The sequence below is a fragment of the Eubacterium sp. AM05-23 genome (assembly GCF_003477535.1).
Classification (GTDB): domain Bacteria; phylum Bacillota; class Clostridia; order Eubacteriales; family Eubacteriaceae; genus Eubacterium; species Eubacterium maltosivorans.
Map to the genome: position 1 here is coordinate 1 of NZ_QUDF01000007.1, position 230,686 is coordinate 230,686.

A 230,686-nucleotide genomic window follows, 5' to 3' on the forward strand; every position below is an offset into this window, starting at 1 on the left:
AAAGTCCTTAGCAGGCTGCTAAGCTACTTGCCGCAAATTTATTGTAACAGGAGTAAGTATGGCAAAATCAATTGAAGAAATCCGGGCGCGTATCGATGCGGTCGATGCGGAAATGCGGGCCCTTTTCGAGGAACGACTGGACCTTGTGTACCAGGTAGCTGAATATAAATTCACAAATCATGGAGAAATATTCGATCCCAAACGGGAGGCAGAGGTCGTAAAAAAGCACACAGAAAAATTAGAAAACGCGGATTACAAAAAATATTATGCTGAGTTTATTCACGCTGTTATGGACCAGAGTAAAAGGGTCCAGCAGGCATATATTGATGGACAGGATACGAAAAAAGACTGAAATTTGTGTTTTTCAAATAAAAACACTTGTTTTTATCTTAAATAACAAAAATTTTTCTTTTCATTGGCTAAAGTATTATATATAATAGTAACAATAAATATTTATGCAACGGTCTGCTGTGTTTTTTAAATGTGGCAGGCTGTAATTTTATCGTGTTTATTGTTGAATGTAAATTTTATAGTGAAGTGAGAGTTGAACATGAAAAAATTTAACAAGGTATTGATTGCCAACCGTGGCGAAATCGCCATTCGTATTATTCGTGCATGTCAGGAACTCGGGATTCAGACAGTCGCCATCTATGCTCAGGAGGATAAAATGTCCTTATTCCGCTCAAAGGCGGACGAAGCCTATCTGATCACCGGAACCACCGGCCCGGTCGAAGCCTACCTGAATATGGACAAGATTATCTCTCTGGCCAAAAAGAAAGAAGTGGACGCCATTCACCCCGGCTATGGTTTTCTTTCCGAAAATCCTGAGTTTGCCAGACGCTGCGAGGAGGAGGGCATTGCCTTTATCGGACCAACACACACTATGATGGAACAGATGGGGGATAAAATCCAGTCCAAAATTGTGGCAAAATCGGTCAATGTGCCCACCATTCCTGGGGTTGAAAAGCCCATCACCTCCGATAAAGAAGCCGCTGAATTTGCAAAGGTAGCGGGCTACCCCATTATGCTCAAGGCGGCAGCCGGCGGCGGCGGGCGTGGGATGCGTATCGTCCGCGACGAAAGAGACCTGCTCAAGGAATACCACTCGGCCATGAGCGAAGCCACCAAGGCTTTTGGCGACGGCACCATCTTTGTGGAAAAATATCTGGAAGAGCCTAAACACATTGAAGTTCAGATTCTCGGGGACGCCTATGGCAATGTGGTCCATCTTTTTGAACGTGACTGCTCGATCCAGCGACGGCACCAGAAAATTATCGAATTCACACCGTCCTTAAGCATTACTGAGGAACAGCGTCAGGCCATCTGCGCCGACGCCTTAAAGCTGGCAAAGGCCGTCAATTACCGCAATGCCGGGACCATTGAATTCTTGGTCGATAAAAAAGGCGACCACTACTTTATTGAAATGAACCCGCGGATTCAGGTTGAGCATACGGTTACTGAGCTGGTTACCGGCATCGATCTGGTTCAATCTCAGATTATGATCGCCGAGGGGTATCCGCTGGATTCGGATGAGATCAATATCAAGGGTCAGGACAGCATCAGGAGCCGTGGCTACGCCATCCAGTGCCGTGTCACAACTGAGGATCCCAAGAACCACTTTATGCCTGACACCGGCCGTCTGGACGTTTATCGTACCGCCAGCGGCGCGGGCATCCGGCTCGATACCGGCAATGGTTTTACCGGCGGTGAGATTACGCCCTACTATGACAGCCTTCTGATGAAATCCACCTCTTTCTCAAGGACCTTTGAGGATACCCGCCGAAAGGCTCTGCGCGCACTGAAGGAAATGCAGATTGAGGGGGTTCAGACCAACAAGGATTTCTTGATCAACGTGCTGGAACACGATATGTTTAAGAGCGGGAATTGTGATACCAAGTTTATCGATGATCACCCCGAGCTTTTCAATATCCAGGCAGAAAAAAGTCAGGCCTATAACGTTATCCGCTATTTTGGTGAAATGGCCGTCAACGAAACCTTTGGCAATAAACCGGATTTTGACGAGCCGGAAATTCCCGAGATCCCTAGAGATGTCGAACTTCGCGGCACTAAGCAGATTCTTGATGAGCAGGGGCCCGATGGTCTGGTCCGGTGGATCCAGGATCAGAATAAACTGCTGCTTGGGGACACCACCCTGCGCGACGCGCATCAATCCCTGTTTGCCACCCGTGTGAGAAGCCGTGATATGATTAAGATCGCAAAGGAAACCGCCTACCTGGGCAGGGATATCTTTGCACTTGAAATGTGGGGCGGTGCGACCTTTGACGTGGCCTATAACTTCTTAAAGGAATCGCCGTGGCGCAGACTGGACGAGCTGCGCAAACGCATCCCAAACATTCTGTTTCAGATGCTTCTGCGAGGAGCCAACGCTGTTGGCTATAAAAATTATCCGGACAATGTATTGCGCAAATTCATTCAGGAATCTGCCGCTGGCGGAATTGATGTTTTCCGTATTTTTGACTCCCTCAACTGGATGGAAGGCATGAAAGTTTCCATCGACGAGGTGTTGAAAACTGGCAAGGTCTGCGAGGTTGCCATGTGCTACACCGGCGATATCCTTGACCCTAAAAAGACCAAATACGATTTGGATTACTATGTGCGCATGGCTCATGAGATTGAGGCCACCGGCGCTCATATTCTGGCCATCAAGGATATGTCAGCGCTGCTGAAACCGGCAGCTGCCTTTAAGCTCATAAAAACCCTTAAGGAAGAGGTTAAAATCCCTGTGCGCCTGCACACCCATGATACCGCAGGCAACGGCGTGGCCGCCATTCTCATGGCAACCATGGCCGGTGTGGACATTGCGGACGCTGCTTTCAGCAGCATGAGCGGTCTGACCAGCCAGCCTTCGCTCAACTCGGTGGTAGCAGCTCTCGCCAACACGCCCAGAGATACCGGCATGAATGAGGATGACCTTCAGCTTATCTCTGATTATTGGGAAACCACCCGTCAGGTTTACTCGAAATTTGAATCTGGCCTTAAATCCGGGAGTACTGAAATTTACAACCTGGAAATTCCAGGCGGCCAATACTCGAATTTAAAAAGCCAGGTCGAAAGCTTTGGACTGGGTCATAAGTTCAAGGAAGTCAAACAAAAATACATGGAAGCCAACCTGCTTCTGGGCGACATTGTCAAGGTCACCCCATCCTCAAAGGTGGTGGGCGATATGGCGATTTTCATGGTTCAGAACGGTCTGGATATGGATAATATCTACGAAAAGGGCAGAGATCTGGCTTATCCGAACTCGGTGGTTGACTATTTTAAAGGCATGATCGGCCAGCCTGAAGGCGGCTTTGATCCCAAGCTTCAGGAAATCGTGTTAAAGGGCATTGAGCCTATCACCGTGCGCCCGGGAACCCTGCTGCCGGACGAAGATTTTGAGGCCATTAAGGAAGAATACCGCGAGGAGTTTGGCATTGAGCTGGCAGAACGCGAGGTGACCAGCGCGGCCCTGTACCCGAAGGTCTTTAAAAACTATGTGAAGTTTTATCAGGATTACGGTGATTTTATGCGCATGGACACCCACGCCTTTTTCTACGGGCTCAAGGAAGGCGAGACCGCAGAGGTAGAGGTGGATAAAGGGAAACGCTTTATCATCCGTATGGTTAAAATGGCGCAGCCTAACGAGGAAGGCTACCGTCCGGTACTGTTTGAAGTCGACGGTTTCCGCCGTGAAATCTACATCGAGGACAAACGAAGCCTGTTCTCCAAGGAAAAGAGCACCATGCTCAAGGCAGATAAAAATAATCCGAAGGAAATCGGCTCCGGCATTCCGGGAACAGTCCTGAAGGTTCTGATCAATGAAGGGGATGAGGTGGCTGAAAACCAGCCGCTCATCATTGTTGAAGCTATGAAAATGGAAACTGAAATTGTAGCGCATGCCGCGGGGAAAATCAAAGAGATTTATGTCTCCGAGGGACAGAGTGTCCAGTCCGGCGAGCTGATCATTACCATGGAATAAAAATAAACCCCCTCCTGTCGCGTTTTGGGACAGGAGGGGGTTTTTTACATGATTTCCTCAGGCGCGTCAATTTCTTTCAGGTAGTTTAACAGCTCTTTAATAAGCTCCTGCCTGCGCAGGATGCCGATAAACACATTCTGGTCGTCTACCAGGGGCACAAAGTTCTGGTGGGTAGCCAGCTCCAGTACGGTCTCGAAGGATTCGTCGACCCGGCAGGCCTCAGCCTTTGTCTTAAAATCAATGTCTCTGACGGTGAACTGGTCCAGATCGATCTCCGGATGCTCCAGACTCAGAGCCAGCGTCCGCAGCAGATCTCCTTCTGAGATGGTGCCCACGTACTGGCCGCGCTTGTTGATAACTGGCATGGCCGTATAGCTGTGTTTGCGGAACAGGGAATAGGCCTCCTTAAAGGACTGGTGGTTATATAAATAGACAACGTCGCTTTTGGGGATCAGGTAAAAGAGGTGGTTTTTCATGAAAAGACTCCCTTTCTGTATCAAAAAATTAAAACCGGCTCCATACCCTTGTACCTCTGTACGATGGAACCGGTTTTAATTCTTTGGTTCAGTTTGCATTTTTGGTGGTCTCACCCCTTTCCTGTAAATTTTATCAATTCTGCCAAGATAGATTCTTTTTCAAGTAAAATATAATGAATTTACCAGTATACCTCGACTGCGAGATTGTGGCTTCTAATTCCTTTACCTGACGTTCGCTACAATGCTGTAGAAACACTTAAAGTAATCTTCTTTGTAATTGATTATGTTCTTATTATACCACCTTTTATGAATTTGTAAACGTTATTTTTGTAAAGAAGTGTATCAAAATTGTAAAATGAAAAAAACTTGTCTGAATCCGGTTATAACTTAAGAAAAAATAGTGTATAATAAATGCATACTTTATATGGGGATAACAACGGTATGGAAGAACTACGTTTATATATACAATCGAGAATAACAGTTAGCAGCGTCATCGAAGTTATCATCATTACTTTTTTAATATACAAGGTTTTGATGTGGATACGCGGTACCCAGGCAGAGCAGGTGGCAAAAGGGATCATTATTTTACTGATTCTATCCCCACTCAGCAACTGGCTGGGTTTTACAACGTTGAACTACCTGATCAACAGTATGTTTACCTTTGCGTTCATTATCTTTGTGGTGGTGTTCCAGCCCGAACTGCGTTCTGCCCTCGAACAGCTGGGAAATAATAAAGCCTTTAAACAGGTTTTTAAGAAAAACAACCGTGACAGAGCGAGGATGATGAGCGATATCGGTGAGATTGGCAAGGCGGTGGGAAACCTGTCCAAGGAGCACATTGGCGCGCTTATCGTCTGTGAGATGAACACCGGGCTTAACAACATTGTGGATACAGGTATCGAGCTGGACTCAGACATCAGTCAGGAGCTGATTGAAAATATTTTTACGCCAAACAGGCCGCTGCATGATGGCGCCATGGTGGTAAAGCTCTGGACAAATCAGATTCGCGCCGCGGGCTGTCTGCTGCCTTTATCTGACAACCGTTATCTGGGCAGTGAGCTGGGAACCAGACACCGTGCGGGCCTTGGAATCTCGGAAAAATCCGATGCCATTACGATTATCGTTTCAGAGGAGACGGGCACCATTTCATATACGGAGAAGGGCACACTCACCCGGAATATGACTCCGGCAATGGTCGAGCAGCTCTTGACAGACCGTTTTATGGCAAAGGATGACGAAAATGACAGTGAAAAAGGATTCTTTAAATTCCGAGGAAAAAAAGATGGCAACGAAGAAGAAAAAGAAACAGATATCGATCAATGAAAAAACAATAAGGCTGCTGAGCTCTGCGGTCCTGGCCATTATCCTCTGGCTGTTTATCAACGGAAACAGCAATGATATTGTCCCTCAGGACATCAACGCGATTCCAGTCACCTTTACAAATATGGAAACCCTGCAGGAAAAGCACCTGGTGCTTGAGGACAACCGCAATTATTATGTGAACCTGCGTGTGCAGGGAACCGACCGGAGTCTTCAGGAGATCAATACCAACGAGATCACTGCAGAGGTGGACCTGAAAGACATTGACAAAAAGGGCGAGTACAATCCTGAGATCATCATCAAGGGGCTGTCGAATTCGGTGATTCTGAAGGAGGTCAATCCCAGTACGCTGCACCTGGTGGTGGACAATGTCATTGAGTCTGAAAAAAGCGTGGAAGTCATTACTCAGGGTAAGCCCGGGAACGATAACGCGGTTATCTCAGCAACCAGCACTGAGAAGGTTCAGGTAACCGGCGCAGAGGACCGCATTGCGGCCATTGATAAGATTGCGGTCACAGCCAATGTGAATGGTCTGACTGAGGATACCTCCAGAATGCTGGAGGTTACACCATATGATAAGGAAGGAAATATCATCAGCGGCGTTGAGTGCGAGCCTGATGTCGTCCGCGTCAATATCGAGGTGGGTAAGACAAAGACCGTCAATATCACTCCGCCCACAACAACTGGTGATCCTCAGTCGGGCTACAAGGTGACCAGTGTGACCGTTGACCCGACCCAGAAAATGGTGGGTGCTAAGCAGGAAGTGCTGGATACCATTCAGAACATTCAGATCGACCCGGTGGACGTATCCGGAGCCAATAAGACTGTGACTAAGGAGGTTGCGCTGAAGCTTCCAGACGGTGCTTCTTTCCTGGACAACGGCGATAAAGCCACAGTTACAGTTAACATCGAGCCAGTGATTGAAAAGAGCTTTACGATCAGCAGCATCGAGACCCGCAATGTGGGCCAGGGGCTCACCGCAGCCAAGGTGAAGGACTCCTCGGTGGTCGTTAAGCTCAGCGGGACCGCCACCGAGCTTAACAAGCTGTCCGCGGATAATATCAGGGCCTTTGTGGACCTGAACGGCCTGGGAAAGGGTGACCAGGAGGTAGTGATCCAGATATCCCTGCCCTCTGACCAGATTAAGAGCATTACCCCTTCCAAAACAACGGTCACCATTGAGTAAAAAAGACGCCTGAGCGCGTCTTTTTTAGTGTGAATTCTGCAAAGGTTTTAATGCTCTTTTAACACGAATATTGGTTACTTTATCTTGAAAAAGAATGGCGGTTACTTTATAATAATAAAATACACCTGATAGGGTGCATACATCATACCAAATTTTTAGGAGGAATTTATAGTGGAAAGAGTTTACAATTTTTCTGCCGGTCCATCTGCTTTGCCGGTAGAAGTGCTTGAAAAAGCCGCAGCAGAGATGCTCAACTATGGTGGAACCGGAATGTCTGTCATGGAAATGAGCCACCGCTCTGCCGCATTTGCTGAAATTTTGGCAGACGCAAAAGCGTTGTACAAGGAACTGATGGGTGTGCCGGACAATTATGACATCCTGTTTTTACAGGGCGGCGGCTCCACACAGTTTGCAATGGTTCCGTTAAACCTGATGACAAAATCCGGCAAGGCTGATTTTGTACTGACAGGCAACTGGGCAAAGAAAGCTTATCAGGAAGCCGGACGCTACGGTGATGCACTGGCGGTTGCATCCTCTGCGGATAAGACCTTCTCTTACATCCCGAAGCTCGATCCTGCGGCCTTCAGAAAAGATGCGGATTATTTTTATATCTGTGTGAACAACACCATTTACGGAACACGCTTCAGACCGGACAATCTGCCGGAAACAGGCGATGTGCCGTTGATCGCGGATATGTCTTCCAATATTTTATCTGAAGTATACGATGTGTCCAAGTTTGGCCTGATCTTTGCAGGCGCCCAGAAGAACATGGGACCGGCCGGTGTGGTTGCTGTGATTATCCGTAAGGACCTTGTAGGCCATGCCATGGACATGACGCCGACCATGCTCAACTACCAGACTCATGTGGATGCAGACTCCTGCTACAACACTCCGCCGTGCTATGGTATTTATATCTGCAAGCTCGTTTACGAATGGGTTAAGGCAAATGGCGGTGTTCCTGGCATGGAAGCCATCAACAAGGAAAAATCAGCAAAACTATACAATTTCTTAGACAACAGCGCCATGTTCAAGGGAACCGTTGTTCCAGAAGACCGTTCGCTCATGAACGTTCCTTTCGTGACCGGCAACGAAGAGCTGGACGCCAAATTTGTCAAGGAAGCCAAGGCAGCCGGCCTTGAAAACTTGAAGGGCCACCGCACCGTTGGCGGCATGCGCGCCAGCATCTATAACGCAATGCCCATGGCAGGCGTTGATGCACTCATCAACTTCATGAAGAAGTTTGAAATGGAAAACAAATAGGCAAAAAAAGTGAGGATGTAAGATTTTAAAGAATCGGCGATCCTTATAAAAACATTCATTGACAACATGCTGAGCACCGGCGCCCGTATTGCAGGCGCACCAAATACTGCGTGTAGTAAAGCCTGGGTAGTGTCGAAGTAGGCCAGGATTTGCTGCAGCTGAATTGAAAGGTAATTATAAATGAATTTTAATGTACAAACCCTCAATAATATCTCTAAAAGAGGTCTTAGATTATTAGACGAAAACTACACTGTTGCAGATGCTATGGAAGCACCGGACGCGATTCTTGTCAGAAGTGCGAAAATGCACGATATGGACATTCCTGAGAGCGTTAAGTTCATTGGCCGCGCAGGCGCGGGCGTGAACAATATCCCACTGGATAAATGCTCTGAGCAGGGGATCGTGGTTTGTAACTCTCCGGGAGCCAACGCCAACGCTGTTAAAGAGCTGGTGGCACTGGGGATGCTCATGTCTTCCCGTAAAGTGGTTGACGGCATCGAATGGACCAAATCACTGCTGGATGAAACCGGCGATGTGGGCGCAGCTGTAGAAAAGGGAAAGAAGGCCTTTGTGGGGCCGGAATTGTACGGTAAAAAAATGGGCGTTGTCGGACTTGGCGCTATCGGGGTACTGGTAGCGAACATGGCGGTAGATTTTGGTATGAAGGTCTACGGCTTCGACCCTTACTTATCCATTGAACACGCTTGGGGATTAAGCAGAAAAGTAAAAAGGTCCACAAGCAAAGAAGCAGTTTTCAAAAACTGCGACTATATTTCCTTACATATACCCTTCATGGAAGGAACCAAAAATTTTGTGGATGCAGAAACCTTAAAGGAAACCAAAAAAGGCCTGCGTCTCATGAACTTTGCACGTGGCGGTCTGGTGGACGACGCAGCCTTAAAGGCAGCGCTGGAAGACGGTACCGTTGCCGCATATGTGGTGGATTTCCCAAATGAAGAAACCTTAAGAATGCCGAATGTCATCAACATTCCGCATCTCGGCGCCTCCACGCCGGAAAGCGAGGAAAACTGCGCGGTCATGGCTGTAGAGGAGCTGCGAGAATACCTCGAAAATGGTAACATTGTAAACTCTGTAAACTATCCGAACTGCAGCATGGGTGTGTGCAACAGCGTACACCGCATTACGGTTAATCACCGAAACATTCCGAATATGATCGGTCAGATCACAGCTGTGCTCGCAGGGCACAACATCAACATTTCTGACATGACCAACAAAAACAAAGGTGAATGGGCCTACACCATGATCGACGTCGACAGCGAAGTGGAAAGTAACGTAAAAGAAGCGTTAAAAACCATTGACGGCGTGACACGTGTCCGTGTTTTAAAATAAGGATTAAGGAGAACGCGATATGGCAACAATCAGACCCTTTAAAGCCGTTCGTCCTGTTCCGGAAAAAGCCGCTGACGTGGCAGCCCTTCCTTACGATGTCTATAATCGTGAGGAAGCGGCTGCTGCCGTTTATGGCAAGTACGACTCTTTCCTGAGAGTTGACCGTCCGGAAAGCACCCTGGATCACCGCATGAATATGTATGATCCCTTTGTGTACGAACAGGCAGCTAAGAACCTTCAGAAGCTGTATGACCGCAAGGTCATCGCGCAGGATGAAAAGCCAGGCCTTTATCTTTATGAGCTTGTGATGGATGGCAGAAGCCAGGTAGGCCTGGTGGCATGCACCGCCATCGACGAGTATCTGAACAACACCATTAAAAAGCACGAACTCACCCGTGAAGACAAAGAGCAGGACCGCATCAAGCATGTGGATGCCTGCAATGCCAACACGGGCCCCATTTTTCTGACCTATCGCGGTCAGGAGGATATCAATGCACTCATTGCTGAGAGCATGAAAAAAGACCCGGTCTACGACTTTACAGCCGAGGACGGCGTGGCTCACCGCGTCTGGGTCATCGATGACGAAGCAGTGATTGACCGGCTGGTCAGGGACTTTGGCCAGGTCGACAGTTTCTATATCGCCGACGGGCACCACCGCTGCGCGTCTGCCGTCAAGGTAGGCCTGATGCGCCGCGAACAGAATCCCGATTATACCGGCGATGAAGAGTTTAATTACTTTCTGTCTGTCCTTTTCCCGGACGACCAGCTCGCCATCATGGACTACAACCGTGTGGTGAAGGACTTAAACGGCATGACAGCCGACGCGTTCATCGCGGCACTGGAAGATAAATTCGACGTGGAAGAAAAGGGCGCAGAGCCTGTACACCCACCTGAAAAGGGCACCTTTGGGATGTTCCTTGAAGGGAAATGGTATCTGCTGACGGTAAGAGAAGGCACCTATGATGCCGAAGACCCGGTGGGAAGCCTGGACGTGGCCATTTTACAGGACAATGTGCTGGTACCGATTTTAGGCATTCAGGATATCCGTACTGATAAACGCATCGATTTTGTGGGCGGTATCCGTGGTCTGGGCGAGCTTGAACGCCGTGTCAGCGAGGATATGAAGGTGGCATTTTCGATGTATCCAACCGCCATTTCTGAGCTGATGGCCATCGCGGACGCAGGTCTGCTCATGCCGCCAAAATCCACCTGGTTTGAGCCAAAGCTCCGGAGCGGCCTCTTTATCCATAATCTGGACTGAGCAGCGCGCAGGGGAGGCCTCCAACCACAATGGGAAAAATTAATTTAGGTATTTTACCGAAGCTCTTGCTGGGGATTCTGATTGGGATTCTGATCGGATCCCTCGGCAATCTTTTTAACATTGGCGACGCTTCTGTGTTTCGCCTGGTCATTGAGCTGGCAGCGACTTTTAAAGCGCTGTTCAGTACATTTTTACAATTTCTGATTCCACTGCTGATCGTGTCCTTTGTGGCGGTTGGTCTGGCAGACCTGGGTCAGAAGGCAAATAAGCTTTTTCTGATTACGCTGCTTCTGGCCTACTGCTCCACTGTGCTCGCAGGCCTGCTGGCGTATTTTTTTGGATACGCTGTGCTGCCGCACTGGATCACGCCCATTGCGAGCATGAACACCAGCGGAACCGAATTTTCACCTCTGTTCAGCATTGCGCTCGATCCGGTATTCGGCGTGATGACCGCGCTCATTCTGGCTTTTGTGCTGGGGATTGGACTGGCGAATATCAAGGGTGAACGGCTGCTAGGCTGCCTGAAGGATTTACAGCAGATCATCAGTCTGACATTAAAGAAGATCATTATTCCACTCATTCCCTTTTATATCGCCGCTCAGTTTGCGCAGATTGCCGCATCTGGCGAGCTCTTTTCCACCATTAAAATGTTTGTCATGCTCTTTGTCATGATTCTTGTTTTCCAGTGGGTGTATCTGCTCGTTCAGTTTGGCATAGCATCGCTTCTGAGCCGGGAAAACCAGTTTAAAAAGATAAAAAATGTGATTCCGGCTTATTTTACAGCCCTGGGGACCCAATCCTCAGCAGCTACCATTCCTGTCAATCTGGAGTGCGCTTACAAAAATAAGATCACTAAGGATGTGGCGGATTTCTGTATTCCGCTCTGTGCGACCATTCACCTTGCCGGCGACACCGTGTGTCTGGTGCTTGGGACCATGGGCATCCTGCTGGCCAGCGGAATAGCTCCGGATTTCGGGCTTTATCTGCCCTTTATTCTGATGCTTGGCGTCACCATGGTAGCGGCTCCGGGCGTTCCGGGTGGCGGCGTCATGGCAGCTCTCGGTATTATCGGCTCCATGCTTGGCTTTACCGAGAGTATGCAGTCGCTGATCATCTCTCTGCACTTTTCACAAGACAGCTTTGGCACGGCCACTAACATCATGGGCGATCAGGCCATTGCCTTTGTGGTGGATGCGGCAGATCAGAGAAGCGCTGGAAAAAAGACAGCAGCCGAAGAATAGCTTCATAACCTCCCTGCCCAGACGCGGCTGGGAGGTTTTTTGACGTTCGGCCTTGAAACAGACAGGGGAATCGGATATACTAACTAGGTTACTGAAAAATTACAAGGAGAAATGAGATGAAGGAAAAAGAAAATGTAACGGCCAGTGTCAGCAATATCTTCAAGCTGAACGGCCGTGTGCCCGTTTCAAAGGCAGTGCCCTTTGGTGTGCAGCATGTGCTGGCTATGTTCGTGGCCAATATCGCCCCGATTTTAATCGTGGCTAATGTGGCGGGGCTCAGCGAGGACCAGAAAGCCATGCTGGTGCAGAACGCCATGTTCATTGCCGGTATCGGGACGCTGGTCCAGCTGTATCCTCTCTGGAAGATTGGAGCGCGCCTGCCCATTGTTATGGGGATCAGTTTTACCTTTGTGACGATTTTAAGCTATGTGGCGGCCACCTATGGCTATCCGGCAGCCATGGGGGCTGTTCTCATCGGCGGCCTGATCGAGGGGACGCTTGGGCTTTTTGCCAAATACTGGCGCAAGATCATTTCGCCCATCGTGGCAGCCTGTGTGGTGACCTCTATCGGCTTTTCCCTGTTGATTGTGGGGGCCACCTCCTTTGGGGGCGGCAGCGGCAGCGAGACCTTCGGATCGGCCCAGAACCTGATTTTGGGCAGTGTGACATTGGTGTGCTGTCTGCTGTTTAATATTTTTGCAAAATCCTACTGGAAGCAGCTGTCTGTATTGTTTGGCCTGGTGGTGGGCTACATTCTGGCCATTTTTATGGGCGCTGTGGATTTTTCGGATATGAGCAATGTGGGTATTGTGGCTTTGCCGCACTTCATGCCCTTTGTGCCGGAATTCAATCTTGGCGCGATCATTGCCGTAACGTTGATCTTTTTGGTCTCGGCCACAGAGACCATCGGCGATACCTCGGCCATGGCTGTTACCGGTCTGGGCCGCGACGTCACTGACCAGGAAATATCCGGCTCGCTGGCCTGCGACGGCTATATGAGCTCCATCTCCTCGCTTTTTGGCTGTATGCCCATTACCTCTTTCAGCCAGAACGTGGGTCTGATCGCCATGACCAAGGTGGTCAACCGCTTCACCATTATGACTGGCGCCTTTGTCATGATCCTGGCAGGCCTGGTGCCTGTGGTGGGTAAGCTCTTTGCCACCCTGCCCGAGGCGGTGCTGGGCGGCTGTACCATCATGATGTTTGGCACCATTGTGGTCAGCGGTATTCAGATGATCACACGCTGTGGCTTTAACCAGCGCAACACCATCATCGTGGCCCTGTCCCTGAGCGTGGGTATCGGCTTCACCCAGGTGCCGGAAATTTTCAGCATTTTTCCACAGATGGTTCAGCAGGTTTTTGCCAACAACTGTGTCGCCATCGTTTTTGTGGTCGCCGTTATTTTGAACCTGGTGCTCCCAAAGGATATGGAGCTGAAAGCCCCCGAAGCAGAAACCGAAAATACCGCAGAGTGATAAAACCCTTCCCGTCCCCAAACACGACGGGAAGGGTTTTTGCTTTACTTGGTTAAATTAGAATAGCTTGACACAATATTAATTTTGTGATAACGTTAACCATAACATAATAAAATTTTAAGGAAAGGTAAAAAAGCAAATGTCAAGTAAAGCGTTCACGGTACGGTGGGGTCTGGTGCTCCTGGTGGCAGCGTTGCTTCTGCTCTTTGGCGGCGCGAGTGTTCAGGCCGAGGAAGAGACGAGAACCATTAATCTGGAGGAGTTTCATTCCCTTTCGATTTATCCGGACGGGTACAAATATGAAGGAGAAAGCTTTCAACCTTTTACAGGAAATTATATTATTACAGGCCAAAGTCGGCGCACGGATATTTTCATTGCAGTGGGTAAAAAGGTTGAGTTCAGGGATGTCAGCTGTGGATATGTGCGTTTCGGCTCTTATTCGCCAACGCATCTTCTGCTTGCGGGTGAAAATCAGATTAACGCCGGCATGGATGTGTCAGTTGGTACAACCGTGACCATTGACTCGGTGGAAAACGGCAGCTTGACGGTAAAACCTAGTGTTTCTTATACGGATGGACAATACAATATGTTTGTTATCGCGCTGGATGGGAATCTGATTGTCAACAGCGGACGAATCAATGTGGGAACCGGTGTTGTTGCGCCCATCCAAGTGAAGTATTCGCCTAAATGGAGACATAGTGGCTCTCTCACCGTCAATGGCGGTGAAATTACAGCGTATGGGTATGCTGATCCGCGTAATAGCTTCATTGGCTGCGGGTATGGAGACGCCGGCTTTGGCAAGATCACAGTCAATGGCGGCACCATCAACGCCGGGAAGAGAGGCACCATCGGTTTATCTGAGTACTACCAGGATGATATTGAGGATTGTCATTGCGAAGACATCACCATCAACGGGGGCAGCATCGTGGGGACGATCAATACAAAGGGCCGGATCATTAACAACGCCGGCGAAGCCCTGTCGCAGCTGGCTGTCACCCTGCCCGACATCACCCAAAAGACCGCGGTCACGAGCCTGAGCGTCGGCGGCGATTCGAGCTATGGACTAAAGGACGTCACCACAACGGAAAAGGGCGAGCTGTTTTTATGGCTGCCCCAGGCACAGCTTCAGGACGATACCCGGGTAACCCTGACAACCCAGGATGGAAAAACCTACACCGGAGAGATTTATAACGGCGTCTTTGAGTGGATCCGTGACGCCTCCGAGGTGGGCTTCAGAAACCAGAGCGTTTATGAAAACGAGCCCCTGCCCAAGATGGAGCTTGACACGTCGCGGCTGCCCCAGGGCGCTACGGTCGAGTACAGCGTGAACAAAACTCCCGACGGGCCCGGCAAGTACCGCTACATCGCGGCTGTGACCCAAAACGGCCAGACCCTTAAGTACCGGGCGACCCTAACCGTCCTGCCGCTGCAGGAAATCGGCGACGTGGGATTAAAGGACAGCGAGGAGGTTTCGTTCAAGCTGACGGGTCAGAAGCCAACCCTGGATTATTCCAAGGTGCCGGCCGGCTGTAAGGTCAGCTTCAGCCCCGGCAAGGTCAAGAAAACCAACACCCCAACCCAGGTGGCGGTGACCATCAGCGGCAGAGGCTATCAGACCAAAACCCAGACCGTGACCCTGACCATGAAAAAATACAAATCCGTCATTGTGTCCATCTTTGAAGGGTTACTCAACCCGAAAAAGGCCGCGGCCGAAAACGCGGCGCTGCTGACAGCAGACGCAAGCCTGCCAATGGCCGGCGAAGGGCAGGATGAAGCGGCTAAACTGGATGACGGCAGCGAAGCCGTCACCCTGAAAATGAACATTCAGGTTCAGAGCATGGCCACCGGCGAGGGGAAAGGCGAAGAAGAGACAGAAGCCGTGATCCCCGTGCCCCAGGGTACCGTCACTATTCTGGGACAAACCTACCCGCTAGATGAAAACGGCGACCTTGACGGATGTCCCCGCGACACAGACGGCAGTTATCTGATCACCACCACCCGGGAAGCTTTGAAAGCCTGTGGTTACAAAGTGGAAGCCGTCTACACCCCAGCCGAGAACACCCCCTACGACACCGCCGCCGTGAGCGTGGACAGCGACCCGTCCAAACTCGTGCGCGACGCCATTACCCTGGACTACGACGTACTTCAGGGCGATGATGATAAAAATCTGAGCTGGAAGGACACCGTCCAGATCAAGGCTGCCGGCGGCTCCAAGACCGAGGGCGAGGCCTACACCTATCGACTGCTCCAGGGAGACGACTTCGCAACCCTGAGCCAGGACGGCCAGCTGAGCTTTACAAAGGCCGGCTACGTGGCCGTGGAAGTGAGTCTGGCGGGTAATGCAGACTATAACGGCGCCAGCAATACCATCAGCTTTTATGTGGGTAAGGCCTACCGCGAAACAGAATTTGAAGCCGCGCCTGTCACCTACGACGGCGAGCTGCACCGCATTGAGCTGAGCGGCGATCTGGAGCCCGGTACCTATGTTGAGTACATCGAAGAAAGTGAGGACACCGTTGGCGATTTCGATTATATGGCCACCGATGCCGGCGCCTATCACGCCGCTGTCTACGTGGCGGCTGACGACCGGTATGTGGGAGAAATCACCTATTCCGACTGGACGATCACACCGCGGGATATTGCCGACGTACAGATCAGCGGCGTTGCGGACCGCTACAGCGCCACTGGCAGCCCCGTCACCCCAGTGCCCGAGGAAGTCAAGGTCAGCGACGATCTCTATCTGAATCCGGACGATTATGACGTTCGCTATGAAAACAATACCGAAGCCGGCACAGCCACGCTCACCCTCACCGGGAAAGGCAATTTTACCGGCACAGTCAGCAAAACCTTTGCCATCACCGCCCAGAAAGGCGGTTCCGGAGAGTCCCAGAGCACCGGCGGCGGAAGTACCGCAGACCAGCGCAAAATTACTGGCAATACCAAAACCGGTATCGTCAGCGACCAGACCAGCGCCGCGCTGATCGGCGGCGGACTGCTGGCACTCTGTGTGGCGCTGACCGCAGTTTTATATAAGCGTAAACAATCTTAAGCATAAAACCCTTCCCGTCCCCAAACACGACGGGAAGGGTTTTTAATCTTTAACTTTTCTTTAGACTTTATAAAAGCTAACCAAAAGGGTAACGTTTATAATGAGAGTATCAAATTAAAGAGGAGACATGGAAATGTTAAAGATTGAAAATATTTCAAAAACCTACGGCGACAAAAAAATAAAGGCCGTTGACAATATTCACTTTGAGGTAAAGCCCGGTGAAATCTTTGGCTTTGTGGGCCCGAACGGCGCGGGAAAAACGACGACCATTAAAATGATCGTCACCCTTCTCAGGCCAGACAGCGGCCGGATATTGATCAACGGCGTTGACAACAGTCAGGATATCATGGGCGCTAAGCAGCAGTTCAGCTATGTCCCGGATAATCCTGAGCTCTTTGAAAAGATCAAGGGGATTGAGTATCTGAACTTCATGGCCGACGTTTATCAGGTGCCGGAGGCGGACCGGACAGTGCGCGCGGAAAAGTATCTGAAAATTTTCGAGCTCGACAAAGCAGTGGGGGATCCCATCAGCTCTTATTCCCACGGGATGAAGCAGAAAATTGCCCTGATCGGCGCTTTGATCCACGACCCAAATCTCTTTGTGCTCGATGAGCCCATGGTCGGCCTGGACCCAAAAGCCTCCTTTGAGCTGAAGAAAATTATGCGCGAGCAGTGCGACCGCGGAAAATCGGTGTTCTTTTCCACCCATGTGCTGGACGTCGCTGAAAAGCTGTGTGACCGGATCGCCATTATCAAGAAAGGACAGATCATCGCGATTGGAACAATGGACGAGATAAGGGAAAAGGTGGGGAGCAGAGAATCCTTAGAAAATATCTTCCTGGAGCTGACGGAAAAATGAAAGAAATAATCCGCTTAACCAAGCTTTTTATCAATACCAATCTGGGCCTGTCGATGATCCGCTACAACCGTAAAAACAATAAAAAGGCCTTTTTTAAACAGGTTGGGCTGCCCGCGCTGGTGCTGGTGGCCATGCTACCGCTCTATGGCCTGTATGTGGCGTATATGGCCATGATGTACACGGGGATGGTGGCCATCGGGCAGGAATCTGTGCTGCTGCCCATGGCCTATACCATGGTCTCGGTAGTGATTATTTTCTTCGGCCTTGCCTATATTATGGCAGAGTTTTATTTTTCAGGCGGCGTGGAAATGCTTTTGCCACTGCCCATTAAGCCGAGAAATATTATCATCGGCAAATTTGGCAGTATTATTTTTATGGAGGTTCTGCTGTCCGCTGTGCTGATGCTGCCTCCGGCGGTTGTTTACGGCATGGGACAGGGAATGGGAATCCTCTATTACATCATGGCGCTGATCGTCATCATTGTACTGCCAGTGCTGCCTCTGGCCCTTGAAACCCTGCTGATTATGCTGCTGATGCGCAGCAACAGCTTTAAGGGCAAGAAGGATGTTTTCCAGATCGTCGCCCTGTTTGTGGTGCTGGCCTTTTTCCTGGGACTGCAGATGTACCTGTCGCGGACAGCGGGCAGCAGCGATGACCCCATGGCTGTGGTCAACAGTATGCTCGCGGACAACGGCTATCTGTTAAAAAGCATTACCCGCCTGTATCCGGTCAGTCTGCTGGTGGCCCAGAGTCTCAACCGCATTACCCTTACCGGAATGCTCAGCCTGATAGGGCTTCTGGCTCTCACTGCTGCAGCTTTTGCGCTGATGGTTTTTGTGGGCGGTCGGATCTATGTAAAGGGGCTGCTCTCCGGCAAGGAAAGCGGCAAGGGCAAAAAAGTCCTGTCCGCCACGAAGCTGCAAAAAGCCCTGTCTCACCGCACCGCTCCGGCGCTGGCAGTGTTTAAAATGGATATGCGCCTCCTGCTGAGGACGCCGATTTACTTTTTTAACAACGTATCCATTGTGGTGGTGGTGCCCCTGGTGTTTCTGATGTCCATGTTTTTCGGAAAATCCGGCGGTATGGACATTATGACCCTTGCGTCAGATTTTTATAAAGCGATGCCCGATGCCATGAACCTGATTCTGGTCGTTGTTTTCATGTTTTTCGGAAGCGTGGCCTGCACCACGGCCTCAACCTTTTCCCGGGAAGGCAAAAACATCTGGCTGACCTGTATCGTGCCCGTGCGCCCGCTGGATCAGATGATCGGGCGTGGCCTGAGCGCTCTGTGCATTCAGCTGCTGGGCATTGTGTTCACGCTCATTCTGCTGGCGTTCATCACGCCGCTGTCCCTTGGGACAGTGGTCCTTTCGCTGGTGCTAGGCACCATCGGCTCTTTTCCGCTGCTGGCCTTTGGCCTGATTGTGGATATGATGCGCCCGCTGCTCGACTGGGACAATCCGCAGAAGGCAGTCAAGAATAACATGAACGTCATGATCGCCATGATGGTGGGCTGGGTCTACATGCTTCTGGTCGTGGGAATCTCCGCCGCAACAGGTTTTTTCATCGCGCCGGTCTTCGGGTACAGCTTTTTCGCTGTCGTCTCCATTGTCATCAGCGTTCTGCTGCTGATGGTGGTTAAAAAGCATCTGGAAGAACGGATGCAGATGATGAATGTGGAATAACAACCGGCATTAAAAAAGCGCCTGGCGGCTGTCAGGCGCTTTTCGTTTAGGCTTCCCCGGCTTTTAATCTTTTCACAATGGCGGTCCGGGCGACGCCGATCATATAAAGTGAGCCGACAAACACGTTGATCCGGTCTTCTGCGCTCAGGTCGATGCTGTCCACTGCGGCTTCGATGGTGTCGTAGAAATTGACGTTTTTGCCGTACTCACGGTGAATCAGTTCAGCCATTTTATCAGCCGGCAGGGCCCGGTCGTTTTCGGGCGTGAGGGCGTGAACGTCGCCGGTGACAGGCATGAGGTATTGAAGGGCCAGGTCGATGTCCTTGTCGGCCAGCATGCCGAAATAAAGATTGATCTTATTGCCCGGGAAATAGGTTCGGATATTTTTGACAAAATACTCAATGCCATTGGGATTGTGGGCACCGTCGATCAGAATAATGGGGTCGCGGTGAAGGATCTCGAAGCGTCCGTGAAAGGTGACGTCTGCCAGCGCTGCGGTAATGGCTTCGGTGGGAATGGCGTAGCCTTTTTTTAATAAAATTTCCAGGGTATCCAGTACGGTCAGGCAGTTTAAAATCTGGTGCTCGCCAAGAAGCTTCAGCTTGAAGGTGTCCAGTCCGGCAATGCCGCCGGGTTTTTTATATTTCAGAATCTGCCCGTCAAGGCTCTCGGAAACCCGGCAGATATCCGCAGGGTTGACGATTGTGTAAGGGGTTTTCATGGATTCGGCGTAGACTGTGATGACATCCTCGGCTTCCTTTTCCTGAGGATAGATGACCACATCGGTGCCCTCCTTAATAATGGCGGCCTTCTCACCGGCGATCTTGCCAAGGGTGTCGCCCAGGTAATCGGTGTGGTCCAGGCTGATGCTCATAATGACCACGGCCTCGGGAGAGGGGATGATGTTGGTGGCGTCCAGCCGTCCGCCCATGCCCACCTCGATGACGCAGAGATCGGCGCCTTTTTCATAAAAATACTCAAAGGCCAGGGCGGTCTCGATCTCGAAGCCGGTGGGGTGCGGCTCACCCTTTGCCACCAGGGCGTCGCAGGCGGCCTGAACTTTTTTGGTTACCTGCATCAGGTCGCTGTCTGGAATGGGGACGTTGTTCAGTTGGACCCGCTCGTTAAAGGTTTCGAGGGCCGGGGAGGTGTAGAGCCCTGTGGTGTACCCGGCGGTTTTGAGAATGGTGGAGAGCATGGTGCTCACCGAGCCCTTGCCGTTGGTGCCGGCCACATGGATACATTTCAGCCTGTCCTGCGGGTTGCCCAGCTCGCCGAGCAGCAGGCCGATGCTTTCAAGGCCCAGCCGGATGCCGAACTTCCCGTTGGATTCGATAAAGTCAATGGTTTCCTGTACATTCATTTTTTTGTTTTTTCTCCTTGGTTACCGGCAGGCCTTGACCCGGTCTTCGGTAATGATGATGTCCACGCTTTTGTCGTGGGGCTCCATGGGGATCTCGTCATAAATAAAATCCTCGCGGATCAGGGCGACGGTTTTGCAGTCGGGGCGGATGGTTTCAAGAAAGCGGTCGTAGTAGCCGCCGCCAAAGCCCATGCGGTTGCCGGCCTCGGTAAAAGCCATGCCGGGTACGAGCACCAGGTCCAGTTTTTCGGGCGCCACCACACGGCGGCAGTCGTCTTTAACCTCCAGAATACCATAATGCCCTTCCTCCAGATCGCCCGGGAAGTCCAGGATTTCGGACAGGATAATGGTGTGATCTGAAATATTACAGATCGGCACGACCACATGCTTGCCCTCGGACAGCGCCTGCATGATCAGGCTGTGGGTATAAATTTCGGTGCCAAAGCTCACGTAGAGCATCATCCACTCGGCCTCTTTGTAAGCATCGGAATGAATGAAATTGTCAATGATCCGCGCGTCGATTTCTTTTGAGTAAATGTCAGAACGTTTCTTTAAGGTTTCCTGACGAAAAGCTTTTTTATCCATAATTTCTCCTTTGTGGTAATACCTGCATTTTCTCCCATTATATCATCTCTTTTACATGGTTGATAGAGAAAAATTTTTGCATCGCGGGGTTAAATGCGCTATACTTATCTATGAATGAGGAAAATGAAAAACGGGACTTGAAAAAGTAATGAGGGGATTGCAAAATGAAAAGAAGAAAATTATTGGCCTGTGAGACGATTAAGGATGAAGTCGAGCTCATTAAGGAAAAATGCGGCGTCGACATTGAAACAGTTTGGATGGACAATACGCTGCACGCCTATCCCGAAAACCTGAGGGACGCCCTTCAGGCAGAGATCGATAAAATCGGGGAGGACGCTGACGAGCTGCTGTTTGCCTACGGCAACTGCGGAAACGGTCTGGTGGGGCTTAAGAGCAGCTACCCGACCATGATTATTCCCAGATACGGGGACTGTATCGACATGTTTTTGTCGAACCTTGATAACCTGGAGCGGGTGCGGACCACCACCTATTTTCTGACAAGGGGCTGGCTGGACGGCAAGCAGAGCCTGGAATGGGAGATCGACTACAATTACAAGCGCTTTGGCGAAAAACGGGCCCACAAGATCATGGATATGATCTACCGGCACTATCAGTATCTGATGCTCATCGACACCGGCGCCTATGATCTGGAGGCCGCGAAGCCAAGGGTTGATAAGATCGCCGAGACCATTAAACTGGAACCGGTTGTCAAACAGGGGGACATCAGCCCCATCGAAAAACTGCTGACCGGCGACTGGGATACGGCGCATTTTTGCGTGATTCCACCGGGGCGTGAGACCACCTATCATGATTTTGACGGCGCGAGCTTACGTTTGCCTTGCTAAAAATTGGTTTTTTTGTTACAATTTAAATATATCTGTTACAATACTTTCAGATTTCGATGGTTTTTAAAGTTTTTTATAAGTAAAATGACCTATAATAAGACAGCAGAAATAAATAATTTGTAAATTTTTATGAGGGCTGTGTAATAATTTGCATCCAGGTGGGTGCAGATGAGAGGGAGAATGTTCATGGGAAAAAGAAAAAAGGAGCATCATTTTTTTTCGATGCTGAAAAGTATTTTCAGAGATACAGCTCAAAGCATTGAGCGGAATAATCTGATGAGTATCGCTTCCATTCTTTCTGTTGTTGCGGCTCTGATCATCCTGGGGATTTTTGTGATCTTCACTGTGAATCTCCAGCACATTACAGAAAATGTGGAGTCAGCCATGGAGCTGCGCGTTTTTATGAAAACAGAATATACGGAGGATCAGAAAACCTCGGTTGAAACGGCGCTTCGCGGCAACAGCCAGGTGACAGGCATCTCCTTTGAGAGTAAGGATGAGGCCCTGGAAAAATTCTCTTCAAGCCTCGATGATTATTCTGGCCTTTTAAAAGGGTATGACAGCAGCAATAACCCCATGGCCGCATCGTTTATTGTTCAGGTGCAGAATCCGGAGGATCTGGAGAGTGTTAAAAGCTACGCCGAGGGGCTGACGCCCCAGGGCGTCGATTATGTCAAATATGGTGAGGAGTACGTCAATGCGCTGGTAAGCTTCAGCAAGTTCAGCAATACGCTGTGTATTGTCATACTGGCAGTGCTTTCCGTCATTTCGATCTTCATTATTTATAACACCATCAAGCTGACCTGTTTTGCCAGAAGAAGGGAAATAGGGGTCATGAAATACGTTGGTGCAACGGACTGGTATATCCGGCTGCCCTTTATACTTGAAGGGACCTTTCTCGGATGTCTCGGGGCGCTGGTAGCCATGCTGATCATACGCACCGGCTACTATTATGCCATCGCCTATGTCACCAACGCGGTCAATATGCCGATGAACAGCGATCTGGTATCGCCAGCGCTGATCATGGGGCCGATTTTTGTGTTTTGTCTGGTGTACGGTATTATTATTGGTGCCTTTGGCAGCCTGTTCTCAATCAGGAAATTCTTAAATGCTTAGAGAAAAATGTGTAATTGTCAGTACGAAGAAGGAGAGATGAGTAAGGTCTATGAAGAAAAAAATGTGTGGTTTTCTGGCAGGATTATTATGTTTTCTGATGATCTGCACCCCAGTTTTTGCAGAGGGAAACGACGATTTAATGGCAAAGCTCAAAGAGAGCGCCCAGAGAATTAAAGATATGTCGTCTCAGATGGAGGCGACAAAAACCAGTATGGCTGAAATTGAAAAGCAGGTTAACGAGTCCAACGCGGCCATCGACGCCATCAATGGTCAGATCGCGGATCTGGACGCCCGTATGGCAGACCGTAAGGCACAGATCGCTGTACTGCAGGAACAGCAGGACAAACAGGAAAAAGAACTGGAAGAACGCCTGCGCGTGATGTATATGTATGGGAATGACGGCTACCTTCAGGTGCTTTTCTCCTCCAACAATTTTACAGACTTTATCGCCCGGGCTGATATGATGAAAAATGTTATGCAGGCCGATAAGGATGCGGTAACTGCTCTTGAAAACACGAAGAAAGAACTGGAAGAAAAAAATGCCGGCCTGGAAGCGGATAAAGCAGCGGCAGAACAGGCCAAAGCCGTTCAAAATGAAGCGAAGGAACAGCAGAATCAGCTGTTGGCTAAAAACCAGGCGCTGATTGAGGAATATAAAGCTGGTATCGCGGCTGAACAGGCAGCGGCGGACAGCATTGCCCAGCAGATGGGCGGCGAAAAGGCGAGTGATTTTATCCAGACAGGCGAGTATTACTGGCCCATCTCACCGGATAATTCCCAGGCCTTTAATATCAGCAGCCCCTTTGCCGGACGTATCCACCCCATCACAGGTGAATGGTCCAACCATCAGGGCGTCGACGTGGCTGTGAGCTACGGCACCCCCATTCTGGCAGCTGGTGACGGTACCGTCTCCATCGCCGGGGATAACGGCGGCTACGGCAACTGCGTGGTCATCAATATGGGGACTGACGGCAGCGGCAACAAGCTGGCCACTCTGTACGGCCATATGTCTTCAATCGCTACTTCTGTGGGCGCGACGGTCTCCAAAGGCGACATCATCGGCTATGTTGGCAGCACCGGCAATTCCACTGGCCCGCACCTTCACTTTGGCTGGATGGTCAACGATAACTTTGTGGATCCATTGGCCTATTATCCGGGACAGAACTGGAACTACGTGGAATAGTTATTCTGCGTCCGGGGTCATTTCATCCAGAAGCTTTTCAGCGAGGCGTTTGTAGTTAAGGCTCTGCTGAAACAGCAGTAAACACATCAGCATTGAATCCGTCGACTCCATACCGGAGCCGGCGGTTTTTTCTTTGGCGTCTTCGGCGATACGGCGCGCATCGTCCTTCAGGGCGTGCAGCTGTCCGGCCTGGCTGTCCAGGTATTTCTGGTAGACGAACTGGAGCTTTTCGTGATCCACGGACTCTCCATCCCTGAGAAAGCCAAAAAGTGTTTTGATATCCTCCATGGAGGTGACCTGCTTCAGCTGGTAGATCAGGAGCATGAGCAGCACATGGTCCACCTTGTATTTTTTCTTTTGAGCCGGGATTAAAAGCTTGTTTTTGGTATAGTTATTGATCATGGTCTTGGTCAGCAGCTTGTCCTCGGGTCTGCGCTTTGTGGAGGACAGATGCTTTTCAAAAAGGGTGATGAGCTGGTCCATGTAAAGGTCCAGATCCGGGATATCCTGTATGGTGATCTGGCTGTCGAGCTGCAGGCTGTCAATCAGGTCAAAAATTTGTTTTTCTGTCATGGAAACCTCCTTGTTACTTCTATTTATTTTACGCCAACGCCGCCAAAAAAACAACATGAAAAACGCATTTGACATTGTATACAGGTTGTGATATATTTTAAAGAACACAATACGTAGTTTTGAAAACCACATAAGGAGTGACACGAAATGATCGAAAAATTCAGAGACCCCATGAGCGCGCTGACCCACCTCATCGGAGCCGTTTTATCCGTGATCGGCACCATCGCCATGCTGATCCTTATCGCAGTGGAAAAAGAAGTCAACGCCCTGACGCTGATCTCGGTGCTGGCCTTTGGGCTTGGGCTTATCGCCCTTTACACCACCAGCTTTACCTATCACGCCATCCACGGCTCGCCTGAAAAAATTATGCGGATGAAAAAGACAGACCATTCCATGATCTTCTTGCTCATCGCCGGCTCCTATACGCCCTTCTGCCTTTTGTGCCTGACTGGCGTTACCCGGGTGGCGCTCATGAGTGCGATCTGGGCGGTTGCGGTGATCGGTGTGCTGATGATGGTTTTCTGGATCAATATGCCCAGATGGCTGAACACAGGCCTCTATATTTTCATGGGATGGTTTGCCCTTTTTGCCCTCAAGCCCCTCTATGACGCGCTGCCCACCGGTGGGTTTGTGTTTTTGCTGCTCGGCGGGATCATGTACACAGTGGGCGGAGTCATGTATGGCCTTAAAAAGCCCAATATATGGCCGGATTTCGGTTTTCACGAGGTGTTCCATGTCTTTGTTATGCTGGGAAGTCTGTGCCATTATTACGCTGTTTTCCGCTATATTCTGATGCCGGCCTGAAGGATATTGAAAGACCTTTCGAACTGGAGGCCGAGCGCCCCAAATTTCCATAACAACGCATAACCACTAACTTTTCGGAGTAGGGTTACGGATTGAACACTTAGTAAGTATTTTATATAAACGGAGTTGAATAAAAATAAATATTATTCAAAAATGCCTAATAGAGGTTAATGCTTATGTGGGTTTTGGAGGATTACCTCCAGATGTTGGTGGCTATGCGTTGTTATGGGCTGATTTAGGGAATGATTTTTGCAGATGATGAAAAAACCGTTCTGTCGCGTTTTAGGACAGGGCGGTTTTGATATTTTAGAAAAGGTTTTCTGGAATAAATTTACTTGTTAAGGGTAAATAACTTATCGGGTTTGTGTTAAAATAATAAATGCAGTGTAAAATCTTAGGAAAATCTTCATAATTTGGATTGTATTTTCTTAACTTTTATGATGTATTATAAAGGTAAAGCAAGTTTAATACAGGGGAGCTGAACACTTAATGAACAAACCAACACACCTGATATTTGGAGAAATTATCTGGAAATACCTTGACGAAAACTATGGAATCACATTGAACCGCGCTGGCTTTCTGCTTGGAAATATTGCGCCGGACCTCACTTTTAGCTTTGTCTTTCATCCCCATGAAAGGAAATATGCCTCTGAGCATCTGAGAGTTGCCATCGATGCGGCCATTAAGGCCGGTGACATTATGGACTTTGACGCCGGGTTCTTTCTGGCAGAACGCCTTGGCAGCATCTGCCACTACTGCGCGGATTTTTTCTGCGAGGCCCATACTGAGCGTTACCAGGGAAACCTGAAGGAACATATTCTGTTTGAGAAAAAGCTGTACCGCTACTGTATGCGCAACGAAAAAGAGCTGGGCGAGGCCATGCAGCAGCCCAGAAGCTTTTCCGTTTCCGGAACCGGCGACATTTTCCGGAAGATTGAGGAGATGAACGACGCCTACCTGGCCGGAAGACCCTCCTGCCGGGCTCAGGCTGAGGGCGCCCTGTCCGCCTGCCTCCAGACCGTTGGCACCATCATGACCACGCGCTACTATGCCGCCTTTAATGTGGAACCGGGCTTTTTAGTCCATTAAAAAAACCTGCGAGATGAATCGCAGGTTTTTTACTTGTTTGGATTAATTCATGGCTTCCTCGATGGAAGCAGGAATGACAGTTTTATGCGGGTTCAAGTGATATTTTGTGTCTTAAGTGAGTATTATAGACCTTTTTTTATTTAAGTTTATTGTTACTTATTGATCTTTTCAATTTCGCTTTTTAGCTGTTCCATTGTACGGTGTGTATAGACTTTCTCGGTAACATCTTCGATCGCATGCCCTACGATTAATTTGAGAATATATTCATCCATATTTGCCTCTTTGGCGAAAGTTACAAAAGAGTGTCTTGTGTCATGTGGTTTGTGATCAAAGCCAAATTTGGCATTAATCTTTTTAAAGCGACCACGATATTTTTCATATGTCATGTACGTCCCTTGCTGTCCATTTTCATCATTAAAAAGGTATTTATTCCTTTTATCATATATCGATGAAATAAGAGGAAATATCTTCGAATGAATGGGGACGCAACGGTTTTTTCCAGCATCTGTTTTGAGCCCTCCGAACATTGTGCGTTCCTCCAGATTGATATCTTCAGTTTTTAAAGATGCCAACTCTTGAGGGCGCCACCCTGAATAGATTCCTATAAGTACCATTTTAACGAATGGAAATTCGAGATTATCCCATAAGACTTGAAGCTCTTTATCCGTGAAAACGGTCCTTTTAATTTTAGGCTTTGGCGCCTTGACGCTATCACAAAGCTCAGCGTAATTCTTATCGATTATTTCATGTTTCATAGCATATTTGTACATGAGATTAAAGAGGGACTTTATGCGTCCCTTTGTGGAATCGCCTACCTTTGCATTTTTAATTGTTTGCTCGAGATGATTTACGCGGATCGCTTTCATTTTCATGTTATAAAGCGGTTCGCAATAACGATACGCGCTTTTCCAGGTACGAACCGCGCTCGGGACAATGGCCTCAAAATGTTCCTCAGACCACTTTTCATATACTTCTTTAAATGTTAATTGATCTTGTGCAAGATCATAAGGATTTTTGTTGTAATCAGCGAGGGCTTCTAGTGCTGCCTTTCTGGTGGGATAGTACCCAATTGATTTGTAAAGTTGCTTTGTTTTTCCGGTTGGAAGTAACTCGCAGCCGATCGTAACCCTTGCCCGCCAAGGATTTCGCCGGTTGCCAGGAAGCTTTGAAACGCCCCCATAGCCGTTTGGTAATCGCATAAAATATCACTCCTTTTTCTTTTTTTGGGCATAAAAATGCCCGGTATATTGGAAAATACCGGGATAATGTGGTACAATTAACTTGCTTAGGGTAGATTGTACCGGTCCTATCCCGGGAATCTATGTTATCGCCTCTTACCTTGCAGGGTAGGGGGCGTTATTTTTATTTACTGGTTTATACGAACGTAATTATCATAAGCAATCTGCTGTAAATGATTATACAGATTGGTTATATCATATTTTTTTGGAAATTCGAATTTGCGAGAGTCCATGCTTAATGAGTGCGCTTTATGGTACGGGGTCGTAATATAGCGAATAGTGATTTCACTATCATCAATACCAGCGCCAGCGGTCTCAGCTTCAACGCCTACGATTGAATCAAGATAAATCGACTTGATGCTCATTTTTTTACCTGTAGCGCCTTGCTTGTCAAAATCAATGATCCGGCGATCAGTAACAACAAAAACGTCTCTCAGTAGTTGATACCCGATTTTTACCGTTTCACCAGACATTAAATACATACCGTATTCAGACTGTACCTTTTCCTTGTTCATTTCCTGGGCGTTTCCCATTAAACCTTGAGCGATTCCGCCGCCTGCTGATTTTGATGTTTTTTCCATCAGATTGCTGGTTTTGTCCATTAAATCTTTTAAAGCCATCATTTCCTCCTGATTATTCTTTTTTAGTAGCTTTTGTAGAAATTGAGTGATCGTCCCTGTTCATCAAAACACAGGGACGATTTTACTTATTGCGGAAGATTAGCAATTGCGTAATCCGCTTCTTCTTGGGTGAACTTTTCACCGTATTCAGACGTTAATTGATCCCTGATTGCTTCTGGGGACATGGCCATGGTTTCTTGGTATGATTTAGCTTTTTGCAGGGCATTGTAATTATAGTCCGCATCTAAATTGTCAACCGCATATTGTGCAGCTTCAGCTGAAAATTTTTCTCCGTACTCCGATGTGAGTTGATCATAAAGACCCTGTTTTGACATGTACATGGTGTCACTGTAAGATTTAGCTTTTTTTAGAGCCGATTTATACTCTGTTGGAACATCAGGTGTTGGTTCAGGTGTCGGTGCTGCGGTTGCGGACACGTTAGCACTTGGCTGCGCTTGACTTTGTGTGGTTGGTTCTGGCTGTGTTGTTTGTGTTGGCTTGGGAGTGAACAATGTGGTCAACCAAATGATCGAATAAATAGCAAGAACTATTGTTAATACAATTCTTGCTGTTTTTCCAAATTGCTTATTAACCCACATCATAATGAGCCCAGCGGGTGGTATAAAGATGATCAGTAAAATTACAAACCAATTCTTCTTGTAAAAAGGTGTTTTTTCAACACTACCGCCGTTGTTCATTTCTTCATTCATTTCTTTTTCCTCCTAAAAATATAGATATTATCATTATACACTAATAGAGGATAGATGAAAATGTTTTCTAGCATTTTACTAAAGTTTTGTCCTAGTATCATATCACTATCTCAATGTCGGCAGAATGGAAGAGTTTTTTGTTAAACAAAAAGATTTGAAAGTTCTGAAAATGAGCTGATCACATCTGCTGTTTTTAGAAGGTCCCGTTTCTTTCCATATTTAAAAAATTCGCGATTAAAGGCAAGCCCGTTTTGTTTACAGTAAAAATACAGTTCTACTTTTTCTCTCTGCATTTCCCAGATGGCCTGATCTTTTTTTCCGGCATGGACGGTTCTTTTTCTGAAAAAGGTGTTCCATCTTCTTTGGGCGGCGGCATTTGAGACTCGGAATATCTCGGCTATATCAGCACAGGCGCCATTAAAATCCTTGACGATCCGGTATAGGCTGTAGTCGGGCATAAACAACTGTCCGGTGAAGCAATGCGCCTCTGCTTCTTCTTTATCTTCGTCTTTTTCGTGCTCTAAATAAATGTGGCCAATTTCGTGCGCCATGGTCCATTGCTGCCGCTCAAAGGAACGACGGTCTTCATTATAGAGTACAAGATAAAAATCATCGCCTTTAACGGTACATCCTTCTTTAAGAAGTCTGTTTTTCCCAAACATTACCCGCCGGATCGGAACACCAACCCGTACACAATAACCTTGAACAGAATCAAAATATATGGTTCGGTCATACTTTAATTTTCTTATGTCAAGATGAAATGTGAAAAGGTCATCCTGTCGGTAGAGCAGGTCTGTGGCGGCCTCGATACACTTGTCAAAGTCCGGCTTTTTCGCATAACCGTTATTCATCACCTTTGATTCCTTTGGCTTTTAAGTATAAATCAATTGTATTCTCAAAGAGATTAATGATATCTTCGCGTTCTTCCTCTGAAACGTCGTTTGCTTTTCTGCAAAGAACCAGCAATTTTCTTTCGGTTTCATTTTTGGCGTAGTCTTTTTCGGTAGAGGTATTCTCGTCGTTGGATTCTTTTCCGGTCATAAGATAATCGATTGAGACACCAAAATAGTCAGCGATTTTTTTCATATTATCTGTTTTTGGGGTACTGCGCCCTCTCTTCCAGTCACTTAAAGTAGATTGGGTAACCCCCGTTTCTTTTGATACTTTATAGGCTGTTACGCCCCTCTCATTTAAAAGTTTCGAAAAAGCAAGGTATCCGTTGTCATTTGACTCAGATTTAATTAAATCTTGCACATTTCTGTAATCTGAATTTCCAGTAAGCCAATCTAATGAGACATTGAAATAGTCGGCAATTTTTTGAAGCTTGTCATTCTTAGGAGTGCTTCTGCCGTTTTTCCAATCGGATAAGGTTGCAGTGGCTATACCCGTATCCTTTGACACTCTGTATGGGGTAACGTTATTTTCAGCTAATAAAAGCGCAAAGCGTTCATACATAATTTATCTCTCCGTATCATATTAAATTAACAATATCAAAGAAATGCGTGATAAAACATCTTGACTATCTAAGAAATGCGTGATATAGTTACAGCATACCAAGGAAAACCGAGGTATATAAAAGATAGTCGAGTGTCACGGATAAATGTGATATTTGTTTTTGTTTCGCAACTAAAATATATCACATTTCCGTAATACTTGCAAGCTATTTTGTAGAAAGGGGGGAAAGGAGTGTATAGAAAATACGAAATGTTGCTAGAAAAGTATAAGATTACATCATATAAGGTAGCAAAAGAAACGGGAATTTCCACAGCAACACTTTCAGATTGGAAAACGGGGAGAAGTGTTCCAAAGATCGACAAACTAAAAATTCTCGCCGATTACTTTGGTGTTCCGATTGAGTATTTTTTAGAAGATTAAATCAAAAACCCGCCGGTAGCATTAACAGGGTCGCAACCCTCGTTAAATCCTCCTCAAAATATAGAACGTATCAAGCTTGCCTTGGTTAAACACACGCTAACAGACTTTTACCATAACGCGGCCCTGTTAATCGTACCGGTGGGGGAAAGGAAAACAGAATGAGATATGATCCGGAAAAACGCCTTTCGGTGAAAGAGGCGGCTGAACGCTTATGTGCTACTGAAGACTATGTAAGACGAGCAATGCGGCAGGGAACCTTGAATATTGGCTCTTTTGTGCAGAACCCAGGAGGAAAATACACGTACCATATTTCACCAAAGCTGTTGGAGGAATATATCGGGCATCATGGAACTTTTAATCAGGAGGCCGCCTCATGAACCTTAGTATCGCCGGCCTGCCCTTCGTCCTCCTCGGCATCGCTGTTTACAGCGGTATCTGCCTGGCAGTTCGGAAGGGGTGGCTATGGAAGGATTGATGTTAGAGATTCTGATCTCGTTATGCCAGACAGGCGCCCATATTTATGGAATGGCATTAGCCACCATCGGTGTTTATACCCTTGCGTTTATCGCTCTTCTGGCATGGATGATCAAAGAATTTGGACAATAAAAAGGCCCCACAAGAACAGAGAGGAGTGATATGTGTGGGGCTAAGAGAAACTAATATGTAAAGTATAGCACGGAGAGGAGTAAAAGTCAATGAGCCGAGAAACACTGAAAAAAGCCCGCAAGGATGCGGGCATGACGCAACAAAAGATGGCGGATAAGTTGGACTTGAATCTGAGACACTATCAAAAAATAGAATATGGAGAAATTACTGGTTCTTTCGAGATTTGGGACGCCTTGGAGGACATTCTAGGGATACATCAACGGAAACTCCGAGAGATTTCAGATAGTCATCCCGTCCCAATAGAAAATCTGTAGGTACATCAAGAAAATCTGCAACTTCGGATAGTCCCATAAAGTCGGGTTCAACTTCTCCGCTTTCGTATTTTTGATAATGCCTGAGAGAAACGCCCATTGCATCAGCAGTTTTCTGCTGCGTGATACCTCTGAACATGCGAGTGGCTCGCAGTCTATCGTTAAACATAAAAAACCTCCTAAAAAATTCTTGACTTACGTCCAATTATGGCGTAATATAAAGAAAGAGTATACGCCAATTATTGGCGTAATATATCAGGAGGAACTCATGAAAATCGAAATTACCGGAAGCCGTTGCATCAACTGCAATAAATACACCCAGTATTACACCCACACATGGAACGGGGGATTTGACCCAATTGACTGCGGATTCTGCGGAATGCGCCAGTGTACGACGAGGCCGGGGAACCGATGTAAGCATTATCGGGAAGCGGCGAACGTGAGTGTGTATTACCCAATAGAGAAAACTTTGGAAGGAAAAAAAGATGAATGCATTAAAAATTTTTAACCAAGATGTCATTCCGGTATACACGACTGATACCGGAGAGAAGATTGTGATCGGTCGGGAATTGCATGAAAAATTAGGAATCAAAGAAGCCTATGCCGATTGGTTTAAGCGTATGTGCAGCTTTGGTTTTAAAGAAATAGAAGATTACATTTTATCAGATTTTTCGGATAAAATGTCATGCGGTAAAGGTAGACCGCAGATCAATCATTATCTCAAATTCGACATGGCCAAACACATCGCCATGATCCAGCGCTCTGAAATCGGGAAGGCAATCCGTCAAAAACTCATTGACCTGGAAAAGGAAGTGGCCGCCGGAAAGATTCCATCGCCGAAACAGCCGCCGCTCGGTTCTGTGAATATGATGGCTAAAATCATCAAAGAGGTCTATGGACAGGCCGGGGTTGATCCGAACTTTACGGCTTTGGCTGTGAGCAAGGTTTATAAAGAAAAAGCCGGAATGGATCTCGAACCGCCGCTTGAGATGGGGACGCGTTTTTATGATCAAGGCGAGATCGCAAAGGAGCTAGGGATTTATTCGAAAACGGGCAATCCGCATGCCAATGCCATTGGAGCAATCATTGAAAAGCTTGAAGTTCCGGAGATAGATAAAGTGATTGCCCCTTTTACGAACAATGGACACTCCGGAACAAGTTGGAAGTACAGTCAGCGTGTTGTTGAAACCATTAAAGATTGGATTGTCTCGCACGGTTACCCAGAACGAATTGAACGCAGCAATGGTAAGGCCTGCACGGTAAAGTATAAATATTTGCCGGAAGCATGTTGAGGAGGAAAGACAATGTCAAAAATCAAAGCAATAGACGATCCATTTCCACAAGAATTCATCGAAATGTTTGTCAATATGGCGCTTCGACTGATGAATGAAAATGAGGACTGGATCAAAGATTACGAACAAGAAACGGGGAAAAGTCCGTTTGCAGTTCCCGACCAGGAGGCCGCCTCATGAACGACGGTGTGAAAATTACAGGGAAAGACTTATGGGCCGCGATGCGCATTCAAACCGAGGTGGAGAGGCTTGCAAAATTAGACTGTTTGCCCGGATTTCACTGCGAACAATGTCCACTTGATGGGCTGTTTGAAGTTGGCAGATGCGCGGAGATTGAAGATGTCCGGACCGAGGAACAAGCGGAAATGCTGATGCATGTATTGAATCAGGCGAGGTAGAAGAATGAATTTAAGTATTGCCGGCCTCCCCTTCGTCCTCCTCGGCATCGCTGTCTACGGCGGCATCTGCCTTGCAGTTCGGAAGGGGTGGCTATGGAAGGATTAATGTTAGAAATTCTGATCTCACTATGCCAGACAGGAGCACAGATTTACGGTTTTGCACTTGGGTTAATCGGGATTGGAATTGGCACGGTTGTTGGATTGGCGATATTAGTCGCAAAGGAGGAAGTGAGTAGGAAATGAAAGTGGCATGGTATAGCTGCGGCGTGAGTAGTTTTATTGCGGCGCATCTCGCGAAAGATGTGGATCGGCTGATTTACTGCCACATCGAGAATCAGCATCCCGATAGTCTGCGTTTTCTATCGGACTGCGAGGGATTTTTTAGAAAGAAGATCGAAATTCTCCAATCCGAACACCAAAGCGTCGAGAAGGTTGTGGAAAAGTACCGGTTCTTAAACTCTCCGTATGGGGCAAAATGTACGAATATGCTTAAAAAACAGGTGCGGAAAGAGTGGGAGAAGAAACAGGATGAACCGCTTACCTATGTTTGGGGCTATGACTGCACCGAAAAACACCGGGCAGATCGTTTACAAGAATCCGAACCAGATATAACTCACGAATTCCCGCTCATCGATGCCAACATGACCAAAGAAGACTGCCACAAGCTTTCGAAAAAACTCGGTTTAAAGCGGCCGAAGATGTACGACATGGGCTATCCGAACAATAATTGTATCGGCTGTGTAAAGGGCGGCATGGGTTACTGGAACATGATCCGCAAGGATTTTCCGGAAGCGTTTGAACGGATGGCAAAATTAGAACGGGAGATCGGGCACAGTTGCATAAAGAATTGTTTTTTAGACGAACTTTCCCCGAACCGGGGCAGAAAACCTAAACCAATTTTAGAACAATAAAAAAGGTCCCAAAGCGAAGCCACGCATTAGGGACCAGACAATATGTTACGTGGTTATTGTACCACAGGAATGGAGAAAAAACAATGATCCAATACAGGGGCGTTCCGCCATAATGAAGCTGTGCGACGCCATATAACCACTTTAAGTCAAAGCCTGATCCGCGGGCTTTAAACGCGGAAATAAAAAAAACTAAATCGATTTGTAAAAAATTACGCAAGATAAAAACGGACGGGCGCTCATTCCCGTCCAACCTGAACAGTCAAATTTTTAAGCTTTAATGGATTTTGAAAAGCCGGAGGGCAGGGCACTGTTACTCCGGCCAAACATTCTCAAAAAACCAAAGGAGAAAAAACATGCAATTAAGTGAAATTAACAGCGGCGCCTTGCAGGAAGTCTTCGACTATGAGTTCGACAAGGTTCTCAGAAACATCCGGGACGTTAACACCGATCCCAAAGCAAAACGGAAGGTCACCATCGAGATGACCATTAGCCCCAATGAGAAGCGCACCATCGGTGATATTGACTTCAAGGTGAAGCACACCGAAGCCCCGATCAACGGCTTTGCCACCGCCATTACCATCACCGAAGATGGCCGTAAGGTCGTTGCAGAAGAAATCGGGAACGAACTTCCCGGTCAGATGAACGTTGAAAATGTACTTGAAATGGAAGGAGTCAAATAATGGACTTAACACGTGAATTTATTGAAAAGATTGAAGAAATGGCCGGCCCGAAAACCATTGAAGCGGGGAGCGTGGAGTACACAAGGGAAAACCTATTTCCGGTACTGCCACCAAAACCAGTATCTCTGCGGACGAAGAGCCTGACAAGCATCGTGGACTATCTCAGAAGCAATATTGACGAAGAACCCCCAGCATATACACTTATTCATGTGTATGGGCCAGAGACGGTCACGGTCAACGGTTCTTTGGATTGTTGTACCCGTACCCGGGAAGAATTCCTGGAAGCCACCGCGCCAGTACCGCATATCCTGTTTAACGAGTACATGGACCGCGAAGCCTTCAACGTCATGCTGCAGTCCTGCTTCAAAGGTCAAGGTGACAGGGATGCCGTTCTGAAAGTGGTTGGCAACATCTGTCTGGATCAGAACAGTGGTGTAGAGGTTTCCGACGACGGTGTGACCCAGAACGTGGAAGCAAAAACAGGCGCAGTGTTAAAAACCAAAGCCACGATCCCGAACCCCGTCCGCCTGGCACCGTTCCGAACCTTCACCGAGGTGGAGCAGCCCGAGAGTGCCTTTGTGCTGCGCATCAACCAAAACATGCAGGTAGCGCTCTTTGAAGCCGATGGCGGCGCCTGGAGGCAGGAAGCCATGAAAAACATTCAAGCCTACCTGATCGAAGCCCTGAGCGATGAAGACGGGAACTGCCCTTACACCATTATTGCATAGAAAAAAGCCGGGTGACGCAGCCACGTCATCCCGGCAATCATGAAAAATATTCTATAAGTGAGTATATCACGATTGGAGTAAAAAGTAAATGGACTTCCCATACGAAAAACAATGCAGCGTCTGCGGCATGATCTATGAGGACCACCAGCCCATTGAGCAGGAACCCTTTGTATGCCGATACTGCAGACAACAGCTTAAGGAAAAACACCATGAAAAAAAGAAATTCGATTCCAGATCGGGTGGACCTTCTCCGGGACATTAAGACCCTGTCCGCTTTAAAACGGCGTTTTCTGAGTCAGAATTCCTGGGCAACCCAGGCCATCGAAGACGCCGTCTATGTCATGGAAAAAGAAATTGTGAGGTTAAAACATGATCAAAATCAACAAACTTGAAATCGAAAACGTCAAGCGCATCAAAGCCGTAAAGGTGGAGCCCACCAAAGACGGCCTGACCATCATCGGCGGGAAGAACAACCAGGGAAAGACCTCGGTACTCGACGCCATTGCCTGGGCCCTGGGCGGGGAGAAGTACCGTCCGTCCAAGGCTGTCCGGGACGGGTCCGTCATCCCGCCGAACCTGCATGTCGTCCTGTCAAACGGGATCGTCGTGGACCGCAAGGGCGTCAACAGCGCCCTGAAAGTCACCGACCCGGCAGGAAAGAAAGCCGGCCAACAGCTGCTCAACAGCTTTGTGGAACAGCTGGCCCTGGACCTCCCGCGGTTCATGGAAGCAAACGACAAAGAAAAGGCCGACACCCTGCTGCAGATCATCGGCGTGGAAGACCAGCTTCTGGAGCTGACCCACGAAGAAAACGAGCTGTACAACCGGCGCCGGATGATCGGCCAGATTGCCGACCAGAAAAAGAAGTTTGCCAAAGAACAGCCCTATTTTCCCGACGCCCCCAAAGAACCCGTTTCCGCCAGCGACCTGATCAAAGCACAGCAGGAAATCCTGGCCAGAAACGGTGAGAACCAACGCAAACGGGACAGCCTGAAAGACATCACCGACAGTAAAGAACGTCTTTGGAATAAGATGCTAATCATTGAGCAGAAAATCGCAGACCTTCAAAAACAACAGGAAGCGCTCCAGAAACAATACCATCAAGCACGGGAAGATGAAGACATGGCCATGAAAACCGTTCAGGAGCTCCAGGACGAATCCACCGAGGAACTGGAACAGAACATTGCCAACATCGAAGAAATCAACCGCAAAGTCCGGGCCAACCTGGACAAAGACAAGGCTGAGCAGGATGCCCTGGACTATGAAAACCAGTACCGGGAACTGACCGCCACCCTGGAGGATACCAGGCAGAAAAAGACCGATCTGCTCAAAAACGCCGATCTGCCGCTGCCCGGCCTGTCCGTTGAGGACGGCAAGCTGACCTACAACGGTTATCCCTGGGACAACCTCTCCGGTTCCGATCAGCTCAAGGTGGCCACCGCCATTGTCCGGAAACTCAACCCCGAGTGCGGGTTTGTCCTCATTGACAAGCTGGAACAGATGGACCTTGACAGCCTGAAAGCTTTTGGCGACTGGCTGAAACAGGAAGGGCTCCAGGCCATTGCCACCCGGGTCTCCACCGGCGAAGAGTGCAGCATCATCATCGAAGACGGCTACGGCGGCGATCTTTCTCCTGAAAAAGAAACAGAACCGCCAAAAGAACAGAAATGGAAAGCAGGTGAGTTTTGATGGAAATCATCACAGGAAAAATCCAGACCGCTAAAAAAGTGGCCGTGTATGGCCCCGAAGGCATTGGCAAGTCCACCTTCGCCGCCCAGTTTCCCGATCCCCTTTTTATCGACACCGAGGGGAGTACCAACGACATGGACGTCAAGCGCCTGCAGCGGCCCAGCAGCTGGACCATGCTCATGGAACAGGTGAATTATGTCAAGAAAACGCCAGGGCTTTGCAAAACCCTGGTCCTCGACACCGCCGACTGGGCCGAGATGCTGTGCATGAACGAAGTCTGCGCGAAAGCCCAGAAAAAAGGCATCGAAGACTTTGGCTACGGCAAAGGCTATGTCTACTTATCCGAGGAATTCGGAAGACTTTTAAACCTTTTGGAAGAAATCGTGCGCTCCGGCATCCACGTGGTCTTAAACGCCCACGCCTTGATCCGGAAGTTCGACCAGCCCGATGAGATGGGCTCCTATGACCGGTGGGAGTTAAAGCTGCAGAAGAAAACCGCCCCTCTGGTCAAGGAATGGGCCGATATGCTGCTCTTTGCCAACTACAAGGTCTATGTGGTCAACGTGGACGGCCAGGGCGCAGAAAAAGGCAAAAACAAAGCCTCTGGGGGCAAGCGCGTCATGTACACCAGCCATATGCCGAGCTGGGACGCCAAAAACCGCCAGGGCCTGCCCCCAGAACTGCCCTTTGAGTACGCCCAGATCGCCCATATCATCGAGGGCGTAAAGACAGCGCCGGCTCAGGGACAGCAGAAAAATTTGCAGCTGGCAACGGTTAAAACGCAGACCGAGACGCCAAACACACCACCAGAGAATCGATTGAGATACTGGTACAACAAAGAAACGGATACGGCATCTTATACGGCCGACGGCAGTCAACCAAGTGATCCCGCATTGAGTGAAGTCACCAAGGAAGAGTATGACGCGTTTATGCAGTATAAAGAAGCTCTGGAAGGAATTGAAACGTCCGCAATCGAAACCTTGGGCGATCCCGATTTCCATGAGATCCCCGAGACCGCCCCCGGCATCCCCAGAGCCCTGGCCGACCTGATGCAGGAAAACCAGGTAACCGAAGGGGAAATTCAGGCCGTTGTGGCCCTGAAAGGCTATTACCCCAAAGACACCCCCATTGCCAACTACGAACCCGACTTTGTGAGTGGCGTTCTGGTCGGGGCGTGGCCACAGGTATTTTCAATGATAAAACAAACACGAAAAGGAGCATAAACAATGATTGATAACAACACACAAATGATGGAAGACAGAGAACTTGACTGGGACGATGAGATTGAGCACGACAGTCCCGATTTTATCTTACTGCCCGAAGGCGATTATGATTTTGAGGTCGTGGAAATGGAGCGCGGCCGCTATCAGGGAGGTGACAAAATCCCGCCCTGCAATAAGGCGACCGTCCACTTGAAAATCGAGACCCCGGATGGCATTAACATTATCAGGCATCCACTTTTTATGCACACCGCAACCGAAGGGCTGCTCTGCGCTTTCTTTATGGGGATCGGGCAGCGCAAAAAAGGCGAGAAGCTGCGCATGAACTGGCCGGCAGTGGTCGGTTCCCGCGGCCGGGCAAAGGTCGGCATCCGAAAATGGACCGATGACAAAGGCCAGGAACATGAGATGAATCAGATCAAGCGTTTCTATGAGCCCGAAGACCCGGCGCCCTTTGAAGCCAAACAGACCAGCTTCACCCCGGGGGCCTTCTGATGGAGCTGCGACCCTATCAGCAGGCATCCAAAGCTGCGGTCTTTAAAGAATGGGAACAGGGGCACCAGAAAACACTGCTGGTGCTCCCCACCGGCACCGGCAAGACCATTGTCTTTTCCAAAATCATCGAAGACTGTGTCCGCCAGGGTGACCGTGCCCTGGTTTTAGCGCATCGCGGTGAGCTTTTGGATCAGGCCGCCGACAAGCTGCAGCAGTCCACAGGCCTTCACTGCGCCACCGAAAAAGCTGAGCAGACCTGTCTGGGCAGCTGGTTTCGCGTGGTGGTCGGCTCTGTCCAGACCCTCATGCAGAAAAAGCGCCTGCGGCAGTTTCCAAAGGACTATTTTCAGACCATCATCGTGGACGAAGCCCACCACTGCATTTCCGACAGCTACCAGAATGTTTTGAACTACTTTGATCAGGCCAAAGTCCTGGGCGTGACCGCCACCCCCGACCGCGGGGATATGCGCAACCTGGGCACCTACTTTGAGTCTTTGGCCTACGAGTACACCCTGCCCAAAGCCATCAAAGAAGGCTACCTCAGCCCCATCAAGGCCATCACCATTCCCCTCAAACTGGACCTGTCCGCGGTCAGGCAGCAGGCCGGAGACTTCAAGGCCAGCGACCTGGGCACCGCGCTTGACCCGTATCTGGTTCAGATCGCCGCCGAGATGCAGAAAAACTGCGCAAATCGAAAGACCGTGGTTTTCCTGCCTCTGGTCAAAACCAGCCAGAAGTTCAGAGACATCTTAAACACCATGGGCTTTCAGGCCGCCGAGGTCAATGGCAGCAGCCAAGACCGGGCCGAAGTTTTAAAGGATTTTGAAGAGAACAAATATAACGTGCTCTGCAACAGCATGCTGTTAACCGAAGGCTGGGACTGCCCCTCCGTGGACTGCATTGTGGTCTTAAGGCCCACCAAGGTCCGCAGCCTGTACTGTCAGATGGTCGGGCGGGGAACAAGGCTCAGTCCCGGGAAAGACCATCTTTTATTGTTGGATTTTCTCTGGCATACCGAACGCCATGAGCTGTGCCATCCGGCCAACCTGATCTGCGAGAGCGAGGAAGTGGCCAAAAAGATGACCGAAAACATCGAAGCTGCCGGCGGGCCCGTGGACATCGAGGAAGCCGAAAAACAGGCCGCTGAGGACGTGGTGGCCCAAAGAGAGGAAGCCCTGGCAAAACAATTACAGGAAATGAAAAAACGCAAGCGCAAGCTGGTGGACCCATTACAATTCGAGATGAGCATCCAGGCAGAAGATCTGGCGAGCTACAGTCCGTCCTTTGGCTGGGAGATGGGGCCGCCGTCCGATAAACAGGTCAAAGCCCTTGAGAAACTGGGAATTTATCCGGATCAGATCGACAACGCTGGAAAGGCGGCTTTATTACTGGACCGTCTTAATAAACGTCGCGTTGAAGGTCTGACGACCCCGAAACAGATTCGTTTTTTGGAAGGCCGCGGTTTTGACCACGTCGGCGCCTGGAATTTTGACACCGCCAGACACCTCATTGACCGGATTGCCGCCAACGGCTGGCGCATTCCGCCGGAGATCGATCCGGCCACCTATAAAGGAGTATAAAGTATGGAAAAACAGCGTTTACCCGAATTATTAGAATACATTGACCCCGCGATGCTGGATTACCAGGACTGGGTAAACGTCGGCATGGCGCTCAAGGAAGAGGGCTGCAGCGTCTCCGACTGGGAAGACTGGAGCCAGCGTGACCGCGCAAGGTACCACGCCGGGGAGTGTGAAAAGAAGTGGCACAGCTTCAAGGGCACCGGAACCCCGGTCACCGGGGGCACCATCGTGCAGCTGGCCAGAGAGCACGGCTGGTCCCCGGCCGTCTCCGGCCATGAGCTGGACTGGGACGATGAGATCAGCGATGACGAACTGGTCATTGTGGATAAAAACTGGATGGAATCCCAGGAGATCACCGAACCCCAGGAATGGAACCCGGTCGCAGAACTGGTGCGTTACCTGAGCACCCTCTTTGAGTCCACCGAAAACGTGGGCTATGTGACCGAGAGCTGGGAGAAAGATGGCAAGTACCTGCCCTCAAAGGGCTGCTGGGACCGGACCGCCGGAGAACTCATTGAGCAGCTCCAGAAGTGTAAAGGGGATATCGGCGCCGTGCTGGGGGATTACAAGCCCGAGGTGGGGGCCTGGATACGGTTTAACCCTCTGGATGGAAACGGCATTAAAAACGAAAATGTGACCGATTTCCGCTATGCCCTGGTGGAATCCGACAACATGGACATCGGCGCCCAGAACGCCATCATTCGCGAGCTGGAGCTGCCCGTGGCCTGCCTGGTCTACAGCGGCGGCAAAAGCGTCCACGCCATTGTAAGAATCGACGCCGGAGATTACAGTGAGTACCGCAAACGCGTGGATTACCTGTATGACGTCTGTAAAAAGAACGGCCTGAAAATCGACAGCCAGAACCGGAACCCCTCAAGACTTTCAAGAATGCCCGGCATCATGCGGGGGCAGCACAAACAATTCCTGATTGATACTAATATCGGGAAAGAATCCTGGGCCGAATGGCAGGAATGGATCGAGGGTGTCAACGACGACCTTCCCGAGCCCGAGAGCATGGCCTCAGTCTGGGATCACCTCCCAGAACTCTCGCCCCCTTTAATTCAAAACGTCTTGCGCATGGGGCATAAACTGCTGCTGGCCGGTCCCTCAAAAGCCGGGAAGTCCTTTGCCCTGATTGAGCTGTGCATTGCCATTGCCGAGGGGCGGAAGTGGTTAGAGTGGCCCTGTAAAAAAGGCAAAGTGCTCTACGTCAACCTGGAGCTGGACCGGGCCAGCTGCCTGCACCGGTTCAAGGACGTGTACCAGGCCTTAAATTTAAAACCCGAAAACCTGGCAAACATTGACATCTGGAACCTGAGAGGAAAGTCCGTGCCCATGGACAAGCTGGCCCCGAAACTCATCCGGAGAGCCGCCAAAAAGGACTACATCGCCGTGGTCATTGACCCCATCTACAAAGTTATCACTGGAGACGAGAACAGCGCAGACCAGATGGCCACCTTCTGCAACCAGTTTGACAAAATCTGTACCGAGCTGGGCACAGCCGTCATCTACTGCCACCATCATTCAAAAGGCAGCCAGGGCGGCAAGCGTGCCATGGACCGTGCCAGCGGGTCCGGCGTTTTCGCCAGAGACCCCGATGCCCTTCTGGATCTGATCGAACTGGAACTGAACGACAACATCCTCACCCAGGAACGCAATAAAGCCGCCTGTAAGGCCATTGAACGCTATCTGAACAGCAATGCCGTTAACTGGGAAAAGGACGCCTCACAGGACGATCTGCTAAGCAAACGGGCCATGCAGGAGCTGGCCGAGATCCATCTGAGCCGGGCACAGTACAAAGACCTTCAAAAGGTCATTGACGCAGCTGAGCAGAGCGTTGACCAGCTGACCGCCTGGCGGATTGACGGCACCCTCCGGGAGTTCCCGAAATTCCAGCCTGTGAACCTCTGGTTTGACTACCCGGTGCACCAGATCGACCCGACCGGCGCCCTGAAAGACATTGATCCCGAAGGGGACGCTCCGCCCTGGAAAAAGAATTTTTCAAAGAAAAAGACCCCGGAAGAGCGGAAGGAAGAAAAGCGCCAGGAGCTTGAAATTGCCTTTGAAGCCTGCAGCATCGAAGGCCGGATTACCATCCAGTCTTTGTCTGAATTTCTCGGGGTGAGTGAAAAAACAACACGCAGGCGGGTGCAGGAGCACGGTGGATTTTGGATTGACAACAGCGAAGTCGGAAGGAAATAGGCAGGGACAAACCGGAAATTTGTCCGTCCCTGTCCTTTGGACAAACACGAAAGGACAATTGTCCGAAAATCGGGACAAAGTCGAGAAAACACCGATAATTTCCCGGATAGGGACAAAGTCGGTAAAAATCCCTCTTTGTCCCAGGGACAGACAAACTATATATATTACATATATATACAGTGTCCCTGTCCCAACAGGTCAGCGGGGGAAGTAAGGCGGGCTTAAGCACGGCCCGCCCTACTCCTTCCTCCCCTGTCCACTGACAAAGAAGTTTTGACTGAAAAAAGGAAACTTTAGAAAGGTGAAGCGCATGAGCAAGACTATTTATAACGAGCATCGCTACACGGAAGGGTATATCAACCCAACCGCCGGACAGGCGATTGAAAATATTGAGCGCGAAGAGCGCAGGAAACTAAAAGATAAAAAACCGCCGGAAAACCGGCAGAAGGGAAAAGACCATGACCATCAACTCAAGGAATAAGGGGAAGCGCGGCGAGCTGGAGTTTGCGAAGCTCTGCCAGAAGCAGGGCTACACAGACAGCCGGCGTGGGCAGCAGTACAGCGGCATCGAAGGCGAGGACGTCGTGGGCCTGCCCGGCATTCACGTGGAAGTCAAGCGTGTGGAGTCCCTGAACATTGAAAAGGCCCTGCAGCAGGCCATCCGGGATGCCGGTGACTTGATCCCCATTGTGGCCCACCGGAAAAACCGAGAGGACTGGAAGATCACCATGCCGGCAGCCTTCTGGTTTGAGCTTTACAAAGCATGGGAGGAGAAACAAAATGACTGAAAACCAGCAAAAATACGCCGATCTGATCAAGCATGCGCTGGAAAGCGATCGAACCATGATTCTGATCGAGCCCATGAAAATGGCCCTAATGGAGGCGCTCCGGGTGCACGTGCAGCCAAAGGGAGAAAAACGCCGGTCCTTTGACGCCATTGTGCCCACAGAAAAGGGGAACTGGGATGTGGCGGTGAAGAATCTGAGGACGCGGATTAATCATGTGTATGGGGGTAAGGTTGTATGAGACCGGTCCTTAAATATCCCGGTGCTAAGTGGAATCTGTCCAGCTGGATTATTAGCCACATGCCACCCCACGAGAGCTACCTGGAGCCATATTTCGGCAGTGGCGCGGTGTTTTTTAACAAAGAACCCGCGCGGATTGAGACGATTAATGATATGGACGGCGAAATCGTGAACTTTTTTAGTGTTTGCAGAGAGCATCCAGAGGAACTGGCCAGGGCGATCAATCTTACACCGTGGGCAAGGCAGGAGTTAAAGGAGAGTCAAGTGGTTGCCGATGATCCGGTAGAACGTGCAAGAAGGACGGCAGTTGGCTGCTATATGACATTTGGAGCCAGAAGGTGTAGCCGAAGTTTTCGTCATACTACCAGCAAAACAAAAAATGGCGGGCCGGATAACGCGAAGCTTTGGAGTAAGCTGCCGGAAACCATCATACAGGTGGCACAGCGTTTAAAAGATGCTCAAATTGAAAACCGACCTGCGATTGATTTAATAGAGAGTTTTAACGGACCGGAGGTGTTAACCTATCTGGATCCGCCATACATGAAAGCTACCCGAACCCTAAACGGAGACCAATATTACCATGAAATGGATGACGCGGATCATGAAGTCCTTTTGAACACCATCATAAATTATCGCGGCAAAATTATCCTTTCTGGATATGACAATGCCCTTTACAATGATTATTTAAAAGGCTGGGAAAAGCGTAGTATCAAAAGCCAAATTGAGCGCGGTGGTACCCGGACAGAAATCCTTTGGATGAATTTTGAACCAGAAATGAAGCAGATGAAAATGGAGGTGCTATTATGATTAAACTCGATCCAACAAAAATATACTACTTGTCCCATCCGTGCACGAGTGTGGGGATGATGGCAGAAAACAAGAACCATGAGCAGGAGTGTGCAGATGACATCTTGGGCGCCCAAGAAGGCGTTTCGTACCGGAGCCGACCATGGAAGAATAAGATCAAGCTGATCCGGCCCTTGACCGTGATCCCAGAGTGCATGCCGGGATATGAAGCCATGAAACGGTGCGTGCTGCTTCTGGCGGCCTGTGATGCCATCATCATGTGCGGCGACTGGAAACAGTCAGAAGGCTGTAAAATGGAGTTGCAGGCCGCGAAGGCAAATGGGCTTGAAGTTCTGTATTATGGGCAGGTGGTGAAAGATTAGCCTATGAATCCAACCGAGATTAAAGCAGAATTGGAACGGCTGAACAAAGTCCGCCTGGACATTTTGAAATATCAAGGCCCAGAGAGGGTGAAGTCAGAGACAAGTTATGTTGACGCAGATAGTATCCATGGGAACCATCGTCGGGCGGCGATTGATATTTTTGAGGAATATCAGCGTGTTACAGACAGGATGGATGCCCTGAGACAAGAGCTTAAAGACTGTGTTGACCGTTTTGAAAGCTTAGCAGAGAAAGTATTGTTTCTAGTGAATGTATATGGCATGACGCAGAAAGAGGCGGCAGAGTATCTGGATTATAGTTACAGCCATGTGCGGCGTATTTACTCACAAGCTGAAAATGATACAAATCATGATACATTTTATGATACAAAGTGAGGGATAAAAAACATCCGATATGTGGTATAATGGCGTTAACAAGAGTGTAATCAAGAGGCCACGGCAGGAGCTGTGGTCTTTTTTCGTACGTAAAAAAGAGAGGTGAGGTGGTTGCCGGACACAAGAGATTTAGCTTATCAGGATTATCTCGATGGCATGAAATACAAAGATATCGCGAAAAAATATGGTGTCAGCCTGTCCGCTGTAAAGTCCTGGGCAGCACGATACTGGAAAAAAGAAAGTTGCAACCCTGCGACCAAAAAAGTTGCAACCAAAAGGAAAGACCAGAAGATTATCACTGAAGAAGTTGATCAGGTCATGGGCAATAATGGTCTCACCGATAAACAGCGCCTGTTTTGCTTGTGTTATATTCGGTGCTTCAACGCAACGAAAGCAGCCATAAAAGCCGGGTATAGCACAGAAACAGCCTACTCCATTGGCTTTGAGAACCTGAAAAAACCTGAAATTAAGGCAGAAATAGAACGCCTTAAGCAGAACCGCCTGAACCGGGAGTTATTGTCCGAGGACGATTTGTTTCAAAAGTACATGGACATCGCCTTTTCCGACATGACAGATTATGCGAGCTTTGGACCCGGCGGCGTTGTTTTAAAAGATTCCGGACAGGTAGACGGCACGCTGATCACCGAGGTCAAGGAAGGAAAAACCGGCGTATCTGTGAAACTGGCCGACCGGATGCAGGCACTCAAATGGCTGACGGACCGATATACAAGTTTTAACCCTGAGCAGCAGGCGCGGATCGACAAATATAAGGCTGAGACCGCTAAGGTCGAGCACGGCGGCGACATTGGAGGTGTGGTGATTGTCAATGACATCCCAAAACCAGACACCGGTTAAACTGACATCCCTGATCGCGCCCTCTTTTCACGGTCTGCACTGGGATATTTTAGAGCACAAGCACACACATTACAAACTGGCCGGGGGCCGCGGATCAACAAAGTCATCGTTCATCAGCCTGGAGATCATTTTGGGAATGATGCAGGACCCGGAGGCGAACGCCATTGCGATGCGGAAAGTTGGCCGCTTTCTGGAAGAGTCCGTCTTCGAGCAGCTGCGCTGGGCCATTGAGGTGCTGGGTGTTTCCGACAAATGGAAAGTCCGGTTCTCGCCGCTGGGGCTATCCTATCTCCCGTTTGGGAATAAGATCATTTTTCGTGGCGCCGATGATCCTCAAAAGATTAAATCCGTAAAGATCAAAAACGGCTATTTTAAATACATCTGGTTTGAAGAACGCTCCGAGTTTGACGGACCAGAGGAAGAAAGAACCATCCTCCAGTCCCTGATGCGCGGCGGTACCGACTACTATGTCTTTTATTCCTGGAACCCGCCCAAAAGCATCAATAGCTGGGTGAATCAGGACGTCCTTCTGGAGCGGCCCGACACCATTGTGAGCCATACCGATTACCGAACCGTCCCGAGGGATTGGCTTGGTGAACAATTTTTCATCGAGGCCGAGCATCTGCGGGACACAAAGCCAAAAGCCTATGAACACGAATATTTAGGCGTAGCCACCGGCACCGGCGGAGCCGTCTTTGAGAATGTCACCGTTCGAGCCATTACCGATGAAGAGCTGTCCCGTTTTGACCGGATCAAAAACGGTCTGGACTTTGGCTATGGCGCAGACCCACTCGCCTATATCAAAATGCACTACAACAAGACGCGAAAACGTCTTTTTTTATTTGGTGAAATCTACGCCGTAAAACTGGGGAATACCAAAGCCGCCCGGGAGATCCGCAAGCTAAACCCACTCAATCATTACATAACAGCCGATTCAGAAGAGCCACGCGCCATTGCAGCCCTCAATGAACTGGGGCTTCGTGTCATTGGCGCGAAGAAAGGCCCGGGGTCTGTAGATTATGGGATGGAGTTCCTGTCCGATGAACTGGAAGAAATCATCATTGATCCAAAACGCTGCCCCAATGCTGCCCGGGAGTTTACCAGCTATGAGCTGGAGCAGGATAAAGACGGAAATTTCAAGGGCAGCTACCCAGACAAGAACAACCATACCATTGACGCTGTGCGGTATGGGATGGAAGATTCCATGACCAGAAGAAAAGCGAAGATAAAAAATAAAGCCCGCGCCGGGCTGCGTTAAGGAAGTGATATTATGCAGGACTTTACCATGCCCGCAGAAAAATTTGACGAACAAAACATTGATAAGCAGGCCATCCGGCATCTGATCCTCAAACACCGATCCGGCATTGAGCGCCTGCAGAAGCTGAAGAACTACTATGAGGGCAGGCATCAGATACTGAACGATATTGACCGCGAGAATAAACTGGTATGCAATCATGCCAAAGATATTGCAGACACGGCCAGCGCCTACTTTATTGGCAATCCGGTCTCCTATAAAGCCGAGGCGGACATCACGAAGCTGACAGAAGCACTGGAAAGCGCAGGATCGGATGAAGCCGACGGGGACAATGGCCTGGACCTGTCCATCTATGGCCGGGCCTATGAATACATCTATGCCAAAGAAGGCGAGACAGAGCTTCAGATCAAAAACCTCAGTCCTAAAAATACTTTCATGGTTTACGATGACAGCATTGAGCAGAATGAGCTCTTTGCTGTTTATTATTATGCAAAAGTCGATTCTACCGACAAAACCAACACCGTATACGTGGCGACTGTTGTGACCCGAAATTTTAAATATGTTATGGATATTCAGGACATTGAGGGCCCACAGGCGTTGACAGAAGACGCAAATCCCCATTTTATGGACGCAGTCCCCATCATCGAATACCGCAATAATAAGCTGGGCATTGGAGACTATGAGCTGCAAATCCCCTTGATCGATGCCTACAACGCGCTCATGAGCGACCGTATCACCGACAAGGAACAGTTTATTGACGCAATCCTTGCTCTTTACGGCGCCCTGCTTTCAGATGAGGATGACGAAAAAGAGGGTGATGGAAAGGGAAACGAGGCAGCCAGAAAGCGGCTGAATCAGGAAAAGCTGCTTGAATTGCCCGCCGATGCAAAAGCCGAATATCTCACCCGCACCTTTGACGAGGCCGGCGTTGAAATCCTGAAAAAAGCCATTGAGCAGGATATCCACAAATTCAGCCATATCCCGTGTCTGACCGATGAGGCGTTCGGCGGCAACGTTTCTGGTGTGGCCATGGAGTTCAAGTTACTGGGCATGGAGAACATCACCAAGATCAAGACCCGATACTACAAAAAAGGCCTCCGGAAACGGCTTCGTATTTTTGCGAACTTCCTCGGTAAAAAAGCCGTTTCAATCGATGTTTCAGGTGTTTCGCCGGTTTTCACACGGGCGATGCCTAAAAATTTACTGGAGATCAGCCAATACGTGGCGAACCTCTGGGGGAAGGTCAGTAAAAAGACGCTGCTGTCCCAGGTGCCCTTTGTCGATGATCCCGATGAAGAGCTTAAAGCTGTACAGCAGGAAGAAAAAGAGAACCTCCAAAAGCAAAAGGAAATCTTCGGTAATGAATCGAACACACGGCCTGAAGTAGAGGACGAGGAAGATGACGAAGCATAGGCTTTCCTATTGGGAGCAGCGGCAAGTTCAGAACATGTACCATTACATGGAAAAGGCTGAGGACGCCGCCGATCAGATCGCGAAGCTGTACCAAAAGGCTTCTGGATACATCAGCCATCAGGCAGACGCAATTTTCGATAAATATCAGACAAAGCACCGTCTGACTGAAGCAGAAGCTTACCGCCTGATTAATCAGCTGCAGGATAAGGCATCTCTGGATGAACTGCTTCAAAAGCTCAGAAATGGCGAGGATCATCGGAAAGAACTGCTTGCAAAGCTGGAAGCACCAGCCTATCAGGCCCGCCTTGAACGCTTGAAGCAGCTGCAAAACCAGATTGACCAGATCATGACCGAGGTATACGATCAGGAAAAACAGAAAAACCGCAGCCATTATGTGGACCTTGGCAATGAAGCCTACTACCGGGGCATCTTTGATCTCCAGCAGCAGGCAGAGGCGGCCTTTGGGTTTTCCTACATTTCAGCCAAACAGATTGAGGTGGCCATCAACCGAAAATGGTCTGGAAAAAACTATTCTGAACGCATCTGGAAGAATACCCGGCTGTTAGCACAGGAACTGAAGCAGGAGCTGCTCATCAACCTGGTCACTGGCCGCACGAACCGGGAAGTGGCCGAGATCATACAAAACAAGTTCGGTAAAGGAGCCAGCAAAGCAAGACGCCTCGTCCGAACCGAGAGCAACTATCTGGCTACGGAATTGAATTTTAAAGCCTACGAGGAATGCGGCGTCGAGAAATACCAGTACCTGGCAACCCTCGACCTGCGCACCTCTGAAATATGCCGAGGTCTGGACGGTAAACTGTTTCTGGTAAAGGACCGCAAAGCTGGCGTGAACTGCCCGCCAATGCACCCCTGGTGCCGGTCAACAACCATTTCAGTGGTGGAAGAATCTTTGATCGCCAAAATGCAGCGCTCCGCCATCGACCCTGCCACGGGCAAACGCATCAAGGTGACACGCTCCATGAACTATGAACAATGGTACGACAAATACGTGAGGGGTAAGCCAGCGGTTGAACGGGAAGAAAAGAAACTAAAAAATCGTTCAGCTGACCGTTCACAGCACAAAAAATACCGAAAGGTCCTTGCAGACGAAGTGCCTGAAAACCTGGATAAATTCCAGGAAATGAAGTATAATAATAGTGAACGCTGGACAGAACTTAAAGAGGCATACCGAGATGTTAATTGGCAGCGTAAAGCGCTGAAAAATCATGCTTTTGGTTCTGAAAGGGCAGCGCCTTTCAATGGGCCGCCGAACAGCGTTTATGATAAATATAAAGACGGCCAGCTTGTACAGAGACGGTATTATGGCCGGACTGGAAAGCCAAGGCTTGATATTGACGTTTCGGATCACGGAAATGCTAAACGGCATCCCGTTGTGCCCCACAAACATGGGTGGCAGGAATTTGAGGATGGAAGTATCAAACGAAGCGATGCGCATGACGTTTCCTTAAAGCTTGGCGACAGAATTGCCAATAAGGATATTTTGAGAGGAGGGAATAACAATGATTGATGGAAAAGATTTTGCAAGGCTTGAAAGTCTTCAGGAATTGAAATGGGCAATTGATACCGGCCTTGATATTGAGTTTTATCTTTATGGCACCCGATACAATATTTCCACCAATGGCACCCCTTTCATCGCGATCTGTCCGGATGGCGATGGTATTTACTATCAGAACGCGCAGGATATGATCGAACATCATACCGTCAATGGGAAATCCCTGAAAGATATCTGGCAAGATTTTGAAGTAATAGGAATGTGATAAAAAGGACTATAACCGCTGAATAAACTTCAGTGGTTTTTTTATACCCAAAATCAGGAAAGGCAGGTGAGGGACATGCTGTTAAAATGCGGTAAAGGCGGCAAAAAAGGCAGAGGGAAGTAGGAGGTGATCCGATATCTCCCATAAGGCGCAGGGTAATGCGCCTTTTTTCATGCTCCGAAACGAGGGTAAACTATGAAATTTAAGTGCAACGGCTTGGGCTTTGAACGAGCCGGGGCAGAAAGGAACCCGAATGAAATACCCAAACGATGAACTGATTCCCATGAATCTGCAGCTTTTCGCTGAGGACGCCGCCGACAATGGAGGGGACGGAGCAGGCGAAGGGATAGATAATGCAGCGGGCGCAGAAAGCGCTCCCGAAGACAAACCGCAGGAAAAGCCGCCAAAAACCTTTGAGGAAATTTTGAGCAATAAGGATTATCAAGCTGAGTTTGACCGAAGGGTGCAGAAAGCCCTGGAGACGCAGCGTTCTAAGTTAGAGGTGCTCTTTGATGAAAAGGCCACCGAGGCCGAGAAACTGGCAAAAATGACTGAAAAGGAAAAGGCGCAGTACCTGCAGCAGAAAAAAGAAAAAGAAATGGCTGACCGAGAAGCCGCGATCACAAAACGCGAGCTGGCAGCAGAGGCAAAGAACACCCTGGCTGAGAAAAAGCTGCCGGCCAGTCTGGCAGAGGTGCTTAACTATTCAAACGCCGATGCCTGCAAACAGTCCATTGAAGCTGTTGAAAAAGCTTTTAAGGAAGCCGTTGAGGCTTCTGTGGAAGAACGGCTTAAGGGCGACAAACCACCAAAGAAAGCCCCGTCACGGGACGACACCGACCTTGCAAAACAGGTCGAAAACCTGATGATGGGAAAAGTATAAATATAAATTGAAAGGAAGTATAAATTATGGCAATTAACACATTAGCAACCGCGACACTATTTCAGAACACACTGGATAAAGTCGCCATTCAGGACGCCGTGACCGGCTGGATGGACGCCAACGCCGGCCAGGTGATTTACAATGGGGGCGCAGAAGTCAAGATTCCAAAAATGTCTGTACAGGGCATGGGGGACTATGACCGGGATAACGGTTATGTGCAGGGCGGGGTAACCCTCACCTACGAAACCAGGACCATGACCCAGGATCGCGGCCGCAAGTTCCAACTGGACCCCATGGATATCAACGAAAACAATTTTGTCACCACGGCAGCATCTGTTATGGGTGAGTTTCAGCGAATGCACGTGGTTCCGGAAATTGACGCCTACCGTATTTCCAAAATCGCATCTGAAACCATTACCGCCAACAAAGCAGGGATGATTGACTATGGCTACACTCCCGGCGCAGCGAACACCTCCGCACTGAGAAAGGTAAAAGAGGGCATTAAAGCCGTCCGTGAAGCCGGTTATAATGGCCCGTTGGTGATTCATGCGACACCGGGTTTCATCCTGGAACTGGAGATTGAGCTGGCCGGAAAGATTATGGCCGTCACCTTTTCCAAGGGCGGTATTAATACCCAGGTGCCCTCCATTGACGGCGTACCGATTATCGCGACGCCAGCCAACCGGATGTACTCTGCAATCAGCATCAATGACGGCACCACCTCCGGACAGGAAGCGGGCGGCTACGCGAAAGGAACGAAAGCGCTGGATCTGAACTTTGTGGTCCTGCCAACAGCGACTCCGATCGCCATCACCAAACAGGATATCATGCGCATCTTCGACCCAACCATTAACCAGAGGCTCAACGCCTGGCAGATGGATTACCGCCGTTTTCACGATATCTGGGTACTGGATAATAAGCTGGACTCCATCTACCTGAGCATTAAAGACGCCAAGCCGTCAGCCTGATGGAGGGATAAACCATGAGACTGATTCGAAAGAACGTTGAGCGTGTCGCCGTTACAGAAGCCCAGATTGAAAAACTGAAAGCCTTGGGATTCCGGCCGATTGGCGGGGATGCCGCAGAGATCGTTCAGGCGGCCGCAGACATCAACACAAAAACAGTGGCGGAATTAAAAGCCATTGCCAAAGAAAAAGAAATTGAAGGTTACTCTAGTCTTACAAAAGAGGAGCTTCTGGCGGTTTTGAAGGACGTGGTTTAAGTGACAGAGGCTGAAAAGATTAAACTGCTGACTGGGGAGAGTGACGCCGCGTTACTCTCTTTTTTACTGGAGGATGCGGAAAGCTTTGTGCTCGGATATACCAACCGAACCAAGCTTATTCCGCCCCTTGAGAAACCGGTGCGGGATTTAGCAGTGATTGCTCTTAACCGCATAGGTACAGAGGGTGAAAATAGTAGAAGTGAAGGCGGGGAAAGTTATAACTTTGATGGCGCGCCAAAACACATTTACGATGTGTTAAATCGTTACCGCCTGGTTCGTGTAGGAGGGAGAACCTATGAGAATAAAACGCAGCCGTCTGAAAGCGTACAGTCATCGGAGTAAAAGCCTGCAAAAGGATAGCGAGGGCAACACCTACACCGATTATGGTGATGCGACTTCTTTTAAGGCGGAGCTCTGGCCGGGCGGCGGCAAGCTGCAGGCAGAGCTGTACGGTGAGCGTCTGTCGAATATCCGAAACCTGCGGCTTGAAGGCCCTTATACCATCACGACGGATTCAAAAGATGTGGTGCACTATGTTTTTGAGGACGGACCGGATATTGTGGAAGGGGACGGCCTTTGCCTGTATGTTGGCCCAGACCGCCCGCCAGATTACAAAATTATCGCCGCGAAGCCCTACAAAATTTTGTGGTTGGAGGCGGAAAAGATATGATTCTGGGCGCATTAGAGCTTGAAAAGAAGCTGAGGGCACTGTCTGAAATGGAGCTGCGGCAAGGCATTGAAAAAGGGATTTCCTTTGTCCAGGAGGACGCAAAGGCCAATTGCCCGGTGTACGACGGCGAACTGCGTGAAAGCATCTTCACAGAAGTGGAAAAACGGGAGGACTTGATTCGGGGAACCTGCTACACCAACAAACGGTATGCGCCCTATGTCGAGTTTGGCACCGGCCCCAAAGGCCAGGCCGATCATGACGGCATCTCCCCGGATGTCGCGGTGTCCTACAGTCAAACCGGCTGGTGGATTCACGAAAGCCAGATCGGGCGGGATGTTGCTGAGCGTTATCACTTTTTCCATATCGACACGGAAAACGGGCGCTTTTATAAGTGCTACGGCCAGGCGGCCCAGCCTTTTATGTACCCGGCGCTGAAGAACAATGAAGACGCCATTTTGAAGATCATCGCGCGATCTGCAAAGGAGCAGTTATGAAAAATGTAAAAGATCAGGTTTATGCGGCCCTGGATGCCGCTTTTGACAATGTGTCCGATCAGTACCCAAAGGACTGGGCGGCCTTCCCAGTGATCCAGTACATTGAGGAAGACAACAAGGTTTATGAAAAAACCGACAAAGAAGATAAGGCGTATGTGCGCTATAAAGTCGATATCTGGCACAACCGGTCCACCTCTCCGGAGGCCATCAAAGTGGATAAGGCGCTGGCGGCCCTCGGACTGGTTCGGACCTTGTGCCAGGATACCCCGGACCCATCGGGGCTAAAGCATAAAGTCATGCGCTATGAGGCCATCATCGACATGGAGAGTGACGATGTTTACTGGCCGAATTAAATGAAAAGGAGTGTGAAAACATGTTAGCAAACGGAGCAAAACTAGGCTTCAAGAAAAAGGGCGGCGCTACCTATACCGACCTGCCCGGCTTGAAAGAAATCCCGGAAATGGGCGTTGAACCCGAAAAGGTCGAAAATACCTGTCTGACAGACGCCAATAAGATGTATGAACAGGGCATTGGCGACCTTCCGGAAATGACCTATAAATTCAAATATGATAACACAAAAGCCGATTCGCCTTACCGAGTCATGCGTGAGGCGCAGGCCGCTGGGGAGGTGCTGAGCTTTCAGGAAACCCTGAAAGATGGCACGGCCACTGCCTACGATGCCCAGGTGTCGGTGAAACGCACAGGCGGCGGCGTGAACGGCGTCATCGAATTTGAGTTAACCATGATGGTGCAGAGCGATTTGAAATTTACCGACCCCACAAGCGGGGCAGGAAGTTAATAAAGGAGTAAGCAATGAGTGATTTATACGGATTAGATAACGAAATGAACATTGAAGCATCAAATACTGGTTTTGAGGAAGTTAAACAGGAACCGGAAAAGCCAAAGCGGAAGCCCTTTCATTATTGGCGGGTAAGCGGCAAAGACTACAAGCTGAAGCTGACCACGGCCATGATCGGGAGGCTGGAAAGCAAATACCGCACCAACATGCTGACCCTGGTTTCAGATGGCGGTATCCCGCCACTTTCCATCATGTTGACCATTATCCAGGCAGCCATTGCGCCCTGGGAACACGGGATTGCTTATCAGGATGTCCAAAAGCTGTATGATCGATGGCTGGAGGAGGGCGGCAATCAGATGGAACTCTTTACCGAGGTACTCATGCCGACTCTGGCGGTTTCCGGTTTTTTTACCGAAAAACAGGCAGCGTCCATGATGGAAAACCTGAAAGATGTGGACGAGCTGCTGTAAGGACCCTGTCTGACCAGCTGTCAAAATTGTACACACTGGCCCTGGACTGCGGGATTTCACCGGCTGATTTCTGGAACGCCTCGCCCATGGAAATCTGTGATTTGATGGAAAGCCATCGCCGTATTGAACGGCAGCAGGCCAAACAGCGGATCAACCAGGATTTCATTATGGCAGAGGTCAACGCCCGCTATCTGGCCATGGCCATGGACGGAAAGGGTGAGATTCCGAAAGTATGGGAGTATTACCCTGAGCTGTACGCCGACGAAAAAACGCAGTATGAGACCCGAATGGCCGCAGATGCGATGGAAGATTACAAAGCGCGGCGCCTGGACTATGTCCGGGAATTTAACCGTCGAAGAAAAAAGCAGAAAGGAGGTGAACCCGAATGAGTGAAGTGCTTGAAAAGCTGCAGGTGGTCATTGAGGGCAGCACAGCCCAGTATAAAAAAGCGCTTAAAGAGGCGCTCTCTGAAACAGAGAAGACCACGAAAGCCATCAATCAGGCGACAGAAGCGGTCAAGAGCCCGTTAAAGGGCATCACAAGCGATCCGTCTCTTGGTAAGCTGAAGCAGGTACAAAACGTGCTGAAGCAGATTAAAGCCAGCATCGGCGATAAAATCAAGGACTTTCAAGTAGACTCAGGTATCAAAACCTACACCGATGAATACAAGGCCCTTCAGGCCGACGTCGACCGGGCAGAAAAGGCGCTGGAACGCCTGAACCAGAAGCAGCGTGATTTAAAGGCAGAAGGCGCAGACCGACAGCTGTCTGAGAAATATCAGAAGCTGAGCGCTGCGGCCGAAAAAGCGGAGAAGACACTGGCTGCGCTTCAGGCCCGTCAAAAGGTCCTGGAAGCCTCAGGGAAAGGCGCTAAGCCAACAGAAGGATACGCAAGCCTTGCGAAGCAGATGGAAGCCGCTAAAAGCCGTCTGAGTGGCCTGGAGGATACCCAGAGCAACTGGAAATCCATGGGATTGCCCGACAGTGCAGTGCCGAAAAGCTTTCAGGAAGAAGTAAGGGAAGCCGAGCAGGCGATCCGGCACCTTCAGGCGCGGATGGAAGCCCTTCAAAAGGAGGGTGGCGCGTTTAACACGACTAAGGAGATGCAGAACCTCAGCAGCCGGATTCAGGAGGCCAGAGAAAAGCTAAGCCAGTATAATACAGAAATGAAGCGGATGCAGGCTTCTGGGAAGGACGTTGGCAGTAATGCCTGGAATAACCTTCAATCTGAGATCAGCCGGACCGAGCAGCGGATCAACAGCGCAACACGGTCTATGCAGCGCTTGAAAGCGAGTGGCGAGGGCCTCCAGTTTGCCGGACTTCGCAACGCAGCTTCCAATATTGTTGCAAAAATAGGCGGCATGAAAGCCGCTTTTGACCGGGTGACGCCATCAATTAAGCGGGCTGGCGGAGCCTTTGCCGCGCTCATTCAGCGGTTTATCACAGGCATTCCAGGCGTCCGGCGCCTGACAAGTGCCATGAACGGGATGGGGAGTAGCGGCCATCGTTTAGGCGGCATCCTCGGAACACTCGGCATGACCGCAAAGTTTATGCTTGCCAGCTTCCTGATCCGCGGTGCCCTTGAGGGGGCCAAACAGGGGATGCAGAACCTGGCACAGTACAGCAGCGCGACGAACGCCAGCCTCTCTATGCTGATGTCCAGCCTGACGCAGCTCAAAAACAGTCTGGCAACAGCCTTTGCACCGATCTTAAATGTGGTAGCCCCCATCTTAAATGTCCTGATTCAGAAAATTTCCCAGGCGGTCACGGCTGCCGGGATGCTGATTGCACGCTTAACGGGTCAAAGCACGTTCATCCGGGCGAAAAAAGTCCAACAGGATTACGCTGCGAGTTTAGATAAACAGACCAGCAGTGCCGATAAAGCCGATGCGGCAAATCGGAAGCTGCAACGGACCCTTTTAGGTTTTGATGAGATTAATAAGCTGGATGACCACAGCGACGCTGCCAGCAGCGCGGACACCCCGGGTTCCAGTGACATCGGCGGGATTTCGCCAGGCGATATGTTTGAAGAAGTTTCAATCCCGCAGCAAATTCAGGATTTTGCGCAAAAGATTAAAGATGCCTGGGCCGCCGCGGACTTTACCGAAATCGGCGCCATTGTTGGCAATAAGCTGAATGCAGCGCTCGCCAGCATTCCATGGAACCAGATCAAAGAGACGACCGCGCGCATTGCCAAAAGCATCGCCACCTTCTTGAACGGCTTTATCGAAGCGACCGACTGGCGTTTAGTTGGGGCAACCCTGGCAGAAGGCTTTAACACGGCCTTTATGTTTTTGGGGACGTTTGTCGAGAATTTTCATTGGGCTTCATTGGGACAAGCGATCGCCGACGGAATCAACGGCATCGCATCAACCGTCGACTGGGCTTATGTTGGGCAAACACTTTCCAATGGCGCAAAAGGGCTTTTGGAGATGTTAATTACAGCTGTCCAGCGGATTGACTGGTGGCAGCTTGGTGAATCGGTACGAACTTTTCTGATGAACATTGACTGGGCTGGAATTGTGAGAGGACTGTTTGAGTTGTTAGGCTCATTATTAGGCGGATTAGCAGCCTTTCTATTCGGACTGATCGGTGATGCTTTTTCTGGGATTGGTCCTTACTTTGAAGAAAAAATTGCAGAATGCGGTGGTAGTGTCGGATTAGGTTTTTTAAGAGGCATTACGGACGCAATTGGCAATATCCTTATTTGGATATGGGACAATATAGCGTGGCCTTTTCTTTCAGGTATTATGAGCGCCTTTGGCATTCACAGCCCTTCCACCGTAATGATGGAAATCGGCGGGAATCTTATTGCCGGCTTTTTTCAGGGAATCCTCGACAGCATTGGCTCCGTGCTCGCATGGTTTGCTGACCTGCCGAACAAAGTTCGGGAGGTGTTGGGGAACGCAAAAGAGTGGGTGTTTGAAAAAGGTAAAGACGTTGTTGAAGGTTTGAAAAACGGCTACGAGAGCGTCAAAGAAAGCCGCTTTTTATCGGGTTTACGGAACGCCAAAAATGAAGTCTTTAACGCGATTGGCGATATTGTGAATACCTGCCAGGAAAAAGGGATTGACATTGTCACCGCCATAAAGACCGGATATGAAAATCATAAAGATGAGATACGGTGGGCCGTGTCAGGCGTATCGGATTTGATTACCAGTGGTATTGGTAATTTATGGGATATTGGCAGAAGCGCCATTCGCTCTTTTGCGGATGGATTCTCTTCATTCCACATTCCAACGCCACGCATTGACTGGAACTGGCGTGACGTAAAACTCGGGAACCTGTCCATTCCGATTCCGGATTTTCACGTAGGATGGTATGCCAAAGGCGGATTCCCAGGTATGGGAGAAATGTTTATTGCCCGTGAAAATGGTCCGGAGCTGGTGGGACGAATGGGGAACCGAAATGTGGTTGCGAATAACAGCCAGATCGTCGAAGGGATCAAAGAAGGCGTTAAGGAAGCAGTGGTTGAGGCTGCCATGTTTTTTACAGGAAGTGGGCAAAACGACCTGCAGCCTGTCATTGAACTCACGATTATCGCGGATACAGAGACGCTTTATCGAACAGTGCGTCGCGGGGAAGAAAAAGCAGACCGTCGTTATTCCGCTACGGTTAAGATTTAGGAGGAAGGCAATGGCAATGATTGAAGTGAATGGGGTCCCAGTCAAGGACCCCGCTGTTTTTGAATGGGGATTACAGGATGTTTCAAGTTCTGATGCCGGGCGCACGGAGGATACCCTCATGCACAAAAACCGGATCGCTCAAAAAAGAAAAATTAAACTCGCCTGGAATAATCCAACACCCGAAGAAACCGCAGCGATCCTCCAGGCTTTTAACGCAGAATATTTTTATGTGACCTATCCGGACGCTTTGAGTGGCCAGCGTGAACGCCGGGAATTTTACGCCGGCGACCGCTCCGCACCCATGCGCAACTGGGCAACCCAGTACAAACGCTATACACAAGTGGCGTTTGACATTATCGAGAGGTGATAAGCGATGATTCATACAAGTAATGCCTTTAAAGACGCGCTGCTTGAAAACAGCCATTGTGTGGCCAAAGCGACGATCCTTTTAAAAAACGGTGAAACCCTTCAAGTCGATCAAACCGATATTTTTCAGGAAGGTGTCAAGATTGATGATGGCACGAGCAGTACCAGCACTTTTGATGTTGGTGCAGCGGTCATCGGGAAGTTAACGCTATCCCTAAACAACATCAAGGATACCTTTTCAAATGTTGATTTTACTGATGCTGTGATTACTGTGTGGGTTGGAAAGTCCCTTGGAAATACAATGGAATGGCTTAAGAAGGGCGTCTATAACGCAGACGACCCGCAAGCCAGCGCCAGTATTTTATCCATTGAAGCCCTTGATAACATGGAGAAATTTGACCGTAACTATGATGGGAGCCTGACCTTTCCTGCAACGATGCAGTCGATTGTGCGGCACGCTTGTAACCAATGTGGCGTGATTCTTGGGACCAATACCTTTGATTTTGACACCTATGTTATCCAGAAAAACCCCTTTAAAAGTAACGAGCAGGTAACGTGGCGGGAAATTTTATCCCACTGTGCGCAGATTGCGGGGTGCTATGCCCGGTGTAACACGGATGGGCAACTGGAACTGAAGTGGTATGACCAGACAGTTTTTGAAAGCAATGGTTTGGACGGTGGTTGTTTTGATAACGGTGCCCCGGACTATCAAAGCGGTGACTGTGCAGACGGCGGAAACTTTGCAGATTATGCCAGCGGCAGTGCGGTTGATGGTGGGGAATTTGATCAAAGCGCCTGGACGAACTGCCATCATATCTATGCGTTGTCGGGACTGAAGGTTGCCACCGACGATGTTGTGATTACCGGAATCCGGGTAACGGCTTCAGATGAGGTAAAGCGTGGCACCGAAACATTAAAAGGGGAAACGGTCCTTTATGGGCGTGTGGGCTATGTTCTGGAGATTACAGGCAACCCCTTGATTTGCTATGGTCAGGCGGAAACCGTCGCGGCGCATTTGGGCAAGAAAATGGTCGGCATGCGCTTTCGTAAGATGTCCGCCTCTTGTCTGGGTGATCCATCCATTGAAGCCGGAGATGCTGCGTATGTGACAGACCGTAAAGGAAATGCGTATTCGTGCTATATTACCAATCTGACCTATACGATCGGCAGTTACGAGCGCATCTCAACCGACGCAGAAACGCCCAGCCGCAACACCTCAAAGCGCTATTCCGAAATCACGAAGGCCCTTGTTGAGGCCGACCGTAACACGGAAGCGAAACTTTCGGCATACGACCAATACGTCACGCAGATGAATCAACTGGCCATGAACGCCATGGGCTATTATCAAACGGTTGAAACCTTAGAGGACGGCAGCCGGATAACCTATATGCATGATAAACCCAAACTGGCTGAGAGTATGGTGGTTTATAAAATCACTGCCGATGGTTTTTTTATCTCCCAAGACGGTGGCAAGACCTACTCAGCAGGCATTGATAAAAACGCGAATGCGGTGGTTAATGTGCTCGCTGCGGTGGGGATCAATGCCGACTGGATTAATGCAGGCGAGCTGGTGGTCAAGGATAAACAGGGACGAGAAATGTTTTATGCGTCCATGGAAACCGGGGCTGTGCGCATCAATGCCGAGCGCTTGTCAATCGGAAGCAATCCGGTGGCAATGCCTGAACAAATAGAGATTGCCACCAGCTTTTACCTGCAAATGAATGACTATTTTGGGATTCCGACAAAAGCAGATGGAACTGGCGACTATACGGAGTGTGAAACAACGGTGAAGGCGATGTTTGGTTCCCAGGATGTGAGCGACGCAGCGGCGTATTCGGTTTTAGCCGATTCGTCAGTGACGGGCACTTGGGACGCATCGGCCCACAGATATAAAGTGACAAATTTAACAGGTGAAACCGGAAAAGTGACCTTTACGGTAACCTATCAAAACCGAAAAGCAACCGGTGTTTTTCAGGTTTCAAAAAATAAGGCGGGCGCCGACGGCGTCGTGTATGTTGTAACCCCAAGCGCCCAGACCGTCACGGTTACCGACGAAGGGCTAACACCCGGAAGTGTCACTTTTCGTTGTGCAAAACGCACCAATTTGGATGAAACGGTTCAGGCTGCCGCATGGTTATTGGAGAAAACAACGGACGGCATCGCATGGGAGGTCGTTGACTATGACCAGGAAGTCACTGGATATACGAAAACCTACACATTAGAGGACCAAACGTGGACAGGCATCCGCGTAACGGCGGCACCCTCATTTTGGCAAGGGGGTTTCCCCAGGCAAGGACTTTACGCCAGAACGATCGTTTCGATGATTAAGGATGCGACGGCTTTGACCCAAGAAGAGGTTTTTAATAAATTGACCAATAACGGTGAATGGCAAGGTCTGTACTCCGATAGTAGTGGCAACTTATATTTCAATGCATCATATATTAAAACTGGGATGTTAAGCGCGGATTTGATCCAAGGAGGCACGCTTCAAGCGGGAAATAAAAATAACGAAGCGGGTCAAATCTGGGTTTATAACGACTCGGGAGCTGTCGTTGCCACACTTGACAAGGATGGGCTCATCGCGTCAAAAGGAAAATTCAAAGAAGGCTGCGAATTTCTTGGAAAATTGGTTTCTGGCTACAGCACGATGGGACAGATTATGATTGAAGGCGGCACAATCTACGGCTATTTTGCCGGAAAGCAGCGTGGACTGATTGATTGTGCGGCATCCATCACCTATCAAGGCACCAATTACAGGGGATTCCAGATAAAAACAGAGTTTCTTGACATAAAAGCAGAGCGGTTAGCGACGATGGCCGGGCAGTCCGGTGTAAGCAATATGTGCGGCAGTGGATCGATGTCTGTCATCACAAATATTGTGGAGTTACAGGGAGCGCTTCGCTGGGAAAAATCAACATATTATTTTATAAACGGTCTGCTTTGTTCAGCGCTATAAGCCAGTGGGAGGAGAAAAATGTACAAGGCAGTAAAAGATAATGTGCAAATGTATTTGTCCGATCCAGAGAAACAGTCGGATCGGTTTTTGAGAGACGGCTGGCGCATCGTTTTTGAGGAAAGCCAAGGAAACGAGACGATCGTGGCCACACCAGATGAGGGGTGGTTTGGAGAAAAACCAAAGAAACAGGAGGGAGTGATTTACTTTGGAAGGCATTAATATCACGAAAATGGCTAATATGGATGCTGTTTACCACGAAATGGACAGCCGCCTGACCGAGATGAGCAGCCAATACGGACTGGATATCACGGACATTGAGGGGGTTGTGGCTCGACTGTCTCAAAATATCAAAGACGCCAAAAACAGGCTTTACGCTAGTGCCGTGCTTGAATTGGCTAAACCGTTAACCGAAACAAAAACCGGGACAAAAGAAGAGTTGCTGGAAGCGTTCAAAGCACAATCCGCTCAAACTGCTCAGAGCAAAACACAAGCAAGCCCGGCAAAGGAGGGAAGCTAAATGGCAATACAGATGCGCCGTGGCGCCGGTGCGGATTTTCGGCCAGAAAAGATGAAGCCCGGTGAGCTGGCGGTCACCATAGACGGTACAAGAAAAGTATATGCGGCGTTCGCTGCGGGAGATGTGAAAGAGCTCGCGTCGAAGGAAGATATTTGGCAGGAAGTGGAGGACGCAGAAAAGGCTCAAAAAGCAGCCGAAGCCGCACAAGCTGCGGCTGAAATCGCTGAATCGCAGGCAACGAAAGCTAAAAATGACGCGGTAATAGCCCAAACGGGAGCTGAAACCGCCGCTAAAAAAGCAGAAGCTTCTGAGATGGGTGCCGAAACGGCGCGCGAGGCTGCTGAAGCTGCTGAAAACGCGGCAGTCAAGGCAAAAAAAGAAGTCGAAAGCGATAAAAAACTGGTTGAGCAATTTAAAAATGCCGCTGAGTCAGCCGACGCAGCAGCCCAAAGAAGCGCCGAAACCGCAACCGCAAAAGCGACCGAAGCAACGAACAGTGCGAAAGCGGCAAAAGAGGGACAGGATGCCGCCGAAGCCAGTGCCAGAAGCGCCGAAGAAAAAGCCAGCGACGCGGCAGCCAGTGCAGCCGCAGCGGACAAAAGTAAAACCGCCGCCGAAACCAGCGCCGAACGAGCCGAGACCGCAGCAAATACCGCCACCACCGAAGCGGCCAAAGTTAAGACCTGGAAACCCGTGATCACCAATGGGATTTTGAATTTTATTGTGGATAATGACCCAACACCGCCGGAAGGCTACAACGTAATCGGTCCAGAAGGACCAACGCCAACCATCACCATTGGTGCCAATGAAAACTGGTTTGTGAATGGCGTGGATACCGGAAAGCCCAGCCGGGGAGCCAAAGGCGACACCAGCATTCTTACAATCGGAGTAAACGGAAATTTCTATATCGACGGGGAGGATACCGGACAAAAGGCCCAGGGACCGACCGGGCCGCCCGGAACAGACGGGAAAGACGGACGCAACGGCGTTGATGGTGTTTCACCCGAAATTTCCATATCCGCCGATGGTTACTGGGAGATAAATGGGACAAAGACCGATAAAAAAGCCGTCCCAGAGAATGGCACCAATGGGAAGGACGGAGCACCCGGAGCCAAAGGCGCCGACGGCGCTTCCATTCTTTTTGGAGAAGCAGCACCCACCACCCAGGGGAAAAAAGGCGATTTTTATTTAAATACCGCCAGCTATGACATTTACAGCAAAGCATCTGGGAGCTGGGTAAAAATTGGAAATATTAAAGGTGCCAGCGGTGTACCAGGAGCCAGTACCGATCTAACCGACAGCAATAAACTGCTGCGCACCGATGACGAGATTGAAATACAATTAGTTTTATAAAATAAGATGGAGGACAATAAAAATGCAAAAAGTTTACATAAAAGATAGTTGCTTTAAAAGCAATCGGGGGAGGGGCTTTTCCCTAGTATTTAGAAAGGCTGGTGGCGAAGATGGCAGATAAAGCAACGCAAGGACGGCTGATTCTGCCAGAAACCACCGCCGCTGAATTAGAGACAAGTAATCCCATTTTAAAAGATGGGCAGCTTTTTATAACCAAAGATGGCGTGGCCAAAATCGGTGACGGGGCGACACGCTGGGTTGATTTAAAGCCTGTTTTGCCAGAAACAATGCTGCGATGGCAAGGGCAATGGGTCGGCGCAACGGCTCAAAACGCCATTGTTTATAAGCCTTATACAGTCGTGCTCTATGATAGTGCGCCTTATGTCTGTATAAAACAACACACCTTGCCACCCGGACCGTTGCAAGGCGGCGCTGACGTGATAAATCCGACAATGCCAGAGTATTGGACACCGTTGATTCCACCACAAGACAAGAATATTGGAAAAGGTGTAGACTGGGTTTTCAACAAAAATTATCAGGTAATCACCGATAAAGAGGGTGATCTTTATGGAGATTTTTCTTTACTGGTTAATACGCTGCCGGAGGGAAGTTTTTCCATAAACCAAAGTATGCGGGATTACCTTTTAATAAAGGCGAATATTACAGGTGTTTTCCTTGTTTCCTATGAACTGCGCGTTGAATACTCAAGTCAAGTGGAATATGGAGAATATAAAGTAACCTATCTCACAAAATCGGACGAATGGAGCAGAATTAGTTATAATTCCTTTTTTGCGCCACACGATAGTTCACAAAATACGAAATATTGCACGTTGTCGGGGAGTGAAATCGTAAGAATAAACAGCGGGGATGCTCTGGAATTTGAAAGAAGTATAAATCCCTGTGACTTTATAAATGAAAGAATACGAATTACAAAATTAGCATAAATCCGGGGGCGGCCATGCCTCCGGTGACAGGAGGTAAAAATGGCAGCAAAAAGTACAAGCGGGCGGATTATTCTGCCCGATCTGACAGCGGCACAGCTGGCCGCACAAAACCCGGTTTTAAAAAATCGGCAATTGCAGTTTGAAGGTGATACCGGAAAAGCCAAGCGGGGCGACGGTGTGACCCGTTGGAACAGTTTACCCTACGTGGTCGGGACCGATGGAAAAGCAGCGACGGTTAAAGTCGGAACCGTCACCACCCTTCAACCAGGACAGCCCGCAACGGTCAACAACAGCGGCACCGAAAACGCCGCTGTTCTAAATTTTGGGATTCCACAGGGGCAAGCGGGTTCTGGAGGGGGGAGCGCAGACCCGAATATTGGAAAAGGTGCGTACTGGCACACTGAAAATTCGACGGTAACCGAACTGGAGGGAATCGAAAAACTTAGTGAAATTACGCTTACAGCGCCGAATCGGCCAAGATATTTAATAAAAGTGAATTTGCCAGGGACATATATTGTTAAAATAAGATTTTACAACAACGCTAAACAGCTCGTTTATCAATCATGGTTTTTTACAAAAACTAACATTAGGAATAACAGGTTCAACAGCTCAACCAATGCTGGATCAATACATTGCCGTTTCAGACGCAAGTGGAAGGTTTGAAAGCTTTGTCTTTGGTATGGCAACTTTTGATACAGGCGGAAGCTTTAAATTGGAACCAAGTGTTCAGGTAAGTAATATAGAAAGTGGCAATCCCTATGAAGCATATATACAGATAGTGAAGATAGCATAACAGAAAGTAGAGGAAAACAATGGAAAACATGATAACAGCAAAAGGCCCGGTCGTTGTGGGCATTGGAGCAGTCGGCGGTGTCATTGCCGGCTTTTTTGGTGGTTGGGACGCCGCGCTGATAACATTGCTTATTTTTATGGGTGTGGACTACATTACCGGCTTAATTGTGGCCGGAGTGTTTAAGAACAGCACGAAAACAGACAGCGGCGCATTGGGATCAAACGCGGCCTTTATGGGGCTGCTGAGAAAAGGAATGGTCCTTTTAGTGGTCCTGGTGGCGTGTCGGTTAGACATTATGATCGGCACAAACTTCGTCCGGGACGCGGTGGTAATCGCGTACTGCGTGAATGAAATGTTGAGCATTGTGGAAAATATGGGCTTGATGGGTGTTCCGATTCCAGAAGCCATCACAAAGGCCATTGAGATTTTAAAAAAGAAGTCTGAAACAGAAGATAAAAATGGAGGTAAGGAATAATGTTAAACGGAATTGATATCAGTGCATGGCAAAGAGGCATTGACGCCGCATCGGTGCCATCCGATTTTGTGATCGTTAAGGCAACCCAGGGGCTTGACTACATCAACGATGACTGTGACCGGGCGTACCAGCAGGCCAAAGCGGCCGGAAAGAAGCTGGGCGTGTACCACTTCTCGGACGGGAACAGCTCCGGGGTAGCCGAAGCGGATTTCTTTATTGATAATATCCAGGGCTACATCGGTGAAGCGATTCTGGTTTTGGACTGGGAAACCGATGCCGTCAACTGCGGCCCCGGCTATGCCAAGGCGTTTCTAGACAGAGTACAGGCCAGAACAGGTATTAAGCCCATGATTTACATGTCTGGCTCTGTGGTCAACGAGTGGGATTGGAGCGCGGTTGTCGCTGGGGATTATGGCTTATGGGTGGCTTACTACAGCAAAGACAGCTGTGATGGCTACTGGCCGGACGCGCCGATGTACCCGATCAGTGATTGGGCTGGTGCGGCGATGCTCCAATATACTTCTGGCGGTTACCTGCCGGGGTGGGGTGACCGGTTAGACTTGAACGTGTTCTACGGCGATCACGCCGCTTGGGATGCCTACGCGGGTGGTGGAACGGGTGTAACGCCACAACCACAGCCTACACCGACACCAGAAGCACAGGAGAACGCTCAGAATACGGGCACCTATATTGTACAGAGTGGAGATACCCTGTCTGCTATTGCGGACCGATATGGAACCACCTACCAGCATCTGGCAGCCATCAACGGTATCGCTGATCCAGACCTGATCTATCCCGGCGATGTGATCGTAATTGATGGGGTGGCATTTGGCAGCGGGCAGACGTACACGATCCAGAGTGGTGATACTTTGTCGGATATTGCTGGAAGGTTTGGTACGAGTGTTGCACATCTAGCTGCGTTGAATGGGATTGAAAACCCGGATTTGATTTATGCTGGGGATACAATCAGAATTAATTAGTATTAGAAGGTCAGTCTTTTAGGCTGGCCTCTTTTTTTGTTTTTTGGTATAATAGCTTTATTAATAAAACAAGGGGTTATTGATGGACAATTCGAAAAGCGCATTAATCAAAATGTTCATTTTATTATTCTCACTAGGTTTATCATGTATATTTGCAATACAAAAACTTGAGTTTGCACTTTTACCTCCAGTTTTACTGCCGCTTTTAACATGGGTGGGAGAAAAAACGGTGGATATTTTCGTAGACAGCCAAGCTTATAGAATATTGCCACTAAAGAAGCCGGTCATTGATAGAATACTTTTAAATACATCTTCCTTATGCAGTGTCAACGGCGAAAGAGACGTTCGTTATGGGTTTAATTCTGCTGGAGGAACAATCAATAAACTTTCATTTAATATATTTAATAGAGAATCATCTGCAATGTTGATAAAAGAGGTCGCTTTTAGCGTCAAATCATACGAAGATATTGAATCTATTAGTACATTAAGAAGCAAGTGCCAAGGAGGGTATATTGATCCAGTATATTATAGTGTGGAAGAAGATGTACTGGCTGATAAAAAGACATATATAGGAATTTTATGCGAAGAAAATAAAGGGAAAATCTATAGAAGCACGAAAGAGGTTAGAATAGATCCAAATGGAGCTGAATTTATGCATATTAACTTCAAAGTGGCAAATCCAGGAGTATATGTTGTCTGCGTTAACATTAAATATATAATAAGAGGTAAAGAAGATGTTGTCGAATCACCGAGCAATAAATTTGCGATTATATCAAACGCAATATTGGGTGAAGTAGGTATGGAAATGGAAAGTTTAGGATTTTGGTCGAAGGAGAAAGGGATAGTTAAATATTAGTTTATATTAGTATAATATTTAAATATTTTATTTTTGGGTATAAATATTCTCGAACACACATACCTCTTGCTTTTTAAAATACAAATTATTCTCCCCAACTAGCTTTTCCTTTTTTAGAGCTCTCGGTCTTCGGATCGGGAGTTTTATTTTTTTATTGCAAAAATAAAACAAAAGTTCTATAATATAAATACAAACGTTCTTTATGAGGTGATACTATGCGGCGAAAATATGGCAATGCAAAGGTCGATTTGGTAAAGATTAAGGGGAAATACATCCCTTGTGCTTTTCATGTCGAGAAAGAGGTATTTATAATTGAGGAGATTTTAAGCATCCGGAAGGGTATGGTAAAGTGTGGAACCCCGGGACTGCGGTATTTCGTGAAAACGCAGGGGAAAGAAACAGAACTACTTTTCGATAATACCGAAAAAAGTTGGACTGTCATTATACACGATCCACAGGTGTACGGAGAAACCGATGGGCCTCAGCGCGTCCTTGAAGAGCTGAAATATTTAAACTGAGAAACTACAAAAGCCGCCCCGAAAAAGGACGGCTTAATTTGTGTCTTAAGTGTGTGTCTTGCGCGTGTCTTATTTGTGTCTTATCATGTCATTTTTACTTATTTTTACTTATTCTTAAAATTGTTGAAACCCGCATAGACACGTGGTTTAGCTGTTTTGGGATTATTTCATGGCTTCTTCGATGGCAACGGCTACCGATACGGTAGCGCCGACCATTGGATTGTTACCCATGCCGATGAGGCCCATCATTTCTACGTGGGCTGGAACGGAGGAGGAACCGGCGAACTGAGCGTCAGAGTGCATACGTCCCATGGTATCGGTCATACCGTAGGAAGCAGGGCCGGCGGCCATATTATCCGGGTGGAGGGTACGTCCTGTACCGCCGCCGGAAGCAACTGAGAAGTATTTTTTGCCCTGTTCAAGGGCTTCTTTTTTATAAGTGCCGGCAACCGGATGCTGGAAACGGGTCGGGTTGGTAGAGTTCCCAGTGATGGAAACATTCACGCCTTCGTGGTGCATGATGGCAACACCTTCCTGAACGTCGTTAGAACCATAGCAGTTAACCGCGGCGCGTTCGCCATCGGAGTAAGCGGTTTTTTCTACGATGTTCAGCGTGCCTGTCGCATAGTCATAATCGGTTTTTACATAGGTAAAACCATTGATGCGGGCGATAATCAGGGCGGCGTCTTTGCCCAGGCCGTTTAAGATAACGCGCAATGGTTTTTTACGAACCTTGTTGGCGTTTCTGGCAATCCCGATAGCACCTTCGGCAGCCGCGAAGGATTCGTGGCCAGCCAGAAAAGCAAAGCAGTCGGTTTCTTCACGCAGCAGCATGGCGCCCAGGTTACCGTGGCCCAGACCAACCTTACGCTGTTCAGCAACAGAGCCTGGAATACAGAAAGCCTGTAAGCCCTCTCCCACAATTTCGGCCGCGTCAGCCGCTGTTTTCGCACCGCGCTTGATGGCCAGTGCAGCGCCGAGTGTATAAGCCCAGCAGGCATTTTCAAAACAGATTGGCTGAATACCCTTTACGATACCTGCAACGTCAATGCCTTTTTCATCGCAGATGGCTTTGGCTTCTTCTAAAGAGGCAATGCCGTTTGCTTTTAAGACTTCATTGATTTTGTCGATTCTTCTTTCATAACTTTCAAATAATGGCATCTCAGAACCTCCTATTCGTTTCTCGGATCGATGTACTTAGCAGCACCATCGAACTGTCCATACTGGCCGGAAGCCGCATCCATGGCTTCTTTCGGGTCCATGCCCTTTTTGATGTTTTCCATCATTTTGCCGAGCTGTACGAAAGCGTAACCGATGATTTCGTCTTTTTCGTTTAAAGCGACTTTTGTGACATAGCCTTCTGCCATTTCAAGGTAACGCGGGCCTTTGGCCAGTGTACCGTACATGGTGCCAACCTGGCTTCTGAGGCCTTTGCCCAAGTCTTCAAGGCCAGCGCCGACCGGCAGACCATCTTCAGAGAAAGCAGTCTGAGTACGGCCATAAACGATCTGTAAAAACAGTTCGCGCATAGCGGTGTTGATAGCGTCGCAGACAAGGTCCGTATTCAGGGCTTCAAGAATTGTTTTACCCGGCAGGATTTCAGATGCCATGGCGGCAGAGTGCGTCATACCAGAGCAGCCGATGGTTTCAATCAGAGCTTCCTGAATAATACCGTCCTTTACATTTAAGGTTAATTTACAGGCACCCTGCTGAGGGGCGCACCAGCCTACACCATGTGTTAAACCGGAAATGTCTTTAACTTCTTTTGCCTGTACCCATCTGCCTTCTTCAGGGATTGGGGCACAGCCGTGGTTTGCATTGCTGGCTACGCAGCACATACTATTTACTTCATGAGAATATTCCATTCGCTAAACTCCCTTCGAATTTTTCCTACAGCTATTATAATATGGGCGTCTCAAAAAAAATATGGTAATTTTTTGTCATTTCGTATTTTTTGTCCCGCTGGGACAAAAGTGTAGAAAATGAAAACGGCTAATAGAGTAAAATTTAGCCATTCTTAGAAAATTGAACTTTTTTTGTGAAAAGTTATCTGTAATAGACAAAAAGTTGGGTTGATGTTCGTTTAAAGGTAAGGTACAATGAATCTAAATGTAAATTTGCTAAAATTTACCCGAACATTGTGTCTGATGAGATGAAATTTTGTATAGATGAAAAGAGGTAATGGGATGGATTATATTCACAAATTTAGCATCGGTCCGGTAGAAATGGACAAAATGCTCGAAGAGTATCATCAACTGCGAAAAACCCGCCGCTACTGCGCGGCTTGTCCCAACTACAACAAATACTGGTCCTGCCCGGACTACGCCTTCGACGAGGCTCTGTTTTTAAAGGAATTTAAGTATATGTACCTGATTGCCAGAGAGTATGAAATTCCACGGGAGGACCGCCAGAAAATCTTCGGTATTCAACCTGTGGCCGAATACTGCAAACAGATTATGCAGGCTATGAAGGTTGAATCATGGAAGGATCTTCTGGATCTGGAGGCAGAATTTCCGGGCACGTTGTCCTTAATGCCGGGCAACTGCCATGTCTGCGATATTTCAGGAGAAGGCTGCGCTAAGCCAAAAGGACAGAAGTGCCGTCATCCGGAGCTCATGCGGTTCTCGCTCGAGTCCCTTGGCTTTGATGTGGACGCTATCTGTAAGTATGAAATCGGTGTGCTCCTGCTCTGGCCAAAGGAAGGCCACCTGCCGGAAAAACTGTGCGCGGTGATGGCGCTTATGAGCAATGAGAAGATTCCCATGGATGCCATCAAAGCCCATTTCCCAGACGCTAAAAAGAGCTGGCTGCGTTTTTCGGACACAGCACCTGAAGCCCGGAACGAAGTGCGCCCAAGTGTTAAACGCCAGGAAAGCTGGCTTGACAATATGAAAAAGCAGAATCAGGAAAAGGCCGAGGATCCTGCCTACAAGCCACAAAAAAGCTGGATCGGCTTTAAAAGCGAAGCTTTAGACAGCGGCGACTATGTCAAAGAGCGCCCCTGGCGGGAGGAAGAGCCAGAGGAAGCGCCCCTGGCACCTGAAGAAACCGCCGCGCTGGTCGATGAAATGATCGCGTCCAGCCCAGAGCCTGAACCCGCTGCAGAACCGGAACCCGCTGCGCCAGAGACACCGTCTCAGCCTGAGGTGTCCGCCTCTGAGGATGAGGAAGACGCCAAATACAAGTGGCTTGGCTTTAAACGGAGTGTCGAGGAAGCCGAAGAGGAATTAAAAAAGCGGCCGATTCCCAAATTTAACGTTCCTGAGGAAGATGAAATAGAAGAAAAACCGGAAGAAAACACGGCGGCGGAACCGGAAGCCGCATCGGAGCCCCCGGTGGCAGAACCCGCCCCGCAGGCCGCGGAAGCCCCGGCAGCCGCAGTGCCCGAAACGGAATCTGTTCAGCCAGCGGCAAAGCTACAGCCTGAACCAGCCCCGGCACCCGAACCGTCGGCTCCAGAGCCTGTCGAGGAAGAAATTGAGCTTCTGGACGCCTCCAGCGTGGCCAATGTGCTCAGCGCTGCCATCGAAATCGCCAAGGATGTTGTCGGAGACGATTTTATCCCCGAGGAAACGCCAGTATTTAATGAACCGGAGCCTCAGCCTGCGGCCCAAGAGCCTATAGCCACTGAAGAGGAAGATGATTCCAAATACAAATGGCTGGGCTTTAAAGCCACGAATCTTGACGAGGACGACGGCTTTAAAAAGGGCGGCTGGAAGAAAAATTATTAAGCTGAAGGAGTGGTAGCATGAATCAGGCACTCATTCTGATCGATTATACTTATGATTTTGTCGCGCCTGACGGTAAGCTGACCGCCGGCGCGCCCGCCCAGGCCATTGATGAGAACCTGGCGGCCGCAGTCGGCGAAACCCTTGAGGGCGGCGGCATGGTCTTTGTGGTGAACGACCTGCATCTGGAAAACGACGGGACACACCCCGAGACGGCGCTGTTCCCACCCCATAATCTTTTGGGAAGCCCGGGCAGAGCCGTGTATGGAAAGACAGCTGAAAAGCTGCGGGGCTATCAGGCGCTTGAAAACAGGCAGGTTTTCTACATGGATAAGTTCCGCTATTCCGCCTTTGCCGGGACAGCGCTGGATATTCTGCTCAGGCAGAACCATATCAGGAAGCTGGAGTTGGCCGGTGTGTGCACAGACATTTGTGTGCTGCACACAGCCATCAGCGCCTATAATCTGGGTTATGCGGTCACGGTTCACGAAAACCGTGTGGCGAGCTTTAATGCGGAGGGCCACAAATGGGCCCTGGAGCATTTCAAGTCATCACTGGGATTTACAGTAATATAAAGGAACAAGGAGATAAGCAATGTTATATTATAAAGCAGACATCGGCGTGATCGGCGGTTCCGGTCTCTATGAGCTGTATCCGGACGTTAAAAAAATTGAGGTGGACACACCCTACGGCAAAACCTCCGACGCCATCAGCCTGGTGACTGTCGGCGACAAAAAGGTGGCCTTTATGCCAAGACACGGCAAAGATCATACCCTGAACCCCTCCGAAATCAACTACCGGGCCAACATCGACGCTTTTGCGCAGCTGGGAATCCGGGCGCTGATTTCACCCTGCTGCGTTGGCTCGCTGCGTCCGGAAATCGAACCGGGGGATTTTGTAGTCACCGACCAGTTCATCAACATGACATCAGGCCGCAAGGATACCTTTAACGAGACCCCCAATGTGGTTCACCTGAGCTCAGCCGATCCTTACGATCCCGGCCTTCGTCAGATTGCCCTTGAGGAAGCCGGAAAGCTGGGGATTAAAACCCATGACGGCGGGACTGTTGTCGTGGTCAACGGCCCGCGGTTCTCGACCCGTGCCGAAAGCCGCATGTTTGCCATGATGGGAGCGGATGTCGTCAATATGACCCAGTATCCGGAAGGATACCTGTGCATGGAAAAGGGGATTCCGGTTGTCAACATCGCCCTGATCACAGATTACGATGCCGGACTGGAGGGCCGCCCGGATATCAAGCCTGTGCAGGCCGAAGATGTGGTGCGTGTGCTCGAGGATAACAACGACCGAGTGAAACAACTGATTTTTAGGATGATTGAACGCATATAAAAAAGATACCTCCCTTAACCAAGGAAGGCCAGACGGCAGACAAAGGATGTCCGCAAGAGATAAAGCGTTAAAAAGAGGCTTTTGAAGTGGAAAGTGGATAGTGGAAAGTTGAAAGTTCAGGGGCAAATCAGCCGTTGGCCGATTTGATTGAATGCGGCCTGTGGCTGCTGTTCTAGTCGTTTTTGCGTCAGCGAAAACGTTCCATAACTTTCCACTTTCAACTTTCAATTTTTAACTCAAAGGGCTTCAAGCTTTCTCTTTGCAGCTCATGACCGACTTTGCCGACGTCCTGACCTCTCTTAACCAAGGGAGGCTTTTTCAGATAGCGAGAAAGGAAGAATGATGAAACCTGTTTATTATGAAAATGGCGCTTTAAAAATGCTTGACCAGACTCTGCTGCCAACCGAGGAGGTAACGCACAGTTACACCGACTACCGCGAGATTGCCGCCGCCATTGTGGATATGATTGTCCGCGGGGCGCCGGCCATCGGAGTGACTGCCGGATACGGCGTTTATTTTGGCGCGCTGGAATTTGAAAAGCTACCGAAGGAGACCTTTTTAAAGGAAATGGAGACTGTCTGCCACGTGCTTCGTGCCACCCGGCCAACGGCGGTCAACCTGTTCTGGGCAGTGGACCGGATGGAGGGCGTGATCAAAAACAACTCGGAAAAAACAGTGGCAGAGATCACAGCGCTCCTGAAAACCGAAGCAGACGCCATTTGCAGAGAGGATATTAAGATGTGCCGGGATATGGGCGCTTACGGCGCAGAGCTGATCCACCGTAAGGATACCATCCTGACCCACTGCAATGCAGGAGCCCTCGCCACAGCGGATTACGGGACAGCCCTCGGCGTTGTGCGTGCCGCCTGGGAGGCAGGCAAGGAGATATCCGTCTACGCCGATGAGACAAGACCCTTTCTGCAGGGGGCCCGTCTCACCGCCTATGAGCTTCAAAAAGACGGCATTCCAGTCACACTGATCACAGACAATATGGCCGGCTGGATGATGAAGCAGGGAAAAATCGACTGTGTGGTGGTGGGAGCAGACCGCATCGCCCGAAATGGCGACGTGGCCAATAAGATCGGAACCTACAGCGTGTCCATTCTGGCAAAAGCCCATGGCATTCCTTTCTATGTGGCAGCGCCCACCTCAACCATTGATTTTAATATGTGGTCCGGCGATGATATTGTCATTGAGGAACGGGACACAAGAGAGATCAGCCATATCAAAGGACAGCAGATCGCGCCGGACGGTGTGCGCATGGAAAACCCGGCCTTTGACGTGACCCCGCATCAGAATGTCACAGCCATCATCACAGAAAAGGGCGTTGTATATCCGCCCTTTGACCTGAGCATACCCAGGCTTCAGGGTGAATAGAGGAAGCCGATGAAATACAGTATGTTTTCGTGGTTTGGCTACTTCATGCCTTTTGAGGAGCGCATTGACGTGATCAAAGAAGCCGGTTTTGACGAGGTGATGATTTCCTGGGAGGACGAGTGTGAGCCTTATTATCTGGAGAAAGAAAAATTTCCGGACATTGTGCGGAGCAAGGGGCTTGGAATCACCAATATTCACGCGCCCTTTATCGGTTATAACGACATCTGGGAAAAGGAGCCTGCACAGACCAGAGCGCTTTTAGATACCTTTGTCAGCTTTGTGCGGGACTGCCGTACCTTCGAGATTCCAGCTGTGGTGGTACACACTAATGATCTGGACCTTGGCCCCTATAAATGGGAAAATGGGCTGGCTTTTTTCTCAGAGCTGGCAGAGGCCGGGGAGAAGTACAGCGTCGATATCGCCGTTGAAAATGTGTCGCGGCAGTTTTTGCTGAAGGGACTGCTGGATGCCATCCAGGCCGATCATTTTGGTATGTGTTATGACAGCTCCCATGACTATATGCTGCCTTGCGGCAGAGGTAAGATTCTTAAAACCTACAAAGACCGGATCAAGGCGCTGCATTTGTCCGACAACGACCTGCATATTGACCGGCACTGGATACCGGGCGAGGGTGAAATCCCCTTCTGTGAGGTCATGCCTGAGATCCTGAGCACCGGCGTGGATTTTATCTCCTACGAGGTTATCGCAAGCGATGCGTGGAAAAAGCGAGAGCCCCTTGAGTTCTGCCGTGCAGTTCGGAACAGCCTTGATCTGGAGAACAATAATTTCTAATTGCACAATTCGGGGATTTGTGCTAAACTTCAATTAACAACTTAATGATGCTGTTTTGTTAGAGGAAAGCGGTTGAAATCCGCTACAGCCCCCGCTACTGTAATTGCAGACAAGATCCTCATAGACCACTGTCAGGCGTATCCTGATGGGAAGGGAGGATGGAGAAGGAAGCAAGAGTCAGGACACTTGAAGCAAAGCGATATAATCACTTCGGAGGGAAGTAGAGGATTGTATATTATCATAATCCGGCCTCTCTCATGGGGTCGGTTTTCTTTGTTTTAAGCAGTTTTAAATTTATTTATGGAGGGACCAATGAAGAAGAGTGTATTGAAAAGTTTACTGATGGCTCTGGCCTGTGCGGCGCTGTTGTTTGGCGCGGCAGGCTGTGCTCAGAATAGCCAGAAGGGTGGAGAAGCTTCCGGCGCGGTTACTGGAGAAACCGCTTACCCAATCTCCATTACCGATGATCTGGGCAATAATGTGGAAATCGAAAAGGAACCCGCAAAGATCGTGTCTCTGTCACCCGCAAACACCGAAATCCTGTTTGCCCTGGGTGTGGGAGACAAGGTGGTCGGACGGACCGATTACTGCAATTATCCCGAGGAAGCTGCCCAGGTAGCGTCGATTGGCGATTACAATAATCCCAATGTGGAAAAGATTATTTCCCTGGCCCCGGATGTCGTTCTGGCGGGTGATCTGATCAGCGATGATGTCCGCAGTCAGATTGAAGCCACCGGCGCAAAGGTTATTACTTACACACCAATGTCTGTGGACGCGGTGGAAAGCACCATCATTAATACTGGCAAGGTGGTTAACGCCAATGATAAGGCCAAGGAAATCACCGACAGCATGACGAAAAAATATGATGAGATTAAGGAAAAGGCGGCGGCAGCCAATCCGCAGAAATCAGTCTTTATCGATATTGGCGGTTATTACAGCGCCGGAGATAACTCCCTGCTGGGCAATATGCTTAAGGATATTAACGCCAAAAACATTGCCTCAGACGCCGGCACAGACTGGCCGCAGCTGAGCGTTGAACAGATTATCGCAAAGAACCCGGACGTCTATGTGTCCTTCTTTACCACACCGGACGAGATCAAAAAGGTGCCGGGCTTTGACCAGGTCAATGCTGTCAAGAACGACGCCATTGTCTATTACGAAATGCTCTCTCCGGACAGCGACCTGATCCAGCGCCCCGGACCGCGTATTGTCGATGGGCTGGAGCTGCTGGCTACAGCCGTTTATCCGGATCAGTTTAAGTAGAAAGATTTCTCCGCAGGGGGGGCTTTTGCCCCCAGCGGAGGTTTTAAACAGACGGTTAAGGAAGAGGTCGGATGAAAACAAAGATGAAAAGATACGCGATGCCCTTATCCATTGTAGGGTGCCTGATCTTAATTTATTTATGCACCATCGTAGGCATTACCTCCATTCCCTTTGGCGACGCTAACAGGATTTTACTGCACGAGGTGCTGCACCTTCCTGTTAACATGGAGGGAATATCGGCCGGTAATATTGCGATTATCTGGAATGTACGGCTGCCGAGAGTCATTTTAGGCTTTCTGACAGGCGGAGCGCTGGCAGTCTGCGGCGCGGCCTATCAGGGGATTTTCAAGAACCCCATGGCAGATCCTTTTATTCTGGGGGTGTCTTCCGGTGCGGCGCTGGGCGCGTCCATTGGAATTGTCATGCACTTTTCAGCAGGTTTCCTGGGATTAAATGGGACCGCTGTTCTAGCCTTTGTAGGCGCCTTTCTGGCGATCTTTTTAGTGTATAACATTTCAAAGGTCGGGAGAAAAGTGCCGGTTGCGTCCCTGCTGCTGAGCGGGATTGCCGTGAGCCAGTCGCTGACGGCTTTTATGTCCCTGCTCATGATTTTCAATGTTCAGAGCATGAATCAGATTATGTTCTGGACCATGGGGAGTCTGAACGGTAAGGGATGGGACCAGGTAATTACTGTTTTACCTTACGTGATCATCGGCTGTCTGATCCTGTTCACAACGGTTCGGGAGCTGGATATCATGCTTCTCGGAGAGGACGCGGCCACACAGCTTGGGGTCAATACCGACCATCTGAAGAAAAAAGTGTTGATTGTCTCATCTGTGATTACCGCGGCTGTGGTTTCCGTGACAGGGATTATCGGCTTTGTCGGACTGGTGGTGCCGCACATTGTAAGAATTTTGTCCGGCCCGAAGCATCGGATTTTGCTGCCCTTTTCACTGGTGTTTGGAGGAACCTTCCTTATTATCTGCGATACACTGGCCCGGACCGTTTCCTCACAGGAAATTCCGGTGGGAATCATCACCGCTGCTTTTGGCGGCCCCTTTTTTATTTACCTTTTGCGTAAATCGAAGAAAGGAGGTACCCGTTAGTGGAAGATGCTGTTATGTTGAAATTTGAAGGCGTTCATACCGGCTATGGCAGCAAAGAGGTGATTAAGGGCTTTACAGCAGAGATTCATAAGGGTGAGTTTGTCGGCCTTATCGGCTCGAACGGTACGGGCAAATCCACGCTGCTCAAATGCCTGTCGGGCCTTCTGCCCATTACCGGCGGCCGGATTGTGGTAAAGGGCAGGGATAACGCTGGTCTTAAGCAGCGTGAACGCTCTCAGATGGTGGCCGTCGTTCCCCAGTCCTTTGATATCGACTATGACTTTACGGTTGAGGATATTGTGCTCATGGGCAGGAACCCTTATCTGAGCTACAGGGACCGCGAGAGCGTCGAGGATTACCGGATTGTGGAGCAGGCTATGAAGATGACCAAAACCCTTGGCTTCAGAGGCCGTATGTTCAATGAGCTGAGCGGCGGTGAAAAGCAGCGTGTGATCATCGCGCGGGCCATTGCCCAGGAGCCGGACATTATTCTTTTGGATGAACCCACCTCCGCGCTGGATGTGCATCATCAGATCGAGGTTATGGAGCTGATTGACCAGCTTAATAAAAACGACCATATGACCGTTGTGGCCGTTCTGCACGATATTAATCTGGCGTCGCGCTACTGTGGGCGCCTGATCATGATCCAGGGCGGCCGAGTGGTGGCAGACGGGCCGCCAGCGGACGTGGTCATTGAGCAAAATTTGAAACAGCTTTACAATATGAAAATGTTGGTGCGTGAGAATGCGGTTTTTGAAAAACCGGAGATCGTACCCATCCGCGTGCTTGAGGGCGAGGAGGCCCGGAATCCGCTGCACATTCATGTGATCTGCGGCGGCAGCGGTGCTTCAAAGGTCATTGAGGAGCTGGACGACATGGGGCACCGGGTAACCGCTGGTGTCATCAATGAAGGCAGTGACGACTGGCTGGTCTGTAAATCGCTGAACCTCGATATTGTGGAGGAACGGCCATTTACCACCATTTCCATGGAAAAGCAGCAGGAAAATTTAAAGCTGATGCACGATGCCGACATTGTTTTGATTGCGGACGTGCCCTTTGGACTTGGCAATGTCAATAATCTGGAAGGCCTTGAAAAGCTGGACGCGGAGATTTATCTGCACGCGAACTGCCTTCATAATGATTTTACTGAGGGCAGGCTGGAGGCCTGTCTGAATAAGATACGTGAAAAGAAAACAGTGGTCGAAATCGGAGACCACGATGCGTTTCTGGAAATGCTTCAGCAGCGCTAGAAATTGGGATACCTGGGAGATTGTGTTATGAATACTTTTATGCTGGCGGGAGTCAGCAGTAATGTTGGGAAAACAACTGTAACCATGGGGGTGATGTCTGCCCTGTGCAAAAGAAATTGTCCGGTTGCCCCTTTTAAAACCGGACCAGATTACATTGATCCGATGTTCCACACCTTTGTCACTGGAAAAAAATCCACCAATCTGGACACCTGGATGGTGGATCGTGAGACCATCCGGTCCTTGTTTTATCACAAGCTGTCCGAGGATTCGGTGGCAGTGATCGAGGGTGTGATGGGACTCTATGACGGACATGGACTAAAGACCGATGTAGGCAGCAGCGCTTATCTGTCAAAGGTGGTGGACGCGCCGGTATTTTTGATCATTGACGGCCGGGGAATGTCCAAAAGCGCGGCGGCGATGGTAAAGGGCTATGTGGATTTTGACCCCGAAACCCGAATTGCCGGGGTGATCATCAATAAGATCGCTTCGGAATCCCACTATCAGCTCTTAAAGGAAATGATTGAGACCTGTACAGGGGTGCCCTGTGTGGGGTATTTTCCGAACTGTCCAGATATCGTTATGAACAGTCGGCATCTCGGTCTCATCCCGGTGGATGAGCTTCAGGGACTTCGAGAGCAGGTGGAAAAAGCAGCGGCGCTGGCGGAGGAACATATTGACCTGGACAGGATGCTGGCGCTCAGCCGCAGAGAAGCCATACCGGAGGTTCAGAAGGATCCCTTTGACGCCTTTGCGGGGCGTTATGGCGATCTGACCATAGGGTTTGCAAAGGACAAAGCGTTTAGCTTTTATTATGAGGATAATTTTAACGCGCTCAGAAAGCTGGGCGTCCGGCTGGTGCCCTTCAGCCCCCTTGAGGATCGCGAGCTGCCAAAGGGTCTGGATGCTCTGTATATCGGCGGCGGTTTTCCCGAAATGTTCGGGCGAGACCTTGAGAAGAATCAGGGATTCAGGGAAAGCATTAAGGCTGCGTTAGAAAATGGTCTTCCCTGTTTTGCAGAATGCGGCGGCCTCATGTATCTGACAGAAAGCATGGAGATGCTTGACGGGGAAAAGTATCAGGCGGCAGGCTTTTTTAAGGCGGATACGAAGATGACCAAGCGCCTTCAGCGGTTTGGCTATATCGATATTGATACCGTGATCCACGGCATGCCCATACAGATTAAGGGGCATGAGTTCCATCACAGTCTGGTGCATGAGAAGGAGCCAATCCCCACGCGTTACCAGATCACGAAGGGAGAGCGGAAATGGACCTGCGGCTTTTGTCAGGGGAATACCCTTGCCGGGTACCCGCACATTCACTTCTACAGCAACCCGCAGTTTTTGCTGGCGCTCCTTGATAAAGCCGAAGAAATCAAAAGCTTGGAGGAACAGGACAGTGAGAACAGTAACGGTTAAATCACCGGGTTCCTGCGGAGAATTTATCCAGGGAATCTACCAGGAACAGCCGTGCCTTGTATCCTGTCCCGTCGACCTCTATTCCAATATCCGTATTGTGGAAGGACCGGCGACCCGTATGCTCGACACCAAAGCCGTTCAGATGCTTGATCTGATCTTCTCAGAATACAGCATACCAAGAGAGGAAAAGCATCATATAAACATCCAGATGTCCTCAGAAATTCCCATTGAAAAGGGAATGGCCAGCAGCACCGCAGACATTGCCGGGATTGCCAGGGGCCTGAGTGCCTACTATGATCTGGGCCTCAGCGACAAAACCATCGCAGAGCTCTGCGTGTTCATCGAGCCCACCGACAATATCATGTTTGAACGGCTGAATCTTTTCAACCATGTGTGCGGCGATGTGCTGATAAATTTTGAGGCACAGCTGGAAGCGCAGATATTGATTGTGGAATTCAAGGGAGCCGTCAACACCATGAATTTTCATCGTCAGCAGGATGGCTACACACGTCAGGAGGTCGAGCGGTTTGAAACGGTACTGGACCTTTTTAAACAAGGGCTGCGGGATAAAAACCTCAGCGCCATTGGACACGCCTGTACCGAGAGCGCGCGGCTCAACCAGAAGATTTTATACAAGCCCCACCTTGAAGCACTGGCGGCCCTGTCTGAGGAATTTGGCGGACATGGGGTTATTACAGGCCACAGCGGCACAGTGATCGGCGTGCTGTACAGTGAGGAGACTTTTAACTACACTGCTTTTATGCAGCGATTTCTGAACGTTGTCCCTAAGAAGGACTACGACGCGCTGTTTTTGAAGAATATTATTCCCGGAGGCTTGAAAGTCTCCATCGAAAATTAAGCCGAGGCCTTTCTTTTAGGCCACAGCCAGAGATGAAGCGGATTCACCGCACGAACAACGAAAGGAAAACTAAATGACAGCTTATATCAACAACCCGAAAGAAATTGAAAAAAGAAGTTTTGAGATTATTACCGAGGAGCTTGGCGGAAAAACCTTTCCGCCGGAGATTGCAGATATTGTGAAGCGCGTGATTCACACCACCGCTGATTTTGAGTACGCCGACCTGATTGAATTTAAAAACAACGCGGTTGAGAGCGGGCTCAAAGCCCTCGAGGCCGGTAAAAAGATCTATGCGGATACCAGCATGATCAAGGTTGCGGTTAACCGCAAAGCACTGGCAGACCATCAGCTTGAAATTGTCAACTATGTTCACGACGAGGATGTGGCAAAGGCCGCAAAGGAACGGGGCGTTACCCGCTCAACGGTGGGCATGGAAAAGGCTTTGGATGACGATACAGTCGGTATTTTTGCCATTGGCAACGCGCCGACCGCGCTCTACAAGCTCATCGAATTTATCAAGGCAGGAAAAGCAAAGCCGGATTTAATTGTGGGTGCACCCATCGGCTTTGTGGGTGCGGCAGAATCCAAGGAAGCCCTTGACGAGCTGGACGCCCTGGAGGTTCCATACATTCGTATTAACGGCAGAAAGGGCGGAAGCCCAGTGGTTGCGGCGATTTTAAACGCCATGCTTTATAAATTAGGACGGGATTGGTAAGAGGAAGAATGAAAGGTATATTTTATGGTTTGGGCGTCGGCCCTGGAGATCCGGATTTACTGACAGTAAAGGCACACAAAATTCTGCAGTCGGCAGATGTGATCATCACACCGACTAAAAAAATGGGGAAACCAAGCATCGCATATCGGATTGTGGAAAGCCACATTACGGATCATACGCGCGTGGTGGAGATGTCTTTCCCGATGATTTCCTTAAGCGCAGAGCGCGAGACGCTGGAAAAGCAGTGGAAGGAAAACGCAGATGAGATTGAAAAAATTCTGGAAGAGGGAAAAAGCGTTGTCTTTTTAACCCTTGGCGACCCAATGGTATTCAGTACCTATTCCTATGTGATGGAATACCTTCTGGAGCGGGGCGTCGAGGTGGTAACTCTTTCCGGCGTACCGTCTTTCTGCAACCTGGCTGCGCAGATTAATGTTCCGCTGACCCAGGGAGAGGAATCACTGGGCATCGTGGCAATGACACAGCCCATTGAGGAAATACGGCAGATTCTGGACGCGCACCGCAACATTGTTATTATGAAGGTGAGCGCAGACAACAAACGTCTGGCAGAGGAGCTGGAAAAACGCGGACTGGACAATTCCTTTGTGCTGGTATCCAATATCGGTATGGAAACTCAGAGCATTATCCGCGATATTGAAGTGCTCAAGGGGGATATTCCATATCTTTCGACCCTGCTGATCAAAAAGGATTACGACATCACATTAGACTGATGAGATTAAAAAGAAAATAAGAAGATAAAAAAAGGCTTTTTTCAGTGGATAGTGGATAGTTGATAGTTACAGAAACTATCCACTGTCAATTATAAACTATCCACTAAAAAGCCTTTTTTAGCGAGGATAATATGCTGGAAAAATATATAGAAAAAGGCGGTAAGAGGCTGCGCTACGGCTATACTACGGGCTCCTGCGCTACAGCGGCGGCAAAGGGCGCGGTGTCCATGCTGCTGGGCGGTCAGAAGCTGGAAACCATCGGCATTGACACACCAAAGGGGTGGCCGCTGACCATTGAGCTGTTTGACTGTGAGATCGGTGATCACTGGGCCTCCTGCTCAGTGATCAAGGATGGCGGCGACGATCCGGATATTACAAACGGCGTTAAAATTTTTGTGAAGGTGACCGAAAAGGCTGAGCCTGGCATTACTTTTAAAGGTGGCAGAGGCGTTGGGAAGGTTACCCTGAAAGGCCTGAGCCTGCCGGTGGGGGAACCGGCCATTAATCCGGTCCCGCGGGAGATGATCACCCGCGAAATCATGAAGGTTATGAAAGAGTACCAGGCGGAGGGCGGCTATGAGGTAGAGGTCTCCATACCGGATGGAGAGGTCCTTGCCAAACGGACCTTTAACCCGAAGCTTGGGATTGTCGGCGGTCTGTCCGTCGTGGGGACCTCGGGCATTGTTGAGCCCATGAGCGAGGACGCCCTGAAGGAATCCATGCGGCTGGAGCTGTCCATGCTCAAAGCAAAAGGAATCGATGAGATCATCTTTGTTCCGGGAAATTATGGCAAGGATTTTGTGGAATCACTCCATCTGAACACTGAGGTGCTTGTGAAAACCAGCAATTTTATCGGTTTTATGCTTGAGGAAGCAGAGCGGATGGGCTTTAAAAAGATTCTCTTTGTCGGGCATTTGGGCAAGCTGGTAAAAGTGGCAGGCGGCCTGTTTAACACGCACAGCGCTGTGGCAGACGGGCGGATGGAAATTCTGGCGGCCCACTGTGCGCTTCTTGGCGGCAGCCAGGCATGCGTCGAAAAAATTATGAACAGCACCACTACTGATGAGGCCGTAGACTATCTGTTTGAGGAAAGGCTTCCAGGATATTTTGACCACCTGGCCGAAACGGTTAAAAAACGCTGCGAGGCAAAGGTTTATGATAATATCGAAATTGAGACGATTATTTTCTCAAAGGCCCACGGCCTTTTGGGTGAAAGCGCTGGAGCAAAGGATATGGTGAAAGCACTATGCACAAATTAAAAGTAGTAAGCCTTGGCCCGGGGCACCCTGATTATATTCTTCCCATTGCTAAAAAGGAAATCGCCGCGGCAGAGGTTATTTTATGTGGGGAGCGGCATCTGGAAAGCTTTGATGCCACAGGCAAGGAAGTCATGATTATCGGCAGAGGAACACCGTTGTCTGAGCTGATGCAGCGTGTGAAGGAATGTTATCCGGTCCGGAAGACAGCCATTGTCGTTTCAGGCGACTGCGGCTTTTACAGCCTTTTGACCTACACGAAGAAGAGAATTCCGTCAGAGGATATCGAAGCCATCCCGGGGATATCCTCCCTGCAGTATCTCTTTGCTAAAATCGGCATGACCTGGCAGGACGCAGAGATGATGAGCCTGCATGGCAGGGATCAGGATTTACCGGGCCGGGCCGCAACAGGGAAAAAAATTGGCATTCTGACGGATGGAGAACACAACACAGCCTACATTGCCAAAACGCTGAGGGAAAACGGTTATGGGGAAAAATTCCTCTATGTTGGGGAAGATCTCTCCTATTCAGATGAACGGATTACAAGATTAACAGTGGAGGAAGGCCTTAGCTTTAAAGAAAAGGGCATGGCCGTAGTGGTGATTGCAGATGAGTAGAGTAGCAGGCTATAAAGATGAAGATTACATCCGGGGCAAGGCCCCGATGACAAAGAGAGAGGTCCGGATTCTGACCATTTCTTTATTGGGTATCCAGGAAAAGGACATCGTGGTAGACATTGGCGCCGGCACTGGTGGCCTGACCATGGAGGCGGCTTACGCGGCAAAGAAGGGCAGAGTTTACGCTGTCGAAGCCAAGGAGGCAGCGCTGGAGCTTGAAAAGCAGAACATTGAGAAATTCGGCGCAGACAATGTGACCATCATTTCGGGAAAAGCGCCGGCAGTGCTTGAGGAAATTGAAGAAAAAGTGGATAAGGTGATTATTGGCGGTACCGGTGGACAGCTTGAGGAGATTTTTATCTGGTGCAAGGAACATCTAAACCCGGGCGGCAGACTGGTAGCCAATTTTGTCACCATGGAAAACGCATCTCTGGCAACAACCCTGATGCGCAAATACTTTACCGATGTGGACATGATCCAGGTGGGCGTCAGCCGGGGTGAGTTTATCGGCGGCCTCACCATGCTGAAAGCCTCCAACCCAATTTTTATTATTACTGGGAGTGTGGAATAGGTGCCGCTTCTTCGCCAAAAAGTATAAATTTTAATACACAAGAACAAAAGAATTTATGTTTACGGTGAAGCGCCAAAATGGTATGATATAGTAAAGTATACAATATAATATAATAAAGCATAGGGCAGCTGCCGTGTGCTCAGAATAACAGAGAGGAATTGAAAATTATGGAGAATTATTTCCAGCCTGAAATCGAGTGTGCCTCACGGGAACAGATCCGGGCCTGGCAGGATGAACGTTTGGTTGAGACGGTTAAGCATGTTTATGAAAACGTCCCCTATTACAGAAATCTGATGGAAGAAAAAAATGTGACCCCAGACGATATTAAGGGTGTGGACGATTTACACAAGCTGCCGTTTTTAACAAAGGATGACCTGAGAGAGGCTTATCCTTACGGCCTTTTGGCAGAGCCGCTGGAAAACTGTGTGCGCATCCAGTCAACCAGCGGCACCACGGGGCGCCGGGTCGTCGCCTTTTATACCCAGGATGACATCGACCTGTGGGACGAATGCTGCGCCCGCGCCATTGTGGCGGCCGGAGGAACTAAGGAAGATGTGGTGCATGTTTCCTACGGCTACGGCCTGTTTACCGGAGGCCCCGGATTAAACGGCGGTTCCCACAAGGTGGGCTGTCTGACACTGCCGATGTCCTCAGGGAACACTGACCGCCAGATTCAGTTTATGCGGGATCTGGGCTCCACGATTCTCTGCTGTACGCCATCCTATGCCGCTTTCCTGGGCGAAACAGTCTGTGAAATGGGGCTTCAGGATGAAATTAAGCTGAAAGCCGGTATCTTCGGCGCGGAAGCCTGGAGCGAGGAAATGCGCCAGGATATTCAGAATAAGCTTGGCATTAAGGCCTATGATATTTACGGGCTCACCGAAATATCTGGTCCGGGCGTATCCTTTGAATGCAGCGAGCAGACAGGCATGCACATCAATGAAGACCACTTTATCGCTGAAATCATCGACCCGAATACCGGCGAGGTGCTGCCAGACGGTGAAAAGGGCGAGCTGGTGTTCACCAGTATTACCAAAAAAGCCTTTCCGCTGCTCCGCTACCGTACCCGCGATATCTGTGTCCTGAGCCGCGAAAAATGCTCTTGCGGAAGAACCCATGTCAAGATGACCAAGCCCATGGGCCGCAGCGACGATATGCTCATTGTAAAGGGCGTTAACGTATTCCCATCCCAGATTGAGACAGTGCTCTTAAACAAGGGATATCCGGCAAACTATCAGATCATTGTCAGCCGTGAAAACAACAGCGATAAGCTGGATGTCCAGGTTGAAATGACCCTTGAAATGTTCTCAGATAATCTGAGAGAAGTTTCTGCCAGAGAAAAAGAACTGGTGGACGCGCTCAAAGCCATGCTCGGCATCTATGCTAATGTTCAGCTGGTTGCGCCGAAGTCCATTACCCGCAGCGAAGGCAAGGCAGTTCGCGTCATTGATAAACGTAATTTATATTAAACGAGGTGTAAATGATGACTATTAAACAGATTTCCGTATTTGTGGAAAACAAAGCCGGCCAGTTGTCGAAGTTTGTGGATGTGCTGTCAGAAAATGAGATTGACATGCGCGCCCTTTCCCTTGCCGAAACCAAGGATTTTGGCATTGTCCGCGTCATTGTGGACGATTCCTATAAAGCGTCGACCGTCCTCAAAGAGGCTGGCTACATCTTTAAGCTGACACCGGTACTGGCAGCAGCTGTTCCGGATGAACCGGGAGCGCTGAAAAATATTCTGAAAATTCTAGGCGACAGCAATATTAACCTGGAATACACCTATGCCTTTATCACCCGCAAAAAAGATCTGGCTTACATGATTTTCAGAGTAGAGGATAACGAAAGAGCAGTCGAGGCCCTTTCTAAAAACGGCGTCAAGCTGCTGACCCAGGAAGACCTAGAAGCGCTTTAAAACAGCGAAAATAAAAAACCGGGGCGTAACCAAAAGTTACGTCCCGGACTTTTTTTGCGCTGCTTAGGCGTCGGCCTTTCCGGTGGAGCCGAAAAGATCCATTTTTACTTTTACAATATCTTTGATGGCCTGTGTGCCAGGAGCCAGTAATTTACGAGGATCAAAACCCTTGCCTTCAAGGTCTTTGCCGGCTTCGATATATTTTCTGGTTGCTTCGGCAAATACGAGCTGGCATTCGGTGTTTACATTGATTTTTGCAACGCCTAAATCAATGGCTTTTCTGACCATTTCATCCGGAATACCGGTGCCGCCGTGGAGAACGAGAGGCATATCGCCGGTTTTTTCCTGGATTCTTGCTAAAACGTCGAAGTTTAAACCCTGCCAGTTTTCTGGGTATTTTCCGTGGATATTACCGATTCCAGCAGCTAACATGGTCACGCCTAAATCAGCGATTTTTTTACATTCTTCAGGATCAGCGAATTCACCGGTTCCAATGACGCCGTCTTCTTCACCGCCGATGGCGCCGACTTCTGCTTCCAGAGATAAGCCTTTGCCCCGGCAGATCTCAACGAGTTCTTTTGTCTTTTCGATGTTTTCATCAAAAGGAAGATGAGAACCGTCAAACATGATGGATGAGAAGCCAGCTGCGATACAGGCTTTTGCGCCTTCATAGCTGCCGTGATCTAAATGAAGGGCAACCGGAACAGAAATATTTAATTCGTCCAGCATTCCGTTAACCATATTGGTAACTGTTTTGTAGCCGCACATATATTTTCCAGCACCTTCAGAAACCCCTAAGATAACAGGTGATCTCTGTTCGTTGGCCGTCTGAAGAACCGCTTTGGTCCATTCAAGGTTATTGATGTTGAACTGTCCCACACCATAATGGCCTGCTTTTGCTTTATTAAGCATTTCTTTTGCTGATACTAACATAATAGAATGATCCTCCTAAAATTTTGAGTTTAACTAACTGTCTAAATTATATATTAAGTGCAAAAAAGTCTCAAGACCCCTACCAATTTTTCCAGTACGAAAACCCGGGTTAATCATTTGCAGATTTTACTAAAGCGGTTTCATTTTTTGAGATCAGGGAGTTTTTTCTTTAATTTCTTCAGTTTGCTCTGCGTATAAAAGCTTTAGTTTGTTTTCTGAGTACTCATAGGTTTGCCTGTAGGTGCTTTCAATGATTTTTCCCAGCAGGGCGGTGTCATTGTTTGTGACAGCTTTTGCGAGCTTGTCCATATCGCCGTATAAAAGGCGGTCGACACGGTCATAATCGTCGTTGCTGACAAAGGTTTTAAGAATAACGCCATAAGCCAGCTTAATTTTCAGATGCTCATAAATATTGTGCATGGCCGGGGACTGGATCGACGAGATCAGAATATCGGTTAAGGCTGTGGTAACGCCGCGGCTGTAGCTCTTGCTTTCCAGAAGCTCAAGGATATACTTTTTGTCTTTTTCAGTTATGGATTTGAAAGCGTCAAAGGCGATGGCTTTGCAGGAATAGCGCAGAATTTCAAGACTGCTCAGATATTCGTCAAGCTGGCCAAGAACTTCGGGAGAATGGGAGCGCTCAAAGACAATTTGGGTGCCCTTTCCATTAAAGGTTCTGGTCAGACCAAGGGAATTCAGGATAGACAAAGCTTTTCGGACAGTAACCGGCGAAACGCCGTAAACGCTGCGAAGTTCGGATTCGGACGGGAGAAAATCGCCGGCTACATTGCCAGATTTTTCGCTCTCCCACATGATGTCGCTGGCAATCCTCAGATAAAGAGGTGTTGGAGCATTGTCGATAAACCAGTTAAAGCTTTCTGCTTCGGAAGGCGCAGCCGGTGCGTTTACAATATAGGCCGCGTCAAAGCGCTGGCTGATCTCATTAAGGCCCTGGAGCAGGGAGTGATGAAAATGTTTAAAATTCTGCTTGGCAGCATGGTCGAGCAGCTCTTTGTACCACCCCTTGATGGCTTCCTCTGAAAGATCTTCATGGAGCGTGTGGCCGGTAATACTGCTGTAAATGGAATCAATCCGGACAAAATCACAGATCTGTTCAAAAAGCTCAATGACAAAAGGATTGTCTGTTCGTCTCAGGATATTCCGGATAAAGCGGCAGTGGAAGGCAAACATCTCAATCGGGTCGGCAGAGTCCAGGTTGTCGGTCATCTCGTAGAGCGTCATGTAATCCTCGCGGCTGCATTTGGAAGCGCCGTATGTGATGATACTGGGTAAAAGAATAGAGAGCATCCGGTAAGTATCGCTGATGCCGTGCCGCCGGTTTTCAAAGCGCTTTTCATAAGCCTCACGGTGTTCCGGCAGTCGGCTGTCAAAGATTACCTGGGCATTTTTACCATGGGAACAGAAAATAAGATTGCTGTCCTGCAATAGACGCAGGGCTTTTCGAACGGAATTACGACTGGCACCCATTTGTTTGCTGATTTTTGGTTCAGATGGCAGGGTGTCACCCAGTTTTAATTTGCCGTTGTAAATATCATCCTCAATCTTTCTGCAAATAAATAGATACAATGGAATTTCTTTTTTCAAAATACAATCTCCTTTGGGGGTATTCTTACAGTATAACATCATTTAGTAAAAGTTACATTTAAATTGAGAAAAAATTATAAAGAAATCCTCGTTTACTTAACCTTTACCATATCGGAATTAGAGGTAAGCGTCTTAGAATGAGGTCTACCCATTTTGAAGAAAATTAAACACAGAAAAAATGTTGTTAAGGAAAGGGAAGAATAAAAATATTCTAAAATGGGTTTTTTACATTACAAATTCGGGTAAAAATAAGAAAACGAATAAAAAGGATATAATTGGTTGAATTAAAATGATAACTTCAATTGCAGATAAAAAGTTTTTAAATAAAGAGATTGCTTTGACGGGAGATTCGATTTATAATAAAGTATATATATTGGGAAAACTAAATAAAAATTGCGGCATCCGGAAAGTGCTGGCACACTTATCCGGCTTGCGCAGGTGCACAACCACCATACACAACGGCCCTGGGGGGCACGTACCGCATTACTTATTATAGGCTATTTTTGTGCTAAAAACAAGAGGACAGCCTATAAATAAGTGGGCTTATTTGTGTTAGCATTTTATAAAAGTGTCATATAACTGTGCATGGTTGGTTTTATCCTGCACAGTTTTTTATTTGGTTTTCCCTGAAATTTAGGAGAAGACAATGGAATCAAGGTTAGATCAAAAGGCAATCGGCCAGCGTATCCGGCAGCGTAGAACTTTTTTAAATATGAGCCGTGAAGATTTGGCGCGGAAAATAGGGATTACACAGACTTTTTTAACAGATATCGAGCTGGGAACCAAAGGCTTTTCCTTAAAGAGTCTTGAACGTTTCTGCGAAGCGTTAAAAATGTCTTCGGACAGCATCCTGTTCGGCAAAAGTCTGGATGAAAAGGAAAAAAACACCGCGTTGCTCGACATTCTCGAGCATTGCCCCGATGAAAAAAAGGAATACGCAGAAAGAATGATGATGCTTTTTTTAATGAGCCATGAAACATCAAACGAGTGTTGACTATAAAATGACCGGACTCTTAAGAAAGAGACCGGTTTTTTATTGCCTGTAATCCGATTACAGAAAATATGTGAATTATTTGGCGGAATCGGCAAAAAACTGCTTATTTCCCATAAAAAGGGGTAGCGCCTGAGTCGGATTGGTGATATAATTGGAAACGAAAATTGAATAAGAAAGACTAATGTAAAATCTATTTTGGATTCTTTCGTTTTTGCCTTGGTAAAGACAAAGGATAAAGGGAATCTGGTGAAAATCCAGAGCGATCCGGTCACTGTAATTCGTTAAGTCTCCTTATGATGCCACTGGAATGAAAACCGGGAAGGCAAGGAGAATATAATGCGATGAGTCAGGAAACCTACTAAATAGAGTGCTAATAATTACCTCCAGGGAAAAGGGAACTTAGTAACGTTAATTTAATTGTAGTATCCGCAGTAAACAGCGTGGATAAATAATTCTGTTGACAAACCTCTTTTTTACGGAGACGTAAGGAAGAGGTTTTTTATTTGTTTTTAACGAATGTTTGATTGAAGGAGAAGGATTGAAATGAAGTTAGTTGTAGTGGGAATCAATCATAAAGACACACCTCTGGAAATCAGGGAAAAGGGTGCTTTTATCAAGCGGACCGTAAAAGAAGGCATTGCGAGCCTTCTTGAAGAGGCGTGTATTGAAGAGGTGATCATTCTTTCTACCTGTAATCGAAGCGAAATTTATGTGGCGACCCGCGATGTGGAAGCAGCGGGCCAGGCGCTGAAAAATTTTTACATTGAGGAGAAATCCAGAGAACTCGGAAGTTATCTGTTCTGTGAAAAGGGCAGAGAGGCCATCCTTCACCTTTACCGGGTAGTGACCGGGCTGGATTCAATGATCCTGGGTGAGGATCAGATATTAGGCCAGGTAAAGGATGCCCTTGAATTGTCCCAGTCTGTTCACGGCTGTGGAAAATACTTAACCAAGGCTTTCAGAGAAGCCGTCACCTTTGCCAAGAAGGTTAAAACTGTTTATAAGATTTCTGAGACGCCGCTCTCTCTGAGCTCGACAGCGGTTAAGCACGTTAAGAGGACCTATGAGGACTATGCGGATAAAAAGGTGCTGATCATCGGATCTGGAAAGATGGGGCTTCTGGCGCTGCGTTACATGGCGGCAGAGGGGTTTAACAGCGTCTATATGACCAATCGTACCTATCATCCGGGAGATGAATACCGTGATATCTATAAGGGCGTCAATATGATACGTTATGAGGACCGCTATGAAGCCATTGAAGATATCGATGTAATTATCTCAGCCACGGCCTCTCCTCACGTTGTCTTAAAACGGGAACTCATGCCAGAGCGTAAAAAGCCTCTTATGGCCATTGACCTGGCGCTGCCAAGGGATATTGAAGAAGCCGTCTCAGAAATGGACCAGGTCGAGCTGCTGACCATTGACAATTTTAAAGATATTATTGATGAAAAAATGCATTACCGCGAAAGGGTGGCAGAAAAGATCGCCCTCGAGATCGAAGAGGAAATCGACGGACTCATGGTTTGGATTACGAAGTCTAAAGTGGACAATATGGTAGCGCATTTTAATCAGGTTTCCGGCCAGCTGGCAGATGAGACCATTGAGATTCTCAACAAGCGCTATCAGTTTGAGGGGAAAGACAGGGAATTTCTTGAAAAAATTGTCCATTCAAAATTCCGCGAGATGGTCATGCCCTCCATCAAGCAGCTGAAAACACTGGACAGCGAGGACGATATCCTGCGCTTTGAAAAAACACTGGCGTTTTTATTCTCTGGCGGTAATGTGGAGGATTCCCAATGAAAGGACCGGTTCTGCTTAATTTTACCGGAAAAAAGGCCCTTGTGATCGGCGGTGGGAAAGTAGGAATGCGGCGTGCGGAAACCCTAGCCGGGTATGGGTGTTTTGTGACCTGTGTGGACAAAAACATGAAGGTTCCTGAAAAGCCGGCTGAGAACATTCGTTATGTCAAAGCCTACTGCCGGATTGAGACAGCCCTTGACGGTATGGATCTTGTAGTGGCGGCAACAGACCAGCGCGAGCTAAATGACCAGATTCTTGAAAACTGTAAAATACGCGGTATCTGGTGCAACGTTACAGACGACCCCGAGCATTCTGATTTTATTTTTCCCTCAGTGGTGAGACGGGGAGACTTGACGATTTCGGTCTGTACTGACGGTGCAAGCCCAACGCTGACCACCCAGATAAAAAAAGAGCTGGAAGAAAAATACGACGAAAGTTACGCAGAGCGGCTCAGGCTGCTTAAACAGCTGAGGCGGCATCTGCTAAAAACAGAGGCCTCATCAGAGGAAAAAAAGAGGCAGCTCAGGGAGCTGACAGCATTAACCATTGAAGAATTGCAGAGAGAAGTGGAGAAAATATGAAAATAATCGTAGGCTCAAGAGGCAGCAAACTGGCAGTGGTCCAGACAAACTGGCTTCTTGAGGAATTAAGAAAAGCAAACCCCGAGGTCGATTTTGAGCTCAAGATCATCAAGACAAAAGGAGATAAGATTCAGCATAAAGCCCTTGATAAAATTGGGGATAAGGGCATTTTCACCAAAGAGCTGGAGGATGCTCTTTTAAGCGGTGAAATCGATATGGCTGTTCACAGCATGAAGGATATGCCCTCTGAGCTTCCTGAGGGGCTGATGCTTTCTGTGCCGCCTATGCGGGAAGACCCAAGGGATGTGCTGTTGACGCCCCATAAGATAAACGCCGTCCAGGAGCTGCCCGAAAACGCAGTTATCGGCACCGGGAGCAAGCGCCGGATTTACCAGCTGAAAAATATCCGGAAGGATTTTGAAGTGGTGGGAATCCGCGGAAATATTGATACTCGTATCCGGAAAATGCAGGAGCAGGGCCTGGATGGTATTATTCTGGCAGCGGCGGGCCTTAAACGCATCGGTGTTTATGAGAGTGAAGACTATACCTGTATTCCTCTTGACCCATGCCAGTTTGTATCGGCGCCCGCTCAGGGGATTCTGGCAGTGGAAATCCGTGAGGATAACGAAACGGTTAAGACACTCATGGAATCTGTCAGCAACCCGGTTACCAAGGCGCAGATGACAGCAGAGCGCCAGTTCCTGATCAGCCTGAACGGCAGCTGTCATATCCCCATCGGTGCATACTGTGATGTGGAGGATGAAAAGCTGACCCTTTACGGCATTTTTGGCAACGAGGATGGCACGATTTTATACAAAGGACAGACAGAGGGAGCCCTGGGCGAAGAAGCCGAAATGGGAGACCGCCTGGCAAAGGAACTGAGAGAAATGGTAGAGGCAGAAATGAAGCCGGGTACAGTTTACCTGGCTGGAGGCGGCTGCGGCGATAAGGGGCTGATCACCGTCAAGGCCATGGAAAAATTAAAAACCTGCGACGCAGTGGTCTATGACGCACTGGTCAATGAGGAGTTCCTGAAATGGACAAAACCGGAATGTGAAAAGATTTATGTTGGCAAAAGAGCCGCCAACCACGCGCTGCCCCAGGATGAAATCAACGCGCTGCTGATCCGGCTGGGCAAGGAAGGGAAAAGCGTTGTCCGCTTAAAGGGCGGCGATCCCTATGTCTTCGGACGCGGCGGTGAGGAAGGTGAGGAGCTCTATGATGCGGGGGTTCCCTTTGAAGTGATTCCAGGCATTACCTCGGTTATCGGCGGCCTGGCTTATGCCGGCATTCCCATTACCCACAGAGACTGCGTGTCATCCTTTCAGGTAGTTACCGGACATCTGAAATCCGAAGAATCGGAACTGGACTGGCCGGTACTGGCCAAATCCAAAGGGACCATCGTGTTTTTGATGGGCGTTAAAAATCTTGAGAAGATTACCGGCGAGCTGATGAAAAACGGCATGGATAAAAATACGCCGGCAGCGGTGGTGCACCGCGCGTCCACCCCTTATCAGAGAGTGGTGGAAGGCACGCTGGAAACCATCTACGGTATTGCCGCAGAAGCTAAGATCACAGCGCCAAGCCTGATCGTGGTCGGCGATGTGGTGACCAAGCGTGAAAAGCTGCGCTTTTTTGACAGCAAGCCCCTCTTTGGAAAAAATATTGTGGTGACCCGTTCCAGAGAGCAGAGTTCTAAAATGGTGGCGCAGATCGCTGAGCTTGGCGGCAACGCCATTGAGTACCCAACCATCAAAATTGAGCCGATTCCAAAGAATGTGGCCGCACTGGCAGAGCGCTTTGAAAGCCTTAATGCATACAGTCATATTATTTTTACCAGTACCAACGGCGTTGAGATTTTCTTTGACGCGCTCAAGGCTTCCGGCAAAGATACGAGAGCCCTCGGAAACATTCATGTAACAGCCATCGGCTCCGCCACGGCTGCGCTGCTTGCCGAGCAGGGAATCACAGCGGACTTTGTACCGAAAAAATATGTCGGCGAAGAGCTGGTTGACGGCCTGATGCCGCTTTTGACAGAAGCATCGCGGGTCTTGATCCCGCGCTCCAAAAACGCGCGGATTTACGTGGTTGAGGCGCTCCGCAAGGTGTGCCCGGTGGATGAATTCCAGATTTACGAAACAGTTCGTGAGGACAATACCGACATTGACGTGGCAGAAATGCTGAAAAATAAAGAGATTGATTACATCACCTTTACAAGCTCCACAACCGTACAATACTTTGTGGAAAAAATCGGTGATGAAAATGTGGAATACACTAAAAATGCAAAATGCGTTTCGATTGGACCTGTAACCTCAGATAAAATGAGAGAACTGGGTTTAGCGGTCGATGTTCAGGCAGAGGTTTACACCATTGCCGGGATGATTGAAGCGATTCTGAATATGGAAAAATAAAGAGAGGAAGTTGATTATTATGTTACCAACCCGATTGAGAAAAAACGCAGCGGTTCGTGATTTGATCCGCGAAACAGAATTATCCATGCGCGATGTGGTTTACCCGCTGTTTGTGGTTGACGGAGAGAATATTAAACGTGAAATCCCGTCCATGAAGGGACAGTACCACCTGTCGCTCGATATGCTGCCAAAAGAACTGGAAGAGCTCAAAGAGCTGGGCGTCCGTTACATTATTCTGTTCGGCGTGCCGGATGAAAAGGACGCGGAGGCAACACCGGCCTTTGTGGACGATGGGATTATCCAGAAAGCCATCCGCATTGTCAAGGAAAAGGACCCGGAAATGTATGTTATCACTGATGTTTGCCTCTGCGAGTACAAAAGCGACGGACATTGCTGTTTCTTCCACGATAACGGCGATATCAAGCGGGAAAAATCGCTGGAAACCCTGTGCAAGGTAACCGTGAGCCATGCGAAAGCCGGCGCGGATATGGTAGCGCCTTCAGACATGATGGACGGCCATATCGAAGCCATGCGTAAAGCACTGGATGACGCAGGCTTTGAGAGTATTCCGATTATGGGCTACTCCGCCAAATTCGCGTCTACCTTCTACGGACCGTTCCGCGACGCGGCAAACTCCGCTCCGGCCTTCGGCGACCGCAGAAGCTACCAGATGGATCCAGCCAACAGCGAGGAAGCGCTGAAGGAAGTGGTGCTGGACATTGAGGAGGGCGCAGACATCGTTATGGTAAAACCCGCAATGCCATATCTGGATATCATCGCAAAGGCCAAGGAATTGTCTTATCTGCCAATGGCGGCGTACCAGGTCAGCGGCGAATACGCCATGATCCGCAATGCGGTAGACGCTGGTCTGCTGGATGAAAAGGCCATTTATGAAAGCATGCTGTGCATCAAACGTGCGGGGGCTAAAATCATCATTACCTATTTCGCAAAAGATTTAAAAGCGTTGATTGAAAAATATCAGTAAAGGACACAATAAAATGAAGCATACAAAGTCGACTGCACTTTTTGAAGAAGCGAACCGTGTTATTCCCGGCGGGGTCAACAGCCCTGTCCGCGCATTCCAGTCTGTAGGTATGCCGCCGGTTTTTATCGACCACGGAAAGGGCTCAAAGATTTACGATGTGGACGGAAATGAATACACAGACTATATCTGCTCCTGGGGGCCTCTGATTCTCGGCCATGCCGCGGATGCCTACTACGAGGGAATTGACGAAGTGCTGAGAAAGGGCAACACCTACGGCGCGCCCACAGAAATTGAGATCCGCGTGGCGGAAATGATCATTGACGCTTACCCGTCTATGGATATGGTGCGCATGGTCAACTCCGGCACTGAGGCCACCATGAGCGCTATCCGTCTTGCCAGAGGCTATACCGGACGTGAAAAATTTATCAAATTTGAAGGCTGCTACCATGGCCACAGCGATTCTCTGCTGGTAAAATCCGGCTCCGGCACTCTGACCTACGGTGTCCCCACAAGCCCTGGCGTCACTGCCGGCACAGCTAAGGATACCCTGGTGGCAACTTACAACGACCTGGATTCTGTAAAAAAGCTTTTTGATGAAAACAAAGGAGAGATTGCCTGCGTGATCGTCGAACCGGTTGCGGGCAACATGGGCGTTGTGCCGCCAGAAACCACCTTTATGAAAGGCCTGAGAAAGCTGACCGAGGAAGAAGGAACCCTGCTGATTTTTGACGAGGTTATCACAGGGTTCAGGCTTGCCTTTGGCGGCGCGCAGGAGGTGTTGGGCATTAAGCCAGACCTCACCACACTTGGCAAAATCATCGGCGGCGGCATGCCGGTAGGCGCCTTTGGCGGACGGCGTGATATTATGGAAAAGCTCTCGCCGCTCGGCCCGGTTTATCAGGCGGGAACCCTGTCCGGAAACCCTATCGCCATGAAGATGGGTCTCAACACTCTAACTTATCTCAAGGAGCATCCAGAGATTTACACCCAGCTGGAAGCCCGTGCGAAGCAGCTGGAAGCCGGCTTTAACAAAAATATTGAGGAAACCGGCGTCAAGGCTAAGATGGTGCGATTTGGCGGAATGAGCGCTCTGTTTTTCACCGATCAGGAAATCTGCGATTTTAACAGCGTGATGACCAGCGATACGGAAGCCTACGCGAAATATTTTGCCGAAATGCTGAACCGTGGCAATCTGATGCCGCCAGCGCAGTTCGAGGGAATTTTTGTCTCTGCTGCACACACCGAGGCCGATATTGAAAAGACCATTGCCGACAATCTGGCTGCGCTTAAGGCGCTTGCATAGATAATAAAAGAACAAGGAGTGCAGAATGCCCAAAAAAGCTTTATTAGTAATAAGTTTCGGGACATCTTATCGTGAAACCCGGGAAAAAACCATCGGAGCCATCGAGAGAGACTTGCAGAAAGGCTTTCCGGATTATGATTTCAGACGCGCTTTTACCTCACGGATGATTATCAAGAAACTCAGAGAGCGTGACAATGAATATGTGGACATTCCACACGAAGCCCTTGAAAAGCTGAAAAGTGAAGGCTATACCGAGGTTGTCTGCCAGACGACACACGTCATCAATGGCTACGAATACGATTTGACCATCAATGAGCTCAAAAAATTTGAAAATGATTTTGATGTGCTCACCATCGGCGCGCCGCTTCTGACAACCATCGACGATTATGAGCAGGTGGCGAGAACAGCCATCAGTGAGCTGCCGGAGATGAAAGAAGGCGAAGCGCTGCTCTATATGGGACATGGCAGTGAACATCACGCCAACGCCACCTATCCGGCCATGGATTACACTTTCAAGCATTTAGGCTATAAAAACGCCTTTATGGGAACCGTAGAGGGCTTTCCCAGCCTGAGCGATATTATTCCACAGCTTAAGGAAAAGGGATACCACAAGCTTTATCTGGCGCCCTTTATGATCGTAGCCGGCGACCATGCCATCAACGATATGGCCAGCGACGATGCAGACTCATGGAAAACACTGCTCGAAAATGAAGGCTTTGAAGTGGAATGTGTCCTGAAGGGACTCGGCCAGTTTAAGGGCATTCAGGATATGTTTTTAGAGCATGCGAAGAACGGCGTAAGCGTTAAAGAATTGCTTTAATTTAATGGAGAATTGAGAATTGACAATGGAGAATGACAAGAGCAAAATCGCGTTGCGATTTTGTTAATAATCAAACTGGCAGAGCCAGTTTGGACCCTTAATTCTCAATTCTCAATTCTGCATTCTCCATTTTGCGGATAGAAAAAATAACAAATAGATCAAATAAGAATTGGGAGTACAAATGAAAAACACAGTATACTTAATCGGGGCGGGTCCTGGAGATCCGGAGTTAATTACCTTAAAAGGCAAGCGTCTGATCGGCGAAGCGGATATTATTATCTACGCGGGTTCTCTGGTCAACAAGGAAGTGCTGGCAGGACACAAGGAAAATGCTGAAATTTACAACAGCGCCTCCATGACACTGGACGACGTGATCGAGGTGATCACCAAAGGCGTTAACGCGGGCAAAAAAGTCGTTCGTGTTCACACGGGTGATCCGGCGATCTACGGCGCGATTCGTGAACAGATGGACCGTCTGGAAGAAGAGGACATTCCTTTTGAAGTGGTGCCTGGCGTCAGCTCTTTTACCGCCTCAGCCTCTGTTCTGAAAAAAGAATTCACCCTGCCGGATGTTTCACAGACCGTTATCTGTACCCGTCTGGAAGGCCGCACTCCTGTGCCGGAAAAGGAAAAACTGGAGTCGCTGGCCGCGCATCACGCTTCCATGGCTATCTTCCTGTCTGTTCAGATGATCGACGAAGTGGCAGAACGCCTGATGACCCAGTATGAGCCTGCTACGCCCATTGCGGTCATCCAGCGCGCGACCTGGGAAGACCAGAAGGTCGTTTTGGGAACCCTTGAAACCATTGCGGATAAGGTGAAAGAAGCCGGCATTACAAAAACAGCCCAGATTCTGGTTGGAGATTTCCTGGGCGACAAATACAGTCTTTCCAAGCTGTATGATCCGTCCTTTACCCACGAATACCGCACCGCTACAAAATAGGGTATGAAACGTACAGAGAGATGGGCTGTTGTGGCTGTTTCCAGGCAGGGAGTCCGGAAAGCCCTTGAGATAAAGGAGCATATTCCTGAAAAAGCGCCGGACATCTTTACCATGGAGAAATACGCCGCTCCCGGCACACAGTTGATCCGCGGAAAAATCGGCGAATTTTTTGGAAAGCTCATGGCGGATTATGATACGATTTTATGCATCATGGCCACAGGTATAGTCGTCCGAAGTATTGCGCCCCATCTCGGCCATAAGTCAAAGGACCCGGGCATTTTGGTCATGGACCCGGATGGGAAATACGTTATCAGTCTTTTATCCGGGCATCTCGGGCACGCCAATGAGAACACTGTATATCTGGCAAAGCGTATGAACGCCCAGCCGGTTATTACCACAGGAACGGATGTGAAAGGCAGTATGGCTGTGGATGTGCTGGCTGAAAAGCTGGGCTGCACCATTGCGGACTTTACCGCAGCCAAGGATGTGACCGCCCTGATCCTGGACGATGAACCCATCGCCCTGGTTGGCGGAGAGCACTGGGATACGACTGGACTGGTACTGCCGCAGAATCTGGTTTTTTCAGAAAAGCAGGAGGCTCTCTCCGGCGATTACAGCGGCTGTGTGGTGATCTCAGCCGATGATCCGCTGAAATGGCCGTCTGGAAAGCCTGTTGTTCAGATCGTGCCCAAAAAAATTGTGATTGGTATCGGGTGCCGCAGGAACACGGAGGCAGAGCGGATTGAAGAAGCAGTGAGACAGGCGCTCGCCGCCCTTGCGCTCCATCCGTTATCGGTTAAGGCCTTTGCTACCATTGGCCTGAAAGCCGATGAGAAGGGAATTCACGCGGCCTGCAAAACCTTTGACGCAGAGCTTAAGGTGGTGCCGGATGATTTTGTGAAAATGGTGCAGAACCGCTTCGAAGGCTCGGACTTTGTTTTTAAAACAACAGGTCTTTACGCAGTCAGCGAGCCGTGCGGCTATGTGGCATCCGGCTTTGGCGAGTGTTTGCTGGAGAAGCAGAAGTGCGGGGGAATTACCCTGTCGATTTGGAGAGTGAATGCATAGTAGCATTGCCGACAGCGCTTTTCTGGATTCAAGACTTTATTGAAAAGAATAGATTGTTAAATTAATTTAAAGGGAGAAATAGATTGAGTAAAAAAATTTACGTGACAGGTCTGGGGCCAGGCCTGTATGAACATATGACAGAAGCTGCGAAAAATTCTTTAAAGGACGCGGATGTGATCGTGGGTTATAAAACCTACATTGATTTGATTAAAGATTTAATCGGTGATAAAGAAGTGCTCTCCTCTGGAATGCGCAGGGAAATCGACCGCTGTCAGGATTGCCTGGATCTGGCTGAGCAGGGAAAAACCGTTACGCTGGTAAGCTCCGGCGACGCTGGTGTGTACGGGATGGCCGGCATTATGCTGGAAATTGTTGAAAAGCAGAAAAGTGACGTTGAGGTTGTGGTAGTGCCAGGAATTTCCGCCGCCAACGCGGCTGCGTCCACTCTGGGCGCGCCTTTGATGCACGACTACTGCGTCATCAGCCTCAGCGACCTGATGACTGACTGGGAAATGATTAAAAAGCGTCTGCGCTGCGCCGGCGAAGGCGATTTTATCGTGACGCTCTACAATCCAAAGAGCAAGGGCCGCCCGGACAACATCGTGGAAGCCCAGAAGATCCTGCTGGAATACAAAGCGCCGGAAACACCGGTCGGTATTGTCAGAAACGCTAAACGCGCCAATGAAAGCACTGTCATCACCACACTTGAAAAAATGTGCGATGAAGAAATCGATATGTTTTCAATGGTAGTGATTGGTAATTCCAAAACCTATATTACAGAAGATCATTTAAAAATGATTACACCACGGGGGTACCAGCTGTGATTCTGGTCCTCGGAGGAACGTATGACAGCCGAAAGCTGACAGAGGCGCTGCTCGGACAGGGCTGCGCCGTTCTTTATTCCTCCGTAACCGCTTATAATACCGGAAGCCTTCCGGAAAATCCGCGTCTGGAAATTCATACTGGCCCCCTTGAGGCAGACGGTCTGGCAGACCTGATGGCCAAAAAGCAGATCGGGCTCTGCGTGGACGCCACCCATCCTTACGCCAAGGAGGTTTCGCTCAACGCCATCGCGGCCTCAAAAAAAGCGGGGGCCGCCTATGTGCGTCTGGAAAGGCCTCGGATGATGGATGACGGGCAGCAGACTCTGGGGTTTCCAGATTATGAATCGGCAGTGGCCTACCTTTTAAAAGAGGAGGGGAATATTCTGCTGACAACAGGGAGCCGGCAGCTGGAATTTTATGATCCTCTGCCAAGAGAACGTGTCATTGTACGGGTGCTGCCAACCAGCAAGGTGCTTGAAAAATGTGAGCGTCTTGGCTACAAGCCGCAGAATATCATCGCCATGCAAGGGCCTTTCAGCTATGCGATGAACGTGGAGACCATCCGGCAATTCGGCATTCGTTTCCTGGTCACAAAGGACAGCGGCGACGTGGGCGGCGTCAGTGAAAAGCTGCGCGCTGCGGCCGATATGGGCGTGCGCGTTATTTTTATCGAACGCCCCGGGATTGAGTACCCGGTCGTCTTTAATACAGCGGAGGAAATACTCGGCTGGATAGCGGAAAATAAATAGACAGCAACTGATCAGTGTGCGTATAAAAATAAAGCTAGGAGTAAAAAATGAAAAAGGCAAAAAATATCATGTTTCAGGGGACGGGCTCATCCGTGGGAAAAAGCCTGCTGACCGCAGCAGTGTGCCGGATTCTGAACAATAAAGGTTACCGAGTAGCGCCCTATAAATCCCAAAATATGGCGCTTAATTCTTATATAACACTCGATGGCAAGGAGATGGGCAGGGCACAGGTCGTCCAGGCAGAGTGCGCCAGAATTGAGCCGCAGGTAGAGATGAACCCAGTGCTGCTGAAGCCAAACTCAGATGTGGGCTGCCAGGTTATCCTGAATGGAAAGGCTGAATTTAATATGAACGCGGTCGAGTATCATGCCCATAAGGCAAAGCTGACCGACGTAGTCATGGATGCCTACAACATGCTGGCAGAAAGCCATGATATCATCGCCATCGAAGGTGCGGGAAGCCCCGCGGAGATCAATCTTCGGGACAATGATATCGTGAATATGGGGCTGGCGGAAATGGTGGACGCGCCGGTTATCCTCATCGGCGATATTGACCGCGGCGGAGTCTTTGCTTCTATTTACGGCACGATCAAGCTGCTTGCGCCAGAGGAACAGGCAAGAATCAAAGGCTTCATCATCAATAAATTCCGCGGTGACGTCGAACTTTTGAAGCCGGGCATTGAGATGATTGAGGAAAAGGTAGGCGTCCCGTGTCTGGGCGTTATCCCTTACCAGCGCCTTGTCATTGACGATGAAGACAGTGTAACAGAGCGGTGGGACGAACAGCGCGAGGGTGTGATCACCATCGGCGTGGTACGGCTGCGTCATATTTCTAACTTTACCGACTGCACAGTCTTTGACATGTACCCCGATGTTAAGGTAGAATATTATGAGAACCAGCGGGAGCTGCACCGAGCTGATCCTGATCTCATTGTGATACCTGGCAGCAAAAATACCATTGATGACATTGTGAAGCTGCGGGAAAGCAGGCTGGAGGAAGAAATTCTAACCAAGCACGCAGCTGGTGTGCCGGTAATCGGTATCTGCGGCGGCTACCAGATTCTCGGCGATGAGATCTGTGATCCGCACTGTGTCGAGTCCACAGTAGGTTCCATCAAGGGGCTGGGGCTGTTAAATATGCGCACTGTGCTGGAGGAAGAAAAAACCACCACGCGGGTGGCAGGGCACATTGGCGCAGATTTCTTAAATATGGGGCTGAGCGGCAGCGCCATCACTGGTTATGAGATTCATATGGGTGAAACCACGCCTATTGATGATACCAAGAGCTTTTCGACACTGGAGGACGGACGCTTTGACGGCGCGGTATCCGCAGACGGTACGGTCATGGGAACCTACCTGCACGGCGTGTTTGACAACGACGCGTTCCGTGAAAAATTAATTGAAACCCTGAAAAAGAAAAAGAATATCGCGGCAGAGGGTAAAGCGGTCGATTTCAAAGCCTTCAAGGAAGAACAGTACGATCTGCTGGCCGAAACCGTTGAAAATAATCTGGATATGCAGAAATTAATGGAAATTATTGGAGTATAAGATGCTTTTAGGAATGAGCGCTGGTATTTGGTTTTGTCTGATTGTGGGAGCTGTGGTGCTTGACCGCCTGATCGGCGATCCAGCATGGATTCCCCATCCAATTGTATACATTGGAAAATTGGTTGGATTTTTAACAAAAAAATTAAATAAGGGCAAGGCCAGAAAGTTCAAGGGTCTCATTCTCTGGGTATTGACAATCGTGATTACCGGCGCTGTTATTCTGGTAGTGCAGTACATCGCGTATCGGCTCAACATCGTCTTGTTTTATGTGGTGAATCTTTACCTTTTATCCACCACCATTGCGGCGAAATGCCTGCAGGAGGAGGTCATGAAGGTCTATGACGCCCTGCGTGACAAAGATATTCCCAAAGCCCGCACCATGGTCGGCTACCTGGTGGGGCGTGATACTCAGGAGCTCCAGGAGGGCGGTATTGTCCGCGCGACAGTGGAAACCACTGCGGAAAACACCATTGACGGGGTGCTCGCACCGATTTTTTACATGATAATCGGCGTTGTGCTGTGGGTTTTTGTGCCCTTTATTAACCCGCTGCTGCTGGCCATGCTGTACAAAGCAGTCAACACCATGGATTCCATGGTCGGCTACGTCCAGGAGCCCTATAAGGATTTTGGCTATTTTCCAGCTAAAATTGACGATATTGCCAATTTTGTAATCGCACGTATCGGAAGCTGGTTTATGCTCATTGGCGGCCTGTTTCTGGGATACCGGGTCAGTGAAGGTCAGCGGATTTATGCGAGAGACCGGAAGAATCATAAAAGCCCGAATTCCGGACATCCGGAATCCGTGGTGGCCGGGCTTTTGGGCGTCCAGCTGGGCGGCACCAATCTGTATTTCGGTCAGACCCTTGAGAAGCCGACCATCGGCGACGCTGGGCGGATACTGGCCTATGAGGACATTAAGGACACCATCAGTATTATGTTCTCCAGCGAGGTCGTTATGATGGTGCTGACGAGCCTGATTTTCTTTGGAATTTATATTGTTTCATAGTGAGGAAAAGAATGAATAAACATGGCGGATATCGAGGCGACAAAAAAGACGTGCTGGATTTCAGCATCAACATTAACCCGCTGGGGATGCCCGAAGGGCTGAGAAGAAGGCTGGAAGCGGCGCTGAGCGAGCTCGGCAAATACCCTGAAATTACCGGAGAGACAGCCCGGAATAAAATCGCGGCGGATATTGGCATTGCCCCGGAAAATGTGATTCTGGGAAACGGCGCCATTGAGCTGATCTATCTTTTTGCCAGAGGCGTTCATCCAGAGCGGGCGCTCATTCCGGTGCCGACCTTTAACGAGTACCGCCGGGCGCTTGATATGAATGGCTGCGATGCAGTCAGCGAGCTTTTGCTGTCGCCAGAGGATGACTTTGAGCTGAACCCTGAAAGACTCATCCGGATGGCAGAGGAATGCCGTCCGAAAGCGGTGTATCTCTGCAATCCGACCAATCCGACCGGGCGCCTTTACAGCAAAGCTTTTATCAAAGAGCTGATGGACCGGATGGATCCTGAAATAATCTGGTTCATTGATGAGTCCTTCATTGAATTTTCAGGCATTGAAACCTGTTTGGAATACATAAACCACTCAGGCCACCGTCTTTTCCTGCTGCGTTCCCTGACCAAGTTCTTTGGAGTGCCGGGACTGCGGATCGGCTACGGCGTGGGGTCGGCAGAGCTTATCCGGGCCATGGAAGCCTACAAAGAGCCATGGACCATCAATACTCTGGCGCTGGAAGCCGCCATGTGTATCTATGATGATAAAGCCTATATGCAGAAAACGAGAGACCATATCCAGACAGAACGGCAGCGCGTTTTTGAGGCGCTGTCCGGTCTGCCTGATCTGAGCGTGTATCCGAGCGGCGCAGATTTTCATTTATACAAAGTAGAGGGAAGAACCGCACAGGCACTGCAGAAGGAGCTGCTTGAGCAGCGTATCAATATCCGGACCTGCGAGGATTTCGCGGGATTGGAAACCCAGTTTTTCAGAGCGGCTATCAAGCGGCGTGAGGATAACGATCGGCTGATTGCGGCTTTAAATAATATTTTAAGGGGATAAAAGAAAATGGGAAGCTTAGTATTTGTAACCGGCGGCGCCCGAAGCGGCAAAAGCAGTTTTGCGGAAAAGGCAGTCAAGGAAGTGGGTGGCAAGGTCGCCTATATTGCCACAGCCATTGCCTTTGACGATGGCATGAAGGACCGGATACGAAGACATCAGGAACAGCGTCCGTCGGAATGGGCGACTATCGAGCGCTACAAGGATTATGAAGCCATGGCTGATGATCCGGCCTTTCAGGAAGCCGACGTGATTCTGTTTGACTGCCTGACAGTTATGATCACCAACAACATGCTGGATTACGATGTGGATTATGACCACTGCGGTATGGACACCATCGCAGAGGTCGAAGATAAGATTAGGGAACAGGTTAAGACCCTGCTTGAGGTGTGCAGGGACAAGCATTTGTTCATGGTCTCAAACGAAGTGGGGCTGGGGCTCGTGCCCTCCTATAAGCTCGGCAATTACTTCAGAGATATTTCCGGAAGAATGAACCAGTACGTGGCCTGCCGGGCCGATGAGGTCTATTTTACCGTCTCCGGTATCCCGATGAAATTGAAGTAAAAGACTCGGTTTTTTGCAATTCAGGAATTGTAATAAAACCGGGAATGCGATATAATGTTTTGAGCAAAACAGGAACAGAAGGAGAAAACGATGAGTTTATACGAAGAATGGAAAGAAGCTGCGTCAGTAGATCCTGAGGAGGATGAAAAAGCCTACAGAGAGCTGTGGAATGAATATCTGACAAAGGAAACAGCCTTTTACGAAGACATTCTGGGTAAAAAACAGGATGTGATCGATGGGACAATCAGCGAGCTGGCAGAAAAATACGACGTAACACCAATGATGATGGCAGGCTTTATGGATGGTATCAGCGAGAGCCTGAAATCGGGTCTGGATAACCTTGAAGAGCTGGAAGCCGATACCCAGGTACACCTGGAAATTGACTTTGAAAAGCTGTATTACAACATGGTGGGCGTGCCGGCTGAGTGGCTTTACGAGCTGCCACAGTGGGACGATATCCTGACAGCCCAGAAAAAACGGGAATTGATGAAAGCCTCCAAAGAGAGAAATACCGTTGTTAAAAAAGAAAAGATCGGACGTAATGAACCATGCCCATGCGGCAGCGGAAAAAAATATAAAAAATGCTGCGGCAGAAACGCCTGAGCATAAGCCCCCGGGATGTAACGAGAAGTTACTCCTGGGGATTTTTAGTTTTTTGTATAAAATTTCCTAAATGTTGCTACTCCTTTTGTTCTTTTTATGGTATACTCCTTTTGGGGGTGCTAACAATGACAATTAAGCGAAAAGGGAATATTACAAAGGAAAAGATACTCTATTATGCTAAAAAAGAGTTTTACCAAAATGGTTACAGCAAAACGCAGTTAAAATCAATTGCTGAACAGGCGGATCTCAGCCTTGGAAATCTAAACTATTATTTTAAAAAGAAAGACGATCTCGTTAAGGAGATATACAACCAGTTTTTTACCGAAGTATACCAGTTTATTAAGGATAATCATATTTATGATGCATTAAAGCAGTATTGCTTTTTTCAATTTGTTATTTATAATATTGTGCTTACCGATGAAAATAACAAACGGTTTTACTGTGAAATTATTCAAAACAAATCAAATTATCGCGTCATGCAGGAGCTGATACGTGAAAAGTATCATGATATTTTAGATTCACTTCAGCGTTCATTGTCTCCCCTGGAGTTTGAAATTATTATTTTGACAGAGTTTGGCGCCAGACGTGAAATTTTTTTGAATTATTTTGATGGGCTTTTGCCAATGACAATCGATCAGTTGATTTATTATTTGATTAAAAACACCTGCAAAGAGCTTGACGTTCCCTTAGACGTAGTCAATGATTTAATCGAGTGCTCGCATGATTTTATAGAGAAAAAGGATATTACGCAGATAAAATTTCTGATTTAAAAGATGCCTGCATGACTGCTGTGATGTTAGCGGTATACAGGCATCCTATTGGTTATTTACATTAACGACAGAAACAAAACAAATCCGGCGAGCAGTTCTTCTTTGGCCGCATCATCTGGTAAGAAATCAAGCATTGGCTTTAGAGCTTCTACGCCTTCAGGATATTTGGTATAATCAATTTCTTTTTTATTTTCATCCATTTTAATTCTCCTTATTGATAATTATGAATAAATTCGCTGACAGCCAGTAGATTTTCCCGGTTACAGTCGCTCGGATGTGACGTGAACTTATCGGTGCAGAGGATTAAGCCGCCGTCCCGGCCCACTTCATCAATGACTCGTTTGGCGTAATCAATACATTCCTGCTTTGTACCTCTGGAAATCAGTGAGACAGGTAATCCGCCCCACAGGCATAAATCAGGCAGCCGTTTGCGCGTCTCAAAAATATCATCCATTTCTACATAGAAGCAAAAATGCCCTTTCGGAAGTTCCTGCAAGTATTCTGAAACATGCTTAAAGGAGCCTTCGCTTAAAATGAACATTGTGCCATCAGTTTCGACAACCTTATCGGCCAGCTCTTTAAATTGCGGCCAAAAGAATTTTTCGAATTGTTTAGGGTTGATCATATTTTCGCTTAGCATGATCGTAAATACGGTAAAGGCACTTGATGGAGAGTCGGTATGCTTGATACCGTCGACAAGACCCTTAACAAAGGTATTGTGATAAACCTCATTGAAGGCCAATACTTTTTCAGGTATTTTTCTGAGGTCGCGGGATAAACCTTTCATGCCCCTTAAGAAGTTGTACAGTGACTCGAAAGCAGGGTAGATGCGGGCACCGTTGACCGGGTCGAAAAGTGGAGGAACGCCGCATTCCTCGGCCAGCCGTTTATTTGTTTTCTGCATTGCCTGATCATAAGCAAGGAACTCGCCAAGTGTGTTTTGGATTGTCTGAAGCGGCATTTCACTTTTAAAATAGGTGTACTTTCTTGGGATAATGTTTTCCCACAGTGTCTTGAGAGGATTCTCTATAAAAGGGTCATAATCGTCTTCATGAAAGTGATTCTGTTCCTCCAGCATTAAGGTGTTGTTTCCATCGTTGATCTGGTACTCAAAATTTCCCAGACTGCGAGTCATAATAAGGGGATTTCGATCTCCGATATCGAGCATTGCATCAAATTGATAGCGTTTTTGAAAATCAATATTAGCGTTTTCAATCTTTTGCTGATCTAAGAGCGCATCGCTTAGTGTGTATCCCAGATCATAATACCGCCAAAAAGCGTCATTCGTTACAAAAGGTACTCTTTTGGGTTTTCTTTCCATCCGGACAGCATCGTCAAATAGTTTGATTCGTTCGTCTAAAGCTTTTTTTTGATCCATGTTTTCCACCTTCATTTTATATTTTATTTGAATTATACATTGATTTCCTAAAAAAATCAATACTTTTTAGGAAAAATATTTATTTTTCATATTTTTTAGTTCGTTGATCCGTTTTAAAATTATTGCAGGATTGCTGCGATGATGATATTTAAAAGATAAGCGCCTCCGACTGGGATGATATTTCTTTTAACCAGCGCGATAATATCTACATCCACCATGCTTGCTACGGTTAAAACGGCTGACCCGATTGGTGAGAGCACCCGGCCATAGCCCATGGAAAGCTGTATGGGCAGCAGGGCAATTTCCGGCATAATATGATAAGTATTAATCAGATTTAAAATGGAATCGGTAAAGGGTGCCATGCCAGCGTTGGGTGAGCCGGTAAAGATAATGATAAACATACCCAGCAGGCCGATGATGGCAAAGACAACCATTCCGTTTAGGGGTGTTTTTGAGATCAGCTCTGCCAATACGGTTAAACCGCCGATTTTTTGCAGCGCGCCGGCAAAGACAGAAGCTGCCGCTATCAATACAATCGTTACAGTGTAGCCGTCCCCCATGCCTTCAAAAAAAGTTTTTGTTGCATCCATGGAGTGAATGACGCTGTGTGACCGGATTATTTCGATGGTAGTGCAGATGAATAGAGAGATAAACACAGCAGCACAGACAGAGATCACAATGGATGAAACAACCAGTTTGCTAAAAATGATGATAAAGACAAGCGGAATCAGCGGAAAGAGTGCGTAAAACCTGGGAACGCCAATCTCGCTGGAAGGAATTTCAGCCGTTTCCTGCCGCTCGGCCAGATAGCCTGCTTTTTGATCCCATTTCCAGTTGACAACAGCACACAGTACAGCGGATAAGAGTATTGGAAGGGTTGAAACAGGTATTTGAATGCGAATAAAATATTCGGCAGCCGTCATGCCTGAATGGATTTCGGATAAACCGTAAATCGGCATGGGAGCGGCAGGACCAAGGTCCATGGCCCCGCCAAGTAAAATCGCCGCCGCTGCGGTAAGTTTACTGATACCGCAGGAGCGGAGGACCGGGAACAGGGTAATAATCAGTAAAACACTTAACCCTGTGTGAGATGGGATTGCAATTTCCAATAATGCGCCTAAAATAACAGTGCAGCCCACAATAACATAAGGATTTTTGATTTTTTGAAGAGGCTTGGAGCAGAGGCTGGTGAGCATTTCGGTTGCATGGATATGGTTCATATATCTTGTAAAGCCCATTAAAGGCAGTAATATCATACCTAAGCCGATATACTGAGAGCAGAAATATGATTTCATGAATTCGAAGATATCTAAAAACCAGTTACCGACAGATTCCTCCCCCATAATGCTTTGACCTGTGAGCAGTGACCAGAAAAAAAGAATGATAAACCCGAGAGCCAGTAAGCTCATGGGCGCATAAGCCTTTTTCATAATCATAAAAATCAGCAGGCCAATTGCCACAAAAGTGAGTAATACTTGAATAAAGCCGATCATTGTTTTCCTCGTTAAGAAATTATTTCAGCGCTGATCTATTTCTAATTTAACATGATGTAAAGGGTGCGTCAATCATGCAGTTTTTTATGAGTAAATAGAAAAAAACAAATAGACTAAGAAAAATAGGAGCATTGATTCAAAGCATTTGCTAAAGGGGAGAAAATCGGATATACTCTTTATTGTAAGCAGAAAAGGCGGAATGAAAATGAGTGAAAAAGTTTTAGAAATTGAAAAGATTAATGAAAAACTAACAGAGCGAAACGGCTTTATGGCGAATTGCCAGCGCTTGATTGATACTGAGGATGACGAAACATTTTTATCGGTTTTTAGTACGATTCCGGATTTTCCAGTGGGCTACGCTTCGGCTGAAAAAGCCATGGCGTTGATCAGCGGTAAATGGAAATATACCATTCTCCGCCGTATTTTTATACGTCGCCGCATGCGTTACTCCGAGTTGAAAAAATCACTGGAGGCCGACGGAATTACGGATAATATGCTTTCATCATCTTTAAAAGAGATGGTTCAGGCAGGGTTGCTCACCAAGACAATCTATGCCGAAGTGCCGCCCAGAGTGGAGTATTCGATCACAGCAAAGGCGATTGAGCTTTACAGGATTATTCTCAGGCTGGCAATGTGGTATATTACTTATGAGAAAAAAGAGCTTCAGGAATTACTGGAGGCAGCTGAGACAAAAGACCTGTGATAAAAACCCCCGGGACGTCGCTTTTCGTTACGTCCCGGGGGTTTTATGATCACACAAACGCGTTCATCAGCGCGGTGATACCTTCTAAATTTGTCTCTCTGTCTGCCAGCACGGGGCCGGTGGACAGTACAGGATGGGTTTCGGCAAAGGTGGGGCGGTTATTTTCATAGAAAACACCGATGGGAATCCGGTCGCTTTGGCGCATTGCCAGCTCCAGGGCCGCCATGCGGTCGTCTGTGGGGTGGCTTACGTCCAGAATATCCACATGCTCTTTATAGTATTTAAAGGTATTGACCTTATTGAAGCTGACGCAGGGCTGGAGAATATCCAAAAGTGCGTAGCCCTTGTGACGGATGGCACGCTTCATCATTTCGGCCAGATGCTCTTTATTGCCGCTGAAGCTGCGTGCCACAAAGGTTGCGCCCGCGGTCAAGGCAATGGCCAGCGGATTAAAAGGAGTGTTCAGGTTGCATACTTTGTTGACACTGTGCTCGGTACAGGCGTCTGTGGTGGGGGAAATCTGCCCCTTGGTCAGACCGTAGATGCGGTTATCATGGACAAAGTGGGTGATATCCACATTGCGGCGGACAGCGTGGAGAAAGTGGTTGCCGCCCTCGCCGTAGGAGTCGCCGTCGCCAGTGTCGATGATGATGGTCAGATCGTCATTGGCCATTTTTGCCGCCTGCGCTGCGGGGAGGGAGCGGCCGTGCAGCCCGCAGAAGGCATTGGCGTTCAGGTACTGTGGCGTCTTGGCGGCCTGTCCGATGCCGGCGGCCAGAAGCACCTGGTCATTGGGCAGCTCCAGGTCTTCCAGGACGTTTTTTAAGGTGTCAAGAATCATAAAGTTGCCGCAGCCGGGGCACCAGGCGGTTTCGTGCTTGATATAGGTACTCATTTGTTTTCTCCCTTCATGACAGCGTCGGCAATCTCCTCGCCGGAGAGCTGGCGTCCGTCGTATTTTAATACAGAAGCGTCACAGCGCAGAAGAGCCTTTTCACGGAGAAGGGCAGCCAACTGGCCAGTGGCGTTCTGTTCCACGTTGATGATTGTTTCTGCCTGCTTTGCAAAGCCGCGCAGCACCTGAAGCGGCAGCGGGAAAACATCGCCGAAAACCAAGGCGCCATAGCTGCCGGGGCTCTTGACATTGAGGATTTCTACGGCTTCCTTTAGCGGCCCCCACATGGAGCCAAAACCGATGAGCAGGGTCTTAAACTCCTTATCGCCCAGAAAATCAGGCTCTTTAAGCTCATAGCGCAGGGCGGCCATTTTACGGGCACGTTTTTCCACCATGGCGTCGCGCATTTCGGCGGATTCGGTGATGTAGCCCATTTCATCATGCTCGTCACTGTCGGTGGTGACAATGGCCTTTGTTTTGCCGGGGATAAGCCGCGGCGAGATACCGCTTTCGGTGATCTGGTAGCGGCGGTAATCCTCGGGTGCGCCAGTCAGGGGAGAGCCTGCAGGCTCTATCTCCAGTGTGTTTATATCAAAGGGGAGGATGGTGGCTGTAGCATCGGCCAGGTACTGGTCGCTCAACAAAATCACAGGCATCTGGTATTTTTCGGCCAGGTTAAAAGCACGTACGGTCTGGTAAAAGGCGTCCTCCTGGTTTTTGACGGCGATAACCATATGCGGAAAATCACCGGCGCCGGCGGCAATGGCGAAGCGCAGGTCGGCCTGCTCAGTGCGGGTTGGCAGCCCTGTGGCGGGGCCGGGACGCTGAATATCGCCGATGACCAGCGGGATTTCGGCAATGCCGCAGAAGCCGACCGCTTCGGTCATTAGCGCGAAGCCGCCGCCTACGGAGGCAGTCATGGCGCGCGCGCCGGCATAAGAAGCGCCGATGGCCATGTTTACAGCTGCGATCTCATCCTCTGCCTGTTCCACCACCACGCCGGTGGTCGGACTGGTGTCGGCGAGATAGTTAAGAATGGAAGTAGAGGGAGACATGGGATAAGCCGAATAGAACCGGAGGCCTGCGGCCAGAGCGCCCAGTGAGATGGCGTCATTGCCGCTTAGCAGCAGGTAATCGCTGTAGCTTGAGGGAAGGTGCTGGTAGCGCGCTTCCATACTGTCGTAGCCGAACAGGAGCCCCTGTCGGTTCATTTCCAGAAAAGCGGGCTTGATGGAGGCCGCGAGTACGGCCTCTGCGGATTCCAGCGTTTCGCCAAAAAGCTTGAGCACTGCGCCCATGGCGATAACGCCGGCAACCTTTGGATTGCCCAGCTCGCCGGATTTTTTGCGCATATCAATTTTTAATGCGTGGGGATGATCGGTTTTCAGGCCGATATCACAGAGAATAAAACCGCCGTCTGCCAGCTCGTCCTGGTGTCTGCGGATGGTCTCTTCATCCATGGCAATAATGCCATTTACTTTAAGGGAATGTGAGGTGATGGGCTCTGGGCCGAAGCGGACCAGAGTGAAATTGTGGCCGCCTCTTATACGGGACATGAAATCACGGGCCGAAAAGACGAAATAGCCGGACTTTTTCAGAACTTTTTCGAGCACAGCCACCATGGTGTCAATGCCGTCACCGGCTGCGCCGCCAACCAATAAATTATACATGAAAATTTTCCTTTCTGGATACTCATAGAATACGATACTTATACCCAAAAAAGAGAAAAGAAAAAGCCTGCAAAATTAATCGCAGGCTTTCAGATTGTCGACAAAGTCGTTCATGAGCTGAAAAGTAAAAGTCTGAAGCAATACAAATGGAGAATTGAGAATGGAAAATGCCGGTGCGCTTTCACCGGGGGCTCAAGCGATTCAGATGGCGGCCTTTGGCCATGTCAAATCAAAATGCGTCAGCATTTTGCTCCTGTAATTCTCCATTCTCCATTCTGCATTTTCCATTAAAAGCTTGCTTTTTAACGCTTTGTCTCTTGATATTAAAGTTTATCTACAGTCTGAAAAACCTGTTGAGTATTAATCACAGGCTTTTTCGGTGATCTCCTCCTCAGGCGCCTTTTTGCGCAGGAAGGAGAGCTTGGTTTCTGAGACAATGATGGCAATGAAAATCAGGACAAAGCCAATGATCAGCTTGGGTGTCAGGGCTTCGCCGTAAAAGATGACGGAGAACAGGACGCCGAAAACGGATTCCAGGCTCAGAATAATGGCCGCGGCAGAGGGGTGGGTGTATTTCTGCCCGACGTTCTGGAGCAGCAGCGCCACAGCGGTGGCAAAGACAGCCAAAAACAGCAGACCAAGGACGCTGTCAAGGGTCCATACCGCAGGCAGCGATTCGGTGGTAAAGCCAACGATCCAGGCAAAGATGGCCGCGTAGCCAAACTGAAGAATGGTGATGAGGATGGGGTCACGGTTACGGCCCAGCTTGGCGACAGCCACCATATGCGCCGCAAAGCACAACCCGCCCAGCAGGGTAAAGGCGTCGCCAAAGCCAATGGTAAAGCCTTCGGTCAGTGAGACCAGGCCAATGCCCACAATGCAGATGACAGCGGCCAGGTAGTTGTAAATATCCGGCTTGGATTTATCCACCGCCCAGAATAAAAAGGGCACGATAATACAGTAAATAGCGGTTAAAAAGGCGTTTTTCCCCGGACTGGTATCGGTGATACCGATGGTCTGGAGGCTGTAGGCGGCAAAGAGGCAGAAGCCGATCACCGCGCCGCTTATAAAATAGCCTTTGTCCAGAAGCTTAAGCTTTTTGCGGAAAATAACCGCCAGCAGAATACAGCCGATGGTAAACCGGAAGCCCAGCAGCATGTGAGGTGTAAAAATATCCACAGTATTTTTAACCACAAAGAAGGAGCTCCCCCAGATGATGGCAGCACCGAACAGTGCGCATTTTGCCAGAAGTTTCATTTTTTTTGAGTGTTCCATAGCATTTCCCTTCGCGTATATTTATACAGATAATCTTTAATATTATACATGATAATTTCGGACAAGTAAAGGGAGGGCCTATACAAAAAACACGCGTTATATTATAATAAGGTTAAGAAAAAACAGAGGAGAAGACCATGGCATATTTAGCGTTATACAGACGGTACCGCCCGCAGGATTTCGACAGTGTTGTGGGACAGGAATACGTTACGCGCATTTTAAAAAATCAAATATTATCGGGCCGTGTGGGGCATGCCTATTTGTTCTCTGGAATCCGGGGAACGGGTAAGACATCCATCGCCAAGATATTTGCCCGGGCCATCAACTGTGAGCACAACGAGGACGGCAATCCCTGCAATGCCTGCGACACCTGCCTGAATATTGAGAAACCGGGCGTAATGGACATTATCGAAATTGACGGTGCGTCCAACCGCGGGGTTGATGAAATACGGGAAATTCGTGAAAAAGTGAAATATCCACCCACAATGGGTAAGTATAAGGTATACATCATCGATGAAGTGCACATGCTCACAAAGGAAGCCTTTAACGCGCTGTTAAAAACCCTTGAGGAGCCGCCGGAGCACATTGTCTTTATTTTGGCCACCACGGAGCCGGGAAAGCTCCCGATGACGATTTTGTCCAGGTGCCAGCGCTTTGACATCAAGCCGATTTCAAAGGAGCTGATCGCCGGGCAGATTGCGCACATTCTGGAGGATATCGGCGTGTCCATGGACCGGGAGGCCATTGATTTTATCGCCTACCGGGGGGACAGCTCCATGCGCGACGCGCTGAGCCTGCTGGACCAGGTCATTGATATTCGTGAGGCGGATAAAACCATCACCTATGAGGATGTGCTGGCCTTTATGGGCATGGTGGATGAAGATCAGATCGCCGGGCTGGTGCAGGCGATGCTGGCCGGCGACAAGGGCGGCGTGCTGCTGAAATTTAAGGCGATGCGCGACGCCGGGCGCGACAGTGGGCTGGTGTTTGGACAGCTGATCGACTATCTGCGCAAGGTACTCATCGTTAAAACCACCGGCGCTGCCAGCCAGGAAATACTGGGCGTTACCGAGAGCGCCTGCCAGTCTCTGGCGGCCATGGGGCAGGATGTGCCCGATGCGCGCTTTTACAGCATGATTGATTTCCTGATTGAAGAAAAGAACAAGCTGCGCTACAGCGGGCTGGCCGCTGTCATTGTGGAGATGGCGCTTCTGAAGCTCTGCGACCCGGACAGCCTGGTCAAAACAGTGGTGCAGGAGCAGCCGGAAAGACCGGCCGGGCGGCCAGCGGGCCAGGGAATGCCGGCCAGACAGGCGCAGGCAGCGCCAAAACGTCCGGATAACGCGGTGAAAAACCGTGCGCAGGAAATACAGGCAGCGGCCCGGAAACCGGCAGATGCCTCCGCCGCGCAGGTGCCGGCGGCGCCGTCAGGCTCAGCTGCGGACATGGCGGCAGCACCGGCGCCTCCGGCTGAGGTGGGAGCCGCTGAGGGGGGCGTCAACACCGATAACCTGTACACAGGACTGGTACGGAGCTGTCAGAAGCAGAAGCAAATGCTGGTCAGGCCGCTGATGAGCTGCAAGCTGGCCCACAAAGGGGACAAAAAGCTGGCGCTCCGGTTTACAGCGGACAAGGAAGGCCAGGCGGCAATGGGCATGCTAAAGCTGCCGGCCATGTTTGAGTTTGTGAAGAAAACCCTGTGCGAGCTGGGAGGAGACCAGTACGTGCTGGATCTTGAGCTTGTGGAGAAAAACTATGATGAAATGTCGATCCTTGAAAAGACAAAAACCATCATCAACGACGACCGTGTGGAGGTCGTGGAGGTAAAAGGATAGGCGCGATTCAGAAATTATGTAAAATATCTTTCTGCTTTTATTAAATGTAAAAATTTATATGGAAATATTAAAATTTAATGATATAATATTTTGGTCTAAAACGATAAAAATTTTTAGGAGGTAAAAATGGGTCGTGGTAGAAGAATGCCCGGGGGAATGCCAGGAGGCATGCCGGGAAACAAGAATAATATGATGAAACAAATCCAGAAAATGCAGGACGAAATGTTAAAAGCCCAGGCAGAGCTGGAGGAGAAAGAAGTGGAAGCCACCGCTGGCGGCGGCGCGGTTAAAGTGACTGTCTCAGGAAAGAAGATGATTACATCTGTAAAAATAGATCCTGATGTTATAGATGAAGACGATGTTGAAATGCTGGAAGACCTGATCATGGCAGCCTGCAACGAAGCGCTGTCAAAGGTAGAAGAGATGACCGAAAGCCAGATGGGCAAACTTACCGGCGGCATTCCAGGGTTGTTTTAAGCTTAAGCAGCAGAATATGAGGTGAACTATGGGTTTTTATCCAAAGGCCATTGAGAGATTAGTTACTGAGCTTGGAAAGCTTCCGGGTATTGGAGAAAAAACCGCTCAAAGGCTGGCCTTTCATCTGATCGATGCTCCGGCAGAAGAGATTGAAGGTCTGTCAAACGCCTTGTTAAACGTAAAAGATAAAATCAAGCTGTGTCCGGAGTGCTTCAGCATCACCGACGGTGACCGCTGCGACGTGTGCGCAGACCCCAGCCGGAACCGCAAGGTGATCTGCGTGGTGCAGAGCACAAAGGATATTTTCGCCATTGAAAAGACCAGAGAGTACAACGGCCTTTACCATGTGCTGCACGGCGTTATTTCGCCCCTTGAGGGCATTGGGCCACAGGACATCAAGGCAAAGGAGCTGCTTCTGCGCATTGGCGAAAATGATATTGAGGAAGTCATCATGGCCACAAACCCCACCCCTGAGGGCGAGGCGACAGCCATGTATCTGGGCAACCTCATCAGTCCTCTGGGCGTTAAGGTTACCCGCCTGGCCAAGGGCATTCCCATCGGCGCCGATGTGGAATATATTGACGAAATCACACTGATAAAAGCATTTGAAGGTAGAAATACGATTTAGAGAATCTTTATAGAAAGTGGAGGATATTTTCATGTTAAAAGAAGGAATTATTGCGTCCCCTGGTATTGCCATTGCAAAGGCATTTGTATATGACAAGGTTGAAGTGGAAGTCACCGAGAAAAAGGTTGACGATCCAGCGGCCGAGGTTGCCCGCCTTCAGGCTGCCCTTGAAAAAAGTAAGGAGCAGATTTTAAAGATTAAAGAAAAAGCGGCCCGGGACCTGGGCGAGGAAGAAGCAGAAATCTTTGAAGCCCACGCCATGGTTCTGGATGACCCTGAATTTGTGGACAGCATCACAGCTGAGATCAACACAAATGGCGTCAATGCTGAGTTTGCGGTTAAAACCGTTACCGACCGCTTTTTTGAAATGTTTGACATGATGGACGATCCTTATTTCAGCGCCCGCGCCGCGGATATCCGTGATGTGGGAACCCGCGTGCTTAACAATGTCATGGGGGTTGAAAATGTGGATATCTCCTGTCTGGATGAAGACACCATTATCGTAGCCGACGACCTGGCCCCCTCCGATACCGCTCAGATGGATAAGGCGCGGGTCAAGGGCTTTGCCACCAATATCGGCAGCCGTACCTCCCACACGGCCATCATGGCGAGAAGCCTGGAAATTCCGGCTGTTCTGGGCCTTGGCGATATTACCGCCGCAGTTAAAAACGGCGACATGGTTGTGGTTGACGGCTTAAAGGGACAGGCTGTGATCAACCCGACCGATGACGAGCTGGCCGCTTATAAAAAACAGCAGGAAGACTACCAGGCGTACATCAGGGAGCTGGCAGAGCTCAGGGAGCTGGAAGCTGTCACCACCGACGGACACAAGGTAGAGCTGGTCGGCAATATCGGCTCTCCGAACGATACCGACGGCGTGCACAAAAACGGCGGCCGCGGTGTTGGCCTGTACCGTACCGAGTTCTTATACATGAACAGCGACACCATGCCGGATGAAGAAAAACAGTACGAGGCTTACAAGGCTGTGATCGAATCCTTTAACGGCGACCCGGTCATCATCCGTACACTGGATATCGGCGGCGACAAGAAGCTGCCGTACCTGCCTCTGGAAGAAGAAATGAATCCGTTTTTGGGCTTCCGCGCCATCCGTCTGTGCTTCCGCGAAGTGGACATGTTTAAGACGCAGCTGAGAGCGATCCTGAGAGCCTCTGCATTCGGGAATGCGTTGATCATGTTCCCGATGATCTCCGGCGTATCGGAAGTGCGTCAGGCTAAGGGAATTCTGGCGGAATGTATGAAAGAGCTGGACGAAAAGGGACAGGCCTATGACAAAAATATCCGTGTGGGTGTGATGATCGAAATCCCATCGGCTGCAGTGACCTCCGACATTATTGCAAAGGAAGTGGATTTCTTCAGCATCGGTACCAATGACCTTTGCCAGTATACCCTGGCGGTAGACCGCATGAACCAGGAGGTTTCTTACCTGTACAATCCGCTGCATCCGGCGATTCTGCGTCTGGTCAAGACAGTAATCGACGCTTCCCATGCGCGTGAAGGCCTGTTTACTGGTATGTGCGGCGAAATGGCCGGCGACCCGATGGCAACCCTGATCCTTCTGGGACTGGGAATGGACGAGTTCTCCATGAGCGCTTCCTCCATTCCGCAGGTTAAAAAGATTATCCGCAGTGTCAGCTATGAAGACGCAAAGGCCATTGCAGAAAAAGCCCTGAACCTGGAAACTGGCGAAGAAGTCAAAGAAATGGTTCAGGCAAAGATCGCAGAATTAGGCATTAAAATCATTTAGTAAGGTGGTGAATTTAAAAATGGTCAATAAGGTCGTAACCATTACCAACGCCACTGGCCTGCATGCAAGACCGGCATCCATGTTTGTACAGACCGCTGGAAAGTACAGATCAAAAATTGAAGTGGTCAAGGGCGATGCGCGCTTAAATGCCAAGAGCATTATGGGGATTATGTCCGGCGGCATCGCACAGGGGACCACGGTCACCATCGAAGCCGACGGCGAGGACGAACAGGAAGCTCTGGACGCGCTGGTTGCGCTGGTGCAAAGTAATTTTGGTGAAAAGTAACTAAAAAAAGTAAAGAAATTTTCAATAATACCTCAAAGGGCTGTTCAATTTAAGCTTTTTGGGGTATTATTATATTACTATCAAAAACGATTTAAAACCAGGAGGACAAAGAATATGAGTTGTAACAAAGGTTATTTTGTAGGCGGATTGTTCGTTGGAACAATCATTGGTGGTGCTTTAGGGATTCTGCTTGCCCCAAGCTCCGGCGAAGAAACACGCCGTAAGATTAAAGACGGCGCGCAGGACACTTTCGGTGACGCGTATGATCAGGCTGTGGAATACGGTGAAAATCTCAAGGAACAGCTGCAGGACATGACCGATTCTGTAACCGATAAGGTAAACCAATACAAAAACCAGATTGAAAATAAAATTCAGGAAATCCAGGATGAAGTGAACCAGGACATCGAAGAATTAAACGAAGAACTGGAAGCCCTTCAGAAGGAAGACGGCGAAGCCGTTGCCGACGCGGCCAAAGACACCGTCGATGCCGCCAAGGATGCAGCGGACGACGCTAAGGACGTAGCGGCCGACGCGGCTGACAAGGCTTCTGACACCATCGACAGTGTTAAAAACGCCGCCAAAGACGTTGTAAAGAACTAGGACTGGTATCCGTTAAATGATGACTGTAAGTTTTAGTATCTGGGAGTTGGCGGTCCTGATTATTGCCATTGCCTTTGTGTTTGGAACGGTTTATCTCATTAAGGTTTTTAAAAACCTGGGTTCGACCCTGGAAACCACAGCCAAGCTGATGGATGAAAACCGCGCGCAGATCCACAACATCATGGACAATGTGGACAGCATTACGCAGAATGCCGACGATATGACAAACAAGGCAAACGATATGCTGGGCGGTGTAGAGGATTCCGTCAACCATCTTAAATCCGATGTGGTAGACCCGTTGGTCGGCGCTTTTGCCAAAATCGCCAAGGTGATGCAGGTCATCAGCAAGGGTGAGGCACGCGTGGCGAATAAGAAGGAAAAAAAGATTAAAAAAGTTTGATGCAGTAAAAAGAGAACCCCGGGATGTACCAAAATGTTACATCCCGGGGTTCTTTTAGCCTTTGAGCCGGTTGAGCTTTTTAAACTGATAACTTCGGTAATAATCCTGAATTTCGTTGTAACTGGAGCGGGCGATGGACACGCGTTCGCCATTACTCATGATAAACTCCTTATTTTCCATAAAGTTGACCTCATCCAGGTTGACCATGCAGTTGCGGTAGCAGCAGATAAAATTGGAGTAGGGCAGGAGCAGCTTGGAAAAATCTTTAAAAACCATGTAAGTCTTGACAGTTCCTGTTTTGGTATAAATATAAATATAATGGTTGGAATAGTCGGTATAAATGATGTTGCGGATTAAGATTTTAATGTTGGTGCGGCTCTGCCTGACTTCGATATAATGCGCTTTTTCAACGGCCAGAGAATTGCAGCGCTGCATGGTTTCTTCAAAGGTGCCGTAGTCGTAAGGCTTGACGAGATAGTCAGACGCGTGCACTTTATAACCCGCCAGCGCATGGGTGTGCTCAGTGCTTATGGTTGAAAAAATCAGAATGCAGTTCTTATCGGTTTCCCGTATTTTTTGTGCCAGCTCAATGCCGTTCATATCGTCTATATAAATATCCACAAAAATAAGATCGTAAACCTGTGGGATAAAGCACGCCAGAAAGTCGCTGGCTTTTTCAAAGCTTTTAATATTTGCGAATGTTTCGTTTTTGTCGCAATACTGCTTCAGATAATCGCAGAGAAGCAGGCTGTCCTCTTTTAAATCGTCGATAATTGCAATGTTCAAATCGTTGTCTCCTCCTGTTGTGTTAAGATGCTATGCCATATCACAGGCTGTCTCCTGAGGTCTGCTGGCTGTTTTCCAGTTCCAGCAGGATCAGAACCCTATAGGTGTTCTTTTCAATTTCTCTGCTGAGCGTGCCGTTATATTTTTTTACGATGCTGTCAATGGATAAAAGCCCGATTCCGCCCTCCTGGGCAGCATTTGTGCTACGCTTGGATGAAAGGAAGTTTCCATTTTTATCGTATTGGATTTCGTGGTCAAAGCTGTTTTCAACCATTATGCAAAAATCTCTTTTGCTTGTAAAGCTGGCGGTGACATGGATAAAACGCGCGCCGTCCTGCTGGCGCTCACAGGCTTCGACCGCGTTTTCAATCAGGTTGCCGAGCACAACACACAGATCATTTTCGGAATCGGAGAGAGTATCTGGAATCAGCAGGGTACTGGAAACCTCGGTGCCGCACAGTCTTGCGCGTTCAAAAAAATGGCAGGCGATGGCGTTGATGGCGCAGTTGTCACAGAGAATAACATTTTCATCAGGCGCAGCCTCACGCGTAATCTTTCTCAGGTATCCCAGTGCGCCGTCGGTATCGTTTTTTTCCAGATAGCCCTCCAGCCCCATCAGATGGTGGCGCATATCGTGGCGGAGCTTGGAGGTGGCTTCGATATCCCTCTTAATGCGCTGGTACTGGTCCTTTTCCTTTTCCACAAGGAGGGATGCCAGCTCAAGCTGTGCGTGATCTCTGGTCAGCTGAATGATCTCAAGGGCCATCCGGATCACCAGGATATTGACCGCGAAGATGCCGATGACCCAGGCGACGGAAACCAGAATGCTGAGCTGTGTGAGCTCTTCCGGAAAGGCCTGTCTTTGAAAAACCTTCATGGTGGTGACGAGATAGAAAGCAAAGGGGACGCCCCAGAGGTAGTTCCAGAATACAGCAGGCATACCGGAGGCGGCATCCATGAGCCGCTTGACAAAGCGATGCACAAAAAAAACCATGAACGGCAGGGTCACTGCCAGCACAAATGCGTAGCATAAAAGAAAACGGCTGCTGGCCTCAATGTATGTGAAAGGCGCGGGCAAGGCGCCTGCGAGAATATTGCTGAAAAAAGAAACAATATGCACATAGCTCTCAAATACAAAAAAGGCAAAAGCTGTTTCATAAACAGAGGAATGAAAAATCAGATGGTAGTAGATGAAGATCAGCGCGATCAGCAGCGGTTCTGAAAACAGTACTGTGGCGTGGAGGATGGTAACGATCTTGTCCAGAATAATGCTGATGGCCACTGCCGCCACCGTCAGCAGAATTTCTCTTTTGTCGGACAGCCGCAGCTTTTTGTTAAACACGTTAAAGCCCAGGCCTGCCATGACGGCAAAGGGAAGAGCAAGATTATAAAATAAGTACATAAATACCTCTTAGGATTTTGTTTTGTTCGAGTCTGTCAGGCGGTCTATTTTCTGAGCCAGAGCCTGGTAATCATAAATCCCTGTTGACTGCGCCACTGCGAACAGAGCGCGTTTGTCAAGAACGCGCTCTGCGCTGTGAAGGCGGTATCGCTCACTCTCGGCCAGGCCGTGTACAGGCCGCGCCAGCTTTTGGTAGAGCCTCATAATGTAATGATCCCGCGGCGTCTCATAGTCAAAGCAATCCGGCAGAGCTGTCCACAGCGGCTCAGAGCTGCATCCGGCAATGATGCGGGTAACCGCTTCGCGGTTGTCGATAACCGGCACCATGCGGAGCTCACCTGGCATTTCCAGACGGATGAAGTACTGGTGGTTAAAACGCACCAGGCAGTTCTTTTTCAGATGGGTTAGCTCATGACCGATCAGCCCGGTCGACATGCAGAAGATGCGCAGCATGCCAGGGCTGGGGCTTTGGATATAGGGCGAATCCAGCAAAAAACAGCGGCGGTCCTCATCATAGAGCTTAGCCAGTGCGCTGGCGTCCACCATGCGGGTGTTTTTACTCAGCTTTGTGCGGCTTTGGAGCCACGGCGTGACGTGGGACCTCGCCGCCGTAAGGGTGGCACACCCGTAATTTTCAGCGACCCACCTGATAAAGCTGACACAGTGGAGCCGGTAGGTGCGGTAGGTATTGCTTGTGCCCTGAGGGGCCAGCCGCTTTTTTAAAACATGTTCAGTTTCACTTATGAGTGCTTCAAAGCTTTCAGATTGATTCATTTGATTTTGATTTACTCCATTCTCTATAAAAAGTATACGTTAGCCTTGAATTGAGTTCAATCCACATAATGGTAAAATAAAAAATATTTCGGTAAAAACAGGTGATATCCGTAAAAAATAGACGATTTTAGCAGGAAGAAGCCCTTTTTTTTCGTGCTGGTAAAGAGATATTTTATCTTTACCATTGTGGGAAAAACATTACTGTTATATACGTTGAGGAAAAAGAATTGAATTGCTATAATAAAGATATATTTAAAAAAGGAGAAGTTATTTTGGAAGGGAAAAAATATTTAAAATTTGCAGGCATTATTTTAGTGATTTTTGGTATCGGACAGCTTCTGCTGGCCTGCCTTGCCTTTGCAGGCGGCGGGATTGCGGCTTTAGGCATCAACGCAGGAGGTGACAACAGTCTGGCGGCTGCCGGAACAACTGCCATTATAGGCGGTGTTATCATGGTGGTTAACGCTGCTTTTAATCTTATTTTTGGCATTATGGCCGTTAGAAACTGTGAAAATCCCGGAAAGGCCAAGGCCTTGCGCGTTATGGGCGTGGTGCTGCTCGTTTTATCGATCGCCTCTCTGATCATTTATATCAGCGGCGGCATGGCGGCAGTGATCGGCTGCATTGTTGATCTTATTATCAGTATTATTTATTTTGCAGGGGCTCAGAAGAATTTAAAAACCTTATAAAAAACGATAACCCAATATCGCACTTGGGATAATAAAGTTATCCCACCCAGAAACTGAAGGCGGCGCGCTTTCAGTTTCTTTTATATTGTCAATGCTTCAGCAAAAGGTTCCCCCTCACACAGCCTTTCTCACAAATTTAAGGCTTTTCTGTTAAAATAAACCAATGTACTGCAGCCTGTGCTTTGAAATTGAGCTTCTCCTTTTAAAAAAAGAATTATTTTTGATTTTTGAGTTTAAAAGGTGAGAAATTTGGGTATAATAATCTCAGTGATGTTGAATGAATGCATTTTGGGGCTGCCAGGCAGCCGAACCATGTTCGTTGAGGAGGATATAATGTTTGAAATAAGTGAATTGAAAAATGGCCGGGAAGGTATACGTGTAACAGGAGAAGTTGATATCTATACTGCCACGCAGTTTAAGGAACCCATTGAAAAATTGATCGAAGCCAATACAAAAGAGATTTTTCTGGATTTAACGGACCTGTCTTACATTGACAGCACAGGAATTGGTATCCTGATTGAGCTGCGCAAGGGCAGCATGAGCAGAGACCTGAACATGACGCTGATCAACCCGCAGAAAAATGTTGTTAAGCTGTTACAGCTGACCGGTGTCGATCAAATTTTTAGTATTGTGGAGGAAAATTAGCAATGAGTGATATGAGTTGCAGTACATGCAGAAGTTTGCAGGGAGAAACAGTTCACATTAGCCTGCCGAGTCTTCCGCAGTTTGTCAGCCTTGCGCGCTTGACGGTTGCATCGGTCGGAAATATCGTTGGTTTTTCGATTGATGTGGTAGAAGACCTGAAAGTAGCGGTTTCTGAGGCCTGCACAAATGCCCTGCGTCATGGCTGCTCAAGCGAACAGTCTTATGACCTGTATTATCAGCTTGATCAGGACAAGCTTACCATCCGTGTCGAAGACAATGGTGAGGGCTATGAGCCTGAAAGCGTGAGTGAACCGGAACTGCCCGGCAATCAGGCCGGCGGCTTTGGCCTGTTTATTATCAAATCGTTGATGGATGAGGTAGAAATCGTCAGTAATAAAGGAATGGGTACCAGTATCACGATGGTGAAATACCTGAGGACATAAGATGGAATATCCAAATCAAATGACAAAACAGGAATCAAAAGAACTGTTTATCGAATATAAGAAAACAGGCGATAAGGAAATTCGTGATCGCCTTATCGAGAATTTCCTGTATATTCCTAAATTACTGGTCAAAAAATATGCTTACCGCAGCAACGATGTGGAAGATATTTATCAAGTTGCCTGTCTGGGACTTATGTACGCGGTCGAACGCTACGATCCCGACAGAGGCTTTGAGTTTGACACCTTTGCATCACCCACCATCATCGGCGAAATTAAAAAATATTATCGTGACAAACAGTGGATTATCCGGGTTCCAAGGAGAATTCAGGAGCTTAACCGCGAAATCAACCGGGCGAAGACGACCTTAGAGCACAAGCTCATGAAAACGCCCACGATTTCTGAGATTGCGGACTATCTGGAGGTGACCGAGGAAGCTGTGATTGAAGCAATGGAAGGCAATAATGTCTTCTATCCAAAATCCTTATCAACAGAATTTGAAAGCAATGCAGACGGACAGGAAGCAACGCTCTTAGATTTGATCGGCGAAGAAGATGAGCGGATCGAAAACATCGGAAATGTTGAGGATCTCCGCCAGCGCCTGGAAAGCCTGAACCCAGTCGAGCGGATGATCATCGAGGAGCGTTATTATAACGGAAAGACCCAGAAGGAGGTGGCCGCCATTATCGGTAAATCACAAATGACGGTATCCCGTCTGGAAAAGAAGGTTATGGAGAAGCTGAGAGTCGGACTGTAATCTTAAGAAAAACAAGGCAGAAAGGGGATTTCGATCCCCTTTAAAAATTTTTTGTAATTCTTTACAAGTTTTAGTGGATAATTTCTGCAAAATATTATAAAATAGTAACATGCAACAAACCAAACGCATTTTCGGGAAAATAACCTTTTAAAATAATGATTTCGAGAAAATGCAATCATTTAAGAATCTAGCAAGGGGGAAGAAGCATGAAAACGTATCCAACCAAAAACATCCGAAATATCCTTTTATTAGGGCATGGGGGAAGCGGCAAGACAACATTGACAGAGGCGCTGGCTTTTAACGGCGGTGCCATTGACCGAATGGGCAGAGTTGATGAAGGGAACACCTTATCCGATTTTGATCCGGAAGAAAAGAGAAGAATGTTCTCAATTTCTTCATCCATTATTCCAGTAGAATATGGCGGACACAAGATTAATATCATCGATGTACCCGGTTATTTTGATTTTATCGGGGACGCCTACGCAGCACTGAGAGTCGCAGATGCGGTTGTTATCGTAGTCGATGCTTTAGCCGGCGTACAGGTAGGTACAGAAAAAGCCATTGAGCTTTTGTCAAAGGTTGACGTACCCGCTTTCATTGTGGTCAACAAAATGGACCGCGAAAACGCGACCTTTGCCAAGGTAATGGATAATCTGAAGGAAGCCTTTGGCAATAAGGTCATTCCTTTTGAATTACCCATGGGCGAAGGCGAGGACATGCGCGGCGTCGTCAACATTGTTGATATGACCGGAAGCGAAAGAAAGGACAACCGCTGCTTTGACGTGGAAGTACCTGAAGATATGAAGGAAGAGCTGGAACCTTTCCGTGAAATGATCATGGAATCCGTTGCCCAGACCAGTGAAGACCTGATGGAAAAATACTTTGACGGCGAAGAGCTGACCGAAGACGAAATCCACCATGGCATCCGCACTGGCGTGCTGGACGGCGACCTGATCCCGGTTCTGTGTACCTCCGCAGTACAGAACATCGGCGTAGAAACCCTGGAAAATATGATCATTGCCTATCTGCCGTCACCAAAGGACGCCAAACCTGTTATGGGCAAGGATCCAAGAGACGGAAAAGAAGTCGAACGTGCCTGCGGCGCCAGCGAGAGCTTCTCCGCACTGGTCTTTAAGACCATCGTCGACCCGTTTGTCGGCAAGCTGTCTATCTTTAAGGTAATGTCTGGCGTACTTGAAGCCACCACGGAGGTCTATAACGCCACCAAGGAAGCAAAAGAAAAGACCAACCACATCTATGTGTTGCGCGGCAACAAGCAGATCGAAATCGAAGCCTTACTGGCAGGCGATATCGGCGCTTTCTCCAAGCTGGGCGTTACCGTCACCGGAGACACCCTGTGCGATCCGAAAGACCCCATCGTCTATGACAAGATCGAATTCCCGAAACCGGTGATCTCAATGGCCATTGAACCAAAAACCAAAGCGGACATCGACAAGCTGTCCACGGGTCTCCACCGTCTGATCGAGGAAGACCCGACCATGAGCTTTAACCGCAATAATGAAACCAAACAGACACTGCTTTCAGGCCTTGGCGAAATGCACCTGGAAGTGATCTCCAATAAATTACAGCAGAAATTCGGCGTTGGCGTAAACCTTGAGCCCATGAAGGTGCCATACCGTGAAACCATCCGTAAATCTGCCAGCGCCCAGGGCCGTCATAAGAAACAGTCCGGCGGCAGCGGCCAGTTCGGTGACGTATGGGTAACCTTTGAACCAGGCGATACCCCGAATGATGATTTTGTCTTTATCGACAAGGTTGTGGGCGGCGCTGTGCCGAGAAACTTTATTCCGGCGGTCGAAAAAGGCCTTCAGGACTGTATGGTGGAAGGTGTGCTGGCCGGCTATCCGGTTACTGGCGTAAAGGCCACCCTGTACGATGGCTCCTACCATGCTGTCGACTCGGATGAAATGTCCTTTAAGATGGCGGCCACTCTGGCATACCGCAAGGGGATGAAAGAAGCCTCACCGGTTCTGCTCGAACCCATCTATAAGCTGACCATCACCGTACCCGAAGAATACATGGGCGATATCATGGGCGACCTCAATAAGAAACGCGGCCGCATCATGGGGATGGAACCCATCGAAGGCGGAAAACAGGTCATCACCGCAGAAGCGCCGCTGGCAGAATTGTTTAAATATGCCACCGAGCTCCGCTCCATGACCCAGGCCAGAGGCGAATTCGAAATGGAATATGTCCGCTACGAAGAAGCCCCAGCCATGATCTCCGACAAAGTCGTAGCCGAAGCCCAGGCAGCGAAGGAGAAGAAATGACGCTGAGTCCAATTTCTGAAAGAAATTGGTAAGGAGCAAAGCGTGAGCGTGCGACTGGCAACGAAGCTAACGCAGATGATGAGGAAATCATCCGGTGAGGATGATAAGATTTCCGAAGAATCTGTGATCATTTGAAAATGTAGAGGCGGTACTGGTAGGCAGTGCCGCTTTTTTTAGTGGAAAGTGGAAAGTGGATAGTGGATAGTTGTAGTACAAATCTGCCAGTGGCAGATTTGATTGGAAAACGGCCTGAGGCCATTTTTTTTAATCGCTTTTGCCTCAGCAAAAGCGCTCTATAACTACCAACTATCCACTATCAACTTTCAACTGCCTTATTGTCAAGTGTGGCAAAGATTGATATAATATATAAATATGCAAAAAGTTTGTAAAAAGATTTGTTAATCGAGAAAGAGAAAAGGGTAAATGGAATTATTAAAGAATAAAATTTTGAACGATGGGCACGCGCTTGGAAAAGATATATTAAAAGTGGATTCATTTCTCAATCATCAGCTGGATATCCGGCTTTTCGAAGCCATGGGCGAGGAATTTGCGCGACGCTTTAAAGATGTCGAAGTCACTAAAATTCTGACCATCGAAACCTCCGGTATCGCCATTGCCGCTGTGGCAGCCAAATATTTTGACTACTGCCCTGTGGTATTCGGCAAAAAAAATGCGTCCTTAAATCTGGATAAGGACATTTATACCAGCGAGGTTTACTCTTTTACCAAGCAGCAGACCTACCAGATCATGGTTTCAAAAAAATATCTAAATCCCGAAGATAAGGTTCTGATCATTGATGATTTTCTGGCCAACGGCAAAGCCGTTGAAGCCCTGGAGGAAATTGTGAAGCAGTCCGGCGCCCAGCTGATGGGTGTGGGCATCGCCATTGAAAAAGGCTTCCAGAACGGTGGAAAAGAAATCCGCGCGTCCGGCACCCGGCTGGAATCACTGGCGATTGTCGACGAAATGTATGAGGATGGCACCATTATCTTTCGTGATTAATACGTATATTGAAGGGATAAGCTTATGGGAAACAGCAGTCCGATTGGTTTAATCGACTCAGGAATCGGCGGTTTTACCGTCCTGCGGGAGCTGCAGCGGCAGCTGCCCAGAGAAAACATCGTCTATCTGGGCGATGCCAAACGCATGCCCTACGGAGAACGGGAAAATGAGGAAATTATCGCCTTTGGTAACAGCGATATCCGTTTTCTGGAGAATATGGGCGTCAAGGCCATTCTTCTGGCCTGCAATACCCTTTCCTCACTCATTGGCAGCCTCACCGCAAATGTGCCCTTATTCAGCATTGTGGAGGCCGGGTGCCTGGCCACCATTGACCGTCAGAAGGAAGGATCGGTAGGGCTCATCGCCACCACCGCCACCGTCAAAAACGGTACCTATGAGCATATTCTGTCCAGACACACGCAGGCGATCCGCTACATTACCCAGGGAACCCGCACCCTTGCCAATGTGATCAATAACCACCCGGGCGAGCTGGTGCTGCTGCGCCGGAATATTAAAGAGGCCATCGACCCCATCTTTGAAAGAGAGCGGGTAAACGCCCTGCTTCTGGGCTGTACCCATTTTCCCATTGTCCGTAAAACCATTGAGGAAATGTACCCCTGCCTGAGCATCATCGACCCGGCCGACAAGCAGATCACCCTGCTGAAGGCGTATCTGGAGAAGAACAATGCCTTTAACGAAAGCCAGTACGACGGCGTGACGCATATCTGCGCTACCGGCGGGGACCGGGACTATACCATCTTTGAGAATATGATCGAGCAGCTGGCCCTTGGCTGCAACGAGCTGACCCTGGAACAGCTGGACATTGACGAATAAAACATTTAATCCATTAGGAGGAGCATCTATGGAAACACCCGAAAAGAAAATTGTATACAGCGGTATACAGCCATCAGGAACCTTTACCATCGGTAATTATTTTGGCGCCATGAAAAACTGGGTGCCCATGCAGGAGGCCTATGACTGCCTGTACTGCGTGGTTGACCTGCACGCCATCACCGTGCCGCAGGTTCCGGCGGATTTAAGACGCCGCACCTATGAATCCCTGGCCATTTTGATGGCTGTGGGCATCGACCCGGATAAATCGATTCTTTACGTGCAGTCCCATGTGCCGGCTCACACCGAGCTGACCTGGATACTCAACTGCTTCAGCTACATGGGCGAGCTGAGCCGTATGACCCAATATAAGGATAAATCCAAAAAACAGGGCAACAACATCCGCGTCGGCCTTTTCGACTATCCGGTTCTGATGGCTGCCGACATTTTATTATACCAGTCTGATCTGGTACCTGTCGGTAACGACCAGAAGCAGCATGTCGAGCTGGCAAGAGACATCGCCGCCCGTTTTAACCAGCAGTTCAGCCCCACCTTTAAGCTGCCGGAGCCCTATTTTGGCGAAACTGGCGCGCGCATCATGAGCCTGCAGGAACCCAGCAAGAAAATGTCCAAATCCGATGAGAACATCAACGGCTTTGTCTCGCTGTTAGACGATCCCGATACGGTTATCCGCAAGTTTAAGCGCGCGGTCACCGATTCCGATACCGAAGTCCGCCACGACCGGGAAAACAAGCCTGGCGTCTCCAATCTCATGGAAATCTACAACTGCACCACTGGCCGCAGCCTTGAAGAAATCCAGAAGGAGTTTGAGGGCAAAGGCTATGGCGATTTCAAGCTGGCAGTTGGCGAGAGCGTAGCCGAGGCTTTGCGCCCTATCCAGACGGAATACAAGCGTCTGTTGGCCGACAAGGGCTATCTGGAAAGCGTCATGAAGCAAAACGCCGAGAGAGCCTCAAAAATCGCGTACAAAACCCTCATGAAGGTCCGTAAAAAGACCGGGTTTATCAATCTGTAAAATAAAAAGAACATGCGATAAAATCGTATGTTCTTTTTTTGCTTTGTATTATATTGGTTTGTATGCTAAAATAAACAAGAGTAATCGCAGTCGGGATAGTGTTGCCTCCGGCCTTTGAATTTAAGATTCGAAGAAAGGAGGCGTTGCTTATGAGTATTTACGAAATGCTGTCACTGTTGGTAGCAGGATGTGGGCTCTTAGTAGCGGTTCTTTCTTATCTAAACGATAAAAAGAACAAAAAATAAAAACAACACTACCCCCGAGTTTTGACCGACGAAAGGGTAGTGAAGTCCATCATACGAGGCAACCGCCTTGCTGCGATTACGCTTCTACCCATATTATACCCCGCTGTGCCTGAAAATTCAAGCACAGCGGTTTTCTTTTTAAGCTTACTCCCACAGCTCCACATGGGCGTAGCCCTCATCGTAGTGGGGCAGCACGCCCAGCCCCAGGCTTTCTGCCGTCTGGGCAAGGGCAGCCACCGAAACGCCTGGGCAGTAGAGGTCTGCGGCATGTCCGCTCAGATGCCAGGAACAAGGGATACCGCCAACCTCGGTGTTTCGCCCGGGGCAGCGCACCCCGGAGGTGATGATGATCGGACGGTTAAGCACGCAGCGCAGGGCCTCGATGCGCTCGAGCAGGGCGGGGGACATCTGGGCCGGCCACCCGTCGCAATAGCCCGCGCAATCACAAGCGTATTCCGACATCAGGAAGTGCCCGGAGGCCTGGGGTTCCCGGTTTTCCGGCGCGTGGGGGATGATGGTTTCTTTAGGATCACCGGGTGTTTGCGCCTGCGGGTCTGGCTCAGGCGGCGCTTCTGCTGTGGGCGGAGAGGCCGTCTGCTCTGGCGATGTTTCCAGCAGGCCCTCCGCTTTGGGAAGGGGCAGGGAGGCGGCAAAAATCAGGCTGACGCCAAAGACGAAAAAAATCAGCACCCCGCCTGTTTTTTTATAGCGCATATCAAGACTCCTTTCGACTTCGACTGTCTAAAAGTTATAAGACAGCGGCAAAATTAAAATGAGAGGCGATTGAGTTGATCGTTGAAAGTGGAAAGTGGAAAGTTCAGGTGCAAATTCGCCATGCGAATTTGATTGGGCGCGGCCTTTGGCCGCATATTAATCGCTTGAGCCACAGGCGAAAGCGTACGACAACTATCCACTATCCACTATCAACTTAAAAGCTTCTTTTTAACGCTTTGTCGCTTACTGATATCCTTTGTCTACAGTCTTAAAGCGGCCCAAAGGGCCGCTTGAAAACTACGCTTGCGCATCTGCGACGGGGACTTCGGTTTTGGTGGTTTCCACCTTCACCGCCCCGGCGAGTTTGACGAGCCCTACGCCGTCGGGAAGAAAAATAGCTTGAGCCAGAATGGCCTCGGCGCCGGTTTTGATCTCGGCGTCGGTAATATCGTTTCTGTAATCGGGAATGGTCATGTTGTGGGTTTTGCCGTCTGCCCGTTCATAGCTGAGAACGAGATCCTTACTGTTTGTTGCTGCCATTTACAGCACCTCCTTATTTTTAATTGGGTTTGCCAAGTGCGGGTTACACTTCCATGAGTTCTTCAGAAGTGACCTTTTGTTTGCGTTCCATAATGGGCTCCTGCATGGCCGCGATGGCTTTGGCGGTAGCGAAAAACGCCTCGTCGGTGACGTCCTCGCGCACATCGCCATAGGTCTTTGTCTTTTTCACAATTTTTCCCTCGCCGTTATCACCATAATTCAACGTGGTTTTCATATCGACGCCAGTAATCTGTTTTTCAATTGCCATTTTTGGACTCCTTTCATTTGTGGGATACCTACATAATGCAAAAAAAGACAAAGGCCGTTCAAAAAAAATGGAAAATGGAAAGTGAAAGGTGGAAGATGGAAGGTGGAAGGTGAAAGGTTTTGGAACGCTTTTGCTGACGCAAAAACGATTGAAGCAGCGGCCTTTAAGTTGAAAGTTGATAGTGGAAAGTGGAAAGTTCAGGAGCAAATCAGCCCTTGGCCGATTTGATTAGACGCGGCCTTTGGCCGCATATTAATCGCTTGAGCCACAGGCGAAAGCGTACTGCAACTATCCACTATCAACCATAACCATCCATTATCAACTCAAACAGCTTTAAGCTTTAGATTTGCATCTCATGAACAGCTTTTTCGACACGCTGAGAAAGGCGTTAAAGCCTTTCTCTCAGCGCAGCCAGTCCCCGCCGGTGCCAGGTGCTTACTGTATTGGGGCTGATGCCCCGTTGTCTGGCAATTTCGGCCAGGGACAGGCCTTTAAAATAGTGGGCCTCGATGATGCGCCGGTACTTTTGTGGCAAAGCTTTCACCAGCGGGGCCAGGCGGCTGAGTTCCTCCTGCCGGATGAGGGCATCGGCGGCCGGGGGCGCGGTATCGGCGACGCAGTCGGCCAGAGTACCGGCGTCCTGGGCGCTGGATACAGGCATGTCCAGGCTGAGGGGCGGCTCTGGCGCGGCGCCTTTGTAAAAACGGCCCCTTTCCAGAAAGCAGTAGTTGACCTTCATCTGGACATATTTGCTGAAATAGACGCCGCTTTCCGCATCAAAGCCGCGGATGGCCGAAAGCACGGCCAGGCAGCCGTCCTGATAGGCGTCCTCATAATACAAAGGCGGGATCAGGCGTTTCATGGACGAGAGCACCAGCGCCCGAAAGCGCAGCAGAACAGCCTCCTCGGCTCAGCGCTCACCCTCCTGGGCGCGCTTTACCAGGTGGTTGAGCTCGGTGTATTTTTCCTTATTCATGGTCACACTCACTTTCATAAATGCACGCATCCTCCAGATAAATGCCGTCGAAATGGCCGGTGATAGCCTCCCGAAACGCGTTGTAGGCGTCCTCGGCCTCCTCGGGCGTGCGCGCCCAGACGTCTTTGTCCACCAGGGCGGCTGCCTGAATGTTAAACAGACGGCGGCCCGGGATCAGTCCGGGTCCTTTACCGTATCGATTTTGGGTCATAAAGCACCTCCAGGATTACTTTAAAAAGAAATATATATTATTTAAGTTATTAATAAAGGGAGACAAATCTGGGGTTGATTCGGCCTCCCTTTTTGGATTTTATCAAAAATACCGGCCAAAAATGTCCGCCCGGCTGTTTATTTATCCACAGCTTGTGGATAATCCACATAGTCGTAGACCAGCAAGCGCTGGCCGCCAAGGCTCTGCCTTGTGACCGGGGCCAGGTTTTCGGCAAAGGGGATCAGGGTGTAGATGCCCCGGCTGTTTTTGACAGCAGGCTGGTAGTGCAGGCGGCCGGCAGCCTCCAGCTGCGCCCGGGCGCGGCTGAGGGAGCGGTAGCTGACGCCGAGATCCCGCTCGAGCTGGTGGGGGCTGATGACAAATTCTGCCCTCCATCTTCACTCGCCCCCAAGGGTGGGCACCGCGCAGGCATTGTTGCGGTACATCAGGTAGTGCCAGAGCATATGGGCCGCCGCCGGCACCGGGTGATCCCGATGCCAGCCGTAAAATTCCTTTACCTCCTGAATGTAGTTAATGGGCGGCCTCCTTTCCTGAAAACAGGCTCATGAAATGCACCTGCCCGGCGCCGGTGACGCGGGGCACATGCAGCACCAGGGGGCGGCGGTTCGGGATGCGCCTGCCCTGGGCGTCCTTTGGCCAGATGACCCGGACGCACAGCTCGATGAGGCCGTTGGCCCGGGCCATGGGATGGTTCAGGCTGCCGGGCTGCACGCTGAGATACCCCAGCTGACGCAGCTTGTCCATGAGGATTTCACGGCTCATGCCCTGGTATCCCGCGGTTTTTAAAAGGTCGGCCATGCCATACATGCTGATGGTGCGGCTGTCGCCGATGACCGCGTCGGCAAAGAGGGCTTTGGACTCGGCCAGTGCCAGCTGCTTTTCCAGTGCCTGCTTTTCGGAAAGGGCGGCCCGCAGGGAGCAGAGAAGCCTTGCGCAGGCATCCGGGTCCTTTTCGATCTGGGACAGCACCGATGGGTCCATATAAGCGCCATATTTGCGCACACTGGGCAGAATCTGGCTGGTCACGTAGTGCTTGAAGCGCCCAGCGGCAGGCAGGCGGCTGCCAAAGACCAGGGCGTAGAGCCCTGACTCGTTGACCACTGTGGTGCGCTGGTAACGCCCGTTAGTATCCAGGACGTAACGCTTAGTGACATCCTGGGGCGCCACATGGCGTTTGGCGGCCATGCGGGCATTGGAGTGCCCCAGCAGGGCGCAGAGATCATTGAGGACAAAGTAAACGGTGCTGTCCTGAGCGTCGTACAGGGCGCGGAAGCGCTGGCCGCCAAAGATCTGGGGCAGGCAGACCGGGGTGTAGCGGTTCTGGGAGCGGGTCATTTTAGGCCACCTCCCTGGCGTTTTGGATGAGCATGGGGGCGATGCGGAGCAGCCAGCCGCCATAGGCGCTCTGCTGATCCTCCGATAGATGGACGGCTGCGTCGATGAGTTTTTTCACGCCCTCCTGATCGATAAAAGCCCGGAGATGATGGCATTTGAGATTGTCGGGCTGCAGAACCGCCCTCAGGCTTACTGCGTTTCGGCCCAGCAGCCTGCGCACACGATGCCTTGGCATGGTAAGCCCCAGCAGCCGCTCCACGTCCCGCACGCTGTATAAGACGCCCTCCGGCGTGGCGAGCAGCAGTACGGGCGGAATGCCAGTGCCGATGATCTGGTAGCTCCGGTCCTCCATCGCCGCGCGCCCCGCGGCGCTGTTGAGCACCGTCTCCAGCTCGGCGATGCGTTTTTCAATGGTCAGTTGGGTGGTCATGATTTTTTTCGTGTGGTTTAACATTTTAAATTTCCTTTCGGAACACCGGTGTCCTGTTCGTTTTTTTAAGCTTGATGCCATTGTAAACCGCCTTTTGGAAAAGCGCAAAAGGGCTTATAGCCCCAAAAAAGGGGCGAAAAGATAAAAAAGGGACGGGTTTTGGGGTGAAAAAGTATCGGGATGGGCGGAAAAAGAGAGGGCGTGGGGAGATGAGGGAAAAAATCAGGAAGGAATGATGGAAAATAAAAACCTCCGGGACGTTATCTTTTATGACGTTCTGGAGGTTGAAAGTTTTATTATACAAATATTTTAAAATGATCATTATAAAAATGTGTTTTTTGATAAATGTCGCGTGTTTTTTTCAGAATGCTTTCGGCGCTTTCGGTTCCCAGCTTAAGAAAGTCCAGGGCGAAGGCGGTGTCAAAGGCAATGATTTCGTCCAGCTCAAAACCATTAATGTTCGCGGCAACTTCACTGGACATTTTGATAGAGGTGGCGAAAAGTGAAATGAGGGATAAGTTAAAAGCGTTTTTTCCCTTTTCGTATTGAAAGTTTTTTTCTGGCAGTGGTAAATGAATGTATTCAAAAAGATCGTGATAAAATTCTTCGATGGTCATGGTGTTTTCAATATTGAATTCCACGCTGAATAAGCGAAAGCATGGATCCTTAAAGAAAAAATGCCAGTAGATGTAGTCGGCCAAAATATAACGCTCCAAGGGGGTGCAACTTTCACCGATAAGTTGTTCCGCAATGTCATAACCCTGCCGCATCATTTCAGTAAAAATACTTTTACCAATGTTTTCCTTTTTTTTGAAATGATAGTAAATGGATCCCTGATTGATTCCGGTCACGCTGCTGATTTCCTTAAAAGTGGTTTTTTTATAGCCCTTTTCGTAAAAAAGAATCCGACAGCAGTCTAGGATTTGTTCTTTAGTCTCGAGCCCGTTATCATATTGTGCCATTTTTACCTCCTAGTATATAGGAATTACTATATCAGAGGGGAAAAAGAAAGTCAATATTAGGTAAGCATAAATTTAATAATCAATATCACAATAAAAAATTGACTCTTTTCAAGAGTCATGATAGTATCAGATTGAACACATAAACCATTATGTGCGTATCATCGGAGGGTATTGTTTGAATACTGGATAAGATGTCGGAGCTTTATGCCGGACAGCTTATCCAGTTTTTTTATGAAAGGAGAAAAAAGATGGATTTATTGACAGGTAACATTAATAAGCTGTATTTAAAATATTTGGTTGCTTCTCTTGGAAGTGCAGTTGTGATATCTGTTTATAGTTTTGTGGATACAATTGCAGTCGGGCAGTATGAGGGACCTGTAGGAGCGGCAGCGATGGCCGTGATCAACCCGCTATATGGTTTTACTGTTTTTATCGCACTGCTCTGCGGCATAGGTGGTTCGGTCTTGATGAGTAAGGAAAAGGGAAGCGGGGATGAAAGAGCCGGAAATACATATTTTACAGCGTCATTAATTCTGATGGCACTACTCAGCCTTATTTTTTGGGTAAGTATGTTCCTTTTTTATCCACAAATTTTCAAAATATTAGGAGCTGATGAAAATTTGATGCCTTATGTAGAAAAGTATGCAAAATGGATTATTTGGTTTTATCCATTTTTTTTGTTTTCGCCTTTTTTAGCATGTTTTTTACGTAACGATAATGCGCCTGCATTAGCGATGAAAGCGGTAATATGTGGCGGAATTGTTAATATATTTGGCGATTGGTTTTTGGTTTTCCCCCTTAACATGGGGATGGAAGGGGCAGCCGTGGCAACGGTTATTGGAACGACAACGCAGGTGATTATTCTGCTCAGCCACTTCTTTTCTAAAAACTGTCATCTTCTGCTCGTCAGACCTGTGCACACGCTTCAGAGCATAAAAAGTGTAATTGGCATTGGGATTAGTTCTAGTGTAATCGAGGTGGCAAATGTAGTGCTCATCAGTCTTTTTAACAATCAGATTATGCGTTATGGCGGTGCAAACGAGCTGGCGATCTTTGGTGTAATCGCGACAATTGCGGCGTTAATTCAAGCTTTGTACAGTGGTGTCGGGCAGACTGTCCAACCGATTGTGTCAGCAAATTTAGGGGCAAACCAAACCACTCGGATGACTCAAACCTTTCACAGAGCTGTCATAACCGTCATGATCATGGGAGGAATTTTTATTAGCGTCGGACTTCTTTTTCCGGAACAAGTTGTGCAAATTTTTATGAGCGGATCACAGGAGATACTGACACTCGCATCTGAGAGCATAAGAATCTATTTTTTCGCGTTTCTTTTTATGGGGATGACCATTGTTTCAATTTATTATTTACAGGCCAAAATGAAAGCCAGAATTTCTTTTGTTCTATCTGTTTTAAGAGGCATTGTAATAAGTGGTCTTTTTGTCTGTTTTCTGCCTTTATTTATGGGGATGAACGGTATTTGGTTAAGTGTTCCAATGGCAGAATTTGTCACTATGATGATTGCCGTTATTTGTTTGAAAAATTAGTGAATTAAAAAAATGCAAATTAAGGGTTTAAGTTCAATATAAAAACTCCATCTTTTCGTTCAGAAAAAATGGAGTTTTTATATTTATAAACATTACTTAAATTATTTTATAAGTCGATAAAAAAATACTCTGATTGGAAAAAATTAGTAAATTTAAAAATAATACAAATTCTTCTTGACAAATGAAAACGGAGTGCATATAATTTATGTGTAACTTAATTTAGTTATACATAAATATCGAACGCGCGCAAACAAAAAAGGAGAAGGTTATGAGTAAAGAAGAGCTTTTAGCAGAAAGAAAAGAAAATGTGATAAAAGCAGCCAATCGGAACCACCCGGCCTATGTGCCGGTGATGGCCAATCCTGGCGGCGGCGTGATTTCCTTTGGCGACACCACTTTTACAGCGGTGATGAACGACGAGGATGCCTACCATGAGGCCATGCTCAAGATTTTTGACAGGCTGTACTGCGATGTGACCATTTCACAGGGGGTCTGGTTTTATCCTCATGCCAACGCGGTGATGGGCGGTGTGCAAAATTTTATGGGTCCAGATCAGATCACTCTTCAGCATGTTCAGAAGTCATTGATGGAGGAATCCGATTATCCAGCCTTAATTGCAGATCCTGATCAATTCGTGAAAAACACGCTGTTGCCAAGACGGTACCCCTTTCTTTTTAACGGCGATCTGGAAACGGCCAAAAATGCCGTAAAGGCCATAGTCGACGACATTAACGTCTTTATGTTTGGCACCTTTAACGGCGGCTTAACAAAGCTTGCTGAAGAGCGATACGGTATCACCACGATTTTGGATGACATGCTCATGATGATGCATCCATTAGATATTCTGTTTGACAGCTTTAGAGGCTTTGTTGGAACCGTCAGCGATCTGAGACGGCATAAATCAGAAGTAAAGGAAGCGGTAGTACGGCTCTATGAGCTGAGATGTAATCATTTTACAGAAATTGATCACAGCTATCCCTTTGTTCAGCAGCTGCCACATATTCCAGCTTATTTAAATATCCGGCAGTTTGAAGAATTTTATTGGCCATATGAAAAGGAAATGCTTCTGAATATTGCCAAAACAGGCAATAAGGCCTATATCTTATTAGAAGGGCAGTGGTTGCATTTACTGGATTATTTCAGAGAGTTGCCACAAGATAGCTGTATTCTGCATGTGGATGATGATGATATTTTTGAGGTCAGTAAAAAAATCGGCGATTACCAGGTGATTGCGGGCGGCGCGTACCTCAATAAGGTTAAACTGTTTACAAAAGAGGAAAATCGGAATTATACCAAGCGGGTCATTGACGAATGTGCCGGAAACGGAGCATTTATTTTTACAACCGATAAAAATTGGATTTGTCCGGGTGATGTGGATGAAAAGGTCATTGATGTTTACGCTTGTGCCCATGAATATGGAAGATATTAAGGAGATCACAATGGAAAGAACGTTTGAAGAATTAATTGAAGCTTTGATGGAGGATACCTCCTGGGAAATCCCCAAGGAGGAACGTGGTATTTTTTTAGAGGGTATTGAATGGACCCTCAATGATCTGTAAAGGGAGGAAAGAAAATGTCAATTGAAATGTCGAAAGGAAGAACAGTTTTATTTTTGATTACACTACTGTTGTCCAGCATTGCTATCATGGGCGACAATGTTATGTACCCAATTATCAATAACATTTACGGCACTTTTCCAGATCAGATCGGAGCCGTTAATTATATTGTCTCAGGGCCGCTGCTGGTTATTTTTGTGGTCTCTCTGTTGGCCAGCAGGCTGTTAACACGTATTTCTAAAAAAACAATGCTTATCGTAGGTGGCTGTTTGTTCGCGACCGCCACGATTTTGGGAGTTGCGGTGGAGTCCGCCATGTACATGGTGGTCATGCGAACGATTTGTGGTGTAGGGCAGGCTCTTGTAAACGTATCTGCAATGGCTTTGATTGCAGAGGTTTATGTAGATGAAGAAAAGCGCGCTACGATCATGGGCATCTACAATGCCGTTCTGGGGGCTATGGGAATGATATTCGGCCTGATTTCCGGTGTGATCGCGGTTTCGGGATGGCAGAACGCCTACAACATTTATTGGTCCGCCATTCCAATGGTAATCCTGTTTGTGCTTTTTTTGCCTTATATTAAGCCTATGGCCAATGCAGAAACCAAAACAGAGGAAAAAATTGAAAAGGAACCTTATGGAAAGCGCTTCTGGATCATGATTATCGGGCTGTGTATTGTGACTATCGTCTTTAATATGATTTCCTTTTACGGTTCGGTTTATGTTGCCGAGCATGCGCTTGGCAACGAAGCTTATGCTGGCATTGTCAGCGCGGTTACAGCCGGTGGTAGCATTATTTTCAGCATCGCATTTGGCGTGATTTATAAAAAATTCAGCGGCAATACCCTGGTGGTTTGTAGTATTATGCTGGCCATTGCGCTTTTGCTTCTTATGTTTATTCCAAATGTCGTATTGACACCCATTGCGATGCTGCTTGTTGGCGGCGCTTACGGTCTGGCTTTCGCGCTGTCTTACGCTTACGGTACCGCTCTGGCACCTACGCGTATGGACGACGCCATCGGAATTGCTACGGCATCCTATGCGATTTCCGGCTTTGTATCAACTTATATTTCCACCTTTTTGATGAATATTCTGCATACGGAGGGAGCTATAACGCCAACCTTTATCGTCCCTTTAGTTGTTACGATTGCTTTCGCCGTGATCTATCCTTTTTTTAATAAAAAAGGCAGTACCGCGGCAGAATAAATGGAGCGAGCTATGAATAAAACACAAATTTTTGAAGAACGTCTGGACAATTTTAAAAAAGCAACCAACCGTGAGCATCCGGCCTACGTGCCCGTCATGGCTCACCCGGCACCCGGCGTGATCGATTACGCCGGCACTACCCTGCGCGATGTAATAGAAGATGAAACACAATGTGTCAACGCTTTACTGAAAGTATTCGATGATCTTTATTGCGACGTAACCATTTCTTACGGATATGCCTATCTGCCGCACGCAAAGGATACCTTTGGAAAAGCACAAAATGTGCTGGGGCCGGATGGCATCACCATTGAGCATCTTCAGGAATCTTTAATGGAGGACAGCGAGTACCCAGAGCTGATCCGCAATCCCGACGCTTTTGTTTCTGACGTGCTGTTAAAGCGGAAGTATCCTGAAATCTTTACAGAGAATATGGACAGTGTCAAAGAAAAAATGAAGATGGTATTATTAGATTTTTTCAATGCCTATATCTCCGTACCGGATCAGCTGACGAGACGGCTTGAGACGTATTACGGTGTGCCCACCATTAATGACGGCGCTTTAATGACCTTTAACCCACTGGACATTATTTTCGACAGCTTCAGAGGCTTTACGGGAACCGTAAAAGATCTGAGACGGCATAAAAAAGAAGTGCATGAAGCCATCGATGTTTTATGGAACACGCGCTGCAGTCATCACGATCAGGTAGGCGATTATCCGTATGCCTGCCAGTGGCCGCATATTCCAGCTTATATGAATCGGAAACAGTTTGAAGAATTTTATTGGCCCTATGAAAAACAGCTCATTGAAAATCTGGCTAAAAACGGGAACAAGCTTTATATGCTTGCAGAGGGAAAATGGGTACAGCTTCTGGATTATTTTAGAGAGGTTCCCAAGGACAGCGTGATTATTCACTGCGATGATGACGATGTGATCGAGGTCTCCAAAAAAATTGGCGATTATCAGATCGTTGCAGGCGGCGCAAATCTGGCCAGAACAAAAATAGCGGACAAGCAGAGCAACATCGATCATGCCAAACGCGTCATTGATGAATGTGCGGGCACAGGCGCCTTTATTTTCTGCATTGACAAAAACTGGACTTGTGCCGGTGACGTGAACCAGACCCTGCTTGACGTTTATCAGTTTGCACATGAATACGGCAGATATTAAAAAGAAAGAGGATAAAAAGAAATGGAAGATCGAAAATTTCAAGAAATTATTGATGCTTTGATGGCAGATGAGACCTGGGAAGTTCCGACAGAAGAAAGACCAATGCTGCTGGGTGAACTGGCATGGGCAGTTTTGGATGCATAAAGGAGAATTTAAAATGGCGATAGAAAAAATGACCCCTACCGAACGCTATATGGCGGCCGTGCGCTGTGAGCAAGTGGATCGAACCCCTTACGATACTCCCGACGCACTACTTATCGGAAAATATGCTGATGAAAGCTATACCCCAGGCGACCAATACTTAAGGCCGGAGTGGGCAATGGATAAAATCATAGAAGGAGCTATCAAATATGGCGGAGACACCTTGCCAAACTTTAACTATTACGCCGGCCTGTTTATGAAAGACGCCAGCGGCATTACCTACCTGACGCCAGGAAAAGACATTGATAAAAATCTGGGACCCATGGCAGAGGAAAGCAATCCGATGACCGCAGAGCACTATGATTTTATCATTAAAAATGGTATGCAGGCCTGGGTAGATCAGGTAGTAGCGCCGACATGGACCGCAGAATACGATGAAGAAGAGACCAAAGCCTTCGAACTGATGGGAATTTTTGCAAAAAAATGTGCGGACGCTGGATTACAGGGAATCGACTTGAGCGGTGTACCTTTTACTTACGGCGCTACCACCTTTCTTTCCATTGCCAGAGGATACAACCAGTATCTGCGGGATATGCGCAAGCATCCGCAGGAGCTTTTGCAGGTCTCCAAAATCGTGAATGACTGGGAAATTGAAAACGCCAAGATGATCTGGGGAAACGGTGACTGGCCAGCGTTTTTTAAAACCTCGCTGGGTCGCTGCGATACCGAAACCGTGCGTATGGAAAGCTTTGAGAAATTTGTCTGGGAGCCAACCTTCGACTATCTCAATGAAATGCTGGAGGGCACCGATACCATCTTAGTGCTGCATATGGACGGTAACTATGACGAAGCCGCCCATCTGCTGGCGCGACTGAGACCCAAGCATACCATCGTTCAGCTGGATGGATTTACCCATCACGAACGCATTGCCGACACTCTGGTGAAGAACCAGATCTGCATGGAGGGCGATATCCCGGCGGCAATGCTGACCATGGGAACACCAGAGGAGGTGTACGCCTACTGTATGCAGCTCAAAAATTTTTACGGGCCAGGCCTCATTCTAAACGCGGGCTGTTGTCACCCAGCGAATACGAAACTTGAAAATCTGGACGCTGTTCGAGAAGCAGCATGCAATATGAATTATTAGAGGAGAAAAAATGAATAAAAAAATAATCAACGCCATGGCCGATTTAGAGGAAGAAGAACTTTGCGAAATCGTCAAAGAAGCTATCGCAGCCGGTGAAGACAAATTAGATATTATTGACGATCTGCAAAAGGGCATGGGAATTGTGGGAGAACGCTTTTCAACCAAGGAATACTTTATTGCCGATCTATCTCTTTCTGCGGAAATGTTTGAAGAATGTCAAAAGCTTTTTCCAGAGGACGACGAGACCGACGAAGCGAAGTACGGTACTCTTGTTTTAGGAACTGTATATAGCGATTTGCACGACATTGGAAAAAATATTGTCGCCTCTATTTTTAAATGCAATGGCTTTAAGGTTGTCGATCTCGGCATTGATGTCCGGCCAGAAAAGTTTATTGAAGCCATCCGGGAGCACGACCCCAAGGTGGTCGGCATGAGCTGCCTTTTAACCACTTCATTTGACCCCATGAAAGACTGCGTGGAAAAAATCAAAGAAACGGGACTGAACAAAGACCGCCTGATTTTAGTCGGCGGCAGCCCCATTGATGAAGAAATCTGCCAATATGCGGGTGCCGACGATTTTGTCAATGACGCCCAGGCTGGCGTTAACAAAGCCGTCGCCTTCGTACAGCGACCGTAAAAATGCGCATTATAATTTTAGGTGGTTTTCTCGGCAGCGGGAAAACCACGACTTTGCTATCCCTTGCAAAACATCTCAATATCCAAAAGCCTCAAAACAGAAAAATTGCCACTGTGATCCTGGAGAATGAAATCGGAGAAATAGGGGTTGATGATCAGCAGTTAAGCGATGGGGACTACAAAGTCTCCACAATTTTTTCTGGCTGTATCTGCTGTACTATGGCCAGCGAGCTGATTCAGTGCATCAATACCGTAACTCAGAAATACAGCCCACAAAATATTCTCATTGAGTCCACAGGTCTGGCCTATCCCGACCGCATTGCAGAGCAAATCTTAAAATATGCCGGCGGCTGCACCAGCCTGCTGACATTGGTGCTCGCCGATGCTGAGCGATGGGATGAAAATATGGAAACCCTGGACGGGCTGCTGTCCAGACAACTGCGCGGCGGCAACAGCGTGCTTTTAAATAAAATTGACTGCGTCAAGCCAGAGGATCAGGCACGTATAAAAGACGAAATCAAAGCCCTTCACCCCGAGGCACAGGTGTTTTTGGTCAACGCCCGCCGTGGAATCGCCGATGAACAATGGGACGAAATTTTAAAAGACTGGCAGGTGAGCTGAATGAAAAATCATGTGTGTCAGCATTGTCATTGCGACAGCTGTGACGCTGTTCTTAAGACAGTAATCCATGAAGGCTTTGTGGCCGGAAGTTTTGAGATGGAAAGCAAAGCACCGGCCGCGCAGATTACCGAACAGCTTAAAAAACAAATGTACATGCTGGCCAGAGAGCTGAAGGCTCAGGGAACATTGATTGGCCATATCAAAGCATCGGTTAAAAAAGGCGGCAGCTTGATAACACTATCACTTACTAAAAATGAAGTGTACGTTCAAAAAAAAGAAGGCAAGGAGACTAGCAGCGCGCACATTTATTTTACGGCGATTGTAACAAATACAGAGGCGATACGATTTCAAAAATTGTTACATGATTTATATTATGCACTGAAAAGGGAAGAAAAATAACCGTATTTATTGATGGAATATAATTTTATGCTATGTAAGGATTATCCAATACTCAGTCGGCAAGGCTGCAAATATGAAACCCATCGGGATACTAAGTCATTCCACCCGGAAACTGAAGGCTGCGCGCCTTCAGTTTCTTTTTTTACCGTTAATACTTTAACAATGCAAAGGAGTAAAGAACATGAAGCAAAAACTAAGCTATGAAGTGTGCGCGGCCATTCTGGAAAGGCCGATTGCCTGTTACGAGGAGGTGGAGGGCTATCCGCAGAGCCGGGTGCGCGTCACCTTTACGGACGGCGGCCAGCTTTTCTTTGACGGCCATCTGGAAAGCTTTTATGAAATGATTTTAACCCACCTGATGGTCAGTGTTCCGCACTGCAAGCGGATGGCCCGGGAGGTCCTGGCCCTTGAAAATGAAACCAAAATCATGCTGCCGATTGTCATCCGGCCCAGTCTGTCGTTCATGGTATTTGAGCGGAAAGAGGGTCCGTTGTTTGTCAACCGGTTTTCAATCAATGAAAGAGCCGGAAAGCGGCTGTTTCGACCGCCAGATCAGCTACCACGGCGGCGCGGTCATCGCTGTGCCCTACCGGGATAAAACCATACGAAACCGCATGCGGGAAGCCCGGCAGGTGGAGCTTGAATGGCTGAAGCGGAACGGGCTGTGAGTAAGAAAGGTCCGAACATTGGCGGCATTCTGTATGAAAACCGTAAATAAGGCGCTATTATGGTAAAATTAAAACAGCTGTATTGATTTGGGCGTTTTTCTATTATAGAATGAATAAAAATGGCTGAAAGAAGGAAAAAATCATGGGGAGAAAACAGGGCCTCCTGGCTGCCGTTGTGCTGCTTTTCATCATTATTCTGGGCGGCTGCGGCGGCAGTACAACGGTACAGAGTGATTTGGAGAAGACTGCGGAGCGTTTTAACGCCGCAGTGGCAGACACGCATAAGACCTATACCTTAAACACCGGCGGTGCGGTCCGGTTCAGCGGTATGATGGCTGTGGAGGGACAGAAAACCGGCCGCGGTATCTATGACGATTGTCTGAGAATAACCATGGCGTGTGAGCTGGCTCAGGCCCGGGCTTTCTTTGACCAGGCGGAGATCACAGCAGTCGGCGGGGATGGACGGGACTATGGCGACAGCACCTTTTTCGTCAACGGTGATGAGAGGGAGTGCGCGCTGACCATTGAATGTCCCACCGGAGAAAACGTGGAGTACATTGTCATTGGTCCGTTCAAACCAAATTTTGATGGCGATAAGAGCAAAATTATTTTTGAGAGAACAAATGCCGGGACGTAGCCTTTCGTTACATCCCGGCATTTTTTGCTGTTTATCGTTTCAGCCAGCCGCCCGCGCGTTCAATGGCGCGGTTCCAGTTAAAGCAGCGTTCTTCGCGTTCTTCGTCTGAGATCGCAGGCTCAAAGCAGCGGTCGATTTTCCAGAATTTGGAAATTTCCTCGATGGAATCCCAATAGCCAACCGCCAGTCCGGCGGAGTAGGCAGCGCCGAGGCAGGTGGTTTCTGTAATGACGGGCCGTTCAACGGGAATCCCCAAAATATCGGCCTGGAACTGAAGCATAAAATCGCTTTTGGCGCCGCCGCCGTCGGCTCGGAGCTTTTTAAGCGGAATGCCGGCTTTGCGCTCCATGACCTTAAAGGCGTCTCTCACCTGAAAAGCCATGGATTCCAGGGCGGCTCTGGCGATGTGGTGCTTGGTGGTGCCGCGGGATATGCCGATGATGGTGCCTCTGGCGTAGGAATCGAAATAAGGTGCGCCCAAGCCCACAAAAGCCGGGACAAAGTAGACGCCGGCTGTGTCGTTCACCTGTCTGGCAAGCATCTCGGCTTCGCCGCTCTTTTCAATAATGTTGAGGCCGTCCCGCAGCCACTGGATTGCGGCGCCAGAGACATCCACCAGGCCCTCCAGCCCATAGTCAACCTTTCCGCCAATGGACCACAGCACAGGGGAGAAAATCCCGTCCGATGGCGGAATGTACTCGTCGCCGGTATTCATCAGAATAAAGGAGCCGGTGCCATAGGTGTTTTTAGCCATGCCCTTTTCAAAGCAGGCCTGGCCCAGCGTCGCGCCCTGCTGGTCGCCGATGAGCCCGGCAATGGGGATTTCAACGCCGTCAAACAGCGCTGGATCGGTGGCGGTATAGATTTCGCTGGTGCTGCGGATTTCCGGAAGAATGCTTCGTGGGATTTCCAGTTCGTTCAGGATGCCTTCGTCATAATCAAGGGTTCTGGCGTTTTGAAGCAGGGTGACCGCGCTGTTTGACGGATCGGTCACATGCACCCTGCCGCCAGACAGCTTCCAGGTAAGCCAGGAATCAATGGTTCCGTAAATAAGCCGGCCTTCGTCCACACCCTTGCGGATTTCAGGGTTATTTTTCAGCTGCCAGTGGATTTTGGTGGCGGAGTCGTTGGGGATGATGGTGACGCCTGTGCGGTCTTCAATGCCCGGCCCATCTTTTTCGATCAGGGCCTCACAGATCGGCAGGGTGCGCCGGTCCTGCCAGACAATGGCGCGGTCTGCGGGGATTCCAGTGTTCTTATCCCAGAATACAGTGGTCTCACGCTGGTTGGTAATGCCGATGCCCGCGATGTTTTCGGGCTTGAGGTGCGCCTCTGAAATGGCCTGCCGCATCATTTTCAGGGTGATTTCATAAATTTCCATGGCGTCATGCTCTACCCAGCCAGGCTGTGGAAAATACTGAGTGAATTCGCTGTAGGCTGAGGAAATAATATTGACATCCTGGTCAAAAATGATGGCGCGTGTGCCGGTGGTTCCCTGGTCAATACCTAAAATATACTTTTTCATGATCGTCTCCTTTATTTTTGATAAACAATTTTTCCGTTTTTAATGGTCATACAGACCTCGAGATCCTTGAGCTTATCAGAGGCTGTGGTGTAAGGATCTCCAGACAGAACAGTGAGATCTCCCAGCTTTCCGGGTGTGATACTGCCCTTTTGGTGTTCCTCAAAGGCACAGTAGGCGGCATCAAGGGTGAACATCCGCAGTGCGCTCTGAATGTCCACACTGTTTTCGGAATAGGACTGGTTGACAGCCGCGTGGAGGCCTAAGACAGGGTCCATGGGGGTGACGCCAGAATCGGAGCCGCCCCCCACGGGAATGCCGGCTTTCACAAAAGCGGAAAGCGGATAGCCCCGGCGCTCGCGATTATCTCCAAGGCGAAGGTTATAGACGCTGCCAGGGCCGCCCCGCAGATAGGTAAAGGAAGGCTGGGTTGAGATTACAACGCCAAGCCGGGCGGCGCGCTCGATATCGCGGACGTCTGGAAATCCAAAATGCTCGATGCGGAAGCGGTGGCCTGTGCATGGGTACAGCGCCAGCGATTTTTCCAGGCAGTCCAGCACAAAGGTGACGGCGCGCTGGCCAATGGCGTGAAAACCGGCCTGAAGGTGGTTTTTATGGGCGTTTGTGATGTGGTTGACCACAAAGTCCTCAGTAAAATAGATTTCGCCACAGGTATCCGGGGCGTCGGTATAAGGCTGCATGAAGGCCGCGGTTCGGGAGCCGATGGAGCCGTCCAGCAAAAGGTCGGTTCCGACAACCGGCAGATGGTGGTCCAGAATATTCTGGATGTTTTCGGTATCCCAGTAGAGGCGGATATCGAGGGGAAAGTGGCGCTGGTTTTCAAGAAAAACAGGAATATCTTTATCCGAAAACATATCGCCGCCCTCCATGGCGTGAATGGTGGTGATCCCCATTTTGACCGCCTCTGAGGCTGTGTGGTTTAGCATATCCGCCCGCTGGGCATCGGTCATTTTCTCATAGAAATAGGAGCGGGCTTTGCCGTTAGCTTTGTCGTGCAGCCGTCCGGTAACGTGGCCAGATGCGTCTTTTACCAGGCCGTGTTCGGTTCCGTCAAAACCAATTTCGTTAAAGGCCAGGGTATTGACCAGTGTGTAGTGCAGTCCGCGGTCCACAATGTAGACGCCGCGGGCTGGGACAACCGCGTCAATTTCCGCTGCGGTCGGCGGCCGTTTCTCAGCCAGGCGGGATTCATCGAGCCGGGTGCAGTAAACCCACCCGGAAGCCCCGTCCTCTGAGGCTTCCCGGATTTTATCAAACACGTCGGCGATGGAAGCACAGTCGTACAGGTCGATGCCGATGGCGTTGAGGCCAGTGCCCATGACGTGCACATGGCAGTCGTGAAGCCCGGGTACGGCGGTTTTTCCTTTTAAGTCAACGCAGTTAATATGCCGCTCTCCAGCCAGTCGCCTGACATCCTCGGAACGGCCGGCTGCGGTAATCTTACCATTTTCAATGAGAACCGCCTCACAGAAGGGGCGGTGCGTCTCCATGGTAATGATGTTTCCACAGGTAAGAGCCAGATCATTCATTTTTTTAGTCCTCCTTTTGTTGGTTATGCCACAGTGCTTTTTCACTGGTGGTAACGCCTTCCAGACCAGCCTTTAAGAGCAGGTTCAGCTCTCCGGCGCTGGCGCAGAGTCCTCCGCCGAGCAGAGGGCAGCCGGTTTCTGATTTTATCTTTCTGATAATGCGCTCCGGCAGAGAAGAAGGCATTAGCAGAGCGAAATCGGGTGTGTTTTCATTTACCGCGCGCACCGCGCTGGCGACTGCGCTGCTGTCAATGATAAAAAGCCCTAAAACAGCCAGCATGTTTTCATTTTGTATGGTGCTGATACAGTGAAGCCTGGTTGTGTTTACAGCGTCGGCACCGATGTTTGCAAGGTAACGGATACCGCTGCGGTCTGGGCTCAGGCCGTTTATGGAATCATGATGCACAATAATTTTTTTGTGCTTTTCATGAACGCGGCGCACGATATTGGGCAATGTGTTGATATCGCCAAGTTTTACCATGACCCAGGGATCCGCGTAGCTGTCCAGAAAGGCCACGAGGTCGGCAGTATTGGAAATAGCCGGAATAACAGCCGGCAGGGGTGTTTGCAGGTTTGACACTTTTAGCTCCTCCATAAAATGAATACAAAAAATCCGCATCACACCCTGCGTCTCTTGAGCAAGGCTGCAACACGGATTTATCTCATCTGCACAATCCTAACGTATTCTTCTTCTCATTGTATCGGATTTTTTAAACGATGTCAACCTATTTTGAAATGGATTGCCACAGAATGGCGTTTTAGGTTAAAAGGCTTAAGTTATCTTGACAAAGATCATTGGTCGTAATACAATGTATTACAAGAAAGGGGTGAAGCACAATGGCAGTATCCGTAAGATTAAATAAAGAGGATGAGGCGTTGATTCGAAACTATGCGCAGATGAAGAACCTGTCGGTTTCCGAGGCCATTCGTCAGGCCATCATGGAAAAAATTGAGGACGAGTTTGATTTAAAGGTTTATTATGAGGCCATGGCGGAATATCAAGAAAATCCGGTGACCTACACCTTGGACGAAGTGGAAAGAGAGCTGGAAATTGGCTGAGAAATATCATGTCGTTTTAACTGAAAAGGCGAAAAAAAGCCTGAAAAAGCTTGACAGACATACTGCGCTTTTAATTACAGGCTGGTTAAGAAAAAATCTTGAAGGCTGCGCCAACCCCTATCAGTACGGCAAGAGTCTCAGCGCGAACCGAAGCGGGCAGTGGCGTTACCGTATCGGCGATTACCGCCTGGTCTGCGAGATTTCAGAGCAGACCATCACCATTCTTGTTTTAAATGTGGGACACCGAAAAGAAATTTGTAAGCATTAGAAAATAGAACGGACTCCCGGGGGCGTAACGAAAAGTTAGCTCCCGGGATTTTTTAGGATATCCCTAATCTTAAAATGGTATAATAAGGCCACCTGTAAAATTGACTGCGCGGAGGTGCAAAGTGCGAATTAGAGTGATTATCGGCCGTGAAGGCCGTCTGCATATCAATAAAAGTGACTATATTTATGAGGAGATCGGCGCCCGGCTGCAGCGGGGCAGGAGCAAAATGTACCTGCTGGTGCCGGAGCAGTTTACCCTGGGAGCGGAGCGGGAGCTCATGGCCTACAACCGCCTGCCGGGGCTTCTGGGCGCGGATGTGCTCAGCTTTAAGCGTCTGGAATACCGGATTCTCAGCGAGGTGGGCGGCATTGCCAAAACTTTTGTGGATGAACATGGTAAGCAGATGCTTTTGCAGAAGAGCATTCGAGAGGTACAGAAGGACCTGACGGTTTACGGAAAAAGCGCGGGCAGGCTGGGCTTTTTGGAAAATATCTGCGCGTTTATCAGCGAACTCAAGCAGAGTGAGATCACGCCAGAGGCTCTGGAGGCAGCTGAGGCCGAGGTAGGAGAAGGCCGGATTCTCAGCCAGAAGCTGAAGGATATCCGGAAAATCTACAGCGCCTACGCAGCGCTTTTGTCCCATGACCGGATTGATGATGATGACCGGGCAAAGCTTCTGTGCGCCCAGATCCCAAAATCCGATTATCTGGAGCGTTCTCTGATCTGGATCGACGGATTCCACACATTCTCTGGTCAGGATTTCCGGATCATCGAGGCCTTGGCAGCCAAGGCAGACTGTGTGACCATGACGCTGACCCTGGACCCGGATAAGAACGCGCCGGACGCGTCGGCCTTTTACGTGCCGGGCGAGACGCTGAAGCGGATCGAGAAAATGGCCATCGATCTGGGCTTTGAAGCGGAGATCGTTAACCTGGAAACAACAGTGCGGCCAGCGGTTTCAGGATTGGACCATCTGGAGCGCAATCTCTTTGCACTGCGGCCGGCTCCCTATGGGCAGAAGCCAGATGATCTGGCGGTGGTTCAGTGTAAAAATATCTGGAACGAGGTGGAAAAGGGCGCTCAGAAAATCGTTGCGCTGGTGCGTGAGCGGGGCTTCCGCTATCAGGACATTGTGGTGCTGGCAGGTGATATGGAAACGTACGGCGGCTCCATCAAACGGGCCTTTTCGGAGTATGGCATCCCCTTTTTCATGGACGATGTTAAGAAGGTCACCGAGAACAACTTTCTGGAGGCTGTGCTGGCAGCCCTTGAGAGCAACAGAAGCCACTATGCCTACGAGGATATTTTTACCTTTGTCAAAACCGGGTTTGCGCCCATTACGCCAGAGGAGGCTCAGGAGCTTGAGAATTATGTGATCGAGTTTGGCATCCGCGGTAGCGCCTGGGAAAAGCCCTTTGAGCGCCCAAGCGCAGATGAGGCGGTGTCGTTGGAAGCGCTGAACGCGAGCCGCGAGCGGCTCATGGCGCCCTTTATGGCCCTGCGCAAAAGCCTGAGAAAAGCCAGAACCTATGCGGATAAAACAAAAAGCCTGGTGCGTTTTTTAGAGGATATCAAGGCGCCTGAGACCATTGACGGCCTGAGTGAGGCGCTGCGTGAGCGGGGCGATTTTGACAGCATGGGCCTGTACAACCAGATCTGGAACATCCTCATGGAGGTGTTTGACCAGATCAACAGCACTATGGGCGGTGAAAGCACCACCCTGGAAGAGTACATTTCTGTACTGAGCGGGGGATTCCAGTCCTACACCGTGGGAGTGATTCCCAGCCGCCAGGATGTGGTCAATATCACAGACCTGATGCGAAGCCGCCATTCCCAGATGAAAGCCCTGCTGGTCTTTGGCATGAACGAGGGTGTTATTCCGGGGAACAGCCCATCCTTTAACCTTTTATCGGAGCGTGAACGGGACCAGCTGCGAAAACGGGAGATGGAGCTCCAGAACAACAGCGATTTCAGGCGGGCCCAGGAGGATTTTCTGCTCTACAGCCTTTTCGCGGCGCCGAGCGATTATCTGTACCTGTCCTATGCCATGGCCGACGCCGAGGGCGGCACCATTCCGGTATCTCCGCTCATTCCCAGGATACAGGCTGTTTTTCCAAAGCTGACCATCGAAAGCGCGCTGGAAAACACGCTCTCAAAGGAATGGGAAGCCGTGGTAACCCCGGGGGGAACCATGGGCAGCCTCATCGACCATCTGCGTGAGCTGCGCTACGGAAAGGGACCGGCCATGCCTGAGGAGACAAAGCGTCTCTGGCAGACTGTCGGTAAATGGTACGATCAGGACGCTCATTATCACACAGCCTTCCGGCAGATACAGGAGGCCTTGGATTACGAGGGCGTCGACGACCATCTGAGCCAGGGGCAGGCCATCCGGCTCTTTGAGCCGCCCATTCAGGCCAGCGTGTCGCGTCTGGAGCTCTATCGGAAATGCCCATTCTCCCACTATGTGGAATATGGCCTGAGGCCAGTGCCCAGACAGGCGTACGAGGTGGAGCCGCCAGACATTGGCACTGTGCTCCATCAGCTCATTGATGCGGTCTATAAGGAGGCCGAGCGTGAGCAGGTTTCCGTCAAGGACCTGAGTCAGGAAAAGACCGACGCCATGGTGGACGCCATTCTGGACGAAACCCTGCCACAGGTAAGACATCAGGTGTTTAACAGCACGGGCCAGTACCAGTACCTTGGCCGCAAGCTGCGCCGGGTAAGCAAGCGCACCGTCCGCGTGCTGGTGGATCATATGCGCCGCGGGGACTTTGACTTTAAATACAGCGAGCGGCAGTTCAGCCAGATTTTAGAGCTGCCGAGCTTTGATGAGACCGTCAAAGTGCGCGGTGTGATTGACCGCATCGATGTTTATGAGCGCGAGGGCAATACCTTTGTGAAGGTCATCGACTACAAATCCGGCAACAAGTCTCTGAATCTGGCAGAGATTTATTACGGCCTGTCGCTTCAGTTAGCCGTCTACATGGAGGCCGGGCTTGAGATTCTGGAGGGCGATAACCTGATACCGGGCGGTACCTTCTATTTTCACGTGGACGATCCCATGCTCCAGGTAGATAAGCTGGATCCGGAAACGCTGACCGCGGCGCTCAACGATTCTTTTAAGCTTAATGGCATCTATCTGGATGATCCCCGTTTTACCAAAGCTATGGACGCAGAGGCCGATAAGGATTCGGAGGTCATCAGCCTGAAATCCCGCAACTCCAGGCTGAGCCGGGATGAGTTTGAGGATCTGCTCAGCTATGTGAAGCGTGTGATCATCGAGATGACCGAAAAAATACTGGGCGGCGATATCGCGGTCCGCCCCTATAAAAAGGGAAAGGAAACCGGCTGTGAGTATTGCCCTTACAAGGGGATCTGCCAGTTTGATGCGAGCATCGGCAAGGCGTCCTACGACGTGCTGCGCACCAGTATTCCGCGGGATGAATTTATCCAAAAAATAAAGGAAGGAGGCAAAGACAATGAAATGGACTGAGGATCAGCTGAGAGCCATTGAGACCAGAAAGAAAAACCTGCTGGTATCGGCGGCGGCCGGTTCGGGAAAAACCGCGCTGCTCATCGAGCGTATCCGCCGTATTGTGGTGGAGGAAAAGACCAGCGTGGACGCCCTGCTGGTACTCACCTTTACAAGATCGGCGGCGGCGGAAATGAAGGAGCGGCTGAGCGCCGCCCTCATGGCAGAGCTTGAGAGGGAGGATGTGGATTCGGATTTTGTCATCGCGCAGATCAGCCGTCTGGGTGCTGCCTCCATCTCCACCCTCCATGCCTTCTGCAGCCGTCTGGTGAAGGACTACTTTCAGGAGGGCGGCATCGACCCCGAATTTAAGCTGGGCAACGAGACCGAGCTGTCTATCATGGTTCAGGAGGCTCTGGAAACCCTTTTTGAGGAAAAGTACCAGGAGATACCAGAGGATGGCGAGACGCCTTTCAGCCGCCTGGTGGATATGTTTACCAGCAACCGCGATGACCGGGAGCTCAAAAGCCTGGTGGAAAATTTTCACTATTTTCTCGTGACACAGCCAGATTCTGAAAAATGGTGCGCCCGCGCTTTGTCCTATTTTGGGATGGACGCCAGGGGCTTTTGGAAAAGCCCCTGGGGGCGGGAGCTGGACAGCCTGATCCGCACGGATATGGAGGGAGCCTACGAGCTGCTGGAAAGCGCATATGCCCTGTGCAGGGATTATGAGGGCTTTGAGAAAACCGCCGCCCAGCTTCAGGAGGACTTCTTCGCTGTGGGTCTTGCCATCGACGCGCTGGAGGAGGGCTACGACGATTTCAGAAAGGCCCTTTCCGGCATCCGCTTTGCCCGCTACAGCGGCAATAAAAAGGCCGACGCCGAGACCAGCGACCACATCAAGGATCTGAGAAACGAGGCCAAGGGCATTATTCAGGGACTGCAGAAGCGGCTGAATCTCGACCTTTCAGAGGCACTCGCTCAGCTTTCAGAAATGCAGGGACCCATGGAGGATCTGGTGGCGCTGACCCGGGATTTCCAGAAAAAGTATCAGCTTAAAAAGGCCGAAAAAAACCTGCTGGATTTCAACGACCTTGAGCAGAGCACTCTGCGTATTTTACAGAATCCCGCCATTGCAGCTGAGGTGCGCGAGCAGTACGAGTACGTGTTTCTGGATGAGTATCAGGACACTAACGATATGCAGGAGGCCATCATCCGGCGGATCGTCCGGGAGGACAACTACTTTATGGTTGGGGACGTCAAACAGAGTATTTACCGTTTCCGTCTGGCCGACCCCACGATTTTCATCGGCAAATATCACCGCTTTGGCCAGGAGACTGACGCGCTCAACGACCTCATTACCCTGAGCCAGAATTTCAGAAGCTGCCAGGGCGTGGTGGACGGCGTCAACACCGTGTTCGAGGCCATTATGAGCCCAGAGCTGGGCGAGATCGAGTACGACGAACGGGCACGGCTTTACAAAGGACTGGATAACGAGGGGCCCTATGTCAAAACCCAGGTGCACGTCATCGAAAATAAAACCGATGAGGATACCGACCCCATGGTGGGCGAGATGCCCGCAGTAGAGCTGGAAGCCAGGTTTATTGCAAGAGAAATACAAAGCAGGGTAGGCAAGCCCATTTTCGATACCAAAACCGGCCAGGAACGCCTGCTGGGATACCGCGATATCGGCGTGCTCATGCGCTCAGTGGCCGGACGGGGCGACGTCTATGCCAAAATCTTTTCAGAGCTGGGGATTCCTGCCTATTTTGACGGCGGTGAGCAGTATTACGAATCCATGGAAATCGGTGTGGTCATGAACCTTTTAGACCTCATCGACAACCACCATCAGGATCTGCCGCTGCTCAGCGTGATGACCTCGCCCATCGGCGGTTTTAACACCGAAGCGTGCACAGAGATCCGCCTGTTTCAAAAAGAGGGAAGCTACTACGCCGCGGCGGAAAAATACCGGGACGAGCGTGAGGACGCGCTGGCCGCTAAGCTGAAAGCCTTCTATAAAAGGCTGGATGCCTGGCAGTGGGATTCCCGGGTGATGGACATCGAGGATTTTTTGTGGAAGCTGTACCTGGACACAGGCTACTACCATTTTGTGGGCGCTCTGCCTGGCGGCGAGCAGCGGCAGAGCAATCTGCGGGTGCTTTTAAAGCGCGCCGGAGACTATAAGCGCTCCACGCTGCGCGGTTTGTTCTATTTTATCCGTTTTATCGAGCGTATGAAAAAGCACAAGTACGATATGTCACCGCCGGGAGTGCTCAGTGAGAGTGAGAACGTGGTGCGCATCATGACCATCCACAAAAGCAAGGGGCTGGAGTTTCCGGTGGTTTTCCTGTCCGGTACCGGCAAGCTGTTCAACAAGCGCACCCGGAACCGGGATATCCTGTTTCACAAGGATCTGGGGATCTGCCCGGATTATGTTAATCTGGCGCTGCGTGCAAAAATGCCCACTCTGGCCAAGAACATCTGTCTTGAGAAAAACGAGCTGGAAACCCTGTCCGAGGAAATGCGCCTGCTCTATGTGGCCATGACCCGAGCCCGTGAAAGCCTGGTGGTGGTGGGCATGGTCAAAAATCTGGAATCTAAGCTGACCGCCTGGTCAGGCCCCGGTGATCTGTACCATCTCAAGAAAGCAGGCGGGCTTTTGGACTGGATCATGCAGGCACTTTTAAGAAACAGCGCGCCGGAAATCCTAGAGGAGGAAAAACGGCGGCGCCTGAGTCTGCCAAGCTACGATGTCTATTTTTATACGGCTGAGCAGAGCCTGAAGCACCATGTCTCAGAGGATGCGGTCGGGGATCTGATCGAGGAGGCGCAGGCCCCCCCGGAGGCCATGTGGCAGGAGGTCTGCCGCCGTCTGAGCTACCGTTATCCCTTTGAAAAGCAGCAGGAGCTGCCGGGTAAGATGACCGTCACCGAGGTTAAACGGCTGAGAACACAGGCCGAGGCCCTGGGCGTGCCGGAAATCCCCGAACGTGTGGCGCTGCCGTCCTTTATGATGGCAGACGCCCGGGAAATTACTGGAGCAGAAAAGGGGACAGCGCTGCATTTTATGATGCAGAACCTGCCGCTTCATAAACTCCGCGCTGTGACGATGGATACCGAGGCTTTTGAAAGACTGCTTGAGGAGGAGCGGCAGCGGCTCATCGATGAAGAACTGCTGTTGCCTGAGCTGGCTGAGACCATTGATCTTGAGGTCATCCGCGGGTTTTTCCAATCTGAGCTTGGAAGGCGTATGCTGGCTGCTGACCGCGTGCGGCGGGAGGTGCCCTTCAACTATCAGTACGACCCCAGGAAGGTTCTGCCCGACTGGCAGAACGCCGAAGCGCCGCTGGTGGTGCAGGGGATGATCGACTGCTGCTTTGAGGAAAACGGAAAATGGATTCTGTTAGATTACAAGACCGACCGCTATTTTGGTGAAGCCGGCCGGCAGCAGCTCATCGACCAGTACCGTCTCCAGATCAATTTCTACGCCGAAGCCCTGGCAAACCTGACGGGTATGCCCGTTGCCGAGCGTATCCTCTGCCTGGTGGCCATGGGAGAGCAGATAAAGGTAGACCGGTAAAGGACAGGGCGTCATGAAACGTTACGTCCTCAAAATGTTAAGGAAGCGGCGCAGTCCGAGGCTGGGCCTTTTATCCAGATAAGAAAAAAGCCCAGGCGCTGCGGCAAACGGCCAGGAATCGTGCCGCTTTTAAGGGAAACGCCGGACACTGGAGAGATCAGACGCCTGCTTTATTGAAGAAGATACAGGTGTAAAGGCAGTGCCCGCTGCCGCTTTTTTTCTTCCTTAGGTAAAAGGCTTCGTCTCTTGAATTTTCTGACCTGCTAAAGGGAGTAACGAAAGGTTACGTCCTCAAAAAACTCAACCCGTATCGCCACGATACGGGTTGAGTTTTTATTGGTCCTCAGAACTTAAAGATAACGCCGGACTTTTTTCATATACTGGCGGTACGTGTCTCCAAACTGCGTGAGGCACCAGCGCTCCTCTGAACGGATAATTGAATGGGCAGAACCCTGGAAAACAATGACAAAGCCAAGCAGCAGCCAGGACTGGGTGAGCAGCGCGCAGCCCAGAAAAAAGATGAAATACGCCACATACATGGGATTGCGCGACAGCCGGTAAAGGCCGTTCTGATTAACGCCGCTTTCCGACGGGGACGCAAAATTGACCATTGACACAGCCAGCAGGAGGGTCCCGGCAGAGTAGACCGCCGCGCCGGCATAAAACAATGCTGCCGGCGTGAACTTAATTTTCAAAAAGAACAGGTAAAGAAAAATGGCCGCGTTAGTGATCTGGTAAATCCAATAGGCTGGTTTTTCCTTCTTTAAAAGCGGCGCAAAATGGGCGGCGCGGGCTACTGCCCCTTTATCCAGCAGGGCCAAAAGCCCGAATCGGATGAGGAAAAAGGGCATCAACAATAAAAATCCCATATTATCTGCTAATCCTCACCCATCAGAAAAGCATGGGCTTCCCTCAAAAGCGCCCGGATCTCAAGGCTCTGGGGGCAGTGCTCCTCACACTGGCCGCAGTCTGTGCAGTGGTCGGCCTTGAGTTTGTTCTTGACATTGGTTCGGTATTTCTTCCGGGAGGCTGCCACATCGCCGTACATAAAGGCTTCATTATAATATTTGAAAATCGACGGGATCGGGATGATCTGGGGGCAGCCGTTACAGTAGCGGCATCCTGTGCAGTTTGCTTTCATACGGCCTCTGTAAAAGCTTCGGAGCCTTTCAATCATCTCCTTTTCGTCCTCTGTCAGGCAGCCAGGGGTGTATTTTTCGGCGGCGGCGATGTTTTCCCGCACCTGGCTGAGGTTTGACATTCCGCTGAGCACGCAGGTGATCTCGGACATATTGTACAAATATTTAAACCCAAGCTCCGGCGGGGTAAGGGCAGTGTCAAAGCCCTGCCAGAGGTCTGCCAGATCGCCTTCTGGCTTTGCTGCCAGCTGGCCGCCACGCAGGGGCTCCATAATCATGACCCCCATGCCGCGTTCGTGGGCGGCTTTCAGGCCGGCAAGCCCCGCCTGAAAGCTTTCGTCCATGTAATTGAGCTGGATCTGGACAAAATCAAAGGGATAAGCGTCCAAAATCGGTTCGAATTCAGCGCTGAGATCGTGGAAGGAGAAGCCGAGATAGCGCACCTTTCCAGAGGCCTTTGCCCGATCCATAAAGTCGATTATCCCCAGCTCCAGAAGCTTTTTGAACCGGTAACCATCCAGAGCGTGGAGCAGGTAGAAATCAATATGGTCGGTTTGAAGCCGTCTGAGCTGCTCTTCCAGGTAGTTATCGGCGTCGGCCGGGTCATGGCACTGCCAGCATGGGAGCTTGGTGGCAAGCTGCACCTTGTCCCGCTGCTTTGTCTCAGCCAGAAATTTTCCTAAAAAGGGCTCGCTGGCCTGTTTGTGGTAGGGCCAGGCTGTGTCAAAATAATTGACGCCCGCGTCGATGGCGGCCTGAAGGCATTGGCCCGCTTCCTTTTCGTCGATCAGCTTTTCGTTGTCGTATTGAATGGGAAAACGCATGGCGCCAAAGCCCAGCTGAGAGAGTTCGAGGTCTTTAAATGGACGGTATTGCATATTTCGCTCCTTTTTTTTATTCTTTTTGAATCTTTTTTTACTTTTTTGCTTAAAAATGGGTATAGATTACATTATAACATGACTCTTCAATTTTTACATCGAAAGACATTACAGATAGAATGAAAGCGAGGTTTTACAATGTACCGTTTTGATGAAATAAAGGATCGGCTGACCGAAATGGCCAGAGTACGTAAAAAGGTGGTTGCGGTTGCGGCCGCAGGTGATAAAGTGGTTCTGGAGACCATAAAGATCATGAACGAGCACGGCTTTGGCCGGGCGATTTTGGTGGGGGACGCTGATAAGATCAAGCAATATGCCAAGGAGGTTGGCTGTGATCTCAGCGAAAACACCATTGTGGACGAAAAGGATGAGAAGCGCGCCGCGGCGCTGGCAGTGGCCAGGGTAAGAGACGGCGAGGCCGATATCCTGATGAAGGGACTCCTTCAGACCAAAACCTATTTGCAGGCGATTCTGAACCGTGATCATGGGCTGCGGACCGGCAAGCTCTTAAACGCGGTAACTGCCTTTGAAGCGCCGCACCTGGACCGGATGATTCTGGCAACAGACTGCGGCATGATCGTTGCGCCGAGCCTGAAGGATAAAATCGAGATGATCGGCAATGCCACAAGACTGGCAAACGCGCTGGGCTGCCGCCATCCGAAGGTATCCTGTGTGAGCGCGGTGGAAACCGTCAACGACAATATGCCTGACGGCATCGACGCGGCTATTCTGTCAAAAATGAATGAGCGCGGCCAGATCAAGGGCTGTGTGATTGACGGCCCCCTGTCCATGGACCTTTCGATTTCCGAGCATTCAGTCAGGCATAAGGGCGTTATCAGCCCGGTGGCAGGACAGGCGGATATCCTGCTCATGCCCAATTTGCAGGCAGGTAATATTTTCTGGAAAACCATGACCTACATGGCCGGCGCCCAGAGCGGCGCGGTGATCATGGGAACCGCCAAACCGGCGGTGCTCACCTCCAGAGCTGACTCCGCCGACGCGAAAGTCAACTCCATGGCCCTGGCAATGATGCTGGGAACGCTATACGACTAAGCAGCCCTTTCTGAGTCTCCCTGACCGGGAGACTTTTTTAAATTTAAAATAAAGCGCTGGTGGCGCCAGCGGCCAATCTAAGGAAAAGGCGCAGAAATTTGCCTTTAAAGCCGCTTTATTTTATAATAGTACAAGAATAACATCGGAAACCTGGGCGATTTTGAACTTTTTCGTTTTCAATTGCCTTGTATCATGGTATAATTTAAGAACAAATATTCGCATTGGAGGCAACTTAGATGAAGGTATCTTTCATACATACAGGTGATTTGCACATGGGCCGCCAGTTCCATTTTAACCGGCGTGGAGACATATACGGGAAAAATAAACGGCTGGACCTCTGGGAGACCTTTGAAAAAATACTCAATACCGCAGAAAAGAACCAGATCGACCTGCTGCTGATCGCCGGGGATCTTTTCGACTCCGATGAAGTGGACATGATGGAAATTGAGCGGGTGGCGGAAAAGTTCTCACGCCTCACCACCACCCGGGTGGTCATCTGCGCGGGCAATCATGACTGTTACAGCAGTCTGTCCCTTTTCGGCCTGGTGGATTGGCCAGACAACGTGACCCTGTTTAAAACCGGCAAACTGGAATCCGTCTATTTTCCAGACCTTAAAACCGAGGTCTATGGCATGTCCTGGGTCAAAAAAGCCTATACCGACCTGCCCTTTCCGCGTGGGATCGCCGTTAATCCGGAGTGCAATAATATTCTGATGCTTCACGGCGACGCCTACAGCAGGCAGACCGATTACCTGCCCATCGACGTATCGGATTTTTCCAATTTTGATTATGTGGCCCTGGGCCATATCCACAAGCCAGAGTATCTGACTGAGACCGCCGCCTACTGCGGCAGCCCGGAAGGACTGAGTTTTGGCGAGAGCGGTGATCACGGCGTCATCGTCGGCAAGATCGACACGCACAAATGTGTCAGTGAGTTTGTACCCATCCAGAAGCGCCGCTACGTGGATCTGGAAGTTGAGGTAACACCCGAGATGAGTTTTGATACGATCAAGGACCGGATTCTCGCCTGTGATACAGAGGAAAACCGGATGAAGAACTACTACCGGGTTACCCTGAAAGGCTATGTGGACCCGGAGGTTTCTGTGGACTGGCTTAAGGATGAATTACAGCCGTCCTTTTACTATTTTGAACTGAACGACAAGGAGCTCGAAATCGATCTGGATATTGACCTGCTGCTCAAGGAAAACAGGGACAATATGATCGGTAAATTCATACAGGAGATGCTTCTTGAGGAAGCGTCTCCCATCACTAAAAAAGCCCTGTACTACGGTTTGGAAGGGATATTAAAGGAAAAGGTAATTCTATGAAAATAAAAACGCTGATACTGACATCTTTTGGAAAATTTAAGGACCGGGTCATTGAGGTTGACGATGGGTTTAACCTGGTCTATGGTGAAAACGAAGCTGGAAAATCCACGGTGCAGCACTTTATTGAAGGGATGCTGTTCGGGTTTTACAAGCCCTACCGCAAAAAGCGGACCTACTCCGAGGAGTTTGAGCGCTTTAAGCCCTGGGGCAGCGACACCTACTGCGGCGCCATGGTCATGGAGCAGGACGACGGCCGGGAAATCCGGATTGAGCGCGACTTTCTGAAAAAGCAGGACGGGGTTAAAATTTATGACAACGTCACCGGGGAGGACATCACCGCCCTTTATCCCTACGATAACGTCACCCGGCAGAATCTGCCGCTGGGCGATCTGAAGATTAACTCTGTGGTGTATAATAACACCGTGAACATCAAGCAGATGGCCTCCGCCTCCGATGCCGACCTGGCAAAGGAAGTGAACGACCGCCTCATTGAGCTGGGAACCGCCCAGAAAGAGGAGATCTCGCTCAACCGCGTCATGGGCTATCTGGAAAATAAGAAAAAATCCATCGGAAACTATGGCCAGAGCAAATCCAACTACGGTATGGCCGTGCGGGAGCTTAAGGATCTGGAGCGGGCACTGGACGAGGGCGAGCGTGTCTACAATGTGATTCAGAAAAACCAGAAGCGTATCCAGCAGTATAAGAAAAAAATCGAGGCAGCCCAGAGCAAATGCCGGAACCAGTCCGAAAAAACACAGGCCAAGACCCGCGAGGAGCTTAAAAACATGCGTGAAAAGGTCCGTGAGATCAGAAGCGAGGGTGAGGCGCTCAGCAGCCGCCTGGCAGAGCTTGAAAAATACGAGGACTTTGACACCCGCACCTACGGGCGGCTTAAAATTTTGCAGAGCAATCTGGAAGGGGCCGGGGAACGCATCAAGACGCTGTCCCGCGAAATTGAAGCGCTTGAGAGCAAATGCCAGGATATTACCGGCCGCTGCAACCGCATTAAGCGCAGCCTGAAGGGACTGAGCCGCAACGAGGTGCAGATGGATTATCAGAAGTACCAGTACGCGCTGGAAAACCCCAGCGTGATCGAGCGGGAGCAGGAGCATATTGAAGTGCAGGTCTCTACCCTGAACCGGGTATCCAACGGCATGCTTATTCTGCTCATGGTGCTGGGCGCCATTCTGGTGCTGGTCACCGCCATTAATCCGGGAAACTTTCTCACCGGCGCAGTGCTGGTATTTGTGAACTTCCTGGGCTGGTTTTTGGGACTGGGCGGCGCAGCTCTGATGATCTACAAAATGAAATCACCGGGCGGTCTGGAGCCTGAAACTGCGGAGGACATGCAGGAGGAATACGATGAGGTGCCGCTGAGTGCTGTGGAAGCCATTTTGCAGAAATACGGCAAAAATACTCCGGAAGAATATGAAGCTTTTGTGCGTAAGGCCGAGGAAATTTTTAACCGGCTTGACAAGCTGACTATGGATGAAAATGTGTTCCTCACACAGGTTGAGAACAAGAAAAAAGAGCTGGAAGAGGTTCTCGACAACCAGGCAAGCTTTGAAATGGAGCTGAGCGAAGAGCTGGAAGAGGCCGGTGTGGAAAACATCGAAGCCTACAACGAGGGCTGCCAGTATAAAAGTGAGCTTGAAAAGGTCCGGGCAGAGCTTGCGGCCAACAAACGCCTTTACGATGAGCTGGGCGGCGGCAATATGATTAAGGTTGACCCCGACGCCGGTGAGGAGGACAATCCTGTTATCATGGTGGCACCGGACGGTGAAAAGATCCGCGCCCGCGAAGCGCTGCTGGCCTTTAACCAGGAGGTTTCCAGGCTTCAGGGTGAAAACAGCATGCTCATCAGCAGTGTGAGCAATCCGGTGGAAACCCGGGAAAAAATCGAAACCCTTAAAAATCAGATCAGTGAATATGAAGAAGACCTCCGGGCCTGCGATATGGCGCTGGATATCTTCGGCCGGCTCTCCAAGGAAAAGCATTATGACTGCGCGCCGGTGCTCAATGATAAAATCGGCGATGTGCTGCACAGCATCACCCGTAAATATAAGGAAGTTAAAATTGATGACAAGCTTCAGGTGAAGGTTGTGAGCCCGGAAAACGGCGATCTTCTGGATATTGAGAAGCTGAGCGGCGGCACCATCGACCAGATTTACTTTGCGCTGCGCTTTGGCGTGGGCAATGTGCTTGAATTTGACAAATCCCTGCCCTTTGTGCTGGACGACCCGTTTGTGCAGTATGATCTGGCGAGAAAAACCGAAGCGGTACGCTTTCTCTGGAATATCAGCCAGGGACAGCAGGTTCTGCTGTTTACCTGCAGCGGCGATGAAAAACGGATTCTGGACCATAATGAGCTGAGCTACAGCGGCATTATTTTATGACGCCAGGGCCAAAGGGACGTGTGTTTTACGTCTGCGTGAAAACACATGCCCCTGAGCCCCAAAGGCGTCACACGACCAAATATCTTTAAGTAATTTTTGAGGGGAGAACAAAAATGAAGTTACAGGAAGTCAAGGAACTACTGAACGCACGGGTTTTAACAGGAGAAGAGCATCTGGATGAGGATGTGTACGTAGCCTGCGGCTGCGACCTCATGAGCGATGTGCTTCGGTACGCCAAGGAGGATGGCATACTGCTCACCGGGCTTGTGAACAAGCAGGTTTTTAATACCGTGGACATGGCAAACATGCACAGCATTGTTTTTGTCAGAAGCAAGGTGCCGGGTGAGGAGCTGCTGGAAATGGCGGAGGACATTGACATGCTGATCATGACCACCGATTACCCGCTGTTTGAATCCTGCGGAATCTTATACCACAACGGACTTAAGGGGGCAATACCGAAAAATGAGCTATGAATTGGTATTTGATGTAGAAAAGGGAGATTTTGAAAAGGCCGGTGAGGCTTCACGCAAAATAAAGCGGAGCCTCCAGCAGCTCGGCATCAGCAGCAAGGTGATCCGCCATATCGCCATTGCCGGATATGAGGGCGAGATGAACATCGCCATCCATTCCGACGGCGGGCAGATCATTTTAGAGGTGGATGAAAACGCTGTAACCCTGCGTCTGGAGGATGTGGGGCCAGGGATTCCCAATGTGGATCTGGCGATGACCGAGGGATGGTCAACCGCCAGTGACAAGGTCCGTGAAATGGGCTTTGGCGCAGGGATGGGGCTGCCGAATATGGAAAAAAATGCAGATGACTTTGAGATACATTCAAAGGTAGGAGAAGGAACAAAAATAAAGATGTATTTCAAATTGTAAAATCTGGGGGATGAGGTGAAACTGATGGATAAATTAATGCATTCGGTGTATCTGGATAAAGACAAGTGCCTGGGGTGCACAACCTGTCTGAGATCCTGTCCGACCGGCGCTATCCGCGTGCGGGAGGGCAAGGCCAAGATCATCGAGTCAAAGTGCATTGACTGTGGCGAGTGTATCCGGGTCTGCCCGCACCACGCGAAAATGGCAAAAACCGATCCGCTCTCCAAAATCAAGGACTATAAGTACACGGTCGCCATTCCGGCGCCGACGCTGCTGGGGCAGTTTAAGATGAAATACTCCATCGACCGCATTTTATCAGCGCTCAAATCACTGGGCTTTGACGAAATTGTGGAGGTGGCCTTTGGCGCCGAGATCATCGGCCGGGCCATCAAGTATGAGTTTACAGCCAAACACTATCCGAAGCCGATGATTTCATCGGCCTGTCCGGCGGTGGCGAAGCTGATTCAGGTGCGCTTTCCGGAGCTGACAGGCAACATTAACCGGCTGAAGGCGCCCATGGGGCTGACCGCGAGGATTACGCGAAAACGTTTGATTGAGAGTAAAAAGCTCAGGAGTGAGGATATCGGGATATTCTTTATAACACCCTGCGCCGCCAAGGCCACAGAGGTGAGCAACCCGCTGCCAAGCGACGATTTGTTTTCTACCATTGACGGCGCCATTGCCATCAAGGATATTTACGCGCCGCTGATGGGCGCCATGAAAACTGTCGAGGTGGAGGATGGGATTCATAATTCATCGGCTGAGGGCTTTAGCTGGGCAGTGTCCGGCGGGGAGAGCAGCTATCTGAAAAACAAAAAAGTGCTGCATGTGGACGGAATTTCCAATGTCATCAAGGTCCTTGAGGAGATTGAAAATGGCAAGCTTGACAACATTGATTTTTTTGAGGGGCTCGCCTGTCTGGGCGGCTGCGTTGGCGGCTGTCTGACCGTAGAGAATAATTTTGTGGCCAAAATGTATATTGAGGAGAGGGCTAAGCTGGAGCGCATGGATTCCCATAAGCATCTGGAGGAGGCCTATATCAAAAACCTGTACAATACCGGCATGATGCATCAGAAGGAAAAGCTGATGCCGCGTGGCCCCAAGCCTCTGGATGAGGATATGGGAGAGGCCATCAAAAAAATGCATGCCATCGAGGAACTGGAAGCCAAGCTTCCGGGGCTGGACTGCGGCTCCTGCGGCGCGCCGGGCTGCCGGGCACTGGCCGAGGACATCGTTATGGGCAATGCCCGTGAGATCGACTGTGTCTTCGTTTTGAAGGACCGTGTTCTGGAGCTTTCAAAGCTCACAAGTGAACTGCTTCAAGTGGGGCATCCCATGAAGAATAAAAATGAAAATAATGAGGAAACCGAGGAGGAAAAATGAACGTAAAAGAACTGCTGGCGGACGAACGCTTTGTCTGCGCCAACGATACTGTATCCCTGGACCGTGAGATCGAGAGCGGCTACGTGGGCGACCTGCTGAGCTGGGTGATGGCCAATGCGGATAATAACTGCGCGTGGGTGACGATCCAGACGCACATGAATATCATCGCTGTGGCGACACTTTTAGAGATGGCCTGCATTATTATTCCTGAGGGCGCGGAAATTGAAGAAGACACCCTGGCCAAGGCTACGGAGGAAAACATTCCGATCATTACCACTGAAATGAACGCTTATCAGGTTTGTACCTTCCTGGGAGAAAAAGGCATCTGAAATGAGCACTGTCGCCATTGATCTGCACATGCACTCTGTCCTGTCACCTTGCGGCGATATGGGCATGACCCCTAACAACATCGTGGGCATGGCTCTGCTGAAGGAGGTTGACTACATTGCGCTGACCGATCATAATACCGCTAAAAACCTGCCCGCCCTTTTTGAAGTGGCAAAGGGCGAGGGCCTGTGCGTGCTGCCGGGCATCGAGGTAACCACCAAGGAGGAAGCCCATATTCTGGCATATTTTGATACCCTAGAGGGTGCGATGGCGCTGGATGCCATCTTGTATGAGCATCTGCCGGATATCCCCAATAAACCCGATTATTTTGGCCCACAGTACATTTTAGACGCTGAGGATGAGATTATCGGTGAAGTGGACAAGCTGCTGATCTCAGCGACGGATATTGGCATTGATGAGCTGGCCGAAATGGTTAAGCCGCTGGGTGGCATTATCGTACCGGCTCACATCGACAGGAAATCCTACAGTATTATGGTATCGCTGGGGTTTATCCCGCCGGATCTGCCGGTAAAGACTGTGGAACTGTCCAAGGCAACGACTGTGGAGGAGGCAAAAAAGAAATTTCGTTTTTTCAGGGAATACCAGTTTATTCACGGCTCCGACGCCCATCAGCTGGAGGACATGGCCGAACGTGAATATTTCATTGATCTGCCAGATTTAAGAAAATCCACCTTAATTGAATATTTAGGCGGCACAACAGAATAAAGGTAAAAAATTGCTATTTTGGAAGCGCCTGAAAAAAACAGTTCTGTTTTTTTAGGGTCAAAAATGGGAAAGAGTAATATTTTAACTTGTATATACTGGTATTTTCTTGTTCGAACGTGTTCTTAAGCTAATATTTAAGGTAAAAGATTACATTTAAAAATGTTAAGTAAATAACGAAGACTGTGCTATAATAGAATAGTAAAAATTGAGCAATAAATGAGGATTGCGAAAACAAGAGGAGGATTTAAGTTGGCTGAATTAGTACCTATTGACAATTTGGATGTTGTAAAGGAAATCGTTGCTGAACACCGTGACGTTCCAGGCTGTCTGATGCAGATTCTGCAGGAAACACAGGAAAAATACGGTTATCTGCCCATCGAGCTGCAGCAAACCATTGCAGATGAACTCGATATTCCTTTAACAGAAGTGTATGGGGTAGCAACATTTTACTCCCAGTTTACCTTAAAGCCAAAGGGCAAGTACAAAATTGGCGTCTGTTTGGGGACAGCGTGCTATGTAAAAGGCTCTCAGGCTATTCTGGACAAGGTTACCGATACCCTTGGTCTGGCTGTTGGCGACACCACAGAGGACGGCAAGTTCTCAGTCGACGCAACGCGTTGTGTAGGCGCCTGCGGTCTGGCTCCGGTTATGAGCATCAATGAAGATGTCTACGGACGCTTGAGTGTAAACGAAGTAAAAGACATTCTCGCAAAATACTGATTAGGGCTTAACCATGAAAGAGTTATCGCTGCATATACTGGACATTACACAGAATTCCATTCGGGCGGGCGCAAGTCTGGTAAAATTAACCATTAATGAAAACGTAGACGGTAATCTGCTTGAGATTATCATTGAGGATAATGGTAAGGGAATACCAGCCGATAAACTGCCCAATATTACCGATCCTTTTGTAACCACGCGGACCACAAGGCGTGTAGGCCTTGGTCTTTCGCTGTTTAAGGATGCGGCCGAAGGCTGTGACGGCCGGTTTGAGATCCAGTCAGAGGAAAATGTAGGAACGCGGGTTTACGCATCTTTCGCCTATGACCACATTGACCGGATGCCGCTGGGAAATATGCCCGACAGTGTGATCACCATGCTCATGTCCTTTGGGGAGGCTGAGCTTGTATATGTACAGAGGTATAACGAGCGTGAATTTGTATTTGACTCAAGAGAGATCAAGGAGATTCTCGGGGAAGACAGCCTCATGAATGATCCGGATGTTTTAAACTGGATCAGGGGCTATGTTGAAGAAGGACTCGAAGAAATTACGGAGGAGTAAAATGAAGAAATCCTTAGAAGAATTAAAAGCGATCAGAAGCAAGAAACTTGAAGAAATTAATCTGAGAAAAGGCAAAGATGGCTACCGTGTGGTTGTTGGGATGGCAACCTGTGGGATCGCCGCCGGTGCCAGACCTGTTATGGTCAAATTAATGGAAGAAGTGGAAACACAGGGCTTAAAGGACGTTACCGTTGCCCAGACTGGCTGTATTGGCGTTTGCCGTCTTGAACCCATTGTCGAAGTTTACAATCCGGAAGGTGAAAAGGTTACCTATGTCAAAATGACGCCGGAAAAAGTACAGCGCATTGTGGACGAACATCTGAAAAACGGCAAAGTAGTCGAAGAATACACCATGACCATCGTTGACGGAAAAGTCATCGAACCCGTCAAACAGGCATAAGGAGGAAGGTAAATGGCTTTTAAACGCTCGCAGATTCTGCTTTGTGGTGGGACTGGCTGTACATCTTCCGGCTCCCAGACACTGGTAAAAGAATTCAAAAAAGAACTGATCAAACATGAATTAATGGACGAAGTTGAACTTGTCATAACGGGTTGTTTTGGCCTGTGTGAGCTTGGTCCTGTTGTAATCGTATATCCTGAAGGCACTTTCTACAGCCGTGTCGAACCAAGTGATATTCCAGAACTGGTTGAAGAACATTTGGTAAAAGGCCGTCCGTTGGAAAGACTGATCTACTCCGAAAAGAAAGAAGGCGAACATCCGCTTTCAATCAATGAACTCGGTTTTTATAAAAAACAGAAACGTATCGCGCTTGCCAACTGCGGCGTTATCGACCCTGAAGACATTGAAGAATATATTGCTTTTGACGGTTATATGGCCCTCGAAAAGGTACTGTTCAAAATGACGCCTCAGGAAGTTATCGACGAAGTCAAGGCTTCCGGACTCCGCGGCCGTGGGGGCGGCGGTTTCCCAACTGGTTTAAAATGGCAGTTCGCTTACAACGCTGATTCACCGGACGGGGTAAAATTCGTAGCCTGTAACGCCGATGAAGGTGACCCTGGCGCGTTTATGGACCGTTCCGTTCTGGAAGGTGACCCGCACCGCCTTATTGAGGCCATGGCCATTGCCGCTTACGCTATCGGCGCGCAGAAAGGCTATGTCTATGTCCGTGCTGAGTACCCGATCGCTGTTAAGCGTCTCCAGATTGCCATCGACCAGGCAAAAGACTACGGCCTGCTAGGGGACAATGTCTTCGACACAGACTTCAGCTTTGATCTGGAAATCCGTCTGGGCGCCGGCGCTTTTGTCTGCGGTGAGGAAACCGCGCTCATGAACTCTGTCGAAGGTAAACGTGGCGAACCAAGACCAAGACCGCCGTTCCCGGCTAACAAGGGTCTTTTTGAACGTCCGACGGTTCTGAACAACGTTGAAACCTACGCGAATATTCCGACCATTATCTTAGAAGGTGCGGAATCCTTCGCTTCTGTTGGTACAGAAAAATCCAAAGGCACCAAGGTATTTGCCCTTGGCGGTAAAATTAACAACACCGGTCTTCTTGAAATCCCCATGGGGACAACACTCAGAGAAGTTATTTATGAAATCGGCGGCGGTATTCCCAACGGCAAGGCCTTCAAGGCAGCCCAGACAGGCGGCCCCTCCGGCGGGTGTATCCCAAGCTCCGAGCTGGATATCCCCATCGATTATGACAACCTCATCAGTATCGGCGCCATGATGGGCTCCGGCGGTCTCATCGTTATGGATGAAGACAACTGTATGGTTGACGTTGCCCGTTTCTTCCTCGATTTTACCCAGGACGAATCCTGTGGTAAGTGCCCGCCGTGCCGTATTGGTACAAAGCGTATGCTTGAAATCCTCGAACGCATCTGTGACGGCAAGGGTGAAGAAGGCGATATCGAACGTCTTGAAGAACTGGCAGAAGGTATCAAGGCTTCCGCGCTCTGCGGCCTGGGCCAGACAGCCCCGAACCCGGTATTATCCACCATCAAATATTTCAGAGATGAATATGAAGCCCACATCTACGAAAAGAGATGTCCGGCCGGCGTCTGCCGTAACCTGCTGAACTATGTCATCGACGAAGAAAAATGTAAAGGCTGCGGTATCTGTGCCAAGAAGTGTCCGGGCGACGCGATCACCGGCGAAAAGAAAAAACCGCATGTTATCGACGCAGCGAAGTGCGTGAAATGTGGCGCCTGTATTGAAGCCTGCCCGTTTAACGCGATTGCGAAAGCCTGATCGGAGGATAAATGACTATGAGCGATGTAACATTTAAAATAAATAATATGGAAATCACCGTTCCAGAAGGGATTACGGTTTTAGAAGCAGCCAGAAGACACAATATTGATATTCCGACTTTATGTAATTTAAAGGACGTTAATGAAATTGGTGCCTGCCGTATGTGCCTGGTAGAAGTGGTCGGCGCGAAAGCGCTCCAGGCGGCCTGTGTTTATCCGGTAGCGCCTGGAATCGAAGTGCTCACCAACACACCGAGAGCTAGGAAGGCAAGACGTGTTAACCTGGAGCTGATTTTATCCAACCACAACCGTGAATGTACCACCTGTATCCGCAGCGAAAACTGTGAACTGCAGAGCCTGGCGAAAGATCTGGGCATCAGCGACATTCCTTTTGAAGGCGAAAAATCCGGCCACCATATCGACAATTTGTCACCGTCCATCGTGCGTGACGAATCCAAATGCGTGCTGTGCAAGCGCTGTCTGGCGATCTGTAATAAAGTACAGAAAATCGGCGTTCTGGGCGCTGTAGGCCGCGGCTTTACCTCCCAGGTACAGCCAGTATTCAATAAATCCATCGCAGAAGTCGGTTGTATTAACTGCGGTCAGTGCATTGTCAACTGCCCGGTTGGCGCTCTGAAAGAAAAAAGCGACATCAACAGGGTATGGGACGCTCTGGGCGATCCGACCAAAACCGTTGTGGTTCAGTCTGCGCCGGCAGTAAGAGCTGCCCTCGGCGAAGAATTTGGCCTCCCCATGGGAACCAATGTTACCGGGAAACTGGCAGCAGCCCTGAGAAGACTGAATTTTGACGGTGTTTTCGACACCGATTTCGGCGCCGACGTTACCATCATGGAAGAAGGCACCGAGTTGATCAACCGTGTGAAAAACGGCGGCGTCCTGCCCATGATCACCTCCTGCTCACCAGGATGGATCAAGATGATCGAAACCTATTATCCGGAAATGATCCCGCATCTTTCCAGCTGTAAATCACCTCAGAATATGACTGGCGCGCTCTTAAAGAGCCACTATGCCGAAATGAACGGTATTGATCCCAAGGATCTGGTCGTCGTCTCAGTAATGCCGTGTACCGCGAAAAAATATGAGGTACAGCGCGACGAGCTGAGTGTGGATGGCAATCAGGATGTGGATATCTCCATCACCACCCGCGAGCTGGCCAGAATGATCAAGGAAGCCCGTCTGGATTTCCCGGCACTGCCTGACGAAGAATTTGACCCGTATTACGGTGATTACTCCGGCGCTGCTGTTATCTTCGGCGCAACCGGCGGCGTCATGGAAGCCGCGGTCCGTACAGTGGCCGACGTCTTAAATGACAAGGATATTCAGGAAATTGACTACGAAGCCGTCCGCGGCGTCGATGGTCTTAAGACTGCAGAAGTGGAAGTAACCCCTGATATGACCGTTAAAGTAGCGGTTGCCAGCGGGGGCTCCAATATCCGTAAGGTTATGGAAGGCATTAAGAGCGGTGAATTCAAGGATTATCATTTCATCGAGCTTATGGCCTGCCCAGGCGGTTGTGTCAACGGCGGCGGACAGCCCATTATCTCCGCAAAACGGAAAATGGAAGTGGATATCCGTGCCGAGAGAGCAAAGGCCCTTTACAGTGAGGATGCCGGCAAAAAATACCGGAAATCCCACCAGAACCCCTCCGTCATCCGGATTTATGACGAATTCCTTGGTGAACCGGGTGGTCACAAAGCGCACGAGCTGCTCCATACCACCTATTCGCAGAAAGCTAAAGTCTGACTGCGTCACTAACACAGGTCCCCCATTAATTTAAGATAAATAGATACAATCCTGCCGGATACAATGTCTGACAGGTTGTATCTTTTTTTGTTTTTAAAGGGTATCGCAGTGATACCCTTTGTTTTTTGCTTTAAAGTACCGTTTGTTTGTGATAGAATAAGGCCATATTACATTAGAAAAGAGAGTGAGCATGATAAATAAAAAACCAGAGCTGGTTATTTTTGATATGGATGGCCTCATGTTTGACACGGAGCGGCTAAGCCACGAGGCATGGACCCGGACTGGGGAAGAAAATGGCTTTCGCTATACCATGGACATTACAAGGAAGAAGCTGGGACTGGGTAAAAAAGGCGTGCGTGCGCTTTTTTCCCAGTATTTTGGAGCCGGCGCGCCCATTGAGCAGTGGCACCGCCGCTCCCATGAGATCAAACGGGAGCTTGTCAACGAGCAGGGTGCCGGGATCATTAAGCCGGGGCTGGTCAGCCTGTTAAAATATTTGGCTGGGCAGGGAATTAAAACCGCCATCGCGTCCTCCAGTGACCGGGAGATGATCGACCACTACCTCAAGATCACCGAACTTCCACACTATTTTGACCACATTACATCCGGTGAGGAGGTGGAAAAGAGTAAGCCGGATCCAGAAATCTTTTTAAAAACCTGCGCGGCCCTGGGCATAGCGCCTGGGGAGGCCCTGGTGCTGGAGGACGCCTATTCCGGGTTTGAGGCGGCCCGGTCAGGCGGAATCCCGGTGTTTTTTGTGGAGGATCTTCGGGAACCGGATGCTCATATCTACGAGGGAGCTGACGGCGTTTTTAAGAATCTGAACGAAGTACAGCATTTTCTTGAAAACAGAAGGGCGCCTGAGTATAATAAAATCAAACATCTGTAAAAGCAGAGAGGAGAGGAAAAATGTTTAAGAGGAAAAGACATTATCTGAGCCAAAGTATCACAGCCCTTGCGCTGGCGTTGATGCTTGTTATCGGAGCGATGCCCATAACGCCGGCTTTTGCTCAGGTGGCAGAAGCCACTGGAGCGGCTCAGGAAGAGACAGAAGCCCTGGAAGAAAACACAGCGCCGGCCGCGGCGGATACAGAAACGGTTATTCCCGCGGCGGAAAACGCGCCGAAAAACCTGACCGTTCTCCACACCAACGACATGCACGGCGCGCTGGTCAGCAGCGGCACCAGCACCATTGGGGCGGACGAGACCGCTGGTGTTCGGGAGGCCACCGAAAAAGCTGAAAATACCCTGCTGGTGGACGCCGGAGATGCAACTCAGGGCGGTACCCTGGCCGCGCTGAGCCAGGGCGCGGATGTCATTACTCTGATGAACGCGGCAAAATACGACGCCATGGTCCTTGGCAACCATGAATTTGATTACGGGCAGGACGTTCTGCTTGAAAATGTGAGAAACGCGGATTTTCCTGTGTTGTCCGCCAATACGGTTTATAAGGATACCGGCCGGCCTATCCTGGAGGGCATCCCCTACGCGGGCGGCACCCAGACCAACAACGGCCAGTATACCATCATTGAAAGAGACGGCGTAAAAATCGGGATTTTTGGCGTCACTACGCCTGAAACCGCCACCAAGACCAACCCGAAGGGAATTGAGGGCATTGCCTTTAACCCCGTAGAGCCTGTGGCCCGGGAGATGATTGCCACCCTGAAGGCCCAGGGCGCAGAGGTCATTATCTGTCTGGCCCATCTGGGCGTGGACCCGTCCACCAGCAAAGAAAACAGCAGCGTCGGCCTGGCCGAAGCCCTCGGCGCCGGCAGCGGGCTGGATATGATCATTGACGGCCACAGCCACACTGTCTATTCAGAAGTAGAACCCCAAAGTGGCATTTTGATCGAGCAGACTGGCAGCAGCTCCAAAAACATCGGGAAGATCAATGTGACAATGGACAACGGCACAAATACTGTTTCCGGTAAGCTCATCGACGCGGAGACCGCTTTTAAGGTTTATAATCCAGACCCTGCAGTGACTGCCCTGGCAGACCAGCTTGTGGCTGCCAATGAGGAAAAACTAAAGCCCGTCATTGGCAATACCCGCACCGCTCTGTGGGGAGGCTGGGTTGGCAGCAGTAACATCGCACGAGTCGGAGAGATCAATCTGGGCAGCCTCATCGCAGACGCTATGGCCCAGGAGGCAAGGGAGCTGCTGGCCAGCGACGCGTACAAGGACAGCCCCTATAAAAATCTGCCCATCGTAGCGCTGGAAAACGGCGGCGGTGTGCGGGCCACCATCAAGCGGGGCGCCATCACTGTTGGCGACAGTATCAACGTCCTGCCCTTTGGCAATACCCTGGCCTTTAAAGAGGTCACACCGGCCATTTTGTACGAAGCCATGGAAAACGGTGTGAGCAAGGTAGTCTCCCAGGACCCGGAAACCGGGCTGATATCCGGACAGGGAGGCTGTTTTCCCCAGATCAGCGGCATGTCCTTTACCTATGATCCCGGAAAGCCCCCGAGAGATACTCAGGCAGGCGAGGAAGGCAGCCGGGTGACCGCCATATATCTGGACGGCAGCAGTGAGCCGCTGAGCCGGGATGACACCACCACAAAAATTGTCCTCTGCTCCAACGATTACGAGATCGCCGGCGGCGACGGTTACAGTATGCTGGTGGGTCTGCCCAGTGTGGGTGAGGGCGGGAGCCTGGAGGAAGTGTTCCGCGATCACCTGACCAGGCTGACTGCAGAGGGCGGCGGCAGCTTCCTGGTACCCCCCTCACAGGGAAGAATCCAGACTGCAGGCGCTTACGAGCCCAAGCCTTACGCGGTTTCGATTAAAGTGACAGGCCCCGCCGAGATGGGCAGCCTGGCCGGAAAAACCGTCGAGTATCAGGTCGATGGCGGTGCTGTTCAGACCGGTGTTCTGGATGGAGACGGCGCGCTGGTATTTGACCTTCTTCCAGACGGCCCCCATGGCATCCGGATCGGAGATGCCGACGATGTGCTGGTCAATAATTACAGCGGCGACATTGCGGTGAATGTGGAGGTGAAGGAAAAACTGACCATCAACGAGACACCGCAGCCGCAGCCAAAACCGGAGCCAGAGCCTGTAAAGCCTGAAACGCAGGAGAAAGCAGAGGCGCTTAACCCGCATACCGGGACGGCAGCCAATGCACGTCAGGCCGGCGGCGCGGCCCTGGTCCTGGCGTTTGTGACCACTGCGGTGGCAGCCGGCGCGTGGAAACAGCGCAGACAAAAGGCCAGTTGATGCTGTGAGTCAAAATCCAACCCGTATCACGGCGATACGGGTTGGCGTTTTGGGAAGTAATAAAACGTTACGTCCCGGTTTGTATAAAACTTGACACTTAAAAAAAACTGTGCTATCTTATTAAGCAGAGTGAGCAGAAAAAGCCTCACGAAGGGGTACACCACCGCGGGTGTAGAACTTCGTGAGGCTTTTTTTGCTTTTTTAATTTAAGGAGGAAAAGGATGATCACAGTGAATGGCAAAACCTGTCCCTGTACAGACGGTCTGTGCTTGAAGGCCTTTTTAGATCAGTCGGGCTATGAGCACAGCCGGGTGGCCGTAGAGCTGAACGGTGAAATTGTACCAAAGGATGCCTATGAGACCAGAACGTTAAAAGACGGAGACCGAATGGAGATCGTCTGCTTTGTGGGCGGTGGCTGAGATGTGGATAAGGCTGAATGGAAAAGGCTATGAAACAAGGGCGGAGAGCTTGTACGCGCTCTGCAGAGAGCTGGGGTTTACCAGTGAAAACCGGGTGGTGATCCTGAATGGCTACCAGAGCGGCGAAGATATCCCTTTACATAAGGGAGACGTGATAACCACCATCGAGAAAGGGAAACTGCCGCCAGAGGACTGCCTGGAGGAAATGCTCTGTGCCCGCCACACGCCCGGCGTGCATGAAAAGGTCAGGAAGGCCCGGGTGGCTGTGGCTGGCCTTGGCGGACTTGGCTCAAACATTGCCCTCAGTCTGGCGCGCACCGGTGTGGGAACCCTGCATCTGGTGGACTTTGACGTGGTGGAGCCCAGTAACCTGAACCGGCAGCAGTACCGGATCAGCCATCTGGGTATGTCCAAGGCCGAGGCGCTGAAGCAGGAGATCGCCGAGGTCAATCCCTTTGTGCGGGTGGTGGCTGAGACACTGCGGGTAACCAGGGAGAACGCTCCAGCGCTTTTTAAAGAGGACCCCATTGTCTGCGAGGCCTTTGACAACCCCGAGGCCAAGGCAATGCTGGTGAATACCCTGCTTACGCAGTGCCCGGAAAAGGCCCTTGTGGCGGCGTCGGGCATGGCGGGATACGGGAGCGGCAACCAGATCAAAACGCGCCGTGTGATGGAAAACTTTTACCTTTGCGGGGATGGGGAAACCGCAGCCGAGCCAGGCTGCGGCCTAATGGCACCGAGGGTTGCCATCTGCGCCGGGCATCAGGCCAATACAGTATTGAGATTAATTTTAGAATGCAAAACAGTATAAAGGAGACAAACAACATGGAAAACAAAGACCAGCTTATGATTGGCGGACACGCCTTTTCATCCCGTTTTATTCTGGGCTCGGGAAAATACTCCCTGGAGCTTGTAAGCGCCGCGGTGGAGAAAGCCGGGGCGGAGATCATCACTCTGGCGCTGCGCCGGGCCAATACAGGCGGAACCGACAATATCCTCGATTATATTCCGAAAGGGGTAACCCTGCTGCCCAACACCTCAGGGGCGAGAAACGCCGGAGAGGCGGTGCGGATCGCCCGGCTGGCGCGGGAGATGGGCTGCGGGGATTTTGTGAAAATTGAAGTGATCCATGACACCAGGTATCTGCTGCCAGACAATTATGAAACCGCCCGTGCCACAGAGGTCCTGGCAAAGGAAGGCTTTGTAGTTATGCCCTACATGTATCCAGACCTCAACGCCGCCCGGGATATGCAGAACGCCGGAGCCGCTGCCGTCATGCCCCTGGGTTCGCCCATCGGCTCCAATAAGGGCATCTGTACCCGCGAGTTTATTCAGATTCTCATCGACGAAATCGACCTGCCCGTTATCGTGGACGCAGGCATTGGCAGGCCCTCACAGGCCTGCGAGGCAATGGAGATGGGCGCAGCCGCCGTCATGGCCAACACAGCCATCGCCACCGCGGGCGATATTCCGGCCATGGCAGAGGCCTTTAAAAAGGCCATAGAAGCCGGCCGCGCCGCTTACCTTTCCGGCATGGGACGGGTATTGGAAACCGGCAGTGCTGCCTCATCACCCCTGACCGGATTTTTACAGGAATAGGAGGGCAAGATGAAGGAACGAATCGACCATATGACCTGCCTGCCTGGCATGGAGGACATTGGCTCTGAGCTCATGGACCAGGTGCTGGCCGCAGTGGACGCCTTTGATTATGAGGCCTTCACCGGGGAGGATGTCCGCCGGGCGCTGCAGAAGGCCACGCTGAAACCAGAGGATTTTGCGGCGCTGCTGTCACCGGCGGCCATGCCTTATTTGGAGGAAATGGCGCAGCGGGCACAGCTTGAGACCCGCAGGCACTTCGGCAATTCCATCAATCTGTTCACACCGCTTTACATTGCGAATTACTGCGAGAACTACTGCATTTATTGCGGCTTTAACTGCCATAATAAGATACACCGCGCCCGGCTGAACCCAGAAGAGATCGAGCGGGAGATGCAGACCATTGCAGCTACCGGTCTGGAGGAAATCCTGCTGTTGACCGGTGAGAGCCCAAAGATGTCCAATGTGGAATACATCGGTGAGGCCTGCAGGATCGCGCGAAAATATTTTAAGGTAGTGGGCCTGGAGGTTTACCCGATGAACACAGAGGATTACAGGTATCTGCACGACTGCGGGGCAGATTTTGTCACCGTCTTTCAGGAAACCTACAACAGTGATAAATACGAGACACTGCACCTGGCGGGCCCAAAACGGATTTTTCCTTACCGGTTCAACACTCAGGAGCGGGCTGTCCGCGGCGGTATCCGCGGCGTGGGCTTCGCTGCCCTTCTGGGCCTTGACGACTTTCGGAAGGACGCCTTTGCCACCGGTATGCATGCCTATCTGCTCCAGCGCAGATACCCCCATGCGGAGATTGCTTTTTCCTGTCCGCGGCTCCGCCCCATCATTAACAATGACAAGATTAACCCAAAGGATGTGCATGAGCCCCAGCTTCTGCAGATCATTACCGCCTACCGCCTGTTCATGCCCTTTGCCAGTATTACCATCTCCAGCCGAGAGTGCGCCCGGTTCCGGGATAACATTATCAAAATCGCCGCGACCAAAATCTCCGCAGGGGTCGATGTGGGTATTGGCGGCCACTCTGGCGAGGCCCGGGGCGACGAACAGTTCGAAATCGACGACGGCCGGACTGTGGAGGAGATTTACAGCATGATTCTGTCTGAAAACCTTCAGCCGGTCATGAGCGAGTATATCTATGTTTGAGATTGTCGCTGTGACAAACCGGAGCTGCTGCCCGGCTGGCCGTGCGTTTGCCGCTCAGGTGGCGCGGATTGCGGCATCGGGGGTGAGCAAGGTTATACTGAGAGAAAAGGACCTGACGCCAGAAGCCTACAAAGGGCTGGCTGTGGCATTCCTGAGAGACTGCAAAGACTGCGGCGCTGAGCTTTTTCTCCACAGCTTCGTGGCAGTGGCCAGGGAGCTGAACCACGCCGAAATCCATCTTCCCCTGCCGGTTTTGGAGGCGCAGCCCAGCCTCCGGCAGGATTTTAAGACCATCGGCGTGTCCGTCCACTCCCTGGAGCAGGCCAGGATTGCGCTGCGCCTGGGCGCGGATTATCTGAGTGCCGGCCATGTGTTTGCCACGGACTGTAAAAAGGGCCTGGCGCCCAGAGGGCTGAGCTTTTTATCCGAAATCTGTGGTGAGGCGCCCATTCCGGTTTATGCCATCGGCGGCATTTCGGCGGCAAATATCCAGAGCGTACGGGAGGCAGGCGCTGCCGGAGCCTGCGTGATGTCCGGAATTATGGAGAGCGAGTCACCAGAGGCGTATGTGGGCGCGCTTCTTCAAAAAATCGGATAAACCAATAGACCTGCTGTTTATAGGAACGGCAGGTTTTTAATTTAGGCAAAGCGTTTTGGAAAATGGTATAATAGGGGAAGAAAAAACAGGGAGATGAAAAACGTGGAAGAGGACAACGCACAGCAGCAGAAATTTAAAAAGATGACAGAGACGCCTGTGGAGCCGCTGATCTGCCGGATGGCAGTTCCCACCATTATCAGTATGCTGATCACGTCGATTTATAATATGGCCGATACCTTTTTTGTGGGGCGCATTGGCACCAGCGCTACAGCGGCTGTGGGCATCGTGTTTTCACTGATGGCCATTATCCAGGCCATTGGTTTTTTCTTCGGACAGGGCTCCGGCAACTATATTTCCAGGAAGCTGGGGGCCCAGGAGGTAGAGGAGGCCTCGCGCATGGCGGCGACGGGTTTTTTCAGTGCGCTTTTGACCGGGGCGGCGGTCATGCTTCTGGGCTTCTGCTTTTCTGAGCCATTCTGCAGGCTGTTGGGAGCCACAGAAACCATCATGCCCTACGCCCAGGATTATACGCACCTGATCCTGATTGGGGCACCCTACATGACTGCGGCGCTGGTGCTTAACAATCAGCTCAGGCTTCAGGGCAACGCCTTTTATGCCATGATTGGTCTGGTCAGCGGCGGGCTTCTGAACATTGCGCTGGACCCGCTGTTTATCTTTGGCTTTGGGCTTGGTATCAGCGGGGCGGCCCTGGCAACCATTCTCAGCCAGCTCGTGAGCTTCTCGCTTCTTCTTTTGGGATGTAACCGAGCGGCGGGCAATCTTCCTATCCGCTTCCGGCATTTTTCGCCAAGCCTTGCCCGGTACCGCGCCATCGTAAACGGTGGCCTGCCAAGCCTTTGCCGGCAGGGGCTCGCCAGTGTGGCGACTATCTGTCTGAACACCGCAGCCGGCCCCTTTGGCGACGCGGCCATTGCGGCCATGTCCATTGTCACGCGGCTGACCCAGTTTGCTGCCTCGGCAGTGCTGGGCTTTGGGCAGGGCTTTCAGCCTGTGTGCGGCTTTAACTATGGGGCCAGGCGTTATGACCGCGTGCGCCGGGGCTTCTGGTTCTGTGTGGTGGTGGCCTCGGTGGTGCTGGTGGTACTCTCCAGCCTTGGAGAAATTTTTGCCCCGGGCCTCATTTCACTGTTCAGGGCGGATGACGCTCAGGTCATTGCCATTGGCGCAGAGGCTCTGCGCCTGCAGTGTATTACCTTTCCGCTCCTGGGCTGGGTGACGCTGTGCAACATGCTGCTTCAGAACATTGGGAAGGTGACCCAGGCCAGTATCCTCTCAGTGGCGCGCCAGGGGGTGTTTTTTCTGCCGCTGATCCTGCTTCTGCCAATGGCGTTCGGACTGCTGGGCGTTCAGATATGCCAGCCCATTGCCGATGTTCTGACCTTTGCGATTGCCATTCCTCTGGTGCTTCCGACACTGCGTTTTCTGCGCCGGGGAGAGGCGGTAAAGGCTGAATAAAAAAGTTAAGATTTTTTAATATTTTCAGGGTATATTTAATTATAAAATATTTGTCAGGAGATCATTTAGGAAAGGAGATGAACCCCATGCTCGAAAGGCTGAAAACATTGCTTCTGTCCACTGAGGATTTTAGGGAAATTGAGTTTGACGGTGAGAATTTCAGGGAGCTGCTGGCCCTGCGGGGCATCGCACAGAATCCCAAATACCACCCTGAGGGAGACGCCTTTACTCATACCATTCTGGTAATGAACCAGGCAGCCAGGCTTCGGACGCAGGCGTGGAGCCCCTTTGCTTTTATGCTGGCAGCGCTCTGCCACGATTATGGAAAAGCGGTCTGCACAGCGAAAAAGGATGGAAAGATTGTGTCTTACGGTCATGAAAAAAGCGGAGTGCCTTTGGCACAGAGCTTTATGGAACGTTTTGGCGTCGACCAGGAGACTCGCCGTCTGGTGTTAAACCATGTGGAGTACCATATGCGCCCAAACGGCCTGTACCTGCAAAACTCATCGGAAAAGGCCACCAGACGGCTGTTTAAAAAGTCGTTATGCCCGGAGGATTTGCTGCTGCTGGCAAAAGCGGACTCATCGGGACGTGGAATGGGCGGCCCAATGCGGAACTATGGGGACAACGAACAGTGGCTGAGGGAACGCCTGGAGGATTTTCACCGTTGGCAGAACGAAAATAAAATACAGAGAACAGACCAACCCGTATCGTGACGATACGGGTTCTTTTAAAAAGATGTGTTTTTAGTAGAGGAAAACGAAGTCAAAATTTGTTATAATTAAATAAAACTGTATTCAAAACTGCACCCTCCTTCAACAGACGGCCTCAAAAGCCCGGAGAGAGGATGTGGTTTAATCTGATTTTAGGGATGGAGCCTGAAAGCAGGAATAATGACAACACCAAAGGGGACAAAATGAAAATTTGCGTATGCTTTAAAATTGTACCAGACCTCGATCAGGTTCTGGAGACGGACTGGAAGGATATTTCCAGAGGACTGGACACCAGCTATGTAAAGAAGATGATCAATTGCTTTGATGAGACGGCATTGGAAATGGCCCTGCGGCTGAAAGAGATGGCGGCAGATACCGGTGCGGAGTGCACTGCCGTGACCGTTGGCGGGGGTCTGGCAAGCCTGATGAAGGGCCTGTACGCTGTGGGCTATGACAGGGTGGTTAATATTCCGCTTGAGCGCAGAGAATTCTGCCCTGAGACTGTGGCGGCGCTGTTGGCTGATTTTATAAAAAGCGGAAATTTCGACCTGGTGCTTTTCGGCAAACAGGCCGGTATGGCCGACAGCGGCATGGTGCCGCCGCTGTCGGCTGAGCTGCTGGGGCTTCCCTTTGTCGAAGACACCGTAGCGGCATTGCTTGAAAGCGGACAGCTTATGCTCGAACATGAGACCCCAGAAGGGCTGGAAGCCCTCAAGCTCAAATGTCCGGTAGCAGCTTCGGTGGGTGACGCAGAGTACGCCTACCTGAGGGTGGCGACGCTGCGGGAGAAAATGGCCGCGTCCAAGCGGGATATCGAGGAGTGGCCTGCCTTGAAGACAGAAGACACAATTCTGCCTGATTTTAGCCGCGAGAGTAGTGTGAAGGAATGTGTCATGATCGAGGGAGAGAGCGGCGCTGCAAAGGCCGGCGTGGTGTATGAAAAATGGATTGAGGGGATGATATCATGAAAGTAGTCTGTGTTTTTACAAGAGAAGATGATATCCTGAAAACAGCCGGACGCATAAATGCTTTTATCAGCGGTTTTGTGGCAAAAGGCGTTCAGAGAGAGGCCTGGTATCTGGGCGATGGGACAGAGGACGTGGCAGAGACGGCCTGCTGTGCGGCGGGTATCAACCGCATGGTGCGTTGCCCGGTGGGCGGCGAGGCTCTGCCCGAAAATCTGTTGGACAGTCTGGAAGCCCTGTATCAGGAGCGAAAGCCTGAGCTCCTGGTCTTTACCGGGGAAGCTGGGGCGTTGGCAGTACGGTTGTCTCTCAGGATCGGTGGTGCTTGCCTGACCGGCTGCCGGGCTGTGGGCGAGGACGAGGATGGGTTCTGGGTCCGGCGTCAGGTTTACAATTCCCACGCCGACGCAGTTTGCCGGCCTCAGGGGCGGCCGCTTGTATTGTCGGTTTCCAAGGCCGGGCCGGTATCGGAGAGCCCTGTTGGAGAGACAGAACAAGCTGCCATTACAGAGGTGAGCCCTGTACTTAAGCACTACGGCTACTGCCTGGACCGGAAGCTCAAGGCCAGCAGGGAAAAGAACCCGCTGGAGGAGGCAAAGCTGGTGCTGGTGGGCGGCAGGGGACTTGGCTCCAGAGAAAACTATGAGCGGCTGAAGCAGCTGGCCCGGGCCTGGGGCGGCGCCTGCGGCTGCACCCGGGCAGCAGCCATCAACGGGTGGGCCGACGTGGCGGATATTATCGGCCAGTCCGGCCATGTGCTCAGGGCTGAGCTGTGCGTCACACTGGGCGTGTCGGGCGCGGCGCCCTTTATGGCAGGGGTCGAGAATGTAAAAGAACTGGTGGCGGTCAACAATGACCCTGACGCGCCGGTTTTTAAAGGCGCGAATTACGGAATTGTGGGCGATGCCCTGGAGGTTTTAGAGGCCTGGGAAAAGCAGGCAGAGGAGCAGAGACATGAAAATTGAGGCGATGACAGAAAAATATGAGCGGTGTCTGAGGGACGAATCCCGCATCCGCGGCAGAGCGGATGCGGTCTGCTTTCCCGGAAGCTTCGAGGAAGCCTGTGAGGCCGTAGACCATGCCCGGAGGAGCGGGCTGCGCGTTACGCCCCAGGGAGCCCGTACCGGGCTGACTGGGGGAGCCGTGCCAGAGGGCGGACTGATTGTGGACTGCCAGGGCCTGAAGGGACTGGAGCTGAGAGAAGGGCCGGTCTTGTATGCTGAGGCAGGCGTCACGCTGGAGCAGCTCCATGCCTTTTTAAGGAAAGAGCCTTGGGTATTCCCGCCGAATCCCACCGAGGAGAGCGCAGCGCTGGGCGGACTGTTCGGCTGTAACGCCATGGGAATCGACGGGCAGAAGACAGCGCCCTGGGTCAGAAAGCTCTGGTGGCTCACAGCCGCAGGCGCGGTATGGGAAATCAGCCGCGGCAGCTATATCTTTGATGACAGTGGCTGTGCTCTGCCGGAGGGCAGCCGCCTGAGATGTGAGACCTTTGAAAGCTCCGGCGTGCTGGGCGGACTGGTGGCTGTCAGACAGATGGATCTGATCGATTTTCTGGCAGGGAGCGAGGGGCAGCTGGGCATGGCTTTGGCCTTTGAGCTGGAGCTTGCGAAAAAACCGGACTGCGCCTGGGGCGTGCTGTATTTTCTAAGCACAGACCAGGCGGCTATGGCGCTCTGCCGGGCAGTAGCGCAGACGGAGAACAGCGGCAGCGTGACAGTGATGGAATACTATGACAGGGCGGCCCTCAGCCTGCTCTCCGCCGGTCGTCAGAGCGCTGCGGCGCTGCAGGAGCTTCCAGAGTTCCCCCAGGGCGCCTGCGCTGCGGTCTATGTCGAGCTGGCCGGGGACGACCCTGACGTCCTGGAGGGCGCGCTGTTTGAGCAGCTGGATATTTTTGAAGGGCTGGGCGGCAGTGAGGAACAGACCTGGGCGGCCAGCGAGCGCTATGAGATTGACCGCCTCAGGAAACTGCGGCACGTGGCGCCAGAGCTGGCCAATGGGAAGATCGATTCTCTGAGCCAGGCTGTGCCCGGGCTTACCCGCCTGTCCTCGGACCTGAAGGGGCCGGCCGAAAAGGCAGAGGAGTATCTGGAAATGTACCGCGGAGGCATTGCCCAAAAGGGGGTGCATGCTGTGATATACGGCACGGCCGCACAGAACCGTTTCCATGTCAATTTTCTGCCAGAGACACTGGAGGAAAGAGCGGAATGCGAGGCGTTGATGGCAGAATGGGCAGCCCGGGCAGCTGCGGACAGCGGCCAGATTGTCACCGAAAACGGCGCGGGCCTGCTGAAGCGGGAGCTGGCCCTGCGCTTTGTACCAGAGGCGGTAAAGCGACAGATAAAGACAGTGAAGGAAGCGCTTGACCCAGAGGGAGTTTTTAAATGAAAATAATCGTGTGTATCAAGCAGGTTCCAGCCCTCTCAGAGGCCAGCATGGACAGAGAGAAGGGGGTGCTGGTGCGGACTGGCGAGAATAAGATCAATCCCTACGACCTGCGGGCCATCGAGACTGCTCTGCGGCTGAAAGAAGCCCTGGGCGGAGAGGTGACAGCGCTGACCATGGGGCCAGAGTCCGCTGAGCAGGCGCTGCGCACCGCTCTGGCCATGACTGCGGATCACGCCTGTCTCATGAGTGACCGCGCCTTTGCGGGAGCTGATGTGCTCATGACAGCCCGGACGCTGGCCCAAGGGATTAAGGCCCTGGGCGGGGCAGACCTGATCATCTGCGGGCAGCAGACCACCGATGGCGACACGGCCCAGGTACCCTTTTCGCTGGCGGAGCAGCTGAATATCCCGGTCATTGGCTGGGTGCGCGAGATTGTGAGCGCTTCAGAGGATCGGCTGGAGGCCTGCCAGGAGCTGACCGGAAGGAGCTGCCAGGTGTCCGGTGGGCTGCCCCTGGTGCTGGCTGTCAACCCTACTATCTGTGAAGCGCGGATCCCAGGGCTGCGGGCTAAGCTGAAAGCAGGCAGGCAGGTGGTACAAAGGCTGGCTCTGAGCGATCTGGAACAGCAGGACAGTGAAACCTACGGCCTCTCAGGCTCACCCACCCGGGTGGTGCGCCTGTTTCAGCCGGAGACAACGGCCAAAAATCCGGTTCTGGAGCTGACAGACAGCCAGAGCGCAGCACTCTTGCTGGATGTGTGGAAAAGCGTAAAGGAGGCAGATGAGTGAGGACAGCACTAATCTATTTACAGGAGAGCCCCGGCGGACTGCACCCCGTATGCGCGGAGCTGGCGGCAAAGGGCTTAGAGCTGGCAGATGATACCGCTGGTGTGCTTATCTGCGGGGGATTGACGCCGGAGCTTACAGCAGCGCTGCGAAGCAGCGGCCTGGGCCGGGTTTACCTATATACGATTCCAGCAGCTGGTGTGTTTCTGCAGGAGGCGCACAAGGCAGCGGTGACAGACTGTGTGCGGCGGCTGGAGCCTGAAATACTGCTGTTCGGCGCAACGCTTGAAGGACGTTCCCTTGCCCCCATGATTGGGGCAGCTTTTAAGACAGGAGTGACGGCAGACTGCACAGAGCTCTCCCTCAACAGCGCGGGGCAGCTGGTTCAGACCCGTCCGGCCTTCGGCGGCCACATCATGGCCAGTATTCTGACCAGAACCGCGCGCCCCCAGATCGCCACAGCACGCCAGGGCGTGTTCAAGGCACAGCCCAAAGCGGCCGGAGACTGTGAGATCATCCCCTGTGAGCTGCCCGGAGATATTCAGCCGCGGCTGCAGATTGAGGACGAGGGCGCCGCGCCGGCTGGGGAAAAGGGTAGGCGCCCAGTGGTGGTGGCTGTGGGCGGTGGCCTGAGGGACAAGGCTGACCTGGCGCTGTTTGAGAAGCTGGCCGAAAAGCTGGACGCGGATCTGATGTGCTCCCGGGTGCTGGTGGAGCGGGGCTTTCTGCCCCAGAGAAGACAGATCGGTCTCAGCGGCAACGCCATCTCGGCAGAACTGCTGCTGTGCTTTGGCATATCCGGCTCAGTCCAGTTTTTATCAGGCATTAAGGGCGTTAAGCGCCTCTGTGCGGTTAACGAGGACCGGGAAGCTGAGATCATGAAAAACGCGGATTATCCGCTGCTGGGCGACCTGTACGGTGTGGCCCGCGCCATGCTTGCGGCAGAGGTCGATTGATAAAAGTACGATATCATGTTACTGTAAAATGATATTGAAAATATGAGCGAAAATGATTTTCTGGAAAGGGCCATCCGCTGGAGGAAGTGACTACCCCTGTTATCCTGATTAACAGGGAAAATTACGGCTTTAAAAAGCTTCTCTGCAATACATCACAGCAAAGAAGACCAATAAAAGAACCCGTATCGCCACGATACGGGTTCTTTTTTAAAGCTTTTTCGGGCTGTTGAACACAAAATAAAACGATGTAATAATAAAAATTAAATAATATACTTTACAAAATGATATTATACGTTGTATAATATCATTAACGATATAAAGAAAGGAGATGCGAGGATGATTTTTCAATTAGGCTCCGCACTTCTGGACGCCTGTGTGCTGGCCGTTCTCTCAGAGGAGGACGCTTATGGCTACAGTCTGACACAGCGGGTCAAAAGTGTGCTGGATATTTCAGAATCCACCCTTTACCCGGTGCTCAGGCGTCTGCAAAAGGAAAAGTACCTGGCCACCTACGATAAGCCCTTTCAGGGACGGAATCGCCGTTATTACGCCATTACGGAAAGCGGAAGGGCCAAGCTGGCAGAATACCGGGAAGAGTGGGATATTTACAAGGAAAAAATAGATTCGCTTCTGATAGGAGGTGGCGTGAATGAATCGTGAAGAGTATATGGCAGCGCTGGAAAAGCACTTGAGAAAGCTGCCAAGGGATGAAAGGGAAAATGCCCTGGTGTATTACAATGAATATTTTGATGACGCCGGGCCGGAAAATGAGGACAGGGTTATCGGGGAGCTGGGCTCGCCGGCCAAGCTGGCCGCGCAGCTGCGCAGCGAGTACGCCCTGAAGGGAAATGAGCAGGAGAAAAAGAAAATGCCTGTGGTGTTAATTGTGATCTTATCCATCTTCGCGGCGCCCATCGCCCTGCCATTGGTCATTGTGGCCGCGGCTTTGGTATTTGTGCTGATGGTGGTGGTTTTCGCCTTCCTGTTCGCCTTTGTGGTGACAGCGGTGAGCCTAATCCTGGGCGGTTTCCTCTGGATGGTGATCGGGCTGATTTTGATCTTTCAGAGCCCGGCGGCTACGCTGTTTTACGTGGGCGGCGGGGCGCTCGCGTTGGGGCTGGGGATATTGCTGGGCGTGGGCATGTACCACCTGATCCCCTGGGTGATCAGCGGTTTTAAGCGGATGGCCGAAGCGATTTTGGAATGGAGGAAAAATGCATGAAATTTGAATCAAAAAAGCTCTTGAAAATTGGCGGGATTCTGGCAGCCGGCGGACTTCTGCTCGCCGGGGTCGGCATGCTGCTGGGCGGCATGACCTCCACCTATATTGACAGCAGGGGAATCCATGTGATGAAGTATGAGGAAAAAAGGCTGGAATACCAGAAGATACCCGGTAAAATAGAGAACCTTGATATTGATTTTTCACTGGCAGACCTGGAAATAATCCTGGCAGATGAAAACGCCATTGAGGCAGTCTACTATGAGGACTCGGCAAAGCCTGTGATCCATCAGGACGGGAACACCACTGCCATCACCAGCAGGAGCCAGGAGGAAAACCGCATGGTTCTTATGGGCGTCGGCAACATTTACGGCAACTCAAAGATCAAGGTCTACCTGGATAAAAAGGAAACGGGCCAGTCTCTGGACGCCAGGGTGGACAATGGCAAGATCCAGTTTAACGGCCCCAGGGCCTTTAAGGCGCTGTCGGTTCAGAACCATCTGGGCAGTATAAATATGGCCTCCGTCAAAGCAGACAGCATGTATATAAAGCTGGACAACGGCGATCTGGACGCGAGCGATGTTGAGACCAAGAGCTTTACAGTGGAGAACCATCTTGGAAAAATCAAGGCGGCCAATATCCGTGCCGATGAGGGAAGCATTAAAAACGACAATGGAAAGATCACCCTGACGGACAGCACCTATAACATGCTGACCGCCGAGGACCACCTGGGCGATATTGTCGGCGAGGGGTTAAGCATTAAGGGTGGACAGTTCAAAAATGACAATGGCAAGATTAACCTGAGCGGCGCCATAGAGGGAGAAATCAACGTGACAGCCCATCTGGGGGATGTGAACATCAAGACCAGTATTTCCCGGGAAACGGCCGGATACCAGCTGAGCACCAGCTTAGGCAAGGTGGTGGTTGACGGCGCCAAATACGAGGAAGCCGTGCGGGATGAAAACCAGAGCGCCACCAGCCGCTTTGTCATCAACAATAACAACGGCGATATCCGTCTGGATTTTGGAAAACAGTAAGCCGCTATATCAATTTAGTCAACCCGTATCGCCACGATACGGGTTGATTTTTGCGTTGTGTATAAAATTAAGGGTACATGCTATAGGGAGGGCCTCAAAATGTCAAAAATGATCCATATTCTGACATAATTGATCATAGGAACCTCAGCCGTAAAATGGTATAATCTTAACATCAAAGACAGGAGTGAAGCTTACATGGTCATTACCTATGAAACAGAGAGTACGGCCTATAAAGATAAAAATGCACTGTACGTCAATGCCACCAACCGCTGCAATAACCGCTGCGTGTTCTGCCACCGGTTTAACCGGGAGGAGGAGGCCAGCCGTATGGACGAGCTGTGGCTTGAGCGGGAGCCGGCAGTGGAGGAGATTTTAAACGATATCCGGGCGAGGGATATGGCGAAGTATGACGAAATCGTCTTTTGCGGCTACGGCGAGCCGACCTGCCGCCTGAAGGATATTCTTGCGATCGCGCGGGTGCTGAAGCAGGAATACGGCGTGGAAGTCCGGCTGAACACCAACGGCCTGGCCGACACCCTGTACGGTGAGGATGTCACCCCCTGGCTTGCCGGCCTGGTGGATGTGGTATCCGTGAGCCTGAACGCGCCAGATGCAGAGGAATACGAGGCCCTGTGCCGCCCCCAGGCAGAGCACGCCTTTGAGCACATGCTCCGCTTCGCGGAAAACGCCGCGCGTTTTGCAAAGGTCTATATGACCATCATCGACACCATGAGCCCGGAGGGGCAGGCCGCCTGTCTTCGGATCGCAGAGGAATGCGGTGCAGCGCTTAAAGTACGCCACTACCTGCGGTGAGATGATGAGAAGATGAAAGAGGCTGCCTGCGGGCGGCTTTTTTTTGATTGGACAAATTTGTTAAGGAAAAGGACAAAAATAAGGGAGCTCAGGTATGGTATAATTTTAGCAGAGGAGGGATTGGTATGGCGGTTCAGGTAATGGAGTGGGGTTATATAGACTGGAAGCATGTCAAGACAGAAAATAACCCAAGACAGAATATGAATATTGGCATTGTGGTGATCGAGCCCGGCAGGCATCTGGCCGAGCATGTGCACTACGGACAGGAGCAGCTGCTTTACGTGCTGCAGGGCAGGGGCATTTACTACATTAACGGAGAGCGTGTCGAGCCTGAGCCAGGGCAGATCTTTTATATGGAGGCAGGAAGCTCCCATGAGGTCTATAACCCCACCGACGGGCAGATAAAAGAGCTGCTGGTCTCCAACCCGGTATACGGTGCGGAGGAGATTTCCATCGATACACTAATAAACCTGGAGGCACCGTCAGACGATATTCTTTATGCGGCTGTGGAGGGCGTGCGCCAGCAGTCCATCGACCCGCTCAAGCTGCCCCTGACCATCTACGACACTGCGGGCAAAACAGTGCTGCAGACAAACTGTTTTCCGGATTACTGCACAGAGCGCTGCAACCCGTTTGGCAGCAGCAGCTGTCCATGCCGGGGCATGGGACAGGCGAACCTGAGCGAGCCCTGGGATTACCGGCAGTTTGTCTGCCCCTACGGCCTGACCCTTTACCAGCAGCCCATCGTGCATGAAAACCGGTGCATCGGTGTGATTCAGGGCGGTTATATCCTGTTGTCCACCATGAAAAGCGAGGGCAAGACCAGCGACCGCACCGAGGAGCTGTACGATACGCCGGAGAGCACAGCCCTGAGCATCCGCATGCTGCTCAGGAGGATTGCCGAGCATATTGTGAGTTTCTGCGTGTTCAGCGACGCCCGCAGGGTGCTGGAAGCCAAGGAGAGGGACATCGACGACGCCCAGAAATACAGCAAGCGGCTGGAAAAAAACCTCAAGGCTGCCCAGAATATCGTGACCGACCTGCGCATCAACCACCATTTTCTGTTCAATACCCTGAACTGTATGGCCGGTATGGCTCTGGATAAGGATGCTTACGAGTTGTACGACGCCATCATCGACCTGTCCAAGATGTTCCGCTACACCACCAAGACCAAGGAGAACTTTGTGCCCTTCAGCCAGGAGGCCGCTTACCTTAAGACCTATCTGAAGCTCCAGAAGCTGCGCTACGAGGACAGCCTGCAGGTGGATATCAAGATTAATACTCAGCTTGACGACTGGCTGGTGCCCTTTAACTTTTTACAGCCCATCGCGGAGAACGCCTTTACCCATGGCTTTGACACCAACAACCTGAAAAAGCGGCTGTCTGTCACGGCTCAGCCAAGCGGCAGCAAGGTACTGATCTCCATCTACAATAATGGCGCGGTGATTGACTACGGCACCCTGAGCCGCATAAACGACAGCCTGCCCTCGGGCAGTGAGCATGGCCTGTCACTGATTTATGCCAAGCTGAAAATGCGCTTCGGCCCGGATTTTTCGATGAATGTGTACTCCGATGAGCGCATCGGCACATGGATTATTCTGGAATTGCCCTACTCATATCAAAAGGAAGTGGAGAACGATGATTAAAGTGGTTATCGCTGACGACGAAAAGGCCGTTTCCAAGATCATACAGCATTTTATCGCGCGCGAAAAGCTGCCGCTCCAGGTTGAGGGCGTTGCCCTGGACGGGGAGAGCGCCCTGCAGATGATCCGCCAAAAGAAGCCGGATCTGGTATTTCTGGACATCAAGATGCCCCTTATGGACGGCTTTGAGGTCATGGAAGCCCTGAAGGAGCAGGCGATTGATGTGAAGATTGTGATTATCACTGCCTACGAGTCCTTCGAGTACGCCCAGCGGGCCCTGCGCATGGGCGCCAGGGATATTATTCTCAAACCCATTGAGTATGAGCAGTTTACCCAGGCTCTGCTCCGGTCTGTGGGCTGGAATTTTACGGGTAATGACCTGGTTAACCAGGTGCTGGAGTACATTCACACCCATTTTACAGAGAAGATCGAACTCCAGCTGCTGTCGGAGCAGTTTCACGTCACAGCCAGCTACCTTTCCAAGCAGTTTAAGCGCTACGTGGACACCAACCTCATCGGCTATGTGAACAAAATCCGGATTGAGCACGCTGTCGATCTGCTGAAAAACGAACCCTACAGCATACAGGAGGTGGCTAAGCAGGTGGGCTATGAGAATGTGAATTATTTTTACAAAAAGTTCAAGGAGCAGACCGGACGTATGCCGTCAGATTATCTGAAGAAGTAAAATATATAAGCTGTCACGATATTATAGTGACAGCTATTTTTGTGTCAACTGGATAAAAATGATCATGAAATCGACAATTCTCTTCATAGATTGCGCTTTGTAATCGTGTTAGAATGAGATCATCGAAAACAAACACAGAAAACGAAGTGAGGTATTGAAATGTTAAAAACAACAAGGGTACTGGATCCGGAAGTCTATTCCATCGTAGAGGCAGAGCTTGACCGTCAGGAGCACAACATCGAAATGATCGCGTCTGAGAGCACTGCGCCCACGCCGGTCATGGAGCTGAGCGGCTGTGTATTCACCAATAAGACTGAGGAAGGGTTGCCGGGAAACCGATTCCAGGCTGGCTCTGAACAGGCTGACGCCATTGAAAGCCTAGCCTGTCGCCGCGCGCTGGAGCTTTACGGCGCCGAGTATGTTAATTTACAGCCATACTCCGGGTCAACCGCAAACTACTGCGTGTTTAACGCGGTGCTGAACCCGGGAGATAAAATTCTGAGCATGCGTCTGGACCAGGGCGGCCATCTGACCCACGGCTCCCCGGTGAATTTCCTGAGAAAAGTTTATGAATATGACTTTTACGGGGTTGATAAGGAAACCGAGGTCATCGACTATGACGCTCTGGAGGATCAGGCCATGGCATATAAGCCAAAGCTTTTAATCACCGGCGCCAGCTCTTACCCGAGACTCATCGACTATGAGCGCATGGCCAAGATCGCCAAGAACTGCGGCGCGATTTTGATGAACGACATGGCTCACATCGCGGGCCTGGTCGGGGCCAAGGTCATCCCAAGCCCGATCCCGCACTGCGATTTTGTCTCCTCCTCCACCACCAAAACCTTCTGCGGCCCGCGCGCCGGTATGGTTTTCTGCAAGAAGGAATACGAAAAGGCTCTGAACAAATCCGTGTTCCCGGGCACCCTGGGTTCCATCCACCTGAACACTATTGCCGCCAAGGCTTATTCTTTCAAATATATCGGCACGCCAGCGTTCAGAGAGATTATGGAGCGTGTTGTCCGCAATGCCAGAGCCCTGGCCAAGGAACTCCAGGGCTACGGCTTCCGCATCATCAGCGGAGGCACTGACAACCATATTGTCATGGTCGATTTAAGACCAAAGGGACTGACTGGAAAGAGCTTTGAGCAGGCTTTGGAATATGTGGGTATTACAGTCAATAAGAATATGATCCCATTTGATATGGAAAGCCCCTTTGTGTGCAGCGGCGTAAGAATCGGCCTGACCTCTACTGCTCAGCGTGGGCTGGAGGAGGACGCCATCAGGGAAATCGCTGAGATCATGGACAAGGTCGCGAAGGACCCTGAAAATATGACGAATCTGGACGCCTGTAAGGCACAGGCCCGGGCGTTAATTTCCAGATACCCGCTGTACCCGGCCGGCTATTTTGAAGATTAATCAGTAGAGATGAGCTGTCAGCCGCTGTATAAAGAATTACAGCGGCTTTGCCAGTAAACGAGAGGGGAAATTATGTTAGAGAGTATTGCAACAAGTGTCAACGATGTGGTCTGGAGTATCCCGCTGATTATTCTGATTCTGGGCACCGGCGTCTATTTTTCGGTGCGGATGAAATTTCCGCAGCTGCGGCTCATCAAGGAGATGTTCCGGCTGCTGAACGATAACAAAGGCAAGGGTACAGATGAAGGGGTATCTGGTCTGCGTGCATTTATCATGACCGCCGCAGGGCGTGTGGGCGTCGGCAATATCGCCGGTATGGCCACGGCCATCGCTCTGGGGGGCCCGGGGGCAATCTTCTGGCTCTGGGTGGTAGCGCTGTTCGGAACAGCCATCGCCCTCATCGAGTCCACTCTGGCCCAGGCATATAAGATCACTGTCAACGGCGAGTTCAGAGGAGGTCCGGCCTACTATATCGAGCGGGGAATTGGTAAAAAATGGTATGCTAAGGCCTTTGCCCTGGTCACAATTCTGGCGCCCGGTATCCTGATGCCCGGGGTCCAGTCCTATAATATTACCTCAAGCCTGAACCAGGCCTTTGGCTGGAACACCCTCATCATTGCCATCGTGCTGGCCGCGGTGGTCGGAATCTGCATTTTCGGCGGCGTAAAGCGTATCTCAGCCGTGGCGGAAAAGGTTTCCCCCTTTATGGCCTGCGCCTATCTTCTGGTTTCCTTTATCATCATCGGAACCAACATCAGCAAGGTGCCCGGCGTGTTTATGATGATCATCCAGTCTGCTTTCAGTGTCCAGCCGGTTTTTGGCGCGCTGGCCGGCGCGGCTCTTTCCAAGGGCGTGATGCGCGGCGTGTTCGCCAATGAGGCAGGACAAGGAACTTCAGCCATCATGGCCGGCTCTGCCGATGTATCGCACCCGGTAAAGCAGGGGCTGGCCTCGTGCCTGAGCGTTTACGCAGGGACCATCCTGGTCTGTACGACCTCTGCTTTTATGATTTTGCTGACCGGCTGCTACAACGTGGTCGGACCAGCCGGCGGCTTCCTGTTCGAGGGCATGCCCGGAAAGGAATATGGCGTCGCCTATGTACATGGAGCCATCGACACCATCTTTCCCGGCTTCGGAGCGCCCTTTATCGCGGTTTCCATCCTGCTTTTCGCCTTTATTGCCCTCCTGGCTTATTACTACTATGCCGAGAGCAATCTGGTTTACGTTTTTCATGAGACAAAGGCGTGGATGAAGAGCAACAAGCCCTTCCTGTACGTGTTCCGCGGAATCTTTATTCTGGCCGCGTTCCAGGGCTGCCTGCAGGCTGTGTCTGTGGTGTGGACCATGGGCGACATTGGTTGTGGGCTGATGACCTGGCTTAACGTGATCGCAGTGCTGATTTTGAGCAACCAGGGTCTGGCAATCTTCAAGGATTACGAGCGCCAGAAAAAACTGGGGCTGGAACCCGTCTTTGATCCAGACCTTCTGGGAATCCAGAATGCTGGCAGCGTCTGGCGGGACCGTCTGGATGAGTATAAAGTCGCTCAAAAGGCCGAAGCGGAAGAAAAGGGACTTGCCGCATAAAAAAACAACCCGTATCGGGACGGTACGGGTTGTTTTTGTAGTTTGGCTAAAAGAAGAAAAGATAAATATTATTTTTATAAATAATCTTGTTGACAATACTTCGCTTATACGATATACTTGAAAAAATAGTAAAAAAATAATATTCTGTATTTTTGGTAAATAAAAACCATTCATAAAACAAAAAACAGAAAAATCAGAAAATTTAATAGACATGCTGTCGAATGGGGAATTGCTGTCACCCACTGGAACAGAAGGCTTAAGTGCTTTCTGTTTTTTTATTATCAAAATTTTAAGGAGAAAAATAATGAAGAAGACAAGTGAATCTGTTAACAAAGCTTTAAGAAGTAAAGATATACTCTTTATAGAGGCTGTCTACGATGATTACGGCAATAACAGCCGCGTTCATTACCTGGAGGATGGGAGAATGGTCAGCCGTCTGGCTGACGGTGTTGGTCCCCGGGATTACATCAGGAGAATGATGCGGTCGCGCTGTCTTAGCGAGGCAGTGTATCGCCAGTATATGGCAGCGTGGCTGGGCATGGAAAAAGATTATCCCTATCTGGCGGGGGCAGGAGCGTTGATGGTGCCGGTAAAAACACGCGTGAGCGTCAAGTTTACAAACAACCGACGAAATTATGACGACGCCTACAGTTTTTATAATTTCCATTTTTTTGATGAAGACATGGACTTGCAGACCGACAATGGCAGCATCTACCTTGCGGGTGGTTTTGTAATCGGAACATACCAGAGCGGCAGGCAGAACGAGCTGGGGTACGAACGGGCCAAAAGGGTACTTGCAGGAGTGCGGAAAATATGGGAGAGTTAGGTGGATATGGTAAAGCAACAGAATTAAAACCGCTGAGAGAGGCTGCGATTCAAGAACCCTCCAACCCGTATCACCGCAATACCCCTTGAATTGTGCAGACTTTTATTGCGAATCTTGATCACGTCTGATATAATGTATAAATGAAATTTATAAAAGTCAGGTGGGCTGGGTAATGGCCTGCGGGTGTTATATGGGAATGCCCGGCAGGCTTGGAAAACAGTTGCAGAGGCAGTACATTTTTTAGAGGGGATCAAATAATTATGGCACAGTCAGATGATTTTTTTAAAACATTTACGGTTGACCCTGCTCTTTTTTACAGCGCGATCATCAGGAGTACGGACGATTACGTCTATATTGTGGACATGAATACCGATATGGCTCTGGTTTCTCCAAACATGGAAAGGGATTTTGAACTGCCTGGCCGCCAGTTTAAGGGGCTGGTGCCCATGTGGGGAGAGCTGGTCCATGAAAAGGACCGTCCCCGTTACAACGAAAGTATTGATGAAATGCTGCGGGGTGATACGGATATTCATCATGTGGAATACCAGGTGCGCAACCGTAAGGGAGAGTATATATGGGTGCTCTGCCGGGGTGTTTTGCAAAAGGATAACCAAAACCAGCCAGCCATGTTTGCTGGGGTGGTGACCGATCTGGGAAAAATGGGCAAGATTGACTACACCACCGGCCTTTTTACCTACAGAGAATGTGAGAAGGAGATCAGCGAGCTGCTGGATAAGGAAACTGAAAAGCCCGGCGGCCTGATGCTGCTGGGACTGGATGATTTTGTGCGGATTAACGACCTTAACAGCCATCTTTTCGGCGACGGGGTGCTGCGCCAGTTTGCCCAGACAGTTCAGCAGCTGCTGCCAGCGGAAGCCAGTATGTACCGGTTTGACGGGGATGAGTTTGCTGTAGTGTTCCCCGGCGCGGGCGAGGATGAGCTGGCTGCTATTTATAAACGGCTGCACGTCTACAGCAACAGGGTACACAACCTGGACGGCCAGGAATATTTCTGCACAGTGTCTGCAGGTATCACCCTGCTGGGGCGGGACAGTCGGAACTATCCGGATCTGATTAAATGTGCGTCCAGCGCCCTTGAGGCCTCCAAGGCCAAGGGGAAAAATACTATGACAGCCTATACACCAGCACTGATGCGTTCAAAGCTGCGGGCATTGGAGCTGACCAGCCGGCTGCAGCTGAGCGTGGTCAACGGCATGGAGGGGTTCCGGCTGGTTTATCAGCCCTTTGCCCACTCGAAGGATCTGGGCCTGGCTGGCGCCGAGGCCCTGCTGCGGTGGTCCGGTGAGCCCTTTGGCGAGGTGGCGCCGGCTGAGTTTATCCCGCTTTTGGAATCCAGCGGCCTCATTGTGCCTGTTGGCAAGTGGGTGCTGGAGCAGGCAGTCAAAACCTGCAAAAAGTGGTCCGTCAGGGAATCGGATTTTATCATGAATGTCAATATCTCCTATCTCCAGATGCTGGATGAATCCTTTGCCGGACATGTGGAAAAGACACTGGAGGAACACGGATTGGATTCCCGGCATATTGTGCTTGAACTCACAGAGAGCTGTTTTGTAACGGACATGGGCGGCCTCAAGGAAATTTTTAAGCATCTGCGTGGTATGCGCATCCAGATTGCCATGGATGATTTTGGCACAGGCTATTCCTCGCTGGGGATGCTGTCTCAGTCACCGGCAGATATTGTCAAGATCGACCGGCTGTTTATCGAGGCAATCGACAGAGATGAGAATATGTTTAATCGTTCCTTTATCGCATCGGTCATCAAGCTGTGCCATAGTGTGGGCATTACCGTATGTGTGGAGGGCGTCGAGGAGCAGGACGAGTTGAGAGCAGTCTGTGATCTGGACGCAGACAGTATTCAGGGCTATTATATTTCAAGACCCATCTCACCCGAGGCCTTTGAAGAAAAATACTGGGGCTCTGTCTAGCGGTCGGCCCGGCCCGTATCGTGACGATACGGGCCGAATTAAAAAACCCCTGCAAAATCAAAGCGGCTTATGCTAAAATAGAGTAAGAAACTGCAAAAGGGGAAAAATCTGTGGCGAATTATAAAACAGGCTTAGAGACAAAGGAAAAAATATATGCGACCGCCAGAAAGCTTTTTTATGAAAATGGCTTTGTGAAGACCACACTGGCGGAGATCGCCAGGGAATCCGGTGCTAACAAGGCCATGGTTTCCTACTATTTTGGCAACAAAAACAATCTGGCCCTCGAGGTCTATAATGAGTACATGGTGGCTATGAAGGTAAAAACTCAGAATATCATTGCCAGCCAGTTTCCGGACAGCGATCTGCTTTTGCGCACAGCCATCGAATACCGTCTCCAGAACAGGAACTGTAACCGCAATAAAGGACTTAACCGTTTTTACCATGAGCTGTGCGATTCCAACATTTTTATGAAAACAGAAAGCGCATCTGTGGGCTTTATTGAAAACATCAACAAAACTCACAAGCTGGGCTTGAGCAGGGTGGATGTCAAGGCCCTGGCCCTGGCAAACCTGTCAGTTGTGCACGGTCTGCATGTGGCCAGAAACGAGGGCTTTCTGGACTGCTCATCTGAGTATCTGGCGGAAACAGAAATCCGTCTGCTGCTCCAGAGCCTGAAGATCGACAATGAACTGATTGAGAACTATATCGAGCGGTCGCGGGAGATCGTGGACAAGATTGAAATTTCAGTCGGGAAAAATTTTAAAGTCCTGTAAACAAAAAAGCAGAGCGGCTGAAACCGTCTCTGCTTTTTTTATCAGCACATCATCATAAGCATGTGGAAGAGCATGTCTTCATACTGCTGCATTTTCTGGCCGACCACATCGTCCAGATCGGCTCTGGGAGCGGGGTGGTCCTGTTTAAAGGTGTCATAGGGTGTGTAGTATTTGCTTTTGAACTCAGGTATGTCTGCCAGCACATGGTCGATGGTAGCTTCTTTTGGCTTATCCCAGACCTGCTGCCCGGCGTTTTCGTAGGTGCCGTTATCGCGGACGTATTCCAGTACGGCTTTGTAGTTTTCCGGGTTGATGGTATTCAGGGAGTAGGGACTTTTGTCAAAATTGAAGAAGTAGTTGCCGCCTGGCGCCAGAATGTCAATGAGCTCTTTGGCTTTGTCGATGCACTGCTCCTTGGTGGCTGTCTTAAGGTAAGTAATGGGGTAAAAGCCCGAGATAATATGTTTCTTGCCAAGCTTTTCCTTAACGAGCTTGGGATCGCCGTATTCAAAATAGAAGCGGGTGCCCTGGGGAAGCTCATAGAGGTAATCCAGGTAGCGCATCCAGTTGTCCTCGCAGAAGATGAGGCAGGTCTGTCCCTTTTCGGCCAGGCCGTGGACCAGCTTGTAGAAGGTGGGCCAGTAATATTTTTCAAAATCCTTGGTACGCAGGTAGGTAGCCATGTGCAGGGCGATGAAGTTGGCGCCCAGCGGAGACGGCTTGACGGGCGTGCCTTTTTTGATGGACAGGGGCAGAATGGCGTCGCAGGCTGCCAGGATTTTTTCGGGACAGCGTTTGATGTCCATGGTAATGCCTTTAAAGCCTCTGAGAATGTCGGACAGAAGGTCGAAGGGGGTGGTGCCGCCGCTGCCGGAGCCGGCAGGCGGTGCAAAAAAGCCGTATTTGTCAATGAGCTGTGCGTCGAGCCCTGCGTAAAAATCGGCGTATTCAAAATAGGCCTTTGTGGCTTTGGCAAGGGCCAGCGAGCGGCTGACCGGGTCAGTATCCAGCACAGGATAGATGCGCGGGAAGATTTTTTCCATCAGACAGTCGTAGGGGTTGGCGATAAAATCGTCATAATCTTCAGGCTGCATGGCAGAGACTTCGGGATGCTGGATAATGCCCTTGGAGCCCATCATAAAGGATCTGGAGCCCAGCAGGTGGTGGTGGGCCGGGTAGGTAGCAAAGCTGGAGGGGTAAGCGTCGCTGGCGGTCAGCTCAAAGGATTTTTCATAGATGCCGAGCATGTCCTCCCGGGTCCATTGGGTGCGGCCCAGATCCTTGCCAGCGTACTCGATCCGCAGCTCGAGGGGCAGGGCGGCGCTGATGGGAATCCTTTTGGGGATGGTGCCTGTGTATAAATCCGTAAACAGCTGGGTTCGTTCTTCCTGTAGTTTTTTCATTGCTTCACTCATGTTTATTTCTCCTTTTCTTAAATCAACAGGCCGATGATAAACTTGTACAGGCCTTCCTCGTAGGCCTGCATGATATCGGCGTGGTAGTTTTCGTTGGCGACTTCGGGATGTTCCTTGACGTAGTCCTCCCAGGTGGTGTAGTAAGCTTGTGATTCCATAATTTCCTCCTGATTTTTAGTAGGCGCCATGCTCACGGACGTATTCCTGCACGGCGATGAGGTTGTCAATGTTGGCGCTGCTCATGGACAGGATATCCTTGTCCAGGTCAAAGATAAAACCACCGCCAGGCGCGCAGATGTCCAGCAGCTCCTTGGCCTTATCAATACATTTTTCTTTGCTTTCGGTCTTTAAAAGGCCGATGGGGTAGAGGCCGGCGATGATGTGCCGGTCTCCGAGCTTTTCCTTAATTTGTTTGGGATCGCCGAATTCAAAGCGCATAACAATGCGACCGGGAAGCTCCCTCAGAAAGTCCAGATAGCGCATCCAGTCCTGCTCAACGAAGAGATCTACGCCCATGCCAGCATCGGTGAGGGCTTCGATTGTTTTCTTAAAGGTAGGCCAGTAGAATTTTTCAAACTGTTTCATATTCAGAAACGGCGCCATGTGCAGAGGCAGGAAGCAGCGGGCGTCAACGGTGCGCACTGGCCCCAGCCCCTGGTTGATCATAATGGGGGTAACGGCCTCGCAGGCTGCCAGGAGCTCTCTTGGGTGTCTTCGGATATCCTTGGAGGTACCACTGAAGGAGCGGATAAAATCTGCCATAAAATCATAGGGCGCTTCAGTAAAGCCGCCGGGAGGGGCAGTGGCAAAGCCGAATTCCTCATTGACCTGAGCGGCCTGGGCAATTCCCTGGGCGGCCTGGTCGTTGTGCATCTTATAGGCCTTGGCAAGGTTCAGCGCATTTTGCACTGGGGACTGGTTCAGGCCGTCGTACAGCCTGGGCAGAATGGTTTCCAGCATACATTTGTAAGGGTCCTCGATAAACTGAGGGTATTCTTCGGGTTCGAGACCGTGGATCTCGGGATGCTGCGCATAGCCCTCCGCGTTCATGACAATGGTCTTGCCGCCCAGCAGCTGATATTTGTAAGGATTGCGCAGGGTGTGGGGCCGTACTGGCGCCACATCGGCGGGAATCCGTTCGGCTGCGTAGCGCATCACGTCGATCATTTTTTCGGAGTGCCATTGCACCTCTTTGATATCCATGCCTGCATATTCGATGGCGGCCTCGGTGGTCAGTCCGCCCCGGATAGGGACGCGTTTGGGGATTTTTCCCCGGTACAGGTCTGCAAACAGCCCGGTACGCTCTTCCTGTAATTTCTTAATGGCTTCAGTCATATTTTCTCCTCACTTTCAAAAATTAAACGCGGTTGATTTATTAAAAAGTATAATCGCTTTCGAGGGGTTTGTCAACGGTTTTCAAAAAAATATTTTTTTATTTACGAAATAAAAGTTTTTAAAATGGCTAAAATTGGCAAAATTAAGTAAAATTATAAAAAATTTACTAAAGAAAAAGAAAATAAAAGTTGACAGATTTACGAAAACAATATATCATTAAAATAAATTCAAACGCGGTTATTATTAAACACGGATAATTAAAATCTATCCGGAAATTAAAAAGAAATGAATTGAGGAGACTTAAAATGAGTGAAAAAAATTATGGTGTCGGCGTACAAATAGCCGCCCTGTCTGTCGCCCTGCTGATGTACACCACCAGCATGACCACCCCTGCTCTGGCCGAGATTGCCAAAGCGTTTCCGACGGCCGCGCCGGAAACGGTCAAGCTGCTGTCCACCATACCGTCTTTAATGATGGTAATCTTTGCCCTGGTGGCCGGTAAACTGACTCAGGTGATGAGTATTAAGAAGATCATTACTATTTCCATGCTTCTGATTTTTGTGGGCGGGATTCCTTCTGCTTTTGTGGGCGATCTGAATTTTATGATTGCCATGCGTGTGGTCTTTGGCGCAGGCTATGGAATGGTATTTCCCATGGCCTCTGCGGTTATCACCGATCTATTTACGGGTACGCAGGCCAATAAGCTCATGGGCTTTAAGAGCGCTGTCGGCGCTGCCGCTGGAGTGGTGTTTCAGTCCCTCGGCGGGTTTTTGGCGGCTTACAACTGGCGTTTTTCCTTTTTCGGTTTTTTCCTGGTTATCCCCATCGCGGTTTTAATCTGGTTTAAGCTGCCGGATACGGGGGTTAAGAAAGCGGAGAAGGCGGCTGATGGTTCAACCGTCCGGGAAAAGAAGCTGACCACCATGACCTATATACTGGCACTGCTCTGTGCACTGCTGAATATTATGCAGTTCAGCTTTATGACCAATGTGGCTATGGTCATGAGCGCGGACAAACTCGGTGACGCCGGGCAGGCCTCCTTTGTGCTCAGCACCTTTACAGCAGGCTCCTTTGTCATCGGAATGCTTTATGGTTCCATGTCCAAATTCCTGAAGCAGTATGCCGCATCCTTTGGCGCACTGTGTGTGGGCATCGCCTTTGTGATTCTGATCATGGCGCCCAGCTACCCGGTAATGCTGGTGGCCGCGGTGATCTTCGGCATTGGCTTCGGAACCTTTAACCCAGCTGTTACCATGGCGGTTGCCGGATCGGCAGCCAGTCCCAAATACGCGGCCCTGGCCATTTCGGTTTATACCTGCGGCACAGGTATCGGCCAGTTCCTGTCACCCTATATCCTGAAGTTTATCCGCGGGATTTTCGGAATGACCTCGGCCCGGGCCGACTGGCAGATTGCGGCCGTCTGTCTGATCGCCGGCAGTATTATCTCAGCCATTTTTATTTTTGCCGCCAGCAAGAAGAAATCGGACGCACCGCAGCTTCAATAGAAGTGATTTATACGGCTCATATGCATAGAGGAGGGCATGATGAATATTTCCTTTGCGATCATTATCGTTTATATGGCCCTGCTGATTGGAATTTCCCTGCTGTCCGGCAGATTGTCGTCGGCCAGGGGTGGTTCCAGCAGCTTTCTGCTGGCAGGCAACCGCCTGCCCACCCTTTTGGTGGCTGCCATGGTGGCCGGTACCGCCATCGGCGGCACCGGTACCATCGGTATCGCCGAGAGCGCTTATACCAATGGCCTTTCAGCCGTCTGGTACAATATTGCCTGGACCATTGGAATTCTGGCTTTTGCCTTTCTCATGTGTAAAAAGCTGCGCCGCACTGGCGTCAGCACCACCAGTCAGATATTCATCCGCCTGTTCAACCGCTTTGACGGTATTGTATCCAGCGTCATTCAGGTGGTGGTAGCTTTTGGCATCAACGCCCTGCAGGCCATCGCAGGCGGCGCGATTCTGACGGCGCTGCTGCCCCAGTACTTTAATATGACGAACGGGGTCATCATCTCGGCCCTGGTATTTACAGCCATTGCCCTGTTTGGGGGCTATATGGGTGCAACGCTGACCAATGTTATCAATGTGGCCATGATTTATCTGGGAGTGATCGCAGGCTTTATTGCGGCCCTGAACAATGGCGGCGGCTGGGAGCATATTACCCTGAGCCTGCCCCAGGGCGGCCAGTGGTTCAGCATGTTTGAGGGCGTCGGCCCGGTGATTATCGTGGGATGGGTTGTTTCGATGGTTATCCAGTCCCCGCCTAACCAGGGCCTGATCCAGGCCACGGCAGCAGGCAGAAGTGAAAAGGCCGCCAGGTATGGAACCATCATCGCAGCTGTCCTGATCGTCCCTATTGGTTTCCTGTGCGCCTTTATCGGGATCATGGCTGCGGCTACACTCCCGGAGCTGGAAAGCGCAAGCCTTGCCTTTCCCATGCTCATGTCTAACCTGAACCCCTGGGTCGCGGGATTTACCCTTGCCGGCCTCTGGGCTGCTGATGTTTCCACAGCTACCTCCTGCATGATGGGGCTGGCGACCGTGGCGACTAAAGACATTATTGTACGCCAGATCAGGCCAAATATGGGCGACCGCACACAGCTGCTGATGTCCAAGGCCATCATTGTGGTCTTTGGCGTGCTGGGGGCCTTTGCGGCGTTGAATATCCGCTCTATTTTGGGCTTTATGATGCAGCTTATCGTGGTCTATACGCCGTACTGCTTTATTCTCCTGTCGGCCATCTACTGTCCGAGGCTCTTGAGAAAGAGTACCTGCACAGCCACTGTGGTAGTGAACCTGTTCATTATGGTGTTGTGGCTGTTGTTTCCGGCAGTACACATTGTACCAGATATGATTTACCTGTGCCTGCCCGCCACCCTGGCCACCATGGGCCTGTGCACAGCAGTTGACAAGCGTACTGTGGATGTGGATAAGCTGTTTGCCCCCGAAGAATTGCCCGAAGCCAGTATGACTGTCCCTGTCCCGGCACCGGAGGAGATATAGAGAAGAAGCTATAAAACCCAACCCGTATCGTAGCGATATGGGTTGGGTGGTGCGGGGTTCTTTGCTATGCTCCAGGAGATATAAACTGGTTTTTTAAAAAATTCTAAGCCCCTTGAGAAAAGGCGATGGTGCTGTAGTAAAAGAAAAAAGAAACAGTGAGGTGCCCCCCATTTCCGGGGCAAGATTAACCATACTAGTGCCACAGGGGTGGCATCCCTGTTCGGCCGATAATTCATACCCGGAAGCAATGACGCCCCAGAGGCGTTTTTTTGATGCTTTCAAATCCCTGCCGCATTTGTCCGCGATTCTGAAAAAGATTAAATTAAGCTCAAAATTTTTCATTCAGGGGCTTTTTTAGCTTTTTGGAAGTTTATTTTACTTAAAAAAGCCTGTTTTTGGCATTGTCTGGCTGTTTTGCAAAAAGCAGGAATTTTTCGAATGCGGTATCATAGGGTCAAGCTTAAAAAACAAATGAACACCGGTGTTCCGAAAGGAACTTTACAATGCAGAACACAAACAAAAATCAAACCGCCGAAAGCTGCCTGATACAGAAGGTCTTTGAGAGTGAAGAGTTTGCGAGCGTGCGTACCCTTGTCCGCCCGGGAGGCGAATTGGAGTCTTCACCCACCGTCTATTTTGTGGCGAAGGACGTCTGTGAAGCCATGGACTACCAGAACCACCGCCAGGCCGTCAAGCGCCATGTGGAGCCCGAGGATGTGCTGTTCCAGGAGGTTCTCGATAAATACGGACGTCGACGCAGAACCCTGGTCATTAACGAGAGCGGCCTTTTTGCCCTCATTCTGGCAAGCCGTCAGGATAAAGCCCGCCGTTTCCGCCACTATGTGACCAGCGTGATCCTGCCCGCCATCCTCCACTACGGTGCCTACATCGACCCCGGGCAGCTGGAGAACCTGAAAAAGGATCCCCGGTGTATCGAAATTCTGTGCGGGAACCTTGAGCGTATGTTCCGCCGCTGCGACGTCATGGAACATCAGCTGAAAACAGCCCAGGCCGATTACCAGAGAATCCTGCCCGACGCCCTGTTTGGCCAGACCATCCAGGTGGCCGGGGACTGTATCAGCGTGGGAGCCATGGCCAAGCTCGTTTTTAGGGAAAACAAAAAGAGCATGGGGCAGAACCGCCTGTACGCCTGGCTGAGGGAGCAGGGCTACCTGTGCCGCCGCGCCTGCTTCTGGAACCAGCCAACCCAGAAGGCTGTGAATCTGGGCGTGCTCGTCCTGCGGGAAAACAGTGTCCGAGACAAATACGGGCGCTGGCATCTTTACCAGAAGCCCATGGTGACCCCGAAGGGACAGCGCTATTTCGCGGAGCGGCTTTGTCCGGATGCCGGGGAGAGCGGACGATGAACTACCTGACCGAGCTTCTGGCTTTTTACAGGTGGATGGCGGAGCATCCGCTCACCCCGCTCCTTCAGGCTTACTGGCATCTGCTCATGTACTATAACAACAAGGCTGCCATTCTGGCAGAGGACGGCCGCTGGTACTGGCCTGTAACCTTCCGGGCGGCCAACTCGGTGGTAGGACAGGCCCTTGGCCTCAAGGACCGTTTCAAAATCAATCACCAGCGCAGACACCTGGTTAAGCGCGGCCGCATCGACTATACCCCGCACGCTGGGCAGGAGGCAGGAGATTACCGCCTGATCCCCTTTGATCCGGGACTTGCCCAGATATGGGTGACTGCTGAAAAGAGTGGAGCCCGCACCATGGTGTGGACGCAGACCCGCACCGATGACGCACCAGAGACTGCACCATTCATAAATACTATAAATCATAAAGCGTCTTCTCTATATGGTTCTACTCAGGGCGGCGGAGACAACATCATGGGCTTCAATCTTCTGCCCCCGCTGACCGATGCGGAGAAGGCCGCTGTCCGGGCAGAATACCCTGATAACGACGTGGCCCGCTTTAACGCAGAGTGGGCTCTGAGAGAAAAGAAAGGAGGTTTGATATGAACCGTTTAGGCAGCGGCAGGGCAATCCTGCGGCGAAAACGCCCTTACACCGTCCGGGCGGACTGCGACTTGGAGCTGGAGCTCTGGGCAAGAGACGAGGAGGAGGCAGAGGATCAGTTTAATGAATACTGTGAGGCAGTCCAGTATCATCATCCCGAGCTGGTGCTTACTTTGCGCGGCGTCCGTGAGGATTGAGAAAGGAGTTGTGATTGGAGGACCAAAATTACGAGCTGATTAACACCTGGGCCGCAGAGGCTCAAAAGGGAGACAAACGGGCCGCGGAGCTGCTGCTCCAGAGCTTCCGGCCCCTTATTCTGAAAATGGCTGGCAGTTGTTTGGAAGAGGGGAGTTTTGAGGACGCTTATCAGGACGGAACAGCCGCGTTTTTGGAAGCAGTGCGGCGCTATGACCCGGAGATCAACCACCTTTTCCCAGGCTATATCCGGAGCTGTCTTGATTTTTATTTCAGAAAACGGCGTGAGGGCCGCTTTGACCGGTCAGTAAGCCCGGCGGTATCGTTGGATTCCCCGGCCGCGGAGGATGGAAGCTCTTTGGGGCAGCTGGTGCCTGACCCCATACAGCCTATCCAGGCCTACCATGAGGAGCGCGAAAGAAAAAGGCGTCTGGAAAAGCTAGCGTGGGCCCTGGGGCAATTGCCTGGCGGCCAGCGCAGAGCTATCATAGCCTATTACCTGGAAGGCCAGAGCCAGAAGGACATCGCGGTGGAATGCCAGCTCAGCACGTCAGCGGTTAAAATGCGGATACACCGGGGGCTGCGGCGGCTTAAGGCGATAATGGAGGACGAAAAAATATTTTGAAACGTATGTGACCCACGACTCTTTTTCCGGATATATAAGCGTACCCCAAAAGCGGGACAGAAAGTGAGGTTAGCAAATGGCAGTTGTAAAGTACACAAAAGCAGTGGCGCTGAAGGTGGTCTCCAATTATGGAGAGCAAAAGGGAAAGATCGTGAAGAAGACAAAAACCTATGGCGACGTCAAACCCGCCGCCACGGATGAGGCGCTCTACGCGACCTACAAGCATATCAAGGGATTACAGGAACCCATCGGGGAGGGCTGTATGCGGGTTACCACCGATGATCTGGTAGAAAACGCTTAAGCATTTAATTCAGGAAAGAGAGGAAGAAACAGATGTCAGCAGAAACAAGTAAGGATTTGGTATTGTATTTTGAACGCAGCGACGGCAAAAGCTACAGTGTGAGCGTTCCGGATTACCTGGAAGGCATCACCGACGAGCAGATCAAGACAGGCGCTCAGGGCATTTTGGACGAGGGCGTTTTTGAGCCCGAAGGCTTTGCTTTGGTCAAGGCCACAAACGCCGTCAAGATCGAAACCACAAAAACCGATGTCCCTCTGGAGACAGAATAGCAAAGGGAACCCCAGGTATTTTGACGGGCAGGCAGGAGACAGCCTGCCCGTTTTTGATTGAGATAAAAGGAGAGAGAATGAAATATAAAAAGACTGCCCTCTGGATTTTTTTGGCCGCCGGGAGCGCCGGCCTGGTATTTATCTTCGGCGTGATGCCGGGAGAAAGTGTTTTGCCGCCGCAGTCAGAAATCGCCCAGCCGGGCCCACAGCAGACTGCGCAAGAGCCTGAGTCTCCAGCGCAGGAGCATGGAAGCCCTGGCGCCGAATCTCTACCGGAGGCGCCAGCGCCGGAAATGGCCAGCGCCCATTTCGAGATGGCAGAATACCGATGTGATTGTGCCGGCCTCTGTGACGGTTGGCCGGCCCGGATGAACCCTGCGCTGCTCGACAGAATCGAAGTCCTGCGCCAGTACTGCGGGCGTCCTGTCATCATCACCTCCGGCGTACGGTGTGAGGGCCGAAACACGGAGGTAGGTGGTGTGGCATGGTCCTTTCACAAGCGGGGCGACGCCGCGGACCTGTACTGCCCAGGTGTGGCTGTGGGCGATCTGGCCCAGACTGCCAAAGAGCTGGGTATGAACGTCCTGCCCTATTACGCCAGCGGCTATATTCATGTAGAGGTGTAAAAAGGCAGCATAAAGGAAATTGTGATAAAGTATTCGACAAAGATCGAGGAGCAAAAAATGAAAAATAAGATTTTAATCCGAGGGCTTATGGCTGCCACAGCCGCCGCTGCGGCTCTGTTTTTATTCGCCGGCTGCCAGGCAGAAGCGCCAGCGCCCAGCGCAGGATCATTCACCCACAGTGATGTGTTGGATCAAATTTATCACGCAGAATTTGAAGGCCAGGAGGGCATGAGCCGTAGCTGGACTGAAGACGCCAAGGGAAATGAGCAGCTCATCCTCAGGGAATCCACTGATGACGAGGGACGCCTGGTGCGCCTGATGCTGGTCTATGATCGGAAGTCTCAGAACGACGCCTGCGACCTGGCGGTTCTTGAGCAGGTTACCTACGAGCAGAGAGGGGAGGAGCGCCACGCGGTGGACACATCCATCCTCGATATGTACGCTGTGGTCCGGGATACCGGGGAGGTCATCGCCTCGGGCAAAAAAGACTGGGGCGATATTGGGAGCGAAGCCTATCAGGCTGCGACAGGAGAGTAGGCGCCCGGCGAATAATGAATGATTTATAAAAAAGCAACCCGTATCGCTGCGATACGGGTTGCTTTTTTATTGCTGTTCGATGCCTGCGCAGCAGCGCAGGAACGTGTTGAATTCGTCGATGCTGTGGAAGGTATCGGTCATGAGCAGCGTGTACTCCGCGATCTCAAGGGAGCGCTTCTGGATAAAGCCGAGTTCGCGCTTTTCAATACGCTTGAGATCACAGGTCAGGGCCATATCAGAGGAGATGCGGGTAATCAGGCTGATAACCGCGTACTGCAGGGCATCCTGAAAGATGCTGTCGCAGACATCCTGACAGCTCAGAACCTTCAGCCGGTAGCTGACCTCGCGGTTTTCAGACCAGAGCTTTGCCATGGTACGGTTAAAGCTCTGGTACATGTCCGATATAAAATCCAGATCATAGGCCTGCATGGCCAGGCGCTTGTCCTCAGATACGGCCTTATAGCCCAGCCAGGACACATAGTTGATGATCATGCTGCCGGTCAGGCGGCCGATGTCAATGGCCTTTGGCCCATAGCCGGAAAATTCTGTGTCAATAATCTTGACTTTGTCTGGCCCTACCATGATGTTGGAGCTGTGGAGATCGTTGTGGATCAGACATTCGTCATTATTCAGGTATTTATAACCCAGAGCCCGGACGCGCGCCTGAATTTTTTCATTGGACAGGATACGCTTCCGGGTGTCCTCGGCCTCGGGCTCCAGAGGCTTTTCGGCGCTGAGCAGGACATTGTTCACAAACAGGATATCATACAGCCGTTTGGATTCATCGTTGTAAAAAAAGTGCTTCACACCCTCAAGCTTGCGGCCGGTCATCAAAAGGTCGGAGGTGTGGAAGAACAGCAGGGCCAGAAAAATACCCATTTTTTTGCCAACATCGGGGTAGGTGACACCCGCGGTCAGCTCGAAGCGCAGCAGCTCAAGATCCATGAGGTCTTCCATGACAATGACACCTGCGGCCTCGTCAAAAAGGTAGATGTCCGGGGCGATATCCTCGTAGAGGGTTCCCATAAAGGTGAGCACTGCGATCTCGGTGCGCAGGCGTTCCATGAGCACCGGGTGGTCGCCGCCGTCGGCCTCCTTAAAGGCGCGGATGTAGGGCAGCAGCTGCTTGACCACAACGGAGCAGTTGCTGTTCAGGTCCCTGACCGCAAAGATCAGGTTGACATAGCCTTCAATATTCTGGATCTCCTCATGGAGGTCGATAACGTTGAGAAGCGCGTTTTCAGGAAAGATTTTTTTCTGGATCAGATAATCCTTGATGGTGTCTCGGTTCAGAGGTTCCATGGTTATGCCTCCTTAAAGGCTTCGGCCGGGTGCTTTCCTGCCATTCCCCGCAGGTAGTCGGTCAGGTCGGTGATTTTTCTGTAAGCGCCGCGGTTTAAAAACAGCTCAATGGTCATGAGCAGCACCAGCTGCTCAGGGTAGATGCGGTCTGGTGTTTTCAGCCGCTCGAGATCGTAGCAAATGCCGCGGTCGCCGATGCGGGAGGCGGCGTTGAGTGCGGTGTACAGCAGCGTATCCTGAAAATGGGACAGCAGGTAGGCGTCCACGTCCAGGCTGCGGAGACGGTAGCTGTCGCTCCGGTTTTTGCTGCACAATGCCCGGAATTCTTCCTCAAAGCACTGGTACATGGTGTTGATGGCATCCAGCAGGTAAGCCCTGAAAACAGCCTTCTCGCCCTCGGTATGGTCATGGTCGCCGTACCAGGAGAAGAAATTGAGACAGAAACTGGCAATGAGCCGTCCCCAGTCTTGAGCGATTGGCCCGAAGCCCGCGAACTCAGTATCGATGATCTTCATGCTTTGGTCGTTAATCATAATATTGGAGGCGTGCAGATCGGTGTGGATCAGACACTCTTTGTCGGTCAGGAACTGGTGGCGCATCTGGCGTATCATGCCCTGAATCTTTTCGTTTTCGATGATGGCCTTGCGCAGGGGCCAGGTGGCCTCGGGCATGTACCGGTTGTCGGATACGATAGTGCAGTCGGCAAACAAAAAGAAATCGAGAGCAGTGTATTCCGGATTCTCAAAAAACTTTTCGAGCTCCTGTTTTTTGTAGCGGGTCAGGTGCAGGTCTGAGGAGTAGAAAAGGTTCCGGGCCATAAAGCGGCCGATCTTTTCCGGAAATTCGGGGTGCTCCTTCATACGGCAGTGCTCATAGCGCAGCAGGCTGTGGTCGGTCAGGTCTTCCATGACGATGATGCCGCGGGGCTCGTCGAAAAGGTAGATTTTGGGGCAGATGCCCGGGTACACCGAATCCCAGAAAATCAGAACTGAGATTTCGGAGCGGAGCCGCCCGATATCCAGACTCCAGTCATGCATGTATTTGCTGTTTTTGCTGCCGGCGGCTTCGTCCATCTTGCTCCTGGGCTCGCCCACAATCTGCTTGAGCACCATGGATTTGCCGTTTTGGTCATAAATATGGTATATAAGGTTTACATATCCGTCAATGCTTTCCTTGATAGCGTGGAGATCCTCCACCACGAGCTCGGCATCCTGCGGATAAAGGTCTTTATCTTTCAGATAGGCGGCTACCTGATCCTCGGTCAGATAGTCGTCGGTCCAGTAGGGGATTGCTTCCTGGGACATATCATCACTTCCTTTTATAGAGGTAATCGAATCAAAGGGTACCGCCACGATACCCTTTGAAAGATGTTTTTCTGTTTTATTTTTTACTCCGGTGCTTGTCCATATAGCTGTGAATGGCTTCCTCAAGCGCCTCAATGCCCTCGCCGGTAATGGCGCTGACCTCATAGATTTTCTTCTTGTTCACACCGGCAAAGTCCATAAAGCGGTAGCTTCTTTTCATATCAGCGTCCTCACGGTCAATCTTGGTGATGACGCCGATGGCCGGAATGTTAAAAGTAAAAACAAAATTGGGCGGAATGGTATTCTGGGTGTCGACGCTGGAGATTACCACAATGACCAGCCCGGCGTCGCAGGACACATTGATGGCCTGTCTGCAAAAGAAGGGCATCTCAATAAATTCACCGGGTGTATCAATAAAATCCTCGGTATAGGTGACCTGCTGGGTTTTGGCGTAGTGGATTTCCTGCTGGGTAAGGCGCTGCATCAGGGTTGTTTTGCCGCAGCCGATTTTGCCGACCAGCGCCACACGGTTTCGGTTACTCGCCATTTTTTAAGAATAGGTGATTTTGGGAATATCGAAGCCCAAAACGGAATGCAGGGTGTTTAAAATTTCCTGTACGGCGGCTTTGACATCACTGACACGCCCTGTGATGACAAGGGAACCGCTGAAACGGTCAAGGAAGCCGATCTCTACCGGAGCAGCCTTGGTGCCAGCGTCGGCCGAGATAATGGCAGCCTCGCTGGGGGTAATGGTTAAAATGCCGATGGCGTCGCAGTTTTCGTCATCGAGCCCTAATTTAATATAGACATCGCTTTTTGGTTTGGCGATAATATGCGCTAAAGTGACCTGTTTGCCAGGAACGTATTCCTGTATCGATCGGGGTGTTTTTTTCTCTTCTGACATGGTCGATCTCTCCTTCTGTTGGGTATAAATAGTAATCTTATTATAGCATTAATCTGAATACCGTTACAGGTTGAAACGATATTTTACTTACAACGGGCAAAATAGTGCGGGTTTTATTGAACAGCCGGGAGGGCCTTTTGCGCCATATTCTTAAATTTTTACTTCCATTCTAAAGGAAATTCGGTTAAAATAAAATCTTATGGTAGATTCTTTGGAGGAAGCATATTATAATAATTCTTAGATAAATAAGGACTTGGGAGGTAATACATGACTTGGTTAGAAGTTCAAATCACGACGACGCTGGAAGCAGAGGAGGCAATCGTCAACCTGTTTTATGAGGTCGGCGCTAAGGGTGTTGTCATCGAATCTGGTGAAAACCTGATGATGATCCAGGAAGACCCCACCATCAACTACATTGATGAGCGTATCCTGAACATGGACCCGGATGTGTCCATTGTGCGCGGCTACTTCAATGAAAAGCTGGACTGTGACGAATGCATCCACCAGCTGCTGACCGGCATTAAAAGACTGCCTGCCTGCGGTCTGAATCCTGGTGAGTGTGAGCTGTCCATCACCGAGGTGGAGGAGGACGACTGGGCCAACTCATGGAAGAAATATTACAAGCCCACCCGTGTCGGCAAGAGCATTATCATTAAGCCCACCTGGGAGGACTATACGCCCGAGGCGGACGAGATCGTCGTCAACATGGATCCGGGCATGGCCTTCGGCACTGGCACCCATGAGACTACCCAGCTCTGTGTGACCAAGCTTGAGGAATACATCAAGCCTGACGATATGGTGCTTGACATCGGCTGCGGTACAGGCATTCTCTCAATCATCGCCGGAGAACTGGGCTGTAAGCACGTTATTGGCGTGGATTTTGACCCCGTGGCGGTTAAGGTGGCCAGGGAAAATATCGCGCTTAATAATATGGAAGATAAAATTGAAATCCGCGAGGGCAATCTTCTGGACGTCATCGCAGAGGACGAAAAGGCAGAGATCATTGTGGCGAACATCCTGGCAGAGGCTATTATTGAGCTGGCCCAGATCATTAAGCCCTATTTAAAGGAAGCGGGTGTGTTTATCTCCTCCGGCATTATAGGCGACCGACTGGAAGCGGTTTTAAAGACCCTGAACGACGAGGACTTCGAGATTTTGAACATTGAGCAGATGGGCGAGTGGAACAGTGTTGTCGCCCGGATTAAGGCATAAAGGAGTTTTGCGGTATGCATCGTTTTTTTGTATCCCCGGGGCAGATCGAAGACGGGCAGGTCACCATTGATGGGGAGGATTTCAAGCATATTACCAGGGTGCTGCGCCTGAGAGACGATGAGGCCATCGAGGTCTGCGACGGCCGCGGCACTGACCATATCGTGACGGTGGAGACTGTGGGAAAAGACAGCCTTACCGGGCGTATTCTGGAAAGCCGCCCATCCCGCGGCGAGACGGACGGCCTGCGGGTAACCCTGTTTCAGGGCGTGCCCAAGGGGCAGAAGATGGAGTCTGTCATTCAAAAATGTGTTGAGGCCGGGGCAGCCTCCATCGTACCCTTTACTTCGGTGCGCACCGTGGTAAAGCTGGGTGATAAGGAAGAAAAAAAGACCCGCCGCTGGCAGCGCGTTGCCTACGAGGCCGCCAAGCAGTCCAAACGCGGCGTCGTCCCCCATGTGGCGGAGGCAACCACCCTGTCCGCGGTGGCGGACACGCTGGATAATTATGACCTGGTGCTCATCGCTTACGAGGGCGAGGAAGAAAACAGCCTGAAGAGCGTGATCTCCTCACTGGAGTTTGATCCGGAAAGAATCGCGGTCATCGTCGGCCCTGAGGGCGGCTTTGCCCCCGAAGAGGTTGCCATGATCGAGGAGGCCGGCGGTTATTCCGTGAGCCTTGGACGCCGGATACTGCGCACCGAGACCGCGGGCGTGGTGCTTCTGGCGCAGCTGAACTTTTTTTACGAAGACTGAAAATCACAAGTTAGAATAACGACTGGAGCTTTAACATAGATGAACAACAAGACTGTCGCTTTCCATACCCTTGGCTGTAAGGTGAATTCCTACGACACTGAGGCCATGATGGAAATTTTTGAAAAGGCGGGCTACCGCATTGTCGGGTTCGCCGAGTATGCTGACGTGTATGTGGTCAACACCTGCACCGTCACCCATCTGGGTGACCGGAAGTCCCGCAATATGATGCGCAAGGCCAGGCGCATGAACCCGGACGCGGTGATCGTTGCGGTGGGCTGCTATGTGCAGGTAGCCCCCGACGAGGTCCAGGCCATCGAGGAGGTGGACCTGATCATCGGTACCAAAAACCGGGCCGATATCGTGGACGACATTGAGGCCTACCGAAAGGATAAGACACAGAACAATTTTGTTTCCGATATTATGCGGGAGCGCCACTATGAGGATTTGAACATCACTGAAACTAAAGGAAAGACCCGGGCCTTTTTAAAGGTTCAGGAGGGCTGTAACCAGTTCTGCACCTACTGCATTGTCCCATTTGCCAGGGGACCGGTTCGCAGCCGTCCGGTGGACGCTGTTCTGAATGAGGTGAAGCGGGTAGTGGCGCGCGGCTACGCGGAGATCGTGCTCACCGGTATCCACATTGCCTCCTACGGTGTGGACCTGGAGGACGGTGTGGACCTTCTGAGCCTGATCCGCGCCGTCAGTGAGATTGACGGGGTGAAACGTATCCGCCTCGGTTCCCTCGAACCCCTGCTGCTCACCGAAGACTTTGTGAGGGGGCTGGCTGAGATTAAGGCCTTCTGCCCCCATTTCCACCTGTCGCTGCAGAGCGGCTGTGATACGGTTTTAAGCCGTATGGGCCGAAAATACACCACCGCCCAGTACGCGCAGATTGTAGAGCGGGTACGCCGCGCCTTCGATTATCCGGCCATCACCACCGATATTATGGTTGGTTTCCCCGGTGAAACGGAGGAGGAATTTGAGAGGACCCTCGCCTTTGTAGAGCAGATTCATTTTTACCAGGTGCATGTCTTTAAATACTCAAGGCGCAAAGGCACAAAGGCTGAGGCCTTCCCCGGCCAGGTGCCAGAGGATATCAAGACTGAGAGAAGCCACCGCCTGACCCAGAGGGCCAGGGCCTGCGAGCAGGACTTCCTCGCGGCCAACGCGGGCAGAACCGCTCCTGTGCTCTATGAGCGCACAAAAGGGGAAGGGGTCTATGAGGGCCACACCGACAACTATATTCCTGTGGTTCTTAAAACAATCGAAAAAATTAATGGCAAAATTATTGAAACTGAGTTATTATATAAAGAGTCAGAGTTCCATATGACGGGGCTCCTGAATTAGAAGGGAGAAAGATTATGTCTGAAGATTGTATCTTTTGTAAAATCATAAACGGCGAAATCCCATCGACGGTTGTGTATGAAGATGATCAGGTCCTTGCCTTTAACGACATCGACCCCCAGGCGCCAGTGCATGTGGTCATCATTCCCAAGGAACATTACGAATCCATTTTATCCGTTCCGGCGGGGGATGACATCATTAGCCACATCCATACCGTCGCCAACCGTTTGGTGCTCAAACTGGGAATCGCGGACAGCGGTTTCAGACTGGTGAATAACTGCGGTGCAGACGGCGGACAGACCGTGCCGCATCTGCATTACCATCTGCTGGGCGGCAGAAGCATGCAGTGGCCGCCAGGTTAAGGTTAATACGGCTGTCAACAAAGCCCGTATTGCTGCGGTGCAGTCCTGCGCGGATCTGTAATAAGCTCCCTCATCTGCTTGGCCTTGCGGTCTTTCTCTTAGGCCGCCACAGAGGGTGAATATGAATAACAGAAATCACTTAACAGAGCTTGTTTTTGGGACAGGCTCTTTTTTTATGCCCGCATTTGGGTATATAAACAGTAAATAAGAAATATTCAGATAAAAAGGAGTGATTTTTTATGAAAAATATATATGACTTTAGTGTTGAAAAAATGGATGGCGGAAAGCAGGAACTCAAGGATTACGAGGGCAAGGTGCTGTTAGTGGTCAATACCGCCAGCAAATGTGGCTTTACCCCGCAGTTTGACGGTCTCGAAGCCCTTTATGAAAAGTATAAGGACCAGGGACTTATGATCCTGGGCTTCCCCTGCACTCAGTTCGGCAACCAGGATCCGGGCAGTAATGAAGAGATCGAAAACTTCTGCCGCCTTACCTACGGCGTATCCTTCCCGATGATGGCAAAGATCGAGGTAAACGGCGACAACGCCGAGCCGCTTTTCGTTTTTCTTAAGGAACAGCAGGGCTTCAGAGGGTTTGACCTAAACACCGAAAAGGGCAAGGCCTTTGACGAACGCCTGTCCAAGGACGATCCGGATTACGCGCAGAAGAGTGATATTAAGTGGAACTTTACCAAGTTTCTCGTCGACCGAGACGGCAATGTGGTTGCCAGGTACGAATCGATGGTAGAGCCTGCAGCGCTTGAAAAGGACATCGAAAGGCTTTTATAAAGTTTTTTACTGCCACAGGACAGCCTGGCTTTTTCTTATGAAAAAATAGATACAAAAAACCCCGATTAATCCCCACTTTTGGATTGACAATTAAAAAGTTTTTAAATATAATATAAGTTAGCTCATACCATGTCAAAAAAAGTTCCGTAAATAAAGTTATGGATTAGAGGGGGGGGTTAAGAATGTCTGAAGTAAAAATCAAAGAAAATGAAACACTTGAAAGCGCATTACGCAGATTCAAAAGAAAAACTGCAATGGCAGGTGTTATGTCTGAGATTCGCAAAAGAGAACACTATGAAAAACCAAGTGTAAAAAGAAAAAGAAAATCAGAAGCTGCCAGAAAAAGAAAAATGAAAAAAAGATAGGATGTGGCATTAGTTGGCATTAAAGGAACAACTGCTAGCTGACTTAAAGGCTTCCATGAAGGCCAAGGATACGGTTAAAAAATCAACGGTAACGATGATTCGTGCCGCTATTCTTCAGGTCGAAAAGGACAATAAAGTTGAGCTGGGCGATGCTGAGATTCAGGAAATCATCGCCAAGCAAATGAAACAGCGTCGGGATGCCTTAGACGAATTTAAAAAAGCCGAACGAGATGATCTAATCGCGCAAACAGAAGCAGAGATGCGAGTCATCGAAGCTTACCTTCCTAAACAATTAACTCAAGAAGAAATTGAAGCGATTGTTGACGAAACCATCAAAGAAACCGGAGCTGAAAGTGCAAAGGACATGGGCAAAATTATGGGTGCGTTAATGCCGAAGGTCAAAGGACTGGCCGACGGAAAATTGGTTAATCAGATCGTCCGGGAAAAATTACAATAATAAAATACCGCTCAGCCTGCGAGACAGGCTCAGCGGTTTTTTATTTGCACTGGCGCTCTATAAACTGTCTTTCTTTTAAGAAAAGGGTGTTACTATTAACTTAATACAAAACAAGAGAGGTTCGCAATGGAAATGAACGCCTTTAACCCATCGTCAGCTACCGGTCTCACCGAACAGCAGGTAGCTGAGCTTCGAGAAAAGGGTCTCAATAATCAGCAGCCTGAATCCCAGACAAAAACCGTGGGCCAGATCGTAAAGGACAATACGCTGACCCTTTTTAATTTACTCAATATTGTGCTGGCGGTTCTTGTAATTGCGGTTGGGTCCTATAAAAATGCGCTGTTTATCAATATTGTGATCATCAATACCGTCATCGGTATTATCCAGGAGGTCAAGGCTAAACGTACGATTGACAAGCTCTCGCTCATTTCTCAGCCCCATGTCCGGGTACTGCGGGAGGGGAAGGAGAAGGAGATCACAGTGGAGGAGATTGTCCTCGGGGATATTCTTATCCTGAGCTCCGGAAAACAGATTCCATCGGATTCTACAGTGCTGAGCGGTGAAATTGAGGTCAATGAATCCCTGCTGACAGGCGAATCCGACGCCATTGTCAAAAAGGCGGGCGATACCCTTCTGTCCGGCAGCTTTGTGGTGGCCGGGCAGGCCTATGTGCAGGTGGATAAGGTGGGCGAAGATAACTATGCCACCAAAATCGCCGCCCAGGCCAAACAGATGCGCAAGCCCAATTCAGAAATCATGCGTGCGCTAAATCTGATCATGAAAGTTATCGGTATCACCATTGTACCCATCGGTGTGCTGCTTCTGCTGCGGCAGATTTTCGGCCTGAACTTGGGCATTAATCATGCCATTGTCACCACTGTGGCCGCCCTGATCGGTATGATTCCCGAGGGGCTTGTGCTTCTGACAAGTGTGGCCCTGGCAGTGGGCGTTATCCGCCTCGGGCATTACAAGACCTTAGTTCAGGAGTTGTACTGCATCGAGACTCTGGCCCGTGTCGATGTGCTCTGTCTGGATAAAACCGGCACCATCACCGAGGGGAGCATGGAAGTTAAATCCATCGACCTGGTCAATAACGCTAAAGACCCGGCCAAGGCCCTGCGCGCCATGGTGGCCACTCTGACCGACGATAACTCTACCTTTCAGGCCCTGAAGGACAGCTTTAACGGCGAAGCCCCCAAATGGCGGGCTGTGAAAACCGTCCCCTTTTCCTCAGCCCGCAAGTGGAGCGGCGTCAGCTTTGAGGGGCAGGGCACCTACGTTATCGGCGCCCCGGAATTTGTACTGAAAGATGGTTACAATGCCTATCGCGACAAGGTTGAGGGCTATGCCGCGGAGGGAAACCGTGTGCTGGTGCTCGTCCATTCCGAAAGCCCTTTTACAGGTGACAGCGGCCTGCCCGATAATGTGCAGGTCATCGCTTTTCTGCTGCTCGGAGACAAAATCCGGAAGGAAGCCAAAAAAACTCTGGAATATTTTGCGGGACAGGGTGTTGCCATCAAGGTAATCTCTGGGGATAACCCCCTCACCGTGTCGGAGGTCGCCTGCCGGGCTGGCCTGATGGACGCCAAGAACTGTGTGGATGCCACCACCCTCGAGACGGATGAGGCGGTGGCGGAGGCCGCCCTCAAGTATACGGTTTTCGGGCGCGTTACCCCTGGTCAGAAGCGTGTGCTTGTCAATGCGTTAAAGGCCGCGGGGCATACAGTGGCCATGACCGGTGACGGTGTCAATGATGTGCTGGCCCTGCGCGATGCGGATTGCAGCATTGCCATGGCCGCGGGGAGCGACGCTGCCCGCCAGGTATCACAGCTGGTTTTGCTGGATTCCAATTTCTCCAGCCTGACCAAGGTACTCATGGAAGGCCGGCGTGTCATCAACAATATCAGCCGCGCGGCATCATTGTTCCTGGTTAAGACCATTTACTCCTTCCTGCTGGCCATCGTTGTGATTGTGGCCAGTGAGGCTTATCCTTTTATTCCCATCCAGCTCACCCTTATCAGCACAGTAACCATAGGGGTCCCGTCCTTCTTCCTGGCCCTTGAGCCCAATAAAAACCGGCTCTCCGGCAATTTTCTGGAGACTGTACTCAGAAAGGCTCTGCCGGGTGCGCTGACCATCGTGGTGAATATTGTCGTGGTTATGATTATCGGGAATATACTGGATTTCAGCGTCAGCGAACTGTCCACCATGGCCTGCCTGCTGACTGGCGTCACCGGGCTCATTATCCTTTACGGTGTCTGCCAGCCCCTCAATGTCCAGCGGACCATCCTGTTTTGGGCAATGACCATCGCCTATGTGGGCGCTGTGCTGTTCTTCCCGACTTTCTTTGTAGTAATACCGTTCTACCCGACCAACTGGCAGGTGGTGCTGGTATTGCTGCCCATGCTGTTCCTTATTTATCCCATTATGCTGCTGCTCAAGACGGCCATCAATAAAACCGAACGATGGCTTGTGGCGCATAAGCTGCTGGATTTAAAACAGACATCCCTATAGATATTTTAAGACCCGTATCGCGGCGATACGGGTCGGATTTTTTATTTTAAATTTTTGTTAAAAAAATGCTTGACGAAGGCTTAAGAATTGTGCTAGAATAAGCAAGTCGTCAAGTGAGACAGCTGCAGGCAGCACGGCTTAAAAAAACAAATTTTAAAAAGTGCTTGACATTAAGAGTTAAAGATAATATAATATAAGAGTTCTGTTTCGAGGTGTAGCGCAGTTTGGTAGCGCACATGGTTTGGGACCATGGGGCCGGAGGTTCGAATCCTCTCACCTCGACCATTTTTTTATCTGAACGATTATACGGGCCTTTAGCTCAGTTGGTCAGAGCATCCGGCTCATAACCGGCAGGTCCAGGGTTCAAGTCCCTGAGGGCCCACCAGTTTTCTTTTTAAAATAAGCCCAGATAGCTCAGTCGGTAGAGCAGAGGACTGAAAATCCTCGTGTCGGTGGTTCGATTCCGCCTCTGGGCACCACTTTTGAAATCCGGATACAAGCATGTCAGACAGCAGGTCTGGCTTTTTTTATTTTTTGAAAGAAATATTGAAGGGATGCCGCATGATGGTAAAATGGCGTTCAGAGTTGTGTTTTTAAGGACGATCAGTTATACTAGGCGTAAAGGTGATTTAAAATGAATACAGACATTTCCAGAGAAAAAATTAAAACAAACATCATAAAAAGTGTGACGGACCTGAACGAAAAAAAAACACTGCGCCTGGTGGAAAAAGCCCTCAATGCGGGGGTAACCATGGGCGATATTGCGGAATATCTTCAGCAGGGAATGGACAACGTGGGAGAGCTGTTTGAAAAAGAGGAGTACTTTATCGGCGATCTGATCATGGCCGGTATTATCTTCAAAGAGGTTATGAAGCTTGACAAACGCAGCGTGGCAGACCAAAAGGAAGCTCCCGGCAGCCGGGGAACTATCCTGATCGGCACCATCCATGGGGATCTGCATGATATCGGAAAGGATATTTTTATTGGTCTGGCCTGTGTCAATGGCTTTAACGTCATTGATCTGGGGGTGGACGTCCTCCCCGAGGTCTTTATTGAAAAAATCAGGGAGGCCCGCCCGGAAATCTTAGGCTTCAGCGGCCTGCTGACAACCGCCACAGCGGAGGTCAAAAAAACATTGAAGATGATTAATGACGCGGGCCTGCGCGATGGGCTGAAGATCATTGTCGGCGGTGGACTGATGCAGAAGGATCAGGAGACAGCCGAGGCCTACGCCGACGCTTATGTCAAAAACTCAGGAAGAGGGCTGGAATACTGCCTCGAGTGGGCGGAGAATGGTTACAGATAATGGATATACCGATTTATGAGAAAATTGCAAATGATCTAAAGGAAAAGATCAATCTGGAGCTTTTGAAGCCCAATGACCTTATTCCCTCAGAAGCGGCTCTGTGCGAAGCCTACAATGTCAGCCGCCTGACCGTCAGGAAATCACTGGAAATGCTGGTGCGCGACGGCCTGGTTTACCTGGTTCAGGGAAAGGGGCACTTTGTAAAAAAAACAAACGGCAGCAACTATACCCTGACGTTTAACGAAGTCAGCTTTAAGACCACAGATATTGACCAGATACACATTGTGGATGTCGATGTGATCGAATCGACCAAGGAGCTGGTTTATCTATTGAAAATTCATCCTAACACGCGCGTGCTCAGAATTAGGCGTGTGCTTTATGAAAAAAAGCAGCCCATTGGTTATGACATCAAGTACATTCCTTACTATCCCGGCTTCCCGCTGATTGAGGAGGAGCTGGAGGCCAGAGATTTTGTTGAGATTCTGGCAGACCGCATCTCGCCTTATTCGGTTCAGATCGATTTAAAGATTACACCGCAGAGGGCCAGGAGTGAAACGGCAGAGCAGCTTGGAATCGACGAGGGCAGCGGAATACTGACGGTGTCCCAGCTTTTAACAGATGTCGAGCTTGGCGTTGTGGGGTATTGCGAAACCTTTTATAACGCAGAATATGTAAAACTCACCGCAGAATGGAGCAGGTAATGGAAGCAAAGCTTTATAAGGGAGTACAAAACGATCTTAAAAAGAAAATTGAACGGGGAATCTATCCAGAAGGGTATAAGCTGGAAAGCGAGAACAGTCTCTGCGCCCAGTATAATGTCAGCAAGGTAACCTTGCGTAAGGCGCTCTCAAACCTTATTGAAGAAAATTATATTGAATCCAGACCACGGGTAGGGTATTTTGTAAAAGCGGCGGAACGCGGAATATATCATCTTAGCTACAGCCTGTCCAATGTGCTGAATACCTACATATCTGACGAGGAAATCTTGTCGGCGGATTTTGGCGGGAGAGAGAATGTCAATGCGTTTGAGATGTCCAAGCGTTATGCTAACGATGACGACGAGTGGATCGCCCTTGAGCGGATCCGGATTGTTTTCAGGCACACTCTGCCCGGTCAAAAAAATACGGAAAAGACGCGTGATTATTATAAAAGGCATACCGAGGATATCCTGTCCCTTGCTGAGACAAAAAAGATGACCTTGGAAGTGTCCTTTGGCGACGAGGCTGTCTGCAATGCTCTGGAAATTTTTTCGAATGAGGCATTGCTAACAATCTGTGAAGAATACTATGATGAATATGGAAAACAGTTTGCAGAAGTGAGGGCATATGTGCCGTCGGATTTTGCAGAGGTGAGGGCATCTAACAAAAGAAAGGAATCTGGTTTTTAAAGATTTTCTTTTTTGTTGACAATCTAATATTATCATGATAATATTAGATCAATCATTTGATATTATCACGATAATATCAAATTGGGAAAGCGCTTTTCAAAATAACAGGAGGAGAAAAATGGACGTTAAGGAAAAATTATATCAAAAAAACCTTTCCATTGCAAAACGGGGGCTGCTCTGGGGGCTTATGGGAGGGCTTCTGTATGGTATCAGCCCGATGTTTCAAACACTGGGGATGGGCACCGAACCTTTGAGCAGCGGCGCTGTTCTGGGCCTGTGCGCCATACCCATGATCGTGGGATGTCTTCAGGACTTTTCATCCGGGATATGGGTTTTAATTCCGAACCTGAAAAATGGGAAGGGAAAGGAGTATGTCCGCTCCGTAAAAACTAAACCCGGCCGTTTCATTCTGCTGGCCTCACTCTTCGGAGGGCTCATTGCCATGGCGGGCTTTACGCTCGGCGTTTACTTTGCAGGGCCAGTGTATCCGGTAGCCATCAGCGCGACCTTTCCTGCCATCGGAGCGGTATTATCACGGATATTTTTAAAGGAAAAAATTTCGGGCCGCGGCTGGTGCGGAATTCTGCTGTGTGTGGCCGGTGCCATCACAGTCAGCTGGGCGCCGCCGTCAGGGGACGCTTATCCGAATTTCTATCTTGGAATCGCCTGCGCAGTGCTGGCCTCTGTGGGCTGGTCCCTCGAGGGGATTATCTCCTGTGCTGGAATGGATTTTGTGGATCCTGAGATCGCCCTTGGCATCCGCCAGTTTGCATCGGGAACCATGTTCCTGTTTGTGCTGCCCTTTGTGGCCAGCGGTGTCAATCTGAAAGCCTTTGGCCTGTTGTTTTCAACACTGCCCAGCATGGCCTTTGTGTTTATCGCCATCGCGGGATTTGGAGCAGGTATCGGATATTTTTACTATTATAAGTGTAACAATGTCTGTGGCGCGTCAAGGGGGATGTCGCTGAATATTATTTATACGCTGGTTTCTGCGGTCTTATCGGTTGTTTTCCTCGGAAGCACCATCACAGCGACCTTTATCATTGGAATTATTGTTTTACTCTCCGGAGCGCTTATGGTGGTGGGAAAACCGTCAGAGCTGCTCTCGTTAAGAGATATCAGTTAGGAGGAAATAAAATGGCAGCGACAATGCCCATGCGCTTTAATATTATCAAGCAGATTATCGACAGCCCTGATGGGCTGAACCCACAGCAGGTATATGAGCGGATTTCACCTTATTACAAAGGCGAAAAACAGTGCAACGAAAAGGAGATTGACGCTCAGCTGATGTCCCTTAAGGGGACTGGCCTGGTGGAGATTACAAATACAATAGAACGTTCCGATGGTTTTCTGGAATCGACCTATGTCATTACGGCTTATGGCAGGGAGCGCTCCCAAAAATACATTGGTGAATACTTATAAGGAGTTGAAAATGAGCCATATTCTCAAAAAAAAGGATTTAGAAACAATATATGACAAGGTTATTGAAATATTAGAACAAATCGGCATTACCTTTGGAACCAAAAAAGCCCTGGAACTGCTTGCGAAAAATGGCGCGAAAATCGAAGGCGACAAGGCCTTTATTCCAAAGGCGCTCCTGGAAAGATGTCTGGAAAGCCTTCCCAAATATGATTATGAAAACCAGGGGCCAAAAAGAATCACAGCGACTTCTCCCTTTGGTATGGTGCCCACCATTCTGGATGATGAGACCGGCGTGTACCGGAGCGGCACAGTGGAGGATGTTGTGAAAATGTATAAACTCACCCAAACCTCAGACCTTTATGAGTGCGCCAGCCCCTGCGTTATCGACCCTGTGGACAACGACGCGGACGATCTGTACGTCGGCCAGATTGCCATGCTCCTTCGCTACAGCGATAAATGGCCTTCGGTTGGGATAAGGGCAACAGCCCAGAACTCAAAGGACGGAAACCTGTACCAGAGCGCGCGTAAATCCATCCGGCTTATCCGTGAGTTTTACGACGTGTGGGACGAACCTGTAATGGGGCAGTCTATCTGCCCCATGTCCCCCCTTGCCTACGACTGGGAATGCCTTGATAATTTAACCGCCGCCATTGAGGAAAAACAGAACATCATTCTCTGCCCCTGCAGTCTGACTGGGCTGACCGGGCCGGCGAGCCTGCTGGGGCTGGTGATCCACGATATTGCCATCTCCCTGGCCGGAATCGTTTATGTTCAGCTGCTTTCTCCAGGGATTGACGTCTCCATCTGCTCCTGCTCGGGCGCGACAGATATGCGCAGCATTCAGCCAGCCTATGGAACGGTGGAATGTGTCTATATTGAGGGGATGCTTTATGAATTCGCGAAGTATATGCAGATCGGCTGCACAATCTGCGGAGCACTGTCCGATTCCGCAAAAGTGGATTACCAGGCAGGGGCGGAGAGCATGCTGACCACGCTGATGCCGTATTACGCCTCTGAAATCAATGAGGTCTGGTGCTATCCCGGCCTTATGTCTGCCTGGTACTGCGGCAGCTTTGAAAAGCTCATTCTGGATGAGGAAATGATGCGCAACGTCAACCGGGCTCTTAAAGGTGTGAATTTGAAGCTGGACCCTAAGCTGATGACGAGTTTGACAGAAGCCCAGGAAAAGAACACCTTCCTTCAGGGAAAAACGCCTTCAGCGTACAGAAAAGACCATTATTTGACTAAAATTTTCAGCAAATATGGCGTTTCCCAAGATATCAGTCCGGAAAAAACCGACGTCAGATTAAAGGTGAAAATGGAGATCGAAAACCGGATTAATCAATATCGGGCGCCGGAAATTACGGAAGACCAGAAAAAGCTTTTACAGTCTTATCTTCCTTCAAAATGTTCGTTTTAAAACTTGGGAACCCGTATCGTCACGATACGGGTTCTTTTGTCATGTGTACTTAAACACAAAAAATTCAGCTTTTAAGAATATAACCTATTGTTGAATGGTATGATTTCATATATAATATAAATATATATGGATCAAGATGCCCGTCGGGACGTTTGAGGAGAGGGAGCAATGGGGGAGAAAATCAGGAAAAGAAAAGCAGTTATTTTTGTAGTAACGTTTTTAGCGGTTAATCTAATAGCCCTGTCGATTATCACAGTTTGGGAGTCGGTTTCGGTCAACCGGCGGCTGACAGCCCACGCAGAGGAGATCGGGGCTGGATTTGATGAGGTCATGGACAGCTATGAGCGGTCCTTTATGATCTTTGCGCAGATGATGGGGCGGGAGATTCAGAACAATCCAAATCCGGATATTTTGTGGGATTACCTGAAAAGCATTGATGCGCCCCTGCTGGCCATTGAGGGCGAAACCTTTGACGGCTTGTATATGTACTACCAGGGGCGGTATCTCTACAGCTGGGACAAGCCCTATTCGGCCTATGAGGAGACAGGCTATGTGGCCACTGAGCGTCCCTGGTACAAGGACGCGGTAGCGGGTAAGGGAGAGATTGTTTTTACACCGCCTTATATGAGCTACGCCAACCACTATATTCTGACAACTATTTCACAGCTGCAGCCAGACGGCGAGACCGTTTTTGCCTATGACATTAAAATGGGCGACATTCAGAAGCTCGTTTCGTCCACGCTTCAATATGACAACGAGCAGATTATGATCTTTGATCAGAATGGAACAGTCATTGGAAGCACCAATACCGATTATCTGGGCGGCAGCTTCGACGCCAGTCTGGAGGACACTGCCCAGGCGTTATCACTGGCGCAGAGGGAAAAAGAAGCCCTTGACGCCACGGATGAGGCAGAGCTGGCCAAGGCTGAGGAAAAGATTCAGTCGGCCGCTGCCTTTTACAGCTTCAGGCAGGAGATAAACGACAGTTTGACCCAGGTGATGGAGACAGATCAGGAAACCATTACTGTCAAGCTGGGTGGCAGCCGCTATTACGCTTACCTGAACAGGAAAGACGGATATAGCAGCCTGGTGCTTGTTCCGGTGACGTCAATGCTGAAGGGCACCCTTGAGGTCTGGCTGGTTCCCCTGCTGATCGTGGAAATACTGCTGATCTATTTGCTGGGGCGCATTAGCAAGGAGCAGAGAAACCGCGAGCTTAGAAATGCCTATATCGAGCTGGGCCAGACCCAGCGGCGGCTCGAGATCGCCCTGTCGGCCGCCAAGAAGGCCGCGGCCATCGACGAGCTGACTGGCATGATGAACGACCGATCCTTCCAGAAGGAGGTAACCAGAACGCTGGACAGTATGGAGGCGGATGAAACCGGTATTCTGATCATGATGGATGGTGACCATTTTAAAGAGATTAACGATAATTACGGCCACAATATGGGAGATGAGGTCATAAAGCTTTCGGCCAAGATGATCATCGGCCGTATCCGGGTTGTGGATCTGGCTTCGCGGCTGCATGGCGATGAGTTTGCAATCTTCGTGTCGAATACTGAGGATTATGCAGTCGCCAGGCGGATCGTGGCCGATATAAACAACACCATCGCGCGAGAAGCCAGAAAAATGAATATTCCGTCTATCACCCTGTCGGGCGGCGCAGTTATTGCCAGACACGGTGATACCTATGTCGAGCTTTCAAAGGCTGCGGACAAGGCTTTATATAAGGCCAAGGAAAGCCACGACGGCGGTTTTTCCTGCTGAACAGGGTCTGTCGCATGAGCAAATATAAAAAACCAGGCATTTTTGCCTGGTTTTTTGCTGCTTTTTATTAACTTGCCATAAAAGCATCTGAGTGCTATAATGTATACCAATAAAGTTAGATAAACTTAACTAAGGCGGGTGATATGATGAAGCTTGAGTGCGAACAGCCATACTGTAATTATATTGAAGTCCTCCACCGGGATGATGAAAAAACCATTTACCGCATGAACTGCGGTGATGGCGACGGAATTATGGTCTGTTATCCGGTTTTTGACGGAGTGGAGCTTTATTACAATGATTTTCAGGCCTTTCGTTGCAGCGAGCCCGGCAATCGTCCTGGCACCAATTTCCTCGAAATAAACCACTGCCGTAAGGGTCGCTACGAATGCCGTTTTAAGAATCACTTTGCCTACCTCAGCGAAGGGGATTTAGCCATCATAGGCTGGGATTTTCCCTGTGACGCTTCCCGCTTCCCCCTCGGCTATTATAACGGCATTGAAATTCTTATCGACATTGCCCATGCCCAGGAGCACCTTTCCTGTGTGCTTGAGGGGATCGAAATTGACCTGGACAGGCTGAGACAAAAGCTCTCAGGCAACGGGGGGTGCTTTGTACTGCGGGCCACCAAGGAGATCGAGCACATCTTTGACGAGCTCTACCATGTGGACCCGCGGATACAAAAGGGCTATTTCAGAATCA

Annotated in this window: 240 protein-coding genes, 3 tRNA genes and 2 riboswitches (1 of these 245 cut by a window edge); of the genes, 201 read left to right on the plus strand and 42 right to left on the minus strand. The window is 49.9% G+C overall.

The window, feature by feature from the left end:
- Positions 1-58: 58 nt before the first annotated feature.
- Both DW091_RS10685 and DW091_RS10690 read left to right on the plus strand, forming a co-directional pair.
- Entirely contained in the window at positions 59-352 is a 294-nt protein-coding gene (locus tag DW091_RS10685; protein WP_074617834.1) for a chorismate mutase, read from the plus strand.
- Between the two features lie 198 nt (positions 353-550).
- Positions 551-3,979 (plus strand): pyruvate carboxylase, encoded by a 3,429-nt coding sequence (locus DW091_RS10690; RefSeq protein WP_118518141.1) that lies wholly within the window; start codon positions 551-553, stop codon positions 3,977-3,979.
- Between the two features lie 44 nt (positions 3,980-4,023).
- Here the strand turns inward: DW091_RS10690 and DW091_RS10695 are convergent, their stop codons facing one another.
- On the minus strand, positions 4,024-4,455 hold the full coding sequence (locus DW091_RS10695; RefSeq protein WP_058695800.1) for a CBS domain-containing protein: 432 nt from the start codon (positions 4,453-4,455) through the stop codon (positions 4,024-4,026).
- Positions 4,456-4,896: 441 nt separating this feature from the next.
- Between DW091_RS10695 and cdaA the strand changes: the two genes are divergently transcribed.
- The 10 genes from cdaA (at position 4,897) to DW091_RS10745 (ending at position 19,141) form a co-directional block, all read left to right on the plus strand.
- Positions 4,897-5,778, plus strand: a complete 882-nt coding sequence (gene cdaA, locus DW091_RS10700) for a diadenylate cyclase CdaA (RefSeq protein ID WP_058695799.1) — start codon at positions 4,897-4,899, stop codon at positions 5,776-5,778.
- The gene (locus tag DW091_RS10705; protein WP_224168778.1) at positions 5,738-6,961 is read left to right on the plus strand and encodes a CdaR family protein; all 1,224 of its coding nucleotides are present in this window, start codon (positions 5,738-5,740) and stop codon (positions 6,959-6,961) included. Before cdaA ends, DW091_RS10705 begins: the two co-directional genes overlap by 41 nt.
- Positions 6,962-7,132: 171 nt before the next feature.
- On the plus strand, positions 7,133-8,221 hold the full coding sequence (gene serC, locus DW091_RS10710; protein WP_058695797.1) for a 3-phosphoserine/phosphohydroxythreonine transaminase: 1,089 nt from the start codon (positions 7,133-7,135) through the stop codon (positions 8,219-8,221).
- 180 nt (positions 8,222-8,401) lie between these two features.
- Positions 8,402-9,571, plus strand: coding sequence for a phosphoglycerate dehydrogenase (locus tag DW091_RS10715; RefSeq protein ID WP_058695796.1), 1,170 nt, complete (start codon positions 8,402-8,404; stop codon positions 9,569-9,571).
- Between the two features lie 19 nt (positions 9,572-9,590).
- Positions 9,591-10,832, plus strand: coding sequence for a DUF1015 family protein (locus tag DW091_RS10720; RefSeq protein WP_118518142.1), 1,242 nt, complete (start codon positions 9,591-9,593; stop codon positions 10,830-10,832).
- Positions 10,833-10,861: 29 nt separating this feature from the next.
- Positions 10,862-12,073: a cation:dicarboxylase symporter family transporter gene (locus tag DW091_RS10725; RefSeq protein WP_118518143.1), complete on the plus strand. Its 1,212-nt coding sequence runs from the start codon at positions 10,862-10,864 to the stop codon at positions 12,071-12,073.
- A gap of 116 nt (positions 12,074-12,189) precedes the next feature.
- Complete coding sequence (locus DW091_RS10730) at positions 12,190-13,548, plus strand: nucleobase:cation symporter-2 family protein (RefSeq protein WP_118518144.1); 1,359 nt, start codon at positions 12,190-12,192, stop codon at positions 13,546-13,548.
- A gap of 139 nt (positions 13,549-13,687) precedes the next feature.
- Positions 13,688-16,597 carry a hypothetical protein gene (locus DW091_RS10735; RefSeq protein WP_118518145.1) on the plus strand — a complete coding sequence of 970 codons (2,910 nt, stop codon included), beginning with the start codon at positions 13,688-13,690 and terminating at the stop codon, positions 16,595-16,597.
- A 133-nt stretch (positions 16,598-16,730) separates the two neighbouring features.
- Positions 16,731-17,456, plus strand: coding sequence for an ABC transporter ATP-binding protein (locus DW091_RS10740; RefSeq protein ID WP_074617841.1), 726 nt, complete (start codon positions 16,731-16,733; stop codon positions 17,454-17,456).
- A complete protein-coding gene (locus DW091_RS10745) occupies positions 17,453-19,141 on the plus strand; it encodes a hypothetical protein (RefSeq protein ID WP_118518146.1) in 1,689 nt (562 codons plus the stop codon). The genes DW091_RS10740 and DW091_RS10745 overlap by 4 nt, the downstream gene beginning before the upstream one ends.
- Before the next feature lie 46 nt (positions 19,142-19,187).
- Here the strand turns inward: DW091_RS10745 and DW091_RS10750 are convergent, their stop codons facing one another.
- Together DW091_RS10750 and DW091_RS10755 are read right to left on the minus strand one after the other, a co-directional pair.
- Positions 19,188-20,504, minus strand: coding sequence for a folylpolyglutamate synthase/dihydrofolate synthase family protein (locus DW091_RS10750; protein WP_118518147.1), 1,317 nt, complete (start codon positions 20,502-20,504; stop codon positions 19,188-19,190).
- A 21-nt stretch (positions 20,505-20,525) separates the two neighbouring features.
- Positions 20,526-21,089: a 5-formyltetrahydrofolate cyclo-ligase gene (locus DW091_RS10755; protein WP_058695788.1), complete on the minus strand. Its 564-nt coding sequence runs from the start codon at positions 21,087-21,089 to the stop codon at positions 20,526-20,528.
- Between the two features lie 164 nt (positions 21,090-21,253).
- On the opposite strand from DW091_RS10755, the gene DW091_RS10760 reads away from it, so the two are divergent.
- The 3 genes from DW091_RS10760 to DW091_RS10770 all read left to right on the plus strand — a co-directional run bounded on the left by DW091_RS10760 (position 21,254) and on the right by DW091_RS10770 (position 24,233).
- Positions 21,254-21,934 carry a DUF1638 domain-containing protein gene (locus DW091_RS10760; protein WP_058695787.1) on the plus strand — a complete coding sequence of 227 codons (681 nt, stop codon included), beginning with the start codon at positions 21,254-21,256 and terminating at the stop codon, positions 21,932-21,934.
- Positions 21,935-22,120: 186 nt separating this feature from the next.
- A complete protein-coding gene (gene ftsX, locus DW091_RS10765; RefSeq protein WP_224168779.1) occupies positions 22,121-23,050 on the plus strand; it encodes a permease-like cell division protein FtsX in 930 nt (309 codons plus the stop codon).
- Between the two features lie 49 nt (positions 23,051-23,099).
- Positions 23,100-24,233, plus strand: coding sequence for a M23 family metallopeptidase (locus DW091_RS10770; protein ID WP_058695785.1), 1,134 nt, complete (start codon positions 23,100-23,102; stop codon positions 24,231-24,233).
- On the opposite strand, the gene DW091_RS10775 is transcribed toward DW091_RS10770, so the two are convergent.
- A complete protein-coding gene (locus DW091_RS10775) occupies positions 24,234-24,806 on the minus strand; it encodes a DUF1836 domain-containing protein (RefSeq protein WP_118518149.1) in 573 nt (190 codons plus the stop codon).
- A 147-nt stretch (positions 24,807-24,953) separates the two neighbouring features.
- Between DW091_RS10775 and DW091_RS10780 the strand changes: the two genes are divergently transcribed.
- A complete protein-coding gene (locus DW091_RS10780) occupies positions 24,954-25,610 on the plus strand; it encodes a hemolysin III family protein (RefSeq protein WP_118518150.1) in 657 nt (218 codons plus the stop codon).
- Positions 25,611-26,099: 489 nt separating this feature from the next.
- Positions 26,100-26,699, plus strand: a complete 600-nt coding sequence (locus tag DW091_RS10785; RefSeq protein ID WP_058695782.1) for a zinc dependent phospholipase C family protein — start codon at positions 26,100-26,102, stop codon at positions 26,697-26,699.
- A 152-nt stretch (positions 26,700-26,851) separates the two neighbouring features.
- Here the strand turns inward: DW091_RS10785 and DW091_RS10790 are convergent, their stop codons facing one another.
- From DW091_RS10790 to DW091_RS20840, 5 genes are all read right to left on the minus strand, one after another.
- On the minus strand, positions 26,852-27,898 hold the full coding sequence (locus tag DW091_RS10790) for a tyrosine-type recombinase/integrase (protein WP_073382692.1): 1,047 nt from the start codon (positions 27,896-27,898) through the stop codon (positions 26,852-26,854).
- Between the two features lie 167 nt (positions 27,899-28,065).
- The gene (locus tag DW091_RS10795) at positions 28,066-28,560 is read right to left on the minus strand and encodes a PH domain-containing protein (protein ID WP_224168780.1); all 495 of its coding nucleotides are present in this window, start codon (positions 28,558-28,560) and stop codon (positions 28,066-28,068) included.
- Between the two features lie 83 nt (positions 28,561-28,643).
- Positions 28,644-29,267 carry an Ltp family lipoprotein gene (locus DW091_RS20555; RefSeq protein ID WP_073382694.1) on the minus strand — a complete coding sequence of 208 codons (624 nt, stop codon included), beginning with the start codon at positions 29,265-29,267 and terminating at the stop codon, positions 28,644-28,646.
- Between the two features lie 140 nt (positions 29,268-29,407).
- Entirely contained in the window at positions 29,408-30,118 is a 711-nt protein-coding gene (locus DW091_RS10805) for an ImmA/IrrE family metallo-endopeptidase (RefSeq protein ID WP_073382697.1), read from the minus strand.
- A complete protein-coding gene (locus tag DW091_RS20840; RefSeq protein ID WP_317985600.1) occupies positions 30,111-30,722 on the minus strand; it encodes a helix-turn-helix transcriptional regulator in 612 nt (203 codons plus the stop codon). The genes DW091_RS10805 and DW091_RS20840 overlap by 8 nt, the downstream gene beginning before the upstream one ends.
- A 231-nt stretch (positions 30,723-30,953) precedes the next feature.
- Between DW091_RS20840 and DW091_RS10820 the strand changes: the two genes are divergently transcribed.
- The 50 genes from DW091_RS10820 to DW091_RS11055 all read left to right on the plus strand — a co-directional run bounded on the left by DW091_RS10820 (position 30,954) and on the right by DW091_RS11055 (position 69,063).
- The gene (locus DW091_RS10820; RefSeq protein ID WP_038350805.1) at positions 30,954-31,142 is read left to right on the plus strand and encodes a helix-turn-helix transcriptional regulator; all 189 of its coding nucleotides are present in this window, start codon (positions 30,954-30,956) and stop codon (positions 31,140-31,142) included.
- Positions 31,143-31,300: 158 nt separating this feature from the next.
- Positions 31,301-31,519, plus strand: a complete 219-nt coding sequence (locus DW091_RS10825) for a hypothetical protein (protein ID WP_073382699.1) — start codon at positions 31,301-31,303, stop codon at positions 31,517-31,519.
- A gap of 85 nt (positions 31,520-31,604) precedes the next feature.
- Entirely contained in the window at positions 31,605-31,748 is a 144-nt protein-coding gene (locus DW091_RS20335; RefSeq protein WP_187367892.1) for a hypothetical protein, read from the plus strand.
- 89 nt (positions 31,749-31,837) lie between these two features.
- Positions 31,838-32,062, plus strand: coding sequence for a helix-turn-helix transcriptional regulator (locus tag DW091_RS10830; RefSeq protein WP_073382702.1), 225 nt, complete (start codon positions 31,838-31,840; stop codon positions 32,060-32,062).
- 265 nt (positions 32,063-32,327) lie between these two features.
- Positions 32,328-32,567, plus strand: coding sequence for a hypothetical protein (locus DW091_RS10840; protein ID WP_073382706.1), 240 nt, complete (start codon positions 32,328-32,330; stop codon positions 32,565-32,567).
- Positions 32,545-33,351, plus strand: coding sequence for an antA/AntB antirepressor family protein (locus tag DW091_RS10845; RefSeq protein WP_073382708.1), 807 nt, complete (start codon positions 32,545-32,547; stop codon positions 33,349-33,351). The genes DW091_RS10840 and DW091_RS10845 overlap by 23 nt, the downstream gene beginning before the upstream one ends.
- Positions 33,352-33,363: 12 nt before the next feature.
- The gene (locus DW091_RS20140; protein WP_158577871.1) at positions 33,364-33,531 is read left to right on the plus strand and encodes a hypothetical protein; all 168 of its coding nucleotides are present in this window, start codon (positions 33,364-33,366) and stop codon (positions 33,529-33,531) included.
- A complete protein-coding gene (locus DW091_RS10850; protein WP_073382711.1) occupies positions 33,528-33,749 on the plus strand; it encodes a hypothetical protein in 222 nt (73 codons plus the stop codon). Before DW091_RS20140 ends, DW091_RS10850 begins: the two co-directional genes overlap by 4 nt.
- Positions 33,750-33,988: 239 nt before the next feature.
- Complete coding sequence (locus DW091_RS10855) at positions 33,989-34,660, plus strand: phosphoadenosine phosphosulfate reductase (RefSeq protein ID WP_073382714.1); 672 nt, start codon at positions 33,989-33,991, stop codon at positions 34,658-34,660.
- Positions 34,661-35,013: 353 nt separating this feature from the next.
- Positions 35,014-35,340 (plus strand): hypothetical protein, encoded by a 327-nt coding sequence (locus DW091_RS10860; protein WP_073383732.1) that lies wholly within the window; start codon positions 35,014-35,016, stop codon positions 35,338-35,340.
- Positions 35,340-36,068, plus strand: a complete 729-nt coding sequence (locus DW091_RS10865; RefSeq protein ID WP_073383735.1) for a hypothetical protein — start codon at positions 35,340-35,342, stop codon at positions 36,066-36,068. The genes DW091_RS10860 and DW091_RS10865 overlap by 1 nt, the downstream gene beginning before the upstream one ends.
- Positions 36,069-36,277: 209 nt before the next feature.
- Positions 36,278-36,460 (plus strand): hypothetical protein, encoded by a 183-nt coding sequence (locus tag DW091_RS10870; protein ID WP_073383738.1) that lies wholly within the window; start codon positions 36,278-36,280, stop codon positions 36,458-36,460.
- The gene (locus DW091_RS10875) at positions 36,438-37,757 is read left to right on the plus strand and encodes an AAA family ATPase (protein WP_073383740.1); all 1,320 of its coding nucleotides are present in this window, start codon (positions 36,438-36,440) and stop codon (positions 37,755-37,757) included. The genes DW091_RS10870 and DW091_RS10875 overlap by 23 nt, the downstream gene beginning before the upstream one ends.
- Complete coding sequence (locus tag DW091_RS10880) at positions 37,757-38,980, plus strand: ATP-binding protein (RefSeq protein WP_073383742.1); 1,224 nt, start codon at positions 37,757-37,759, stop codon at positions 38,978-38,980. Before DW091_RS10875 ends, DW091_RS10880 begins: the two co-directional genes overlap by 1 nt.
- A 3-nt stretch (positions 38,981-38,983) precedes the next feature.
- Complete coding sequence (locus DW091_RS10885) at positions 38,984-39,472, plus strand: DUF669 domain-containing protein (protein ID WP_224168781.1); 489 nt, start codon at positions 38,984-38,986, stop codon at positions 39,470-39,472.
- Positions 39,472-41,052, plus strand: coding sequence for a DEAD/DEAH box helicase (locus tag DW091_RS10890; protein WP_073383745.1), 1,581 nt, complete (start codon positions 39,472-39,474; stop codon positions 41,050-41,052). Before DW091_RS10885 ends, DW091_RS10890 begins: the two co-directional genes overlap by 1 nt.
- Positions 41,053-41,055: 3 nt before the next feature.
- Complete coding sequence (locus DW091_RS10895) at positions 41,056-43,254, plus strand: AAA family ATPase (protein ID WP_118518151.1); 2,199 nt, start codon at positions 41,056-41,058, stop codon at positions 43,252-43,254.
- A gap of 310 nt (positions 43,255-43,564) precedes the next feature.
- Positions 43,565-43,735, plus strand: coding sequence for a hypothetical protein (locus DW091_RS20145; protein WP_158577872.1), 171 nt, complete (start codon positions 43,565-43,567; stop codon positions 43,733-43,735).
- Positions 43,713-44,042, plus strand: coding sequence for a hypothetical protein (locus tag DW091_RS10900; protein WP_187367891.1), 330 nt, complete (start codon positions 43,713-43,715; stop codon positions 44,040-44,042). Before DW091_RS20145 ends, DW091_RS10900 begins: the two co-directional genes overlap by 23 nt.
- Positions 44,035-44,280: a hypothetical protein gene (locus DW091_RS10905; protein ID WP_073383750.1), complete on the plus strand. Its 246-nt coding sequence runs from the start codon at positions 44,035-44,037 to the stop codon at positions 44,278-44,280. The genes DW091_RS10900 and DW091_RS10905 overlap by 8 nt, the downstream gene beginning before the upstream one ends.
- On the plus strand, positions 44,277-45,086 hold the full coding sequence (locus DW091_RS10910) for a DNA adenine methylase (RefSeq protein WP_073383753.1): 810 nt from the start codon (positions 44,277-44,279) through the stop codon (positions 45,084-45,086). Before DW091_RS10905 ends, DW091_RS10910 begins: the two co-directional genes overlap by 4 nt.
- Positions 45,083-45,448 carry a DUF4406 domain-containing protein gene (locus tag DW091_RS10915; RefSeq protein WP_073383755.1) on the plus strand — a complete coding sequence of 122 codons (366 nt, stop codon included), beginning with the start codon at positions 45,083-45,085 and terminating at the stop codon, positions 45,446-45,448. The genes DW091_RS10910 and DW091_RS10915 overlap by 4 nt, the downstream gene beginning before the upstream one ends.
- A 3-nt stretch (positions 45,449-45,451) precedes the next feature.
- The gene (locus DW091_RS10920) at positions 45,452-45,841 is read left to right on the plus strand and encodes a sigma-70 family RNA polymerase sigma factor (protein ID WP_118518152.1); all 390 of its coding nucleotides are present in this window, start codon (positions 45,452-45,454) and stop codon (positions 45,839-45,841) included.
- A gap of 111 nt (positions 45,842-45,952) precedes the next feature.
- Positions 45,953-46,696, plus strand: coding sequence for a terminase small subunit (locus tag DW091_RS10925; RefSeq protein ID WP_224168782.1), 744 nt, complete (start codon positions 45,953-45,955; stop codon positions 46,694-46,696).
- Positions 46,668-47,954 carry a PBSX family phage terminase large subunit gene (locus DW091_RS10930; protein ID WP_118518153.1) on the plus strand — a complete coding sequence of 429 codons (1,287 nt, stop codon included), beginning with the start codon at positions 46,668-46,670 and terminating at the stop codon, positions 47,952-47,954. Before DW091_RS10925 ends, DW091_RS10930 begins: the two co-directional genes overlap by 29 nt.
- A 12-nt stretch (positions 47,955-47,966) precedes the next feature.
- Positions 47,967-49,364, plus strand: a complete 1,398-nt coding sequence (locus DW091_RS10935; RefSeq protein WP_224168783.1) for a phage portal protein — start codon at positions 47,967-47,969, stop codon at positions 49,362-49,364.
- Positions 49,351-50,892 carry a minor capsid protein gene (locus DW091_RS10940; protein ID WP_187368465.1) on the plus strand — a complete coding sequence of 514 codons (1,542 nt, stop codon included), beginning with the start codon at positions 49,351-49,353 and terminating at the stop codon, positions 50,890-50,892. Before DW091_RS10935 ends, DW091_RS10940 begins: the two co-directional genes overlap by 14 nt.
- The gene (locus DW091_RS10945; RefSeq protein ID WP_118518155.1) at positions 50,885-51,142 is read left to right on the plus strand and encodes a hypothetical protein; all 258 of its coding nucleotides are present in this window, start codon (positions 50,885-50,887) and stop codon (positions 51,140-51,142) included. The genes DW091_RS10940 and DW091_RS10945 overlap by 8 nt, the downstream gene beginning before the upstream one ends.
- Positions 51,143-51,395: 253 nt before the next feature.
- Positions 51,396-52,025, plus strand: coding sequence for a DUF4355 domain-containing protein (locus DW091_RS10950; RefSeq protein WP_224168784.1), 630 nt, complete (start codon positions 51,396-51,398; stop codon positions 52,023-52,025).
- Between the two features lie 26 nt (positions 52,026-52,051).
- Complete coding sequence (locus tag DW091_RS10955) at positions 52,052-52,993, plus strand: hypothetical protein (protein WP_118518156.1); 942 nt, start codon at positions 52,052-52,054, stop codon at positions 52,991-52,993.
- Positions 52,994-53,007: 14 nt separating this feature from the next.
- On the plus strand, positions 53,008-53,247 hold the full coding sequence (locus DW091_RS10960) for a Rho termination factor N-terminal domain-containing protein (RefSeq protein ID WP_118518157.1): 240 nt from the start codon (positions 53,008-53,010) through the stop codon (positions 53,245-53,247).
- Positions 53,248-53,589, plus strand: coding sequence for a phage head-tail connector protein (locus tag DW091_RS10965; protein WP_118518158.1), 342 nt, complete (start codon positions 53,248-53,250; stop codon positions 53,587-53,589).
- Positions 53,543-53,917: a hypothetical protein gene (locus DW091_RS10970; protein WP_118518159.1), complete on the plus strand. Its 375-nt coding sequence runs from the start codon at positions 53,543-53,545 to the stop codon at positions 53,915-53,917. Before DW091_RS10965 ends, DW091_RS10970 begins: the two co-directional genes overlap by 47 nt.
- On the plus strand, positions 53,914-54,411 hold the full coding sequence (locus DW091_RS10975; protein ID WP_118518160.1) for an HK97-gp10 family putative phage morphogenesis protein: 498 nt from the start codon (positions 53,914-53,916) through the stop codon (positions 54,409-54,411). Before DW091_RS10970 ends, DW091_RS10975 begins: the two co-directional genes overlap by 4 nt.
- A complete protein-coding gene (locus DW091_RS10980) occupies positions 54,408-54,764 on the plus strand; it encodes a hypothetical protein (protein ID WP_118518161.1) in 357 nt (118 codons plus the stop codon). Before DW091_RS10975 ends, DW091_RS10980 begins: the two co-directional genes overlap by 4 nt.
- Before the next feature lie 20 nt (positions 54,765-54,784).
- A complete protein-coding gene (locus DW091_RS10985; RefSeq protein WP_073383693.1) occupies positions 54,785-55,210 on the plus strand; it encodes a phage tail tube protein in 426 nt (141 codons plus the stop codon).
- Positions 55,211-55,224: 14 nt separating this feature from the next.
- Entirely contained in the window at positions 55,225-55,680 is a 456-nt protein-coding gene (locus DW091_RS10990; protein WP_118518162.1) for a DUF6096 family protein, read from the plus strand.
- A gap of 26 nt (positions 55,681-55,706) precedes the next feature.
- On the plus strand, positions 55,707-56,069 hold the full coding sequence (locus DW091_RS10995; protein ID WP_073383690.1) for a hypothetical protein: 363 nt from the start codon (positions 55,707-55,709) through the stop codon (positions 56,067-56,069).
- On the plus strand, positions 56,066-59,305 hold the full coding sequence (locus DW091_RS11000; RefSeq protein ID WP_073383687.1) for a hypothetical protein: 3,240 nt from the start codon (positions 56,066-56,068) through the stop codon (positions 59,303-59,305). Before DW091_RS10995 ends, DW091_RS11000 begins: the two co-directional genes overlap by 4 nt.
- Before the next feature lie 10 nt (positions 59,306-59,315).
- Positions 59,316-59,672: a DUF6711 family protein gene (locus DW091_RS11005; protein WP_073383684.1), complete on the plus strand. Its 357-nt coding sequence runs from the start codon at positions 59,316-59,318 to the stop codon at positions 59,670-59,672.
- A gap of 6 nt (positions 59,673-59,678) precedes the next feature.
- Entirely contained in the window at positions 59,679-62,627 is a 2,949-nt protein-coding gene (locus tag DW091_RS11010) for a hypothetical protein (RefSeq protein WP_073383682.1), read from the plus strand.
- Between the two features lie 18 nt (positions 62,628-62,645).
- Positions 62,646-62,846: a hypothetical protein gene (locus DW091_RS11015; protein WP_073383680.1), complete on the plus strand. Its 201-nt coding sequence runs from the start codon at positions 62,646-62,648 to the stop codon at positions 62,844-62,846.
- Positions 62,833-63,144: a hypothetical protein gene (locus DW091_RS11020; RefSeq protein ID WP_073383677.1), complete on the plus strand. Its 312-nt coding sequence runs from the start codon at positions 62,833-62,835 to the stop codon at positions 63,142-63,144. The genes DW091_RS11015 and DW091_RS11020 overlap by 14 nt, the downstream gene beginning before the upstream one ends.
- Positions 63,145-64,497, plus strand: coding sequence for a hypothetical protein (locus DW091_RS11025; protein ID WP_118518163.1), 1,353 nt, complete (start codon positions 63,145-63,147; stop codon positions 64,495-64,497).
- Positions 64,498-64,607: 110 nt separating this feature from the next.
- Positions 64,608-65,441, plus strand: coding sequence for a hypothetical protein (locus DW091_RS11030; protein ID WP_073383772.1), 834 nt, complete (start codon positions 64,608-64,610; stop codon positions 65,439-65,441).
- A 39-nt stretch (positions 65,442-65,480) separates the two neighbouring features.
- Positions 65,481-66,104 (plus strand): hypothetical protein, encoded by a 624-nt coding sequence (locus tag DW091_RS11035; RefSeq protein ID WP_073383771.1) that lies wholly within the window; start codon positions 65,481-65,483, stop codon positions 66,102-66,104.
- Positions 66,105-66,253: 149 nt separating this feature from the next.
- Positions 66,254-66,709 (plus strand): phage holin family protein, encoded by a 456-nt coding sequence (locus DW091_RS11040; protein WP_347561017.1) that lies wholly within the window; start codon positions 66,254-66,256, stop codon positions 66,707-66,709.
- Positions 66,709-67,689 (plus strand): GH25 family lysozyme, encoded by a 981-nt coding sequence (locus DW091_RS11045; protein WP_224168785.1) that lies wholly within the window; start codon positions 66,709-66,711, stop codon positions 67,687-67,689. Before DW091_RS11040 ends, DW091_RS11045 begins: the two co-directional genes overlap by 1 nt.
- Before the next feature lie 82 nt (positions 67,690-67,771).
- The gene (locus tag DW091_RS11050) at positions 67,772-68,545 is read left to right on the plus strand and encodes a hypothetical protein (protein ID WP_073383076.1); all 774 of its coding nucleotides are present in this window, start codon (positions 67,772-67,774) and stop codon (positions 68,543-68,545) included.
- 215 nt (positions 68,546-68,760) lie between these two features.
- Complete coding sequence (locus DW091_RS11055; protein ID WP_073383078.1) at positions 68,761-69,063, plus strand: hypothetical protein; 303 nt, start codon at positions 68,761-68,763, stop codon at positions 69,061-69,063.
- Positions 69,064-69,225: 162 nt separating this feature from the next.
- On the opposite strand, the gene DW091_RS11060 is transcribed toward DW091_RS11055, so the two are convergent.
- Positions 69,226-70,224, minus strand: coding sequence for a GGGtGRT protein (locus DW091_RS11060; protein WP_013379081.1), 999 nt, complete (start codon positions 70,222-70,224; stop codon positions 69,226-69,228).
- 11 nt (positions 70,225-70,235) lie between these two features.
- Positions 70,236-70,928 carry a nitrogen-fixing protein NifU gene (locus tag DW091_RS11065; protein ID WP_013379082.1) on the minus strand — a complete coding sequence of 231 codons (693 nt, stop codon included), beginning with the start codon at positions 70,926-70,928 and terminating at the stop codon, positions 70,236-70,238.
- Between the two features lie 321 nt (positions 70,929-71,249).
- On the opposite strand from DW091_RS11065, the gene DW091_RS11070 reads away from it, so the two are divergent.
- The 17 genes from DW091_RS11070 (at position 71,250) to DW091_RS11150 (ending at position 88,006) form a co-directional block, all read left to right on the plus strand.
- On the plus strand, positions 71,250-72,794 hold the full coding sequence (locus DW091_RS11070; RefSeq protein ID WP_158577873.1) for a DUF2284 domain-containing protein: 1,545 nt from the start codon (positions 71,250-71,252) through the stop codon (positions 72,792-72,794).
- Between the two features lie 17 nt (positions 72,795-72,811).
- Positions 72,812-73,366, plus strand: coding sequence for an isochorismatase family cysteine hydrolase (locus tag DW091_RS11075; protein WP_058695779.1), 555 nt, complete (start codon positions 72,812-72,814; stop codon positions 73,364-73,366).
- A 19-nt stretch (positions 73,367-73,385) separates the two neighbouring features.
- Positions 73,386-74,138 carry an MTAP family purine nucleoside phosphorylase gene (locus tag DW091_RS11080; RefSeq protein ID WP_058695778.1) on the plus strand — a complete coding sequence of 251 codons (753 nt, stop codon included), beginning with the start codon at positions 73,386-73,388 and terminating at the stop codon, positions 74,136-74,138.
- Positions 74,139-74,480: 342 nt separating this feature from the next.
- The gene (gene mtnA, locus DW091_RS11085; protein WP_118518165.1) at positions 74,481-75,515 is read left to right on the plus strand and encodes an S-methyl-5-thioribose-1-phosphate isomerase; all 1,035 of its coding nucleotides are present in this window, start codon (positions 74,481-74,483) and stop codon (positions 75,513-75,515) included.
- 9 nt (positions 75,516-75,524) lie between these two features.
- Positions 75,525-76,307, plus strand: coding sequence for a sugar phosphate isomerase/epimerase (locus DW091_RS11090; protein ID WP_118518166.1), 783 nt, complete (start codon positions 75,525-75,527; stop codon positions 76,305-76,307).
- 33 nt (positions 76,308-76,340) lie between these two features.
- Positions 76,341-76,516, plus strand: a riboswitch (cobalamin riboswitch).
- Between the two features lie 103 nt (positions 76,517-76,619).
- A complete protein-coding gene (locus DW091_RS11095; RefSeq protein ID WP_096920144.1) occupies positions 76,620-77,570 on the plus strand; it encodes an ABC transporter substrate-binding protein in 951 nt (316 codons plus the stop codon).
- 71 nt (positions 77,571-77,641) lie between these two features.
- Positions 77,642-78,676 (plus strand): iron ABC transporter permease, encoded by a 1,035-nt coding sequence (locus tag DW091_RS11100; RefSeq protein ID WP_058695774.1) that lies wholly within the window; start codon positions 77,642-77,644, stop codon positions 78,674-78,676.
- Positions 78,677-78,690: 14 nt separating this feature from the next.
- Positions 78,691-79,926 carry an ABC transporter ATP-binding protein gene (locus tag DW091_RS11105; RefSeq protein ID WP_224168786.1) on the plus strand — a complete coding sequence of 412 codons (1,236 nt, stop codon included), beginning with the start codon at positions 78,691-78,693 and terminating at the stop codon, positions 79,924-79,926.
- A gap of 27 nt (positions 79,927-79,953) precedes the next feature.
- The gene (locus DW091_RS11110; RefSeq protein WP_118518167.1) at positions 79,954-81,342 is read left to right on the plus strand and encodes a cobyrinate a,c-diamide synthase; all 1,389 of its coding nucleotides are present in this window, start codon (positions 79,954-79,956) and stop codon (positions 81,340-81,342) included.
- Positions 81,323-82,201, plus strand: a complete 879-nt coding sequence (locus tag DW091_RS11115; RefSeq protein WP_118518168.1) for a GHMP kinase — start codon at positions 81,323-81,325, stop codon at positions 82,199-82,201. Before DW091_RS11110 ends, DW091_RS11115 begins: the two co-directional genes overlap by 20 nt.
- A 73-nt stretch (positions 82,202-82,274) precedes the next feature.
- On the plus strand, positions 82,275-82,916 hold the full coding sequence (locus DW091_RS11120) for a precorrin-8X methylmutase (protein ID WP_058695770.1): 642 nt from the start codon (positions 82,275-82,277) through the stop codon (positions 82,914-82,916).
- Positions 82,917-82,924: 8 nt separating this feature from the next.
- A complete protein-coding gene (cobI, locus tag DW091_RS11125) occupies positions 82,925-83,647 on the plus strand; it encodes a precorrin-2 C(20)-methyltransferase (RefSeq protein WP_118518169.1) in 723 nt (240 codons plus the stop codon).
- Positions 83,648-83,778: 131 nt separating this feature from the next.
- A complete protein-coding gene (gene cbiD, locus DW091_RS11130) occupies positions 83,779-84,906 on the plus strand; it encodes a cobalt-precorrin-5B (C(1))-methyltransferase CbiD (protein ID WP_058695768.1) in 1,128 nt (375 codons plus the stop codon).
- A complete protein-coding gene (gene cbiE, locus DW091_RS11135; protein WP_058695767.1) occupies positions 84,894-85,520 on the plus strand; it encodes a precorrin-6y C5,15-methyltransferase (decarboxylating) subunit CbiE in 627 nt (208 codons plus the stop codon). The genes cbiD and cbiE overlap by 13 nt, the downstream gene beginning before the upstream one ends.
- Entirely contained in the window at positions 85,513-86,091 is a 579-nt protein-coding gene (gene cbiT / locus DW091_RS11140) for a precorrin-6Y C5,15-methyltransferase (decarboxylating) subunit CbiT (protein ID WP_074617976.1), read from the plus strand. The genes cbiE and cbiT overlap by 8 nt, the downstream gene beginning before the upstream one ends.
- Before the next feature lie 167 nt (positions 86,092-86,258).
- The gene (locus DW091_RS11145) at positions 86,259-87,560 is read left to right on the plus strand and encodes a phenylacetate--CoA ligase (protein ID WP_058695764.1); all 1,302 of its coding nucleotides are present in this window, start codon (positions 86,259-86,261) and stop codon (positions 87,558-87,560) included.
- Between the two features lie 11 nt (positions 87,561-87,571).
- Positions 87,572-88,006 (plus strand): ACT domain-containing protein, encoded by a 435-nt coding sequence (locus DW091_RS11150; protein ID WP_317985601.1) that lies wholly within the window; start codon positions 87,572-87,574, stop codon positions 88,004-88,006.
- Between the two features lie 63 nt (positions 88,007-88,069).
- Here the strand turns inward: DW091_RS11150 and fba are convergent, their stop codons facing one another.
- Both fba and DW091_RS11160 read right to left on the minus strand, forming a co-directional pair.
- Entirely contained in the window at positions 88,070-88,939 is an 870-nt protein-coding gene (gene fba, locus DW091_RS11155) for a class II fructose-1,6-bisphosphate aldolase (protein WP_058695763.1), read from the minus strand.
- A 153-nt stretch (positions 88,940-89,092) separates the two neighbouring features.
- The gene (locus DW091_RS11160; protein WP_158577874.1) at positions 89,093-90,544 is read right to left on the minus strand and encodes a GntR family transcriptional regulator; all 1,452 of its coding nucleotides are present in this window, start codon (positions 90,542-90,544) and stop codon (positions 89,093-89,095) included.
- A gap of 646 nt (positions 90,545-91,190) precedes the next feature.
- Here DW091_RS11160 and DW091_RS11165 point away from each other — a divergent pair.
- The 17 genes from DW091_RS11165 to DW091_RS11245 all read left to right on the plus strand — a co-directional run bounded on the left by DW091_RS11165 (position 91,191) and on the right by DW091_RS11245 (position 108,570).
- Positions 91,191-91,538, plus strand: coding sequence for a helix-turn-helix transcriptional regulator (locus DW091_RS11165; RefSeq protein WP_058695761.1), 348 nt, complete (start codon positions 91,191-91,193; stop codon positions 91,536-91,538).
- Between the two features lie 188 nt (positions 91,539-91,726).
- Positions 91,727-91,916: riboswitch (cobalamin riboswitch) on the plus strand.
- Positions 91,917-92,081: 165 nt separating this feature from the next.
- A complete protein-coding gene (hemA, locus tag DW091_RS11170) occupies positions 92,082-93,338 on the plus strand; it encodes a glutamyl-tRNA reductase (protein WP_118518171.1) in 1,257 nt (418 codons plus the stop codon).
- Positions 93,335-93,919: a bifunctional precorrin-2 dehydrogenase/sirohydrochlorin ferrochelatase gene (locus DW091_RS11175; protein WP_058695759.1), complete on the plus strand. Its 585-nt coding sequence runs from the start codon at positions 93,335-93,337 to the stop codon at positions 93,917-93,919. The genes hemA and DW091_RS11175 overlap by 4 nt, the downstream gene beginning before the upstream one ends.
- The gene (gene hemC, locus DW091_RS11180; RefSeq protein WP_118518172.1) at positions 93,916-96,330 is read left to right on the plus strand and encodes a hydroxymethylbilane synthase; all 2,415 of its coding nucleotides are present in this window, start codon (positions 93,916-93,918) and stop codon (positions 96,328-96,330) included. The genes DW091_RS11175 and hemC overlap by 4 nt, the downstream gene beginning before the upstream one ends.
- Before the next feature lie 19 nt (positions 96,331-96,349).
- Positions 96,350-97,315 (plus strand): porphobilinogen synthase, encoded by a 966-nt coding sequence (hemB, locus tag DW091_RS11185; protein ID WP_118518173.1) that lies wholly within the window; start codon positions 96,350-96,352, stop codon positions 97,313-97,315.
- Positions 97,316-97,328: 13 nt separating this feature from the next.
- Positions 97,329-98,618, plus strand: coding sequence for a glutamate-1-semialdehyde 2,1-aminomutase (gene hemL / locus DW091_RS11190; RefSeq protein ID WP_118518174.1), 1,290 nt, complete (start codon positions 97,329-97,331; stop codon positions 98,616-98,618).
- 25 nt (positions 98,619-98,643) lie between these two features.
- On the plus strand, positions 98,644-99,438 hold the full coding sequence (locus DW091_RS11195; RefSeq protein WP_074617979.1) for a sirohydrochlorin cobaltochelatase: 795 nt from the start codon (positions 98,644-98,646) through the stop codon (positions 99,436-99,438).
- 181 nt (positions 99,439-99,619) lie between these two features.
- Positions 99,620-100,381 (plus strand): precorrin-4 C(11)-methyltransferase, encoded by a 762-nt coding sequence (gene cobM / locus DW091_RS11200; protein WP_074617980.1) that lies wholly within the window; start codon positions 99,620-99,622, stop codon positions 100,379-100,381.
- Between the two features lie 3 nt (positions 100,382-100,384).
- Positions 100,385-101,449: a cobalt-precorrin 5A hydrolase gene (locus DW091_RS11205; RefSeq protein ID WP_224168787.1), complete on the plus strand. Its 1,065-nt coding sequence runs from the start codon at positions 100,385-100,387 to the stop codon at positions 101,447-101,449.
- A gap of 83 nt (positions 101,450-101,532) precedes the next feature.
- Complete coding sequence (gene cobJ / locus DW091_RS11210) at positions 101,533-102,273, plus strand: precorrin-3B C(17)-methyltransferase (RefSeq protein ID WP_074617982.1); 741 nt, start codon at positions 101,533-101,535, stop codon at positions 102,271-102,273.
- A complete protein-coding gene (gene cobK / locus DW091_RS11215) occupies positions 102,270-103,022 on the plus strand; it encodes a precorrin-6A reductase (protein WP_074617983.1) in 753 nt (250 codons plus the stop codon). The genes cobJ and cobK overlap by 4 nt, the downstream gene beginning before the upstream one ends.
- Positions 103,023-103,069: 47 nt before the next feature.
- The gene (locus DW091_RS11220; protein WP_118518176.1) at positions 103,070-104,569 is read left to right on the plus strand and encodes a cobyric acid synthase; all 1,500 of its coding nucleotides are present in this window, start codon (positions 103,070-103,072) and stop codon (positions 104,567-104,569) included.
- A gap of 1 nt (position 104,570) precedes the next feature.
- Positions 104,571-105,575 carry an adenosylcobinamide-phosphate synthase CbiB gene (gene cbiB / locus DW091_RS11225; protein WP_118518177.1) on the plus strand — a complete coding sequence of 335 codons (1,005 nt, stop codon included), beginning with the start codon at positions 104,571-104,573 and terminating at the stop codon, positions 105,573-105,575.
- Between the two features lie 11 nt (positions 105,576-105,586).
- Entirely contained in the window at positions 105,587-106,636 is a 1,050-nt protein-coding gene (locus DW091_RS11230; RefSeq protein ID WP_074617985.1) for a threonine-phosphate decarboxylase, read from the plus strand.
- 6 nt (positions 106,637-106,642) lie between these two features.
- A complete protein-coding gene (cobU, locus tag DW091_RS11235; protein WP_074617986.1) occupies positions 106,643-107,197 on the plus strand; it encodes a bifunctional adenosylcobinamide kinase/adenosylcobinamide-phosphate guanylyltransferase in 555 nt (184 codons plus the stop codon).
- Positions 107,198-107,287: 90 nt separating this feature from the next.
- Positions 107,288-107,800, plus strand: coding sequence for an SEC-C metal-binding domain-containing protein (locus tag DW091_RS11240; RefSeq protein WP_096920130.1), 513 nt, complete (start codon positions 107,288-107,290; stop codon positions 107,798-107,800).
- Between the two features lie 125 nt (positions 107,801-107,925).
- Positions 107,926-108,570, plus strand: coding sequence for a TetR/AcrR family transcriptional regulator (locus DW091_RS11245; RefSeq protein ID WP_058695746.1), 645 nt, complete (start codon positions 107,926-107,928; stop codon positions 108,568-108,570).
- A 56-nt stretch (positions 108,571-108,626) separates the two neighbouring features.
- Here DW091_RS11245 and DW091_RS20340 read toward each other — a convergent pair whose 3' ends face one another.
- The 3 genes from DW091_RS20340 to dcuC all read right to left on the minus strand — a co-directional run bounded on the left by DW091_RS20340 (position 108,627) and on the right by dcuC (position 111,441).
- Positions 108,627-108,770 (minus strand): hypothetical protein, encoded by a 144-nt coding sequence (locus tag DW091_RS20340; protein ID WP_013379122.1) that lies wholly within the window; start codon positions 108,768-108,770, stop codon positions 108,627-108,629.
- A gap of 11 nt (positions 108,771-108,781) precedes the next feature.
- The gene (locus DW091_RS11250) at positions 108,782-109,948 is read right to left on the minus strand and encodes a uroporphyrinogen decarboxylase family protein (RefSeq protein ID WP_118518261.1); all 1,167 of its coding nucleotides are present in this window, start codon (positions 109,946-109,948) and stop codon (positions 108,782-108,784) included.
- A 119-nt stretch (positions 109,949-110,067) separates the two neighbouring features.
- Positions 110,068-111,441 carry a C4-dicarboxylate transporter DcuC gene (gene dcuC / locus DW091_RS11255; RefSeq protein WP_074617987.1) on the minus strand — a complete coding sequence of 458 codons (1,374 nt, stop codon included), beginning with the start codon at positions 111,439-111,441 and terminating at the stop codon, positions 110,068-110,070.
- Between the two features lie 205 nt (positions 111,442-111,646).
- Here dcuC and DW091_RS11260 point away from each other — a divergent pair, with 205 nt between their 5' ends.
- Positions 111,647-112,144, plus strand: a complete 498-nt coding sequence (locus DW091_RS11260) for a helix-turn-helix domain-containing protein (RefSeq protein ID WP_158577875.1) — start codon at positions 111,647-111,649, stop codon at positions 112,142-112,144.
- A 49-nt stretch (positions 112,145-112,193) separates the two neighbouring features.
- On the opposite strand, the gene DW091_RS11265 is transcribed toward DW091_RS11260, so the two are convergent.
- The 3 genes from DW091_RS11265 to DW091_RS11275 form a co-directional block, all read right to left on the minus strand.
- Positions 112,194-113,039, minus strand: coding sequence for a 2-oxoacid:ferredoxin oxidoreductase subunit beta (locus tag DW091_RS11265; RefSeq protein WP_118518178.1), 846 nt, complete (start codon positions 113,037-113,039; stop codon positions 112,194-112,196).
- The gene (locus DW091_RS11270) at positions 113,036-114,709 is read right to left on the minus strand and encodes a 2-oxoacid:acceptor oxidoreductase subunit alpha (protein ID WP_074617989.1); all 1,674 of its coding nucleotides are present in this window, start codon (positions 114,707-114,709) and stop codon (positions 113,036-113,038) included. Before DW091_RS11270 ends, DW091_RS11265 begins: the two co-directional genes overlap by 4 nt.
- A 360-nt stretch (positions 114,710-115,069) precedes the next feature.
- Entirely contained in the window at positions 115,070-115,966 is an 897-nt protein-coding gene (locus DW091_RS11275; protein WP_187368466.1) for a DMT family transporter, read from the minus strand.
- A 155-nt stretch (positions 115,967-116,121) separates the two neighbouring features.
- On the opposite strand from DW091_RS11275, the gene dnaX reads away from it, so the two are divergent.
- The 7 genes from dnaX (at position 116,122) to DW091_RS11310 (ending at position 121,975) form a co-directional block, all read left to right on the plus strand.
- Entirely contained in the window at positions 116,122-117,819 is a 1,698-nt protein-coding gene (dnaX, locus tag DW091_RS11280; protein WP_118518180.1) for a DNA polymerase III subunit gamma/tau, read from the plus strand.
- A 126-nt stretch (positions 117,820-117,945) separates the two neighbouring features.
- Positions 117,946-118,296 (plus strand): YbaB/EbfC family nucleoid-associated protein, encoded by a 351-nt coding sequence (locus DW091_RS11285; protein WP_038352225.1) that lies wholly within the window; start codon positions 117,946-117,948, stop codon positions 118,294-118,296.
- 28 nt (positions 118,297-118,324) lie between these two features.
- On the plus strand, positions 118,325-118,924 hold the full coding sequence (gene recR, locus DW091_RS11290; protein WP_058695739.1) for a recombination mediator RecR: 600 nt from the start codon (positions 118,325-118,327) through the stop codon (positions 118,922-118,924).
- Between the two features lie 31 nt (positions 118,925-118,955).
- On the plus strand, positions 118,956-120,689 hold the full coding sequence (ptsP, locus tag DW091_RS11295) for a phosphoenolpyruvate--protein phosphotransferase (protein ID WP_118518181.1): 1,734 nt from the start codon (positions 118,956-118,958) through the stop codon (positions 120,687-120,689).
- Positions 120,690-120,708: 19 nt separating this feature from the next.
- The gene (locus tag DW091_RS11300; RefSeq protein ID WP_058695737.1) at positions 120,709-120,975 is read left to right on the plus strand and encodes an HPr family phosphocarrier protein; all 267 of its coding nucleotides are present in this window, start codon (positions 120,709-120,711) and stop codon (positions 120,973-120,975) included.
- Positions 120,976-121,089: 114 nt separating this feature from the next.
- The gene (locus DW091_RS11305) at positions 121,090-121,575 is read left to right on the plus strand and encodes a YtxH domain-containing protein (RefSeq protein ID WP_058695736.1); all 486 of its coding nucleotides are present in this window, start codon (positions 121,090-121,092) and stop codon (positions 121,573-121,575) included.
- A gap of 16 nt (positions 121,576-121,591) precedes the next feature.
- Positions 121,592-121,975 (plus strand): DUF948 domain-containing protein, encoded by a 384-nt coding sequence (locus tag DW091_RS11310; RefSeq protein ID WP_058695735.1) that lies wholly within the window; start codon positions 121,592-121,594, stop codon positions 121,973-121,975.
- A 54-nt stretch (positions 121,976-122,029) separates the two neighbouring features.
- Here DW091_RS11310 and DW091_RS11315 read toward each other — a convergent pair whose 3' ends face one another.
- Genes DW091_RS11315 through DW091_RS11325 form a run of 3 tightly spaced genes read right to left on the minus strand, consistent with a single transcriptional unit; the run spans position 122,030 to position 124,937 of the window.
- A complete protein-coding gene (locus tag DW091_RS11315) occupies positions 122,030-122,761 on the minus strand; it encodes a LytTR family DNA-binding domain-containing protein (RefSeq protein WP_118518182.1) in 732 nt (243 codons plus the stop codon).
- A gap of 40 nt (positions 122,762-122,801) precedes the next feature.
- Complete coding sequence (locus DW091_RS11320) at positions 122,802-124,163, minus strand: sensor histidine kinase (protein WP_118518183.1); 1,362 nt, start codon at positions 124,161-124,163, stop codon at positions 122,802-122,804.
- Positions 124,164-124,172: 9 nt separating this feature from the next.
- Complete coding sequence (locus DW091_RS11325) at positions 124,173-124,937, minus strand: hypothetical protein (protein WP_118518184.1); 765 nt, start codon at positions 124,935-124,937, stop codon at positions 124,173-124,175.
- A gap of 272 nt (positions 124,938-125,209) precedes the next feature.
- Here DW091_RS11325 and DW091_RS11330 point away from each other — a divergent pair, with 272 nt between their 5' ends.
- From DW091_RS11330 to DW091_RS20565, 9 genes are all read left to right on the plus strand, one after another.
- Positions 125,210-125,626 carry a hypothetical protein gene (locus DW091_RS11330; RefSeq protein ID WP_147365287.1) on the plus strand — a complete coding sequence of 139 codons (417 nt, stop codon included), beginning with the start codon at positions 125,210-125,212 and terminating at the stop codon, positions 125,624-125,626.
- Positions 125,627-125,959: 333 nt separating this feature from the next.
- Complete coding sequence (locus DW091_RS11335; RefSeq protein ID WP_118518186.1) at positions 125,960-126,271, plus strand: STAS domain-containing protein; 312 nt, start codon at positions 125,960-125,962, stop codon at positions 126,269-126,271.
- Positions 126,272-126,273: 2 nt separating this feature from the next.
- Positions 126,274-126,714, plus strand: coding sequence for an ATP-binding protein (locus DW091_RS11340; protein WP_074618002.1), 441 nt, complete (start codon positions 126,274-126,276; stop codon positions 126,712-126,714).
- A 19-nt stretch (positions 126,715-126,733) separates the two neighbouring features.
- Positions 126,734-127,468 (plus strand): SigB/SigF/SigG family RNA polymerase sigma factor, encoded by a 735-nt coding sequence (locus tag DW091_RS11345; protein WP_224168788.1) that lies wholly within the window; start codon positions 126,734-126,736, stop codon positions 127,466-127,468.
- 206 nt (positions 127,469-127,674) lie between these two features.
- Complete coding sequence (fusA, locus tag DW091_RS11350) at positions 127,675-129,759, plus strand: elongation factor G (RefSeq protein WP_058695727.1); 2,085 nt, start codon at positions 127,675-127,677, stop codon at positions 129,757-129,759.
- 423 nt (positions 129,760-130,182) lie between these two features.
- The gene (locus DW091_RS11355) at positions 130,183-130,761 is read left to right on the plus strand and encodes a xanthine phosphoribosyltransferase (protein ID WP_058695726.1); all 579 of its coding nucleotides are present in this window, start codon (positions 130,183-130,185) and stop codon (positions 130,759-130,761) included.
- A 24-nt stretch (positions 130,762-130,785) separates the two neighbouring features.
- The gene (gene murI, locus DW091_RS11360; protein WP_118518187.1) at positions 130,786-131,595 is read left to right on the plus strand and encodes a glutamate racemase; all 810 of its coding nucleotides are present in this window, start codon (positions 130,786-130,788) and stop codon (positions 131,593-131,595) included.
- A 28-nt stretch (positions 131,596-131,623) separates the two neighbouring features.
- The gene (gene trpS, locus DW091_RS11365) at positions 131,624-132,628 is read left to right on the plus strand and encodes a tryptophan--tRNA ligase (protein ID WP_096920118.1); all 1,005 of its coding nucleotides are present in this window, start codon (positions 131,624-131,626) and stop codon (positions 132,626-132,628) included.
- Positions 132,629-132,777: 149 nt separating this feature from the next.
- On the plus strand, positions 132,778-132,873 hold the full coding sequence (locus DW091_RS20565; RefSeq protein WP_224168789.1) for a putative holin-like toxin: 96 nt from the start codon (positions 132,778-132,780) through the stop codon (positions 132,871-132,873).
- Between the two features lie 144 nt (positions 132,874-133,017).
- Here the strand turns inward: DW091_RS20565 and DW091_RS11370 are convergent, their stop codons facing one another.
- The 5 genes from DW091_RS11370 to DW091_RS11390 all read right to left on the minus strand — a co-directional run bounded on the left by DW091_RS11370 (position 133,018) and on the right by DW091_RS11390 (position 135,582).
- The gene (locus tag DW091_RS11370) at positions 133,018-133,587 is read right to left on the minus strand and encodes a D-Ala-D-Ala carboxypeptidase family metallohydrolase (RefSeq protein WP_118518188.1); all 570 of its coding nucleotides are present in this window, start codon (positions 133,585-133,587) and stop codon (positions 133,018-133,020) included.
- A gap of 297 nt (positions 133,588-133,884) precedes the next feature.
- Positions 133,885-134,127 carry a DUF2922 domain-containing protein gene (locus DW091_RS11375; RefSeq protein WP_058695722.1) on the minus strand — a complete coding sequence of 81 codons (243 nt, stop codon included), beginning with the start codon at positions 134,125-134,127 and terminating at the stop codon, positions 133,885-133,887.
- Between the two features lie 43 nt (positions 134,128-134,170).
- Positions 134,171-134,395 carry a DUF1659 domain-containing protein gene (locus DW091_RS11380; protein ID WP_058695721.1) on the minus strand — a complete coding sequence of 75 codons (225 nt, stop codon included), beginning with the start codon at positions 134,393-134,395 and terminating at the stop codon, positions 134,171-134,173.
- Between the two features lie 388 nt (positions 134,396-134,783).
- Positions 134,784-135,269: a sigma-70 family RNA polymerase sigma factor gene (locus tag DW091_RS11385; protein WP_224168790.1), complete on the minus strand. Its 486-nt coding sequence runs from the start codon at positions 135,267-135,269 to the stop codon at positions 134,784-134,786.
- A 94-nt stretch (positions 135,270-135,363) separates the two neighbouring features.
- On the minus strand, positions 135,364-135,582 hold the full coding sequence (locus tag DW091_RS11390) for a hypothetical protein (RefSeq protein WP_118518190.1): 219 nt from the start codon (positions 135,580-135,582) through the stop codon (positions 135,364-135,366).
- Positions 135,583-135,734: 152 nt separating this feature from the next.
- Between DW091_RS11390 and DW091_RS11395 the strand changes: the two genes are divergently transcribed.
- A complete protein-coding gene (locus DW091_RS11395; RefSeq protein WP_158577876.1) occupies positions 135,735-136,151 on the plus strand; it encodes a hypothetical protein in 417 nt (138 codons plus the stop codon).
- Here DW091_RS11395 and DW091_RS11400 read toward each other — a convergent pair.
- The 3 genes from DW091_RS11400 to DW091_RS11415 form a co-directional block, all read right to left on the minus strand.
- Entirely contained in the window at positions 136,114-136,938 is an 825-nt protein-coding gene (locus DW091_RS11400; RefSeq protein ID WP_158577877.1) for a BRO family protein, read from the minus strand. The genes DW091_RS11395 and DW091_RS11400 overlap by 38 nt on opposite strands.
- A gap of 1 nt (position 136,939) precedes the next feature.
- Positions 136,940-137,368, minus strand: a complete 429-nt coding sequence (locus DW091_RS11405; RefSeq protein WP_158577878.1) for a hypothetical protein — start codon at positions 137,366-137,368, stop codon at positions 136,940-136,942.
- Positions 137,369-137,664: 296 nt separating this feature from the next.
- The gene (locus tag DW091_RS11415; RefSeq protein ID WP_118518195.1) at positions 137,665-138,330 is read right to left on the minus strand and encodes a TetR/AcrR family transcriptional regulator; all 666 of its coding nucleotides are present in this window, start codon (positions 138,328-138,330) and stop codon (positions 137,665-137,667) included.
- Between the two features lie 248 nt (positions 138,331-138,578).
- Between DW091_RS11415 and DW091_RS11420 the strand changes: the two genes are divergently transcribed.
- From DW091_RS11420 to DW091_RS11465, 11 genes are all read left to right on the plus strand, one after another.
- On the plus strand, positions 138,579-139,877 hold the full coding sequence (locus DW091_RS11420) for an MATE family efflux transporter (RefSeq protein WP_158577879.1): 1,299 nt from the start codon (positions 138,579-138,581) through the stop codon (positions 139,875-139,877).
- Between the two features lie 268 nt (positions 139,878-140,145).
- Positions 140,146-141,306, plus strand: a complete 1,161-nt coding sequence (locus DW091_RS11425) for a hypothetical protein (protein WP_118518197.1) — start codon at positions 140,146-140,148, stop codon at positions 141,304-141,306.
- Between the two features lie 144 nt (positions 141,307-141,450).
- Entirely contained in the window at positions 141,451-142,638 is a 1,188-nt protein-coding gene (locus DW091_RS11430) for an MFS transporter (RefSeq protein ID WP_118518198.1), read from the plus strand.
- Between the two features lie 12 nt (positions 142,639-142,650).
- A complete protein-coding gene (locus DW091_RS11435) occupies positions 142,651-143,805 on the plus strand; it encodes a uroporphyrinogen decarboxylase family protein (RefSeq protein WP_158577880.1) in 1,155 nt (384 codons plus the stop codon).
- A gap of 21 nt (positions 143,806-143,826) precedes the next feature.
- Positions 143,827-143,949, plus strand: a complete 123-nt coding sequence (locus DW091_RS20705; RefSeq protein ID WP_263422111.1) for a hypothetical protein — start codon at positions 143,827-143,829, stop codon at positions 143,947-143,949.
- A gap of 13 nt (positions 143,950-143,962) precedes the next feature.
- The gene (locus DW091_RS11440; protein ID WP_158577881.1) at positions 143,963-145,093 is read left to right on the plus strand and encodes a uroporphyrinogen decarboxylase family protein; all 1,131 of its coding nucleotides are present in this window, start codon (positions 143,963-143,965) and stop codon (positions 145,091-145,093) included.
- Positions 145,094-145,103: 10 nt separating this feature from the next.
- Positions 145,104-145,730, plus strand: a complete 627-nt coding sequence (locus DW091_RS11445) for a cobalamin-dependent protein (protein WP_118518201.1) — start codon at positions 145,104-145,106, stop codon at positions 145,728-145,730.
- Between the two features lie 2 nt (positions 145,731-145,732).
- Positions 145,733-146,350, plus strand: a complete 618-nt coding sequence (locus tag DW091_RS11450) for a GTP-binding protein (protein ID WP_118518202.1) — start codon at positions 145,733-145,735, stop codon at positions 146,348-146,350.
- 96 nt (positions 146,351-146,446) lie between these two features.
- Positions 146,447-146,749: a hypothetical protein gene (locus DW091_RS11455; RefSeq protein WP_147365288.1), complete on the plus strand. Its 303-nt coding sequence runs from the start codon at positions 146,447-146,449 to the stop codon at positions 146,747-146,749.
- 181 nt (positions 146,750-146,930) lie between these two features.
- Complete coding sequence (locus DW091_RS11460; RefSeq protein ID WP_118518204.1) at positions 146,931-147,347, plus strand: hypothetical protein; 417 nt, start codon at positions 146,931-146,933, stop codon at positions 147,345-147,347.
- Positions 147,348-147,559: 212 nt separating this feature from the next.
- Positions 147,560-148,054: a hypothetical protein gene (locus DW091_RS11465; protein ID WP_096920104.1), complete on the plus strand. Its 495-nt coding sequence runs from the start codon at positions 147,560-147,562 to the stop codon at positions 148,052-148,054.
- A 31-nt stretch (positions 148,055-148,085) separates the two neighbouring features.
- Here the strand turns inward: DW091_RS11465 and glpK are convergent, their stop codons facing one another.
- From glpK to DW091_RS11480, 3 genes are read right to left on the minus strand one after another with little or no spacing between them, the layout of a single operon-like run.
- Positions 148,086-149,579 (minus strand): glycerol kinase GlpK, encoded by a 1,494-nt coding sequence (gene glpK, locus DW091_RS11470; RefSeq protein WP_118518205.1) that lies wholly within the window; start codon positions 149,577-149,579, stop codon positions 148,086-148,088.
- Positions 149,580-149,590: 11 nt separating this feature from the next.
- On the minus strand, positions 149,591-151,126 hold the full coding sequence (locus DW091_RS11475; protein WP_118518206.1) for an amidohydrolase: 1,536 nt from the start codon (positions 151,124-151,126) through the stop codon (positions 149,591-149,593).
- 4 nt (positions 151,127-151,130) lie between these two features.
- Complete coding sequence (locus DW091_RS11480; protein ID WP_158577882.1) at positions 151,131-151,721, minus strand: glycerol-3-phosphate responsive antiterminator; 591 nt, start codon at positions 151,719-151,721, stop codon at positions 151,131-151,133.
- Between the two features lie 242 nt (positions 151,722-151,963).
- Between DW091_RS11480 and DW091_RS11485 the strand changes: the two genes are divergently transcribed.
- The 4 genes from DW091_RS11485 to addA all read left to right on the plus strand — a co-directional run bounded on the left by DW091_RS11485 (position 151,964) and on the right by addA (position 159,505).
- Positions 151,964-152,185, plus strand: coding sequence for a DUF6290 family protein (locus tag DW091_RS11485; protein ID WP_118518208.1), 222 nt, complete (start codon positions 151,964-151,966; stop codon positions 152,183-152,185).
- Entirely contained in the window at positions 152,178-152,453 is a 276-nt protein-coding gene (locus DW091_RS11490) for a type II toxin-antitoxin system RelE/ParE family toxin (protein ID WP_058695706.1), read from the plus strand. The genes DW091_RS11485 and DW091_RS11490 overlap by 8 nt, the downstream gene beginning before the upstream one ends.
- Before the next feature lie 121 nt (positions 152,454-152,574).
- Positions 152,575-155,946: a PD-(D/E)XK nuclease family protein gene (locus DW091_RS11495; RefSeq protein ID WP_147365290.1), complete on the plus strand. Its 3,372-nt coding sequence runs from the start codon at positions 152,575-152,577 to the stop codon at positions 155,944-155,946.
- Complete coding sequence (gene addA, locus DW091_RS11500; RefSeq protein ID WP_118518210.1) at positions 155,933-159,505, plus strand: helicase-exonuclease AddAB subunit AddA; 3,573 nt, start codon at positions 155,933-155,935, stop codon at positions 159,503-159,505. Before DW091_RS11495 ends, addA begins: the two co-directional genes overlap by 14 nt.
- A gap of 350 nt (positions 159,506-159,855) precedes the next feature.
- On the opposite strand, the gene DW091_RS11505 is transcribed toward addA, so the two are convergent.
- The gene (locus DW091_RS11505) at positions 159,856-160,374 is read right to left on the minus strand and encodes an isoprenylcysteine carboxylmethyltransferase family protein (protein ID WP_058695703.1); all 519 of its coding nucleotides are present in this window, start codon (positions 160,372-160,374) and stop codon (positions 159,856-159,858) included.
- Positions 160,375-160,382: 8 nt separating this feature from the next.
- Positions 160,383-161,522, minus strand: coding sequence for an aldo/keto reductase (locus DW091_RS11510; protein WP_118518211.1), 1,140 nt, complete (start codon positions 161,520-161,522; stop codon positions 160,383-160,385).
- A gap of 138 nt (positions 161,523-161,660) precedes the next feature.
- Between DW091_RS11510 and DW091_RS11515 the strand changes: the two genes are divergently transcribed.
- The 38 genes from DW091_RS11515 to DW091_RS11700 all read left to right on the plus strand — a co-directional run bounded on the left by DW091_RS11515 (position 161,661) and on the right by DW091_RS11700 (position 201,095).
- Positions 161,661-162,575, plus strand: a complete 915-nt coding sequence (locus DW091_RS11515) for a bifunctional enoyl-CoA hydratase/phosphate acetyltransferase (RefSeq protein WP_058695701.1) — start codon at positions 161,661-161,663, stop codon at positions 162,573-162,575.
- A gap of 236 nt (positions 162,576-162,811) precedes the next feature.
- Positions 162,812-163,903: a DNA repair exonuclease gene (locus DW091_RS11520; RefSeq protein ID WP_058695700.1), complete on the plus strand. Its 1,092-nt coding sequence runs from the start codon at positions 162,812-162,814 to the stop codon at positions 163,901-163,903.
- Positions 163,900-166,299: an AAA family ATPase gene (locus tag DW091_RS11525; RefSeq protein ID WP_118518212.1), complete on the plus strand. Its 2,400-nt coding sequence runs from the start codon at positions 163,900-163,902 to the stop codon at positions 166,297-166,299. The genes DW091_RS11520 and DW091_RS11525 overlap by 4 nt, the downstream gene beginning before the upstream one ends.
- Positions 166,300-166,412: 113 nt before the next feature.
- On the plus strand, positions 166,413-166,772 hold the full coding sequence (locus DW091_RS11530; protein WP_058695698.1) for a hypothetical protein: 360 nt from the start codon (positions 166,413-166,415) through the stop codon (positions 166,770-166,772).
- On the plus strand, positions 166,762-167,178 hold the full coding sequence (locus tag DW091_RS11535; RefSeq protein ID WP_058695697.1) for an ATP-binding protein: 417 nt from the start codon (positions 166,762-166,764) through the stop codon (positions 167,176-167,178). The genes DW091_RS11530 and DW091_RS11535 overlap by 11 nt, the downstream gene beginning before the upstream one ends.
- A 24-nt stretch (positions 167,179-167,202) precedes the next feature.
- A complete protein-coding gene (locus tag DW091_RS11540) occupies positions 167,203-168,561 on the plus strand; it encodes a [Fe-Fe] hydrogenase large subunit C-terminal domain-containing protein (protein ID WP_058695696.1) in 1,359 nt (452 codons plus the stop codon).
- A complete protein-coding gene (locus tag DW091_RS11545) occupies positions 168,558-168,890 on the plus strand; it encodes a DRTGG domain-containing protein (RefSeq protein ID WP_074617654.1) in 333 nt (110 codons plus the stop codon). Before DW091_RS11540 ends, DW091_RS11545 begins: the two co-directional genes overlap by 4 nt.
- Position 168,891: 1 nt before the next feature.
- A complete protein-coding gene (locus DW091_RS11550; protein WP_058695694.1) occupies positions 168,892-169,614 on the plus strand; it encodes a PHP domain-containing protein in 723 nt (240 codons plus the stop codon).
- A 249-nt stretch (positions 169,615-169,863) separates the two neighbouring features.
- Positions 169,864-170,334, plus strand: coding sequence for an NADH-quinone oxidoreductase subunit NuoE (gene nuoE / locus DW091_RS11555; protein WP_058695693.1), 471 nt, complete (start codon positions 169,864-169,866; stop codon positions 170,332-170,334).
- Between the two features lie 13 nt (positions 170,335-170,347).
- Positions 170,348-170,896 (plus strand): ATP-binding protein, encoded by a 549-nt coding sequence (locus DW091_RS11560; RefSeq protein ID WP_118518213.1) that lies wholly within the window; start codon positions 170,348-170,350, stop codon positions 170,894-170,896.
- Between the two features lies 1 nt (position 170,897).
- Entirely contained in the window at positions 170,898-171,296 is a 399-nt protein-coding gene (locus DW091_RS11565) for a (2Fe-2S) ferredoxin domain-containing protein (RefSeq protein WP_038352188.1), read from the plus strand.
- 12 nt (positions 171,297-171,308) lie between these two features.
- Positions 171,309-173,108: an NADH-ubiquinone oxidoreductase-F iron-sulfur binding region domain-containing protein gene (locus DW091_RS11570; protein ID WP_074617656.1), complete on the plus strand. Its 1,800-nt coding sequence runs from the start codon at positions 171,309-171,311 to the stop codon at positions 173,106-173,108.
- 11 nt (positions 173,109-173,119) lie between these two features.
- Entirely contained in the window at positions 173,120-174,871 is a 1,752-nt protein-coding gene (locus DW091_RS11575) for an NADH-dependent [FeFe] hydrogenase, group A6 (protein ID WP_118518214.1), read from the plus strand.
- Positions 174,872-175,061: 190 nt separating this feature from the next.
- Positions 175,062-175,760, plus strand: coding sequence for an HAD family phosphatase (locus DW091_RS11580; RefSeq protein WP_118518215.1), 699 nt, complete (start codon positions 175,062-175,064; stop codon positions 175,758-175,760).
- Positions 175,761-175,780: 20 nt separating this feature from the next.
- Positions 175,781-178,090 carry a bifunctional UDP-sugar hydrolase/5'-nucleotidase gene (locus DW091_RS11585; RefSeq protein WP_118518216.1) on the plus strand — a complete coding sequence of 770 codons (2,310 nt, stop codon included), beginning with the start codon at positions 175,781-175,783 and terminating at the stop codon, positions 178,088-178,090.
- A 221-nt stretch (positions 178,091-178,311) separates the two neighbouring features.
- A complete protein-coding gene (thiS, locus tag DW091_RS11590; protein ID WP_058695687.1) occupies positions 178,312-178,509 on the plus strand; it encodes a sulfur carrier protein ThiS in 198 nt (65 codons plus the stop codon).
- 1 nt (position 178,510) lies between these two features.
- Positions 178,511-179,320: a sulfur carrier protein ThiS adenylyltransferase ThiF gene (thiF, locus tag DW091_RS11595; protein ID WP_118518217.1), complete on the plus strand. Its 810-nt coding sequence runs from the start codon at positions 178,511-178,513 to the stop codon at positions 179,318-179,320.
- A gap of 14 nt (positions 179,321-179,334) precedes the next feature.
- On the plus strand, positions 179,335-180,108 hold the full coding sequence (locus tag DW091_RS11600) for a thiazole synthase (protein WP_118518218.1): 774 nt from the start codon (positions 179,335-179,337) through the stop codon (positions 180,106-180,108).
- 9 nt (positions 180,109-180,117) lie between these two features.
- Positions 180,118-181,269, plus strand: a complete 1,152-nt coding sequence (thiH, locus tag DW091_RS11605; protein WP_058695684.1) for a 2-iminoacetate synthase ThiH — start codon at positions 180,118-180,120, stop codon at positions 181,267-181,269.
- Complete coding sequence (locus DW091_RS11610; RefSeq protein WP_058695683.1) at positions 181,262-181,867, plus strand: thiamine phosphate synthase; 606 nt, start codon at positions 181,262-181,264, stop codon at positions 181,865-181,867. The genes thiH and DW091_RS11610 overlap by 8 nt, the downstream gene beginning before the upstream one ends.
- 93 nt (positions 181,868-181,960) lie before the next feature.
- Positions 181,961-183,343: an MATE family efflux transporter gene (locus DW091_RS11615; RefSeq protein ID WP_118518219.1), complete on the plus strand. Its 1,383-nt coding sequence runs from the start codon at positions 181,961-181,963 to the stop codon at positions 183,341-183,343.
- 86 nt (positions 183,344-183,429) lie between these two features.
- On the plus strand, positions 183,430-184,059 hold the full coding sequence (locus DW091_RS11620; RefSeq protein WP_158577883.1) for an HD domain-containing protein: 630 nt from the start codon (positions 183,430-183,432) through the stop codon (positions 184,057-184,059).
- A gap of 200 nt (positions 184,060-184,259) precedes the next feature.
- Positions 184,260-185,024, plus strand: coding sequence for a hypothetical protein (locus DW091_RS11625; protein WP_158577884.1), 765 nt, complete (start codon positions 184,260-184,262; stop codon positions 185,022-185,024).
- Entirely contained in the window at positions 185,021-185,986 is a 966-nt protein-coding gene (locus DW091_RS11630) for an electron transfer flavoprotein subunit alpha/FixB family protein (protein WP_118518222.1), read from the plus strand. Before DW091_RS11625 ends, DW091_RS11630 begins: the two co-directional genes overlap by 4 nt.
- Entirely contained in the window at positions 185,976-187,412 is a 1,437-nt protein-coding gene (locus tag DW091_RS11635; protein ID WP_118518223.1) for an FAD-binding oxidoreductase, read from the plus strand. The genes DW091_RS11630 and DW091_RS11635 overlap by 11 nt, the downstream gene beginning before the upstream one ends.
- Complete coding sequence (locus tag DW091_RS11640) at positions 187,409-188,200, plus strand: electron transfer flavoprotein subunit beta/FixA family protein (protein ID WP_118518224.1); 792 nt, start codon at positions 187,409-187,411, stop codon at positions 188,198-188,200. The genes DW091_RS11635 and DW091_RS11640 overlap by 4 nt, the downstream gene beginning before the upstream one ends.
- Positions 188,197-189,153 (plus strand): electron transfer flavoprotein subunit alpha/FixB family protein, encoded by a 957-nt coding sequence (locus tag DW091_RS11645; protein WP_118518225.1) that lies wholly within the window; start codon positions 188,197-188,199, stop codon positions 189,151-189,153. The genes DW091_RS11640 and DW091_RS11645 overlap by 4 nt, the downstream gene beginning before the upstream one ends.
- Positions 189,154-189,489: 336 nt before the next feature.
- The gene (locus tag DW091_RS11650; RefSeq protein WP_058695670.1) at positions 189,490-189,813 is read left to right on the plus strand and encodes a PadR family transcriptional regulator; all 324 of its coding nucleotides are present in this window, start codon (positions 189,490-189,492) and stop codon (positions 189,811-189,813) included.
- Positions 189,803-190,375, plus strand: coding sequence for a DUF1700 domain-containing protein (locus DW091_RS11655; RefSeq protein ID WP_058695669.1), 573 nt, complete (start codon positions 189,803-189,805; stop codon positions 190,373-190,375). Before DW091_RS11650 ends, DW091_RS11655 begins: the two co-directional genes overlap by 11 nt.
- Positions 190,372-191,409 carry a DUF4097 family beta strand repeat-containing protein gene (locus DW091_RS11660; protein WP_058695668.1) on the plus strand — a complete coding sequence of 346 codons (1,038 nt, stop codon included), beginning with the start codon at positions 190,372-190,374 and terminating at the stop codon, positions 191,407-191,409. Before DW091_RS11655 ends, DW091_RS11660 begins: the two co-directional genes overlap by 4 nt.
- 195 nt (positions 191,410-191,604) lie before the next feature.
- Positions 191,605-192,222, plus strand: coding sequence for a TatD family nuclease-associated radical SAM protein (locus DW091_RS11665; protein ID WP_118518226.1), 618 nt, complete (start codon positions 191,605-191,607; stop codon positions 192,220-192,222).
- 125 nt (positions 192,223-192,347) lie between these two features.
- Positions 192,348-193,868: a histidine kinase gene (locus tag DW091_RS11670; protein ID WP_096920077.1), complete on the plus strand. Its 1,521-nt coding sequence runs from the start codon at positions 192,348-192,350 to the stop codon at positions 193,866-193,868.
- A complete protein-coding gene (locus DW091_RS11675; RefSeq protein WP_058695665.1) occupies positions 193,861-194,550 on the plus strand; it encodes a response regulator in 690 nt (229 codons plus the stop codon). The genes DW091_RS11670 and DW091_RS11675 overlap by 8 nt, the downstream gene beginning before the upstream one ends.
- A gap of 159 nt (positions 194,551-194,709) precedes the next feature.
- Positions 194,710-195,966 (plus strand): serine hydroxymethyltransferase, encoded by a 1,257-nt coding sequence (gene glyA, locus DW091_RS11680; RefSeq protein WP_118518227.1) that lies wholly within the window; start codon positions 194,710-194,712, stop codon positions 195,964-195,966.
- Positions 195,967-196,038: 72 nt separating this feature from the next.
- Positions 196,039-197,550, plus strand: coding sequence for an alanine/glycine:cation symporter family protein (locus tag DW091_RS11685; protein ID WP_118518228.1), 1,512 nt, complete (start codon positions 196,039-196,041; stop codon positions 197,548-197,550).
- Between the two features lie 304 nt (positions 197,551-197,854).
- Positions 197,855-198,376 (plus strand): hypothetical protein, encoded by a 522-nt coding sequence (locus DW091_RS11690; protein WP_074617672.1) that lies wholly within the window; start codon positions 197,855-197,857, stop codon positions 198,374-198,376.
- A gap of 260 nt (positions 198,377-198,636) precedes the next feature.
- Positions 198,637-200,322 carry a GGDEF and EAL domain-containing protein gene (locus DW091_RS11695; protein WP_118518229.1) on the plus strand — a complete coding sequence of 562 codons (1,686 nt, stop codon included), beginning with the start codon at positions 198,637-198,639 and terminating at the stop codon, positions 200,320-200,322.
- A gap of 110 nt (positions 200,323-200,432) precedes the next feature.
- Positions 200,433-201,095 (plus strand): TetR/AcrR family transcriptional regulator, encoded by a 663-nt coding sequence (locus DW091_RS11700; RefSeq protein ID WP_058695660.1) that lies wholly within the window; start codon positions 200,433-200,435, stop codon positions 201,093-201,095.
- Positions 201,096-201,136: 41 nt separating this feature from the next.
- Here DW091_RS11700 and DW091_RS11705 read toward each other — a convergent pair whose 3' ends face one another.
- From DW091_RS11705 to DW091_RS11710, 3 genes are read right to left on the minus strand one after another with little or no spacing between them, the layout of a single operon-like run.
- Positions 201,137-202,510, minus strand: a complete 1,374-nt coding sequence (locus DW091_RS11705; RefSeq protein WP_058695659.1) for a uroporphyrinogen decarboxylase family protein — start codon at positions 202,508-202,510, stop codon at positions 201,137-201,139.
- A 17-nt stretch (positions 202,511-202,527) separates the two neighbouring features.
- Positions 202,528-202,668: a hypothetical protein gene (locus DW091_RS20345; protein WP_167495264.1), complete on the minus strand. Its 141-nt coding sequence runs from the start codon at positions 202,666-202,668 to the stop codon at positions 202,528-202,530.
- A gap of 16 nt (positions 202,669-202,684) precedes the next feature.
- Positions 202,685-203,845 carry a uroporphyrinogen decarboxylase family protein gene (locus DW091_RS11710; protein WP_118518230.1) on the minus strand — a complete coding sequence of 387 codons (1,161 nt, stop codon included), beginning with the start codon at positions 203,843-203,845 and terminating at the stop codon, positions 202,685-202,687.
- A 305-nt stretch (positions 203,846-204,150) separates the two neighbouring features.
- On the opposite strand from DW091_RS11710, the gene DW091_RS11715 reads away from it, so the two are divergent.
- The 10 genes from DW091_RS11715 (at position 204,151) to DW091_RS11765 (ending at position 211,381) form a co-directional block, all read left to right on the plus strand.
- Positions 204,151-205,350, plus strand: a complete 1,200-nt coding sequence (locus tag DW091_RS11715) for an MFS transporter (RefSeq protein ID WP_118518231.1) — start codon at positions 204,151-204,153, stop codon at positions 205,348-205,350.
- Positions 205,351-205,386: 36 nt separating this feature from the next.
- A complete protein-coding gene (locus DW091_RS11720) occupies positions 205,387-206,859 on the plus strand; it encodes a sodium:solute symporter family protein (protein ID WP_082669370.1) in 1,473 nt (490 codons plus the stop codon).
- Positions 206,860-207,362: 503 nt separating this feature from the next.
- Positions 207,363-208,226, plus strand: coding sequence for a phage antirepressor KilAC domain-containing protein (locus DW091_RS11730; RefSeq protein ID WP_074617676.1), 864 nt, complete (start codon positions 207,363-207,365; stop codon positions 208,224-208,226).
- The gene (locus DW091_RS11735) at positions 208,223-208,831 is read left to right on the plus strand and encodes a hypothetical protein (protein WP_058695653.1); all 609 of its coding nucleotides are present in this window, start codon (positions 208,223-208,225) and stop codon (positions 208,829-208,831) included. Before DW091_RS11730 ends, DW091_RS11735 begins: the two co-directional genes overlap by 4 nt.
- Positions 208,828-209,025 carry a hypothetical protein gene (locus DW091_RS11740; RefSeq protein ID WP_058695652.1) on the plus strand — a complete coding sequence of 66 codons (198 nt, stop codon included), beginning with the start codon at positions 208,828-208,830 and terminating at the stop codon, positions 209,023-209,025. The genes DW091_RS11735 and DW091_RS11740 overlap by 4 nt, the downstream gene beginning before the upstream one ends.
- Before the next feature lie 14 nt (positions 209,026-209,039).
- On the plus strand, positions 209,040-209,648 hold the full coding sequence (locus tag DW091_RS11745) for a sigma-70 family RNA polymerase sigma factor (protein ID WP_118518233.1): 609 nt from the start codon (positions 209,040-209,042) through the stop codon (positions 209,646-209,648).
- A 76-nt stretch (positions 209,649-209,724) separates the two neighbouring features.
- Positions 209,725-209,949, plus strand: coding sequence for a DUF1659 domain-containing protein (locus DW091_RS11750; protein ID WP_038352148.1), 225 nt, complete (start codon positions 209,725-209,727; stop codon positions 209,947-209,949).
- A gap of 32 nt (positions 209,950-209,981) precedes the next feature.
- Positions 209,982-210,218 (plus strand): DUF2922 domain-containing protein, encoded by a 237-nt coding sequence (locus DW091_RS11755; protein ID WP_058695649.1) that lies wholly within the window; start codon positions 209,982-209,984, stop codon positions 210,216-210,218.
- Positions 210,219-210,295: 77 nt separating this feature from the next.
- On the plus strand, positions 210,296-210,844 hold the full coding sequence (locus DW091_RS11760) for a D-Ala-D-Ala carboxypeptidase family metallohydrolase (RefSeq protein WP_118518234.1): 549 nt from the start codon (positions 210,296-210,298) through the stop codon (positions 210,842-210,844).
- Positions 210,845-210,901: 57 nt separating this feature from the next.
- Positions 210,902-211,381 carry a hypothetical protein gene (locus tag DW091_RS11765; protein WP_118518235.1) on the plus strand — a complete coding sequence of 160 codons (480 nt, stop codon included), beginning with the start codon at positions 210,902-210,904 and terminating at the stop codon, positions 211,379-211,381.
- A gap of 66 nt (positions 211,382-211,447) precedes the next feature.
- Here the strand turns inward: DW091_RS11765 and DW091_RS11770 are convergent, their stop codons facing one another.
- From DW091_RS11770 to DW091_RS11785, 4 genes are all read right to left on the minus strand, one after another.
- Entirely contained in the window at positions 211,448-212,683 is a 1,236-nt protein-coding gene (locus tag DW091_RS11770; RefSeq protein WP_118518236.1) for a phosphotransferase, read from the minus strand.
- 2 nt (positions 212,684-212,685) lie between these two features.
- Positions 212,686-213,987, minus strand: coding sequence for a phosphotransferase (locus tag DW091_RS11775; RefSeq protein ID WP_058695645.1), 1,302 nt, complete (start codon positions 213,985-213,987; stop codon positions 212,686-212,688).
- A gap of 76 nt (positions 213,988-214,063) precedes the next feature.
- Positions 214,064-214,534 carry a EutP/PduV family microcompartment system protein gene (locus DW091_RS11780; RefSeq protein WP_074617682.1) on the minus strand — a complete coding sequence of 157 codons (471 nt, stop codon included), beginning with the start codon at positions 214,532-214,534 and terminating at the stop codon, positions 214,064-214,066.
- 3 nt (positions 214,535-214,537) lie between these two features.
- Complete coding sequence (locus DW091_RS11785; RefSeq protein WP_013379239.1) at positions 214,538-214,891, minus strand: BMC domain-containing protein; 354 nt, start codon at positions 214,889-214,891, stop codon at positions 214,538-214,540.
- A gap of 267 nt (positions 214,892-215,158) precedes the next feature.
- Between DW091_RS11785 and prmA the strand changes: the two genes are divergently transcribed.
- The 19 genes from prmA to DW091_RS11880 form a co-directional block, all read left to right on the plus strand.
- On the plus strand, positions 215,159-216,103 hold the full coding sequence (gene prmA / locus DW091_RS11790) for a 50S ribosomal protein L11 methyltransferase (RefSeq protein WP_058695643.1): 945 nt from the start codon (positions 215,159-215,161) through the stop codon (positions 216,101-216,103).
- A 14-nt stretch (positions 216,104-216,117) separates the two neighbouring features.
- Positions 216,118-216,855 carry a 16S rRNA (uracil(1498)-N(3))-methyltransferase gene (locus DW091_RS11795; RefSeq protein ID WP_118518237.1) on the plus strand — a complete coding sequence of 246 codons (738 nt, stop codon included), beginning with the start codon at positions 216,118-216,120 and terminating at the stop codon, positions 216,853-216,855.
- Between the two features lie 39 nt (positions 216,856-216,894).
- A complete protein-coding gene (mtaB, locus tag DW091_RS11800) occupies positions 216,895-218,202 on the plus strand; it encodes a tRNA (N(6)-L-threonylcarbamoyladenosine(37)-C(2))-methylthiotransferase MtaB (protein WP_074617684.1) in 1,308 nt (435 codons plus the stop codon).
- A gap of 14 nt (positions 218,203-218,216) precedes the next feature.
- Positions 218,217-218,561, plus strand: a complete 345-nt coding sequence (locus DW091_RS11805) for a histidine triad nucleotide-binding protein (protein WP_058695641.1) — start codon at positions 218,217-218,219, stop codon at positions 218,559-218,561.
- A 239-nt stretch (positions 218,562-218,800) separates the two neighbouring features.
- A complete protein-coding gene (locus DW091_RS11810) occupies positions 218,801-219,349 on the plus strand; it encodes a glutathione peroxidase (RefSeq protein WP_058695640.1) in 549 nt (182 codons plus the stop codon).
- A gap of 182 nt (positions 219,350-219,531) precedes the next feature.
- Entirely contained in the window at positions 219,532-219,714 is a 183-nt protein-coding gene (rpsU, locus tag DW091_RS11815) for a 30S ribosomal protein S21 (protein WP_013379247.1), read from the plus strand.
- Positions 219,715-219,727: 13 nt separating this feature from the next.
- Complete coding sequence (locus tag DW091_RS11820) at positions 219,728-220,171, plus strand: GatB/YqeY domain-containing protein (protein WP_013379248.1); 444 nt, start codon at positions 219,728-219,730, stop codon at positions 220,169-220,171.
- Between the two features lie 126 nt (positions 220,172-220,297).
- Positions 220,298-222,685 (plus strand): cation-translocating P-type ATPase, encoded by a 2,388-nt coding sequence (locus tag DW091_RS11825; protein ID WP_118518238.1) that lies wholly within the window; start codon positions 220,298-220,300, stop codon positions 222,683-222,685.
- A 208-nt stretch (positions 222,686-222,893) separates the two neighbouring features.
- A tRNA-Pro gene (locus DW091_RS11830) sits at positions 222,894-222,970 on the plus strand.
- A 23-nt stretch (positions 222,971-222,993) separates the two neighbouring features.
- Positions 222,994-223,070: transfer RNA gene (locus DW091_RS11835), tRNA-Ile, on the plus strand.
- Between the two features lie 18 nt (positions 223,071-223,088).
- Positions 223,089-223,164 (plus strand) — tRNA-Phe (locus tag DW091_RS11840).
- Between the two features lie 155 nt (positions 223,165-223,319).
- Positions 223,320-223,991 (plus strand): cobalamin-dependent protein, encoded by a 672-nt coding sequence (locus tag DW091_RS11845; protein ID WP_058695638.1) that lies wholly within the window; start codon positions 223,320-223,322, stop codon positions 223,989-223,991.
- On the plus strand, positions 223,991-224,692 hold the full coding sequence (locus DW091_RS11850; RefSeq protein WP_058695637.1) for a GntR family transcriptional regulator: 702 nt from the start codon (positions 223,991-223,993) through the stop codon (positions 224,690-224,692). The genes DW091_RS11845 and DW091_RS11850 overlap by 1 nt, the downstream gene beginning before the upstream one ends.
- On the plus strand, positions 224,692-225,378 hold the full coding sequence (locus DW091_RS11855; RefSeq protein WP_058695636.1) for a GntR family transcriptional regulator: 687 nt from the start codon (positions 224,692-224,694) through the stop codon (positions 225,376-225,378). Before DW091_RS11850 ends, DW091_RS11855 begins: the two co-directional genes overlap by 1 nt.
- Before the next feature lie 118 nt (positions 225,379-225,496).
- Positions 225,497-226,504 (plus strand): DMT family transporter, encoded by a 1,008-nt coding sequence (locus tag DW091_RS11860; RefSeq protein WP_058695635.1) that lies wholly within the window; start codon positions 225,497-225,499, stop codon positions 226,502-226,504.
- Between the two features lie 11 nt (positions 226,505-226,515).
- Positions 226,516-226,800, plus strand: coding sequence for a hypothetical protein (locus DW091_RS11865; RefSeq protein WP_058695634.1), 285 nt, complete (start codon positions 226,516-226,518; stop codon positions 226,798-226,800).
- Positions 226,787-228,220, plus strand: a complete 1,434-nt coding sequence (locus DW091_RS11870; protein WP_158577885.1) for a trimethylamine methyltransferase family protein — start codon at positions 226,787-226,789, stop codon at positions 228,218-228,220. The genes DW091_RS11865 and DW091_RS11870 overlap by 14 nt, the downstream gene beginning before the upstream one ends.
- Positions 228,221-228,388: 168 nt before the next feature.
- Complete coding sequence (locus tag DW091_RS11875) at positions 228,389-229,987, plus strand: sensor domain-containing diguanylate cyclase (protein WP_118518240.1); 1,599 nt, start codon at positions 228,389-228,391, stop codon at positions 229,985-229,987.
- A gap of 143 nt (positions 229,988-230,130) precedes the next feature.
- Positions 230,131-230,686 carry the 5' portion of an AraC family transcriptional regulator gene (locus DW091_RS11880; RefSeq protein WP_083337128.1) on the plus strand. Its footprint extends 398 nt past the window's final position, so 556 of the gene's 954 nt are visible here — the first part of the coding sequence; the start codon lies at positions 230,131-230,133; the stop codon falls past the right edge of the window.

Coding starts and splice junctions, on each gene's coding strand:
- DW091_RS10685 (WP_074617834.1), top strand. CDS start 59: ATGGCAAAATCAATTGAAGAAATCCGGGCGCGTATCGATGCGGTCGAT.
- DW091_RS10690 (WP_118518141.1), top strand. CDS start 551: ATGAAAAAATTTAACAAGGTATTGATTGCCAACCGTGGCGAAATCGCC.
- DW091_RS10695 (WP_058695800.1), bottom strand. CDS start 4,455: ATGAAAAACCACCTCTTTTACCTGATCCCCAAAAGCGACGTTGTCTAT.
- cdaA (WP_058695799.1), top strand. CDS start 4,897: ATGGAAGAACTACGTTTATATATACAATCGAGAATAACAGTTAGCAGC.
- DW091_RS10705 (WP_224168778.1), top strand. CDS start 5,738: ATGGCAACGAAGAAGAAAAAGAAACAGATATCGATCAATGAAAAAACA.
- DW091_RS10715 (WP_058695796.1), top strand. CDS start 8,402: ATGAATTTTAATGTACAAACCCTCAATAATATCTCTAAAAGAGGTCTT.
- DW091_RS10720 (WP_118518142.1), top strand. CDS start 9,591: ATGGCAACAATCAGACCCTTTAAAGCCGTTCGTCCTGTTCCGGAAAAA.
- DW091_RS10725 (WP_118518143.1), top strand. CDS start 10,862: ATGGGAAAAATTAATTTAGGTATTTTACCGAAGCTCTTGCTGGGGATT.
- DW091_RS10730 (WP_118518144.1), top strand. CDS start 12,190: ATGAAGGAAAAAGAAAATGTAACGGCCAGTGTCAGCAATATCTTCAAG.
- DW091_RS10735 (WP_118518145.1), top strand. CDS start 13,688: ATGTCAAGTAAAGCGTTCACGGTACGGTGGGGTCTGGTGCTCCTGGTG.
- DW091_RS10740 (WP_074617841.1), top strand. CDS start 16,731: ATGTTAAAGATTGAAAATATTTCAAAAACCTACGGCGACAAAAAAATA.
- DW091_RS10745 (WP_118518146.1), top strand. CDS start 17,453: ATGAAAGAAATAATCCGCTTAACCAAGCTTTTTATCAATACCAATCTG.
- DW091_RS10750 (WP_118518147.1), bottom strand. CDS start 20,504: ATGAATGTACAGGAAACCATTGACTTTATCGAATCCAACGGGAAGTTC.
- DW091_RS10755 (WP_058695788.1), bottom strand. CDS start 21,089: ATGGATAAAAAAGCTTTTCGTCAGGAAACCTTAAAGAAACGTTCTGAC.
- DW091_RS10760 (WP_058695787.1), top strand. CDS start 21,254: ATGAAAAGAAGAAAATTATTGGCCTGTGAGACGATTAAGGATGAAGTC.
- ftsX (WP_224168779.1), top strand. CDS start 22,121: ATGGGAAAAAGAAAAAAGGAGCATCATTTTTTTTCGATGCTGAAAAGT.
- DW091_RS10770 (WP_058695785.1), top strand. CDS start 23,100: ATGAAGAAAAAAATGTGTGGTTTTCTGGCAGGATTATTATGTTTTCTG.
- DW091_RS10775 (WP_118518149.1), bottom strand. CDS start 24,806: ATGACAGAAAAACAAATTTTTGACCTGATTGACAGCCTGCAGCTCGAC.
- DW091_RS10780 (WP_118518150.1), top strand. CDS start 24,954: ATGATCGAAAAATTCAGAGACCCCATGAGCGCGCTGACCCACCTCATC.
- DW091_RS10785 (WP_058695782.1), top strand. CDS start 26,100: ATGAACAAACCAACACACCTGATATTTGGAGAAATTATCTGGAAATAC.
- DW091_RS10790 (WP_073382692.1), bottom strand. CDS start 27,898: ATGCGATTACCAAACGGCTATGGGGGCGTTTCAAAGCTTCCTGGCAAC.
- DW091_RS10795 (WP_224168780.1), bottom strand. CDS start 28,560: ATGATGGCTTTAAAAGATTTAATGGACAAAACCAGCAATCTGATGGAA.
- DW091_RS20555 (WP_073382694.1), bottom strand. CDS start 29,267: ATGAATGAAGAAATGAACAACGGCGGTAGTGTTGAAAAAACACCTTTT.
- DW091_RS10805 (WP_073382697.1), bottom strand. CDS start 30,118: ATGAATAACGGTTATGCGAAAAAGCCGGACTTTGACAAGTGTATCGAG.
- DW091_RS20840 (WP_317985600.1), bottom strand. CDS start 30,722: ATGTATGAACGCTTTGCGCTTTTATTAGCTGAAAATAACGTTACCCCA.
- DW091_RS10825 (WP_073382699.1), top strand. CDS start 31,301: ATGAGATATGATCCGGAAAAACGCCTTTCGGTGAAAGAGGCGGCTGAA.
- DW091_RS20335 (WP_187367892.1), top strand. CDS start 31,605: ATGGAAGGATTGATGTTAGAGATTCTGATCTCGTTATGCCAGACAGGC.
- DW091_RS10830 (WP_073382702.1), top strand. CDS start 31,838: ATGAGCCGAGAAACACTGAAAAAAGCCCGCAAGGATGCGGGCATGACG.
- DW091_RS10840 (WP_073382706.1), top strand. CDS start 32,328: ATGAAAATCGAAATTACCGGAAGCCGTTGCATCAACTGCAATAAATAC.
- DW091_RS10845 (WP_073382708.1), top strand. CDS start 32,545: ATGAATGCATTAAAAATTTTTAACCAAGATGTCATTCCGGTATACACG.
- DW091_RS20140 (WP_158577871.1), top strand. CDS start 33,364: ATGTCAAAAATCAAAGCAATAGACGATCCATTTCCACAAGAATTCATC.
- DW091_RS10850 (WP_073382711.1), top strand. CDS start 33,528: ATGAACGACGGTGTGAAAATTACAGGGAAAGACTTATGGGCCGCGATG.
- DW091_RS10855 (WP_073382714.1), top strand. CDS start 33,989: ATGAAAGTGGCATGGTATAGCTGCGGCGTGAGTAGTTTTATTGCGGCG.
- DW091_RS10860 (WP_073383732.1), top strand. CDS start 35,014: ATGCAATTAAGTGAAATTAACAGCGGCGCCTTGCAGGAAGTCTTCGAC.
- DW091_RS10865 (WP_073383735.1), top strand. CDS start 35,340: ATGGACTTAACACGTGAATTTATTGAAAAGATTGAAGAAATGGCCGGC.
- DW091_RS10870 (WP_073383738.1), top strand. CDS start 36,278: ATGAAAAAAAGAAATTCGATTCCAGATCGGGTGGACCTTCTCCGGGAC.
- DW091_RS10875 (WP_073383740.1), top strand. CDS start 36,438: ATGATCAAAATCAACAAACTTGAAATCGAAAACGTCAAGCGCATCAAA.
- DW091_RS10880 (WP_073383742.1), top strand. CDS start 37,757: ATGGAAATCATCACAGGAAAAATCCAGACCGCTAAAAAAGTGGCCGTG.
- DW091_RS10885 (WP_224168781.1), top strand. CDS start 38,984: ATGATTGATAACAACACACAAATGATGGAAGACAGAGAACTTGACTGG.
- DW091_RS10890 (WP_073383745.1), top strand. CDS start 39,472: ATGGAGCTGCGACCCTATCAGCAGGCATCCAAAGCTGCGGTCTTTAAA.
- DW091_RS10895 (WP_118518151.1), top strand. CDS start 41,056: ATGGAAAAACAGCGTTTACCCGAATTATTAGAATACATTGACCCCGCG.
- DW091_RS20145 (WP_158577872.1), top strand. CDS start 43,565: ATGAGCAAGACTATTTATAACGAGCATCGCTACACGGAAGGGTATATC.
- DW091_RS10900 (WP_187367891.1), top strand. CDS start 43,713: ATGACCATCAACTCAAGGAATAAGGGGAAGCGCGGCGAGCTGGAGTTT.
- DW091_RS10905 (WP_073383750.1), top strand. CDS start 44,035: ATGACTGAAAACCAGCAAAAATACGCCGATCTGATCAAGCATGCGCTG.
- DW091_RS10910 (WP_073383753.1), top strand. CDS start 44,277: ATGAGACCGGTCCTTAAATATCCCGGTGCTAAGTGGAATCTGTCCAGC.
- DW091_RS10915 (WP_073383755.1), top strand. CDS start 45,083: ATGATTAAACTCGATCCAACAAAAATATACTACTTGTCCCATCCGTGC.
- DW091_RS10920 (WP_118518152.1), top strand. CDS start 45,452: ATGAATCCAACCGAGATTAAAGCAGAATTGGAACGGCTGAACAAAGTC.
- DW091_RS10930 (WP_118518153.1), top strand. CDS start 46,668: ATGACATCCCAAAACCAGACACCGGTTAAACTGACATCCCTGATCGCG.
- DW091_RS10935 (WP_224168783.1), top strand. CDS start 47,967: ATGCAGGACTTTACCATGCCCGCAGAAAAATTTGACGAACAAAACATT.
- DW091_RS10940 (WP_187368465.1), top strand. CDS start 49,351: ATGACGAAGCATAGGCTTTCCTATTGGGAGCAGCGGCAAGTTCAGAAC.
- DW091_RS10945 (WP_118518155.1), top strand. CDS start 50,885: ATGATTGATGGAAAAGATTTTGCAAGGCTTGAAAGTCTTCAGGAATTG.
- DW091_RS10950 (WP_224168784.1), top strand. CDS start 51,396: ATGAAATACCCAAACGATGAACTGATTCCCATGAATCTGCAGCTTTTC.
- DW091_RS10955 (WP_118518156.1), top strand. CDS start 52,052: ATGGCAATTAACACATTAGCAACCGCGACACTATTTCAGAACACACTG.
- DW091_RS10960 (WP_118518157.1), top strand. CDS start 53,008: ATGAGACTGATTCGAAAGAACGTTGAGCGTGTCGCCGTTACAGAAGCC.
- DW091_RS10970 (WP_118518159.1), top strand. CDS start 53,543: ATGAGAATAAAACGCAGCCGTCTGAAAGCGTACAGTCATCGGAGTAAA.
- DW091_RS10975 (WP_118518160.1), top strand. CDS start 53,914: ATGATTCTGGGCGCATTAGAGCTTGAAAAGAAGCTGAGGGCACTGTCT.
- DW091_RS10980 (WP_118518161.1), top strand. CDS start 54,408: ATGAAAAATGTAAAAGATCAGGTTTATGCGGCCCTGGATGCCGCTTTT.
- DW091_RS10985 (WP_073383693.1), top strand. CDS start 54,785: ATGTTAGCAAACGGAGCAAAACTAGGCTTCAAGAAAAAGGGCGGCGCT.
- DW091_RS10990 (WP_118518162.1), top strand. CDS start 55,225: ATGAGTGATTTATACGGATTAGATAACGAAATGAACATTGAAGCATCA.
- DW091_RS11000 (WP_073383687.1), top strand. CDS start 56,066: ATGAGTGAAGTGCTTGAAAAGCTGCAGGTGGTCATTGAGGGCAGCACA.
- DW091_RS11005 (WP_073383684.1), top strand. CDS start 59,316: ATGGCAATGATTGAAGTGAATGGGGTCCCAGTCAAGGACCCCGCTGTT.
- DW091_RS11010 (WP_073383682.1), top strand. CDS start 59,679: ATGATTCATACAAGTAATGCCTTTAAAGACGCGCTGCTTGAAAACAGC.
- DW091_RS11015 (WP_073383680.1), top strand. CDS start 62,646: ATGTACAAGGCAGTAAAAGATAATGTGCAAATGTATTTGTCCGATCCA.
- DW091_RS11025 (WP_118518163.1), top strand. CDS start 63,145: ATGGCAATACAGATGCGCCGTGGCGCCGGTGCGGATTTTCGGCCAGAA.
- DW091_RS11030 (WP_073383772.1), top strand. CDS start 64,608: ATGGCAGATAAAGCAACGCAAGGACGGCTGATTCTGCCAGAAACCACC.
- DW091_RS11035 (WP_073383771.1), top strand. CDS start 65,481: ATGGCAGCAAAAAGTACAAGCGGGCGGATTATTCTGCCCGATCTGACA.
- DW091_RS11040 (WP_347561017.1), top strand. CDS start 66,254: ATGGAAAACATGATAACAGCAAAAGGCCCGGTCGTTGTGGGCATTGGA.
- DW091_RS11045 (WP_224168785.1), top strand. CDS start 66,709: ATGTTAAACGGAATTGATATCAGTGCATGGCAAAGAGGCATTGACGCC.
- DW091_RS11050 (WP_073383076.1), top strand. CDS start 67,772: ATGGACAATTCGAAAAGCGCATTAATCAAAATGTTCATTTTATTATTC.
- DW091_RS11055 (WP_073383078.1), top strand. CDS start 68,761: ATGCGGCGAAAATATGGCAATGCAAAGGTCGATTTGGTAAAGATTAAG.
- DW091_RS11060 (WP_013379081.1), bottom strand. CDS start 70,224: ATGCCATTATTTGAAAGTTATGAAAGAAGAATCGACAAAATCAATGAA.
- DW091_RS11065 (WP_013379082.1), bottom strand. CDS start 70,928: ATGGAATATTCTCATGAAGTAAATAGTATGTGCTGCGTAGCCAGCAAT.
- DW091_RS11070 (WP_158577873.1), top strand. CDS start 71,250: ATGGATTATATTCACAAATTTAGCATCGGTCCGGTAGAAATGGACAAA.
- DW091_RS11075 (WP_058695779.1), top strand. CDS start 72,812: ATGAATCAGGCACTCATTCTGATCGATTATACTTATGATTTTGTCGCG.
- DW091_RS11080 (WP_058695778.1), top strand. CDS start 73,386: ATGTTATATTATAAAGCAGACATCGGCGTGATCGGCGGTTCCGGTCTC.
- mtnA (WP_118518165.1), top strand. CDS start 74,481: ATGAAACCTGTTTATTATGAAAATGGCGCTTTAAAAATGCTTGACCAG.
- DW091_RS11090 (WP_118518166.1), top strand. CDS start 75,525: ATGAAATACAGTATGTTTTCGTGGTTTGGCTACTTCATGCCTTTTGAG.
- DW091_RS11095 (WP_096920144.1), top strand. CDS start 76,620: ATGAAGAAGAGTGTATTGAAAAGTTTACTGATGGCTCTGGCCTGTGCG.
- DW091_RS11100 (WP_058695774.1), top strand. CDS start 77,642: ATGAAAACAAAGATGAAAAGATACGCGATGCCCTTATCCATTGTAGGG.
- DW091_RS11105 (WP_224168786.1), top strand. CDS start 78,691: ATGTTGAAATTTGAAGGCGTTCATACCGGCTATGGCAGCAAAGAGGTG.
- DW091_RS11110 (WP_118518167.1), top strand. CDS start 79,954: ATGAATACTTTTATGCTGGCGGGAGTCAGCAGTAATGTTGGGAAAACA.
- DW091_RS11120 (WP_058695770.1), top strand. CDS start 82,275: ATGACAGCTTATATCAACAACCCGAAAGAAATTGAAAAAAGAAGTTTT.
- cobI (WP_118518169.1), top strand. CDS start 82,925: ATGAAAGGTATATTTTATGGTTTGGGCGTCGGCCCTGGAGATCCGGAT.
- cbiD (WP_058695768.1), top strand. CDS start 83,779: ATGCTGGAAAAATATATAGAAAAAGGCGGTAAGAGGCTGCGCTACGGC.
- cbiE (WP_058695767.1), top strand. CDS start 84,894: ATGCACAAATTAAAAGTAGTAAGCCTTGGCCCGGGGCACCCTGATTAT.
- cbiT (WP_074617976.1), top strand. CDS start 85,513: ATGAGTAGAGTAGCAGGCTATAAAGATGAAGATTACATCCGGGGCAAG.
- DW091_RS11145 (WP_058695764.1), top strand. CDS start 86,259: ATGGAGAATTATTTCCAGCCTGAAATCGAGTGTGCCTCACGGGAACAG.
- DW091_RS11150 (WP_317985601.1), top strand. CDS start 87,572: ATGATGACTATTAAACAGATTTCCGTATTTGTGGAAAACAAAGCCGGC.
- fba (WP_058695763.1), bottom strand. CDS start 88,939: ATGTTAGTATCAGCAAAAGAAATGCTTAATAAAGCAAAAGCAGGCCAT.
- DW091_RS11165 (WP_058695761.1), top strand. CDS start 91,191: ATGGAATCAAGGTTAGATCAAAAGGCAATCGGCCAGCGTATCCGGCAG.
- hemA (WP_118518171.1), top strand. CDS start 92,082: ATGAAGTTAGTTGTAGTGGGAATCAATCATAAAGACACACCTCTGGAA.
- DW091_RS11175 (WP_058695759.1), top strand. CDS start 93,335: ATGAAAGGACCGGTTCTGCTTAATTTTACCGGAAAAAAGGCCCTTGTG.
- hemC (WP_118518172.1), top strand. CDS start 93,916: ATGAAAATAATCGTAGGCTCAAGAGGCAGCAAACTGGCAGTGGTCCAG.
- hemB (WP_118518173.1), top strand. CDS start 96,350: ATGTTACCAACCCGATTGAGAAAAAACGCAGCGGTTCGTGATTTGATC.
- hemL (WP_118518174.1), top strand. CDS start 97,329: ATGAAGCATACAAAGTCGACTGCACTTTTTGAAGAAGCGAACCGTGTT.
- DW091_RS11195 (WP_074617979.1), top strand. CDS start 98,644: ATGCCCAAAAAAGCTTTATTAGTAATAAGTTTCGGGACATCTTATCGT.
- cobM (WP_074617980.1), top strand. CDS start 99,620: ATGAAAAACACAGTATACTTAATCGGGGCGGGTCCTGGAGATCCGGAG.
- DW091_RS11205 (WP_224168787.1), top strand. CDS start 100,385: ATGAAACGTACAGAGAGATGGGCTGTTGTGGCTGTTTCCAGGCAGGGA.
- DW091_RS11220 (WP_118518176.1), top strand. CDS start 103,070: ATGAAAAAGGCAAAAAATATCATGTTTCAGGGGACGGGCTCATCCGTG.
- cbiB (WP_118518177.1), top strand. CDS start 104,571: ATGCTTTTAGGAATGAGCGCTGGTATTTGGTTTTGTCTGATTGTGGGA.
- DW091_RS11230 (WP_074617985.1), top strand. CDS start 105,587: ATGAATAAACATGGCGGATATCGAGGCGACAAAAAAGACGTGCTGGAT.
- cobU (WP_074617986.1), top strand. CDS start 106,643: ATGGGAAGCTTAGTATTTGTAACCGGCGGCGCCCGAAGCGGCAAAAGC.
- DW091_RS11240 (WP_096920130.1), top strand. CDS start 107,288: ATGAGTTTATACGAAGAATGGAAAGAAGCTGCGTCAGTAGATCCTGAG.
- DW091_RS11245 (WP_058695746.1), top strand. CDS start 107,926: ATGACAATTAAGCGAAAAGGGAATATTACAAAGGAAAAGATACTCTAT.
- DW091_RS20340 (WP_013379122.1), bottom strand. CDS start 108,770: ATGGATGAAAATAAAAAAGAAATTGATTATACCAAATATCCTGAAGGC.
- DW091_RS11250 (WP_118518261.1), bottom strand. CDS start 109,948: ATGGATCAAAAAAAAGCTTTAGACGAACGAATCAAACTATTTGACGAT.
- dcuC (WP_074617987.1), bottom strand. CDS start 111,441: ATGATCGGCTTTATTCAAGTATTACTCACTTTTGTGGCAATTGGCCTG.
- DW091_RS11260 (WP_158577875.1), top strand. CDS start 111,647: ATGAGTGAAAAAGTTTTAGAAATTGAAAAGATTAATGAAAAACTAACA.
- DW091_RS11265 (WP_118518178.1), bottom strand. CDS start 113,039: ATGAGTACCTATATCAAGCACGAAACCGCCTGGTGCCCCGGCTGCGGC.
- DW091_RS11270 (WP_074617989.1), bottom strand. CDS start 114,709: ATGTATAATTTATTGGTTGGCGGCGCAGCCGGTGACGGCATTGACACC.
- DW091_RS11275 (WP_187368466.1), bottom strand. CDS start 115,966: ATGAAACTTCTGGCAAAATGCGCACTGTTCGGTGCTGCCATCATCTGG.
- dnaX (WP_118518180.1), top strand. CDS start 116,122: ATGGCATATTTAGCGTTATACAGACGGTACCGCCCGCAGGATTTCGAC.
- DW091_RS11285 (WP_038352225.1), top strand. CDS start 117,946: ATGGGTCGTGGTAGAAGAATGCCCGGGGGAATGCCAGGAGGCATGCCG.
- recR (WP_058695739.1), top strand. CDS start 118,325: ATGGGTTTTTATCCAAAGGCCATTGAGAGATTAGTTACTGAGCTTGGA.
- ptsP (WP_118518181.1), top strand. CDS start 118,956: ATGTTAAAAGAAGGAATTATTGCGTCCCCTGGTATTGCCATTGCAAAG.
- DW091_RS11300 (WP_058695737.1), top strand. CDS start 120,709: ATGGTCAATAAGGTCGTAACCATTACCAACGCCACTGGCCTGCATGCA.
- DW091_RS11305 (WP_058695736.1), top strand. CDS start 121,090: ATGAGTTGTAACAAAGGTTATTTTGTAGGCGGATTGTTCGTTGGAACA.
- DW091_RS11310 (WP_058695735.1), top strand. CDS start 121,592: ATGATGACTGTAAGTTTTAGTATCTGGGAGTTGGCGGTCCTGATTATT.
- DW091_RS11320 (WP_118518183.1), bottom strand. CDS start 124,163: ATGTACTTATTTTATAATCTTGCTCTTCCCTTTGCCGTCATGGCAGGC.
- DW091_RS11325 (WP_118518184.1), bottom strand. CDS start 124,937: ATGAATCAATCTGAAAGCTTTGAAGCACTCATAAGTGAAACTGAACAT.
- DW091_RS11335 (WP_118518186.1), top strand. CDS start 125,960: ATGTTTGAAATAAGTGAATTGAAAAATGGCCGGGAAGGTATACGTGTA.
- DW091_RS11340 (WP_074618002.1), top strand. CDS start 126,274: ATGAGTGATATGAGTTGCAGTACATGCAGAAGTTTGCAGGGAGAAACA.
- DW091_RS11345 (WP_224168788.1), top strand. CDS start 126,734: ATGACAAAACAGGAATCAAAAGAACTGTTTATCGAATATAAGAAAACA.
- fusA (WP_058695727.1), top strand. CDS start 127,675: ATGAAAACGTATCCAACCAAAAACATCCGAAATATCCTTTTATTAGGG.
- DW091_RS11355 (WP_058695726.1), top strand. CDS start 130,183: ATGGAATTATTAAAGAATAAAATTTTGAACGATGGGCACGCGCTTGGA.
- murI (WP_118518187.1), top strand. CDS start 130,786: ATGGGAAACAGCAGTCCGATTGGTTTAATCGACTCAGGAATCGGCGGT.
- trpS (WP_096920118.1), top strand. CDS start 131,624: ATGGAAACACCCGAAAAGAAAATTGTATACAGCGGTATACAGCCATCA.
- DW091_RS20565 (WP_224168789.1), top strand. CDS start 132,778: ATGAGTATTTACGAAATGCTGTCACTGTTGGTAGCAGGATGTGGGCTC.
- DW091_RS11370 (WP_118518188.1), bottom strand. CDS start 133,587: ATGCGCTATAAAAAAACAGGCGGGGTGCTGATTTTTTTCGTCTTTGGC.
- DW091_RS11375 (WP_058695722.1), bottom strand. CDS start 134,127: ATGGCAGCAACAAACAGTAAGGATCTCGTTCTCAGCTATGAACGGGCA.
- DW091_RS11380 (WP_058695721.1), bottom strand. CDS start 134,395: ATGGCAATTGAAAAACAGATTACTGGCGTCGATATGAAAACCACGTTG.
- DW091_RS11390 (WP_118518190.1), bottom strand. CDS start 135,582: ATGACCCAAAATCGATACGGTAAAGGACCCGGACTGATCCCGGGCCGC.
- DW091_RS11400 (WP_158577877.1), bottom strand. CDS start 136,938: ATGACCCGCTCCCAGAACCGCTACACCCCGGTCTGCCTGCCCCAGATC.
- DW091_RS11405 (WP_158577878.1), bottom strand. CDS start 137,368: ATGACCACCCAACTGACCATTGAAAAACGCATCGCCGAGCTGGAGACG.
- DW091_RS11415 (WP_118518195.1), bottom strand. CDS start 138,330: ATGGCACAATATGATAACGGGCTCGAGACTAAAGAACAAATCCTAGAC.
- DW091_RS11420 (WP_158577879.1), top strand. CDS start 138,579: ATGGATTTATTGACAGGTAACATTAATAAGCTGTATTTAAAATATTTG.
- DW091_RS11425 (WP_118518197.1), top strand. CDS start 140,146: ATGAGTAAAGAAGAGCTTTTAGCAGAAAGAAAAGAAAATGTGATAAAA.
- DW091_RS11430 (WP_118518198.1), top strand. CDS start 141,451: ATGTCAATTGAAATGTCGAAAGGAAGAACAGTTTTATTTTTGATTACA.
- DW091_RS11435 (WP_158577880.1), top strand. CDS start 142,651: ATGAATAAAACACAAATTTTTGAAGAACGTCTGGACAATTTTAAAAAA.
- DW091_RS20705 (WP_263422111.1), top strand. CDS start 143,827: ATGGAAGATCGAAAATTTCAAGAAATTATTGATGCTTTGATGGCAGAT.
- DW091_RS11440 (WP_158577881.1), top strand. CDS start 143,963: ATGGCGATAGAAAAAATGACCCCTACCGAACGCTATATGGCGGCCGTG.
- DW091_RS11445 (WP_118518201.1), top strand. CDS start 145,104: ATGAATAAAAAAATAATCAACGCCATGGCCGATTTAGAGGAAGAAGAA.
- DW091_RS11450 (WP_118518202.1), top strand. CDS start 145,733: ATGCGCATTATAATTTTAGGTGGTTTTCTCGGCAGCGGGAAAACCACG.
- DW091_RS11455 (WP_147365288.1), top strand. CDS start 146,447: ATGGAAAGCAAAGCACCGGCCGCGCAGATTACCGAACAGCTTAAAAAA.
- DW091_RS11460 (WP_118518204.1), top strand. CDS start 146,931: ATGAAGCAAAAACTAAGCTATGAAGTGTGCGCGGCCATTCTGGAAAGG.
- DW091_RS11465 (WP_096920104.1), top strand. CDS start 147,560: ATGGGGAGAAAACAGGGCCTCCTGGCTGCCGTTGTGCTGCTTTTCATC.
- glpK (WP_118518205.1), bottom strand. CDS start 149,579: ATGAAAAAGTATATTTTAGGTATTGACCAGGGAACCACCGGCACACGC.
- DW091_RS11475 (WP_118518206.1), bottom strand. CDS start 151,126: ATGAATGATCTGGCTCTTACCTGTGGAAACATCATTACCATGGAGACG.
- DW091_RS11480 (WP_158577882.1), bottom strand. CDS start 151,721: ATGGAGGAGCTAAAAGTGTCAAACCTGCAAACACCCCTGCCGGCTGTT.
- DW091_RS11485 (WP_118518208.1), top strand. CDS start 151,964: ATGGCAGTATCCGTAAGATTAAATAAAGAGGATGAGGCGTTGATTCGA.
- addA (WP_118518210.1), top strand. CDS start 155,933: ATGAAATGGACTGAGGATCAGCTGAGAGCCATTGAGACCAGAAAGAAA.
- DW091_RS11505 (WP_058695703.1), bottom strand. CDS start 160,374: ATGGGATTTTTATTGTTGATGCCCTTTTTCCTCATCCGATTCGGGCTT.
- DW091_RS11510 (WP_118518211.1), bottom strand. CDS start 161,522: ATGCAATACCGTCCATTTAAAGACCTCGAACTCTCTCAGCTGGGCTTT.
- DW091_RS11515 (WP_058695701.1), top strand. CDS start 161,661: ATGTACCGTTTTGATGAAATAAAGGATCGGCTGACCGAAATGGCCAGA.
- DW091_RS11520 (WP_058695700.1), top strand. CDS start 162,812: ATGAAGGTATCTTTCATACATACAGGTGATTTGCACATGGGCCGCCAG.
- DW091_RS11525 (WP_118518212.1), top strand. CDS start 163,900: ATGAAAATAAAAACGCTGATACTGACATCTTTTGGAAAATTTAAGGAC.
- DW091_RS11530 (WP_058695698.1), top strand. CDS start 166,413: ATGAAGTTACAGGAAGTCAAGGAACTACTGAACGCACGGGTTTTAACA.
- DW091_RS11535 (WP_058695697.1), top strand. CDS start 166,762: ATGAGCTATGAATTGGTATTTGATGTAGAAAAGGGAGATTTTGAAAAG.
- DW091_RS11540 (WP_058695696.1), top strand. CDS start 167,203: ATGGATAAATTAATGCATTCGGTGTATCTGGATAAAGACAAGTGCCTG.
- DW091_RS11545 (WP_074617654.1), top strand. CDS start 168,558: ATGAACGTAAAAGAACTGCTGGCGGACGAACGCTTTGTCTGCGCCAAC.
- DW091_RS11550 (WP_058695694.1), top strand. CDS start 168,892: ATGAGCACTGTCGCCATTGATCTGCACATGCACTCTGTCCTGTCACCT.
- DW091_RS11560 (WP_118518213.1), top strand. CDS start 170,348: ATGAAAGAGTTATCGCTGCATATACTGGACATTACACAGAATTCCATT.
- DW091_RS11565 (WP_038352188.1), top strand. CDS start 170,898: ATGAAGAAATCCTTAGAAGAATTAAAAGCGATCAGAAGCAAGAAACTT.
- DW091_RS11570 (WP_074617656.1), top strand. CDS start 171,309: ATGGCTTTTAAACGCTCGCAGATTCTGCTTTGTGGTGGGACTGGCTGT.
- DW091_RS11575 (WP_118518214.1), top strand. CDS start 173,120: ATGACTATGAGCGATGTAACATTTAAAATAAATAATATGGAAATCACC.
- DW091_RS11580 (WP_118518215.1), top strand. CDS start 175,062: ATGATAAATAAAAAACCAGAGCTGGTTATTTTTGATATGGATGGCCTC.
- DW091_RS11585 (WP_118518216.1), top strand. CDS start 175,781: ATGTTTAAGAGGAAAAGACATTATCTGAGCCAAAGTATCACAGCCCTT.
- thiS (WP_058695687.1), top strand. CDS start 178,312: ATGATCACAGTGAATGGCAAAACCTGTCCCTGTACAGACGGTCTGTGC.
- thiF (WP_118518217.1), top strand. CDS start 178,511: ATGTGGATAAGGCTGAATGGAAAAGGCTATGAAACAAGGGCGGAGAGC.
- DW091_RS11600 (WP_118518218.1), top strand. CDS start 179,335: ATGGAAAACAAAGACCAGCTTATGATTGGCGGACACGCCTTTTCATCC.
- thiH (WP_058695684.1), top strand. CDS start 180,118: ATGAAGGAACGAATCGACCATATGACCTGCCTGCCTGGCATGGAGGAC.
- DW091_RS11610 (WP_058695683.1), top strand. CDS start 181,262: ATGTTTGAGATTGTCGCTGTGACAAACCGGAGCTGCTGCCCGGCTGGC.
- DW091_RS11615 (WP_118518219.1), top strand. CDS start 181,961: ATGAAAAACGTGGAAGAGGACAACGCACAGCAGCAGAAATTTAAAAAG.
- DW091_RS11620 (WP_158577883.1), top strand. CDS start 183,430: ATGCTCGAAAGGCTGAAAACATTGCTTCTGTCCACTGAGGATTTTAGG.
- DW091_RS11625 (WP_158577884.1), top strand. CDS start 184,260: ATGAAAATTTGCGTATGCTTTAAAATTGTACCAGACCTCGATCAGGTT.
- DW091_RS11630 (WP_118518222.1), top strand. CDS start 185,021: ATGAAAGTAGTCTGTGTTTTTACAAGAGAAGATGATATCCTGAAAACA.
- DW091_RS11635 (WP_118518223.1), top strand. CDS start 185,976: ATGAAAATTGAGGCGATGACAGAAAAATATGAGCGGTGTCTGAGGGAC.
- DW091_RS11640 (WP_118518224.1), top strand. CDS start 187,409: ATGAAAATAATCGTGTGTATCAAGCAGGTTCCAGCCCTCTCAGAGGCC.
- DW091_RS11650 (WP_058695670.1), top strand. CDS start 189,490: ATGATTTTTCAATTAGGCTCCGCACTTCTGGACGCCTGTGTGCTGGCC.
- DW091_RS11655 (WP_058695669.1), top strand. CDS start 189,803: ATGAATCGTGAAGAGTATATGGCAGCGCTGGAAAAGCACTTGAGAAAG.
- DW091_RS11660 (WP_058695668.1), top strand. CDS start 190,372: ATGAAATTTGAATCAAAAAAGCTCTTGAAAATTGGCGGGATTCTGGCA.
- DW091_RS11665 (WP_118518226.1), top strand. CDS start 191,605: ATGGTCATTACCTATGAAACAGAGAGTACGGCCTATAAAGATAAAAAT.
- DW091_RS11670 (WP_096920077.1), top strand. CDS start 192,348: ATGGCGGTTCAGGTAATGGAGTGGGGTTATATAGACTGGAAGCATGTC.
- DW091_RS11675 (WP_058695665.1), top strand. CDS start 193,861: ATGATTAAAGTGGTTATCGCTGACGACGAAAAGGCCGTTTCCAAGATC.
- glyA (WP_118518227.1), top strand. CDS start 194,710: ATGTTAAAAACAACAAGGGTACTGGATCCGGAAGTCTATTCCATCGTA.
- DW091_RS11685 (WP_118518228.1), top strand. CDS start 196,039: ATGTTAGAGAGTATTGCAACAAGTGTCAACGATGTGGTCTGGAGTATC.
- DW091_RS11690 (WP_074617672.1), top strand. CDS start 197,855: ATGAAGAAGACAAGTGAATCTGTTAACAAAGCTTTAAGAAGTAAAGAT.
- DW091_RS11695 (WP_118518229.1), top strand. CDS start 198,637: ATGGCACAGTCAGATGATTTTTTTAAAACATTTACGGTTGACCCTGCT.
- DW091_RS11705 (WP_058695659.1), bottom strand. CDS start 202,510: ATGAGTGAAGCAATGAAAAAACTACAGGAAGAACGAACCCAGCTGTTT.
- DW091_RS20345 (WP_167495264.1), bottom strand. CDS start 202,668: ATGGAATCACAAGCTTACTACACCACCTGGGAGGACTACGTCAAGGAA.
- DW091_RS11710 (WP_118518230.1), bottom strand. CDS start 203,845: ATGACTGAAGCCATTAAGAAATTACAGGAAGAGCGTACCGGGCTGTTT.
- DW091_RS11715 (WP_118518231.1), top strand. CDS start 204,151: ATGAGTGAAAAAAATTATGGTGTCGGCGTACAAATAGCCGCCCTGTCT.
- DW091_RS11720 (WP_082669370.1), top strand. CDS start 205,387: ATGATGAATATTTCCTTTGCGATCATTATCGTTTATATGGCCCTGCTG.
- DW091_RS11730 (WP_074617676.1), top strand. CDS start 207,363: ATGCAGAACACAAACAAAAATCAAACCGCCGAAAGCTGCCTGATACAG.
- DW091_RS11735 (WP_058695653.1), top strand. CDS start 208,223: ATGAACTACCTGACCGAGCTTCTGGCTTTTTACAGGTGGATGGCGGAG.
- DW091_RS11740 (WP_058695652.1), top strand. CDS start 208,828: ATGAACCGTTTAGGCAGCGGCAGGGCAATCCTGCGGCGAAAACGCCCT.
- DW091_RS11750 (WP_038352148.1), top strand. CDS start 209,725: ATGGCAGTTGTAAAGTACACAAAAGCAGTGGCGCTGAAGGTGGTCTCC.
- DW091_RS11755 (WP_058695649.1), top strand. CDS start 209,982: ATGTCAGCAGAAACAAGTAAGGATTTGGTATTGTATTTTGAACGCAGC.
- DW091_RS11760 (WP_118518234.1), top strand. CDS start 210,296: ATGAAATATAAAAAGACTGCCCTCTGGATTTTTTTGGCCGCCGGGAGC.
- DW091_RS11765 (WP_118518235.1), top strand. CDS start 210,902: ATGAAAAATAAGATTTTAATCCGAGGGCTTATGGCTGCCACAGCCGCC.
- DW091_RS11770 (WP_118518236.1), bottom strand. CDS start 212,683: ATGGAACCTCTGAACCGAGACACCATCAAGGATTATCTGATCCAGAAA.
- DW091_RS11775 (WP_058695645.1), bottom strand. CDS start 213,987: ATGTCCCAGGAAGCAATCCCCTACTGGACCGACGACTATCTGACCGAG.
- DW091_RS11780 (WP_074617682.1), bottom strand. CDS start 214,534: ATGGCGAGTAACCGAAACCGTGTGGCGCTGGTCGGCAAAATCGGCTGC.
- DW091_RS11785 (WP_013379239.1), bottom strand. CDS start 214,891: ATGTCAGAAGAGAAAAAAACACCCCGATCGATACAGGAATACGTTCCT.
- prmA (WP_058695643.1), top strand. CDS start 215,159: ATGACTTGGTTAGAAGTTCAAATCACGACGACGCTGGAAGCAGAGGAG.
- DW091_RS11795 (WP_118518237.1), top strand. CDS start 216,118: ATGCATCGTTTTTTTGTATCCCCGGGGCAGATCGAAGACGGGCAGGTC.
- mtaB (WP_074617684.1), top strand. CDS start 216,895: ATGAACAACAAGACTGTCGCTTTCCATACCCTTGGCTGTAAGGTGAAT.
- DW091_RS11805 (WP_058695641.1), top strand. CDS start 218,217: ATGTCTGAAGATTGTATCTTTTGTAAAATCATAAACGGCGAAATCCCA.
- DW091_RS11810 (WP_058695640.1), top strand. CDS start 218,801: ATGAAAAATATATATGACTTTAGTGTTGAAAAAATGGATGGCGGAAAG.
- rpsU (WP_013379247.1), top strand. CDS start 219,532: ATGTCTGAAGTAAAAATCAAAGAAAATGAAACACTTGAAAGCGCATTA.
- DW091_RS11825 (WP_118518238.1), top strand. CDS start 220,298: ATGGAAATGAACGCCTTTAACCCATCGTCAGCTACCGGTCTCACCGAA.
- DW091_RS11845 (WP_058695638.1), top strand. CDS start 223,320: ATGAATACAGACATTTCCAGAGAAAAAATTAAAACAAACATCATAAAA.
- DW091_RS11850 (WP_058695637.1), top strand. CDS start 223,991: ATGGATATACCGATTTATGAGAAAATTGCAAATGATCTAAAGGAAAAG.
- DW091_RS11855 (WP_058695636.1), top strand. CDS start 224,692: ATGGAAGCAAAGCTTTATAAGGGAGTACAAAACGATCTTAAAAAGAAA.
- DW091_RS11860 (WP_058695635.1), top strand. CDS start 225,497: ATGGACGTTAAGGAAAAATTATATCAAAAAAACCTTTCCATTGCAAAA.
- DW091_RS11865 (WP_058695634.1), top strand. CDS start 226,516: ATGGCAGCGACAATGCCCATGCGCTTTAATATTATCAAGCAGATTATC.
- DW091_RS11875 (WP_118518240.1), top strand. CDS start 228,389: ATGGGGGAGAAAATCAGGAAAAGAAAAGCAGTTATTTTTGTAGTAACG.